At 64.4% G+C, this 228,785-nt stretch carries 207 protein-coding genes and 1 riboswitch (2 of these 208 running past the window's edge); of the genes, 98 read left to right on the top strand and 109 right to left on the bottom strand.

All coding sequences use genetic code 11. The features are described from left to right. The 14 genes from EN851_RS18595 to EN851_RS18530 form a co-directional block, all read left to right on the top strand. Positions 1-33 carry the 3' end of a hypothetical protein gene (locus EN851_RS18595; protein WP_127280937.1) on the top strand. It extends 129 nt beyond the left edge of the window, so 33 of the gene's 162 nt are visible here — the last part of the coding sequence; the start codon falls outside the window, past its left edge; the stop codon is at positions 31-33. Between the two features lie 14 nt (positions 34-47). Further along, positions 48-1,454, top strand: a complete 1,407-nt coding sequence (locus EN851_RS18590; RefSeq protein ID WP_127280936.1) for an APC family permease — start codon at positions 48-50, stop codon at positions 1,452-1,454. Positions 1,455-1,499: 45 nt separating this feature from the next. Beyond that, positions 1,500-2,189 carry a hypothetical protein gene (locus tag EN851_RS18585; protein ID WP_189521897.1) on the top strand — a complete coding sequence of 230 codons (690 nt, stop codon included), beginning with the start codon at positions 1,500-1,502 and terminating at the stop codon, positions 2,187-2,189. Then, positions 2,186-2,515, top strand: coding sequence for a hypothetical protein (locus tag EN851_RS18580; RefSeq protein WP_135929786.1), 330 nt, complete (start codon positions 2,186-2,188; stop codon positions 2,513-2,515). Before EN851_RS18585 ends, EN851_RS18580 begins: the two co-directional genes overlap by 4 nt. Before the next feature lie 84 nt (positions 2,516-2,599). Continuing rightward, positions 2,600-3,496, top strand: a complete 897-nt coding sequence (locus tag EN851_RS18575) for a glutamine amidotransferase family protein (protein WP_127280852.1) — start codon at positions 2,600-2,602, stop codon at positions 3,494-3,496. Positions 3,497-3,500: 4 nt separating this feature from the next. Further along, positions 3,501-4,223 carry a GXGXG domain-containing protein gene (locus tag EN851_RS18570; RefSeq protein ID WP_135881588.1) on the top strand — a complete coding sequence of 241 codons (723 nt, stop codon included), beginning with the start codon at positions 3,501-3,503 and terminating at the stop codon, positions 4,221-4,223. 6 nt (positions 4,224-4,229) lie between these two features. Continuing rightward, complete coding sequence (locus tag EN851_RS18565; RefSeq protein ID WP_135929785.1) at positions 4,230-5,558, top strand: FMN-binding glutamate synthase family protein; 1,329 nt, start codon at positions 4,230-4,232, stop codon at positions 5,556-5,558. 34 nt (positions 5,559-5,592) lie between these two features. Then, a complete protein-coding gene (gene glnT, locus EN851_RS18560) occupies positions 5,593-6,900 on the top strand; it encodes a type III glutamate--ammonia ligase (protein ID WP_127277902.1) in 1,308 nt (435 codons plus the stop codon). 36 nt (positions 6,901-6,936) lie between these two features. Then, positions 6,937-8,190 (top strand): sarcosine oxidase subunit beta family protein, encoded by a 1,254-nt coding sequence (locus EN851_RS18555; RefSeq protein ID WP_127277901.1) that lies wholly within the window; start codon positions 6,937-6,939, stop codon positions 8,188-8,190. Positions 8,191-8,204: 14 nt separating this feature from the next. Continuing rightward, positions 8,205-8,480, top strand: a complete 276-nt coding sequence (locus EN851_RS18550; protein WP_127277900.1) for a sarcosine oxidase subunit delta — start codon at positions 8,205-8,207, stop codon at positions 8,478-8,480. Positions 8,481-8,532: 52 nt separating this feature from the next. Next, entirely contained in the window at positions 8,533-11,505 is a 2,973-nt protein-coding gene (locus tag EN851_RS18545) for a sarcosine oxidase subunit alpha (protein ID WP_135929784.1), read from the top strand. After that, positions 11,498-12,121, top strand: coding sequence for a sarcosine oxidase subunit gamma family protein (locus EN851_RS18540; protein ID WP_135929783.1), 624 nt, complete (start codon positions 11,498-11,500; stop codon positions 12,119-12,121). The genes EN851_RS18545 and EN851_RS18540 overlap by 8 nt, the downstream gene beginning before the upstream one ends. Before the next feature lie 263 nt (positions 12,122-12,384). After that, the gene (locus EN851_RS18535; RefSeq protein ID WP_135929782.1) at positions 12,385-14,754 is read left to right on the top strand and encodes an aminomethyltransferase family protein; all 2,370 of its coding nucleotides are present in this window, start codon (positions 12,385-12,387) and stop codon (positions 14,752-14,754) included. A gap of 253 nt (positions 14,755-15,007) precedes the next feature. After that, positions 15,008-16,717, top strand: coding sequence for an APC family permease (locus tag EN851_RS18530; RefSeq protein WP_127277896.1), 1,710 nt, complete (start codon positions 15,008-15,010; stop codon positions 16,715-16,717). A 73-nt stretch (positions 16,718-16,790) separates the two neighbouring features. On the opposite strand, the gene EN851_RS18525 is transcribed toward EN851_RS18530, so the two are convergent. The 4 genes from EN851_RS18525 to EN851_RS18510 form a co-directional block, all read right to left on the bottom strand. Continuing rightward, complete coding sequence (locus EN851_RS18525; RefSeq protein WP_127870641.1) at positions 16,791-19,937, bottom strand: efflux RND transporter permease subunit; 3,147 nt, start codon at positions 19,935-19,937, stop codon at positions 16,791-16,793. A 257-nt stretch (positions 19,938-20,194) separates the two neighbouring features. After that, entirely contained in the window at positions 20,195-21,337 is a 1,143-nt protein-coding gene (locus tag EN851_RS18520; protein ID WP_127870640.1) for an efflux RND transporter periplasmic adaptor subunit, read from the bottom strand. Positions 21,338-21,391: 54 nt separating this feature from the next. Then, positions 21,392-21,997 (bottom strand): TetR family transcriptional regulator, encoded by a 606-nt coding sequence (locus EN851_RS18515; protein WP_127277604.1) that lies wholly within the window; start codon positions 21,995-21,997, stop codon positions 21,392-21,394. 191 nt (positions 21,998-22,188) lie between these two features. Further along, on the bottom strand, positions 22,189-23,829 hold the full coding sequence (locus EN851_RS18510) for an acyl-CoA synthetase (RefSeq protein WP_127870639.1): 1,641 nt from the start codon (positions 23,827-23,829) through the stop codon (positions 22,189-22,191). 202 nt (positions 23,830-24,031) lie between these two features. Between EN851_RS18510 and EN851_RS18505 the strand changes: the two genes are divergently transcribed. Then, complete coding sequence (locus tag EN851_RS18505; protein WP_127870638.1) at positions 24,032-24,997, top strand: sugar-binding transcriptional regulator; 966 nt, start codon at positions 24,032-24,034, stop codon at positions 24,995-24,997. 87 nt (positions 24,998-25,084) lie between these two features. Then, on the top strand, positions 25,085-27,139 hold the full coding sequence (locus EN851_RS18500) for a bifunctional aldolase/short-chain dehydrogenase (protein ID WP_127870637.1): 2,055 nt from the start codon (positions 25,085-25,087) through the stop codon (positions 27,137-27,139). A gap of 68 nt (positions 27,140-27,207) precedes the next feature. Here EN851_RS18500 and EN851_RS18495 read toward each other — a convergent pair whose 3' ends face one another. The 3 genes from EN851_RS18495 to EN851_RS18485 form a co-directional block, all read right to left on the bottom strand. Then, on the bottom strand, positions 27,208-28,257 hold the full coding sequence (locus tag EN851_RS18495; protein ID WP_135929781.1) for a substrate-binding domain-containing protein: 1,050 nt from the start codon (positions 28,255-28,257) through the stop codon (positions 27,208-27,210). A 49-nt stretch (positions 28,258-28,306) separates the two neighbouring features. Next, positions 28,307-29,302 (bottom strand): ABC transporter permease, encoded by a 996-nt coding sequence (locus EN851_RS18490; protein ID WP_127277593.1) that lies wholly within the window; start codon positions 29,300-29,302, stop codon positions 28,307-28,309. 81 nt (positions 29,303-29,383) lie between these two features. Continuing rightward, complete coding sequence (locus tag EN851_RS18485) at positions 29,384-30,895, bottom strand: sugar ABC transporter ATP-binding protein (RefSeq protein ID WP_135929780.1); 1,512 nt, start codon at positions 30,893-30,895, stop codon at positions 29,384-29,386. Positions 30,896-31,032: 137 nt separating this feature from the next. On the opposite strand from EN851_RS18485, the gene mtnK reads away from it, so the two are divergent. After that, a complete protein-coding gene (gene mtnK / locus EN851_RS18480; protein WP_135929779.1) occupies positions 31,033-32,304 on the top strand; it encodes an S-methyl-5-thioribose kinase in 1,272 nt (423 codons plus the stop codon). Continuing rightward, a complete protein-coding gene (gene mtnA, locus EN851_RS18475; RefSeq protein WP_127277213.1) occupies positions 32,301-33,395 on the top strand; it encodes an S-methyl-5-thioribose-1-phosphate isomerase in 1,095 nt (364 codons plus the stop codon). The genes mtnK and mtnA overlap by 4 nt, the downstream gene beginning before the upstream one ends. Positions 33,396-33,574: 179 nt before the next feature. Here mtnA and EN851_RS37705 read toward each other — a convergent pair whose 3' ends face one another. After that, positions 33,575-33,697 (bottom strand): hypothetical protein, encoded by a 123-nt coding sequence (locus EN851_RS37705; protein WP_281041091.1) that lies wholly within the window; start codon positions 33,695-33,697, stop codon positions 33,575-33,577. A 250-nt stretch (positions 33,698-33,947) separates the two neighbouring features. Here EN851_RS37705 and EN851_RS18470 point away from each other — a divergent pair, with 250 nt between their 5' ends. The 7 genes from EN851_RS18470 to EN851_RS18440 all read left to right on the top strand — a co-directional run bounded on the left by EN851_RS18470 (position 33,948) and on the right by EN851_RS18440 (position 42,179). Next, positions 33,948-34,775: a phosphogluconate dehydrogenase C-terminal domain-containing protein gene (locus EN851_RS18470; RefSeq protein WP_135929778.1), complete on the top strand. Its 828-nt coding sequence runs from the start codon at positions 33,948-33,950 to the stop codon at positions 34,773-34,775. Between the two features lie 264 nt (positions 34,776-35,039). Then, positions 35,040-35,981, top strand: coding sequence for a D-ribose ABC transporter substrate-binding protein (locus EN851_RS18465; RefSeq protein WP_127277218.1), 942 nt, complete (start codon positions 35,040-35,042; stop codon positions 35,979-35,981). A 79-nt stretch (positions 35,982-36,060) separates the two neighbouring features. Continuing rightward, complete coding sequence (locus tag EN851_RS18460; protein ID WP_135921221.1) at positions 36,061-36,705, top strand: DUF2291 family protein; 645 nt, start codon at positions 36,061-36,063, stop codon at positions 36,703-36,705. Then, positions 36,702-38,243 (top strand): sugar ABC transporter ATP-binding protein, encoded by a 1,542-nt coding sequence (locus tag EN851_RS18455; RefSeq protein ID WP_135929777.1) that lies wholly within the window; start codon positions 36,702-36,704, stop codon positions 38,241-38,243. The genes EN851_RS18460 and EN851_RS18455 overlap by 4 nt, the downstream gene beginning before the upstream one ends. Further along, the gene (locus tag EN851_RS18450; RefSeq protein WP_135929776.1) at positions 38,243-39,307 is read left to right on the top strand and encodes an ABC transporter permease; all 1,065 of its coding nucleotides are present in this window, start codon (positions 38,243-38,245) and stop codon (positions 39,305-39,307) included. Before EN851_RS18455 ends, EN851_RS18450 begins: the two co-directional genes overlap by 1 nt. A 2-nt stretch (positions 39,308-39,309) precedes the next feature. Continuing rightward, positions 39,310-40,344: a Gfo/Idh/MocA family oxidoreductase gene (locus EN851_RS18445; RefSeq protein ID WP_135929775.1), complete on the top strand. Its 1,035-nt coding sequence runs from the start codon at positions 39,310-39,312 to the stop codon at positions 40,342-40,344. After that, the gene (locus EN851_RS18440; protein ID WP_135929774.1) at positions 40,341-42,179 is read left to right on the top strand and encodes a hypothetical protein; all 1,839 of its coding nucleotides are present in this window, start codon (positions 40,341-40,343) and stop codon (positions 42,177-42,179) included. The genes EN851_RS18445 and EN851_RS18440 overlap by 4 nt, the downstream gene beginning before the upstream one ends. A gap of 4 nt (positions 42,180-42,183) precedes the next feature. On the opposite strand, the gene EN851_RS18435 is transcribed toward EN851_RS18440, so the two are convergent. Then, the gene (locus EN851_RS18435; protein WP_127277231.1) at positions 42,184-42,897 is read right to left on the bottom strand and encodes a transcriptional regulator NanR; all 714 of its coding nucleotides are present in this window, start codon (positions 42,895-42,897) and stop codon (positions 42,184-42,186) included. 257 nt (positions 42,898-43,154) lie between these two features. On the opposite strand from EN851_RS18435, the gene oiaX reads away from it, so the two are divergent. Both oiaX and EN851_RS18425 read left to right on the top strand, forming a co-directional pair. Next, positions 43,155-44,405 carry a 3-oxo-isoapionate-4-phosphate decarboxylase OiaX gene (gene oiaX, locus EN851_RS18430; RefSeq protein ID WP_135929773.1) on the top strand — a complete coding sequence of 417 codons (1,251 nt, stop codon included), beginning with the start codon at positions 43,155-43,157 and terminating at the stop codon, positions 44,403-44,405. 8 nt (positions 44,406-44,413) lie between these two features. Beyond that, positions 44,414-45,736 (top strand): four-carbon acid sugar kinase family protein, encoded by a 1,323-nt coding sequence (locus EN851_RS18425; RefSeq protein WP_135865413.1) that lies wholly within the window; start codon positions 44,414-44,416, stop codon positions 45,734-45,736. Here the strand turns inward: EN851_RS18425 and EN851_RS18420 are convergent. After that, the gene (locus EN851_RS18420; protein WP_127277235.1) at positions 45,733-46,272 is read right to left on the bottom strand and encodes an Lrp/AsnC family transcriptional regulator; all 540 of its coding nucleotides are present in this window, start codon (positions 46,270-46,272) and stop codon (positions 45,733-45,735) included. The genes EN851_RS18425 and EN851_RS18420 overlap by 4 nt on opposite strands. A 48-nt stretch (positions 46,273-46,320) precedes the next feature. On the opposite strand from EN851_RS18420, the gene EN851_RS18415 reads away from it, so the two are divergent. The 4 genes from EN851_RS18415 to dhaL all read left to right on the top strand — a co-directional run bounded on the left by EN851_RS18415 (position 46,321) and on the right by dhaL (position 50,080). Next, positions 46,321-47,538 (top strand): MFS transporter, encoded by a 1,218-nt coding sequence (locus tag EN851_RS18415; protein WP_135929772.1) that lies wholly within the window; start codon positions 46,321-46,323, stop codon positions 47,536-47,538. A 59-nt stretch (positions 47,539-47,597) separates the two neighbouring features. Then, positions 47,598-47,800: riboswitch (FMN riboswitch) on the top strand. Positions 47,801-47,877: 77 nt separating this feature from the next. Then, a complete protein-coding gene (locus tag EN851_RS18410) occupies positions 47,878-48,351 on the top strand; it encodes a 6,7-dimethyl-8-ribityllumazine synthase (RefSeq protein ID WP_135865208.1) in 474 nt (157 codons plus the stop codon). Positions 48,352-48,426: 75 nt separating this feature from the next. Continuing rightward, positions 48,427-49,434 carry a dihydroxyacetone kinase subunit DhaK gene (locus EN851_RS18405; protein WP_135929771.1) on the top strand — a complete coding sequence of 336 codons (1,008 nt, stop codon included), beginning with the start codon at positions 48,427-48,429 and terminating at the stop codon, positions 49,432-49,434. 10 nt (positions 49,435-49,444) lie between these two features. Then, entirely contained in the window at positions 49,445-50,080 is a 636-nt protein-coding gene (gene dhaL / locus EN851_RS18400; RefSeq protein ID WP_135929770.1) for a dihydroxyacetone kinase subunit DhaL, read from the top strand. Here dhaL and EN851_RS18395 read toward each other — a convergent pair. From EN851_RS18395 to EN851_RS18385, 3 genes are read right to left on the bottom strand one after another with little or no spacing between them, the layout of a single operon-like run. Next, complete coding sequence (locus tag EN851_RS18395) at positions 50,077-50,517, bottom strand: RpiB/LacA/LacB family sugar-phosphate isomerase (RefSeq protein WP_127276395.1); 441 nt, start codon at positions 50,515-50,517, stop codon at positions 50,077-50,079. The two genes, dhaL and EN851_RS18395, sit on opposite strands and share 4 nt — an antisense overlap. A 38-nt stretch (positions 50,518-50,555) precedes the next feature. Beyond that, positions 50,556-51,314, bottom strand: coding sequence for a triose-phosphate isomerase (locus tag EN851_RS18390; protein ID WP_135929769.1), 759 nt, complete (start codon positions 51,312-51,314; stop codon positions 50,556-50,558). Between the two features lie 18 nt (positions 51,315-51,332). Next, a complete protein-coding gene (locus EN851_RS18385) occupies positions 51,333-52,103 on the bottom strand; it encodes a DeoR/GlpR family DNA-binding transcription regulator (protein ID WP_127870625.1) in 771 nt (256 codons plus the stop codon). Positions 52,104-52,375: 272 nt separating this feature from the next. On the opposite strand from EN851_RS18385, the gene fba reads away from it, so the two are divergent. After that, on the top strand, positions 52,376-53,440 hold the full coding sequence (gene fba / locus EN851_RS18380) for a class II fructose-bisphosphate aldolase (protein ID WP_095771163.1): 1,065 nt from the start codon (positions 52,376-52,378) through the stop codon (positions 53,438-53,440). A 53-nt stretch (positions 53,441-53,493) separates the two neighbouring features. On the opposite strand, the gene EN851_RS18375 is transcribed toward fba, so the two are convergent. The 17 genes from EN851_RS18375 to EN851_RS18295 all read right to left on the bottom strand — a co-directional run bounded on the left by EN851_RS18375 (position 53,494) and on the right by EN851_RS18295 (position 74,594). Next, a complete protein-coding gene (locus tag EN851_RS18375) occupies positions 53,494-54,435 on the bottom strand; it encodes a TIM barrel protein (protein WP_135929768.1) in 942 nt (313 codons plus the stop codon). A 48-nt stretch (positions 54,436-54,483) separates the two neighbouring features. After that, on the bottom strand, positions 54,484-56,001 hold the full coding sequence (locus EN851_RS18370) for a glycerol-3-phosphate dehydrogenase (RefSeq protein WP_135929767.1): 1,518 nt from the start codon (positions 55,999-56,001) through the stop codon (positions 54,484-54,486). A gap of 40 nt (positions 56,002-56,041) precedes the next feature. Next, a complete protein-coding gene (locus EN851_RS18365) occupies positions 56,042-57,082 on the bottom strand; it encodes a 2-hydroxyacid dehydrogenase (protein WP_135929766.1) in 1,041 nt (346 codons plus the stop codon). A gap of 10 nt (positions 57,083-57,092) precedes the next feature. Continuing rightward, positions 57,093-58,646, bottom strand: a complete 1,554-nt coding sequence (locus tag EN851_RS18360; RefSeq protein ID WP_135881612.1) for an FGGY-family carbohydrate kinase — start codon at positions 58,644-58,646, stop codon at positions 57,093-57,095. After that, entirely contained in the window at positions 58,646-59,770 is a 1,125-nt protein-coding gene (locus EN851_RS18355; RefSeq protein ID WP_135881613.1) for an ABC transporter ATP-binding protein, read from the bottom strand. Before EN851_RS18355 ends, EN851_RS18360 begins: the two co-directional genes overlap by 1 nt. Continuing rightward, the gene (locus EN851_RS18350) at positions 59,767-60,885 is read right to left on the bottom strand and encodes an ABC transporter ATP-binding protein (RefSeq protein WP_135929765.1); all 1,119 of its coding nucleotides are present in this window, start codon (positions 60,883-60,885) and stop codon (positions 59,767-59,769) included. Before EN851_RS18350 ends, EN851_RS18355 begins: the two co-directional genes overlap by 4 nt. Positions 60,886-60,887: 2 nt before the next feature. Beyond that, positions 60,888-61,745, bottom strand: coding sequence for a carbohydrate ABC transporter permease (locus EN851_RS18345; RefSeq protein WP_127276378.1), 858 nt, complete (start codon positions 61,743-61,745; stop codon positions 60,888-60,890). Positions 61,746-61,754: 9 nt separating this feature from the next. After that, the gene (locus EN851_RS18340; RefSeq protein ID WP_015318968.1) at positions 61,755-62,678 is read right to left on the bottom strand and encodes a sugar ABC transporter permease; all 924 of its coding nucleotides are present in this window, start codon (positions 62,676-62,678) and stop codon (positions 61,755-61,757) included. A 165-nt stretch (positions 62,679-62,843) separates the two neighbouring features. After that, positions 62,844-64,289 (bottom strand): extracellular solute-binding protein, encoded by a 1,446-nt coding sequence (locus EN851_RS18335; protein ID WP_127276374.1) that lies wholly within the window; start codon positions 64,287-64,289, stop codon positions 62,844-62,846. A 45-nt stretch (positions 64,290-64,334) separates the two neighbouring features. Next, positions 64,335-65,309 carry a sugar-binding transcriptional regulator gene (locus EN851_RS18330; RefSeq protein ID WP_189521880.1) on the bottom strand — a complete coding sequence of 325 codons (975 nt, stop codon included), beginning with the start codon at positions 65,307-65,309 and terminating at the stop codon, positions 64,335-64,337. 257 nt (positions 65,310-65,566) lie between these two features. Continuing rightward, the gene (locus EN851_RS18325) at positions 65,567-66,802 is read right to left on the bottom strand and encodes a VWA domain-containing protein (RefSeq protein ID WP_135929764.1); all 1,236 of its coding nucleotides are present in this window, start codon (positions 66,800-66,802) and stop codon (positions 65,567-65,569) included. After that, the gene (locus EN851_RS18320) at positions 66,795-69,044 is read right to left on the bottom strand and encodes a DUF5682 family protein (protein ID WP_135929763.1); all 2,250 of its coding nucleotides are present in this window, start codon (positions 69,042-69,044) and stop codon (positions 66,795-66,797) included. The genes EN851_RS18325 and EN851_RS18320 overlap by 8 nt, the downstream gene beginning before the upstream one ends. 4 nt (positions 69,045-69,048) lie before the next feature. Beyond that, entirely contained in the window at positions 69,049-70,128 is a 1,080-nt protein-coding gene (locus EN851_RS18315) for an AAA family ATPase (RefSeq protein ID WP_135865188.1), read from the bottom strand. 20 nt (positions 70,129-70,148) lie between these two features. Next, entirely contained in the window at positions 70,149-71,588 is a 1,440-nt protein-coding gene (locus EN851_RS18310; protein WP_135929762.1) for a DUF5691 domain-containing protein, read from the bottom strand. Then, positions 71,585-72,970: an SWIM zinc finger family protein gene (locus EN851_RS18305; RefSeq protein ID WP_245520769.1), complete on the bottom strand. Its 1,386-nt coding sequence runs from the start codon at positions 72,968-72,970 to the stop codon at positions 71,585-71,587. The genes EN851_RS18310 and EN851_RS18305 overlap by 4 nt, the downstream gene beginning before the upstream one ends. Positions 72,971-73,153: 183 nt before the next feature. After that, the gene (gene ftsZ / locus EN851_RS18300) at positions 73,154-74,191 is read right to left on the bottom strand and encodes a cell division protein FtsZ (protein WP_135921256.1); all 1,038 of its coding nucleotides are present in this window, start codon (positions 74,189-74,191) and stop codon (positions 73,154-73,156) included. A gap of 88 nt (positions 74,192-74,279) precedes the next feature. Then, complete coding sequence (locus tag EN851_RS18295; RefSeq protein WP_135929760.1) at positions 74,280-74,594, bottom strand: hypothetical protein; 315 nt, start codon at positions 74,592-74,594, stop codon at positions 74,280-74,282. Positions 74,595-74,636: 42 nt separating this feature from the next. Between EN851_RS18295 and EN851_RS18290 the strand changes: the two genes are divergently transcribed. The 3 genes from EN851_RS18290 (at position 74,637) to EN851_RS18280 (ending at position 79,187) form a co-directional block, all read left to right on the top strand. Beyond that, a complete protein-coding gene (locus EN851_RS18290) occupies positions 74,637-76,697 on the top strand; it encodes a N,N-dimethylformamidase beta subunit family domain-containing protein (protein ID WP_135929759.1) in 2,061 nt (686 codons plus the stop codon). Positions 76,698-76,884: 187 nt separating this feature from the next. Then, positions 76,885-77,583: a GntR family transcriptional regulator gene (locus tag EN851_RS18285; protein WP_127870614.1), complete on the top strand. Its 699-nt coding sequence runs from the start codon at positions 76,885-76,887 to the stop codon at positions 77,581-77,583. Between the two features lie 248 nt (positions 77,584-77,831). Further along, positions 77,832-79,187, top strand: a complete 1,356-nt coding sequence (locus EN851_RS18280; RefSeq protein ID WP_127870613.1) for a glutamine synthetase family protein — start codon at positions 77,832-77,834, stop codon at positions 79,185-79,187. Positions 79,188-79,200: 13 nt separating this feature from the next. On the opposite strand, the gene EN851_RS18275 is transcribed toward EN851_RS18280, so the two are convergent. Next, positions 79,201-80,052: a MurR/RpiR family transcriptional regulator gene (locus EN851_RS18275; RefSeq protein ID WP_135929758.1), complete on the bottom strand. Its 852-nt coding sequence runs from the start codon at positions 80,050-80,052 to the stop codon at positions 79,201-79,203. A gap of 169 nt (positions 80,053-80,221) precedes the next feature. On the opposite strand from EN851_RS18275, the gene murA reads away from it, so the two are divergent. The 9 genes from murA (at position 80,222) to EN851_RS18230 (ending at position 91,045) form a co-directional block, all read left to right on the top strand. Next, entirely contained in the window at positions 80,222-81,478 is a 1,257-nt protein-coding gene (murA, locus tag EN851_RS18270) for a UDP-N-acetylglucosamine 1-carboxyvinyltransferase (protein ID WP_135929757.1), read from the top strand. Next, complete coding sequence (locus EN851_RS18265; RefSeq protein ID WP_135929756.1) at positions 81,475-82,356, top strand: N-acetylglucosamine kinase; 882 nt, start codon at positions 81,475-81,477, stop codon at positions 82,354-82,356. Before murA ends, EN851_RS18265 begins: the two co-directional genes overlap by 4 nt. A gap of 164 nt (positions 82,357-82,520) precedes the next feature. Next, entirely contained in the window at positions 82,521-83,444 is a 924-nt protein-coding gene (murQ, locus tag EN851_RS18260) for an N-acetylmuramic acid 6-phosphate etherase (RefSeq protein ID WP_135929755.1), read from the top strand. A gap of 170 nt (positions 83,445-83,614) precedes the next feature. Beyond that, a complete protein-coding gene (locus EN851_RS18255) occupies positions 83,615-85,129 on the top strand; it encodes an ABC transporter substrate-binding protein (RefSeq protein WP_135929754.1) in 1,515 nt (504 codons plus the stop codon). 34 nt (positions 85,130-85,163) lie between these two features. Beyond that, positions 85,164-86,123 (top strand): ABC transporter permease, encoded by a 960-nt coding sequence (locus EN851_RS18250; RefSeq protein WP_127870609.1) that lies wholly within the window; start codon positions 85,164-85,166, stop codon positions 86,121-86,123. Then, positions 86,123-86,962 carry an ABC transporter permease gene (locus tag EN851_RS18245; protein ID WP_135929753.1) on the top strand — a complete coding sequence of 280 codons (840 nt, stop codon included), beginning with the start codon at positions 86,123-86,125 and terminating at the stop codon, positions 86,960-86,962. Before EN851_RS18250 ends, EN851_RS18245 begins: the two co-directional genes overlap by 1 nt. Continuing rightward, a complete protein-coding gene (locus EN851_RS18240) occupies positions 86,959-88,707 on the top strand; it encodes an ABC transporter ATP-binding protein (protein WP_135929752.1) in 1,749 nt (582 codons plus the stop codon). Before EN851_RS18245 ends, EN851_RS18240 begins: the two co-directional genes overlap by 4 nt. Before the next feature lie 208 nt (positions 88,708-88,915). After that, a complete protein-coding gene (locus EN851_RS18235; protein ID WP_135929751.1) occupies positions 88,916-89,920 on the top strand; it encodes a serine hydrolase in 1,005 nt (334 codons plus the stop codon). Positions 89,921-89,929: 9 nt separating this feature from the next. Continuing rightward, complete coding sequence (locus tag EN851_RS18230) at positions 89,930-91,045, top strand: anhydro-N-acetylmuramic acid kinase (protein WP_135929750.1); 1,116 nt, start codon at positions 89,930-89,932, stop codon at positions 91,043-91,045. Here EN851_RS18230 and EN851_RS18225 read toward each other — a convergent pair. Genes EN851_RS18225 through EN851_RS18215 form a run of 3 tightly spaced genes read right to left on the bottom strand, consistent with a single transcriptional unit; the run spans position 91,042 to position 94,666 of the window. Further along, positions 91,042-91,470, bottom strand: coding sequence for a GNAT family N-acetyltransferase (locus EN851_RS18225; protein WP_135881630.1), 429 nt, complete (start codon positions 91,468-91,470; stop codon positions 91,042-91,044). The genes EN851_RS18230 and EN851_RS18225 overlap by 4 nt on opposite strands. 29 nt (positions 91,471-91,499) lie before the next feature. Further along, a complete protein-coding gene (locus tag EN851_RS18220; RefSeq protein WP_135929749.1) occupies positions 91,500-92,852 on the bottom strand; it encodes a sigma-54 dependent transcriptional regulator in 1,353 nt (450 codons plus the stop codon). Beyond that, positions 92,849-94,666 (bottom strand): sensor histidine kinase, encoded by a 1,818-nt coding sequence (locus tag EN851_RS18215; RefSeq protein ID WP_135929882.1) that lies wholly within the window; start codon positions 94,664-94,666, stop codon positions 92,849-92,851. Before EN851_RS18215 ends, EN851_RS18220 begins: the two co-directional genes overlap by 4 nt. A 312-nt stretch (positions 94,667-94,978) precedes the next feature. Between EN851_RS18215 and EN851_RS18210 the strand changes: the two genes are divergently transcribed. Continuing rightward, positions 94,979-96,307 carry a dicarboxylate/amino acid:cation symporter gene (locus EN851_RS18210; protein WP_127280707.1) on the top strand — a complete coding sequence of 443 codons (1,329 nt, stop codon included), beginning with the start codon at positions 94,979-94,981 and terminating at the stop codon, positions 96,305-96,307. Between the two features lie 173 nt (positions 96,308-96,480). Here EN851_RS18210 and EN851_RS18205 read toward each other — a convergent pair whose 3' ends face one another. From EN851_RS18205 to EN851_RS18150, 12 genes are all read right to left on the bottom strand, one after another. After that, entirely contained in the window at positions 96,481-97,503 is a 1,023-nt protein-coding gene (locus EN851_RS18205) for an ROK family protein (protein ID WP_135865173.1), read from the bottom strand. Beyond that, complete coding sequence (locus EN851_RS18200) at positions 97,500-98,222, bottom strand: ribulose-phosphate 3-epimerase (RefSeq protein ID WP_135929748.1); 723 nt, start codon at positions 98,220-98,222, stop codon at positions 97,500-97,502. Before EN851_RS18200 ends, EN851_RS18205 begins: the two co-directional genes overlap by 4 nt. Then, positions 98,219-99,049: an alpha/beta hydrolase gene (locus EN851_RS18195; RefSeq protein WP_135929747.1), complete on the bottom strand. Its 831-nt coding sequence runs from the start codon at positions 99,047-99,049 to the stop codon at positions 98,219-98,221. The genes EN851_RS18200 and EN851_RS18195 overlap by 4 nt, the downstream gene beginning before the upstream one ends. Further along, entirely contained in the window at positions 99,049-99,867 is an 819-nt protein-coding gene (locus EN851_RS18190) for a sugar phosphate isomerase/epimerase (protein ID WP_127870601.1), read from the bottom strand. Before EN851_RS18190 ends, EN851_RS18195 begins: the two co-directional genes overlap by 1 nt. Continuing rightward, positions 99,867-100,943, bottom strand: a complete 1,077-nt coding sequence (locus tag EN851_RS18185; protein ID WP_127870600.1) for a Gfo/Idh/MocA family oxidoreductase — start codon at positions 100,941-100,943, stop codon at positions 99,867-99,869. Before EN851_RS18185 ends, EN851_RS18190 begins: the two co-directional genes overlap by 1 nt. 3 nt (positions 100,944-100,946) lie before the next feature. After that, positions 100,947-101,768 carry a sugar phosphate isomerase/epimerase gene (locus EN851_RS18180; protein ID WP_135929746.1) on the bottom strand — a complete coding sequence of 274 codons (822 nt, stop codon included), beginning with the start codon at positions 101,766-101,768 and terminating at the stop codon, positions 100,947-100,949. A 179-nt stretch (positions 101,769-101,947) separates the two neighbouring features. Further along, positions 101,948-102,790 (bottom strand): carbohydrate ABC transporter permease, encoded by an 843-nt coding sequence (locus EN851_RS18175; protein WP_127870598.1) that lies wholly within the window; start codon positions 102,788-102,790, stop codon positions 101,948-101,950. Positions 102,791-102,795: 5 nt separating this feature from the next. Next, complete coding sequence (locus EN851_RS18170) at positions 102,796-103,692, bottom strand: sugar ABC transporter permease (protein ID WP_135929745.1); 897 nt, start codon at positions 103,690-103,692, stop codon at positions 102,796-102,798. 138 nt (positions 103,693-103,830) lie between these two features. Continuing rightward, a complete protein-coding gene (locus EN851_RS18165; RefSeq protein WP_135881639.1) occupies positions 103,831-105,078 on the bottom strand; it encodes a sugar ABC transporter substrate-binding protein in 1,248 nt (415 codons plus the stop codon). A gap of 109 nt (positions 105,079-105,187) precedes the next feature. Next, positions 105,188-106,333: an ABC transporter ATP-binding protein gene (locus EN851_RS18160; RefSeq protein WP_135881640.1), complete on the bottom strand. Its 1,146-nt coding sequence runs from the start codon at positions 106,331-106,333 to the stop codon at positions 105,188-105,190. A gap of 56 nt (positions 106,334-106,389) precedes the next feature. Beyond that, positions 106,390-107,373, bottom strand: a complete 984-nt coding sequence (locus EN851_RS18155) for a PfkB family carbohydrate kinase (protein WP_135929744.1) — start codon at positions 107,371-107,373, stop codon at positions 106,390-106,392. Positions 107,374-107,376: 3 nt separating this feature from the next. Continuing rightward, positions 107,377-108,177: a class I fructose-bisphosphate aldolase gene (locus tag EN851_RS18150; protein ID WP_127275942.1), complete on the bottom strand. Its 801-nt coding sequence runs from the start codon at positions 108,175-108,177 to the stop codon at positions 107,377-107,379. A 162-nt stretch (positions 108,178-108,339) separates the two neighbouring features. Here EN851_RS18150 and EN851_RS18145 point away from each other — a divergent pair, with 162 nt between their 5' ends. From EN851_RS18145 to EN851_RS18135, 3 genes are all read left to right on the top strand, one after another. After that, positions 108,340-109,101 carry a DeoR/GlpR family DNA-binding transcription regulator gene (locus EN851_RS18145; protein WP_135881642.1) on the top strand — a complete coding sequence of 254 codons (762 nt, stop codon included), beginning with the start codon at positions 108,340-108,342 and terminating at the stop codon, positions 109,099-109,101. 265 nt (positions 109,102-109,366) lie between these two features. After that, a complete protein-coding gene (locus EN851_RS18140) occupies positions 109,367-110,515 on the top strand; it encodes a Gfo/Idh/MocA family oxidoreductase (RefSeq protein ID WP_135881643.1) in 1,149 nt (382 codons plus the stop codon). A gap of 18 nt (positions 110,516-110,533) precedes the next feature. Continuing rightward, entirely contained in the window at positions 110,534-111,484 is a 951-nt protein-coding gene (locus tag EN851_RS18135) for an alpha/beta hydrolase (RefSeq protein ID WP_135929743.1), read from the top strand. On the opposite strand, the gene EN851_RS18130 is transcribed toward EN851_RS18135, so the two are convergent. Then, on the bottom strand, positions 111,472-112,506 hold the full coding sequence (locus EN851_RS18130; RefSeq protein ID WP_135929742.1) for a LacI family DNA-binding transcriptional regulator: 1,035 nt from the start codon (positions 112,504-112,506) through the stop codon (positions 111,472-111,474). The genes EN851_RS18135 and EN851_RS18130 overlap by 13 nt on opposite strands. Positions 112,507-112,752: 246 nt before the next feature. Here EN851_RS18130 and EN851_RS18125 point away from each other — a divergent pair, with 246 nt between their 5' ends. Further along, positions 112,753-113,706 carry a sugar kinase gene (locus EN851_RS18125; protein WP_135929741.1) on the top strand — a complete coding sequence of 318 codons (954 nt, stop codon included), beginning with the start codon at positions 112,753-112,755 and terminating at the stop codon, positions 113,704-113,706. Then, positions 113,703-114,986, top strand: a complete 1,284-nt coding sequence (locus EN851_RS18120; RefSeq protein WP_135929740.1) for a D-tagatose-bisphosphate aldolase, class II, non-catalytic subunit — start codon at positions 113,703-113,705, stop codon at positions 114,984-114,986. The genes EN851_RS18125 and EN851_RS18120 overlap by 4 nt, the downstream gene beginning before the upstream one ends. Before the next feature lie 9 nt (positions 114,987-114,995). On the opposite strand, the gene EN851_RS18115 is transcribed toward EN851_RS18120, so the two are convergent. From EN851_RS18115 to EN851_RS18060, 11 genes are all read right to left on the bottom strand, one after another. After that, on the bottom strand, positions 114,996-116,522 hold the full coding sequence (locus EN851_RS18115) for a zinc-binding dehydrogenase (RefSeq protein WP_135929739.1): 1,527 nt from the start codon (positions 116,520-116,522) through the stop codon (positions 114,996-114,998). A 9-nt stretch (positions 116,523-116,531) separates the two neighbouring features. Next, positions 116,532-116,969: an SRPBCC family protein gene (locus EN851_RS18110; RefSeq protein WP_135929738.1), complete on the bottom strand. Its 438-nt coding sequence runs from the start codon at positions 116,967-116,969 to the stop codon at positions 116,532-116,534. Between the two features lie 255 nt (positions 116,970-117,224). After that, on the bottom strand, positions 117,225-119,411 hold the full coding sequence (locus EN851_RS18100) for a flotillin family protein (RefSeq protein WP_135929737.1): 2,187 nt from the start codon (positions 119,409-119,411) through the stop codon (positions 117,225-117,227). Between the two features lie 89 nt (positions 119,412-119,500). Further along, a complete protein-coding gene (locus EN851_RS18095; RefSeq protein ID WP_135929736.1) occupies positions 119,501-121,717 on the bottom strand; it encodes an ABC transporter permease in 2,217 nt (738 codons plus the stop codon). Continuing rightward, positions 121,710-122,507, bottom strand: a complete 798-nt coding sequence (locus EN851_RS18090) for an ABC transporter ATP-binding protein (protein ID WP_127870585.1) — start codon at positions 122,505-122,507, stop codon at positions 121,710-121,712. The genes EN851_RS18095 and EN851_RS18090 overlap by 8 nt, the downstream gene beginning before the upstream one ends. 13 nt (positions 122,508-122,520) lie before the next feature. Continuing rightward, positions 122,521-123,762, bottom strand: coding sequence for an ABC transporter substrate-binding protein (locus EN851_RS18085; RefSeq protein ID WP_245511736.1), 1,242 nt, complete (start codon positions 123,760-123,762; stop codon positions 122,521-122,523). Between the two features lie 58 nt (positions 123,763-123,820). Further along, entirely contained in the window at positions 123,821-124,849 is a 1,029-nt protein-coding gene (locus EN851_RS18080) for a branched-chain amino acid ABC transporter permease (protein WP_127870583.1), read from the bottom strand. After that, complete coding sequence (locus EN851_RS18075) at positions 124,846-125,847, bottom strand: branched-chain amino acid ABC transporter permease (RefSeq protein WP_167531366.1); 1,002 nt, start codon at positions 125,845-125,847, stop codon at positions 124,846-124,848. Before EN851_RS18075 ends, EN851_RS18080 begins: the two co-directional genes overlap by 4 nt. 50 nt (positions 125,848-125,897) lie before the next feature. Further along, positions 125,898-127,238 carry an amidohydrolase family protein gene (locus EN851_RS18070; protein WP_135881653.1) on the bottom strand — a complete coding sequence of 447 codons (1,341 nt, stop codon included), beginning with the start codon at positions 127,236-127,238 and terminating at the stop codon, positions 125,898-125,900. A gap of 52 nt (positions 127,239-127,290) precedes the next feature. Then, a complete protein-coding gene (locus EN851_RS18065) occupies positions 127,291-128,070 on the bottom strand; it encodes an alpha/beta fold hydrolase (RefSeq protein WP_127870581.1) in 780 nt (259 codons plus the stop codon). Next, on the bottom strand, positions 128,067-128,945 hold the full coding sequence (locus EN851_RS18060; RefSeq protein WP_135921323.1) for a fumarylacetoacetate hydrolase family protein: 879 nt from the start codon (positions 128,943-128,945) through the stop codon (positions 128,067-128,069). Before EN851_RS18060 ends, EN851_RS18065 begins: the two co-directional genes overlap by 4 nt. Before the next feature lie 222 nt (positions 128,946-129,167). Between EN851_RS18060 and EN851_RS18055 the strand changes: the two genes are divergently transcribed. After that, on the top strand, positions 129,168-129,839 hold the full coding sequence (locus tag EN851_RS18055; protein ID WP_127277803.1) for an FCD domain-containing protein: 672 nt from the start codon (positions 129,168-129,170) through the stop codon (positions 129,837-129,839). Between the two features lie 42 nt (positions 129,840-129,881). Here EN851_RS18055 and EN851_RS18050 read toward each other — a convergent pair whose 3' ends face one another. The 7 genes from EN851_RS18050 to EN851_RS18020 are packed head-to-tail and all read right to left on the bottom strand — an operon-like array spanning position 129,882 to position 136,192. Beyond that, positions 129,882-130,673 (bottom strand): SIS domain-containing protein, encoded by a 792-nt coding sequence (locus EN851_RS18050; RefSeq protein WP_135929734.1) that lies wholly within the window; start codon positions 130,671-130,673, stop codon positions 129,882-129,884. Positions 130,674-130,712: 39 nt separating this feature from the next. Further along, positions 130,713-131,483 (bottom strand): GntR family transcriptional regulator, encoded by a 771-nt coding sequence (locus EN851_RS18045; RefSeq protein WP_135881657.1) that lies wholly within the window; start codon positions 131,481-131,483, stop codon positions 130,713-130,715. Then, positions 131,480-132,355 (bottom strand): ROK family protein, encoded by an 876-nt coding sequence (locus tag EN851_RS18040; protein WP_135916177.1) that lies wholly within the window; start codon positions 132,353-132,355, stop codon positions 131,480-131,482. The genes EN851_RS18045 and EN851_RS18040 overlap by 4 nt, the downstream gene beginning before the upstream one ends. Next, positions 132,352-133,092 (bottom strand): PIG-L family deacetylase, encoded by a 741-nt coding sequence (locus tag EN851_RS18035; protein WP_135929733.1) that lies wholly within the window; start codon positions 133,090-133,092, stop codon positions 132,352-132,354. The genes EN851_RS18040 and EN851_RS18035 overlap by 4 nt, the downstream gene beginning before the upstream one ends. Further along, positions 133,089-133,943 carry a carbohydrate ABC transporter permease gene (locus tag EN851_RS18030; RefSeq protein WP_135929732.1) on the bottom strand — a complete coding sequence of 285 codons (855 nt, stop codon included), beginning with the start codon at positions 133,941-133,943 and terminating at the stop codon, positions 133,089-133,091. The genes EN851_RS18035 and EN851_RS18030 overlap by 4 nt, the downstream gene beginning before the upstream one ends. Further along, positions 133,940-134,872 (bottom strand): sugar ABC transporter permease, encoded by a 933-nt coding sequence (locus tag EN851_RS18025; RefSeq protein WP_127870575.1) that lies wholly within the window; start codon positions 134,870-134,872, stop codon positions 133,940-133,942. Before EN851_RS18025 ends, EN851_RS18030 begins: the two co-directional genes overlap by 4 nt. 48 nt (positions 134,873-134,920) lie before the next feature. Further along, positions 134,921-136,192 (bottom strand): extracellular solute-binding protein, encoded by a 1,272-nt coding sequence (locus EN851_RS18020; RefSeq protein ID WP_127870574.1) that lies wholly within the window; start codon positions 136,190-136,192, stop codon positions 134,921-134,923. A 324-nt stretch (positions 136,193-136,516) separates the two neighbouring features. On the opposite strand from EN851_RS18020, the gene EN851_RS18015 reads away from it, so the two are divergent. Genes EN851_RS18015 through EN851_RS18005 form a run of 3 tightly spaced genes read left to right on the top strand, consistent with a single transcriptional unit; the run spans position 136,517 to position 139,573 of the window. Next, positions 136,517-137,809, top strand: a complete 1,293-nt coding sequence (locus tag EN851_RS18015) for an extracellular solute-binding protein (RefSeq protein WP_135929731.1) — start codon at positions 136,517-136,519, stop codon at positions 137,807-137,809. A gap of 13 nt (positions 137,810-137,822) precedes the next feature. After that, entirely contained in the window at positions 137,823-138,713 is an 891-nt protein-coding gene (locus tag EN851_RS18010; RefSeq protein WP_135929730.1) for a sugar ABC transporter permease, read from the top strand. Then, complete coding sequence (locus EN851_RS18005; RefSeq protein ID WP_135916165.1) at positions 138,710-139,573, top strand: carbohydrate ABC transporter permease; 864 nt, start codon at positions 138,710-138,712, stop codon at positions 139,571-139,573. The genes EN851_RS18010 and EN851_RS18005 overlap by 4 nt, the downstream gene beginning before the upstream one ends. Before the next feature lie 6 nt (positions 139,574-139,579). On the opposite strand, the gene pobA is transcribed toward EN851_RS18005, so the two are convergent. From pobA to pcaD, 6 genes are read right to left on the bottom strand one after another with little or no spacing between them, the layout of a single operon-like run. After that, positions 139,580-140,752, bottom strand: a complete 1,173-nt coding sequence (pobA, locus tag EN851_RS18000) for a 4-hydroxybenzoate 3-monooxygenase (RefSeq protein WP_135929729.1) — start codon at positions 140,750-140,752, stop codon at positions 139,580-139,582. Next, complete coding sequence (locus EN851_RS17995; protein WP_135929728.1) at positions 140,752-141,804, bottom strand: 3-carboxy-cis,cis-muconate cycloisomerase; 1,053 nt, start codon at positions 141,802-141,804, stop codon at positions 140,752-140,754. Before EN851_RS17995 ends, pobA begins: the two co-directional genes overlap by 1 nt. 15 nt (positions 141,805-141,819) lie before the next feature. Then, positions 141,820-142,434, bottom strand: a complete 615-nt coding sequence (gene pcaG / locus EN851_RS17990; RefSeq protein WP_135929727.1) for a protocatechuate 3,4-dioxygenase subunit alpha — start codon at positions 142,432-142,434, stop codon at positions 141,820-141,822. After that, positions 142,434-143,186 (bottom strand): protocatechuate 3,4-dioxygenase subunit beta, encoded by a 753-nt coding sequence (gene pcaH / locus EN851_RS17985; RefSeq protein ID WP_135929726.1) that lies wholly within the window; start codon positions 143,184-143,186, stop codon positions 142,434-142,436. The genes pcaG and pcaH overlap by 1 nt, the downstream gene beginning before the upstream one ends. Continuing rightward, entirely contained in the window at positions 143,179-143,589 is a 411-nt protein-coding gene (gene pcaC, locus EN851_RS17980) for a 4-carboxymuconolactone decarboxylase (RefSeq protein WP_127870566.1), read from the bottom strand. The genes pcaH and pcaC overlap by 8 nt, the downstream gene beginning before the upstream one ends. Further along, entirely contained in the window at positions 143,582-144,391 is an 810-nt protein-coding gene (gene pcaD, locus EN851_RS17975; RefSeq protein WP_135929725.1) for a 3-oxoadipate enol-lactonase, read from the bottom strand. Before pcaD ends, pcaC begins: the two co-directional genes overlap by 8 nt. 93 nt (positions 144,392-144,484) lie before the next feature. Between pcaD and pcaQ the strand changes: the two genes are divergently transcribed. From pcaQ to EN851_RS17935, 8 genes are all read left to right on the top strand, one after another. After that, positions 144,485-145,402: a pca operon transcription factor PcaQ gene (pcaQ, locus tag EN851_RS17970; RefSeq protein WP_135929724.1), complete on the top strand. Its 918-nt coding sequence runs from the start codon at positions 144,485-144,487 to the stop codon at positions 145,400-145,402. Positions 145,403-145,542: 140 nt separating this feature from the next. Further along, positions 145,543-146,859 carry an ABC transporter substrate-binding protein gene (locus tag EN851_RS17965; RefSeq protein WP_135929723.1) on the top strand — a complete coding sequence of 439 codons (1,317 nt, stop codon included), beginning with the start codon at positions 145,543-145,545 and terminating at the stop codon, positions 146,857-146,859. A gap of 21 nt (positions 146,860-146,880) precedes the next feature. Beyond that, positions 146,881-147,624 (top strand): ABC transporter ATP-binding protein, encoded by a 744-nt coding sequence (locus EN851_RS17960; protein ID WP_135929722.1) that lies wholly within the window; start codon positions 146,881-146,883, stop codon positions 147,622-147,624. Further along, positions 147,621-148,349, top strand: a complete 729-nt coding sequence (locus tag EN851_RS17955) for an ABC transporter ATP-binding protein (protein ID WP_135929721.1) — start codon at positions 147,621-147,623, stop codon at positions 148,347-148,349. The genes EN851_RS17960 and EN851_RS17955 overlap by 4 nt, the downstream gene beginning before the upstream one ends. Beyond that, positions 148,346-149,242 (top strand): branched-chain amino acid ABC transporter permease, encoded by an 897-nt coding sequence (locus tag EN851_RS17950; RefSeq protein WP_135929720.1) that lies wholly within the window; start codon positions 148,346-148,348, stop codon positions 149,240-149,242. The genes EN851_RS17955 and EN851_RS17950 overlap by 4 nt, the downstream gene beginning before the upstream one ends. Further along, positions 149,239-150,300, top strand: coding sequence for a branched-chain amino acid ABC transporter permease (locus tag EN851_RS17945; protein WP_127279933.1), 1,062 nt, complete (start codon positions 149,239-149,241; stop codon positions 150,298-150,300). Before EN851_RS17950 ends, EN851_RS17945 begins: the two co-directional genes overlap by 4 nt. Positions 150,301-150,302: 2 nt before the next feature. Then, positions 150,303-151,088, top strand: a complete 786-nt coding sequence (locus EN851_RS17940) for a coniferyl-alcohol dehydrogenase (protein ID WP_135929881.1) — start codon at positions 150,303-150,305, stop codon at positions 151,086-151,088. 35 nt (positions 151,089-151,123) lie between these two features. Next, the gene (locus EN851_RS17935; RefSeq protein ID WP_135929719.1) at positions 151,124-152,569 is read left to right on the top strand and encodes an aldehyde dehydrogenase; all 1,446 of its coding nucleotides are present in this window, start codon (positions 151,124-151,126) and stop codon (positions 152,567-152,569) included. Positions 152,570-152,594: 25 nt separating this feature from the next. Here the strand turns inward: EN851_RS17935 and EN851_RS17930 are convergent, their stop codons facing one another. After that, a complete protein-coding gene (locus tag EN851_RS17930) occupies positions 152,595-153,524 on the bottom strand; it encodes an aldose 1-epimerase (RefSeq protein ID WP_135929718.1) in 930 nt (309 codons plus the stop codon). 61 nt (positions 153,525-153,585) lie between these two features. On the opposite strand from EN851_RS17930, the gene EN851_RS17925 reads away from it, so the two are divergent. From EN851_RS17925 to EN851_RS17890, 8 genes are all read left to right on the top strand, one after another. After that, positions 153,586-154,377 (top strand): FadR/GntR family transcriptional regulator, encoded by a 792-nt coding sequence (locus tag EN851_RS17925; RefSeq protein WP_167531350.1) that lies wholly within the window; start codon positions 153,586-153,588, stop codon positions 154,375-154,377. Beyond that, positions 154,374-156,101 (top strand): IlvD/Edd family dehydratase, encoded by a 1,728-nt coding sequence (locus EN851_RS17920; RefSeq protein ID WP_135929717.1) that lies wholly within the window; start codon positions 154,374-154,376, stop codon positions 156,099-156,101. The genes EN851_RS17925 and EN851_RS17920 overlap by 4 nt, the downstream gene beginning before the upstream one ends. An 11-nt stretch (positions 156,102-156,112) precedes the next feature. Beyond that, a complete protein-coding gene (locus EN851_RS17915) occupies positions 156,113-156,892 on the top strand; it encodes an SDR family oxidoreductase (protein WP_135865110.1) in 780 nt (259 codons plus the stop codon). A gap of 32 nt (positions 156,893-156,924) precedes the next feature. Then, a complete protein-coding gene (gene araD1, locus EN851_RS17910; RefSeq protein WP_135929716.1) occupies positions 156,925-157,923 on the top strand; it encodes an AraD1 family protein in 999 nt (332 codons plus the stop codon). Between the two features lie 53 nt (positions 157,924-157,976). Continuing rightward, complete coding sequence (locus EN851_RS17905) at positions 157,977-159,002, top strand: ABC transporter substrate-binding protein (RefSeq protein ID WP_127279053.1); 1,026 nt, start codon at positions 157,977-157,979, stop codon at positions 159,000-159,002. A 76-nt stretch (positions 159,003-159,078) separates the two neighbouring features. Beyond that, a complete protein-coding gene (locus EN851_RS17900) occupies positions 159,079-160,182 on the top strand; it encodes an ABC transporter ATP-binding protein (protein ID WP_135929715.1) in 1,104 nt (367 codons plus the stop codon). Next, positions 160,179-161,051, top strand: coding sequence for an ABC transporter permease (locus EN851_RS17895; protein ID WP_135929714.1), 873 nt, complete (start codon positions 160,179-160,181; stop codon positions 161,049-161,051). The genes EN851_RS17900 and EN851_RS17895 overlap by 4 nt, the downstream gene beginning before the upstream one ends. Then, a complete protein-coding gene (locus tag EN851_RS17890) occupies positions 161,048-161,848 on the top strand; it encodes an ABC transporter permease (RefSeq protein WP_135916139.1) in 801 nt (266 codons plus the stop codon). Before EN851_RS17895 ends, EN851_RS17890 begins: the two co-directional genes overlap by 4 nt. A 3-nt stretch (positions 161,849-161,851) precedes the next feature. Here the strand turns inward: EN851_RS17890 and EN851_RS17885 are convergent, their stop codons facing one another. The 7 genes from EN851_RS17885 to EN851_RS17855 form a co-directional block, all read right to left on the bottom strand. Continuing rightward, complete coding sequence (locus EN851_RS17885; RefSeq protein ID WP_135929713.1) at positions 161,852-163,246, bottom strand: FAD-binding oxidoreductase; 1,395 nt, start codon at positions 163,244-163,246, stop codon at positions 161,852-161,854. Between the two features lie 191 nt (positions 163,247-163,437). Then, positions 163,438-164,697 (bottom strand): ABC transporter substrate-binding protein, encoded by a 1,260-nt coding sequence (locus tag EN851_RS17880; RefSeq protein WP_135929712.1) that lies wholly within the window; start codon positions 164,695-164,697, stop codon positions 163,438-163,440. Between the two features lie 47 nt (positions 164,698-164,744). Beyond that, complete coding sequence (locus EN851_RS17875) at positions 164,745-165,170, bottom strand: DUF4440 domain-containing protein (protein WP_135929711.1); 426 nt, start codon at positions 165,168-165,170, stop codon at positions 164,745-164,747. 4 nt (positions 165,171-165,174) lie between these two features. Further along, positions 165,175-166,230, bottom strand: a complete 1,056-nt coding sequence (locus EN851_RS17870; RefSeq protein WP_135929710.1) for an aldo/keto reductase — start codon at positions 166,228-166,230, stop codon at positions 165,175-165,177. Continuing rightward, positions 166,227-166,580: a TIGR04076 family protein gene (locus tag EN851_RS17865; RefSeq protein WP_135929709.1), complete on the bottom strand. Its 354-nt coding sequence runs from the start codon at positions 166,578-166,580 to the stop codon at positions 166,227-166,229. Before EN851_RS17865 ends, EN851_RS17870 begins: the two co-directional genes overlap by 4 nt. Further along, a complete protein-coding gene (locus EN851_RS17860) occupies positions 166,573-167,064 on the bottom strand; it encodes a DUF3830 family protein (protein WP_135929708.1) in 492 nt (163 codons plus the stop codon). Before EN851_RS17860 ends, EN851_RS17865 begins: the two co-directional genes overlap by 8 nt. Continuing rightward, on the bottom strand, positions 167,061-167,795 hold the full coding sequence (locus EN851_RS17855; protein WP_135929707.1) for a GntR family transcriptional regulator: 735 nt from the start codon (positions 167,793-167,795) through the stop codon (positions 167,061-167,063). The genes EN851_RS17860 and EN851_RS17855 overlap by 4 nt, the downstream gene beginning before the upstream one ends. Positions 167,796-167,921: 126 nt before the next feature. On the opposite strand from EN851_RS17855, the gene EN851_RS17850 reads away from it, so the two are divergent. Genes EN851_RS17850 through EN851_RS17830 form a run of 5 tightly spaced genes read left to right on the top strand, consistent with a single transcriptional unit; the run spans position 167,922 to position 172,651 of the window. Continuing rightward, complete coding sequence (locus tag EN851_RS17850) at positions 167,922-168,722, top strand: ABC transporter ATP-binding protein (RefSeq protein ID WP_135929706.1); 801 nt, start codon at positions 167,922-167,924, stop codon at positions 168,720-168,722. Continuing rightward, positions 168,719-169,465 (top strand): ABC transporter ATP-binding protein, encoded by a 747-nt coding sequence (locus EN851_RS17845; protein WP_135929705.1) that lies wholly within the window; start codon positions 168,719-168,721, stop codon positions 169,463-169,465. Before EN851_RS17850 ends, EN851_RS17845 begins: the two co-directional genes overlap by 4 nt. Continuing rightward, on the top strand, positions 169,462-170,370 hold the full coding sequence (locus EN851_RS17840; protein ID WP_135929704.1) for a branched-chain amino acid ABC transporter permease: 909 nt from the start codon (positions 169,462-169,464) through the stop codon (positions 170,368-170,370). Before EN851_RS17845 ends, EN851_RS17840 begins: the two co-directional genes overlap by 4 nt. After that, on the top strand, positions 170,367-171,350 hold the full coding sequence (locus EN851_RS17835; RefSeq protein WP_189521879.1) for a branched-chain amino acid ABC transporter permease: 984 nt from the start codon (positions 170,367-170,369) through the stop codon (positions 171,348-171,350). Before EN851_RS17840 ends, EN851_RS17835 begins: the two co-directional genes overlap by 4 nt. Further along, positions 171,347-172,651, top strand: a complete 1,305-nt coding sequence (locus EN851_RS17830; protein WP_135929703.1) for an FAD-dependent oxidoreductase — start codon at positions 171,347-171,349, stop codon at positions 172,649-172,651. The genes EN851_RS17835 and EN851_RS17830 overlap by 4 nt, the downstream gene beginning before the upstream one ends. Before the next feature lie 22 nt (positions 172,652-172,673). Here EN851_RS17830 and EN851_RS17825 read toward each other — a convergent pair whose 3' ends face one another. Genes EN851_RS17825 through EN851_RS17810 form a run of 4 tightly spaced genes read right to left on the bottom strand, consistent with a single transcriptional unit; the run spans position 172,674 to position 177,014 of the window. Further along, positions 172,674-173,330, bottom strand: a complete 657-nt coding sequence (locus EN851_RS17825; protein ID WP_135916119.1) for a GntR family transcriptional regulator — start codon at positions 173,328-173,330, stop codon at positions 172,674-172,676. Between the two features lie 16 nt (positions 173,331-173,346). After that, positions 173,347-174,657 (bottom strand): aspartate aminotransferase family protein, encoded by a 1,311-nt coding sequence (locus EN851_RS17820; protein ID WP_189521878.1) that lies wholly within the window; start codon positions 174,655-174,657, stop codon positions 173,347-173,349. Next, the gene (locus tag EN851_RS17815; RefSeq protein ID WP_135929701.1) at positions 174,658-175,716 is read right to left on the bottom strand and encodes a phosphotransferase; all 1,059 of its coding nucleotides are present in this window, start codon (positions 175,714-175,716) and stop codon (positions 174,658-174,660) included. Continuing rightward, the gene (locus tag EN851_RS17810) at positions 175,713-177,014 is read right to left on the bottom strand and encodes an ArgE/DapE family deacylase (RefSeq protein WP_189521877.1); all 1,302 of its coding nucleotides are present in this window, start codon (positions 177,012-177,014) and stop codon (positions 175,713-175,715) included. Before EN851_RS17810 ends, EN851_RS17815 begins: the two co-directional genes overlap by 4 nt. A 177-nt stretch (positions 177,015-177,191) precedes the next feature. Here EN851_RS17810 and EN851_RS17805 point away from each other — a divergent pair, with 177 nt between their 5' ends. From EN851_RS17805 to EN851_RS17770, 8 genes are all read left to right on the top strand, one after another. Further along, positions 177,192-177,839: a GNAT family N-acetyltransferase gene (locus tag EN851_RS17805; protein WP_135929700.1), complete on the top strand. Its 648-nt coding sequence runs from the start codon at positions 177,192-177,194 to the stop codon at positions 177,837-177,839. Positions 177,840-177,916: 77 nt separating this feature from the next. Beyond that, entirely contained in the window at positions 177,917-180,550 is a 2,634-nt protein-coding gene (locus EN851_RS17800; RefSeq protein WP_245520768.1) for a LuxR C-terminal-related transcriptional regulator, read from the top strand. 84 nt (positions 180,551-180,634) lie between these two features. Then, entirely contained in the window at positions 180,635-181,756 is a 1,122-nt protein-coding gene (locus EN851_RS17795) for a class II histone deacetylase (protein WP_135929698.1), read from the top strand. 4 nt (positions 181,757-181,760) lie between these two features. Continuing rightward, entirely contained in the window at positions 181,761-182,618 is an 858-nt protein-coding gene (gene urtB, locus EN851_RS17790; RefSeq protein ID WP_135921355.1) for an urea ABC transporter permease subunit UrtB, read from the top strand. Next, a complete protein-coding gene (locus tag EN851_RS17785; protein ID WP_135929697.1) occupies positions 182,615-183,601 on the top strand; it encodes a branched-chain amino acid ABC transporter permease in 987 nt (328 codons plus the stop codon). The genes urtB and EN851_RS17785 overlap by 4 nt, the downstream gene beginning before the upstream one ends. Next, complete coding sequence (locus EN851_RS17780) at positions 183,598-184,302, top strand: ATP-binding cassette domain-containing protein (protein WP_135921357.1); 705 nt, start codon at positions 183,598-183,600, stop codon at positions 184,300-184,302. Before EN851_RS17785 ends, EN851_RS17780 begins: the two co-directional genes overlap by 4 nt. 2 nt (positions 184,303-184,304) lie before the next feature. Beyond that, positions 184,305-185,006 carry an ABC transporter ATP-binding protein gene (locus EN851_RS17775; RefSeq protein WP_135921358.1) on the top strand — a complete coding sequence of 234 codons (702 nt, stop codon included), beginning with the start codon at positions 184,305-184,307 and terminating at the stop codon, positions 185,004-185,006. 42 nt (positions 185,007-185,048) lie between these two features. After that, positions 185,049-186,218: a substrate-binding protein gene (locus EN851_RS17770; RefSeq protein WP_135921359.1), complete on the top strand. Its 1,170-nt coding sequence runs from the start codon at positions 185,049-185,051 to the stop codon at positions 186,216-186,218. Between the two features lie 36 nt (positions 186,219-186,254). Here EN851_RS17770 and EN851_RS17765 read toward each other — a convergent pair whose 3' ends face one another. Together EN851_RS17765 and EN851_RS17760 are read right to left on the bottom strand one after the other, a co-directional pair. Then, the gene (locus EN851_RS17765) at positions 186,255-187,901 is read right to left on the bottom strand and encodes an acetolactate synthase large subunit (protein ID WP_135929696.1); all 1,647 of its coding nucleotides are present in this window, start codon (positions 187,899-187,901) and stop codon (positions 186,255-186,257) included. A gap of 94 nt (positions 187,902-187,995) precedes the next feature. Beyond that, the gene (locus EN851_RS17760) at positions 187,996-188,898 is read right to left on the bottom strand and encodes a LysR family transcriptional regulator (protein ID WP_135865055.1); all 903 of its coding nucleotides are present in this window, start codon (positions 188,896-188,898) and stop codon (positions 187,996-187,998) included. A 102-nt stretch (positions 188,899-189,000) separates the two neighbouring features. Here EN851_RS17760 and EN851_RS17755 point away from each other — a divergent pair, with 102 nt between their 5' ends. From EN851_RS17755 to EN851_RS17745, 3 genes are all read left to right on the top strand, one after another. Further along, on the top strand, positions 189,001-189,990 hold the full coding sequence (locus EN851_RS17755; protein ID WP_135916108.1) for a zinc-dependent alcohol dehydrogenase family protein: 990 nt from the start codon (positions 189,001-189,003) through the stop codon (positions 189,988-189,990). A gap of 187 nt (positions 189,991-190,177) precedes the next feature. Further along, a complete protein-coding gene (locus tag EN851_RS17750) occupies positions 190,178-190,477 on the top strand; it encodes a zf-TFIIB domain-containing protein (protein WP_167531354.1) in 300 nt (99 codons plus the stop codon). Between the two features lie 71 nt (positions 190,478-190,548). Continuing rightward, complete coding sequence (locus EN851_RS17745; RefSeq protein ID WP_135929695.1) at positions 190,549-191,541, top strand: Tim44 domain-containing protein; 993 nt, start codon at positions 190,549-190,551, stop codon at positions 191,539-191,541. Between the two features lie 21 nt (positions 191,542-191,562). Here the strand turns inward: EN851_RS17745 and EN851_RS17740 are convergent, their stop codons facing one another. Then, positions 191,563-192,669, bottom strand: coding sequence for a lactonase family protein (locus tag EN851_RS17740; protein WP_135929694.1), 1,107 nt, complete (start codon positions 192,667-192,669; stop codon positions 191,563-191,565). A gap of 198 nt (positions 192,670-192,867) precedes the next feature. On the opposite strand from EN851_RS17740, the gene EN851_RS17735 reads away from it, so the two are divergent. Genes EN851_RS17735 through EN851_RS17725 form a run of 3 tightly spaced genes read left to right on the top strand, consistent with a single transcriptional unit; the run spans position 192,868 to position 195,724 of the window. Continuing rightward, positions 192,868-193,419: a MaoC family dehydratase gene (locus EN851_RS17735; RefSeq protein WP_135929693.1), complete on the top strand. Its 552-nt coding sequence runs from the start codon at positions 192,868-192,870 to the stop codon at positions 193,417-193,419. Between the two features lie 2 nt (positions 193,420-193,421). Next, positions 193,422-194,582, top strand: coding sequence for a CaiB/BaiF CoA-transferase family protein (locus EN851_RS17730; protein ID WP_127278598.1), 1,161 nt, complete (start codon positions 193,422-193,424; stop codon positions 194,580-194,582). After that, complete coding sequence (locus EN851_RS17725) at positions 194,579-195,724, top strand: extracellular solute-binding protein (RefSeq protein WP_135929692.1); 1,146 nt, start codon at positions 194,579-194,581, stop codon at positions 195,722-195,724. Before EN851_RS17730 ends, EN851_RS17725 begins: the two co-directional genes overlap by 4 nt. Positions 195,725-195,742: 18 nt before the next feature. Here EN851_RS17725 and EN851_RS17720 read toward each other — a convergent pair whose 3' ends face one another. Together EN851_RS17720 and EN851_RS17715 are read right to left on the bottom strand one after the other, a co-directional pair. Beyond that, positions 195,743-196,582 (bottom strand): amidohydrolase, encoded by an 840-nt coding sequence (locus EN851_RS17720; protein ID WP_135929691.1) that lies wholly within the window; start codon positions 196,580-196,582, stop codon positions 195,743-195,745. Between the two features lie 66 nt (positions 196,583-196,648). Beyond that, positions 196,649-197,434, bottom strand: coding sequence for an IclR family transcriptional regulator (locus EN851_RS17715; RefSeq protein WP_127870527.1), 786 nt, complete (start codon positions 197,432-197,434; stop codon positions 196,649-196,651). 168 nt (positions 197,435-197,602) lie between these two features. Between EN851_RS17715 and EN851_RS17710 the strand changes: the two genes are divergently transcribed. The 8 genes from EN851_RS17710 (at position 197,603) to EN851_RS17675 (ending at position 204,912) form a co-directional block, all read left to right on the top strand. Beyond that, positions 197,603-198,922 (top strand): sugar ABC transporter substrate-binding protein, encoded by a 1,320-nt coding sequence (locus EN851_RS17710; protein WP_135929690.1) that lies wholly within the window; start codon positions 197,603-197,605, stop codon positions 198,920-198,922. A gap of 119 nt (positions 198,923-199,041) precedes the next feature. Beyond that, positions 199,042-199,938, top strand: coding sequence for a sugar ABC transporter permease (locus tag EN851_RS17705; protein ID WP_127870525.1), 897 nt, complete (start codon positions 199,042-199,044; stop codon positions 199,936-199,938). A gap of 17 nt (positions 199,939-199,955) precedes the next feature. Then, positions 199,956-200,822 carry a carbohydrate ABC transporter permease gene (locus EN851_RS17700; protein ID WP_127279176.1) on the top strand — a complete coding sequence of 289 codons (867 nt, stop codon included), beginning with the start codon at positions 199,956-199,958 and terminating at the stop codon, positions 200,820-200,822. A 4-nt stretch (positions 200,823-200,826) separates the two neighbouring features. Beyond that, positions 200,827-201,924, top strand: a complete 1,098-nt coding sequence (gene ugpC / locus EN851_RS17695) for a sn-glycerol-3-phosphate ABC transporter ATP-binding protein UgpC (RefSeq protein WP_135929689.1) — start codon at positions 200,827-200,829, stop codon at positions 201,922-201,924. Between the two features lie 5 nt (positions 201,925-201,929). Continuing rightward, the gene (locus tag EN851_RS17690) at positions 201,930-203,042 is read left to right on the top strand and encodes a mandelate racemase/muconate lactonizing enzyme family protein (RefSeq protein WP_135881711.1); all 1,113 of its coding nucleotides are present in this window, start codon (positions 201,930-201,932) and stop codon (positions 203,040-203,042) included. Positions 203,043-203,052: 10 nt separating this feature from the next. After that, a complete protein-coding gene (locus EN851_RS17685) occupies positions 203,053-203,382 on the top strand; it encodes an L-rhamnose mutarotase (RefSeq protein WP_027055947.1) in 330 nt (109 codons plus the stop codon). After that, positions 203,375-204,460 (top strand): Gfo/Idh/MocA family oxidoreductase, encoded by a 1,086-nt coding sequence (locus EN851_RS17680; RefSeq protein WP_135865039.1) that lies wholly within the window; start codon positions 203,375-203,377, stop codon positions 204,458-204,460. The genes EN851_RS17685 and EN851_RS17680 overlap by 8 nt, the downstream gene beginning before the upstream one ends. After that, positions 204,457-204,912: a MaoC/PaaZ C-terminal domain-containing protein gene (locus EN851_RS17675; protein ID WP_167531368.1), complete on the top strand. Its 456-nt coding sequence runs from the start codon at positions 204,457-204,459 to the stop codon at positions 204,910-204,912. Before EN851_RS17680 ends, EN851_RS17675 begins: the two co-directional genes overlap by 4 nt. 10 nt (positions 204,913-204,922) lie before the next feature. Here the strand turns inward: EN851_RS17675 and EN851_RS17670 are convergent, their stop codons facing one another. The 9 genes from EN851_RS17670 to EN851_RS17630 all read right to left on the bottom strand — a co-directional run bounded on the left by EN851_RS17670 (position 204,923) and on the right by EN851_RS17630 (position 215,649). Continuing rightward, on the bottom strand, positions 204,923-205,720 hold the full coding sequence (locus tag EN851_RS17670) for an ABC transporter permease subunit (RefSeq protein ID WP_135921371.1): 798 nt from the start codon (positions 205,718-205,720) through the stop codon (positions 204,923-204,925). Positions 205,721-205,722: 2 nt separating this feature from the next. Next, positions 205,723-206,583 (bottom strand): 2-aminoethylphosphonate ABC transporter permease subunit, encoded by an 861-nt coding sequence (locus EN851_RS17665; RefSeq protein ID WP_135881715.1) that lies wholly within the window; start codon positions 206,581-206,583, stop codon positions 205,723-205,725. Further along, positions 206,576-207,721 (bottom strand): ATP-binding cassette domain-containing protein, encoded by a 1,146-nt coding sequence (locus EN851_RS17660; protein ID WP_127870519.1) that lies wholly within the window; start codon positions 207,719-207,721, stop codon positions 206,576-206,578. Before EN851_RS17660 ends, EN851_RS17665 begins: the two co-directional genes overlap by 8 nt. 32 nt (positions 207,722-207,753) lie before the next feature. Continuing rightward, positions 207,754-208,782 carry a 2-aminoethylphosphonate ABC transporter substrate-binding protein gene (locus tag EN851_RS17655; RefSeq protein ID WP_135929688.1) on the bottom strand — a complete coding sequence of 343 codons (1,029 nt, stop codon included), beginning with the start codon at positions 208,780-208,782 and terminating at the stop codon, positions 207,754-207,756. Positions 208,783-209,036: 254 nt separating this feature from the next. Then, positions 209,037-210,047 (bottom strand): NAD(P)-dependent oxidoreductase, encoded by a 1,011-nt coding sequence (locus tag EN851_RS17650; RefSeq protein WP_135929687.1) that lies wholly within the window; start codon positions 210,045-210,047, stop codon positions 209,037-209,039. A 1-nt stretch (position 210,048) separates the two neighbouring features. Beyond that, positions 210,049-211,407 (bottom strand): aspartate aminotransferase family protein, encoded by a 1,359-nt coding sequence (locus tag EN851_RS17645; protein WP_135929686.1) that lies wholly within the window; start codon positions 211,405-211,407, stop codon positions 210,049-210,051. A 71-nt stretch (positions 211,408-211,478) separates the two neighbouring features. Further along, positions 211,479-212,936, bottom strand: coding sequence for a phosphonoacetaldehyde dehydrogenase (gene phnY, locus EN851_RS17640; protein ID WP_135929685.1), 1,458 nt, complete (start codon positions 212,934-212,936; stop codon positions 211,479-211,481). 229 nt (positions 212,937-213,165) lie between these two features. After that, positions 213,166-214,425 carry a phosphonoacetate hydrolase gene (phnA, locus tag EN851_RS17635; protein WP_135929684.1) on the bottom strand — a complete coding sequence of 420 codons (1,260 nt, stop codon included), beginning with the start codon at positions 214,423-214,425 and terminating at the stop codon, positions 213,166-213,168. A gap of 24 nt (positions 214,426-214,449) precedes the next feature. Then, entirely contained in the window at positions 214,450-215,649 is a 1,200-nt protein-coding gene (locus EN851_RS17630) for a 2-aminoethylphosphonate--pyruvate transaminase (protein WP_135929878.1), read from the bottom strand. A gap of 263 nt (positions 215,650-215,912) precedes the next feature. Here EN851_RS17630 and EN851_RS17625 point away from each other — a divergent pair, with 263 nt between their 5' ends. Next, the gene (locus EN851_RS17625; protein ID WP_135865027.1) at positions 215,913-216,782 is read left to right on the top strand and encodes a LysR substrate-binding domain-containing protein; all 870 of its coding nucleotides are present in this window, start codon (positions 215,913-215,915) and stop codon (positions 216,780-216,782) included. Between the two features lie 49 nt (positions 216,783-216,831). Here EN851_RS17625 and EN851_RS17620 read toward each other — a convergent pair whose 3' ends face one another. The 12 genes from EN851_RS17620 to ehuA all read right to left on the bottom strand — a co-directional run. Next, positions 216,832-219,309: an FAD-dependent oxidoreductase gene (locus EN851_RS17620; RefSeq protein WP_135929683.1), complete on the bottom strand. Its 2,478-nt coding sequence runs from the start codon at positions 219,307-219,309 to the stop codon at positions 216,832-216,834. An 82-nt stretch (positions 219,310-219,391) separates the two neighbouring features. After that, positions 219,392-220,180 (bottom strand): DeoR/GlpR family DNA-binding transcription regulator, encoded by a 789-nt coding sequence (locus tag EN851_RS17615; protein ID WP_135916087.1) that lies wholly within the window; start codon positions 220,178-220,180, stop codon positions 219,392-219,394. Positions 220,181-220,285: 105 nt separating this feature from the next. Further along, positions 220,286-220,966: a GntR family transcriptional regulator gene (locus EN851_RS17610; RefSeq protein ID WP_245520767.1), complete on the bottom strand. Its 681-nt coding sequence runs from the start codon at positions 220,964-220,966 to the stop codon at positions 220,286-220,288. 162 nt (positions 220,967-221,128) lie between these two features. Then, complete coding sequence (doeB, locus tag EN851_RS17605) at positions 221,129-222,130, bottom strand: N(2)-acetyl-L-2,4-diaminobutanoate deacetylase DoeB (protein WP_135929682.1); 1,002 nt, start codon at positions 222,128-222,130, stop codon at positions 221,129-221,131. A 5-nt stretch (positions 222,131-222,135) separates the two neighbouring features. Continuing rightward, on the bottom strand, positions 222,136-223,314 hold the full coding sequence (gene doeA, locus EN851_RS17600) for an ectoine hydrolase DoeA (protein WP_127275879.1): 1,179 nt from the start codon (positions 223,312-223,314) through the stop codon (positions 222,136-222,138). A gap of 138 nt (positions 223,315-223,452) precedes the next feature. Beyond that, positions 223,453-224,445: a cyclodeaminase gene (locus EN851_RS17595; RefSeq protein ID WP_135929681.1), complete on the bottom strand. Its 993-nt coding sequence runs from the start codon at positions 224,443-224,445 to the stop codon at positions 223,453-223,455. Next, positions 224,442-225,434 carry a hydroxyectoine utilization dehydratase EutB gene (eutB, locus tag EN851_RS17590; protein WP_135929680.1) on the bottom strand — a complete coding sequence of 331 codons (993 nt, stop codon included), beginning with the start codon at positions 225,432-225,434 and terminating at the stop codon, positions 224,442-224,444. Before eutB ends, EN851_RS17595 begins: the two co-directional genes overlap by 4 nt. Before the next feature lie 5 nt (positions 225,435-225,439). Next, entirely contained in the window at positions 225,440-226,219 is a 780-nt protein-coding gene (gene eutA / locus EN851_RS17585; protein WP_135929679.1) for an ectoine utilization protein EutA, read from the bottom strand. Between the two features lie 3 nt (positions 226,220-226,222). Then, positions 226,223-226,882 (bottom strand): ectoine/hydroxyectoine ABC transporter permease subunit EhuD, encoded by a 660-nt coding sequence (ehuD, locus tag EN851_RS17580; RefSeq protein ID WP_127870505.1) that lies wholly within the window; start codon positions 226,880-226,882, stop codon positions 226,223-226,225. 34 nt (positions 226,883-226,916) lie between these two features. Further along, positions 226,917-227,576, bottom strand: coding sequence for an ectoine/hydroxyectoine ABC transporter permease subunit EhuC (gene ehuC, locus EN851_RS17575; protein WP_127870504.1), 660 nt, complete (start codon positions 227,574-227,576; stop codon positions 226,917-226,919). A gap of 166 nt (positions 227,577-227,742) precedes the next feature. After that, on the bottom strand, positions 227,743-228,594 hold the full coding sequence (ehuB, locus tag EN851_RS17570; protein WP_127279511.1) for an ectoine/hydroxyectoine ABC transporter substrate-binding protein EhuB: 852 nt from the start codon (positions 228,592-228,594) through the stop codon (positions 227,743-227,745). 65 nt (positions 228,595-228,659) lie between these two features. Beyond that, positions 228,660-228,785: the 3' end of an ectoine/hydroxyectoine ABC transporter ATP-binding protein EhuA gene (gene ehuA, locus EN851_RS17565; protein ID WP_127279510.1), read on the bottom strand. Its footprint extends 666 nt past the window's final position; the window shows 126 of its 792 coding nt (coding positions 667-792); its start codon lies off the right edge, out of view — the gene reads right to left on this strand; its stop codon occupies positions 228,660-228,662.

Below are 228,785 nucleotides of genomic sequence, written 5' to 3'. Positions count from 1 at the left end.
CTTGAAGCCGCTTCCGAAAAACACCGGATCTGAGTGGGGATTGATCGATGACGGTCGCGCTTGAAAACAACATCACCACCACAATTCACGGCGACCGGGTATCGCTGCTTCGGGTGCTCGGCCCGGCCCATGTCTGGGCGCTCGGTGTCGGCATCGTTCTGGTCGGCGAGTTCACCGGTTGGAATTTCTCGGCCGACAAGGGCGGCGCGCTGGCGGCCCTGATCGTGTGCTGGGTCGTCGGGCTGCTCTACACCTCGGTGGCCATGATCGATTCCGAGGTGACGTCGACAGTCGCCGCCGCCGGCGGGCAGTATGCGCAGGCCAAGCACATCGTGGGCCCGCTGATGGCGTTCAACGTCGCGCTGTTCCTGGTCTTTGCCTACACGATGCTGGAAGTATCCGACGCCATCCTGCTCGGCGATACGATCGTCGCCAAGGCCGGAGTCGAAGGGCTAACCCACAATTCCTTCATCGCCGCCACCATCGTGGTGCTGGCCTGGCTCAACTATCGCGGCGTGTTGATGACGCTCAACGTCAATTTCGTCATCACGGCAATCGCCTATGTCTCGATCGTCGTCCTGTTCTTCTCGGTCAGCCCGTGGACGCAAGGCGCGGTGCTGAAGCTCAACGAACTGGTCACTCCAGGAAACGCGCTGCCCTATGGCTGGATCGGCGTCATTGCCGCCTTCCAGTTCGGCATCTGGTATTATCTCGGCATCGAAGGCACGACGCAGGCGGCCGAAGAAGTGCGCTCGCCCGCACGCTCGCTGCCCTACGGCACGATGGCCGGCATGATCACGCTACTGATCGCCGCCGCCATGACCTGGTATGTCTGCGCCTCGCTGATGCCCTGGGAATATCTCGGCATCACCTATTATCCGCTGTGGGATGCCGGCAAGCTGACCGGAAGCCCGCTGCTCGAGAACCTTCTGTTCATAGCGACGCTGCTCGCCGCGCTTGCCTCGGCAAACGGTTGCATCAACGACGCGGCGCGCGCCTGGTTCTCGCTCGGCCGCGACCGCTATCTGCCGAGCTGGTTCTCGGCGGTGCATCCGAAATACCGCACGCCCTACCGCTCGATCCTGTTCCTGCTGCCGATCGCGCTGGCCTTCGCCTTCATCGCCGATCTCAACCAGGCGATCACCTTCTCGATCCTGTCGGGCGTCCTGCAGTACACTTTCATGAGCATCAACATCATGATGTTCCGCAAGAAGTGGCCGCTGGGGTCGATCCGCCGCGGCTACACGCACCCCTTCCATCCGCTGCCGGCAATCGTGCTGTTCTGCCTGTGCGTGGTGACCTTCTTCGCCATCTTCCTCGGCTTCGGCTCGCAGTTGATCGCCATGGTCGCTTTCTATTTCCTGATTTCGCTGTGGTTCCACTTCTACCGCTACAAATTCGTGCGGCGTGGCGACCAGTTCACCATGCCGTGGCCGAAACCACAGGGCTATTGATGGGAGTAGGCCCGTCCAGGATCTGGATGGGCCTTGCACGATAAAATGTCCGAGGTGACATCAGCACTGCTTGCCGGGGCAATTGTCCTGGCTCTCGTCCTTCACTTTGCGTGGCTGGCACGCCGCAGCCGCGACAGGGCCTCGGCCGCGCTCGCCGCCGACGAGGCCAGCATTCGCACCATCGTCGCGGACGCGGCCAATGTCTCGGAGGGCACGGCCGGCGTCATCACCTGGGAAGGATCGTGGAACGGCCATCATGTCCAGTTGCGCACCATCGTCGACACGCTGGCGACACGAAAGCTGCCGGCGCGCTGGCTGTCGGTGTCCATTACCGAAAAGGTCGCGGTGCCGGCCGTTTTCGACATGATGATGCGGCCGGGCTCGCCGACGACATTCTCGAATTTCGACCATCTGGACCATACGCTGCCGAAAGCTCCGGGATTTCCAGCCGAAGCGGTGCTGCGGACGGACCGCAGAGGCACGCGTTTCCCGCAAGGCATCATCGCCAGTCATCTAGAACCCTTTGCGGATGGCCGCGCCAAGGAGCTGCTGATCACGCCAAACGGAGTGCGCATCGTGTGGCTGCTGGCCGAGGCCGAGCGGGCACGCTACGGGGTCTTCCGGCAGGCCGCGTTCGGTGACACGCGTATCGATGCGACGCTGATCGAACGGCTGCTCGTATCTCTCTCGAAGCTGCGCGACGCCATCAACCGAAGCGAACGGCAGGCCGCATGAGCACTTCAAACACTTCGCCGGCGCCAGTGAGCCCTTATCTCGTCCTGGGCGCCGCAATCGTGCTGCCGGCAAGCGGGCATGTCATTCTTGGCGTACCGGTGCGCGGACTGCAGTTCCTTTTCTTCATGGTCATCCTGGCCTGGGTGACCGCCAAGATTTCGCCGCCGGACGCCAGCTTCGTCGGCCGTCACGCCGGCGGCTTCCTGATCTATGCGTTGTCGATCCTCGACGCCTACAAGATTGCCCGTATCCGTGTCGCCAAATGGGCTCATAGTGCCCGGCGCGAGGGCGATGTTACGCAGAGTGGCATTGAGCCGCATACGTAACCAGAGGAAAATTTTTTTCATCCCATTGAATTCAAGGGTTTCATTCGGTACATCATCTCTAGTCACAAACGTCGGGAGGCTGACATGTGCGGAATCGTTGGACTTTTCCTGAAGGACAAGGCGCTGGAACCGAAGCTCGGCGCGATGCTGTCGGAGATGCTGGTATCGCTCAGCGATCGCGGCCCCGACAGCGCCGGCATCGCCATCTATGGCGCGACATCGGGCAACGAGGCCAAGATCACCATCCAATCGCCGAAGCCTGACCGCGATTTCCGCGGGCTGGACGCCGAACTCGCCAAGGCTCTCGGAGCGCCGGTGAGCATTGCGGTGAAATCGACACATGCGGTGGTCAGGACCACGCCCGACAAGGTCGACGCGGCGCGTGAAGCCCTCCAGTTGCTCAGGCCCGATGTCCGCATCATGGGCGCCGGCGAAGCGGTTGAAATCTACAAGGAAGTCGGCCTGCCGGAAGCCGTCGTCGATCGCTTCGATGTCCGCAAGATGACCGGCACGCATGGCATCGGCCACACCCGAATGGCGACGGAATCGGCGGTGACGACGATGGGCGCGCATCCCTTCTCGACCGGCGCCGACCAGTGCCTGGTGCACAATGGTTCGCTGTCCAACCACAACAATGTCCGCCGCGAACTGGTGCGCGAAGGCATGAAATTCGAGACCGAGAACGATACCGAGGTCGCCGCTGCCTACCTTTCCTCGCAGATGGCGCACGGCAAGAATCTCGGCGAGGCGCTGGAAGGCACGCTCTCCGACCTCGACGGCTTCTTCACCTTCGTCGTCGGCACCAAGAATGGTTTTGGCGTGGTGCGCGATCCAATCGCCTGCAAGCCCGCCGTGATGGCCGAGACCGACCAGTATGTCGCCTTCGGCTCGGAATATCGCGCGCTGACCAAACTGCCCGGCATCGACAATGCGAGGGTCTGGGAACCGGAGCCCGCAACCGTTTATTTCTGGGAGCATTGAGTTCATGCCGGCAACCTCCAAGGCAACGCGCGAAAGCCATGCGCGCGTCTTCGACCTCGACGTCCAGTCGTTGCGCGAACTCAACCAGGCGCTCCATAAGCTGACCGCCGGCTCGAATGAGACGGCATGGGAAGTGCTCAACCCGAAAGGCAACCACTCGGTCGCCGTCGGTGTCGACCAGCCCGTCAGCATCGATGTGCGCGGCAGCGTCGGCTATTATTGCGGCGGCATGAATTCGGGCAGCGCCATCACCGTGCACGGCTCTGCCGGCCCCGGCGTCGGCGAGAACATGATGGCGGGTTCGATAACCGTCAAAGGCGACGCCAGCCAGTATGCCGGCGCCACCGGCAAGGGCGGGCTGCTGGTCATCGAAGGCAATGCCTCCTCGCGCTGCGGCATCTCGATGAAGGGCATCGACATCGTCGTGCACGGCAATATCGGCCACATGTCGGCCTTCATGGCGCAGTCCGGCAATCTCGTGGTTTTGGGCGATGCCGGTGATGCGCTGGGCGATTCCATCTACGAGGCACGGCTTTTCGTGCGCGGCAAGGTCGATAGTCTGGGCGCCGACTGCATCGCCAAGGAGATGCGGCCCGAACATCTGGACCTGCTGCAGGGTCTGCTCGACCGCGCCGGCGTGACCGGCGTCAAACCGTCGGAGTTCAAGCGCTACGGTTCGGCGCGCACGCTCTACAATTTCAATATCGACAACGCCGACGCGTATTGAGGCAAGATGACGTACCGCAACCCGCCGACGACACCGCGCAAATCCGCGACCTTCGACGACTACACGCTTTCCGAAATCCGCCGCGCCGCGGCGACCGGCATCTACGATATCAGAGGCGCTGGCGCCAAGCGCAAGCTGCCGCATTTTGATGACCTCCTGTTCCTCGGCGCCTCGATCTCCCGCTATCCGCTGGAAGGCTACCGCGAGCGCTGCGACACCTCGGTGGTGCTGGGTTCGCGTCACGCCAAGAAGCCGATCGAGCTGAAGATCCCGATCACCATCGCCGGCATGAGCTTCGGCTCGCTGTCCGGCCCGGCCAAGGAAGCGCTCGGGCGCGGCGCGACGCTGTCCGGCACCTCGACCACGACCGGCGATGGCGGCATGACCGAGGAAGAGCGCGGCCATTCCAAACAGCTCGTCTATCAGTACCTGCCGTCGCGCTACGGCATGAACCTGCGCGACCTGCGCCGCGCCGACGCGATCGAGGTGGTCGTCGGCCAGGGCGCCAAACCAGGCGGCGGCGGCATGCTGCTTGGCCAGAAGATTTCCGACCGCGTCGCCGAGATGCGCACGCTGCCGAAAGGCATCGACCAGCGCTCAGCCTCGCGCCACCCCGACTGGACCGGCCCGGACGATCTCGAGATCAAGATCCTCGAGCTGCGCGAGATCACCGACTGGGAAAAGCCGATCTACGTCAAGGTCGGCGGCGCCCGCCCCTATTATGACACAGCACTCGCGGTGAAGGCCGGCGCCGATGTCGTCGTGGTCGACGGCATGCAGGGCGGCACGGCGGCGACGCAGGAAGTGTTCATCGAAAATGTCGGCCAGCCGACGCTCGCCTGTATCAGGCCGGCGGTGCAGGCGCTGCAGGATCTCGGCATGCACCGCAAGGTGCAGCTGATCGTCTCCGGCGGCATCCGCAACGGGGCCGATGTCGCCAAGGCGCTGGCGCTCGGCGTCGACGCGGTGTCGATCGGCACCGCAGCGCTCGTCGCGCTCGGCGACAATGATCCCCGCTGGGAGGCGGAGTATAACGAACTCGGCACCACGTCAGGCGCCTATGACGACTGGCATGAGGGCAAGGACCCTGCCGGCATCACCACGCAGGACCCGGAACTGATGAAGCGTGTCGACCCCGTGGCCGCCGGGCGCCGGCTGGCGAACTATTTGAAGGTGATGACGCTGGAGGCGCAGACCATCGCCCGCGCCTGCGGCAAGAACAGCCTGCACAATCTCGAACCCGAGGACCTCGTCGCATTGACGATCGAGGCGGCCGCCATGGCCAGTGTGCCGCTGGCCGGCACCAACTGGATACCGGGGAAGAACGGCTTCTAAAACACACCCGAAATACCATAAGCGAGGAACTATAATGGGGAACGATCTCGCCGCTTTCGCCAAAAAGAACGGCGTCAAATATTTCATGATTTCCTACACTGACCTGTTCAGTGGCCAGCGTGCCAAGCTGGTGCCGGCGCAGGCGATCGCCGATATGCAGAAGGATGGTGCGGGCTTTGCCGGTTTCGCCACCTGGCTCGATCTGACGCCGGCGCATCCCGACATGCTGGCGGTGCCGGATCCAGACTCGGTCATCCAATTGCCGTGGAAACCGGAAGTCGCCTGGGTCGCGGCCAACTGCATCATGGACGACAAGGAGGTCGACCAGGCGCCACGCAACACGCTGAAGCGGCTGATCGCCGAGGCTGCCGCCGACGGCATGCATGTCAAGACCGGCGTCGAAGCCGAGTTCTTCCTGATCTCGCCGGACGGCAAGGCGATCTCCGACGAATACGACACGGCATCGAAGCCTTGCTACGACCAGCAAGCCATCATGCGCCGTTACGATGTCATCGCCGAGATCTGCGACCACATGCTGGCGCTCGGCTGGGGCGCCTACCAGAACGACCACGAGGACGCCAACGGCCAGTTCGAGATGAACTGGGCTTTCGACGACGCGCTGCCGACCGCCGACAAGCATTCCTTCTTCAAGTTCATGGTCAAGTCGATCGCGGAAAAGCATGGCCTGCGCGCCACCTTCATGCCCAAGCCCTTCCAGGGTCTGACCGGCAATGGCTGCCATGCCCACATCTCGGTCTGGGACAAATCAGGCAAGACCAATGTCTTCGCCGACAATTCAATGGAGCTTGGCCTGTCGGCCAAGGGCAAGAACTTCCTCGGCGGCATCATGAAGCACGCCTCCGCACTCGCCGCGATCACCAACCCGACGGTCAATTCCTATAAGCGCATCAACGCGCCGCGCACCATTTCGGGTGCGACCTGGGCGCCGAACACGGTGACCTGGACCGGCAACAACCGCACCCACATGGTGCGCGTGCCCGGCCCTGGACGTTTCGAATTGCGCCTGCCGGATGGCGCGGCCAACCCCTATCTCCTGCAGGCGGTCATCATCGCCGCCGGTCTCGACGGCATCCGTTCGAAGGCCGATCCGGGCAAGCGCTACGACATCGACATGTACCAGCACGGCCACACGGTGAAGGGCGCGCCGAAACTGCCGCTCAACCTGCTCGACGCCTTGCGCGAGTTCGACAAGGACAAATCGCTCAAGGCGGCGCTGGGTGAGGAATTCTCGTCGGCATATCTAAAGCTGAAGCACCAGGAATGGAATTCCTATGCTTCGCACTTCACGCAATGGGAGCGCGACCACACGCTGGACATTTGATCGTCCTGGCGGTGCGAGCGACCTCGGAATGAACTGATGAAATACTCGATCTTCTCGCTCGCGCGCGCCGCTCTTTCCGGCCACAAAAACTGGCAACGCACCTGGCGCGACGCCGCGCCGAAGGACCGCTACGACGTGGTAATCATCGGCGGCGGCGGCCATGGGCTCGCCACCGCCTGGTTCCTGGCCAGCGAGTTCGGCATCAAGAATGTCGCGGTGCTGGAAAAGGGCTGGATCGGCTCCGGCAATGCCGGTCGCAACACGACCATCATCCGCTCCAATTACGGCCTGCCCGGCAACACCGGCTTCTACGAATTGTCGATGAAGCTGTGGGAGCGGATGGAGCAGGACCTCAACTACAACGCGATGGTCAGCCAGCGCGGCGTTCTCAATCTCTATCATTCCGACGCACAGCGCGATGCCTATGCGCGGCGCGGCAACACCATGCGCATCAACGGCATCGATGCCGAACTGCTCGACCAGCCGGCGCTGAAGAAGATGCTGCCGTTCCTGAACTTCGACCATGCGCGCTTCCCGGTGCAAGGCGGGCTGCTGCAACGGCGCGGCGGCACGGCGCGCCACGATGCGGTGGCCTGGGGCTACGCCCACGCTGCCAGTGAACTTGGCGTCGACATCATCCAGAATTGCGAAGTCACCGGCTTTGTCAGGGACGCGAACGGCAAGGTGACCGGCGTCGAGACCTCGCGCGGCAGGATCGGCGCCGGAAAGGTCGGCATGGCGGTTGCCGGCTCTTCCTCGCGCGTCGCTGATATGGTGGGCCTGCGCCTGCCTATCGAAAGCCATGTGCTGCAGGCCTTCGTCTCCGAGGCGATCAAGCCGCTCATCCCCGGCGTCATGACGTTTGGCGCCGGACATTTCTATGTCAGCCAGTCCGACAAGGGCGGCCTCGTCTTCGGCGGCGACATCGACGGCTACAATTCCTACGCCCAGCGCGGCAATCTGCCTGTGATGGAGGATGTCTGCGAGGGCGGCATGGCGATCATCCCGATGATCGGCCGCGTGCGGCTGTTGCGCCAGTGGGGCGGCATCATGGACATGTCGATGGACGGCTCGCCGATCATCGACAAGACACCGGTCGACGGGCTCTATCTCAATGCCGGCTGGTGCTATGGCGGCTTCAAGGCGACACCCGGCTCGGGCCTTGTCTTCGCCCATCTGATCGCGCGCGATGAATCGCACAAGGAGGCCGCGCGCTTCCGCCTCGACCGGTTCCGGACCGGTGCGGTGATCGACGAAAAGGGCCAGGGCGCCCAACCGAACCTGCACTGAAGGCGGCTGGAACCATGCGCATTACCTGTCCCTTCTGCGGCGAACGCGAACTCGGCGAATTCACCTATCTCGGCGACGCCAAGCCGGTGCGGCCGGCCGCCGACGCCGGCGAGGACGCCGTCTATGACTATGTCTATCTGCGCGACAATATCGCCGGCGTGATGGACGAGAACTGGTATCACGGCGGCGGCTGCCGGGCCTGGCTGAAGGTCACCCGCAACACGCTGACGCACGAGATTTCCGGGGTAGAGGCTGCTGCCGGCGCTGGCGCGAGGCAGGTGGCGAAATGAGCAATTTTGCTAACGTCGCCGCCCTTCGCCATGAAATGAGAGGCCGGACACCATGACCTCTCATCGCCTCTCTTCCGGCGGTCTCGTCGACCGTTCGGCGCCGCTGAATTTCAGTTTCGACGGCAAGAGCTACTCCGGCTTCAAAGGCGACACGCTTGCCTCGGCACTGGTTGCCAACGGCGTCAAGCTGGTCGGCCGCTCGTTCAAGTATCACCGGCCGCGCGGCATCCTGACGGCGGGGTCGGAAGAGCCCAACGCGTTGGTCGAACTGCGCAGCGGCGCGCGGCGCGAGCCGAACACCAAGGCGACGACGGCCGAACTCTATGAAGGTCTTGAGGCCGCCAGCCAGAACCGCTGGCCGTCGCTCAATTTCGACGTCATGTCGGTCAACCAGCTGTTCGCGCCGATCTTCGTCGCCGGCTTCTACTACAAGACCTTCATGTGGCCGGCGAAGTTCTGGGAAGCGATCTACGAGCCGGCAATCCGACGCGCCGCCGGCCTTGGCCGCGCGGCGGGCATCGCCGATCCCGACCATTACGACAAGGCGTGGGCGCATTGCGATGTGCTGATCGCCGGCTCGGGCCCGACCGGCCTCGCGGCCGCATTGGCCGCAGGCCGCACGGGTGCGCGCGTCATCCTGTGCGAGGAGGATTTTACCCCCGGCGGCCGCCTGCTTGCCGATGGCGGCACGATCGACGGCATGCCGGCGGCCGAATGGCTTTCACGGACGCTGGCTGAACTTGGATCCCTGCCCGACGTGCGCATAATGACGCGCACGACGCTGTTCGGCGTCTATGACGGCGGCACCTATGGCGCGATCGAGCGCGTCAACGACCACGTGCCCTCGCCGCCCGAGCATCAGGTGCGGCAGCGTCTGTGGCGGATCGTGGCCAAGCGCTGCGTCGTCGCCGCAGGCGCGCTCGAACGGCCGATCGTCTTTGCCGGCAACGACGCGCCAGGCGTGATGATGGCGTCCGCCATGCGCAGCTATATCACACGTTACGCGGCGGCCCCGGCCAAGCGCATGGCGCTGTTCACCAACAACGAGGATGGCTGGCGCACGGTCGAGGCAGCGCTCGGTGCCGGCTTGCAAGTGGCGGCCGTGATCGACGCGCGCGCGGAGATTTCGCCGGCGCATCGTTCGCTTGCCAGCAAGGGCGGATTTCCCGTTCTGCATGGCTCGGTTAGAGGCATCGATGGCGGCAAGAGTGGCGTGCGCAAGATTTCGGTCTCGCTCCCCGGCGGCGCGCGTGCCGAAGTGGAAGCCGACGGGCTTGCCGTTTCCGGCGGATGGAACCCGACCGTGGGGCTCACCTCCTACCATCGCGGCCGGCCGAAATGGCGCGACGACATCGCCGCCTTCGTGCCTGACGGCGCACCGCCCGGCATGGTCGCAGCGGGCGCCGCAAACGGTGCCTTCGGACTTGGCGCCTGCCTGCGCGAAGGTTTTGCGGCGGGCGTGACGGCGGCACGCGATGCCGGACATGGCAATGGTTCAGGCTCCACGCCGGTGGCCGATGACGAGGCCTTTTCGCTGACGCCGCTGTGGCATGTCGCAGGCAAAGGCAAAGCCTTCGTCGACCAGCAGCATGACGTCACCGCATCCGACATCGAGTTGGCGCAGCGTGAGGGTTTTGAATCGGTCGAGCACCTGAAGCGCTACACCACGCTTGGCATGGCGACCGACCAGGGCAAGACCTCGAATGTCGCCGGCCTCGCCATCATGGCGGCGGTCACGGGCAAATCCATTCCCGAGACGGGCACCACGATCTACCGGCCGCCTTACGTGCCGGTGGCCATCGGCGCCTTCGCCGGCCATCACCGCGACGAGACTTTTCACGCGACACGGCTGACGCCGTCGCATCACTGGGCCGCCGAGCAGGGTGCGATCTTCGTCGACACCGGTTTATGGAAACGGGCACAGTGGTATCCGCGCGCCGGCGAGAAGGACTGGCTGGAATCGGTGACGCGCGAGGTCAAGGCGGTGCGCGGCGGCGTCGGCTTCTGCGATGTCTCGACGCTGGGCAAGATCGACGTGCATGGCGCGGACGCCGGCGCCTTCCTCGACCGCGTCTACATCAACACCTTCTCCAATCTTGCCGTCGGCAAGGCGCGCTATGGGCTGATGCTGCGCGAGGACGGCATCGTCTATGATGACGGCACGACGTCGCGGCTGGCCGGGGACCACTATTTCCTGACCACCACGACGGCCAAGGCCGGGCTGGTGATGCAGCATCTCGAGTTCTGCCGGCAGGTGCTGTTTCCGGAACTCGATGTCCAGCTGACTTCGGTCTCCGACCAGTGGGCGCAGTTCTCCATTGCCGGACCCAAGACCCGCGATCTGTTGAAAGAGATCGTCGATCCTTCGGAAGATCTCTCCAACGAAGGTTTCCCCTTCATGGGCGCGCGCGAAGTCGCGTTGCGCGGTGGCGTCAAAGCGCGGCTGTTCCGCATCTCCTTCTCCGGTGAAATGGCGTTCGAGATTTCGGTGCCGGCGCGCTACGGCGAGGCGATGGCCCGCAATCTGATGATTGCGGGCAAGCCGTTCGGCGTGACGCCTTACGGCACCGAGGCGCTCGGCGTCATGCGCATCGAAAAGGGCCATGTCGCGGGCCCGGAACTCAGTGGCACGACAACCGCGGCCGATCTCGGCCTCGGCAAGATGATGTCGACCAAGAAGGATTTCATTGGCCGCGTCATGGCCGGACGCGAGGCGCTGATTGCAGCGGACCGGCAGGTGGTCGTTGGCATCAAGCCGACCGACAAGGCGCGACGGCTTCGCTCCGGCGCGCACATCATTCCGAAGGGGCAGACGCCCGGGCCTGATAACGACCAGGGCTATGTCACCTCGGTCTGCTTCTCGCCGATATCAGACCAATGGATCGGGCTTGCCCTTGTCGAGCGCGGCCGCGAGCGCATCGGCGAGATCGTGCACGCGCACGATCCGCTGCGCGGCGAAGACTATGACGTCGAGATTTGCAATCCCGTCTTCTACGATCCGGATGGAGGGCGCCAGCGTGGCTGAGTTTTCCTGGGAGACCCGCAGCCCGCTTGATCGCGCACTCGTTGCCGGGCCTCATGGTGCGAGCGGCGATGCCGGCGTGTCGCTGACCGAGATCCGCAATCTCGACCTCGTCCAGGTAATGGCGCGGCGTGGCAAGGCGGCTGAGATGGCCGAGGCGGCCAAGGCTCGCTTTGGCGTTGCTGCTCCGGAAACGCCGAACGCGGTCGGCGCGGCGGATGCCACGTTGATCTGGTCGGGGCCGGATCAGTTCCTTGCCCTGTCGACAGGCGGCAAGCATTCGATCGAGGCCCTTGCGCCCGGCTTTACCGGCTCGGCCTCGCTTTCCGACCAGTCGCATGCGCGGGTGTTGATCAGCATCTCCGGCGCCAAGGCGCGGATCATGCTGGCCAAGCTGTCGTCGATCGACCTGCACCCCGATGTTTTTGGCGTAGGCGCAGCGGCCGCAACGTCGATGGATCATACGAGCGTCACGCTGTGGCGCGGCGCGGATCGCGACGGACAGGCGGTGTTCAATCTGCTGGTGTTCGCGACCTTTGCCGAGAGCCTGTGGCACACCATTCTGGACTCGGCCGCGGAGTATGGCGTCGAGATCGGGCATTCCGTGGAATTGGCGTAGCGGCGACGCCCCCTTCCTTCCCCCCTTGTGGGGGAAGGGATCGGCGCGATAGCGCCGAGACGGATGAGGGGTGTTCCAGCGGAGTGAGACGTTTGCGTTCCCTGGAACACCCCTCATCCGACCTCGCTTCGCGAGGCCACCTTCTCCCACAAGGGGAGAAGGGAAGATCAGGCGGCGCCTTGCCAAAAGCGACCACCCTGCTATTCTCTCAGCGAAAATAATTTTACACACAGGCAAACTAGTTTCTCGAACCGCAAGCTGAGATGAGCCAGTCGCCCTACCCCGCTGTCACTGCCGGACCGCCCAGGCCCAGCCTCATCCTGAGGCCTGGACAGATCGCGCTGCCGCCGGGGATGGAACGCTACACGATCCAGGGCAATGGCGCGGTGCTGATCGAGGTCGAGGCCGGCGATACGGTCACGGTGCGCAACGTCGAGGGTGGTCAGGCCTGCGAGTTGCTGGCCTGGGATAAGTCGGGCGTCACCGACCCCGGCATTCTCGGCGAGAAATCCAACAGCAATGCCGCCGGCATCAAGGCGTTGCTCGCAGAGGGCGATGACAGCATCGCATCGCTGCGCCGCGGCCTTGAGCGCCGGCAGGTACAACTCGATCAGCCCAGGGCGGTGCGCGTGTTCGGCGCCGCCACGCCGGCTGGTACGGAACAGGCTTTCGCGATCGCGCGCGATGGCTCAATGGTCATTGCCGCGCCCGGCAGTCCGATGCTGGTCGACGGCCACGACACGGCGACGCCCCTCAGCGTCATCGTGCGGCGCAACACGATCCGCCTGAAAACAAAATCCCGGCTTGCCGATCCGCTCGCCGATCCGGTGCTCGACCTGCGTGTCCACTCGGCGACGGCGGAATCCTATTTCGTCAAGGCGGGCGATTATCTGCAGATCATCGATGTCGACGGGCGCCAGTGCACCGACTTCCAGTGCTTTTCGGCGCGCAAGCTGGACAAGGGTCTCGACCATCCGCTCGACGTCACGACGACGCGCACGCTGATGGGCGCGAGCTACCCGATGCCCGGCCTGCATTCGAAATATTACGACCAGGACATGGAGCCGCTGGTCGAGGTGGTGCAGGACACGTGCGGCCGGCACGACGCCTTCGCGCTCGCCTGTGCGGCGAAGTATTACGACGACATCGGCTATCCCGGCCACACCAACTGCTCGGAGAATTTCAACCGCGCGCTCACCGGCAAGGGCGTCAATCCCCGCGCCGGCTGGATGGCGATCAACTTCTTCTTCAACACGGCGATTGACGCCCATGGCGTCATGGTGTCGGACGAGCCATGGTCGCGCGCCGGCGACTATGTCCTTCTCAGGGCGCTGACCGACATCGTCTGCGTTTCCTCAGCCTGTCCCGACGACACGACACCGGCCAATGGCTGGGACCTGACCGACATCCACGTGCGGACCTATTCCGGCCAGCACAAATTCTCGCGAGCGATCGCCAGACGCATGACGCCCGATTCGGAACCGAAAATGACCCGCGAGACAGCCTTTCACCAGAGCTTTGCCAAGCACACGCGCGACTTCGTCGAGTACAGGGGCTATTGGCTGGCCAATTCCTTCGCCAAAGAAGGGGCCATCGCCGAATACTGGGCCTGCCGGCAGGACGCGGTAATCATGGACCTGTCGCCGCTGCGCAAATTCGAGGTCACGGGCCCGGATGCCGAAGCGCTGCTGCAATACACGCTGACGCGCGACGTCAAGAAACTCGGCGTCGGCCAGGTCGTCTACTCCGCCATGTGCTACGAGCATGGCGGCATGATCGACGACGGCACGCTGCTCAGGCTCGGCAAGGACAATTTCCGCTGGGTCGGCGGCGACGACCTGTCCGGCGAATGGCTGCGCGAGACGGCGACAAAGCTCGGCCTCAACGTGCTGGTGCGCTCGTCCACCGACCAGATGCACAACATCGCTGTGCAAGGGCCAAAGAGCCGCGACATCCTGAAACAGGTGATCTGGACCTCGCCGCTGCAGCCCTCGATCGAGGAACTCGAATGGTTCCGCTTCGCCGTCGCCAGGATCGGTGGCGGCAATGGCATTCCCATCGTCGTCTCGCGCACCGGCTATACCGGCGAACTCGGCTACGAGGTCTGGTGCCATCCGCGCGACGCCGAAAAGGTGTTCGACGCCATCTGGGAAGCCGGCCAGCCGCACGGTCTGAAGCCGATGGGCCTGCAGGCACTCGACATGGTGCGCATCGAGGCCGGGCTGATCTTCGCCGGTTACGAATTTTCCGACCAGACCGATCCGTTCGAGGCCGGTATCGGCTTTACCGTGCCGCTGAAGAGCAAGACCGACGATTTCATCGGCCGCGAGGCGCTGATCCGGCGCAAGGACCATGCGCAGACCAAGCTGGTCGGCCTCGAGATCGACGCCAATGTCGCCGTCGGCCATGGCGACTGCGTCCATGTCGGCCGCGCCCAGATCGGCGTCGTCACCTCGGGCATGCGCTCGCCGGTGCTGAACAAGAACCTCGCGCTGGCGCGTCTCGACGTCACTCATGCCGCCATCGGCACGGAGGTCGAGATCGGCAAACTCGACGGCCATGCCAAGCGGCTGCCGGCCCGGGTCGTCGCCTTTGCCCACTACGATCCGCAAAAGACCAAACCACGCTCCTGACCTGCCCTTTTTGGGTTCGCAAAGCGCCCGCCGGCCACCCCGCCGGACGCTTTGTCATCAGCGCGCGCAAGCGTGATGTGCACGGTTTCACAAATCGCTTGACGTGACGGCGCGCCGGATCAATCTTCACTCTTAAGAAAAAAATACGACTGAGTGGAAACACTGCGGCCGGAACGGTCATTAGCCGGGGAGCAAGCTTCGCGTAGCCGAGGCATCGCTGGCGGGGAACATCGAAAAAGGGGAACTCATCGACATGAGCACGATAAGTACGGTCCTGGACCAGCCTGCCGAAAGCAAGCTGCTCAGGCATATCGACTGGCGCGGCGCCTTCTGGGTGGCGAGCGGCGTTCCGGCGCTGGTCCTGTTCTCGATCGGCGGCATTGCCGGCACGACGGGAAAGCTGGCCTTCCTGATCTGGACGGTGTCCATGATCATGGGCTTCCTGCAGTCCTTCACCTATGCCGAGATCGCCGGCCTGTTTCCGAACAAGTCCGGCGGCGCCTCGATCTACGGCGCCACGGCGTGGCTGCGCTATTCCAAGTTCATCGCGCCGCTGTCGGTGTGGTGCAACTGGTTCGCCTGGTCGCCGGTGCTGTCGCTCGGCTGCTCGATCGCGGCTGCCTATATCCTCAACGCGCTGGCGCCGGTGCCGATCTTCACCGACACCTCGCCCGAGGTGGTGGCCTACATCGCCGCGCATGCCGGAACGGTTCCCGCAGACGCCATCACCGCGGTGACCGCCGCCGCGACGCCGGCCATCCGTAACTGGACGCTGTGGAGCCACACGCTGGGCCCGGTCTCGTTCACGCTCAACGCCACTTTTTTCATCGGCGCGGTGCTGATGCTGATCATTTTCTCGATCCAGCATCGCGGCATCCTGGGCACCGCCAGCGTGCAGAAATATATCGGCCTGCTGGTCATCATCCCGATGCTGATTGTCGGCGTTGTGCCGATCTTCACCGGTCAGATCGACTGGGCGAACTTCTCGCCGCTGGTGCCGCTGGCGGCTGCCTACGCACCCGAGCCCGGCTCCTGGAACATCGCCGGCTGGACATTGGCGCTCGGCGGCATGTTCATCGCCGCCTGGTCGACCTATGGGTTTGAGACGGCCGTCTGCTACACGTCGGAGTTCAAGAACCCCGGCACCGATACGTTCAAGGCCATCTTCTATTCCGGCCTGCTCTGCATGCTTTTGTTCATCCTGGTGCCCTTCACCTTCCAGGGCGTGCTGGGCCTGAACGGCATGCTGGCAACGCCGATCGTCGACGGCTCAGGCGTGGCCGACGCGCTGGCCGGCATGGTCGGCGGCGGCAAGATTATCCACAGCCTGCTTGTCATGCTGATGATCCTGGCGCTGGTGCTGTGCATCATGACGGCGATGGCCGGCTCCTCGCGCACGCTCTACCAGGGCTCGGTCGACGGCTGGCTGCCGCGCTATCTCAGCCACGTCAACGAACACGGCGCGCCGACGCGGGCCATGTGGACTGACCTCTGCTTCAACCTGGCGGTTCTGGCGATCGCCTCGGCCGACGCGACGAGCTTCTTCTTCATCCTCGCCGTGTCGAACTGCGGCTACATCATCTTCAACTTCCTCAACCTCAATGCCGGCTGGATCCACCGCATCGACAACGGCCATATCGTACGGCCGTGGAAGGCGCCTAGCTGGCTCTTGGGGATCGGGGCGATCTTCGCCTATGTCAACGCCATCTTCATGGGCGCAGGCGCCAAGGTGTGGAACCCGATGGCCCTGTGGGCCGGCCTGATCACCGCGGCGCTGATCATCCCGGTGTTCTGCTTCCGCCACTACATCCAGGACAAGGGCAAATTCCCGGACCACATGCTGGCCGACCTCGGCATGGCGGGAGCCGACCTCTCGGTCAAGAAGGCGGGCATGCTGCCCTATCTGACGCTGGTCGCCGGCGTGGCGGTCATGCTCATCGCCAATTGGGTATTCGTCATCTGATGATCTGACCGCGGCCCAAGCCACTGCATCAAGGAAAACCGGCCGGTCGCAAATCGACCGGCCGGTTTTTTTCTTATTCCGCCGCCAAAGCCAATTGCGGCCGTTCGATGCCTTCGATCTCTCCTGGCTCAGGGGCCTGCTCGTCGGTCTTCACCTTCTTCGGCTCGCGGCCGAAGAAGAGCGCATAGCCCGCCGGCAGCACCAGGATGGTGAGCACGGTCGCGACCAGAATGCCGCCCATCATGGCATAGGCGAGCGGCCCCCAGAACACGGCGCGCGAGATCGGGATCAGTGCCAGCACCGCGGTCATCGCCGTCAGTACGATCGGCCTGAAGCGGCGCACCGCCGAGCCGATGATCGCTTCGGAACGGTCCATGCCCCTGGCGATGTCCTGGTCGATCTGGTCGACCAGGATGATCGAGTTGCGCATGATGATGCCGAGCAGCGCGATAACGCCGAGGATGGCGACGAAGCCGAATGGCGCGCCGCTGATCAGCAGAGCGGCGGCAGCACCGATGATGCCGAGCGGGCCCGTCGCCAGCACCAGCATCGCCTTGCCGAAGTTCTGCAGCTGGATCATCAGCAGCACGACGATGACGGCCAGCATGATCGGCGCCTTGGCGGCAATCGAAGCCTGGCTTTCAGCCGAATCCTCGGCCCCGCCCTGAATCTCGATCTTGTAACCGGGCGCCAGGCCGTCGCGCAGACCCTGCATGTCCTTGTACATCTTGGTGACGACGTCGTTGGACTGCACGCCGTCGGGCAATGTGGCGCGCACCGAGATGGTCGGCAGGCGGTCGCGGCGCCACTCTATGCCTTGCTCCAGCACAGGCATGACCTTGGCGACCTGCGACAGCGGAACGAAGCCGCCGAAATCGGTCGGGATATAGACCGAGTCGACCGAGGACAGCAGGCTGCGGCTGGCATCCGGCTCGCGGGCGACGATGGACACCGTCTCCTCGCCGTCACGGAAATCGTCGAGCGGCGCGCCGGACATCGCGGCCTGCAGCATCTGGCGGATGCGCTGCGAGGTGACGCCGAGCGCACGGGCGCGATCCTGATCGATGACCAGCTTCATCGCCGGCACCGGCTCCAGCCAGTCGTCATGGACGGCGCCAAGCAGCGGATCCTCGCGGAACTTCGCCTTCACCTGGTCGGCGATGCGGCGCACCTCCTGACGATCCGGACCCATGACGCGCATCTGCACGGGCCAGCCGGTCGGCGGTCCGAGGAACAGGCGGTCGACCTTGGCACGGATCGACGGGAAATCCTGCGCCAGAACCGTGCGCAGCTTGACGATCAGCCGCTCGCGGGCCGGCTCGTCATTGGCCATGACAAGCATCTGGGCGAAATTCGGGTTGCGCAGTTGCTGGTCGAGCGGCAGGAAGAAGCGCGGGGCGCCCTCGCCGATATAGGTGGCGATGAAACGCTTGTCCTTGTCGTCCATCATCTTGGCTTCCAGGGCCTTGGCCTGCGTCTCGACTTCCTTGATCGAGGTGCCTTCCGGCAGCCAGAGGTCGACGAGGATTTCGGGCCGCGACGATTGCGGGAAGAAGTTCTGCGGAATGAACTGGAAGGCCCACAAGCTGGTGCCGAAAGTCACCAGCGTCATCACCAGCACGATGATGCGGTGACGCACCGCCCAGCCGACGGTCGAGCGAAGCCGGCGATAGAAACGCGTGTCGAAGGCGTCGTGGTGGGTGCCGGCATGCTTGCGCTGCTTGAGGATCATATGCCCCAGCCACGGCGTGAAATAGACCGCCACGAACCACGACACGATCAGCGCGATGCCGACGACATAGAACAGGGTGCGCACATATTCGCCAGCCGTCGAGGCGGCGAAGCCGACCGGGATGAAGCCGGCGGTGGTGATCAGCGTGCCGGTCAGCATCGGGAAGGCGGTCGAGGAATAGGCAAAGCTCGCCGCCTCGATCTTGACCAACCCCTCCTCGAGCTTCCGCTCCATCATCTCGACGACGATCATGGCGTCGTCGACGAGCAAGCCGAGCGCGATGATCAGCGCGCCCAGCGAAATGCGCTGCAGGTCGATGCCGATTTCATACATGATGGCGAATGTGGCGGCGAGCACCAGCGGTATGGCGATGGCGATCACCAGGCCCGAGCGCCAGCCGATCGACAGGAACGAGACGACGAGCACGATCAGCAGCGCCTCGCCGAGCGCATGCATGAATTCGGCGACCGCGTCCGTGACGACGCCCGGCTGGTCGGAAATCTGGTCGACCGAAACGCCATAGGGCAGCGCTTCCTCGAAGTGCTTGTAGGTCGCCTCGACATCCTTGCCGACATCGGTGACTTTAAAACCCTTGGCCATGACGACGCCAAGCTGCACGCTGTCGTGACCATTGAAGCGGTATTTGCGCTGGAAGGGATCTTCCAGCCCCGAAGTGACGGTGGCGATGTCGCCCAGTCGGGTCACCTGGCCGCCGGCGCGCAGGCGCAATTCCCTGATGTCGGCGGCCTTGGCGACGTCGCCTTCGACGGAGATGCGCACCGAATTGACGCCGGTATCGACGGAGCCGGCTGGATCGACGTTGTTCTGGCCCTTGATCGCGTTCTGCAGGTCGGTCAGCGTCAGGCCGCGTTCGGCCAGCGCCTTGGACGAGACGTCGATATAGAGTTTTTCCGGCTGGTCGCCGATGATGACGGCCTTTTCGACGCCTGATGTCGTCAACAGCATGTCGCGCGCCTGGATGGCGAACTTCTTCAGCTCCGGATAGGAGAAGCCGTCGCCGCTGATCGAATGCAGCGTGATGAAGGTGTCGCCGAACTCGTCGTTGAAATAGGGGCCGAGCAGGCCCTGCGGCAGGTCGCCCTGGATATCGCCGACCTTCTTGCGCACCTGATAGAAGGCATCCGTCACTTCAGCGGCGTTGGTGTCGCCCTTGATCTGGACGGTGATGATGGCGCTGCCGGCGCGGGTGAAGGAGCGCACGAAGTCGAGATGCGGCGTCTCCTGCAATTTGCGCTCGATCTTGTTGACGACCTGGTCTTCCATCTCCTGGATCGAGGAGCCCGGCCAGATCGCCTGCACGACCATGACGCGGAAGGTGAAATCGGGATCCTCCTTCTGGCCCATGCGCATCAGGCCGAGCGCGCCGGCGATGATGATCAGCCCGAACAGGAAGCGCGCAATGGAGGGATGGCCAATTGCCCAACGAGAGAGATTGAAGGGCCGCTTTTCTTCAGTGGAGGTCGTCATCGGTGCTGGTCCACTTTGCTTGGTTGCCGGCGCCCTTGTGCTTCGAGGAAGGTGCTTCGAAGAAGCGCGGCGCGCGAAACGAAATCATCTGCGTTCGATACTGGTTTCCGGGCGGCGTCGCTCTTCGAGCGGAGAGACACTCATCGCGGTGGGACGCGAGGATCGATGCGGGGGTACATCGGCCTTGACGTCTCGACCTTCGGGCACGCCGCCCGGAAACCTGCGGCCGCGGGAACGCGCGGCCGATCTGTCTGTCGTCAGCGCAGCTTGCTGGCGTCCTCGCCTTCGGCCGAGGCGGACTGCTGTGTGACGCCGCCGGCGAGTTTCACCTTCAGGTCCTCGGTCATGAACTGCGTACCGGCGGCGACCACGATATCGCCCGGTTTCAATCCCTCCGCCACGCGCACGCCGTCGGCGGCGAACTCGGCGACCTTGACTGGACGGGCATGAACCGTGTCGGCGCCGCGATCGACCGTCCAGACGATCGACTGGCTGTCTTTCTCGGCGAGCGCGCTCAGCGGGATAGAGACGAGCTGCTTTTCGTTGGCTGCCGACGCCTCGATATTGGCGGTCATGCCGAGCAGCACGCGCGGGTCGTTGGGCAGGCTGACGCGGACGGCAAAGGTGCGCGACTGCGGATCGGCGCTGCCGGCGACCTCGCGGACCTTGCCGTCGAGCGCCAGAGCGGCATCGGACCAGAAGCCCGCCTTGACGTCCTTGCCCGGCTTGAACTGCGCGATCTCCATTTCCGGAACCGCGATCAGCACTTCCTTTTCGCCATCGACCGCGACGGTGATCACCGGCGTGCCCGAGCCAACCACCTGGCCGACATCGGCGTTGACCGCCGTGACGATGCCGTCCCTGTCGGCCTTGAGGTCGGTATAGCCGACCTGGTTCCTGGCCTGGGCAAGCGTCGAGCGGGCGGAGTCGCGCGTGGCGACGGCCTGGTCAAAGGTCAGCGTCGCCTGTTCGAGCTGCGATTTCGGCGCGAAGTTCTTGGCGAAAAGCTGCTCGGCGCGCTTGCGGGCGAGTTCGACGGTCTCGACCTGACGTTCTGAGGCATCCAGCGCGGCCTGCGCGCTCTTGACCGACAGGTCATAGTCTGAGGGATCGATGCGGGCGAGCACATCGCCAGGCGCCACGTGCTGGCCGATGTCGACGAGACGCTCGGTGATCTTGCCGTTGACCCGGAACCCCAGTGTGCTCTCGGTGCGGGCGCGCACCGATCCGGAATAGGACAGCGTGCGGGTGTCATGCGCCTTCGCGATCTCGACGACCTTGACCGGGCGGATGATGTCCTTCACCTCCGCCTTTTCCTGCGAGCAGCCGGCAAGCCCAAGCGATGCGATGATCAGGCCGGCGGCTGGCAGCTTGCGAAGGATGGAACTGGGCAAAAACATCTTGATACTCCCGACTGGAGGCGGACTGTCGACACCGGCACCGGCTGGCGGCGGCTATTTCAAGGCTCTGATGGCGTAATCGATGAGCTCGTCGGGCATCGCCCGATTGGTCTTGGCGAGGCACTGCGCCACCATCTGCGGATGGCACAGGATGACGGTGGCGGCACCGAAACAGCGCGATGCGGTCACCGGGTCCTGTTTCCTGAACTCGCCGGCCTCGATGCCCTCGCGGATTACCTCGGCGAAGAGATCGTGGATGCTGTCGACATGCTTGTCGATGACGCCCCAGTCGCGCTCGAGGGCGACGATGACCATCTCGTGGACCTTCTGGTCGTCGAGCATGACCTCCATCGTCATCTTGTACTGCGCATGCACGTAACGCCGCAGCCGCTCCTCGGCGCTGATCGGCAGGTGCATGATCTCGTAGGCCATCTTGTAGCTGGCGCCGAGCATCCGGCCACAGACGGCCTGGTGGATTTCGACCTTGGAGGCAAAGAAACGATAGATGTTGGCCGGCGACATGCCGAGTTCGCGGGCAATGTCGGCGACATTGGTCTTGCCGTAGCCATAGTGCCGGAACAGGCGCTCGGCGCAATCGAGAATGCGCGTCACATTTTCCTGGCGGGCGACGTCGGCGACGATGTTGGCGGCTTCGGACATAGCTCTCTGTCAAATAACGAGTGACGAATTTCGATTTTCATCACTCGTAAATCGAAAGGGGCACTCTGTCAACACGGATTCGACGTACGCGTACGATAGGTGACAAATGGTGACATCCCATAGACGTCACAAGACGCCCCCAGGATGCGGGCCTCTGAAAATAATTCTCTCGAAAAGGCCCACGGAGGGCTTCAGGCGACCTTGGCCATTTCCCGCAGCCGGAATTTCTGGATCTTGCCGGTCGAGGTCTTCGGTATTTCGGCGAAGATCACCGCCTTTGGCACCTTGAAGCGGGCGAGCAACACCCGGCAGTGCTCTATCATCTCGGCCTCGCTCGCCTCCTTGCCCGGCTTCAGCTCGACATAGGCGACAGGCACCTCGCCCCACTTGTCGTCATGGCGTGCGACGACGCCGCAGGAGGCGACGGCGGGATGCTTGTAGAGCGCGTCCTCGACCTCGATCGAGGAAATGTTCTCGCCACCGGAGATGATGATGTCCTTGGAGCGGTCCTTGAGCTGGATGTAGCCGTCTGGGTGCATGACCCCGAGATCGCCCGAGTGGAACCAGCCGCCGGCGAAAGCCTCGTCCGTTGCCTTGCGGTTCTTCAGGTAACCCTTCATGACGATGTTGCCGCGGAACATGACCTCGCCGATGGTTTCGCCGTCGGCGGGCGTTTCGGCCATGGTTTCGGGATCCATCACCGTCAGGCCTTCGAGCGCGGCATAGCGCACGCCCTGCCGTGCCTTCTTGCCCGCCCTCGCCCCTTTGTCGAGTGCGTCCCAGCCATTATGCCATTCGTTGACGACAGCCGGACCGTAGGTCTCGGTCAACCCGTAGAGATGGGTGACGGCGAAGCCGGCATCGGCCATGCCCGACAGCACGGCTTCGGGCGGCGGCGCGGCAGCCGTGTTGAAGGTGACCGTCTGCGCAAACGCGCGCTTGTCCTCATCCCTGGCGTTGATCAGCACCGACATGACGACCGGCGCCCCGCACAGATGCGTGACGCCATGGTCGGCAATGGCGTCGTAGATCGGCTTCGGCCGCACCCAGCGCAGGCAGACATGCGTGCCGGCCTGGACGGCCAGCGTCCAGGGAAAACACCAGCCATTGCAGTGGAACATCGGCAAGGTCCAGAGATAGACGGCGTGCTTCGCCATGCCGGCATGGATGGTGTTGGTGTAGGCCATCAGGGCAGCACCACGGTGGTGATAGACGACGCCCTTGGGATTGCCTGTCGTGCCCGACGTGTAGTTGAGCGAGATGGCATCCCATTCGTCGTCGGGCATCGACCAGGCGAACTCCTCGTCGCCATTGGCGACAAAGGCCTCGTAGTCCACCGTGCCGACCCGCTCGCCTTTCGGGTGGGGCGCATCAGCGGCGTAATCGGGATCGTCGTAGTCGATGACCAGCGGCTTGACCTTGGCCAGACCGAGCGCTTCTCGCACGACCCCGGAAAACTCGCGGTCGACGATCAGCACCTTGGTCTCGGCGTGGTCGAGCTGGAAGGCGATGACCGCGGCATCGAGGCGCGTGTTGAGCGAATGCAGCACGGCCTTGGTCATTGGCACGCCGAAATGCGCCTCCAGCATCGGCGGCGTGTTCGACAGCATGACCGTCACCGTATCGCCCTTGCCGATGCCGTGCCTGTGCAGCGCCGAGGCGAGCTTCAGGGAGCGGCGCCAGAAGGCGCGGTAGCTGATGCGCTGCCTGCCGTGAATGATGGCAATATGGTCGGGATAGGTTTTAGCCGCGCGCTCCAGATAGGTGAGCGGCGTCAACGGCTGGTGGTTGGCGGCGTTCCTGTCGAGATCCTGTTCGTAGGGATTGGCCATCCCATCCTCCCCAAAGTCTTTTCGAGCTTTCTAACCCCAGGTTCGTCGTCACGCTATCCCCCTGGATGGCTGAAAATGCTATGCTGCGGCGACTTGCTGGAATGGTGATCTCCATCGAGCCGCGGCGGCAGAAGATCGCTTCCTGTCGATCCAAATTTGACTTTTGTCGAGAGCCGTGACTATTGTCAGCCAAGGAGGTGGCATGGCGATCCGACCGGCAGAACAGCTCATTCACAAGGCGGCCTGGCTTTACTATGCCCATGGGCTTCGGCAGGACGAAGTGGCCAATCAGCTCAACATTTCGCGCGCCTCCGTCGCCATGTATCTGCGCAAGGCGCGCGAGACTGGCATCGTCAACATCTCGACCTCGACGCAGCTCTTCACCGACGACGTCATGGCGCGCAGGCTGGAAGACGCCCTGAAGCTCGACGCCGTCTGGATCGCGCCTGAAAACGCCTATCTCGCCGACCCGTCGACCGATATCGCGGTGCTGGCGGCAAGCGTGTTCCTGGAACTCGTCAGGAAAGGCGACCGCATCGGCGTTGCCTGGGGCCGCACCGTCTACACCATCGCCGACATCATGTCCTATGCCGACCTGCAGGACGTCACCGTGGTGCAGCTCTGCGGCAATCTCGGCGCGCCCTACTCCTACCGGCCCGACCAGTGCACGATGGAAATCGCGCGCCGGCTCAACGCCAAGGGCCTCAACTTCTACGCACCCCTGGTGCTGTCGACCGAGGCACTGGCGCAAGGCCTGCGCGCCGAGCCGGTGATCCGCGACCAGCTTGCTGGGATCAGCGACTGCGATCTTGCGCTCTACTCCATCGGCGCGGTCGATGCCGACAGCCATCTGGTGAAGTGTGGCGCGCTGACGGCAGCCGAGATGGCGGCACTGCGCAAGGAAGGTGCGGCCGGTGTCATCGCCGGGCAGATCATCGATGCCGGTGGCGAGTTGCTCGACTGCAGCTACAACCGGCGGGTCATCTCGGCGGGGCTTGCTTCGCTGCGCGTCATCGGGAAACGGCTCATGGTCGTGCAGGAGGACAGCAAGTTCGAGCCGCTGCTCGCGGCCATCGCCGGCGGCCTCTGCACGCATCTGGTTGTCGGCGCGCATATGGCGCAGCGGCTGCTCGATCATGCCGGAACGTCAGCAGAAAAGGCATCCTGAAAATAAACCCTTTGCCGACGCATTGTCATCAAGGCGTCGCGGCATTCCTGTTTCACCACCTAAAGACAGCAACTGGACGAAGCGAACATGAAGAACCTGTGGAACGACGACGCGGCCGAAAAACTCGTTGCCGACTATGCGAAGAAGGGCGTCGGCCGCGATCTCGCCTTGCGTGTCTACACGACGCGGCTTCTAGGCGGCGTGCCACAGCTGGTCCTGCATGGCGGCGGCAACACCTCCTGCAAGATCAAGGCGACCGACCTCGTCGGCGACGAGTGGGACGTGCTGTGCGTCAAGGGCAGCGGCTGGGACATGGCCGTCATCGAGCCGCAGGGCCTGCCCGCCGTCAAGATGGGCGCGCTGCTCAAGGCGCGCAAGCTGGACAGGCTTTCCGACGAGGACATGGTCGCGCTGCAGCGGGCAAACCTGATCGACCCCGCCTCGCCCAACCCCTCGGTCGAGACGCTGCTGCATGCCTTCCTGCCGCACAAGTTCGTCGATCACACCCACTCGACCGCCATCCTGGCCATTGTCGACCAGGAAGACAGCAAGCCGCTGGTGGCAAAGGTGTTCGGAGCAAAAATGGGCTACGTGCCCTACATCATGCCGGGCTTCGATCTCGCCAAAGCGGCGGCCGATGTCTTCGACGCCGACCCAACGGTAGAAGGCCTGATCCTCGACAAGCACGGCATCTTCACCTTCGGCGACGATGCCAGGCAGGCCTACGACCGGATGATCCACTATGTGAACGTCGCCGAAGACTATGTGGCCAAGCATGCCAAGCCCAAGGTGGCAAAGGCAGCATTGCCGGCAAGGCTGGCGACGCCGGCTTCCATCGCGCCCATGCTGCGCGGCGCGGTCGCGGCGCCACGCGGCGAAGGCCGCTTCGACCGCATGATCAGCGACTTCCGCACCTCCGACGCGATCGTCGACTTCATCAATTCGGCTGACATTGCCGACTATGCCGGGCGTGGCGTGTCGACGCCGGATCTGTCGATCCGCATCAAGACCGGACCGATGGCCGTGCCGGCGCCCGATGCCGACAAGGCCGACGACTACAAGGCCGTCATCAAGAGCCATGTCGACGCCTTCGTCAGCGATTACCGCGCCTATTTCGAGACCAATGACGCGCTCGACGACGTCAAGCGCACCATGCTCGATCCCATGCCGCGACTGACGCTGGTGCCGGGGCTCGGCATGTTCGGTCATGGCCGCACGCTGAAGGATGCCAGGATCGCATCGGACGTCGGCGAGATGTGGATCGAGGCCGTGCGCGGCGCCGAGGCGGTCGGGCGTTTCCACCCGTTGTCCAAGGCGGACCTGTTCCCGCTCGAATACTGGTCGCTGGAACAGGCCAAGCTCGCCTCCAACAAGCCGAAGCCGTTGACCGGACAGGTGGTGCTGATCACCGGCGGCGCCGGCGCGATTGGTGCGGCGACCGCCAAGCTGTTCGCCGACAATGGCGCTCATGCCGTCGTCGTCGATCTCGACGCCGAAAAGGCCACCAATGCCGCCAAAAAAGCCGGCAACAATTCGATCGGTGTTGGCGCCGACATCACCGACCCGGCCCAGATGCGTGCCGCCTTCGACAAGGCGGTCGCCGTCTTCGGCGGCGTCGACATATTGGTGTCCAATGCGGGTGCCGCTTGGGAAGGCCGCATCGGCGAGCTTGACGATGCGCTGCTGCGCAAGAGCTTCGAGCTCAATTTCTTCGCCCACCAGTCGGCGGCGCAGAACGCCGTGCGCATCATGCTGGAACAGGGCACCGGCGGCGCGCTGTTGTTCAACACCTCCAAGCAGGCGGTCAATCCGGGCCCGAAATTCGGCGCTTATGGCGTGCCGAAAGCGGCGACGCTGTTCCTGTCCAGGCAATACGCGCTCGACTACGGCGCCCATGGCATCCGTTCTAATGCCGTCAATGCCGACCGCATCCGCTCCGGCCTTTTGACCGACGCCATGATCGCCAGCCGCTCGGGCGCGCGCGGCGTGTCCGAGAAGGAATACATGTCCGGCAATCTGCTCGGCCAGGAGGTGACGGCGCAGGACGTGGCCCAAGCCTTCCTGCACCACGCTCTGGCCGACCGCACGACCGCCGATGTGACGACGGTCGACGGCGGCAATATCGCCGCGGCGCTGCGCTAGGCATCTCCCGACAGGCAACAAAAAGGGCGGCTCACGGGCCGCCCTTTTCCGTCCTGTACTGGCGAGCCTTACTTCGCGTTCGGGTTCGGCATCCAGGCGGGCATGGCGACGTCGGCATGGGCGAACTGTGGCAGCTTGGCCGACAGGTCTTCCATGTTCTTGATGTCCTTGTCGATCAGCTCCTTCTGCGTGATCAGCGTCGGCGGCACGATGACGTTGTGGCCGGGATCTTCGCCGGCGAGCAGTTGCGCCAGCGCGCGCACCGAGACCTGGCCGACGACGGCCGGGTTGGTCGCCGCGGTCGCGGCCCAGGCACTGTCGGGCTCACGCATCGCAGCGATGTCGGACGTCGAAATGTCGGCCGAATAGATCTTGATCTTCTTGTTCAGGCCCGCTTCGTCGACGGCGATCTTCACGCCCTTGGCGAATTCGTCATAGGGGGCGAACATCACGTTGATGTCGGGGTGCGCCGACAGCACCGAGCGCGCCTGGTTGGCGACGGAGTTGGCGATCGGGTTGTCGAGCGTGCCGAACATGGCGGCCTCCTTGATGCCGGCATATTTCTTCTTCACGTCGACCCAGGTTTCGTTACGGCGGTCGAGCGGCGCAATGCCGGCGACATAGACATAGCCGGCATTCCAGCTTTCGCCATTGTCCTTGACCGCCTGCTCGAGCGCCAGCCGCGCCAGGTCCTTGTCCGACTGTTCGACTTGCGGGATCTTGGGGTTTTCGACATTGACGTCGAAAGCCACCACCTTGATGCCGGCGTCGACGGCACGCTGGGCGGCGTCCTTCATCGATTCCGTCAGGCCGTGCTGGATGATGATGCCCTGCACGCCGAGCGCGATGGCCTGATCAACCATGTCGGACTGAAGCGCGGCGTCCTGGCGGCTGTCGAGCACGCGAAGGTCGATGCCAAGCGCCTTCGACTGCGCCTCGACGCCCGAGAGATAGGCCTGGAAGAAGTCGCCGGTCGAGAGATAACGCACCAGCGCGATCTTGACGCCGGGCTTGCCGAACGGCGCCGGCTTGTCCGCGGCAAATGCCCCCTGCATCAGCATGGTTGCGCCGGCCAGCCCGAGCGCCACTTTCCCCAGAACTCTTCTTGTGATGTTCACCTTGTTTTCCTCCACTTTTGTTGAACCCAAAATCCTGTCCGGCCGAATGCTAGCCCCTGCCCCTGCCCGAAAGGGCAAAGGTGAAGACAAGGGCGACGACCAGAACCACGCCCTTGACGAAATCCTGCGTGTAGTAGGGCGCGTTCATCATCGTCAGGCCTTGCAGCAAGATGCCGACGAACAGCGCGCCGATGGCGGTGCCAAAGGCGTTCGGCTTGGCGGCGCCGAGCACCGCGTAGCCGATCAGCGCCGCGGCAACCGCATCGAGCAGCAGATTATTACCCGAGGCGATGTCGCCGCGTCCAAGCCGGGCGGCGAGCAAAATGCCCCCGATCGAGGCAAAAACTCCTGAAATAACGTAGGCCCAGATCTTGTATGCCTTGACAGGCGCGCCGGCGAGTTCGGCGGCGCGCTCATTGGAGCCGACCGCATACATCATACGACCGAAGCGGGTGTATTCGAGGAAGAACCAGATCAACACCGCCAGCACCAGAAGCACGACGACCGACACCGGAATGAGGTTCGGGATGAAGAAATCGAAGCGGTGGCGGCCGAGCGCCAGGAAGGCATCGGAGAATTTGCCGTTGGCGACCGAGCCGTCGGGCATGGTCATGCCCGTGGCGATCGAGCGGCCCTCGGTCGGGATGCGCTGCAGGCCGACCAGCAGGAACATCATGCCGAGCGTCGCCAAGAGGTCCGGCACGCGCATGTAGACGATCAGCCAGCCATTGATCAGGCCGACAAGAGCGCCGATCAACAGGCAGACGATGACCGCCACGACCGCGTTTTGCTCCAGCACCACCATGACATAGGCCGCCGCCATCATGGCTGAGGTCGCGACCGAGCCGATCGACAGGTCGAAGCCGCCGACAACCAGCGTGGCGGTAACGCCGAGCGCCAGCACGCCGGTGATGGCGACCGACTGGAAGATGAAGACGGCACTTTGCGGCGAGACGAACCCGTCGGCGGCGATCGCGAAATAGGCGACCAATCCGAACAGCAGCACGATGAACCCGTAGCGGATGGCATAGTCGCGCAGCGTCATTCGGCGCACCCCAGCGCCGCTGCCGTTTTTACCCAACTCCAACCCATGGTCTCTCCATTCCAATTCCATTCACCGCCACCCTCAGGCAGCGCTGTGCAGCGGTCCGCCGGCGACCTCGGCCAAAAGGCGGTCGAGGTCGACATCGGCATTGCGGTGTTCGCCGACGATCGTATGCTCCGACATCACCAGGATGCGATCGGCCGTCTCCAGCGCTTCGTCGAGTTCGGTGACGAACAAGAGCGTGGCGCGGCCATTGGCGCTTGCCCTCAGCTTGGCGGCGATGTCGCGCCTTGCCGAAATGTCGACGCCCTGGAACGGCTCGTCGAGGATGAACAGCGCGGCATTCTGCGCTATCCAGCGGGCGACCATTACCTTTTGCTGGTTGCCGCCGGACAGCGCCGACATCTCGTCCTTCTCCGAGCGGCAGACGATGCCGAGTTGCTCGATCTGCCGGCGTGCGGTGGCGCGTTCGAGGCGGCGTTTGAGCACGCTGAAATTCGACATACGCTTCAGGAAAGGCAGGCTGACATTGCGCTCGATGTTGAAGCCACCGATGATGCCGCTGCTGGCGCGATCCTTGGCGACGAGAAACACGCCGGCGGCGATCGCGTCGCCCGCCGAGCGCGGCGCGTAAGGCTTGCCGTTCATCGTCATGGTGCCGGCGAGCGGCCGGCGCACACCGAACAACGTTTCGGCAAGAGCGGTCTTGCCGACGCCAACGAGGCCGGTGATGGCGACGACCTCGCCATCGCCAAGCGTCAGCGAGATCGGCCGGGCACCCTGCGCGATGCGCAGCCCCTCGATGGCCAGGACCGCCCTGGCCGAACTCCTGGCGACGATCTGGTCGAGATGGATCTTGCGGCCGAGCATGGCGTTGACCGCGCCTTCATAGTCGAGCGGCTTGGTGTCGAAGGCGCCCGAGACGACACCATCGCGCATCGAGACGATGCGGTCGGCGAGCCGCCTGATATCCGACATGCGGTGCGAGATATAGAGGATCGCCACGCCTTGCTCGCGCAGCCGGTCGACTAGCGCGAACAGCCTGTCGGCTTCGGCACTGGAGAGCGATGAGGTCGGCTCATCGAGGATCAGCACTTTCGGCTGGTGCGCCAGCGCTCGGGCAATCGCCACCATCTGGCGGTCGGCCAGCGACAGATCGCTGACGCGTGCCTTGAGATCGATGGCCAACCCCATGCGATCGGCGACCGCCTTGGCTTCGCGACGCACGCGGGCGGGATTGAACAGGGTCGGCACGCCCCGGCCGCTCAGCCTGTCGAGCGTGAGATTGGTGGCGACATCGAGGTCGGCGACAACACCGTCATTGATGTTCTGGTGCACGGTGACGACGCCGGCGCGGATCGCTTCCGCCGGCGTGTTCGGTGCGAAGTCCTGGCCGGCGAGCGTCATGGTGCCGCCGCCACGCTCGTAGACGCCGCTGACGATCTTGACGAGGGTGGATTTGCCGGCGCCGTTGGCGCCCATCAGCACCGTCACTTCGCCGGCATGGAGGTCCAGCGCGATGCCGCCAAGCACCTCGTTGCGGCCAAAGGATTTCCTCAGTCCCTCTACGCGGAACACGGCATTGCCGATCATGCGTTCCTCCCTGACGACGACGCTATGGTCAATATCGGCAATTGTCAACACGATTGACAATTGCCAGACAGCTTCCTAGCTTGGCCCCGCCGCCAAGGCTCCCTTATGATCGGAGCACACAGGCGGGAGGGACGAGGATGACTGGGAAATTGCCATTCGAAGCATTGTCGGTGGAGACGCTCGCAACACGTCTCGGCACGAACGAAGCGCTGTGCGCGAAGATCGGCGGGGACGCGAGCGCCTGGAAAGTCCGCGAAGTCGGGGACGGCAATCTGAACCTGGTGTTCATCGTCGAAGGCGCCAGTGGCGGCGCCATCGTCAAGCAGGCCCTGCCCTATGTCCGCCTCGTCGGCGACAGCTGGCCGCTGCCCCTGAAGCGCTCCTTCTTCGAGTATCACGCGTTGACCCGGCAAGAGGCGCGTGCGCCGGGCTCGGTGCCGGCGATCTATTACTTCGACGAGACCCAGGCGCTGATCATCATGGAATATCTGTCGCCGCACATCATCCTGCGGCGGGCGCTGATCGAAGGCCGGCAGTTGCCGAACATTGCCCGGGATATCGGCCTGTTCATGGCCCGCACCCTGTTCCGGGGTTCCGACCTGTCGATGGCGACCAAAGAGCGCAAGGCGGACCTCGCGTTGTTCGCGGACAATGTCGAACTCTGCGACATCACCGAGAATCTCGTATTCTCAGACCCCTATTTCGACGCCAAGATGAACCGCCACACCAGCCCGCAGCTCGACGCGTTGGTTGCCGAGTTGCGGGCCGACCGCGACCTCAAGGTCGAGGCACAGCGGCTGAAGCATATCTTTGCCGCCAATGCCGAGACGCTTCTACATGGCGACCTGCATTCCGGCTCGATCATGGTCACCGACCAGGAAACGCGGATGATCGATCCGGAGTTCGCCTTCTACGGTCCGATGGCCTTCGATGTCGGCATGCTGCTCGCCAATTTCTGGATGTCCTTCTTCTCGCAACGCGGACATGAGCAGAAAGGCAAGCGCGATGCCATGCGCGCCTATCTGCTCGATGTCGTCGTCGAGACCTGGGCGGTGTTTCGCGCCGAGTTCTCGCATTTGTGGCGCAGCGAGCGCACCGGCATGCTCTACCAGAAGAGCCTGTTCGAGGATCAGGGCGACATACTCGCCGCCGAGCAGGCGCTCGACCATGTGCTGCACCAGATCTGGACCGATCTGCTCGGTTTTGCCGGCATCGAGGTGCACAGACGCATCCTTGGCCTCGCCCACAATGCCGACTTCGAGACCATTGCCGAGGAAGACCTACGCGCCAGTTGTGAGGCGAAGGCGCTGAAATTCGGCCGCCACATCGCCGTCAACCGGCACCAGATTCACAGCATCGACGAGGTCAACAACCTGGCCGCGCTGATCGAACAGGAGAACAGCATTTGAACGTCGGCGACCGCCACTATCGGACCATCTGGCTCAGCGGCGACGGCCGCTCGGTGGAGATCATCGACCAGCGCTGGCTGCCGCATGAATTCCGCATCGAGAAGCTCGGCACGGTCGCCGGCGTCGCCACCGCGATCCGGGACATGTGGGTGCGCGGCGCACCGCTGATCGGAGTCACCGCGGCCTATGGCGTCGCCATGCAGATGACGGATGACGCATCCGACGAAGCGCTCGATGCCGTCTGGGAAACACTGCACGAGACACGACCGACGGCGATCAACCTGCGCTGGGCGCTGGACGAGATGCGGCGTTTCCTGCGGCCGTTGCCGCCAGAAAAACGCGCCACGGCCGCCTACCGGCGCGCCAGTGAAATCGCCGACGAGGACGTTGGGCTGAACCGCGCCATTGGCAAGAACGGCCTTGAAATCATCAAGGCGATCGCGGCGCGCAAACAGCCGGGCGAGACGGTCAATATCCTCACCCACTGCAATGCCGGCTGGCTGGCGACCGTCGACTACGGCACAGCCACTTCACCCATCTATCTCGCCGTCGAGGCCGGCATTCCAGTCCATGTCTATGTCGATGAAACACGCCCACGCAACCAGGGTGCCCAACTGACCGCCTGGGAGATGGCCGGCCACGGCGTGCCGCACACGCTGATCGTCGACAATGCCGGCGGCCATCTGATGCAGCGCGGCGCGATCGACATGGTCATCGTCGGCACCGACCGCACGACTGCCGATGGCGATGTCTGCAACAAGATCGGCACCTATCTGAAGGCGCTCGCCGCCGCCGACAATGACGTGCCGTTCTACGTCGCGCTGCCCTCTCCCACCATCGACTGGACAGTGGGCGACGGCCTCGCTGAAATCCCGATCGAGGAGCGCTCGGGCGACGAGGTGTCGCTGGTCTGGGGCAAAACCGCCAAGGGCGAGATCGCCCAGGTGCGTGTGTCGCCCGAAGCGACGCCGGCAAGGAACCCCGCCTTCGACGTGACGCCGGCACGACTGGTGACCGGACTGATCACCGAGCGCGGCATCGCCAAGGCCTCGCGCGAAGGGCTGAGGGCGATGTTCCCCGAGCGGGGATAATCGGTTGCGCGAAGGCGCGCGTTCAGAACCAAACGTTCACGGTCCGGGCCGTGCCGCCTGGCGATCTCCAGCACGCTGACAAAGTGCGGTGAGCACCGCGGGCCGCCGCGAATAATGGCATCCATGGGCGTGTTTTGGCGGCCGGGGACCATGACGCAGGCACTCCAATCGCGGGCAGGCTAATAAGGCACGTTGATCTTCAGCGGATCGACAAGCGCCGTCGCCACCTGTTCGCCAGCCTGCACGTCCCCATCATCACCACACATACAGACCGGCGGTCTGCCGTCGGGCGCGCGGGACATCGTCCAGGATATCGTTGCTCTCCTCGATCTGGCGATGCCGGGCTGGAAAGTGCCGTCGCGACGGGCCGCCTTCTACAGCACGGGCGGCGACGGCGAGGCGGTGAAATCCGATCCGGACGCCCGAGGCGGTCCGCCCGGAATGACAGACGGATGATGATTTCCTCTTGCCAAAACATGGTAGAGTGATCATACCAGTATATAAGGCAACGATCGGCTAAGCCATCGTTCAAGACCAGGGAGCAAGGGCTAGATGACGACGATCGCGCTGTTCGGTGCCGGCGGCAAAATGGGATACCGCCTTTCGACCAATTTCCGCGGCTCGCCCTACACAATCCGCCATGTCGAGGTCAGCCAGGCTGGGCGTGAGCGGCTGAAGACCGGACTGGGCTTCGATACGGTCAGCGCCGACGAGGCGCTGAAAGGCGCCGACGTGGTGATCCTGGCCGTGCCGGACACTCATATCGGCAAGGTCGCGGCCGGCATCGAGAGCAAGCTTGCGCCGGGCACGATGGTGATCGTGCTCGATGCCGCAGCACCCTTCGCCGGCCATTTGCCCGATCGTCCCGACCTGACCTACTTCGTCACCCATCCCTGCCATCCGCCGATCTTCAACGACGAGACCGACATGGCGGCCAAGAAGGACTATTTCGGCGGCGTCAAGGCAAAGCAGCACATGGTCAGCGCGCTGATGCAGGGACCGGAAGCCGACTATGCCAAGGGCGAGGCCATCGCCAAGATCATCTGGGCGCCGGTGATGCGCTCGCACCGCGTTTCCGTCGAACAGATGGCGCTGCTCGAGCCAGGCCTTTCGGAAACCGTGTGCGCCTCGCTGCTGGTCGTCATGAAGGAAGCGGTCGACGAGGTCGTGGCGCGCGGCGTCGACCAGCAGGCGGCGCTCGATTTCCTGCTTGGCCACATGAACGTGCTCGGCGCCGTCATCTTCGGTGAGACCCAGGGCGTGTTCTCCGATGCATGCAACAAGGCGATCGAGTTCGGCAAGCCGGTGCTGATGCGCGACGACTGGAAGCGCGTCTTCGAGCCGGAAGAGATCGCGGCCAGCATCCAGCGGATTACCTGAACGAGTCATCAGGTACATATCACCTGAATTTGTGGTTGACTCATCATACCAGTTGGCTAAATTGTTGCTGGCTCGGATCGGGCACGCTTCGCTGGGAGTTCGAGCCGGGACGAGTGGAGGATGGCGGGGAACGGGAGCGCGGATCGGCTCTGAAGAAGCCGATCGACGGCTTGAGCCGAAGTGGTCCGCATTCTCCGCGGCCTGACGAATTCAGATGCAGTCGCCTCGACGACCGAGGCACAGATTTTTCAAAGGGAGGACTTCATGAAACTGACACGCAGAATGACGCTTGCCGCCTTCGCAGGTGTGCTGGCAATCGGCACGGCGATGCCCGCCTACGCGGCCGACCTCATCGCCATCATCACCCCATCGCACGACAATCCGTTCTTCAAGGCGGAAGCCGTCGGCGCCGAAGCCAAGGCCAAGGAACTCGGCTACGAGGCGCTGGTGCTGGTGCATGACGACGACGCCAACAAGCAGTCCCAACTGATCGACACCGCGATCGGCCGCGGCGCCAAGGCGATCATCCTCGACAATGCCGGTGCCGACGCGACCGTCGCCGCTGTGCAGAAGGCCAAGGACGCCGGCATTCCCTCCTTCCTGATCGACCGCGAGATCAACGCCACCGGCGTCGCCGTGGCGCAGATCGTCTCTAACAATTACCAGGGCGCGCAGCTCGGCGCGCAGGAGTTCGTCAAGCTAATGGGCGAGAAGGGCAATTTCGTCGAGCTGGTCGGCAAGGAATCCGACACCAATGCCGGCATCCGCTCCAAGGGCTATCATGATGTCATCGACGACTATCCGGACCTGAAGATGGTCGCGCAGCAGTCGGCCAACTGGAGCCAGACCGAGGCCTATTCCAAGATGGAATCGATCCTCCAGGCCAATCCCGACATCAAGGGCGTCATCTCCGGCAACGACACGATGGCGATGGGCGCCTATGCGGCGCTCGCGGCCGCGAACCGCAAGGATGTCATCGTCGTCGGCTTCGACGGTTCGAACGACGTGCGCGATTCCATCACCTCCGGCGGCATCAAGGCGACCGTGCTGCAGCCGGCCTACGCCCAGGCGCAGATGGCGGTCGAACAGGCCAGCGACTTCATCAAGAACAAGAAGTCGCCCGAGAAGGAAAAGCAGTTGATGGACTGCGTGCTCATCAACGGCGACAATGCCGCCAAGCTCGAAACCTTCGCGCTGAAGAACTGAGCCGGCGCGCTATAATTGCGAGGGGCGGACCCAGGTTCGCCCCTCGCCTCCATTCACGTTCCGGGTGCTTTTGATCGCCATGCCGAAGACATTGACCTGGCTAACTCTCGCCGCGCTCGCTGGCCTTGGCCTGAGCGGCTGCAAGATCCTGCCGACGCCAATGGCGCGGAGCGAAAATAGTGCGCCTGCCTTCAACCCAGACAAGATGGTCGAGGACATCTGGGCCTCGAAGGTCATTCCCTATCTCGTCCAGAAGGCCGGACCGTTGGCCGAAGTCCAGGCGCTGGCGAAAACCGATCCGGCGGCGGCCGGCGCCAAATACGGCAATCCCAGGAAGCAGACGAATTCGCCATGGACCTTCGCGGTCCGAGTCGAGGGCAAGATCATCGCTGCCAACACGCAGTCGCGGGCGGGCACGATGGATATCGACGTGGACGGCGACGGCAAGGCCGATGCGCGCGTCCAGATCGGGCCGGCCATGCGCGGCACGGCGTTGCGGGACAGCCTCGATTTCGTCCAGTTCAACGACTTCACCAACCAGATCGACTTCGCCCAGTTCGGGAAGGCCTTCAACGCCTATGCCGACAAGACCGTGCTGTCCAAACTGCCGCGCGAGGCACTTGAGGGCCGGACCGCCAAGGTGCTCGGCGCCTATACGATCGAAGGCGGCCAGGACCTGCCCCTTGTGACGCCGGCGGAGGCCGAGATCGGGCCGAGGCCATGAGCCCCGCTCACGACGTCATCCTGAAGCTGGAGGACGTCTCGAAGGTCTATGCCGGCACTGTCGCGGTCAAGCAGGCGAACTTCGAGGTGCGCAAGGGTGCCGTCAACGTGCTGGTCGGTGAAAACGGCGCCGGCAAGTCGACGCTGATGAAGATCATCGCCGGCGTCGAGCAGCCGACCGCCGGCCGCATCCTGCTCGAAGGCGAAGAGGTTTCCTTCTCCTCGTCGGGAGATGCGGTGGCGCGCGGCATCGGCATGGTGTTCCAGGAGCTGAACCTGTTCGGCAACATGACCGTCGCCGAGAATATCTTCGCCACCCGCGAGATCACCAACCGGCTGGGCAAGATCGACCGCAAGGCGCAGGAAAAGCGGGCGGGCGAATTCCTCGACCGGCTCGAGGCCGGCATCCGGCCCGACATGCTGGTCGAGGATTTGCGCATCGGCCAGCAGCAGCTGGTCGAGATCGCCAAGGCGGTTTCGCTCGACGCCAAGATCCTGATCATGGACGAGCCGACCTCGGCGCTGAGCGCGGCTGAAGTCGAAATCCTGTTCAAGGTGATCGCCGACCTCAAGGCGCGCGGCGTCGCCATCGTCTACATCTCGCACCGCCTGGAAGAACTGATCCGCATCGGCGACACCGTTACCGTGCTGCGCGACGGCCGTATCACCGGCCAAGAGGAGATGAGGAACGTCGATACGCAGTGGATCGTGCGGCAGATGATCGGCTCGGACGCCAAGGATTTCGCCAAAGCCGACGGCCATCAGCCCGGCGCGGAAATCTTCCGCGCCGAGGAGATCTGCCTGCCGCGCGTGACTGGCGGGCTGGCGGTCGACCATGTCTCGCTGGTGCTGCGCGCCGGCGAGATCCTTGGCATATATGGGTTGATGGGCGCCGGGCGCAGCGAGTTGTTCGACTGCATCATGGGCCGTCACGGCCATGCCAGCGGCAAGATCTTCATCGCCGGCAAGCAAGTGAAGGAGCGCGACACGACGCGCCGCATCCAGCGCGGGCTGGCATTGATACCGGAGGACCGTCAGCGCGAGGGGCTGGTGTCGATCCTCTCGGTCGCCAGCAATCTGACGCTGGCGAGCCTGTCGCGCTTCGTACGCCTGTTCCATATCCGGGGCGGCGCCGAGCGGCAGGCCGTTGTGCAGATGGTGCGGGAACTGGCGATCAAGGTCGCCGATCCGGCGCAGGAAGTCTCGTCGCTGTCGGGCGGCAACCAGCAGAAGGTGGTGATTGGCAAGGCGCTGCTCACCGGACCAAAAGTGCTGCTGATGGACGAACCCAGCCGCGGCATCGATGTCGGCGCCAAGGCCGACGTCTTCCGAACCATGCGCAAGCTTTCGCGCGACGGACTCGGCATCCTGTTCGCCACCTCCGATCTCGATGAGGTGATGGCCCTGTCCGACCGCATCGCGGTGATGAGCAATGGCAGGCTGACCGGCATGTTCGACCGCGCCGAAGCGACTGAAGCGGCGATCGTCGCGGCGTCGGCGCTGGGCCACGGACCCGCCGCACATGGAGAGCAACGCTGATGACTGACATTCCGGCCAAGGCGGCCGCTCCTTCCGCCTCCGGCGGCTCCGCGCTGCTGACGCTGATGAAGCTCAGGACCTTCATCGCGCTGATCGCGGTGCTGGTGTTCTTCTCGATCGCCGCGCCCAACTTCCTGTCGGCGGCGAACCTGATCCTGATGGCCAAGCACGTCGCGCTCAACGCCTTCCTCGCCATGGGCATGACCTTCGTCATCATCACCGGCGGCATCGACCTTTCGGTCGGCTCGATCGTCGGCCTGTGCGGCATGGTGGCCGGCTATCTCGTGCTGAACGGCATCGACCTGCAGATCGGCTACACCGTCTATTTCAACGTCTTCGAGATCATCCTGATCACGCTTCTGGTCGGCATAACGATCGGCGCCGTCAACGGCCTGCTGATCACCAGGCTCAACGTCGCGCCCTTCATCGCCACGCTGGGCGTGCTCTATGTGGCGCGCGGTTTCGCGCTGCTGTCCTCCGACGGCCGCACCTTTCCCAACCTGGTCGGCAAGCCGGAATTGGGCACCACCGGCTTCGGCTTCCTCGGCGCTGGCCGGCTCCTCGGCCTGCCGGTGTCGATCTGGATCCTGGTCGTGGCGGCGCTGGGGGCCGCCTACCTCGCCCGCTACACCCCGCTCGGTCGCCACATCTTCGCCGTCGGCGGCAATGAGCGCGCGGCGCGCATTTCGGGCGTGCGCGTCAACATGGTCAAGATGTTCGTCTACATGTTTTCCGGCTTCTGCGCCGCGATCGTCGGCCTGATCATCTCGTCGGAGCTGATGGCTTCGCACCCGGCGACGGGCGAGAGCTTCGAACTGAACGCGATCGCGGCGGCGGTGCTCGGAGGCACCTCCATGTCTGGCGGCCGCGGCACGATCGGCGGCACCATCGTCGGCGCCTTCGTCATCGGCATCCTGTCGGACGGGCTGGTGATGATGGGGGTGAGTTCCTTCTGGCAGATGGTGATCAAGGGCCTCGTCATCATCGTCGCCGTCGTCGTCGACCAGGCGCAGCGCCGGTTGCAGCAGCGCGTCACCCTGATGCAGATGGCGAAGGCGGGCTGAGCATGGCGGGTTTAAGGGGAGCGCTGATCGGCTGCGGCTTCTTCGCCGTCAACCAGATGCATGCCTGGCGCGACATCGAGGGCGCCTCGATCGTCGCCATCTGCGACCGCGATCCGGAACGGCTGCGCATCGTCGGCGATCAGTTCGGCGTAGCGCGGCGCTATGCGGACGCGGCGGCGATGTTCGCGGCCGAAAAGCTCGACTTCGTAGACATCGCCACCACCGTGGGCAGCCATCGGCCGCTGGTCGAGATGGCGGCCGAGAACCGCGTCCCTGTCATCTGCCAGAAACCCTTCGCGCCGACGCTCGCTGATGCCAAGGCGATGGTGAAGGCCTGCACGGACGCCGGCGTGCCGCTGATGGTGCATGAGAATTTTCGCTGGCAGTCGCCGATCCAGGCGGTGCGCGCCGTGCTCGACAGCGGCGAGATCGGCACGCCGTTCTTCGTGCGGATTTCCTTCCGCTCCGGCTATGACGTGTTTTCCGGCCAGCCTTATCTGGCGACGGGCAAACGCTTCATCATTGAGGATCTCGGCATCCACATCCTCGACATCGCCCGTTTCCTGCTCGGCGACGTGACGAGCCTGACCGCGCGGACCACACGCATCAATCCCAAGATCGCCGGCGAGGATGTCGCGACGATGCTCATGGACCACGCCGGCGGCGCGACGTCCGTGGTCGATTGCAGCTATGCCACCAGGCTTGCTACCGAGCCGTTCCCGGAAACACTGGTCGAACTCGACGGCAGCGACGGCACGATCCGGCTGGCGCAGGGCTACCAGCTTACCGTCACCGGCAAGAACGGCACCACGGTCAAGGACGTCTCGCCGCGGCTGCTGCCCTGGGCCTCGCGGCCATGGCACAACATCCAGGAAAGCGTGCTGGCGATCCAGAAGCACTGGGTCGACAGCCTCGTATCCGGCAAGGAGCCGGCAACCTCGGGAGCCGACAATCTGAGGACGTTCGCCCTCGTCGAAGCAGCCTATGCCGGCGCCGAAAGCCGCGCGCCGGTGCAGATCGACGACCTGCTGAAATGACGGCCGACGCTTTCCATCTCTACGGCACCGGGACGGCCGAAGCGGCGCCTATCCTGCTGCAGGCCGGCGCGCTCAGCGCGGAGCTGGTCAACGGCAACCTGCGCACCATCCGCCATGGCGGCACCGAAGTGCTGCGCGCCATCGCCTATGTGGTGCGCGACCGTGACTGGGGCACCTATGAGCCTGTCCTGACGGATCTCACAATCGACCAGCGCGATGGCGGCTTCCGCGTCAGCTATGCGGCAAGCTGTGCGGGTCCGGGCGGCAGCCGGCTCGGTTTCCGCACGACGATCGAGGGGTCCGCCGACGGCAATCTCAGCTTCGACGTGATCGCGTTGCCTCAGAGCGATTTCGAGACCAACCGATGCGGCTTCTGCATCCTGCATCCGATCGCCGGCCTCGCCGGCAGCGCGGTGACGGTGGAGCACACCGACGGCAGCGTGGAAGAGACGGAACTGCCCGATCTGATCGACCCGTGGCAGCCGTTCAAGGATTTGCGCGCCATCACGCATCAGGTGCGGCCCGGCGTCGTCGCGCAATGCCGGATGGAAGGCGACACATTCGAGATGGAAGACCAGCGCAACTGGTCTGATGCCTCCTACAAGACCTATGTGCGGCCGCTGGCGCTGCCATGGCCCTATGTGCTGCCGGCCAGGCAATCCCTTCGTCAGACCATCAGCCTGAGCATCGCAGGCGACGCCAATCTGCCCGCCTCGGCCGTGCCGGCCGAGCCGGTCCGCGTCGAGCTTGGGCAAGCCGGCGCGAAGCTGCCTGACATCGGCGTCGTCATCTATCCCGAGGATGTGGAGGCGGCACTTGCCGATTTACCGCTGCTGGGAAGGCTCGGTCCCCGGCAGCTGATTTTCCATTTCGATCCGACGCGCGGCCACGGTCTCGACGCGCTGCGCGCCCATGCCCGACTCGCCGCCGCCTATCCCGCTTCGACGACGCTGGAATGCGTGGCCGCCTGCACCGGCGACCTCGACGCCGAACTTTCCGACGTCGCCAATATGCTGCGCCAGGTAGGCCTGCGGGTGGACGCCATCGCGGTATCGCCCGCGGTCGACCGCCAGTCGACGCCGCCGGGCAGCCCCTGGCCGGCATGTCCGCAGCTCGAGGACGTCTACGCGGCCGCCCGCCGCGCCTTTCCCGGCCTCCGTCTCGGCGGCGGCATGTTCAGCTATTTCACCGAGCTCAACCGCAAGCGCGTTCCCGCCGACCAGCTCGATTTCATCACCCACTGCACCTGTCCGATCGTGCATGCCGCCGACGATCTCAGCGTCATGCAGTCGCTGGAGACGCTTCCCTTCATCACCCGGTCCACCCGGGCGATCTTCGGGACAAAGCCGTATCGCATCGGGCCATCGACGATTGCCATGCGCCAGAACCCCTATGGTGGGGCGACCAAGGACAATCCGCGGGGCCAGCGCGTCGCGATGGCCAACAGCGATCCGCGCCACAACGGCCAGTTCGCCGCCGCGTGGACGATCGGCTATGCCGCGCGCGTCGTGCCTGCGGGACTGGAGATGCTGACACTGTCCAGCTTCGCCGGACCGTTCGGCGTGGTTGCCGGATCAGGCGAACCCGTCGCGCAAGGAACACCGCGGCCGATCCTCCGGGCCATCGAAGGGCTTTGTGAGTTGGCTGGACTGACGCATGTTTCCGCCACGACCAGTGACGAGACGCGAGTTCTGGCGCTGGCCGGCCGCGCTGCCTCCAGGGAAACCATCGTCTGGCTGGCGAACCTGACGGCGAATAATGTCCCGATCGATGTTTCGACGCTTGGCCAGGACCATCTCGTGATGTCGCCCTACGCCATTATGCGTGTCGGCTAGAGCGTCACTTCTCGGAATTCATCACATAGAGAGCACGCGAGCGTTCGAGGTGTTTGATCATCGCCTTCTCGGCACCGTCGGCATCCCTGTGCTCTATGCGGTCGATGATCTCTTCATGCTCCGTCAGCGTGTATTTTTCCTTGCCGGTCCAGATCAGCATTTCGGTGTGGTATTCCTTCAGCCAGCCCAGCGTGGCTTCGCTGACGGCGACATAGATCGGATTGCCTGAAATGGACGCGATCTGGGTGTGGAACTTCATATCGGCGGAGATGAAAGCTTCGGAATCGCCGCGCGCGGCGCGCTGCTCGGCCACGGTTGCCTTCAGCAGTTGCACATCCTGCGATGTGGCTTTTTCCGCGGCTTCCCTGACCATGCCGCGCTCGAAGAAGATGCGCGCGGTCTTCAAGTGCTCCAGCGTGTCCCTGGACGAGGACAGGATGATCTTGGCCGCGCCGTCGACCTGCTTGATGATCGACTTGGCGGTCAGTTGCAGCACCTTGGCGCGCTCGCCATGCGAGATGGCGACCAGCCCCATATTGCTCAGCGCCTGCATGGCTTCACGGATCGCCGGCCGGCCGACCTCGAAGCGCTCCATCAACTCGCGCTCGGACGGCATGTCGTCGCCGGGCTGCAGTTCGCCGCTGGTGATCAGCCGCTTCAGCCTTGCAAAGACTTCGTCGGAAAGTTTGCGCCGGACGATCGGCTCCGAACGGTTCATCGTGACGAATCACTCCCTGGCTCGGTTCTTGTTTAGCATTCCCGGCAGGATTACCGGAATGCCCGCACCTGGAGCGGGGACGCTCCAGCTTTTACGCAATTCCGGACAGAAAACCGTTGCACGGTTTTCCTGGAATTGCCTAGCCCGCCCGCTCTTGCCGAGACTCGGATATTTCTTGCAATACTTATGTACTCATTATACCAGATTTCCTGCGCGACAAAACTTTTTTCGAACCCTTTTCGAGCGGCCGGTCGACCATGATCACACTTACCTATCGCATCGAAACCCCTGGCAGCATCGAGGCGCTGGCGGCCAAGATCGCCAGCGACCAGTCGACCGGCACCTTCGTCGCGCTGCCGGGCGAGACCGAGGAGTTGAAGGCGCGCGTGGCGGCGCGCGTGCTGGCGATCCGGCATCTGCCCGATGCTGAGCAACCATCGCTGCCCGGGTCCGGCAGCGGGCCATTCCGGCGCGCCGATGTTGACATCGGCTTCCCATTCGACGCGATCGGCACCGACCTGTCGGCGCTGATGACCATCGCCATCGGCGGCACCTATTCGATCAGGGGCCTGTCCGGCATCCGCGTCATCGACATGAAGCTGCCGGAACAATACCGGGGCGCCCATCCGGGCCCGCAGTTCGGCTTGACCGGCAGCCGCAGGCTGACCGGGGTCGAGGGCCGACCGATCATCGGCACCATCGTCAAGCCGGCGCTGGGGCTCAGGCCGCATGAGACGGCCGAAATGGTGGGCGAACTGATCGAGGCCGGCGTCGATTTCATCAAGGACGACGAGAAGTTGATGAGCCCGGCCTATTCGCCGCTGGGCGAGCGGGTGAAGGCGATTATGCCGCTGATCCTCGACCAAGAGCAGAAGACCGGCAAGAAGGTGATGTACGCCTTCGGCATCTCGCATGCCGATCCCGACGAGATGATGCGCAACCACGATCTCGTGCTCGAAGCCGGCGGCAATTGCGCCGTCGTCAACATCAATTCCATCGGCTTCGGCGGCATGGCATATCTGAGAAAGCGTTCCGGGCTGGTGCTGCATGCCCACCGCAATGGCTGGGATATCCTCACACGCCATCCCGGCCTCGGCATGGATTTCAGCGTCTGGCAGCAATTCTGGCGGCTGCTCGGCGTCGACCAGTTCCAGATCAACGGCATCGGCTCGAAATATTGGGAGCCGGACGATTCTTTCATCCGCTCCTTCAAGGCGGTGACGACGCCGCTGTTCTCATCAGACGATTGCGCGCTGCCCGTGGCCTGCTCCGGCCAGTGGGGCGGCCAGGCGCCCGAAACCTATCGGCGCACTGGCCGCACGCTCGATCTCCTCTACCTCTGCGGCGGCGGCATCGTCAGCCATCCGGACGGGCCCGGCGCCGGCGTACGGGCCGTGCTGCAGGCCTGGCGGGCGGCGGTCGAGGGCATCGCGCTGACGGACTATGCCCGCGATCACGTCGAACTGGCCCGATCGATCGAGAAATTCGGCGACGGCAGGGCGGCATGAGCATGGCCGTGCAAAATCTGCTCCTCAGTTATTACGGCGACGACCTCACCGGGTCGACCGACGTCATGGAGGCGCTCGAACTCGGCGGCGTGCCGACCGTGCTGTTCATGCGCCAGCCCGACCAGTCCCTGCTGGCGCGATTTTCGCATTGCCGCGCGGTTGGCCTGGCGGGCATCAGCCGAAGCGAAACGCCGCAATGGATGGAGGAAAACCTGACGCCGGCCTTCGAATGGCTGAAAGGCCTCGGGGCGGCGGTCTGCCATTACAAGATCTGTTCGACCTTCGATTCCAGCCCGGCGGTCGGCAGCATCGGCCGCGCCACCGAGATCGGCAGGCGCATTTTCGAGGCGGCAAGCGTGCCGATGGTGGTCGGCGCGCCACAGCTCAAGCGCTACACTGCCTTCGGCAACCTCTTCGCGGCGTTCCGCGGCGCATATTTCCGCATCGACCGGCATCCGGTGATGAGCAGGCATCCGGTGACGCCGATGGACGAGGCCGACTTGCTCGTCCACCTTTCGCGCCAGACCAGCCTTAGTTCCGGCCTAGTCGACCTGGCAACGTTGCAGGCGGACGATCTCGCGCAGACGGTCGACCAAGTCCTGCAAGACAAGGATATCGTCCTGTTCGACGTCGACAGCCACCAGACGCAGAAACGCGTCGGCGAACAACTCTGGCGTATCCACGGGAAGGGCCATGGTTTCGTCGTCGGATCCTCGGGCGCCGAATATGCCTTGCTGGCCGAATGGGCGGCCAAGGGCATCGTATCGGGGCATGCCGCATTCGCACCGCCCGGCCCCGTGGATCGGCTCGCCGTGGTGTCGGGTAGCGTCTCCCCTACCACGGAAAAACAGATCCGCCACGCGCTTGCTCACGGGTTCGACGGCGTCGAGATGGATGCGATGCGACTGGTCTGCGAAGGCGCCGGCGAAGCGACCGAGCAGGCGGTCGCGGCCGGGTTGGCGAGCCTGGCCAAGGGCCGCAGCGTCATCCTCTACTCCGCGCTTGGTCCACAGGCCGATCGCGGTGCTGAGATCGACCGGATCGAGGGCGCCCGGAACACACTCGGACGGGCGCTGGGAACCATCCTGCGCAGGCTGATCGCCGAGCAGAAACTCAAGCGCGCCGTGATTGCCGGCGGCGACACCTCCAGCCACGCGCTCGGACAATTGGCCATCGACGCGCTGACCGTGCGCATGCCGTTGCCGCAGTCACCGGGGTCGCCGCTCTGCGTCGCCCATGGCGGCGGCGCGATAGACGGCCTTGAGATCGCGCTGAAGGGCGGCCAGGTCGGCACCGACGCCTATTTCGAGACCATCCGGCTGGGGAGCTAATACAGCGGCTTGCCCAGGTGTTTCGGCGTCGGCCACTGCGCCGTGATGCCGGGCTGCACCGGCCGTTCGAGGTAAGTCGCCAGAACCACGTAGCTGCGCGTCGAAGTGACTCCGGGTGTCTCGTAGAGACGCAACAGCAGGCCTTCGAGTGCCTTGGTGTCCTCGGTACGCACCTTGAGCAATACGCAGGTATCGCCGGCGACGGTATGGATCTCCTCGACCTCGGGATATTCCGAGATCGCCATCAGTTCCGGGGTCTTGCCCCAGCCACTGGTGTCGATGTGGACGAAGGTGAGCAGCGGCTTCCGCACCGCGTTGGGATCGATGATGGCGGCCGTGTTGCGGATGGCGCCGCTGCGCCGGAGCCGCTTGACCCGCTCATGCGCTGCCGGCGGCGACAGGCCGACGCGATCGCCAAGCTCGGCATAGGTGACCGTCGCGTCGTCGACCAGAACGCCTAATATTTTTCGGTCGGTCGCGTCGACATCCCGGGCCGCCGGCCTGTTCCGCGGAATGCCATCTGTTTCTTCATCCATATCGATATTCCCGATTGTCACGGAATTTAATGCGGCCATTATGATGATATGTCGAACAACGATCAAGCCGCAGCATTGGGCGCGGACACCAGACCGCCCATCCCGGCCCTCGCCTATCTGCTGACCGGATGCATCGCCGTGATCGGCTCGAATTCGCTGGTGCTGGGCCCGATCGCTCCGGCGGTGTCCGTATCGTTCTCGACCAGCGTTCCCATGGTGATGATGGCAGCGGCTGCCTTCGGCCTCGGCACGTCGGCGAGCGCCCTGTTCCTGGCACGCCATATCGACCGGGTCGGCGCGCGCCGGATGCTGCAGGCGGCCCTGTTGCTGCTGGCATTGGCCTTGGTCGCCAGCGCCGCCGCGCCTACCGTGACAGCGCTGGTTGCGGCACAGCTTGTCGCCGGCATTGCGGCCGGCGTCGCCATGCCGGCAATCTACGCCAGTGCCGCGGCCATCGCTCCGCCCGGCCGCGAAAGCGGCACGATCGGCGTGGTGCTGACCGGATGGACGCTCAGCATGGTGGCCGGCGTTTCCCTGTCGGCGGTGCTTGCCGATCTCGTTCACTGGCGTGCCGTCTTCGCCGCTGTCGCCGTGCTGGCCGCGCTGGCGCTCGGCGGCCTCACCGCATCGTCGCTGCCGGATGTCAGGAAGGCCGGACCGGCGCCCGCCCCGCTGGCGGCGCTGAACATTCCCGGCATTGTGCCGCTTCTGATTGCCTGCGGCGCCTTCATGACCGCCTTCTACGGTGTCTATGGCTATCTTGGCGATCACCTTCACAGCGGACTTGGGCAGCCGGTCAGCGCCAACGGCCTGGCCGCCCTCGCATACGGGGCGGGCTTCGGCACGGCGGCGCTCTTCGACGGCATCATCGATCGCCTTGGCGCAAGGCGTGTCATGCCTTTCGCCTATCTGCTCGTCGCCATGGTCTACGTGGCGATCGCCGCAACCAGCGGCAGCTATGGCCTGACGCTCGCCATGGTCGCGGCCTGGGGGCTCGCCAATCATTTCGGGCTGAACGTGCTGGTGATGCGCCTGTCGGCGCTCGATCCGTCACGGCGGGGCACGATCATGGGCCTGAACAGCGCGGTGACCTACCTCGCGGTGTTTGTCGGCACCACCGGCTTCGGGCCGCTCTATTCCGACTTCGGCTTTGCCGCCTGCGCGATGGTCGCGGCGGTGCTCATGCTGATTGCCGCCTCGGCCGCAGCGTGGGCGCAGCCGGTAGAGCCAGCCTCTCATCGTATTGCTCCAGTCGACAGAACGTGATCGGCCACCAGCCCTTGGCGCGTTGACAGCGGCACCCCTGCCCTTCCATACAAAGCCGTTAATGTTCTCAGGGCGGGGTGAAAGTCCCCACCGGCGGTAAGGACTCTCAAATTGCGCATGAGGCCTTTCCGAAAACCGTTTCCGGTTTTCGGGGTCATGCGCGGGACCCAAGCCCGCGAGCGCCTTCCAGCAGTTGGAAGGGTCAGCAGATCCGGTGTGATTCCGGAGCCGACGGTTAAAGTCCGGATGGAAGAGAACGAAACGGAAAACGAACCGCCCCGGCGGGTCGGATTTCGTATCGTGCGTCCTGATTCTGGTTCGAAACGGAAGGATGGACCCATGAATCAGCATTCCCACAAAGACTATGAAACAATCCGCATCGCCGTCATCAGGGCGCGCTGGCACGCCGACATTGTCGACCAGTGCGTGAAGGCGTTCGAGGCCGAACTGGCCGAGATCGGCAGCGGGCGCTTTGCCGTCGACATCTTCGACGTGCCCGGCGCCTATGAAATCCCGCTGCATGCCAAGACGCTCGCCGGCACCGGCCGCTACGCCGCGATCCTCGGCACGGCGTTCGTCGTCAATGGCGGCATCTACCGGCACGACTTCGTCGCCAGCGCCGTCATAGACGGCATGATGAACGTGCAACTTTCGACCGGGGTGCCGGTGCTTTCGGCGGTGCTCACGCCGCACAATTTTCACGATAGCGCCGAGCATCACCGCTTCTTCTTCGAGCACTTCTCGGTCAAGGGCAAGGAAGCGGCCAACGCCTGCGTGCAGATTCTCGCGGCGCGGGAAAAGATCGCGGCATGAAATCTTCCCGGCCGGGTGGAAATCGCGATAACACCCGGTAGTATTTGCGAAAATACCGAGTTCGGGAGGATGCCGGTGCAGACCAAGAAGATCATCAATGACGGCAACCGCGCCGTCGACGAAATGCTCGAAGGGATCCTGGCCGCGCATCCTCGCCATCTCGCAAGCGTGGACGGCAGCCCGCGCTCGATCATCGCCCGCGACGGGCCACGGCCCGGCAAGGTCGGGCTGGTGATCGGCGGCGGTTCCGGCCACGAGCCGACCTTTCTCGGCTTTGTCGGCAAGGGGCTGGCGGACGCGGCGGCAATCGGCAACGTCTTTGCCTCGCCGCCACCGGATCCGATCCTGGAATGCGCCAAGGCGGTCAGCGGCGGCACTGGCGTCTTGTTCATGTACGGCAACTACGCCGGTGACGTGATGAATTTCGACATGGCGGCCGAGATGGCCGGCATGGACGACATCGATGTGCGCACGGTGCTCACCACCGACGACGTCGCCTCGGCGCCGCGCGACCAGCGGCACAAGCGCCGTGGTGTCGCCGGCAATTTCTTTATCTTCAAGGCTGCCGGAGCCGCCTGCGACCGGATGCTGTCCCTGGACGAGGTCGAGCGCATCGCGCGCAAGGCCAACGACCACACCTTCACCATGGGCGTGGCGCTGTCGCCCTGCTCGCTGCCGCAGACGCGGCGGCCGAATTTCGCGATCGGCGCGGACGAGATGGAGATCGGCATGGGCATCCATGGCGAACCCGGCATCGCGCGCGGCAAGCTCGGGACCGCCGACGAAATTACCGACGAGATGCTAGACAAGATTTTCGACGAGATGGCGCCGAAGCGCGGCGACAAGGTCGCGGTGCTGGTCAATTCACTGGGCTCGACGCCGCTGATGGAACTCTACATCATGAACCGACGGGTCAAGCAGAGATTGGACGCAATCGGGGTCTCCATCCATGCCACCTGGGTCGGCAATTACTGCACGTCGCTGGAAATGGCCGGTGCTTCGGTGACGCTTTTCCATCTCGACGAAGAATTGCAGGCGATGCTCGACCACCCCTGCGACTGCGCCATGTTCCGTGCCGGCTGAGGAGCGCCCCATGACCATCGGTGCCTCCGACCTGAAAAGAATGTTCGACGCGATCGCGGTGGCGATCGAGGCCGACAGGGACCGGCTTTGCCAGCTCGACGGCGTCATCGGCGACGCCGACCACGGTATTGCCATGGCGCTCGGGTTCAACGCCGTGCGCGATGCGCTGGCATCGCTCGACCTTGCGGCGACCGAGCCGACCGCGCTCCTCAACACGGCGGCGAAATCGTTCCTCAATGCCGTCGGCGCGTCCTGCGGCCCGCTCTATGCCACGGCCTTCATGCGTGCAGCCGTCGCAGTCAAGGGCAAGGCGACGCTGGCGGATGCCGAATTCATCGCCCTGCTGCAGGCCATGGCGCAAGGCATCAAGGATCGCGGCAAGGCCGAGATCGGCGAAAAGACCATGGTCGATGCCTGGCAACCGGCGGCGGAAGCGGCTGGCGCCAGCAATGCAGGGGGAAAGAGCCTTGCCGACGGTCTGCAGGCAGCCCTTGCCGCTGCCGAGCGCGGTGCTGAATCGACCAAGGACATGATCGCCGCCAAGGGCCGCTCGTCGCGGCTCGGCGAACGGTCGCTCGGGCACATGGACCCGGGCGCGGCCTCAGCCGTCACCGTCATCGGCGCGATGACGCGGAGCCTGGCTTAGGCCTTCGCCGCGTCGAGCTTGTTGATCGCCTGGACGTTGCCGGCCGACGGCCCCTTCTCGTCGAACTCCGAGGCCAGCCACGTATCGACAATGGCCTTGGCCAGTTCCGGCCCGATGACGCGCGCGCCCATGGTGATGATCTGAGCATTGTTGGATTTCGCCGCGCGCTCGGCCGAGTAGGTGTCGTGGGTAAGCGCGGCGCGGATGCCCGGCACCTTGTTGGCCGAGATCGAGACGCCGATGCCGGTGCCGCAGAACAGGATGCCACGGTCGTTCTCGCCTTCGACGATCGTCTGGGCGAGTTTCTGCGACAGGTCGGCATAGAAGCCGGCCTGGCTGAGGTCGCTGACGGTGAGGCCGGGCTTGGTCGCCAGATGCGCGGCGATGACGTCGAGCAGCGGCTTGCCGGCGCTGTCGGCTCCGATGGCTATTTTCATGGTGATGTCCTTTCTGACTGAATGCGTTTTCGATTGGTTCAGATCGCGGCCGAGGCGCTGCGCAGGATGTCGATATAGCCTTCCGCCTGCCAGGCGGAGCGGCCGATGAACAGGCCGTCAATGTTGGGCTGGCCGATCAGCTCGGCGGCATTGCCGGGATTGACGCTGCCGCCATAGAGCACCGGCGGCACGGACGGCAGCACGCCGGCGGCGACCTGCTTGATCAGCGCCTGCTGCTTGTCGGCATAGTCGGAACTGGCCGGGATGCCCTTGTCGCCGATCGCCCAGACCGGCTCGTAGGCGAACAGGATTTCTGCTCCCCTCGCCTCGTCGTCGAGGAATTGCAATGCACCCTCGACCTGAGCGGTCAGCACCGCATCGGCCTTGCCGCTTTCGCGCTCGGCCAGCGTTTCGCCGACACAGATCAGCGGTATCAGTCCATGCCTGACCGCCGCCGCCGTCTTCAGCCCGACCGTGCGGTCGGTCTCGCCGAAATGTTCGCGCCGCTCGCTGTGGCCGAGTTCGACCAGGTCGAGGCCGCAATCGTTCAGCATTACCGGCGAGATCTCGCCGGTCCAGGCGCCGGTATCGACCCAATGCATGTTCTGCGCGCCGACCTTGATGCGCGTTGCCGACAGCGCCCGCTTGACCTCGCGCACCGCCGTGAAGGGCGGGATGACGAAAGGCTGGATGCGATCGTCGAAACCCGGCACGAAGCCGGCCAGTGCCCCGGCAAAATCAAGCGCCTCGGCCAGCGTCTTGTTCATCTTCCAGCTTGTACCGACCCAGTAAACCACGCGTACTCTCCTTGACCCTCAATCCTTGTCGGCGACGACCGTCAGCGAAACCCCCGCCGCATCCAGCGTCGCGCGCATCCCGGGCTCTGGCTCGCGCCCGGTGAAGACGGCGTCGAATGCGCTGAGATCGGTCAGGAAATGCAGTGCGCTGCGGCCAAACTTGCCGTGATCGACCAGCAGGTATTTGCGGGTCGCCGCGGCCATCATCAGCCGCTTGGCCTGCACCACTTCCTGATCTTGATGGAAGGCGGAGGCGCCATGGATGGCGGATGAGGACAGGAAGGCGACGTCGGCGCGCAGCGACCGCAGCGACGCCTCTGCGAGCAGGCCGAAGAAGCCATGGAATTTCTTCGAGTACTGGCCGCCGAGCGCGATCAGGTTGATGCCTCCGGCACCGGCCAGATCCTGGATGACGGCGAAGTTGTTGGTGATCACCGTCAGCGGCCTGAGATCGGCGAGATGCCGCGCGATGCCGCCCGCCGTCGAGCCGTCGTCGATGATGACCGTCTGGCCGGGTTCGATCACGGCCACGGCGGCCGCCGCAAGGCGCTGCTTTTCCCCGATCGCCTGCTTCTGCCGGTAGCGAAAATCGCTTTCAAACAGGCTGCTCGGCTGGATCGAGGCGCCGCCGCGCACCTTGCGCAGGAAGCCGCTCTCCTCGAGCTCGTCCAGGTCGCGATGCACGGTCATCCTGGAGACGCCAAAACGCGAAGCGAGGTCGTCGACGCTCGCCGCGCCGGCATCCACCAGGAAATCCATGATGCCTTGCCGTCTGTTGTCGCTCTTCATTGTCGCCGACTCGCCAACGCAGAACTCCGGCTGCTTGATCGAGCCCAGATATAACAGACATCGTCGCGCATGTATCACAATTTTTGTTATAATGAGATATTTCCATGGGATATTTCGCCGGCTTTTATCGCGCCGCTGTAACAAGAATTGCGGCCGGGACGGTCTGTCACGGTTGCGGTTGCGCGGAATTCCGGCCAGAAGCATCGGTGGGCTGAACGATGCGCGGACAGCCCGCAACCACAGGTTTGAAACCAGATACGGGAGACTAATCGTTGGCTCGCATCACACTGAGACAATTGCTCGATCACGCCGCCGAATACGGCTATGGCGTGCCGGCCTTCAACATGAACAACATGGAACAAGGCCTCGCCATCATGGAGGCCGCGGAGGAGACCAAGTCGCCGGTCATCCTGCAGGCAAGCCGCGGCGCGCGCGCCTATGCCAATGACGTGGTGCTGGCCAAGCTGATCGACGCGCTGGTGGAAATCCACCCGGACATCCCGGTCTGCATGCATCTCGACCATGGCAACAACGAAGCCACCTGCGTCACAGCCATCCAATACGGCTTCACCTCGGTGATGATGGACGGTTCGCTCAAGGAAGACGGCAAGTCGCCGGCCGACTATGCCTATAATTCCGGCATCACCAAGCGCGTCGTCGACATGGCGCATTGGGGCGGCGTCTCCGTGGAAGGCGAGATCGGCGTTCTGGGTTCGCTGGAGAGCGGCGGCGGCGAGCAGGAAGACGGCCACGGCGTCGAAGGCGCGATCAGCCACGACCAGCTCTTGACCGATCCGGTGCAGGCCGAACAGTTCGTGCGCGACACCCATGTCGATGCGCTGGCGGTGGCCATGGGCACCAGCCACGGCGCCTATAAATTCTCGCGCAAGCCCGACGGCGCGGTGCTGGCGATGAACGTCATCGAGGAGATCCACCGCCGCCTGCCGAACATGCACCTGGTCATGCACGGATCGTCCTCCGTGCCGGAGGACCTGCAGGAGATCATCAACAAATATGGCGGCCAGATGAAGCCGACCTGGGGCGTGCCGGTGGAAGAGATCCAGCGCGGCATCAAGCATGGCGTGCGCAAGATCAACATCGACACCGATAACCGCATGGCGCTGACCGGCGCGATCCGCAAGGTGCTGACCGAGAACCCGAGCGAGTTCGACCCGCGCAAATACCTGACACCGGCGATGGCGGCGATGAGGAAGCTCTGCAAGGAGCGCTTCGAACAGTTCGGCACCGCCGGCAATGCGCCGAAGATCAAGCCGCTGCCGGTCTCGGAAATGGCCAAGCGCTACAAGTCGGGCAGCCTCGACCCGAAGTTCGGCTAAGTTCGATCCATCTGCATTTTACGGGCAGGAGCTCTACCGGCTCCTGTCCATTTCTATCCAGCGTCCGGCAGCAGGTCAGCCCTGCCGGTCTCGATGAAGGGCGCCCAATAGTCGACCGACTCGCGGATCATGGCGACCACCTGATGGTCGACCGGCTCGCGCTCGCGGAACGACAGTTCGAGGCAGATTTCGTTGTCGGTGCCGCCGCCGCGCCGCACCGTTTCCAGCAGCTTTTCAGGCGTGATGCGGCCGTCCTTGTTGTGGGCTGCGGTGAACGGCCAGTGGCCGCCCTTGTTCATCGAGGATTGCTTGATGTGGATGATCGGCGACTTCAGGGGGAAGGCTTCGGCCCAGGCATAGGGATCGATGTCGGCCGGGTTGGAGGAGGTCACGTCACCATGGTCGATGTCGACCATCATCTCAAGCGGAATGGCCATTCCGGCCGCATCGATGGCATCCTGCAGCATGCGGCAGTTTTCGATGGTGTGGCCGAACTCGCGGCCGACCGACATCGGCTCCCAGAACAGGTAGGTCAGGCCTGCCGCCCGGGCGTGGTCGGCGACCTCCCTCCAGCAGTCCAGCGCGATGTCGAACAGACGCGCGCGGCGGTCGGGGTCGTCGAAGTCGCGATGCGTGAAGATGGCGAACTGCGTGCCCATGCCGCCGGCGCCAAGCTCGGCCGAGATATCGGCGAAGGTCTTGAACCAGTCGACATAGTAGCGGCGCACGTCAGCATCGGGATGGCCGAAATGGTTGAGCCGGCCGTAGGGGCCGGTCATGCCTGAGGTGACGCGCACGCCGGTGCGGTTCAAGGCGTTGCGGAACAGGCGGACGAATTTGACGATCGTCGCCGCCGGCCAGCCTGGATTGACGAATTCATGCGTGAGCTGAATGTCCCTGATACCGATGCCGTAGGCAATGGTCTCGATCAGATCGTCCGGCTCCGCGAAGCGGTTGACCAGCGGATTGGTGTTGAGGGAGAGCGTGAAGGCCAAGGTCGCTATCCCTTCAACGCCGTCGCCGAACAGGGGCGATGAGCGCCATCAGCCTGCCCTCGCCTGCCGGCTCGCGCACCAATGCTCGAAGGCCGACTTCTCCTCGGCGGACAGATGCAGGCCGTGCTTGGTGCGCCGTTCGAGAATATCGGCCGCGTCTTGCGCCCATTCCTGTTCGAAGAGGTAGTTCGCCTCGCGCTCAAAGAAATCCTTGCCGAAGCACCGCCCCAGCGCGGCGAGCGAACGGGCGCCGCCAACTACGGACGGCGTTCTGGTGCCGTAGAGCCGGCCGTAATGCTTGAGCAGCGATGCCGGCATCCATGGATACTCATTTGCGAGGTCGCCGAGAAACTGTTCGAAGTCGGCATTGGCGATGTCGCCGCCGGGCAGATGCGCCTTCGCTGTCCAGGGCTTGCCCATCTTCGGAAAGAACGGTGCGATCCTGTCCAGCGCATGCTCGGCCAGTTTGCGGAAGGTGGTGATCTTGCCGCCGAAGACGGAGAGCAGCGGCGCCTGCGCCTCCGGCGCGTCGAGCTCGAAAATATAGTCGCGGGTCACCGCACTCGGATTGTCGGCGTTGTCGTCATAGAGCGGCCTGACGCCGGAGAAGGAATAGACCACGTCGTTGCGCGCAAGGCCGCGCTTGAAATAGCGGTTGACCACTCTGATGAGGTAATCGATCTCGCTCTCATCCGCGGTCACGTCCTCGGGCCGGCCTTCGTAGGGAATGTCGGTGGTTCCGATCAGCGCGAGATCGTTCTGGTAGGGATTGATGAAGATGACGCGCTTGTCGCTGTTCTGGACGAGATAGGCCTGCCGGCCCTCCCAGAACTTGGGCACGACGATATGGCTGCCCTTGACCAGGCGGACATTGCGCCTCGAGTTCTGGCCGGCAACGCGGTTGACGATGTCGTTGACCCAGGGACCGGCGGCATTGATCAGCGCGCGCGCCCGCACAGTGGTCTTGATACCGGTCCTGACGTCGCGCATTTCGATGACCCAGAGGCCGCCCTCGCGGCGGGCGGCGGTGCAGGCGGTGCGGGTGAAGACCTTCGCTCCCCGTTCGGCCGCGTCGAGCGCGTTTATGACGACGAGGCGTGCATCGTCGACCCAGCAGTCGGAATATTCGAAGCCGCGCTTGAAACTGTCCCTGATCGGCGCGCCCTCGGGCGCGGTGCGCAGGTCGAGCGTGCGGGTGGCGGGCAGCCGCTTGCGGCCGCCGAGATGGTCGTAGAGGAACAGGCCGAGCCGCACCAGCCATGCCGGCCGGTCGTCCGGGCTGTGCGGCAGCACGAAGCGCATCGGCCAGATGATGTGCGGCGCCGATTCCAGCAGCACCTCGCGCTCGATCAGCGCCTCGCGCACCAGGCGGAATTCGTAATATTCGAGGTAGCGCAGGCCGCCATGGACGAGCTTGCCCGATCTCGAACTGGTGCCTTGGGCGAGATCGTCCTTTTCGCACAGGATGACCGAAAGCCCGCGGCCGGCGGCATCGCGCGCGATGCCGCCGCCGTTGACGCCGCCGCCGATGACGAAAAGGTCGACGATGTCAGGGCCGCCGCTCATCTCGTGTCCATGCCGGGTTTGCGCTCCATGGCCGTCGCTCTCAGCACGGATTGACCGGAGGCAGGCCGGCCAGGTAGCGGCGCACCTCCTCGGCGGCCTGCTCGGCGGCATAGGTCACCGTGCGCACCGAAGCGCCGGCGATATGCGGCGTCAGCGTCACGTTGGGCAGCTGCAGCAAGGGCCATTCGACGGGCACAGGCTCGACCGCGAAGGTCTCCAGCATGGCGCTGGCGATCTGTCCCGAAACAAGTGCCTCGTAAAGCGCGTCATAGTCGACCAGCGGTCCCCGCGCGGTGTTGATGAGAATTACCCCCGGCTTCATCAGCGCGATGGTGTCCTTGCCGATCATGCCGCGTGTCTCCTCGGTCACCCGGGGATGCAGCGTGACCACATCGGAACGGGACAGGAGATCGTCCAGCGCGACGAGCTCGACGCCGGCATTGCGGTCGTCGGCGCTCAACTGCACATAAGGGTCGCAAACGAGGACGTGGCAGCCGAAGGCGCGCAGCAGACGGACCACTTTCGTGCCGATATTGCCATAGCCGATGACGCCGACGGTCATTTCGCTGAGTTCGCGGCCGGTGCGGTCGGCACGGTAGAGATCGCCGCGCCATTCGCCCTTGCGCAAGGCTTCGTGGCCGACCCGGATCAGCCGCGTCTCGGCAAGGATGGCGCCGATGGTGAACTCAGCCACGGCGGTGGCGTTGCGGCCGGGCACGTTGACCACGGTGATGCCGTGCGCTCCGGCCGCTTCCATGTCGATGTTGATCGGTCCGCCGCGCGACACCGCCACCAGCTTGAGATCAGGCAGGCGCCGCATCATGCTTTCCGACAAGGGCGCGAGCTGGGTCACGAGGATTTCGGCATCGCCGATGAAATCGACGACCTCGTCGGGATGGCCGAAGTACTCCTTGACCCTGTCGAGGCCGAGTGCCGGATTGCCGAACTCCATGGGCTCGTCGGGCCAAGCCGTCTGCAATGTCCTGATATCGAGGTCGCCGCTGGCGACCTTCTCGATTTTGGCGCGAAACACCTCCGGCAGCATGAAGTTGTCGCCAATGATCGCTATCTTTTTACGCATACTCGACTTCTCAATTTTCCTGCGATGTGGCCATGGCACGCCAGACCGGCCGCAGGGCCTGGTGCGCCAGCATGTAGGACGGGGTCATCCTGTCGTAGATCGCGGCAAGGTCCGGGTCGCTCGGCTCGGCCTCGCCGAGCAACGGCGTCACCCATTCGCCGACGCATTCGTCCATGGAGGCGTATTGGCCGACGCAGACCGCGGCGATCATCGCCGCACCGGCCGCACCGGCCTCCTCACGCGCGCTGGTGCGCGTGTCGGCGCCAATGGCCGCGCCCAGGATCTTGCGGAGCGCCGGACTTCTGGCGGCACCGCCGGTCAGGCGGATTTCGCGTGGCAGCGGTCCCATGGCGGCGTAGCAGTCGCGCGCCGCGAAAGCCAAGCCTTCGAAGACGGCGCGCACCAGATCAGCGTAGCCGTGCCGCGAGGAAATGCCGATGAAGCCGGCCCTGGCATTGGCATCGACGAACGGTCCCCGCTCGCCGGCTTCCGAGACGTAGGGCTGGTAGAGCAGCGAAGCCGGCCGCGAGGCCGCGATCCAGGCATCGACCAGCGCGATCATCTCGCCATTGCTGCGGGTTATGCCTTGCGAGGCGAGAATGCCCGAGGCAAGCCCGAGCACCCAGTCGATGTTAAGCGTCGCCGCCATGTTGGACTGCATCTGTGCGAACACGCCGGGCGCCGGCATCGCCATGGTGTAGCCGGTCGCCGCCTCGTTGAGCTGCACATCGTCGGGCGTCTCGGCCAGCCGCATATGCATGCCGGTGGAACCGATGATCGAGCAGCCAGGCTTGCGCTCGCGGTCGAGAAGGCCGGCGCCGAGCGCGGTGCAGACGACGTCGACATAACCGAGCACGACAGGTGTCCCGGCGAGCATGCCGGTGACGGCCGCGGCGGCCGGCGAAAGTCCGGTGCTGTGCCTGGTGCCGTCGACGATCGGCGGCAGCAGGTGCCTGAGATCGGCGACGCCGAGGACGTCGAGCACATCGTCGCTATAATCGCGGGTGCGGAAGTCGCCGAAGGTGAAAGTCCCTTCGGACGGATCGGTGGCGCGCTCGCCGGTCAGCTTGAAATAGAGCCAGTCCTTGCAGTGAAAGGCGGTGGCCGCCTTGCCGAGCATTTCAGGCATGGTGCGCTTCATGAAGACGAACTGCGAGCCCTGCTGGCAGGCGGCGAGCCCGCTGCCGGTCTTTTCGAAACGGAGCCGGTCATCGGGCCGCGCGCGGATTTCCTCGACGACGCCGGCGGCGCGCGCGTCAAGCCAGAGCCAGCCCTTGGCCACCGGCTCACCCTTGCCGTCGATCAGCCAGGTGCCGTCGCCCTGCCCGGTGACCGCAATGGCGACGGTCCGGCTGGCGAGATCGGGCACCTTGTCGGCGAGCTGGCGCAGGGTCGTGGCGGCATCGGCCCAGGTACGCGCCAGATCCTGTTCGGCGCCGCCGCCCGGCAGCGTCTCATAATGGTTCGGCGTCGCCGCCGCCGCGATCTGGCGGCCCTTGGTGTCGAAGGCGATGGACTTGATGACGGAGGTGCCGGCGTCGATGCCGATGAATATGTCGCGCATCACGCGAGCTCCATGCCGTGCGAGATGGCCTGGCCGCTCGCCTGGTCGAAGACGTGCAGGTTTTTCGGATCGATGCTGACATTGATGGGCGCGCCGAGGTCGAGCCGGGTGCGGTCATGCTCGACCAGAACCAGCGAGCCGCCGGCGAAGTCGGCTGCGATGTGGGTCTGGTCGCCGAGCCACTGGTTGGCCGAGACCGTGGCCGGAACACCCTCCTTCGAGCGCCGGACCGCGTAGGGCCTGATGCCGATGACGACCCGTTCGCGGCTGAGCAACTGGTCGCGCACCGGAGCGCTGAAGGCGTCCTTGTCATAGTCGAGCGACAGCCCGTCGGGCAGCCGCAGATTGATGCGGCCGGCGGCGGTCCCGACAAAGGCCTCGAAGACGTTCATCGGCGGCTCGCCGACGAAGGTTCCGGTGAACAGGTTCGCCGGGCGCTCCTTGATCCGGTCCGGCGTGTCGAACTGCTGCAGCACGCCGCCTTCCATCACCGCGATGCGGTCGGCAAGCGCATTGGCCTCGGTCTGGTCGTGGGTGACCAGGATCGCGGTCAGGCCGCGCTCCTTGATGAAGTGCTTGATACGGCCGCGCAGCACGGCGCGAAGCTGCGGCTCAAGCTGCCCCATCGGCTCGTCGAGCAGATGCAGGTCGGCTTCTCGGATCAACGCCCGCCCAAGACTGGCACGCTGCTGCTGGCCGCCGGAAATAGAGCTGGGATAGCGCTCCAATATGTCCTCGATCTCCAGCAGCTTGGCGATGCTGGCGACCTTGGCGTCGACCTCGCTCCTGGGCAACCTTGCGGCCTTGAGGGCAAAGGCCATGTTCTCGCGCACCGTCAGCGGCGGATAGAGAGAGTAGCCCTCGAAGGCCATCGCCACATTGCGTTTGACCGGCGGCAAGGTGTGGACCTGGCGACCGGCGACCGCGATCGCGCCGCGCGAGACCTCCTCGAAGCCGGCGATCATGCGCAAGGTCGAGGTCTTGCCGCAGCCGGACGAGCCGAGCAGTGCCACGATCTCGCCCTTGCCGATCTCCATGGTCAGGCTCTTGACGGCGTGAACGCCCCTGTCGATCGGACCATAGAATTTGTCGACGCCTGAAATGGTGAGTGCGCTGGCGCTCATGCCGCTTCTCCGCTGCGCAGATTGACGATGTTCTTGGCGCCGATGCGCTCGCCACTGGCGTGATCGAACAGCAAGGCGCTCTTGCCGTCGACGGCGATATGGGCCTTGCCCTCGCTGCGGCCCGGCGTTCCGGCCGGACGCGAGACCAGGATTTCACGGCCGCGCACGGTGCGCACCAAGGTGACGATCTTCTCGTTGAGCGGCGTCTCGGCCTCGACTGTCACCGGAATGGCGCCGGGCTCGTTGTCGCCAACGAAATGCAGTGCCTCGGGCCGCAGCCCGATGATGCAGTCGCGGCCGATGGCGGTCTCGGGAGCATCGGTGAGATGGACCTGGACATTGGACAGGCCGACATAGACCCCCCTGGCATCCCGCGCGGGCTTGACGTCGAGCAGGTTGATGGTCGGGTCGCCGAACAGCCGCGCGATCTCGATGTTGGCCGGCTCGCGATAGATCTGCTCGGGCGTGCCGAGCTGCCGGATGACGCCTTGCGACATGACCGCGATGCGGTCGCCGAGCGCCATGGCTTCCTTGTAGTCCTGAGTGACGTAGACGACCGTGGCGCCGCGATCGGCGAGCAGCCGCGGCAGCTCGAGCCGCATCTCGAAACGTAGCTTAGCATCGACATTGCGCAAGGGATCGTCGAGCAGCAGAAGCGGCGGCGAACCGACAAGGGCACGGGCAAGGGCCGTGCGTTGCTTCTGGCCGTTGGAGAGCGCGCGCGGCTTGTGGGAGAGCACATGGCCGATCTTCAACAGCTTGGCGACGCTCTCGACGCCGGCCTTGATCGCGCCTTGCGAGGAACGCTTGGCCTCCAGCGGCGTGGCGATGTTGTCGAACGCGCTCATATGCGGAAACAGCGCGAAGTTCTGGAACGCCATGCCGACGCCACGGAATTCCGCGTCGACATCGGTCATGTCCTCGCCGCCGATGAATATTTTGCCTTCATCGGGGTCGATGACGCCGGCGACGAGGCGCAGCAGCACAGTCTTGCCGGCGCCGGAAGGCCCGAACAGCACCAGCGTCTCGCCGTCGGCGACGGTCAGCGACAGATTGTCGAGGACGGTCTGGCTCTTGTAGCGCTTGACGATATTTCTGAGTTCGAGGCTGGCCATGTCTATCCTTTCACCGCGCCGAGCGACAGGCCTTCGACCAGATAGCGCTGTGCGTAGAGGGCGAGCGCCAGCGTCGGCGTGATCGAGAGCACGATGGCCGCCGAGATCTGGCCGTACTGGATGCCTGACGAGGTGATGAAGGCGAGCGCACCGACAGTCACCGGCTGCTTGTCGGCCGAAGCCAGCACCAGCGCGAAGACGAAATTGTTCCAGGCGAAAATGAAGGCGAGCAGGCCGGCCGCCGCGATGCCCGGACCGGCGAGCGGCAGCGCGATCTTGCGGAAGGTGGCGAACCAGGAATGGCCGCCGATGCGATAGGCGTATTCGATGTCGGCCGGAATATCCTCGAAATAGCCGCGCACGATCCACAGGATCAGCGGCAGGCAGATCAGCTGGTAGACCCAGATCAGCCCGATATAGGTGTTGGCGAGGCCGAGTTTCTGGAAATAGAGCGTCAGCGGCAACAGCACCAGCAGCGCCGGCGCGAACTTGAACGACAGCAACGTGAAGGCGATGTCCTCCGAGCCACGGAACTTGTGGCGCGCGAAGGCGTAGGCGGCCGGCACGCCGAGCAGCAGCGACACCGCAACCGAGGTCACCGACAGGAACACCGAATTCCAGAGGTTGCGCATGAAGGCGATGTCGAGCGTGCCCGCTGCGGTCATCAGCTTGCCGGTGATCAGCGCCGTGTAATTGGCGAGCGTCGGTTCGAAGATGAGCTGCGGCGGGATGCGCAGGATGGTCTCGTTGGTCTGGAACGACATCATGAAGATCCAGACGATCGGAAACATGAAGAAAATCACGACCAGCGTCAGCGCCGCGCCGCGCAGGATGCGTTCGAGCAAGGAGGTGTGTTCCATGGCCGCCTCCTATGCCTGGCCACGGGCGCGTTCGCGCAGCCGGAGCCAGTTCTTGATGAAGATGTTGGACAGGAAATACGTGATCGCCCACAGGATGATCATCAGCGCCGCCGAGCGGCCGACATTGGTCGACTGGAAGAAGTTGAGATAGGCCTCGACCTGGAAGACCGTCAGCGTGTCGCCCGGCCCGCCCTGGGTCATCGCGTAGATGATGTCAAACTGCTGGATGGAATCGAGCAGGCGAAACAAGGTCGCCGTCAGGATGTAGGGCGTCAGCATCGGCAGCGTGATGCGGAAGAAGACGAAGCTCCTCGGCACGCCATCGAGAGCCGCCGCCTCGAAGGGCTGCGTCGGCAGGCTGCGCAGGCCGGCAAGCAGCAGGATCATGATGAAGGGCGTGTAGACCCAGATGTCGACCAGCACCACGGTGAACAGCGCCGTCGACGGCGACGAGGCCCAGCGGAAATCCTGCAGCCCGATGAGGCTGGCGAGATAGCTCAGCACGCCGAAGCCGGGATTGGTCATCAGCTTCCACATCAGCGCCGCCAGTGCGGGCGCCGTCATCAGCGGCATCAGGAGCATGATCGAGATGAAGTTGTTGAGCGTCGAGCGCTTCTGCAGCAGCAGCGCGATAGCAAGACCCAAAAGCAGTTCCAGCACGACCGTGGTGCCGGCATAGAGCAGCGAGACCTTCAACGTGTTCCAGAACTTCGGATCGGTGAAGAAGGAGATGTAGTTGTCGCCCCAGTTGAACTGCCGCGCCCAAGGCTGGCTCAGCCGGTAGCGCTGGAAGGAATAGACCACCGATGTCAGGAAGGGGATGAGGATGCCGATGCAGACCAGCAGAGCCGGCAGGCTGAGCACATAGGGCAGCACCCGCTTGCTGATCCTGAAGCCGGATGGCTTGAGCCTTTGCGATACCACCGCGGTCATCGAGCTGCTCCGTTGTTGTTGTTGCTGTCGCCTCGCCCTGCCGGCCGCCCAAGGGAGCAAGGCGGCCGGTCGGGCGAAATGGCGGTCACCTTTCGGCACCGCATCGCAAACATGAAAAGGTTTGACGAGGGCCGACCCGCCAAGCAGGCCGGCCCTCATTGCGACTTAACCGAGACCGGCTTCCTTGAGCTGGCCGTTGATGCTTTCGGCGAGCTTGTCGAGGCCCTCGTCGACCGGCACTTCCTTGGCCACCATCTTCTGCAGCGTCGCCGCCCATTCGGTGGTGAGGTCGAAGAACAGCGGCTGCGCGGTGAACTTGATCGAGGCGCCCGGCGCCGAGGCGTCGAACATCTCGACATAGCCGGGATAGCTCTTGTTCAGCTTCTCACGGAACATCTCGTCCTTCCACACCGATTGGCGGACCGGATTGACGAAGTCCATCTTGGTAGCGCCGAACAGCCCATGCTCCGGCCCGGAGGCCCATTGCATGAAGTACCAGGTGGCGTCCTTGTCTTTCGAGAAGTTGGACATCGCCAGCGACCAGATCCAGATGTTCGGTGTCGCCGCCTTGGCTGCCGGGTTGGCCTTGAAGCTAGCAAAAGCGAGCTTGCCGGCCATCTTGTTGTCGCCGCCATTCATGAAGTAACCAAGGATGTCGGCGTCGAAGATCATGGCCGAGGCGCCGGCGCCGAGATCGGTGCCGACCTGATACCAGGTATAGGTCGACCAGTCCTTGGGGCCGCTCTCCTGGATCATCTGAACCCATTGCTTGTGGAAAGCCTTGGACTGGGCGGTGTTCATCGCGGCCGACAATTTGCCATCGGCCGAGACATTCAGGTCCTTCTGATCGAAATTGGCGTAGGCCGACAGGAAGCCGGGATGGATGGTCGCCCAGGAGCGCGAACCGCGCACGCCGATACCATAGACGCCACCACCGACATCCTTGGTGAGCTTGGCGGCCGCGGCCACCATCTCGTCCATGTTGCCGGGGATCTTGACGCCCGCCTTGTCGAACATGGCCTTGTTGTAGGTGATGTTGTTCTGCTCGAACCCCCACGGAATGCACCACTGCTTGGCATCATCCGAACCCAACGCGCCGCCCGGCTTGCCATTCCAGGCGCAGGAATTCTTGACGCCGGGCAGGAAGTCGTCCCAGGCATAGTTCGGGTTGGTCTTGGCCGGATCCTTGATCCATTCGTTGAGGTCGGTGATCCAGCCGGCTGGGCCGTAGGTCCAGGTCATGTAGGCGCCGGTCATGAAGGCGTCGTATTCGGGCGAGCTCGCCGACAGTGCCGCCGTCACCTTGTCGAAATAGACGTCTTCGGGGAAGACGTCATAGACGACGTTCATGCCGGTCAGCTTCTTGAAGTTCTCGAGGTCTGCGATCATGGCGTCGGCATAGGGATGCTTGTTGAGCAGGAGCTTGATGGTCTTGCCCTTGTGCGCCTGCCAGTCAAAGTCCGCGGCAAGCGCGCGGGTCTGGCCCAGGTTGAGCAGCGTGCCGGCGGTGCCGGCTGCAAGGCCCATCGCACCCAGGCCCTTGATCAATCCGCGACGGTCGACTTGTCCGCGCAGGAAGGCGTCTATGAGGTCTTTCTCTTTCTCATGCATTTCGTCTTCTCCTCCACAGGGTAGTTTCAACTGAACTGTTGCCGGCTACCCGACCGGCGTCTCTTCCACGAGCGATCGCGCCGTCCGCTCGTCCGTTATCAGGCCCTTGAGATAGCGCCCCTCCAGCACCGACTTGATGGCACGAACCTTGATCCTGCCGCCGGCGACGGCGACGATCCGGCGGCTGGCGATATCCTCGCGCGCCAGCGCCAGCGCCCGGTTGGAGACGGTCGCCGCCACCGCCTTGCCGGCCTCGTCGAAGAAATGGCCAAGCAATTCGCCGACGCCGCCATTGCGGCGGATCTCTTCCATCTCGCCCTTCTCGATCATTCCGGTGGCGACCAGCGACGCCTCGCGTTCGGCGGTACCGATGCCGGCGAACAACAGATCGGCGGACCGCGCGAGATCGAAGACCTCGTTGATGCCCTTCTGGCCCAGCAGCACGATGCGGTCCTCCGCCGTGTTGGCGAACATCGGAACCGGCATCACATAGGCTTCGGCGCCGGTGCGTTCGGCGAGACGATGGATGACGTCATGCGGATTGGCCGAGAATTTCCGCGTCAGGCCGCCGAGCAGCGAAACGAAGCGGATCCGGTCGGTGGTGGTGCGCGGCAGATATTCGACGCAGGCGGCGAGCGTGCGGCCGTGGCCGACGCCGATCAGCGCCTGCTCGCCGCGCTCGATCTCGCGCTTGAGGAACTGCGCGCCGGCAATGCCGAGCGCCTTGAGCGGCAGGTCCTCGGAATCGAAATCCGGAACCACCTCGCAATAGTCGAGGCCGTAGCGGCGGGACAATTCGTCCTCGAGCTCGACGCATTCCGACACTTCACCGTCGATATAGACCTTCACCAGCCCTTCCTGGTTGGCCTTGGTGATGAGGCGGTGGGCCTTGAGGCTGGTCAGCCCCAGCCGCCTGGCAACCTCTGACTGGGTCAGGCCGCCGGCGTAGTGAAGCCATGCGGCGCGCGCCGCCATGCTGGCGTCATCGTCGCGCAAGAGGCCGTTTCCAAAACCAACCACGTTTCCGTCCCAGTGATATTTTTATCAGTTGCTGCAAAATTTTTCACATGGCTCGATCAGAGTCAAGCGACCGCTGCGCGCAATTCACGACATGACGGCCAGGGCGGGCGTCGGCCGGCCCTTTGGCGATGTCAGCGCGTGGTGATGCGAAGCGGCCCTTGCGCCGTGCCTGTCAGCACTGCGGGCGTTTCAACGTTGCTTTTGGTTGCCGCTCTGGCGATGCCAAGCGGGCTTCCGGCGGGGAAGATAGTCGCGCCTCAGGCGTCAGCCATGGTATCATCGGCCTCGGCGCGGACCAGCTTGATATCGGCCCCGGCAGCCCAGGCGCCGATATCCTCGCGACGCAGTGCCGCGGCCATCATGTCGGGAAACAGATCCGGCGTGCAGGCAAAGACAGGAATGCCGAGTGCCGCAACCGACCCGGCCATTTTGGGGTCATAACCCGGCCTGCCCTGATCGGTCAGCGCCAGGAGCACGACCACATTGACGCCCGAGCGAACGAGTGCCGCCAGCCGCTGCAGCAATTCCTGGCCATTGCCGCCTTCATAGAGGTCGGTGATCAGCACCATATGCGACTTGGTCGGCCGTTCGATGCGGTCGGCGCAATAGGCGACCGCCTGGTTGATGTCGGTGCCGCCACCAAGCTGCACGCCGAACAGCACCTCGACAGGGTCGCTGAGTTCCTCGGTCAGGTCGACGATCGCCGTGTCGAAGCAGACCAGCTTGGTCCGCACCACCGGCAAGGAGGCCATCACGGCGGCGAATATCGAGGCATAGATCACCGAACTGGCCATCGACCCGGACTGGTCGACGCACAGCACAACCTCGTCCAGGTCGACCATCCGACGTTGCTGGCGCATGAAGCCGATCAATCTTTCCGGCACGATGGTCTTGTGCTCGGGCTGATAGTGGCGAAGGTTGGCCGAAATGGTGCGCGGCCAATCTATGTCGCGCTGGCGCGGGCGGTTGGTGCGGCGCGAGCGGTCGAGCGCACCGCGTATCGCCTCGGCGGTCTTCTGCTCCAGCCGTTGCATCAGCTTGGCGACGATGTCGGCGATGATCGTGCGGGCGACGTCCTTGGTCTTGGCCGGCATGACCGAACGCAGCGAGATCAGATCGGCGACCAGATTGACATCCGCCTCGATCGCCTTGAGGAATTCCGGCTCCATCAGCATCTGCTTCAAATTGAGCCGTTCGAAGGCATCCTTCTGGACGATCTGCACCACCTGCGCCGGAAAGAACGACCTGATATCGCCCATCCATTGCGCGACTTTCGGCGCCGATCGCCCCAGCCCGCCGCGCCGCTTGCGCGGATCGGCACCAGCATCGCCGGCGCCGTCGCCATAGAGCGCATCGAGCGCCGCCGAAAGCCGCTTGTCGGTCTCGGAAAGCGCTGCCGATGACGGATCATCGGCGCCGATCGCCAGGCGCCAGCGGCGCTCGCGCTCGTCGCCCGCCTGGCCGGATTCGCTCATTTCGATCCCGTCATCCATGGTCATTCTCGCCCCTGAGCAACGGCGCGAGCCGATCGAGATGCCGGCGCCACGCCTCGCCGCCGTCAGGCGTTGGTGTCAGCCCGGCCGGCAGGCGTCTGGCGCGGCCGAGCACCGCTTCGATCAGCCGCCGCCGCTCCATCGAGTCGAGATGCGAAAAGACCCGGCGCAACAGCGGCAAATGCGCAACGAATGCCTCCTCGTCGAGCGATTTGAGCCAGGCGTCCACCGCTCCGCGCAAACCTTCATCGTAAATGAGCCGCTGGCCGGCGGTGCTGAAGAAGCCCTCGAAGAACCCCGCGGCCTCGGTGACCGCCGTGCCCGGCGACAGGCGCCGCGCGATCAGGCCCGCCGCTGCTTCAGCCGATAGATGGCCGGCCTCGTAGAGCAGATGCGCGGCACATCCCGCCACCAGCGCCGTCGAGCGCGATCCATCGAGCACGGCCGCCAGTCCGTTGCGCCAGGCATCCAGGACGTCCTGTTCCGGTTCGACCAGCTTGATCGCCTCGTCGGCCTTGCGCATGGCGCCGACCAGGGCGGAGGAAGCCTGCGCATCGAGATCACGGGCGGCATAAGGGAGTGCGATCCCGCCTTCGACAATCAGTCGCGCCAGAAGGCCGGACAGGCGGGCGGTTTCAGTCTTGCGGGCTTCGCCGTAGCGGATGATGTCGGCGAGCGGCGGAACCGATGCCAGGATTTCCAGGCATTCGCTGCTGTGCGCCGCGCGTTCCTCCAGCGTCGCGAGACCGACGGTCGAGGCTTCCGACAGGTTTGCCGTGATGGCGCCTTGTACGAGTGCCGCCAAGGCATCGAGGGATGCTGCCGCGGAAATCATCTGGATCAGCCGGCCGTTGGCGGCCTTTTCGATGGTTGGGCCATGGACCAGGTTCTCGACCAGGCGAACGGCATATTCCGGCTCCCATGACAGGGTCCAGCGCTCGCGGAAGGTGCCGCGGCTGCGGCCTGCGTCGGTCAGCTTGCCCCAATGCACGCCAAGCACGTTCAGCCGGTGCAGCAAGGTCGACCGAAACAGCCCGCTTTCGCTGCGCAGGTCGACCGACAATTCGCGCTCCAGCGCCTCGGGCTTCAGCCGCGCCGCCTTCTGGTTGCGCTGCAGATCCTCGATCAGCGGCGCCAACGGGGTATCGGGCGGTATTTCGCCGACATCCGCACCCAACAGCAGTTCGGCCTCGACCAGCGCCCACAGGATGGCTTCGCCGTTGAACAAGGCGGCGATCGCGGCGTCGCGCAATTCCTCGAAGCCGGGCTTTGGCCGTTCGCGGATCACAGCCAGCGCGCGGGCCAGCCTTTCGGCTTCGATCAGCGAGGCGGTCGAGACCATATGCCCCTTCGCCCTCAGCACGGCGGCGATCATGGCGAGCCACAAGGTCGCCGCGTCATGCCGGCCGCGGGTGCGCCACAGATGCTTGCACCAGCCCGGTGCGACAACGCCGGCGCCATAGCCGAAGCCAAGTGCCAGGCGCGGTCCGGTCCATGGCGCCCAGGTCATCGTGCTCTTGCGCCGGGCTGGCCCTTTCAGGAGAGCCTGATCCTCTTTTTGCGGACGTGTCGCCTGCAGTGCCGGCACATGGAAGGCGCCGCAGACGACAGCGATCGGCCCGTCGAATTCCTTGCGCGCGGCGGCGATCTCAAGCCGCATATGCGCTTCGCGTTTGGCCTCGAATTCGGCAAGCGGACCTTCGCCTTCGCGCAGTGTCGTCATCGCATCGGCTATGGCCGCGAAGATCGGCCCCGGCTCCGGGTTCTGCTCGATGATGTCTGCCCACCAGCTTTCGCCATCCTCGTAGCCGGCGGCTTGTGCCAGCGCGCCGATCGGGTCACGCAGATGCGGCGCCGTTTCGCTGTCGACCTTGGCTTCCGTTTCGTCGGCGGCAGCTTCCTGCGCATCGTCAGCTGGTGCTACCCGGGCTGATGACGGCAGGTCGATGAAGCGCAATGCAGCGCTGTTGCCAACGGCCCACAGGGCCGCCTGGTATTCCGGCGAGAACTCGGCGAACGGCCAGAAGCTTGTCGAAGCCGGATCGTCTTCGGGATAGCACAGCAGCGCCACCGGCGGCCGCATTTCGGGGCGGGCGAGCAATGGCAGCAGCGCGGAAGCATCCGCGGGACCCTCGATCAGCACGGCGACCGGTTTCAAATCATGCAACGCCTGCACCAGGCTGTCGGCGGAGCCGGGCCCGTGATGGCGTATGCCGAAATAGGAAACCTCGCCCTGCGCCATGGCGTCAGATCGCTGCGTTCAAGGCCGCGTAATAACCGGCATAGTCGGGCCGCTTCTTCAGCACCGTCTCCAGATATTCCTCCAGCACGAGCTTGTCCTGCACCGGATCTTTCACGATCGCGCCGACGAGGCTGGCGGCCAGGCCTTCGGCGCCGAGCTTGCCGCCATCGAACCATGCCGCCTGGCTGAGCCCGCCGACCATGGTCGCGATCGCCTCGGCCGTGGACAGCGACCCGGATGGCGTCTTCAACGTCACCTTGCCGTCCGATGTCGCGCCCGAGCGAAGCTCGCGGAAAATGGTCAGCACGCGAGCGATCTCGTCGCCGACATTCTTCGGCACCGGCAGGTCGAGACCACCGGCCATCTCGCCGACGCGCTTGGAGACGATCGCCACCTCCTCCGCCATGTCTTCGGGCAAGGGCAGCACGACGACGTTGAAGCGGCGCTTCAGCGCCGAGGACAATTCGTTGACGCCCTTGTCGCGATTGTTGGCGGTGGCGATGATGTTGAAGCCGCGTTGCGCGTAGATCGAGGTGTTGAGCTCGGGGATCGGCATCATCTTTTCGGACAGCACGGTGATCAGCGTATCCTGCACGTCCGAACCCATGCGCGTCAGTTCCTCGAGGCGGCAGAGCTTGCCGCCTTGCATGGCGCGATAAAGCGGTGTCGGCACCAGCGCCTCCTCGCTCGGGCCCTTGGCGAGAAGCTGTGCGTAGTTCCAGCCATAGCGGATCTGGTTTTCGTCGGTGCCGGCGGTGCACTGCACGATCAGCGTCGAGTCGCCCATGATGGCGGCGGCGAGATGCTCCGACACCCAGGATTTGGCTGTCCCGGGAACACCAAGCAGCAGCAGGGCGCGGTCGGTTGCGAGCGTCGCCACCGCGGTTTCCATCAATCGGCGACGGCCGACATATTTCGGCGTAATCGGCGTGCCGTCGTCGGCTTTCCCGCCGAGGAGATAGGTCAGCACCGCCTTTGGCGACAGGCTCCAGCCGGCGGGCTTTTGCCGATCGTCGTTACGCGCCAGCGCCTGCAACTCGCCGGCATAGGCCTGCTCGACCGGAAGACGGATGACTGCGTTCATTTGCTGTTCTCCGGATTTGATCATTTTCGAGATTCGGACTGATATTCGGCCAGCGCCGCGTTGAGGCGCAGCAAGCCGAGCGAAGGGGCTGCCGGCGGCATGCCGGCTGTTACCATCTCGTCGATCAGCCGCTTTGCCGTGGCTGACGTGGCAAGAAAGCCAAGCATTTCGAGGACGTTGTCGGCGGTCCGCCTGGCGGCGTCATCGCTTCCGCCAACGGCCGGACGCAGCGCCTGCAGGACCTGACCGAGGTCGCCCCATTCCACCCAGCCCGCCTCGGCGGCTTCAAGCAGGCTGAGCGAGGCGAGATATGCCGCGTCTTTCAAGATCAGCCGGACGAGGACCTGTTTTCTTCCGGTATCCAGGCGCGGCATCAACTGGAGCACGAAAAGCGCCGGCTTGCCGCCTTCCGCGACAAGCGTGTCGGCCATGTGCGCCACCGCGCCATCGCTGCCCGAGGCGGCCACCATTCGCGCGAAAAAGATATCGGCATTGTTGTCGGCGCCGAACTGCCAACCGGCGATGAATTCGGTTTCGCCAACGCCAAAGCGTGCGGCGAGATCGACGAGATTGCAGGTGCCGAACAATTCGGCGCGGCGCTGGTCCTGCGCCGGGGATTTTGGTTTCACCGGCGTGTAGGTCGCGCGACGGCGGATGAACCCGGATTTGCCCGCGCTGACGAAGGCAGCAAGTTCGGTGACCGGATCTTCGCCTCCGCCCTCACCTGGAAGGCCGTGCTGACCCAACCTTGCCAACAGCCGGCCGGCGAGTTCGCGCACCTTGCCTGAGCGATCGGCGGAGAGGCCCTTCAGAAACGGCACGTCATCCGGCCCCAGCCCGAAATGCATGAGTTGGATAAGGGCAAGCCTGATCTCCGCAGGCTCGCCTGATCCCTTGGCCTCGATCAGCAGTCGAGCCAAAGCCGGTTCGCGGCGGCGCATCTCGGCCAGTGCCGTACGCCGCGCCGCGGGGTAGAAATCATCCCAGTTTTGCGCCGTCAGCCTGTCTTGGCTGATATGGCTCTGCCCTTCGACGCCCGCCTGCCAGTCGACCCAGGGAGCATAGACATCAGGACTGTCCTGATCCGACGCGCCCGGCATCCAGTCCATCGGATGCAGCACGAGTCCATGGCTGGCGACAAGCGCCACCACCCGTACCTTGCCCCTTGTGTCGGCCGCCTGTTTGAGTGCGGCTCTGACAAGCGGCCGCAGCCGGTCGGGCAACATCGGCAAAGCGAGTGCTGGTAACGGGGGGCGGCGTTTCAGCGTCGATGGCGCGGCGGGCCGCAAAGCGATTTCAAGCGCTTGCGCGGCGATCGCCAGCAGCCGGCGCTCCTTCTCGTCGGGGTCCGAACCGCCGGCGATTTGCTGCCACGCCACCGGGGCCAGGTCGAAGCTCGCTCCGCCGGTGATCCAGCAGTCACGCATCGTCGCCAAGCCGATCTGCTCAAGCTCGTTCACGACAGGTCAAGCCTCCCGAAACTGCTCCGCGCCGCCAGGAGGTCGAGCCGGCTGCTATTCCAAAGCGCGACCGTGGCCGCGAGATCGATGCCGAGCAGGGTTGGACTGACAGCCTCGTTGATCGGCAAGGCGATGCCGTTCGGGTCGCCAGCCGCCTGCCACCAGGGCGCGCCCCGGTCGTCGAGCAGGATCGCACCTGGCGGCAGCATGACAGGACAATCGGTGAGCCACGGCGCGGCGTCCTGACAGGCAAGATGCGTAGCGAGCGGATCCGGTTCGCTCGATGCGACAGCAGGCCATTCGCCCGACGAAACCTCACCCCTGCGGTCCATCACCAGGGCACGCAGCGGCTGGCGTGACGGATAGAAGATCAGCCGCGCGTCGAAGCGGTCGCCTGGCGTGAAGGCGTTGGACCGGCGGCCGGCCGAAGCAGGGAAATAATCGAGCAGAAGCGCGAATTGCGGAGCGGCACTCCTGATATCGAGCAGCCAGGTCGAATGGCTGACGAGGCCATCGCGGCGGGTTTCGATCTTCTCGCCGAGAACCTCCCATGCACTTTCGACCTGGACCGCGTGGGGGCTGGCCAGAACCTGCTCGCGCGTTTCGGAAGTCGACACCAACCGCTTCAGTTCGGGATCGTCGGGCGCGGCACGCCAGGCCTTGGCCAGCAGCACCAGCTTGCCAAGTTCGCGGATCGCCGCATCGGGCCGTTCTTCGCTGCGCAGCGACATCAGCCGCGACGGAATCTCATCGAGACGGCCGGCAAGGGCCGTCGCCTTCATGTCGACCAGCCGCGCGGCAATCCGGCGGCAACGGTCGCTGCTGTTGTCGACAAATCCGGCAAGACCGAGCCGCAACTGATCCGATATCCACTGGTCCATCTCGTCCAGCGCCGCCGACACCGAAGATCGTGTCTCCTCGGCCCGCTTGCGCTGTGCCGCTTCGCGGCGTTCCACGGCCGCCGCGTCTTCCACCTCGGTGTTCTCGTCGTTCCGCGCGGCTTCACCGATGCTCTTGCCGCTGGCACCCGAGGCCTGTTGAGTGGGCGGCGGCGTGGTCTTCCTGCGGCGGCCAAGCCAATCATTCACCCACTCCGGCGTCGAATCGGCCGGGGTAAAACTGGTCGGCACCGTGGCGGCGATCCACATCAAGGCCAGGCTGTGCTTGCAGGGGAATTTCCGAGACGGGCACGTGCATTTATAGCCATGATCGCCGGTGTCGACGACCACACGATAGGGATTGGAGCCGGATCCCTGACACTCGCCCCACATAAGGGCCAGCGCTTCGTTCTTTTCGAGGCGTGGCCAGTTCGATCGTTTGGTCAGCTTGGAAGCGGCGCTCAGCGATGCCTGGTCAGGGGCAAGCGCCTCGATCGTTTTCAAGTCAAATTCCAAGCCGCGCCTCTGGTCGCCAGAACGAATGCCAGTTGCCAGTATAGATGGCCGTCTGTGACGGATTCTTGTAGCAGCGGCGGACTGGAGATCAATACAGGCGCTGCGTGCCGATTGTCTCTACCAGCCCGCTGCGCACGCAAAAAGGCGATATTGGCGAGGCCGCCAATAATCCTATTGGAGGATTCGTGTGGGCGCGTGGCCTGGATGGTCCCGCGCCATATCGGCATGGACCTCCCCCTCGGCCAGCGAACGATCGAGCCCCGTCGCCACCACTGAGACCCTGAACCGGCCTTCCATGCTCTTGTCGAAGATGGCACCGACGATGATGTCGGCGTCCTCGTAGACTTCCTCGCGGATGCGCGTGGCCGCCTCGTCGACCTCGAACAGGGTCATGTCCCTGCCGCCCGATATCGACACCAGGACGCCCTTGGCGCCCTTCATGGACATTTCGTCGAGCAGCGGGTTGGCGATCGCGGCTTCCGCCGCCTTCATCGCCCGTCCGTCGCCGGACGCCTCGCCGGTTCCCATCATGGCGCGGCCCATGCCGCGCATCACCGATTTGACGTCGGCGAAGTCGAGGTTGATCAGGCCTTCCTTGACGATGAGGTCGGTGATGCAGCTGACGCCGGAATAAAGCACCCGGTCGGCGATCACGAAAGCGTCGGCGAAGGTGGTCTTGGCATCGGCGATGCGGAACAGGTTCTGGTTGGGGATCACGATCACCGTGTCGGCGGCCTCGCGCAGCCGCTCGATGCCCTCTTCGGCCATCTGCATGCGGCGCCTGCCCTCGAAGGTAAAGGGCTTGGTGACGACGCCGACCGTCAGGATGCCGGCCTTGCGCGCCGCCTGGGCGATGATCGGAGCCGCACCCGTTCCGGTGCCGCCGCCCATGCCGGCGGTGACGAAACACATATGGGTGCCGGCCAGATGATCCATGATCTCGTCGAGCGATTCCTCGGCCGCGGCACGCCCAATCTCGGGCAACGAGCCGGCGCCAAGGCCTTCCGTGACGTGCGCGCCAAGCTGGATCAGCCGCGTCGCCTTCGACATGGTCAGCGCCTGCGCATCGGTGTTGGCGGCAATGAACTCGGTTCCCTGAAGCTGTTCCACGATCATGTTGTTGATCGCGTTGCCGCCACCGCCGCCGACGCCGACAACGGTGATCTTGGGTCTCATCTCGGAGATTTCCGGCTTCTTGAACTCGGCCATGCCTGCTTCTCCTTCGCCAATTGCGTGCGCTTCACGACCCACAAGCAGACTGCCCGTAGGACATTGCAATCGAGCGGCATGACGCGAATCAGTCCGTTCGGATGGGTACCCCAAAAAGCCAGAGAGCGGCCGCACGTGCAAGTGTGTGAAGGTCAAGTTTTGTGATGAAGAGGCCGACCTGCGAGAACGCGATTGTCCGGTCCCGGGTGATCGCGATACTGTCGTCGCGGATCAGGCGCCACGACGGATGCCTGGCGATGGCCGGGCGGAACCCGCCTTTGCCGATCGTCTCAATGGCCAGGACGGGATCTCTGCGGAGTTCGACATCAATCAAAGCTGGAGGGGTATATCTCCCTTCCAGAACCCAAAAAGGCATGAAAGAGTTGTCCAGTTTGCCACCCATGAGATTGCGTCAGCCGGGATTGCGGCGCGGACTTTCGCGGCGATGAAACGCCTCGTCGATCACGGCGCCATGGCCGTCTCAGGCTACACCGTTCCCTGGCATACAGCGGCCGGAACACCGGTCGCCCTTCATGTCTCGTCGTCGCGGCAGCTACGCGACGTGCAGGTCGTGCGGCTCGACACGCCCGCGGCCGAGCCGATGGACTGGCGCGTCGAGCCGACGGGAAATGGGGTGTCCCACCGCGATTTCGATCATGGATCCTTCCTGAAGATCGCGGCGGCGGAACTGGCCAAGGCCACCGAGATCGAAGGCGTCGCCTTCGAAGTGTATTTGACGCGCAACGATGGCGCCCGCGTGCTGTTCGAGAGCGGAAACCTGCGCCTCGGCTTGCAGGACGGGCGGCTGACGTCAGGCCACGACGGCAAGCCGCTCGAAACCGACTTGGCCTTGCCGGCAAAGACCTGGCTCAAGGTCGAGATTTCGGCAAACGACGGCGTGACCGTGCTGCGCATCGAATCGGACGATCTCCTGTCGCCGTTTCGCCTGCATCGTCAATTCGACCTCCCTTGGCGGCCCCTGTCCGGAGACATGGTCTTCGGGACCAGCGCGGCAAACGACCTCAGGTCGCTCAACGCCAAGTTCTCGGCAATCGCCCTGCAAACCGCGGCCGGTCGCATCGCCTGGGCGTTTCCTACTCTGCTGCCGAGCGGCCCGCTCGCTTCGACAGGCGCTGATCGCGGCCTCTTGCTGGAAACGGTCAACCAGCCCGCTTTCTGCATGACCTCGCGCCGCTGGGACGGGTCGAGTTTCGACCCCCGCCTGGTGCCGGCGCATTACGACGCCGTGCATTGCCACGACGACGACATGGGCGCGTTGCAGTGGCCCGCCTCCTACCAGTTACAGGTTCCCGCCGAGACGCCGTCCGGGGTCTATGCCTTCGAGGTCGGTCACGATGCCGGATCGGAGCGCGTCGTCTTCTTCATCACTTCGTCGGTGCGCCGGGCGCCACTGTTGTTCCTGGTGCCGACGGCCACCTATCTCGCCTATGCGGATGAATTCCTGCCGGCGCATCTCTACGAATGGATGTGCGAGGATCGCGGCCATCGCTTCGCGATCGACAACAATCTGAAGTCGCTCTACGACTACCACAGCGATCTCAGCGGCGTGTCTATCTGTTCCATCAGGAAGCCGAAGGCGACGCTGCGCGACGACTACAATTATCCGCTGTGCGGCTGCCCGCACAATCTGCCGGTCGACCTGCACTTTCTGCGCTTCTGCCACAGCAACGGCATTGCCTTCGATCTCATCACCGACCGCGATCTGCATGAGCGGGGCCTTGCCGGCCTGCAGGATTATCAGGCTGTCATCACCGGCAGCCATCCCGAATATATGTCGGTCGAGATGGAGCATGCGCTGCGCCAGTTCGCGGCGGCGGGCGGCAGCATCGCCTATCTCGGCGGCAATGGCTTTGCCGGCAAGGTCGCATTCAAGGACGATCTGATGGAACTGCGCCGCTCGCCGCTCGAGGCGGGCCGGACCTGGGACGGCCCCATCGCCGAACAGTCACTGTCGATCACCAACCAGCCGGGCGGCTATCTGCGCGCCAGTGGGCGCGGTGAATTCTCGCTGACCGGCGTCGCCATCTCGCTGATGGGTTTTGACGGCGCGCGACCCTTCACACGCACGCCGGAAAGCCATCAACCCTCGGCCGCGTGGTTGTTCGACGGCGTCACCAGCGAGACCTTCGGCGACGAGGGCATCGTGCTTGGCGGCGCCGCCGGCTACGAAGTCGATGCCACCGATCCGCATCTGGGCACGTCCCCCGACACCATGGTCATTGCCCGCGCGACCGGCTTCCCGGACAGCTTCGTCCATGATGCCACCCGTTGGTACGAGGGAGGTGACAGCGAGCGCGACGGCCGCCGCTGCGCGGAGATGACGCTGCGCCATCTGTCTTCGGGCGGCCTGATCTTCTGCGCGAGTTCGGTCGCCTGGTGCGGCGCCTTGCCGGCGGGCGATGCCATGAACGACGTCGGCCGGATCACCAAGAATTTGCTGACGCATCTGGCGGCGGAAAAGAGCCGGCAGGCCGGGGATCGATAGCCCGGAAAGGAAGGCAACCCACCGCACCGCGCCGGTTGGGGCAGTTGGCTTGCCGCGCAACGACCGAAGCGTCTATCATGCATGATCAATCGGCGGCTTGGGTGTTCCCGCCGTGCCCGGCTCAAGGTTTGTCCGCGGCGCGTGTCGTCAGGTCAATTTCAGAACGCATGAAGCAACGCCCCCGCCAATGGCCGACAGAACACATTTCGGTTTGACCGCCGTCGACACCGTGCCCTTGCACGAGAAGGTCTATCTGGAGCTCGTGCGGGCTTTGATGTCAGGGCAATTCCTGCCCGGCCAGAAGCTGACCTCGCGCAAGCTTGCCAGGGAACTGGGCACCAGCGACATGCCGGTGCGCAGTGCCTTCATGCGGTTGCAGGCCTTGCGGGCGCTGAGCCCGATGCCGAACGGCAGCGTCGAGGTGCCGGTGATCTCGGCCGAAAGGTTCTCGCAGTTGACCGCCGTGCGCACGATCCTCGAAGGCCCGGCGACCGAGCTTGCGACAAAACTGATCAACGGCAACAATCTGCGGGCGATCCGACGCCATTGCGCGGAATTGACCCTGGCCGCCCGCAAGGGCGACATCGGCGACTATCTCAGGAAGAACCACGATTTCAAATTCTCGATCTACCGTCATTGCGGCAACGAGCAGATGGTCTTCCTGATCGAGACGGTGTGGATGCAGGTCGGCCCGTTTCTCAGAAACCTCGCCATGGGGTTCGAGGACGACCTCTCCTCCATTCTGGACATCGACTATCACGAGGAAGTCGTCGCGGCGATCGAGGCACAGGACGGCGCGCGGGCGCGCGCGGCCATCGTTCGCGACATCGACGAGGGCGCCGCGCATATCCTGCGGCAGGCCAGGTTTCCGGAAGCGAGGAGCTAGACCAGGGTCTCCTGGACCCGTCACCAGATGCCACTTGGCTTTCCCTTGCCTTGCCGCTATGTTGCGATCGCAAATCGCGCAATTGGTTCCTGAAATGCCTCCTGACATCCCGGCTAATGATCTGAAAAAATGAAGGAAATTCTTCCGACTGATGTCGGAGATGCCTTCATGAACTCATCAGCTGTCTTGTCGTTAAATAGGGTGGCCGCCTCAGGCGCGGCACCGCAGGGAACCAGAGGTAACGGAAATTGAGCGATGCAATTGCGGACGTTCTGAGCTGGCTTGAAAGCAGAAACGACATCCAGAGCCTGAGGGCGGCGGTGTGCGACCTCAACGGCGTCATGCGGGGAAAACGCATCCCGGTAGAGCAGGCCCGCAAGGCGCTCGAAGGCAAGCTGCGCATGCCCTACTCGCTGATCGGGCTCGACATCTGGGGCGAGGATATCGAAGGCAACACGCTGGTTTTCTCGACCGGCGATGCCGACGGCCTTTGCCAATGGACGGGACGCGGCATCCTGCCGGTGGACTGGACCGCGCATCCGACCGCGCTTGTCCCGCTCTGGCTGGCCGACGAGAGCGGAGCGCCCTATCTCGGCGATCCCCGGCGCGCGCTTGCCCGTATCCTCGACCGTTACAAGGCGCTCGGCCTGACCCCGGTCGCGGCGACAGAACTTGAATTCTATCTGGTTGATCCGCAGTCGCAGCGGCCGGTCGGACCTGTCTCGCCGGTCACCGGGCGGCGTCTCGATTCCGACGCGGCATTGTCGATCGACGAGATCGACGATTTCGAGGCCTTCATCCACGACGTCTACGAGGCCTGCCGGGCGCAAGGCATTCCCGTCGACACGGCGATTGCCGAAAACGGCGTCGGCCAGTTCGAGATCAACCTCAACCATGTCGCGGACGCCCTGCGGGCCGCCGACGATGCGGTGTTGTTCAAACGCACGGTGAAGGGCATTGCCCGCAAGCATGGCTTTGCCGCCTGCTTCATGGCCAAGCCCTATGGCGACCGGGCCGGCAACGGCTTTCACGTCCATTTCAGCCTGGTCGACGCCGACGGTCGCAACGTGTTCGACGACGGCACCGATCAGGGCTCCGAAACCATGCGCAACGCGGTCGGCGGGCTGCTGGCGGCGATGGCCGAGAGCACGCTGGTCTTCGCACCGCACTTCAATTCGTATCGCCGCCTTCGCCCGCGCTCCTATGCACCGACCGCGGTCGCCTGGGGTTACGAGAACCGCATGGTCGCGATCCGCATTCCCGGCGGCCCGACCGGGGCGCGCCGCATCGAGCATCGCGTGTCGGGGGCGGATGCCAATCCCTATCTGGTGCTTGCCGCCATATTGGGAGCAGCCCTGATCGGCATTGAAAGACAGATGTCGCCGGGCGAGCCTACCGGGAGCGATGGCCAAGGCGCGGCGCCAGCCAAGCTACCGCCGGACTGGGCCTCCGCGATCGCCACTTTCGAAGGTGGAACGCATGTGGCGGAGATCTTCCCGGCGATCCTGCGCGACTCTTTTGTCGCCTGCAAACGCCAGGAGTTGAACACCTTTGCCCTCAATGTCAGCGACTTCGAGATCGAGACCTATCTCGAAAGCGTCTGAGTGTTTACGGCGATCATCCGGCCTTCAGCACCGAGACCGCCGCCTCGCTGTTGTGGACATAGTCGTTGGCGTCCGGCTGCCTTTGTACCAGCAGGATGAACAGAAGGTCGGTCAGCGTCAGCTGCGCGTCGCGCGCGGTGATGGAGGAGGAGCGCGCACGTTCCTCATCGGCGATGGTGTAGAGGCGGATGTCGGCGACGCGGCTCAGCGGATTGTCGTGCAGGCCGGTGACGGCGATCACCGTCGTGCCGCGCTTGGCTGCAAGCTCGGCGATGCGCAGGGTTTCGATGCTGGCGCCGGAATAGGAGAGCGCGAACAGCACATCGTCAGGCCCCAACGTCGAGGCGTTGGCCATCTGGATGTGACTGTCGCTGTCATGCAGCACATTGCGGCCGAGCTTCATCAGTTTGTAGGAGAAATCGCGCGCCACCAGAGAGGAGGCGCCGACGCCGACCAGATGGATGCGTCGCGCACCATCCAGCAGATCGAGCGTCCTGGAGATGACGCGCTCGCTGTTGGCGGCGACGGTCTGCTGCATCGACAACAGCTTGCTGCCGATCAGCTTCTTCAGGATGACCGCAAAGCCATCGCCGACCTCGATCGACCCGTGGATGACGCCGGCCGGCACCTGCCAATCCTGCGCCTTGGCCTCGCTGACGGCGAGCTTGAGTTCCTGATAGCTGGCATAGCCGAGCTTCTGGCTGAACTTGACGACGCTCGACTGGCTGCGGCCGATCTCGGCCGCGAGCGCCGCCGTCGACAGCCGCAGCATCTGGTCGGGATTGTCGACGATGTACCGGCCGATCTCGCGATCGCCGGGTGCCATGCCGTCGAGCTTCGCATTGATCCTGCTTAGGACGGACACCGGAATTCCTCGCTCTTCAGACTTGCAAGACGAGGAATAAATTATTCCAATTTCGATTGACAGCCAAGAACGCAGAATTAATTCTCAACTCGAACGGATCAATAGCCGGGATTCGGAGAAGGCTCCCAGGCAGATCCGGGGCGTGGCCCTCATCGTCAAGGTTTCAGTCATGGACAGATTGCGGATCGTCGGCGGACAGAGACTGCAAGGCGCGGTCACCATATCGGGCGCCAAGAATGCTGCCTTGCCGCAGATCGCGGCTTCGCTGCTCAGCCCCTATCCGCTCGAATTGACCAACCTGCCCGATGTAACCGATGTCGAAAACATGCTCGGCGTGGTGCGGCTTCACGGCGCCGACGTGGCGCGGTCCGCCCATGCCGCGACGATCGACACGAGTGACGCCGTTTCGAAGGAAACGTCTTATGACACAGTGCGGAAAATGCGCGCGACGGTGCTCGTCCTGGCACCGTTGCTGGCGCGCTTCGGCCATGCCCGAGTTTCGCTGCCGGGCGGCTGCGCGATCGGTGCGCGGCCGGTCGACATGCATGTCGCCGCACTCGCCGCACTCGGCGCCAGGATCGCCATCGAGAACGGCCTGATCGTCGCCTCGGCGCCGAACGGATTGACCGGCACCCGCATCGTGCTCCCCTCGCCATCGGTCGGAGCGACGGAAACCGCCATGATGGCGGCGACCACAGCCAAGGGCGAAACCGAAATCCTCAACGCCGCGCGCGAACCCGAAGTGGCCGATCTCGCGGCTTGCCTCAACGCCATGGGGGCGCGCATCGAGGGCGCCGGCACGCACCGCATCCTGATTGCGGGCGACACCAGCTGGCACGCCGCCAGGCACGACATCATCCCCGACCGCATCGAGGCCGGCACCTATGCGATCGCCGCGGCGATCACCGGCGGCCAGCTCGAACTCACCCATGCCCGGCTCGAACACATGGCCTCGGTGGTGCAATTGCTGGAGGCGACGGGGGTGAGTGTCTGGCCGGGCGATCGCGGCCTGATCGTGTCGCGCGACCGGCCGCTCAAGGCCGCCGACCTGACGACCGAACCCTATCCCGGTTTTCCGACCGACCTGCAGGCGCAGTTCATGGCGCTGATGTGCTGTGCGGAGGGTGCGTCGCTGCTGCGCGAGACCATCTTCGAGAACCGCTTCATGCATGTGCCCGAACTGATGCGGCTCGGCGCCAACATCAAGCTGCAAGGCACCATGGCGCTGGTGCGCGGCGGCGCGAAGCTCCATGGCGCGCAGGTGATGGCCACCGACCTGCGCGCTTCGGTGTCGCTGGTGCTGGCGGCGCTGGTCAGTGAAGGCGAGACAACAATCAACCGCGTCTATCACCTCGACCGCGGCTATGAGCAACTGGACCGCAAGCTGCATCTTTGCGGCGCCGACATCGAGCGGCTGGGCGCATGAATACCGAGGCGCATTATTTCCTCGGCGTCGATGGTGGCGGCACTGGTTGCCGCGCCCGCCTCGAGGACGCGCAAGGCATGGTGCTGGGACAAGGCCTGTCCGGCCCGGCGACGACGCGGCTCGGCATCGAGGCAGCCTGGGCCTCGATCGCGAAAGCTTTCGGCGCGGCGATCGATGAAGCAGGTTTCGCGCCAGCCGAGACCGCCCGCATCCATGCCGGCATCGGCCTTGCCGGTATCGGCCGCAAGGGCGCGCTGGAGGCGCTGCGGGCAATCGCGCATCCCTTTGCCAGCACCGATTTCGTCAGCGACGGCGTCGGCGCCTGCCTTGGCGCGCACTCCGGCAAGGACGGCGCCATCGTCATTGCCGGGACAGGCTCGATCGGCCTTGGCTTTGTCGAGGGCCGCGACCTGCGCGCCGGCGGCTATGGATTTCCGATCTCCGACGAGGGCAGCGGCGCCGACCTCGGACTGAAAGCCGTGCAATTGGCATTGCGCGCCCATGACGGCCGGCACGAACGGACCGCGTTGCTGGCGGAGGTCATGCAGCGCTTCGCCGGCGACCCGATGGAGGCCGTCGCCTGGATGGACCGCGCCAGCGCGACGGACTATGCCGCGCTTGCACCCATGGTGATGCGCCATGCCGACCAGGGCGACCCTGTCGGACGCCGCATCGTGCAAAGCGCCGCGGAACAGATCGACACACTGGTGCGGGTGCTGTTCGAAAAAGGCGCGCCGCGCGTGACCTTGCTCGGTGGCCTCGCCAGCCCACTCGAACCCTGGCTTTCCCCTGACGTGCGCCGACGCCTGAAGCCCGCCGACGGCGACGCCGTGTCCGGCGCGATCATTCTTGCCAAGAGGTCGGTTGGCGGAGCATAGGTCGACAAGATAGGAATAAAATATTCCAAACTTCGATTGACGATGTGAATATTGAATTCTAAAAAGTTAACAAAGAAAACTGCGATGGCGGACCCAGGATCCGGACGCGCTCCGCCCGTCGAGCGATGCCCGGCGCCGTGCAGCATGATTTTGAAAGCGCTGGAATGACCGAGCAAGGGTTGATGTCTGAGCTGGACCGGCTGGTTTCCGAAGGCCGGAACCCAAGGACCGTCGACATCGACCTGTTGCCGACCATCGACGTCCTGCGCAGGATCAATGACGAGGACAGGCTTGTCCCGGCGGCCGTCGAAAAGGTCATGCCGGAGATCGCCGCCGCGGTGGATCGCATCGTGCTCGCCTTCCAGAAAGGCGCGCGGCTTGTCTACATCGGCGCCGGCACCAGCGGCCGGCTTGGCGTCCTCGACGCTTCCGAATGCCCGCCGACCTTCGGCGTGCCCGAAGGCATGGTGGTCGGCTTGATCGCCGGTGGGTCCGACGCGCTGGTGCGCTCGCTGGAAGGCGCCGAAGATGACCCGAAGATGGGCGCCAAGGCCTTGCAGGACATCGGGCTCACACCCGATGACATGGTGGTCGGCATCGCGGTCAGCGGGCGCACGCCCTACGTGATCGGCGGCCTGACCTATGCCAAGCAGTTGGGCGCGGCGACGGTCGCGCTGTCCTGCAATCCGGCATCGACCATTGCCGGCATCGCCGACATCGCCATCTCGCCTGTCGTCGGCCCGGAGGTTCTCACCGGCTCGACGCGTCTGAAATCGGGCACCGCGCAGAAGCTGGTGCTCAACATGCTGACCACGGCCTCGATGATCCGCATCGGCAAGAGCTACCAGAATCTGATGGTCGACCTGAACCCGTCGAACCGGAAACTGGTCGCCCGGGCGATCAGGATCGTCATGCAGACGACCGGCTGCGCCGCGCCGCAGGCGCGACAGGCGCTCGACCGGACCGGCAATGACGTCAAGCTGGCGATCCTGGTGACCATTACCGGCCTCGACGTCGAAGCGGCGCGGGCCGCGCTGCTCAAGGCCGGAGGGTTCCTGCGAAAGGCGATCAGCGACGAAGCGGCCTGAGGCCGCCCGGGACATGACGGCTGAAAGCCGCTTTAGACATGACGGCAAGAAGCCGCATGGGACAAGACGGCGTCAAGCCGCATAGACTGGGCCGATACTCCAAAGCATGTGTGCCTTGGAAGCGGCCGACGGAAACTGCAAGGCATCGAGTTCAATAATGGGAGACGAGAATGGTTCATCTTACAAGAAGGCTGCTTTCGGGCATTACCCTTGCCGCGATGCTGGGCATCGCGACGGTTTCGACGCAGGCGGCGACGCTGCACATGGCCTGGTCGCAGGACGCCACCGGGCTTGATCCGCACAAGCAGACCGCGTTCTCGTCGCTGCGGCTTTTGGAGCTGATCTATGAACCGCTGGTGCGGGTCGATGCCAGCCTGCAGATCATCCCCGCCATCGCCACCTCCTGGGCGTTCTCCAAGGACGGCAAGGAGCTGACCTTCAAGCTCGATCCGAAGGCGAAGTTCCAGGACGGAACGGCCGTGACCCCCGCCGACGTCAAGGCCTCGTTCGAGCGCATCCTCGACGAGAAGACGGGTGCCGCCGCCCGCGCCAACTTCCTGTCTATCGCGAGCATCGACACGCCGGATGCGGCGACCGTAGTGTTCCATCTCTCGCAGCCCGACGTGCCGATCCTGACGGCGATGAGCGACGTCAACGCGGCCATCGTTCCGGCGACCGAGATCAAGGCCGGTTCGATCGGCACCAAGGCGGTCGGTTCCGGCCCGTTCAAGCTCGACAAATGGGACCCCAACGCCAAGGAAGTTCTGAGCGCCAACAAGGACTGGGCCGGGGGTGCTACCGGCGTCGACGGCATCGAGATCAGCGTACTGCCGGACGAAGCGGCGATCCTCGCCGCCATGCGTACCAAGCAAATCGATTTTGCCCTGCTCAATGATCCGCTCGTCGCCACGCTGGTGCCGAAAGAACCCACCCTGCAGCTCAACCGCGTGCCGGTGCTGGCCTATCACGTTCTGCAGCTCAATCCGTCGCGCAAGCCGATGACGGAGCTCAAGGTGCGCCAGGCGATCTCATGCGCCATCGACCGGCAGGAGGTGCTGGACACCGCTTCGCTCGGCGAAGGCAAAGTCACCGGGCCGCTGACCATCCCGGCGCTCGCCACCGATCCGACCCAGTTGTTCTGCTACAAGCGCGATGTCGAGAAGGCCAAGAAGCTGATGGCCGAGGCCGGCTTTGCCGACGGCTTTTCGGCGACCGTGATCGGCGCCACCGGCGAGCCGCCGACGGCGGCGGCGGAAGCCCAGGTCATCCAGTCGCAGCTCGCTGAAATCGGCGTCAAGCTCGACATCAAGATGATGGAGCTCAACGTCTATGTCGACGCCTGGCTGAAGGGCGATTTCGACATGGCGATCGCGCTCAATGGCGGCCGTGCCGACCCCTACACCATGTACAACCGCTACTGGACCAAGGCAGGCAACCTTCAGAAAGTAGCGAACTACATCGACGACACGCTCGACAGCCAGATGCAGCAGGGCCGCGCCGAGACCGACCCGGCCAAACGCAAGGCGATCTTCGCCGCGTTCGAGAAGCATCTCGCCGAGATGTCGCCCTGGATCTGGCTCTACACATCCTACAGCTATACGGCCCAGCAGAAGAACATCGCCGGGTTCGTGCCGACGCCGACCGGCACGCTGTTCAGCCTGAGCAAGGTTGCCATCCAGCAGTAGCCACCTCAGGCATTGGACGAGAGGACTTCTTCGCGTGGACTATCTCTTGCGACGGCTGGCGACGTTTCCTCTCGTCCTGCTTGGCGTGTCCATCCTGGTCTTCGTCGCGATCAGGATGGTGCCCGGCGATTCGATCACGGCGATGCTGGGCACCGAAGCCGGCCTGCTGACGCCGGCACAGCGGGATTCGCTCGCCGCCTATTTCGGCATCGACCAGCCCTGGTTCATCCAGTACTGGCGCTGGATCGGCGGCATCCTGCACGGTAATTTCGGCATCTCCGTCACCTATGGCAGGCCCGTTCTCGACGTTATCCTCGAGCGCTTTCCGCTGACGCTGGAGCTAGCTGTGCTCTCCATGATCATCGCGCTCCTGGTCGGCATGCCGGCAGGCATCTACGCCGCCACGCACAATGAAAAACCGTCCGATCTCGGGGTGCGCATCGTCGCCATGATCGGCCAGTCGACGCCGAGCTTCGTGCTTGGACTGCTGATCATCTACACGCTTTCGGCAGGCTTCGGCGTACTGCCGGCGATGGGCGAATTCGCGCCGCTCTGGCAGGATCCCTTGCGCAATCTCAGCCAGTTGATCCTGCCCGCCATCACGCTCGGCTTCGCCTTCGCGGCGTCCGTCACCCGCATAGCCCGTTCCGCCATGCTCGACGTGCTGAGCGACGATTATGTGCGAACCGCGCGCAGCAAGGGCGCCTCGGCGCGCAGCGTCATCTGGCGGCATGCCTTGCCCAACGCGCTGATCCCGGTGGTGACGCTGAGCGGCATCGAGTTCGGCTATCTGCTGGGAGGCGCGGTCATCGTCGAGCAGATCTATGCCCTGCCCGGCCTCGGACGCATGGTGCTCGACGCCATCCTGCAGCGCGACTACGCGCTGGTGCAGGGCAGCGTGCTGTTCATCGCCTTCAACTTCATGATCGTCAATCTCCTGGTCGACCTCGCCTATGTCGCGCTCGATCCACGCATCCGGCTTGGGGAACAGTGATGCGCATCCTGCGCGCCGTCTTCCGGCATGGCAGCGGCCGCATCGGCGGCGTCATCGTATGCGTCTATCTGCTGCTCGCCATCCTTGGCCTGTTCGGCCTGACGCCGCACAATCCGATCACGCAATACCGCATCGACCGGCTGCATGGGCCGAGCGCCGCCTACTGGATGGGCACCGACCTGTTCGGCCGCGACGTGGCCAGCCGCCTCATGGCGGGCATTGGCCAGTCCTTCACGGTCGCCTTCTTCTCGGTGGCCTTCGCCACCCTTGCCGGAACGGTTCTGGGGCTTGCCGCCGCCTGGCTCGGCCGCCGCTGGGACGGCGTGGTGATGCGGGTCATGGATGTGCTGCTGGCCTTCCCGGCGATCCTGCTGGCGCTGCTCATCGTTACCGTTGCCGGGCCGGGCACCTGGACCAGCGTGGTGGCCATCGGCATCGTCTACACGCCGATCTTCACGCGGGTGGTTCGCGGCCCCGCGCTGTCGCTCAAGACACGCGAGTTCGTCGATGCGGCGCGTACCTTCGGCAGCAGCTCGTCCTACATCGTGACGCGGCATCTGCTGCTCAACCTTGTGGCGCCCTTGACCGTGCAGGTGACGCTGGCGCTCGCCTGGGCGTTGCTGACGGAAGCCGGCTTGAGTTTCCTTGGCCTCGGCACGCAGCCGCCCGCCGCCTCGCTCGGCCTGATGCTGAGCGACAGTCGCAATTTGATGGAGACAGCGCCCTGGCTGATGATCTTCCCGGGCCTGGCGATCATGATCAGCATTCTGGGCTTCAACCTGCTGGGCGACGCCTTGCGCGACATTCTCGACCCGAAGATGCGAAGGGCGTTGGCATGACCCCGCTCCTCTCGGTTTTAGACCTGCGCGTCGGCTTCGGCCGCAATCCCCAGGCCAACGAAGTGGTGCGCGGCGTCAGTTTCGATGTCGCCGACGGCGAGACGCTGGCCATTGTCGGCGAGAGCGGCTCGGGCAAATCCGTCACCGCGCTGTCGATCAACCGGCTCGTCGACTTCGGCGGCGGCCGCATCACCGGCGGCTCGATGAAGCTGAAGCGGGCCGATGGGACCATCTTCGAGTTGGCGACCGCAACCGAGCCACAACTGACCGGCATTCGCGGCGCCGAAATCGGCATGATCTTCCAGGAACCGATGACGTCGCTCAACCCGGTGCTGACCATCGGCACGCAGATCGAGGAATCGTTCCGGCTGCATCGCGGGCTGACGGGCCGGCAAGCCACGGCGGCAGCCAGGGACGCGCTCGACCGCGTGCGCATTCCCGATGCCGCGCGACGGCTGAAATACACGCCCAACCAGCTGTCCGGCGGCATGCTGCAAAGGGTGATGATTGCCATTGCGCTCGCCTGCAATCCGCGCCTGCTGATCGCCGACGAGCCGACGACGGCGCTCGACGTGACGGTGCAGGCACAGATCATGGCGCTGCTGGCCGAGCTGAAGCGCGAAAGCGGCATGTCAATGATCTTCATCACCCACGATATCGGCCTGGTCGCCGGCATCGCCGACAAGGTGATGGTGATGCAGAACGGCCAGGCTGTCGAACACGGCGAACTGAACCAGATCCTCGACAGCCCCCAGCATCCCTACACGCAGCATCTGCTGCAGGACGTGCCGCATTTCGCCAGCGGTCGGTCCACGCGCGCGGACGGGCTGCGCGACAAGGGCGCGAACACGCAACCGGCCTTGAAGGTCGATGGGCTCGTGGTGCGGTTTCCGCTCAAGAGCAGTTTCTTCAGTCGCGCGACCGGCGCGGTGCATGCCGTCGACGGCGTCGACTTCGACCTCATGCAAGGCGAGACGCTGGCCATCGTCGGCGAGAGCGGCTCCGGCAAATCCACCACCGCCAAGGCGGTGCTGGGGTTGGTGCGATCGACGCGTGGCAGTTTCTCCGTCGCCAGCCGACTGGCGTCGGCGGAGCGCAGCGCCAAGCCCGTGCAGATGGTGTTCCAGAACCCGTATGCTTCGCTCAACCCGAGGCTCACCGTCGAGAGCATCCTGGCCGAACCGGTGATCGCCACCGGTGGGCGGGTGGATGCCCAAACACGGGCCAGGATGGCGAGCCTGCTCGAACGCGTCGGCCTGCCCAAGAACAGCCTCGAGCGCTATCCGCATGAATTCTCCGGCGGCCAGCGGCAAAGGCTGTGCATCGCCCGCGCGCTGATGCTCAACCCGTCCGTCGTCGTTCTCGATGAAGCGGTTTCGGCGCTCGATGTCTCGGTGCAGGCGAAGGTGCTGGAGCTGCTGGTCGACCTGCAGCGCGAGTTTGGGCTGGCTTATCTGTTCATCTCGCACGACATGGCCGTCGTCGAACGGATCGCGCACCGCATCGCCGTCATCTATGCCGGCCAGATCGTCGAGATCGGCGACGCGCAGTCCGTGCTGTCGCAGCCGCGGCATTCCTATACGAAGAAGCTGATATCAGCCGTTCCTGCGATCGATCGGCGGCACGAGCATTTCGAGATCGACACGCGTCAGGTGCCTTCGCTGGTCAGGCCGCAGGGATTTGAGCCGGCGCCGGCCAGATGGGAGCAGTTTGGGGCGGATCACAAAGTGAGGATGGAAACCTAGACATGTCAGCGGGACAGCGCCCCCCTCTGCCCTGCCGGGCATCTCCCCCTCTAGGGGGGAGATCGGATGACACATTGGCCTTCGCCAATCTTCAACGTCTGAGGGCTGGCGCCGCGCACGAACTGCCAATCTCCCCCCTAGAGGGGGAGATGTCCGGCAGGACAGAGGGGGGCGCCGTAGAGCGCTACTTCTCCGAAGGAGGCCGGCATTGAGCGACCTCGCCCAACTCTTCGATCGCGCATTCGCGCCGCTGGAAGCCGCGGTGGCCTCCAAGCGTATCCCTGGCGGTGTGCTCGGCATTGTCGACAGAGACGGCCACCGCATCGTCCGCGCAATCGGCTCGGCACAGCTCGTGCCCAAGGTCAGGCTGATGCGGGAAAACACCTGCTTCGACCTGGCGTCCCTGACCAAGGTGATCTTCACTACGCCACGCATCCTGGCGCTGGCGCAGGACGGCACCATCGATCTCGACGCGCCGCTGATCACCGTGCTTCCCGACCTTCGCCAGTATGACGCGAACGCCTGGGAGCGGAAGGTGACCTTCCGCCAGTGTCTCGGTCACCAGACGCCCTTCCCGGCGGTCGAGCCGATCTACACCTATGGACGCGACCCCGAACTGCTGCGCGCCTTCATCCTGCAGCGCGAATGGCGAGCCCGTGACCCCGTCTATTCAGACATCAACTTCATCCTGCTCGGCTTCGCGTTGGAGCGGCTGTCGGGCAAGAGCATCCGCGACCTGGAGGCCGGGCCGGGTTTTGCCTGGTTCGCGGAACCCGATGCCGCCGCCGCGACCGAGGACTGCACCTGGCGCCATCGCGTGCTCTGCGGCGAAGTGCATGACGACAATTGCTCGGCCCTGCAGGGCGCCGGTCATGCCGGCCTGTTCGGCACGGCCGCTTCGGTGCTCGATTTCGCGCAAGGGCTGGTGGACGGCACCGGCGCATCTGAGCGCTCGATCTCGCTGATGCGCACGCCCTTGTCGGCCACCCGCACCCATGGCTGGGAACGCCCTTATGAAGGGTGGTCCGGCGGTGCGCTGTGCAGCCCGGGGACGATCGGCCATACCGGCTTTACCGGCACCGGGCTGTGGATCGACTTCGACAGGGGCAAGGCCTGGACCTTGCTCACCAACCGCATTCATCCGACACGTCATTTCGACAGCGGCATCGTTTCGCTGCGGCAGACGGTCGGCGATCTCATCAACAGGGACTAGGAAGCGACCATGGAACCAATCTGGGCCGTCGGCCTGATGACCGGCACCGTACTTGACGGCAACATCGACGTGGCGCTGATCAAGACCGACGGCGAGCGGATCGACGATTTCGGCACCTACCGGCTGATGCCTTATCCCGCGTCCATCCGCTCCTTGCTGGAAGAGACGCTGACGGCGGCCAGGGCCTGGAATTTTGTCGGACCTGAACCGGCGATCTTCCGCAAGGCCGAAGAGGCGTTGACGCGCGCGCAGTCGGCAGCGGTCAAGGAATTGGTCGAGGGCCACGGCATGACGATGGCCGAGATCGGCGTCGTCGGCTTCCACGGCCAGACCGTGCTGCATCGGGCGCCGCAGGTCGGACGGCTCGGCCAGACCCGGCAGCTCGGCGATGGTGAGCTGATGCATGAGATATTGGGCACCAAGGTTGCCTATGATTTCCGCTCGGCCGACATGCGCGCCGGCGGGCAAGGCGCGCCACTGGCCGCGGCCTATCACACCGCGCTGATGCGCAGCGCCGGCGCCAGTGGCGAGGTGGCCGTGCTCAATCTCGGCGGCGTCGCCAACATCACCTGGTGGGACGGCGCCGACAATGTCATCGCCTTCGACACCGGCCCCGCCAACGCGCCGCTCAACGATTTCATCAAGTCGAAAGGGCTCGGCGAAATGGACCGCGACGGCGCGCTGGGCAGCGCGGGCAAGGTGGACGAAGCCCGGCTCGCCAGGCTGTTGCTTCATCCCTATCTGAGCAAGCCCTATCCGAAATCGCTGGATCGTTTCGACTTCGGCGCCGCCATGGCCGATGGCCTCGATGCCGAGGATGGTGCCGCCCTGCTCACCGCCTTCACGGCCGGCGCCGTAGGCAAGGCGCTCGACCTCCTGCCCAGCCGGCCGAGGAAGCTGGTGGTCAGTGGCGGCGGCCGCCACAACCCGACGATGATGGCGATGCTGGCCAGCCGCGCCGGCGTCGAGGTGGTGCTGGCCGAAAGCCTCGGCTGGAGTGGCGACGCAGTGGAGGCGGAGTGTTTTGCTTTTCTCGCGGTCCGCGTCCTGCGCGGTCTGCCGATCAGTTTCCCAAGCACCACCGGGGCGCCGCAGCCCATGCGCGGCGGTAAGCTCGCCGGCTAGGCGGGCGACAGCTTCTTCTGCAGGAAGATGCGGCTGCGGCCGACGGGGAAATCGGCAAGCGTGCCGAAAGGCTGGTAGCCTTGCCGTTGGTAGACCTTGTCGGCGTTCGGGTTGAAGGTGTCGATCAACGCGCCGTGGCAGCCGCGCGCCACGGCTTCCTGTTCGGCCGCCTCGAGCATCTGGCCAGCCATGTGCCGGCCGCGCAGCCTTTCATCGACCCACAGCCATTGCACATAGAGCCAGCCCCAGGCGGTATAGCCGGAGATCCCGGCGACGATCGCGCCATCCTCGTCGCGGACGAACACCGCCAGCGCCTTCCTCTGGGAAGCCCCGACATCGCTGTCGTTGAACGCCGTCAGGCGCTCGCCGAGAAAGGCGAGGTCTTCCGGTATGGGATTGGCGGTCGTCTCGAGCGTGGTGTTCATGGTTTTTCCGGTTTGCACGGTTGGAAGCATCAAGAGGGGCGGAAGTGGGATGCGGCGATGCCATAGCGCTTGAGCTTGTCGTAGAACGTCTTGCGCGGCACGCCGAGCGCGTCGATGGCGCCGCGCACGTCGCCGCCATGGTCGCGTAGCGCGTCGCGGATGAGCTGCGCCTCGTACTGCCCAACCCTTTCGGGCAGCGCGGCGGCAGGCCCCGGCCGCGCGGGGCTCGCGCCGGCCTCGTCATCGGGCCCAAGGCCGAGCGCGACACGATCGGCGAAATGCGCGAGTTCACGCACATTGCCCGGCCAGTCGTGCGACTGGAGATAATCGCTCACGGCGGCATTCACCTTGCCGACAGGCCGGCCGAAGCGTTCCGCGGCCTTGCCGAGGAAATGGCCGAACAGCATCGGGATATCGCCGCGCCGCTCGCGCAGGGGCGGGATGCGCAGCGTCACCACGTTGAGGCGGAAATAGAGGTCCTCGCGGAAATCGCCGCGTTGATCCGGCCGGCCGAGATCGACCTTGGTCGCCGCGACGACCCTGAGATCGAGGCGCCGTGTCTCGTTCGAGCCGAGCGGGGTGAGGCTGCGCGTTTCCAGCACCCGCAAGAGCTTGACCTGCAGGGCCGGCGGCATGGATTCGATCTCGTCGAGAAACAGCGTGCCGCCGCTGGAGTGCTCGACGCGGCCGATGCGTCGCCGCTGCGCGCCGGTGAACGCGCCGGCCTCGTGACCGAACAGTTCGCTCTCGATGACGGTCTCCGGCAGGGCGCCGCAGTTCAGCGCCACGAACGGCTTTGCACGGCGCCTGCCCCATCTGTGCAGGAGGTCGGCCACCACTTCCTTGCCGGTTCCCGTCTCGCCTTCCACCAGCACGTCGACATCCATGTCGGCGATCTGGCGCAAGGTCTCGCGCAATCGGCGGATGGCGGGCGCCTCGCCGATCAACGGCATACCGTCGGCGGCAAGTGCCGCGGCTTCGCGCAGCCGCCGGTTTTCCATCACCAGCCGCCGCTTCTCCGATGCCCGTTTCAGCGCCTCGACCAAGCGCTCCGCCGCATAGGGTTTCGGGATGAAATCGTAGACGCCATCCTTGAGCGCGGCGACCGCAAGATCGACATCGCCATGCCCGGTAACCAGGATCACCGGCAAGTCGGCGTCAACTGCCTTGACGCGGTCGAAGAGCTGCAGACCGTTCATGCCGGGCATGCGGATATCGCTGACCACCACGCCTTCGAAACTCTGGTCGACAACGCCGAGCGCCGCTTCGGCGGCCTTCAGTGCAATGACCGTGAAACCGGCAAGTTCGAGCAGTTGCGTGGTGGCATGCAGCAGGTCGGCATCGTCGTCGACGAGCGCCACCAGCCCTGATCCCTCGGTCATTCGATCCGCCTCAAGTCGATGGTGAAGGATGCGCCGCCGGCGGTGTCGGGGTCGAGCCGCAGCGTGCCGCCCAATTCCTGGGCGATCTCTTGCGAGATCACCAGGCCGAGCCCAAGCCCCTTCTCCTTGGTGGTCTGGAACGGCATGAACAGATTTCCGGCGGCTTCCGGCCCGAGGCCGGGACCATTGTCGCGCACCGAAATCAGCACCCGGTCGTCACGTTCGGCGAGGTCGATCTCGATGCGGGGATCGGGCCGGTCCTTCATGGCGTCCAGCGCGTTCTGCAACAGGTTGACGAGGATCTGCTCCAGCCGGATGCGGCTCGCCATCACCAATGGCGAGGCGGTGCCGCGCGGCTTGACGATGGTGACGCCGGAATCGCGGATGCGGCCGGACAGGAGCGACAGCGCACCTTCGATCGCCTCACGCACCGGCAGTGGCGATGCCGCGACGCCGGGCCGGCGGGCGAAACTGCGCAAGGTGCTGGTGATGGCGCCGATGCGTTCGGTCATCGAGACGATCGACGTCAGATTGCCGCTCGCCGGTTCGGTCTTGCCGGCGTCGAGAAAGCGGCCGGCATTCTCGGCATAGGTACGGATGGCGGCGACCGGCTGGTTGATTTCATGCGCGACGCCGGCGGCGATCTGGCCGAGGATGGAGAGCCTGTTGGCCTGGGCGAGATCGTCGCGGAGCCGGCGGACCTTGGCCTCGGCGTTTTCGCGCTCGGCGATTTCGCCGGCAAGCGCCGTATTCGATCGCGTCAATTCGGCCGTCCTTGTGCTGACCCGGCTCTCCAGCTCGATGTTCATGCGGGCCAGCGCCTCCTGCCGCAGCCGGCTTGTGCGGCGGCGCCGGGTGAGCACATAGGCAAGCAAGCCCGTCAACAACAGCCCGAGCAGCGTCGTCAGGCGCGCCGTGTTGGCGGCGGCGGTCAGGGCGGCATCGGCGGGCGTCAGCAACCATAGGCGCCAACCGGGGACGGCACCAGGCAAGTCCTGCACCACCTCGACGAACCGGCGCGATTTTCCAGCCTCCTCGATTGTCGCCAGGCCATCACCGGCGCCACGCCGTATCGGCAGCGGTTCGAAGGCTGCGTCCAACTGAAGCTGGGCATGCGCGGCGGCTGCATCCGCGGCGGAGAGCGGCGCCAGCGCATGGAACCGCCAGTCGGGCTGGCTGGTGGCCAGAACGATGCCGCGCTCGTCGGTGACGAAAACGCGAAAGCCGCTTGCGCGCCAATTGGCTTCGACACCGCCGAGTTCGACCTTCAGGACCGCGACGCCAAGCGGTTTGCCGGCATCGTCGACACGGCCGGCGAGGTAGAGTCCCGGCTTGCCGCTGATCGTGCCGAGGCCGTACTGACTGGCAGCGCCCTTGGCCATTGCATCGGTGAAATAGTGGCGAAAATTATAGTCGATGCCGACAAAGCTGTCCGGCTGGCCGGCATTGCTGGCCGATATCGCGATGCCCGCAGTGTCGATGACATAGATGGCCGAGGCCAATGCATCGCCGGCTATCGCCTTCAGCTTGGCGTCGAGAGCCGTTTCCTCGACCTTCCCGGCGCGGCGCAGCGCATCGCGCACCGCATCGTCGCGCGCCAGCACCAGCGGCACGAGACGCTGCTTTTCGATTTCGCCGGTCAAGGTTCCCGCCGCCAGGGGCAAGGCGGCCAGTGCCCCATCGCGCAGCTCGCCGGCCGCCTGGCCCGCGGCGATGCGGCCGGCAATGGCAACCGCGCCGGCCAGCACCGCGAGCGCGATTGCCGCAAGCAGCCAACGGCCATCACGCAGGCGCGCTACCGCTTCGCGCAACAGGTCGCGGCCGGCAAACCCAGGGGTTTCGCTATCGATGCGCTGTCGCGGCGTCGGCCCTCTCCCTTCCCTGCACGGCTTTGGCCCCCAGTCTAATGCGAAATTCCGCCAGGGCAAACAAGACGTGTGCGGAAATCCGCACACGTCTCCGTCGAAAGCGGGGGCAGGAACGGCCGAAACCCGGGGATTCCGGCCTTCCTCCGATTTGGCACGGCGCTTGCAAAAGTTCTTCCAGCGGCGGGCAACCGGAGCGCCGCGATGGGAGAAGTCACGCAGGACGGCGCATGTTCGTCCCTTCCGGCCAGGGAGAGTTCGATGCATATCGCAGACCAATCCGCCGCGCCCGCCGCGCAGCGCAAGCCCCTCTATGCCCAGCTTTACGTCCAGGTGCTGGTGGCGATCACCGTCGGCATCCTGCTTGGCCACTACTATCCGTCGATCGGGGAGAGCATGAAGCCACTCGGCGACGCCTTCATCAAGCTGGTCAAGATGATCATCGCGCCGGTCATCTTCCTGACGGTCGCAACCGGCATCGCCGGCATGAGCGACCTGCAGAAGGTCGGCCGCGTCGCCGGCAAGGCGATGCTTTACTTCCTCACCTTCTCGACGCTGGCGCTGATCATCGGCCTTGTCGTGGCCAATGTCGTGCAGCCGGGCGCCGGCTTCAACATCGACCCGGCGACGCTCGACGCGTCGACCGTCAACACCTACGCCGCCAAGGCACATGACCAGTCTGTCACCGGCTTCCTGATGAACATCATCCCCGGCACGATCGTCGGCGCCTTCGCCGATGGCGACATCCTGCAGGTGCTGTTCTTCTCGGTGCTGTTCGGCATCGCGCTGGCGCTGGTCGGCGACCGGGGTGCGCCGGTGCTCAACTTCCTGCAGGCACTGATGGCGCCGATGTTCAAGCTGGTCAGCGTGCTGATGAAGGCAGCCCCGATCGGCGCGTTCGGCGCCATGGCCTTCACCATCGGCAAATACGGCATCGGCTCGGTCATCAACCTCGCCATGCTGGTCGGCACTTTCTACGCGACCTCGTTCCTGTTCGTCTTCGTCGTGCTGGGTGCGGTCTGCCGCTACAACGGCTTCTCGATCCTGTCGCTCATCCGCTACATCAAGGAAGAGCTGCTGCTGGTGCTCGGAACATCGTCCTCGGAAGCCGCCCTGCCCTCGCTGATGGAGAAGATGGAAAAGGCCGGCGCCAAGCGCTCGGTGGTCGGGCTGGTCATCCCGACCGGCTATTCCTTCAATCTCGACGGCACCAACATCTACATGACGCTGGCGGCGCTGTTCATCGCCCAGGCGACGAACATCCATCTGTCGATATCGGACCAGATCCTGCTGCTGCTGGTGGCGATGCTGTCCTCGAAGGGTGCCGCCGGCATCACCGGGGCCGGCTTCATTACCCTTGCCGCAACGCTTTCGGTGGTTCCCTCCGTGCCGGTCGCCGGCATGGCGCTGATCCTCGGCGTCGACCGCTTCATGTCGGAATGCCGGGCGCTGACCAACTTCGTCGGCAATGCGGTGGCGACGCTGGTCGTGGCGCGCTGGGAAGGCGAGCTCGACGAAGCCAAGCTGGCCCGGGCACTGGCTGGCACGGCCGACGACAGCCTGCCGGCGGACATCGTTCCCGCCGAGTGATCCACGGCTTCATGCCAAGGACCATGGCCGCAAGCACGCCGCTTGCGGCCATTTTCATGTGTCATCGCTGTCAGACGGCTTTGCGCGGGAGTGGCAGGGCCTTGCCATCGGCAGCGAAAAGATCGCAGCGCGACGGATCGGCTTGCCGCGAGACAGGGCCGCGCAGCTTGAGCTCAGCCATTGAAGTCCCTCCTCCTCTCCGGATATGTGCTTGGGCCGGCAGGCATGGGAGCCGCCAATGTGCCGCCATCGTCGAACAGGACGAGGCTGGCCGCGCCGACCAGTCCGGCGTGGCGGCCGAGCTGGGCCTGGACCACCGGCACGTCGCGATAGGCGCGCATGGCGCGCTGGCGGATGGTCGCCCCGATGACGGGTGCCATCAGGTCGAGGCCATTGGCGATGCCACCGCCGACGACCAGCACATCGGGCGAATAGAGATGCAACAGGTTGGTGAAGCCGACGCCCAGCCAGCGAGCTTCCTCCTCGAGCAGCGCCACAGCGAGGTCGTCCTGCAGCCGTGCCGCCTCGACCACGTGGCGGCCGGTCACCTCGGCGTTTGCCGAGAGGCGGCGCAGCGTCGAGCCGTCCAGGGGCGACGTCGCCGCGTTGGCGCGGCGGCCGAGCGCTGTACCCGAGGCGATGGCCTCGAAGCAGCCGACGACGCCGCACACGCAGCGTTCGCCTTCGTTGGTAATGGTCATGTGGCCGATCTCGGCGGCAAGGCCGCGGCGGCCGTGCAGGATGCGGCCGTCGGCAACGACACCGCCGCCGATCCCGGTCGAGACGGTGACGAAGACCAGCGAGCGAGCGCCGTGGCCGGCGCCGAAACGCCATTCGCCGAGCGCTGCCGCATTGGCGTCGTTCTCCAGCCGTACCGGCAGGCCGAGCCGGCGCTCGAGTATGTCGGCCAGCGGCACGTCCTGCCAGCCGGCCAGCGTCGGCGGTCCGACGGCGATGCCGGCGAGCGGATCGAGCGGACCCGGCGCGCCGACGCCGACGCCTAGGATCGACAGTGCCGGCGCCTCGGCATGGATGGTCGCGGCCAGCGCCTCGATCTGGCCGATCACCACGTCGGGGCCGGCCTGCGCCTGCGTCGGCACCGCCGCGAAGGCCAGGATCTTGCCGTCACGGTCGACCAAAGCGGCACGAAGCTCCGTGCCGCCAAGATCGATCGCGAGGGCGGCTTCGATGTTCATGCCGCGACCTTCAAACCATGCAGCCAGCCGATGCGGCCGGCGAGATCCTTGTCGCCGAAAGCGAGCGAACCCAGAACCACCGTCTCGGCGCCGGCGGCGCGCAGCAACGGCACGGTTTCGTGGCGGATGCCGCCGTCGGCGGCGAGCACCACCGCCGCCTCGCGGCCGGCCTTTCGCAGGATGGCGCGTGCCTCACCCAGCCTGTCACAGGCTTTCTCCGACAGGCCCTGGCCCTTGACGCCGATCGCGGTGCCGAGAAGCGTTACGAAAGCGACCTCGGATACGAAAGGCGTCACCGCCTCGACCGGGGTCTCCAGCCTCAGCACGACGCCGGCCTCGGCGCCGAGTTCGCGCGCCAGCCGCACCGCGCGCAGGCCCGCCTCGCCGTTCTCGGCATGGACGCTGATCATGTCGGCGCCGGCCTCGATGAACTGACGCGTCTGTTCTTCGACGATTGCCCCATCGACCATCAGATGGACATGGATGGGCTTGGCCGTCAGCTTGGCAATGCGGGCGACGAGATCGGGGAAAAACAGGAAGGACGGCGCGAAATGGCCGTCCGCGACGTCGATGTGGTGCAGATCGACATAGGGTTCGATGCGTTTGAGGTCGCTCTCGAAATTGGCGAGATTGGCCGACCACGAGGAGAATTCGGCGATCAGACGGTCGCGCGGCAATGCGGCGATGGCGGCCGGGCCTGACAAAGGTTTCGAGATCATGACTGGTCCTGGTTGTTGAAATTTCTGTCGAAAAAACCGCCGATGGCGGCACGGATTTCGGCGAAGTGGCGATCCTTGTCAGTGGCCTTCGGTGTCACCTCGGTGAAGATCGCCTTGGGGATGGTCTCAGCGAGTTCGCGGGCGGTCGCCAGGGGATGGACGAGATCGATGCCGCTGCCGATGACGAGCGTGGGCATCGCAAGGCCGGCAGCTTCGGCTCGCGTCACGCCGGGTCCATCATTGGCGATCGCCTGCATCACCTCGGCAAAAACGGTCGCGTTTTCGCGCGCGAAGAAGCCGAGCAGCGAGGCGAGATTGTCCGGCGCCTCGTCTCGAAAGCGGGCAGCAGTCGCGGAGGAAGTGAAGGCCGCGCGTGCCTCGTCCACCGGAAGCCGGTTGATGAGTTGCGCCACTTCGACGTAAGGGCGCATGTTTTGCGGGGCCGCGTCGAAGGCCCAGGCGGGGCGCACCAGTACGAGGCCAGAGACGCGATCGGGATGCCGGGCCGCCAGGTGCAACGCAATCGCCGCTCCCATCGAGATGCCGCCGGCGACGAAACGCTCCATTCCGGCTGCGTCGGCCGCGTTCATTACATCATCGGCGAACATCGCGATCGAGAACGGACGCTTGCTGCCGGCACTGGCGCCGCCTTGCGCGCGGCATTCGACGGTCAGCCGCCGGCGCGAAGGGCTGTCGGGAAAGTTCAAAGCCACCTGGGCGGCATCGCCGCCGAGACCATGCTGGAAGACGATGGGAAGGCCCTGCCCCGTATCGAAGACAAGGAGCGCTGCATCGTCGCGCAGCATGATCGTCGGCGCCGCGCCCATCAGAGCAACCCTCGCAGGAAGGCGGCGACGCCGGCAGCCTCGTCGGCGGACAAGCCGTGCGTGACGAGCGCGCCATCGAAACCCACGCCCTTCAGCCGCGCGACGAAATCCGGGAAGTCGACAACGCCTTGCCCTGCGGTGGCAAAGCGTCCGTCACCGTGCCGGTCCTTGGCATGCGCCATGGCGATGTGGCCGGCGGCTTCATCGATCGCGGCGGCGACGATGGTGCGCGCCTCGTCCGGCGTCGCGTGCTCGAACAGGTTTGCCGGGTCGAGCACGATCTTCAGGTGCTTCGAGCCCATCTCGGCGATCAGGCGCATCGCATCACTCGCCGAAGTGACTATGTTGGCCTGCTCAGGCTCGATGCCGAGATCCACGCCTGCGGTCTCGGCCAGCGCCAGCGCCTTTTCCATCTCGGCGGCCATGTCGGACCAGGCGGCCGGTGTGGCGTTGTCGGGATGATATGCCCACTGGTCGGCTGCATTGCGCGAGCCGGTGCAGAGCGTGACCAACGGGATGGCAAGGGCGGCGGCAGTGTCGATGACCACCCCCAAGCGCCTCAAGCCCTCGTCGCGGACCGTCCTGTCGGGATGCGCCATGTTGTAGGTGCCCGACAGCGCGGCGAGCGAAACGCCTGACGACCGCACGGCGGCGCGGATGGCAGCGACGGCATCCGCCGGCACCGCATCCGGCATCGACGGCAGGCCGGCGCAGGCGAGATTGAACTGCGTCGTCTCATATCCGGCCTGCTTGACCGCGGCCAGCACGACGGCCGGGTCGGTGCCGGGAAAAGTCTTGGCGAAGATGCCGAGGCGCATCAGACGGCACCCGAAACCGAGGCGAGCTCAACCCGTTCGCCTGATACAACAGAGCGGGCAATGGCCACCATGGTGCGGATCGAGGCGATGCCGTCCTCGACATTGGCGCCGCGCATCGGCGCGCCAGTGAGCACGGTGTCGGCAAGGCCTTCGAGCTGGCGGCGGAAGAAATGGCCGTCGGCGCCGAGCGGTTTGCGCGAGGTCGCGTCCTTCTCATGGAAGATGTCCACCTCGCTGGCGCGGAAGTACCAGGGGTTGAAGGTCTTGGCGATGACCGAGCCATTCTCGCCATAGAGCTGGAAGCCCTCGTGCCAATCCATGCGCACGGCGACGGTCAGATCGAGATGGCCGAGCGCGCCGCTGGCGAATTCAGTCTCGACAAACCAGCAATAGGCGCCGAAGCGCTCGTTGAGGCGGGCGCGCACGGCGACGATGTCGCCACAGAGGAAGCGGGCCGTGTCGACCAGATGCGATCCGTGCGCCAGCATAAAATATTGCCTGAGATCGGCCTTGGGATTTCCCGCCGGCTTTTTCGCCAGCTTGCTGGTGACGGGCAGCGGCTGCACGGCATCGGTGTTGGTGTAGCGGTGGGTGGAATCGCAATACCAGGCCTTCAGCGCCAGCACCTCGCCCATCTCGTCGCGGACGAAGTCGCGCGCGGCCTCCAGCGCCGGGTCGAAGCGCTTCATGTGGCCGACCTGCAGCACCTTGCCGGAGCGCCTGACCGCCGCCGCCAGCGCCTCGCCTTCCTCCACCGAGGTGCCGATCGGCTTTTCGCAGAGAACATGCTTGCCGGCATCGAGCGCCTTGATCGACATCGGCACGTGATAGGCATCCGACGTAGCGACGATCACCGCTTCCAGCTCCGGATCGGCGAGCATGGCGTCATAGTCGGCATACATCTTCTGCGGTTCGTAGGTGGCGCCCATGCGGGCGAGCAGATCGGGGGCCGCGTCGCAGATGGCGTAGAGGTCGGCATTGCCGGCCTTGACGCAGGATTCCAGATGCGCGAACTGCGCGATCGGTCCGCAGCCGAGCACGCCGACCCTGAGGCGTCTGTCCTGTTTCTTGATCATCGCTCAGGCCCCGTAGCCGCGCATGGTCTGGCGGTTGGTCTTGACCGCCGCGGCCGGATCGGCGGCGGCCGTGTCGGATTCTTCTTCCAGCACCAGCCAGCCGTTGAAATGCGGCGCGGTACCGGCGATTTCGATGACTTGAGGTGTGTCGCAGACGCCTTCGCCCAGCATCGCCCAGGTGCCGCTGGCGTCGACGTCCTTGAGGTGGATGTAGCGGATGCGGTCACGGTAGGTGGTGAGCGTGTCGGCCATGTCCTTGTGGCCGCGCAGGATGTGACCGGTGTCCGGCACCCAGCCGACCAGGTCGGGATCGAGCAAGGCAAAAATCGCGTCGTAGTCGGCGCGGTCGAACAGCAGCGTGTTGTGGTGCGAACTGGGATGCACCGCCACCTGGACGCCAGCCTTGCGGCCGAGCTCGCCGGCCTTGTTGTATACCTCGGCGGCAATAGCGAATTTGTCGGCGCGCGGTCCGTCGGACACCACGGTCGCCGAGCCCATCGACACCAGCGCGCCGGGAAAGGCGGCGGCGAAATCGATCCAGCGCCTGGCGGTGTCGAGGTCGGCGCTGATCTGATCCTTGAGCGTAAAGCCGCTGCGTGAGCCGAAGGCGAAGGAGACGAGCGTCAGCCCGGACGACTTTAGGGCAGCGGCGAACTCGGCCGGCTTGCCGGCATAGCGGCCGATCATGGTGTCGGTGATCTCGATGCCTGCATAGCCGCCATCGGCGATCGCCTTCAACAGATCGTCGGGACCGCCGGTAAACCGGTCTCCCAGCATTTCCCAGGTGAAGGTCTGGCAGCCGACTTTGAGGTCTTTCACGTTCATCCTTTCATTCCTTGATACCGCTTACTCTCGATGCCGCCCCGCGATGATGTGGCGCTAGAAGAACAACACGAGTAGCGGAACGGTGATGACGGACGAGGCCGCGGCGATATCGCCTGCCAGCAGACAGGGTCCAATCATCGATTGCAATACGCGGGTCAGTTCTCCTGGGGATCGACATCTTATTTGACCGAGCCCGCGGTCATGCCGGCGAGGAAATACCTCTGGGCAACGAGGTAGATGAGCAAGAGCGGTAGCGAGCCGAGCACGCTCATCGCCATCATCTGGTTCCATTCGAAGGCGTGCTGCCCCATCAACAGCTGGATGCCGATCGGGACGGTGCGCATCGAGGTCGACTTGGTCAGCGTGAGCGCAAAGAGAAATTCGTTCCAGCACAGCAGGAAAGTGTAGACCGAGGTCGCCACGATACCGGGCAGCGAGATCGGGACGATCACCCGCCAGAGTGCGGTCCAACTGCTACCGCCGTCGACAGCCACCGCTTCATCGAGATCGCGGGGCAAGGTGTTCAGATATCCTGTCATCAAAAGGATCGCGTAGGGCAGCGTAAACACCAGGTAAGTCAGGATCAGCGCGACATAGGTGTCGAAGATGCCGTACGAGACGACAAGCCCGAAGAAAGGGATCAAAAGTGTGATCGGCGGGATCGTCTGCGTGCTGATGATGATTGTATTCAGGCTGCCCTTGCCGCGGAAGTTGAAGCGGCTGAACCCATAGGCCGCCAGCAAGGCGATCAGCACCGTCAGCACGGTCACCGCTCCCGCCACGAAGTAGCTGTTGAAGAAGAAGCGCAGCTTTACCGGGTCGCCAAGGATGGCGGCATACGCTTCCAGCGTGAAAGCCTTCGGCAGGATGGTTGGCGGCAGGGCAAAGATTTCGGTGTTCGACTTGAACGAGCTGCTCAGCATCCAGTAGATCGGGAAGGCCGCGAAGAACAGCCCTGCCGCAAGAGCGACATGCAGCGCGACGGTGATCAGCTTGTCTTTGCCAGAGTTTCGTTTCCTCATGGTGACTACCGAGCCTTCTGATAACGGATATAGAACAGCGTCAGGCCAAGCGAGATCAGCAGGATGACCACGGCGCTCGCCGACGCCTGTGACAGGTTGTAGCTCGAGAACGCCAGCTTGTAGGTGTAGGTGCTGAGGACCTCGGTCGCGTAGATCGGACCGCCGCCCGTGGTTATCCAGATCAACGGGAAGACCTGCATGGTCCAGATGAAATCGAGCAGCGAGATGCTGATGATGATCGGCATCAGCTGCGGGATGGTGATGAAGATCAGCTTCTGGTAGGCCTTCGCCCCATCGATATCGGCGGCCTCGTAGAAATCCTTGGGAATGCCTTGCAGGCCCGCGAGCAGGCTGACCATGAACAGCGGATAGCCCGCCCAGATGTTGGCGAAGGTGACGGCGTGCAGCGCGGTCTGCGGCGAGGAAAACCACTCGACCTTGGAACCGATGATGCCGATTTCCATCAGAATGCTATTCACGACGCCATTCGGCTCGAGCAGCAGGCGCCAGATCACGGCGATGATCACCGCGGTAAACAGCCAGGGCAAGATATAGAGCACGCGCAGAATGTTGCGCAGCGTCGGATTGATGCGGTCGCTGTTCAGCATGAGCGCGAAGACCATGCCGATGGTCATGTGGAAAATGACGCTCATGCAAGTGAAGTAGAGCGTATGCCATAGCGACGACCAGAACACCGGATCGTCGTAGATCGCCTGGTAGTGCTTCAGTCCGGCAAAGGATGGGTCACGGCGCAGCACGGCGCTGTTCTGGAACGAGTAGGCAATCACCGTCACCATCGGCAACAGCATCAGAAGGCCGATGATGATGAGCGAGGGCGACAGATAGAGGTAGGGTGCGACCGCTCGTTTCAGCTTGTGGTGGGAGCGCTTTTGCCGGGTCATGTGCCAACCTTGGGATACGCCTTCAAGAGAAGGTAAGCTTCAAAAACAGGTCCATCTCAAATTGCCGATCCGTTGTTGCCGGGTGGCCTGCCCGAAGTCAGGCCACCCGGTCGAAGATAGCAAACGGGAACAGGCCGATCAGAATTTCGCCATCCAGCCCTTCTGAGCGGCGGCTGCGGCTTGTTCCGGAGACTGTTCGCCGACGAGCATCTTCTGGGCTTGAACGTCGAACTGGGTCATCAGGTCTTCAGCCACCGGCAAGCCCGTGAACTCGTTGGCGAGATAACCGGTCTTGAAGATTTCGAAAGCCTTGCCGAAAGCCTTGTCCGAGGTCACGAAATCGGGCTTGGCTTTGACGTTGCCGGGGAAGGCGTTGGCAAGCGACACGAGCTTGGCGTTGACCTTTTCACTCATCAGATACTGGACGAGTTTCCAGGCCTCTTCCTGATGTTTCGAGGAAGCGGAGATGCCGATGCCCCAGGAGGCATAGGGAAGACCGCGCTTGCCGGTATAGTTTTCCACGACCGGGACCGGGATCAGGTCGAAGTTCAGCTTCGGATTGCGCTTGCGGATGAGGTTCACATGCGCGAGCGAGTCGATCATCATCCCGACGCGGTCGTTGACGAATTCCTCGACCTTTTCCTGCTCGGTCTTGGTGGCGATGCCGGGCGAGATGGTGCCGGCGTCATTGAGCGATTTGACGAAGGAGAGCATATCGACCACCGGCTTGCCCTCGAGGGCGGGCTTGCCGTCCGCCATCATCGATTGGCCCGAAGCCCAGACCCACGACATCAGATCGTTCTGGACCCCGCCGGGAGACTGCAGCGACAGCGGCAGCACCCAGCCATACTGGTTCTTGTCGGCATGGGTCATCTTCTTGGCGGCGTCGAGAAACTCCGCGCGGGTCGAGGGCAGCTTGGTCACGCCGGCCTGGGCGGCGAGATCCAGATTGACGAAGACCGGATAGACGAAGGAGGCGACCGGAAACATCACCGCCTTGCCGTCCACCTTGATGATATCGGCGACCTGGCCTTTGTCGAACTTGCTCGCATCCATCATCGGGTTCATGTCGGCGAGTGCGTTCTGGGCATTCAGATTGTTCACCCAGGCGCCATCGAGACCGACGACGTCGCTGAGCGTTCCGGTAGCGGCACCAACCGAGATCTGGTCTCGCGTGGTCGCGTACGGGCCGCTGACCAGCGTCACCTTTATGCCGGGGTTCGCGGCCTCGAAGTCATCCATGATTGACCTGAGCGAACCGGCCGGCAATTCGGGCTCCCACCATTGGGTGAATTCCAGCGTCGTGTCCGCCATGGCTCCGGTTGCGCCAAGCAACCATGCGGCCGCGGCTATTTTCAGCATCGCGGGTTTAATACGAAACGTCATTTTCTCCTCCTTCTTTGGGGATCGACCGCACAATGCGGACGATCGTCTGGTTACTCAGAAGCCTTCTTACGCAGGCGCCTCACCCTCGCCTGCGGGCCTTGCCGCGCTCTCAGATCGCCAAGTGCGTCTCGGGATCGAAGAAATGAAGCTTGGTATCATCCAGGGCCAAGCGGATTTCCGAGCCGGAGCGGACCGTGCTGGCCGGTTCGAATCTCGCCACCGCGTTCGACGCCAGGCCGAAATCCTGCACCGCGTCCGGGTCGCCGGAGTCCACCCGGACCGCATCGATGTTGAGATGGACGATGTGTTCGGATCCGAGTTCTTCGATCGAGGTCACCTTTGCCGGTATCGTCTGATATTTGCGGCCCGATTCGAGGTTGCTGTCATAGAGATCCTCGGGTCGGATCCCGAACACGACCTTGCGTCCCGCATAGGACCTCAAGCCCGGCCTGCGGACGAAGGCCTCATCCTGCAAAGGGATGGCCAAGGCGCCGGACGTCAGTTCGTCGCCCGTCAGGGTCGCCTCGAAAAGGTTCATCGAAGGAGACCCGATGAAGCCGGCAACGAAAGCGTTCACCGGCGATTCATAGAGCCTCTTGGGTGTGTCTACCTGCTGCAGCACGCCGCCTTTCAACACCGCGACCCTATCCCCCATCGTCATCGCTTCGGTCTGGTCGTGGGTCACGTATATGGTCGTGACGCCGAGCTGCTTTTGCAGGCTGGTGATTTCGGCGCGCATTTGCACGCGCAGTTTCGCGTCCAGATTGGAAAGGGGTTCGTCCATGAGAAAGGCGGCCGGCTCGCGCACCATGGCGCGGCCCATGGCAACCCGTTGACGCTGTCCGCCCGAAAGGTTCGCGGGTTTGCTTTCCAGCAGAGACGTCAGCTGAAGGGTTTTGGCGATCTCGTCGACGCGCTTCTTGCGCTCGGCCTTCGGCTTGCCGGCCAGCCGCATCGAAAAGGCGATGTTTTCGAACACCGTCATATGCGGGTAGAGCGCGTAGCTCTGGAAGACCATCGCGATGTCGCGGTCCTTAGGCGGCATGTCGACGACGTCGATACCGCCGATCCGAAGGCTGCCGCTGGTGACGTCCTCCAATCCCGCGATCATCCGCAACGCGGTGGATTTGCCGCAGCCGGATGGCCCGACGAGAATCAAGAACTCGCCGTCCTCGACCGACAGATTCAACTGGTCGATTGCGTGAAAATTGTTCCCGTACGTCTTGCAGATATTCTCAAGAACGACTTCTGCCATCTTCCTCCCTCCACAAGTCTAAGCCACTGATTTTTATAATTATCCTCGGCTTGAGTTCACCTGCGAGATATTTCCTCGGATCGTTCGGGCTCTGTTGCGGTATCGAGCCGCGCATGCTTCAGTTCGACTGCCGACGGCGCGTTCGTCGATGCCAGGAGTTCCGTAACCTGATCGTCGGTCGGAAGCGCCTCACGCCCGCCCCGCCCCGTTATCGAAAGAGCCGCAGCAGCGGCCGCGAATGCGACCCGGCCCGCGGTGTCGGCGCCGCGCGTCAATGCAAGGGCGTAGGCGCCATGAAAGCAGTCGCCGGCGCCGGTCGAGTCGACGACTTCAACCCGGTGCGGAGGCAGGTGCCACAGCCCGGCTTCGTCGCGTCCGCGATAGTAGACGCCCCTGCCGCCATCCGTCAGAACCACGGCGGACCGCGACGGCAACCACAATGCATCGAGTATCTCGGCCGGCGATCGGCGGCCCGTGGCGGTCCGCGCAAAGCCGAGGGGAAGAATGAGATGGTCGCAGAGCGCGATCAGCCTCTCGGTGGCTGGACCGCCGTTCCATTCGACGTCGCCGAGGATCGCAAGGCCGAGGTCGCGAGCCCGAGCCACGACATCCAGCGCCCCGATCGCATAACTATCGACGATCAGGACGGTCGCGCGGCTGAGGACCTCGTCCGGAAAGTTCGGTGCGGTGCCCAGCATCGCTTCGTCGTCATAGGCGATGAACCGGTCCCCATCCGAACCGACCGTGATCCGTGAGCGCACCGGGCGCGCATCGGCGTGGCGCGGCGCGAACGCGGTTTCAACGCCGCTCGCAACGAGATCGCACAGCACGGCGTCGTCCACGGCACTGCCAAGCCATCCGATGAACCCGGCGCTTCCGCCGAGCCGCGCGACGGCGGCAAGGGCCGTCGCGACATTTCCTCCGAAAGCCCGGGCACTTTGCAGAACCTTCCCCTTGCCCGCCGACAACGGCTGATCGACATAGACGATGTCGTCGATCGAGATCGCTCCGAAGCCGAGGATTGCAGGGACGGTGGGCATGGTTCAGGCACCCGCCTTCGCCAGGGCGTCCTGCGCCGAAAGGCCGTCATGGATGACGCCCCGGAAGGCAATGGCCGCCTTCTGCGGATCGCCATGCCCCCAGAGATTGCGGCCCACCACGGCACCGCGCGCGCCGGCACGGATGGCGTCCGCCGTCTGCTGAAGGGCGCCGAGCAGCGTATCGGTCTTCGGGCCGCCGGCGATGACAACCGGCACCGGGCAGGTCCGAACGGTCTCTCGAAACGACTCGAAATCGCCCGTGTAACCGATCTTGATCACGTCGACGCCGGACTCGTAGCCGATGCGCGCCGCATAGGCGATCTCGTCGGGGGTGAAGACGATCTTTGCCCCGTCGGTGAAATCGCGAGGGTAGATATGCGCCACCACCGGCATGCCGTAACGGGCCGCCGCGTTCACCGAGTCGGTCAGCCAGCGTATGTATTTGCCCTCGGTCGCGCCGCGCACCGGAATGGCCACGGCCAGCGCGTCGGCGCCAGCCCGCACCGCGTCCTCGGGCGTCGCAATCAGTTCGCTGATGCGATCGTCCGGGGTGAAGCAGCCGGCTTGGATCACCAGGGAAGCCTTGCCTGCGTATTGCGGCCACAGATGGCGCGCGGTGCCGGGCTGGATGCTGACGTAGTCGGGCTTACCTTCCATGACGCGAGCGAGCGCGCCCGGCAGGTCGGCAAGGCCGCCTTTGCGCACGTCGCCATAGCCGACGAAGTGGTCGACCGCGCCGCCAAAAAGGTTCCCCGATGGATGTGAGAAGAGGCGCGCAAGGCGCACCTTGGTTCCGAGACTCATGACTGCAAAATTCTCCAATCGGTTGATTTCAAAATCCCAAACGCAGTGTTTGCGAAAGAAATCACAAAATCAATCTTTCGAAAGCTTTCGAATTTGCGTATTTTGAGTGTGACGAACCGCGGCCATGGCGATCGCCTGGCGCGTGGAGGCAAGGACGGGGCAATGTTGTCAGAGCAGAGACGCCAAGCGATCCTGGGCGAGGTGCAACGCAGCGGACAGGTTCGCATCAAGGACCTGTCCGACGATTTCGGCGTGTCGGAAGTCACGGTGCGATCCGACCTCGAAATACTGGACCGCAAGGGACTGCTGACCAAGACCCGTGGCGGTGCGGTGACCCGGACCACCGATTCGACCTCGGCGGCGTTCGCGCGGCGCATGCAAACCAACATCGAGGCAAAGAAACGCATCGCCCGGGCGGCTGTGGAACTGTTCGAGGACAGCCAGTCGGTCATCTTCGACGGCGGCTCGACGTTGATGCAGGTTGCCATGCAGTTACCGCCGCTCAGCAATGTCGTGGTCGCGGCCACGGCGATGAATATCGTGCAGCATCTGATGCATCGGCCCGGGCTCGACGTTCACATGATCGGCGGCCGGGTCTATCCGGACACGGTGAGCACGCTGATCACCGATGCCGACACGGCTCTCGGCGGCTTGGTGGCGCATCAGGTCTTTGTCGGAGCGCATGCGATCGACTCCTCACTGGATGTGGTTGACGTGAATGAAGACATGGCGCGAACGAAGCGAAACCTCGTGCGCATGGGCCGGCGCGTGGTTCTGCTTGCGGATTCGAGCAAATGGGGCGTCAGCGGAACCTCCAAGGCTTTTTCGCTGTCGGGCGTCGATGTGGTGATCACCGACGATGGCCTGTCCGGCCCGATACGCAGCCAGCTCGATAGGACCGTGGCCAAGGTGATCTATGCCTGAAGCCGTTGCGATCCACGGCCGCGTGGCCGGGATTCAATGCGCGTCTGACGCACGAGATTCGGGTCGGCGCCCGGCCGATTTTTGCCTGTCATCTTCTCCTCCCAAGCGCCGGCAGCCTCCCGATATCGCGCCAGCATTTCCGCATGTTCTATAAAAATTTTACGCGCGTCAATATTTAAAATGCTGTATAGCGATTTCGAAAACGGTCCGGCAGCGTCGCGACGGATCGGGCAGACCGTGACCGCATTGGGAGGTACAACAGGAAATGCAGGCAAGCTCACCGGCCAAACTCGGCATCGGCGTCATCGGATGCGGCAACATATCGATGACCTATCTGCGCAACTCCGCGCTGTTTGGCGGGGTCGAGCTTCGTGCCTGCGCCGACATCTCGGCCGAAATGGCGGCGCTGCGAGCCAAGGAATATGGCATCCGTGCCCTTGGCGTCGATGCGCTGCTGGCCGATCCCGAGATCGACCTCGTCCTCAACCTGACCATTCCGGCGGCGCATTTCGACATTTCGATTTCAGCCCTGTCGGCGGGAAAGCATGTCTTCACCGAAAAGCCGCTGGCGACGTCGGCCAATGACGGGCGCCGCCTGGTGGCGGAGGCGGCGAAGCGCGGCGTGCTGCTCGGCTCGGCTCCCGACACCTTCCTTGGTGCGGCCGGCCGCCGGGCGCGCCGTCTGATGGATGAGGGCGCGATCGGCCGCCCGGTCTGCGGCACCGCCTTCATGATGGGACGCGGCATGGAACACTGGCATCCCAACCCGCAATTCTACTACCAGCCTGGCGGCGGCCCGGTGTTCGACATGGGGCCCTACTACCTGACCATGCTGGTCAACCTGCTCGGTCCGGTAGCGCGCGTTATGGCGATGGCGACGAAGGGCCAGGAGGAACGTTTGATGTCGGCCGAAGGGCCGTTCAAGAACACGACGTTCAAGGTCGGCACCCCGACCAATGTGCTGTCGCTGCTCGAATTCCGCTCCGGCGCCACCGTCACCTTCGGCGCATCGTGGGACGTCTTCAGGCATTCCAACCATCCGATCGAACTGCACGGCACGGAAGGCTCGCTGCGCCTGCCCGACCCGGACACGTTCGGCGGCACCGTCTCGCTGTCCGAACGCGGCGCGGAGTGGAAGGATTTCGCCAGCGAAGGCGAACTCTACGGCGCCCGCAACTGGCCTTACGCAGCGCCCGACCGCGGCAATTACCGCATGCTCGGCGTCGCCGATCTCGCACGTTCGCTGCAGACGGGAGCAGCGCCGCGCGCGTCCGGCAATCTGGCGCTGCATGTGCTGGAGATCATGGAAGCGATCCTGCGGTCGGGCGAGACGAAAAGCTCGGTCGCCATTGCCGGTGACGTCGTCCAGCCGGCCCTGCTCGGCGAAGACGAGGCGCGCGACCTGCTCGCCTGACCTCCAATGGAGATCACGATGACACTTGATCCGGATGCACAGCGTGCCCTCGAAATCGGCCGGGCCGCCGGCGGCGAGCCGTTCGAGAATGGCAGCGTGGCGGCGGCGCGGGCAGCTTATATCGCTTCGTTCCCAACCCAGCAGGGCGACCGCGAGCCGGTCGCGGCAACCGAGCAACGGCAGATCGACGGGCCGAACGGCCCGGTGACGATCCGCATCCATCGCGGTATCGGCGCGGCGCGGATGGGGGCGCGCGCCGTGCTCTATCTGCATGGCGGCGGCTGGGTCATCGGCAATCTCGATTCACATGACGAGATCTGCCGCTGGTTGGCCAATCTCGGCAACGCGGTCGTCATCTGTCCCGACTACCGGCTGGCGCCGGAGCACAAGTTTCCCGCCGGGCTCGAGGACTGCGCGGCAGCGCTGCGCTTCATGGCTGGGAATGCCGGAGACCTCGGCATCGATCCAATCCGCATTGCCGTCGCCGGCGACAGTGCCGGCGGCAACCTTGCCGCCGTTCTGGCGCTGCTTGCCCGCGACGGACTGGCGCCGCCGCTTGCCGCCCAGATTCTGATCTATCCCAACACCGATGCCCGCCAGATCGCGGACAGCTACCGGCGTTTCGGTGACGGCTTCGGGCTCACCGCCGCCACCATGGCCTGGTTCCGCGACCGCTATGTGCGAACGCCGGACGATATCGCGGACTGGCGCGTTTCGCCGCTGCTGGTCTCCAGCCTTGCCGGCGCGGCGCCGGCCTTCGTCGCGGTCGCCGGCCACGACATCCTTGCCGACGAAGGCACGGCCTATGCCGAGCGCCTGCGCGCCGACGGAGTGCCGCTGGTGTTGCGGCACTGGCCGGGTCAGATCCATGGCTTCGTCTCCATGGGCCGCCACATCCTGGCCGCGCGGCAAGCGGTGAGCGAGGCGGCGGCCTGGCTTCAGCTGCAGACGCGTGCTCAGGCCGACTGACGCATCACCAGGGTCGCGCCAAGCTTGACATTGCGCGCCAGATCATGGCCGGGCGGATCGGCCTCGTCCAGCAACGCCAGCAGGATCTCGACGCTGCGGCCGGCCATGGCGGCAAAGTCCTGCGCCATGGTGGTCAGCGCGGGACAGGTGTAGCGGCTCAGCGGATGATCATCGTGGGCGGCGACGCGAAAATCGCAATCGGCGCGGCGGCCGATCTTCAGCCCGCGCGAAAAGGCGGCCGACATCACGCCGAAGGCGAGACGGTCATTGGCGCAGAGCAGCGTGCGGGCCGGCAGGCCGCCTTTCTCGAGCGTCCTGTCCATCCATTCGTGGCCGATGCGCTCGAAGTCCCAGCTGTAGTCGCCCGCCGCCTTGAGAACGGTGGGCTCCAGACCCGCGGCCTGCATCGTGTCGACATAGCTCTGCAGACGTTCGCCCGAATTGTGGTTGACATGCGGAATGTCGACATAGACCGGCGGTTCGCCGGACCGGCAGAGATAATCGACGATCGTCGAGGTGCTCTGGTGATTGTCATTGCCGACGAACGGCGTGTCGCCTTCGATGTAAGTGTCGAAATAGACGATCGGGATGTCCTCGCTCATCCGCTCGAAGACGCCGGGTTCGGAGACCCGTCCCAAAGGAGCGACGATGGCGCCGGCAACCTTCAGCGACATCAGCGTCCTGACCGATTCCGCCTCCAGCTTCGGCGAACCGTGCGAGGAAATGACGATCGGCCAAAACCCTTCGTCGCGGCAGCGCAGTTCGATGCGGCTGACCATCTCGGCGTAGAACGGATCGGTGATCGTCGGCACGACGATGCCGACATTGCGGGTGCGCTTGCGGTTGAGATTGCGGGCGAAAACATTCGGCTGATAGTCCGAGGAACGAAGTGCGGCCTCGATGCGCGCCCGTGTCGCCGGCTTCACGCTGGCCGGATCGTCGAAATACTTCGACAGGGTCGGCCGCGACACGCCGGACGCCCTGGCGAAATCATCCATCGTCCGGTGGGTCTTCTCCGCCATCTATATTTAGCCCTTTACCTCAAAGCCGCCCTTCGCGCTCTGGCCAGAATCAGCCTTGCGACCGTCGCGATGAGGCAGCATTGCTTGACCGAACTTATTCAGTCAAATTTCCACGTTTCCAGTACAACGCAAAAGTATTGCGCACGTCAAATTATTTATTGACGCTCTGAAAACAACAACTTAGGTTTTGAACTCGCACGGACATGGGGAGCGTACGGCAACCAGAGTCCGGCAGATGGTGAGGACATGAAGAAACTGGTTTGCGCCGGCGAGATCCTGGTCGAGATCATGGCCGAGCGGCTCGGCCAGAGTTTTCGCGCCGCCGGCCCGCTGGTCGGCCCGTTTCCGTCAGGCGCTCCCGCCATCTTCATCGACCAGGCGGCGCGGCTCGGTCAGCCGGCGGGGCTGATCGCGGCAGTGGGCGACGACGATTTCGGCCATTTGAACATAGAGCGCCTGCGCGCCGACGGCGCCGACATCTCGGCCATCACCGTCCATCGAGGTGCCGCGACCGGAACCGCCTTCGTCACCTATGAGACCGATGGCAGCCGGCACTTCGTCTACAACATCAAACAGAGTGCCGCCGGACTGATCGAGATCGGTGCGGAAGCGCGCGCGCTGCTCTCTGGCGCCGACCATTTTCACGTCATGGGAACATCGCTGTTCTCGCCCGAGGTGATCGAGGTTGTCCGCGACGGGATCGAAGCCGTCAAGACGCGCGCCGGAACGGTTTCCTTCGACCCCAACATCCGCAAGGAGATGCTCGATCTGCCGGGCATGCGCGACGCCTTGCATTTCGTGCTCTCCAAGACCGATGTTTTTCTGCCGAGCGGGCCGGAACTCTTCACCTTCGCCGAGGCAACCGACGAGGAGAGCGCGGCGCGCGAAATGCTGGACCGCGGCATCTCCGCCGTGGTCGTCAAGAAGGGCGCGCAGGGCGCCGTTCACTACGACCGGTCGGGGCGCATCGCTTCCCCCGGCTTCGTCGTCGAGGAAATCGACCCGACCGGCGCCGGAGACTGTTTCGCGGCGGCCTTCGTCTCCTTCTGGCTGCGTGGAGAAGCACCTGGGCGGGCGCTCGAGATCGCCAATGGCTGCGGCGCGCTGGCGGTGACGAAGAAGGGTCCGATGGAAGGCATCGCCTCGCTGGCCGCGGTCGAGGCGTTCGTCGCGACCGCCAGGACCGGAGCACCGGGATGAGCCAGGCGACCGACAGGCTGGCCGCCATAGCAAAGCGTCGTGCGGCCGGCGAACGCGCCGGCATCGCCTCGATCTGCTCGGCCCATCCGCTGGTCATCGAAGCGGCGTTGCGCCACGGCAGGGCACGCGGCGCCGACGTGCTGATCGAGGCGACCTGCAACCAGGTCAACCACGAAGGCGGCTATACCGGCATGACGCCGGGCGATTTCCGCCGCTTCGTCGAGGCCATCGCCGGCAAGGCCGGATTTCCCCTGGACAGGCTAGTGCTCGGTGGCGACCATCTCGGCCCCAATCCCTGGAAGCACCTGCCGGCGCCCGAGGCCATGGAAAAGGCATCGCGCATGGTGGACGCCTATGCCGAGGCCGGCTTCACCAAGATCCATCTGGATGCCAGCATGGGCTGTGCCGGCGAAGGCGCCGCACCACCCGACGCGACGATCGCCGCGCGCGCCGCCGAGTTGGCCGAGGTGGCGGAAGCCGCGGTTGAACGAACGGGCGGCGCCAAGCCTGTCTATGTCATCGGCACGGAAGTGCCGGTGCCGGGCGGTGCCCTGGAAGCGATGGACCATCTGGCGGTGACGACGCCGGAGGCGACACGCGAGACGGTACGCATCCACCAGCAGGCCTTCCACCAGCGTGGCCTCGACGCAGCCTTCTCGCGGGCGATCGGTGTCGTCGTCCAGCCCGGCGTCGAATTCGGCAACGCCGAGGTCATCGCCTACCAGCCCGAACGCGCCCGGGCGCTGGCCGTCACGCTGCGGGACCTGCCGCCATTCGTCTTCGAGGCGCATTCGACCGACTACCAGGCCACCGCGGCGCTGACGGCACTTGTCGACGATGGCTTCGCCATCCTGAAAGTCGGACCTTGGCTAACCTTCGCACTGCGCGAAGCGCTCTACGGTTTGAGCCACATCGCCGACATTCTTGCTCCCGACCCGGCTCGGGAAAGCCTGCCGGCGGCCATGGAACGCGTCATGCTGGCGGCGCCCAGCAACTGGAAGAATTACTATCACGGCAGCGAGGCCGAGCGGCGGATCGAGCGGCATTTCTCCTACAGCGACCGTATCCGCTACTACTGGCCGGCGCAGACGGCGCAGCAGGCAGTGGACGCGCTGATGCAGGCGCTGGGCGAGCGCGACATCCCCTCGCCGCTGATCAGCCAGTATCTCGGCCGCCTCGACGGCGCGGTGGCGAGCGGATCCGTCGCCCCAAAAGCCAGGGAACTCCTGATCGCAGCCGTGACGGATGTTCTCGACATCTACGCCAGCGCAGCCGGCTGATCCCGACAGTCATGCCCGTGGCACCAGAACCAGGGCACCCGTCGTGCGACGATCCTCCAGATCGCGATGCGCGCGAGCGGCATCGGCAAGATCGTAGTGCGTCGGCGCCTCGACCCTGATCACACCCTGGCGCAGCGCCTGAAAAAACCTGGTGACGTGCGGCGCGAGCTTTTCCGGCGTGTCGGTGTAGTGGGCATAGTTGGGGCGTGAAACGGTGATCGATTTCGAGGCGAAGCGGCCGATGTCCCAATTGCCGACCGGCCCCGAAGCCTGACCGAAACTGACGAGATGGCCGCGCACGGCAAGGGCCGCCAGCGAACCGGCGAACGTGTCGTTGCCGACCGCGTCATAGGCGACATCCGCGCCCCTGCCACCAGTCAGCCGCATGACCGCCTCGGCGAAATTATCGCGGGAATAGACGACTACGTGGTGGGCGCCGAGCCGCTCGACGATCCGCGCCTTGTCGTCGCTCGAGACGGTGGCGATGACGGTCGCGCCGAGATGGCGCGCCCACTGCACCAGCAACTGGCCGATGCCGCCTGCCGCCGCATGGATGAGCACAATGTCCCCCGTCTTCACGGCATGAACATCGTGCAACAGGAAACTCGCGGCGACGCCCTTGAGCAGGCCGGCAGCCGCGGTCTCATCCGAAATATCGTCGGAAAGACGAACCAGCAGTTCGGGCGCCATGTTGCGCCGCTCGCTGTAGGCGCCGACCGGCGGACAGGCATAGGCGACCCGGTCGCCGATTGAGAAACCCGATACCGCCGGACCAACCGCCTCGATGATGCCGGCGGCTTCCATGCCCGGGACGCCGGGTGGTTGCAGCAGGTCGAAGAATCCCGTGCGGCAGTAGACGTCGATGAAATTGACACCAATCACCGTGTGACGGATCCGCACCTCGTCCGGCGCGGGCGGAGGCAAGGCGATGTCCCTGAGCTGCAACTCCTCCGGTCCGCCATAGCGCTCGACGACGATCGCGCGGGTCGTTTCGGCCTGGCTCGCGGCAGCCCTTGAAGCAACGAGCGGCGCGCTTGCGGATGAGGTCGGCGCGACGATCGCTGGCGATGATCGCGCCTCCGCCGGCGCGCCGGGGTTTCGCCGCCGCAGAAGGGCGCGCACGGCGGCGAAGCCGGCCTGATAAATGCCTTCGGTGACCAGCTTGACCAGTTCTTCGCGGCGATGCGCCGGCGGGTTGAACTCGGAGCGCCATTCCCAGAAGGTGGCGTCGGTGTCGGTCACCGGCTTCAGCCGCAGCGAGGCGACATAGCCCATCAGCGGCAGCGGCGCTTCGAGCAGGCAGTAACTCAGCCGCCGGTCCTTGTCGGACAGCGCCAGCAATTGCTCGCGCAATTCGCCGCCGTCGTTCAGCCTGAAATGGCGCACCGAGCCGACGGCGTCGATCGGCTCGCCGCCTTCGATCTCGCTGAAGGCGATCGCCGGGTGCCAGCGATCATGGCCATTGAAATCGCGCAGGATCGCCCAGACCTCGTCGATCGGTGCATCGATGATCGTGCTCTGGCAAACCCTGACCATCGGCCGGCGTCAGCGCCCGAACCGGTGCTTTAACGCGGTCAACGCGATCTGGAACACGCCATTGCCGATCTGTTGCATGAGTGCCGCCTCGCGATCGGCGGCGCAGTCGAACTCCGCCTGCCATTCGGCGAGCGTCAGATTGCCGTCGGTGATCGGCGTCAGCGATAGCGTGGCGACATAGTTCTCCACCGCCATCGGGCTTTCCAGAATCGCATAGCTGCAGGACAGGTCGTAATCCGACAGCGCCAGCAGCCTTTCACGGATGCGACCGCCGTCCTTGAGCGTGAAATTCCTGATGCAGCCAATCTGGTCGGCCTGCGCATTCTGTTCGATGCGGCTTTCGGCGACGAACGGCGCCCAGTTTGGCAATGCGTTGAAGTTGCGAACGAGCTTCCACACCTCCGCCGCCGGTGCGGGAATGACCGAGGAGACATAGACTTTGGTCATGCTTGCGAGCCGAGGATGGGATGACGGAGGCCGCGCTTGAGTGTACCTCCCCAGTTGACGTCAGCGCCGCCCCTCATTGTCCTGCCGGACATTTCTCTCAGTATAGTGACGGGGAGAAAGGGGCTGGCCGCAACCTCGGCGCCCACCTTGCAACGCTGGCTGCTGGCGCAACCGTCGATGACGGCGCCCCTCTCCCCGTCACTATACGGGGAGAGGATGCCGGCAGGCAGGTGAGGGGCAGCGCAGACGTTCCCGTCAATGATCGCGGTCGTCATCGTCGTCCTTGGCGGCCTTGCCCTTGCCCTTCTTGTCGCGGGTCAGGCTGGAAATGTCCTTGGCGTCGCGCAGCACGTCGGTCATGCGGCCGAGCGAGCCGCCCTCGATGCCGATTTCCTTCATCAGATTGTCGATCATCGGCGCCTGCACCCGATAACGCAGCGCGGAGTCGATGACCTCGTCGGTGACGTTGCGGTTACCGCCCTGCCCGCCATTGATGCCATCGACATGCAGGATCTTGATGCCCTCGATCTTCTCCATCGGCTTGACGCTTTCGCGGATGATGCCTTCCATGTGGTCGAGCAGCTTGCCGCGCAGGCGGCCGGCGCGTGCCTCGCTGGACAACAGGTTCTCGGCCTCATTGAGCTGGCGGTTGCCGGCGGCGTCGACTTCGTAACGCTGTGCCGCGGCAAGGGCATGGATCTTCTCCGCTTCGGCCGATGCCAGCGCCGCGATCTTCTGCGCTTCCGCCAGACTCTTGGCCGCCTTCATCTCGGCGTCGGCAGCGGATGTGACGCGCAGCGCCTCGCGCTCGGCCTCGCGCTGCGCGCCGATCAGGTCGGTCAGCTTGCGGCGCTCGGCGATTTCGCGTTCGCGGGCAGTGAAGGCCTGTTCCTCGGCCTGGATGGCCTTGGCGCGCACGGCTTCGGACGCCGCGATTGCGGAAGAACGCTCCTGCGTCTTCTTGGCGATGTCGATCGCCTTCTGGATTTCGGCGATTTCGATCTTCTGGTCGCGGTCGACGCCAAGCTGGCGGATGTCGCGTTCCTTGATCAGCCGCGCTTCCTCGATGCCGCGCTCGGTGGTGATGCGGGCCCGTTCGACCTCCTCGCCGGCCGAAATCTCGGCCTCCTCGAAGGCCTGCCGCTTGGCGATCTGAAGCGCTTCGAGATGCCGCTCCCTGGCGATCCGCACCTCATCGACCGCACGCTCTTGCGCGATGCGCGCGGTCTCGGTCGCCTGGTTCTCGGAAATTTCGGCGCGGCGCTTCTCAGCTTCCGCCTTCGTCACCTCGAGCGCCTTTTCGGCGAGTGCGATCTGCCGCTCCAGTTCGGCCACTTCGAGCAATTTCTTGCGCTGGATTTCGAGTTCACGCTGCGCGCCTTCGCGTTCGATGCGGGCTTTCTCCAGCGACAGTTCGAGTGCGATCTGCTCGCGCTCGGTCAGTTCGCGCATCTTCATCTCGGTCTCGTCGAGCGAGCGGCGGCGGGCGATCTCACGGCGCTGCGTCTCTTCCTCGCTGTTGATGCGCTCCTGCGTGATGTTGCGCTCCTGGTTGAGGCGCGATTTCTCGACCGCCTCGCGCGAGGAAAGCTGCGCCTGTTCGGACTCCTGGTCGCGCAATGCGCGCTCTATGGCGAGTTCGGAACGCTGCGCGGCGCGGCGGATCTCGACCTCGCGCTCCTGTTCGAGGCGCGCATATTCGGTGTCGCGGTCGATCTCCAGCACCTTGCGCTGGGTGTCGAGGTTCTGGTTGCGGATATCGACCAGCGTGCGTTGCTCGATCTCGTTGCGCATGCGGCGCCGGGTCTCGATCGATTCGGTCAGTTGCGTCAGGCCCTCGGCGTCGAAGGCGTTGGACGGGTCGAAATATTCAAGACTGGTCTGGTCGAGATCGACGATGGCGACGCTTTCGAGCTCGAGCCCGTTGGCGGCGAGCGACTCCTCCGCCAACCGGCGCACCTTGGCGGCGTAGTCGCCGCGCAGTTCATGCATTTCTTCCAGCGTCATCTGGGCGGCGACGGTGCGCAGCGCGCCGGCGAATTTGCCTTCCAGCAATTCGCGCAGGCTGTCGGGCTGCAGCGTGCGGCGGCCGAGCGTCTGCGCGGCGGCGGCCACCAGTTCGCGGTGCGCGCCGACGCGGACGAAGAACTCAGCGATCAGGTCGACGCGCATGCGGTTGCGGGTGATCAGCGCCAGCGCGTCCTCGCGGCGCACCTCGATGCGCAGCACGTTCATGTTGACCGGGGTGATCTCATGCAGCACCGGAATGACGAAAGCGCCGCCATTCACGACCACCTTCTCGCCCATGAAGCCGGTGCGCACGAACGCCGTCTCCTTCGTCGAGCGGCGATAGAGCCAGCGCAAGATGTAGACGGCGATCACGACGACGATCGCCGCAATGATCAGCAACAACAGGAAAGCGCCAAAGGCCTGCGCGTCCATGATCTATCCTCCCCAAGACAATGCGGTCGGCGCGAGGCGACCGGCGGTATTTTCAAACATCCACCCGTATGGTGGCGAAGTCCAATTCTTCATGCCCGCCTCTGCAGCTTCGGCGTGATGGCGTGGAACGCGGAAATCACCGCGTCGACAAAGGCAGGGTCATTGATGTTGGCCCGCACCCGCTCGACGTTACGCTGCGGTGTCTTGCGAACGGTCCTCTCGATCGCTTCGAACAAAGCGTTGTCAGCCTCGGGATCATGAAAGGGCTGGCCGGGCGCATCGAGCATGGAAACGCCGCCCTCGGGCAGCAAGAACCGCACCGGGCCGTTCATGGCGTTGAGCCGCGCGCCGATCCATTCGCCGAAGGCGCGGTTCTCGTCGCGCGTCGTGCGCATCAGTGTGACGTTAGGATTGTGGATGACGAATTTGCGGCTGCGGAATTTCTCCGGCACGCTGTCGCGCGGGCCGAAATTGACCATGTCGAGCGCGCCGGTCGAGCCGACATAGGGCAGTCCGGTGCGGATCGCCGCGCCAAAACGATCCTGCGTCGCCGGAAAGACGCCGCCGACAATCATGTCGGCCACTTCCGTCGTGGTGAGATCCAAGAATGCCGACAGCAGCCGGGAATCGCCGAGGTTTTCCATCGCCCGCCCGCCAATGCCGGTGGCGTGGAAGACGAGGCAGTCATAGTCGGCTTCGATACGTCTGGTCACCGCCTGCACGGCAGGCGTGGTGACGCCGAACATGGTGATGCCGACGGCCGGCCGCGCCAGCTTGCGCTTGGCTTCCCAGGCCTCGGCATTGGGCAATTGCGCGACCATGCCGGCCATGGCGTGCGCGGCATTGGAGAGCACCTGTTCGGTAATCGAGTTCAGCCCTTGCACATCGGCCACGGAATGGAACATCATGATGTCGGCGCCGCCGACATATTGGGCGACATCGCCGGCCGCCACCGTCGACACCATCAGCTTGGGAATGCCGACAGGCAGCACGCGCATGCCTGCGGTGGCCAGCGTGGTGCCGCCGGAGCCGCCGGCGGAAATCACGCCGCCGATGCGCGGCTCGCGCTCGATCCAGCGCGCGAAGGCTTCAGCCATGGCGCTTACCGAACCGCCGCGGTCATTGGTGAAGACGGCCGAGGATCCGCGCGCATGCATGCCGGCGACCTGCATGGCCGGAACGTCGGCGCTGGTCGGCTTTCCCGATGTCGACAAGTCGACGGTGCGGACTGGCAGGCCCAGCGCCTTCAGCCGGTCGGCCATGAAGCGCAATTCCTTGCCCTTGGTATCGAAGGTGCCGACAACCAGCACGGTCCTGCCGATGCGCTCGGCAAAGGGGATGGCGAAGATTTTTTTCGGATCGTCCTGCGGGGCGGTTTTGTCGACCGCCGCCTGGCGCAATTCGGTGACCGGGACGTTCCAGCGGTTGGGCAGTTCGACGACCGGTCGGTAGACGCCGTCTTGAGGCATCGGCTCGCCCGATGCGGTGCCGGTACGGTCGACGCGATAGACTTCCGCCAGTTGCTCCCTGGCCTGCGCGGCTTCGGCCAGCGTGACGGGCGCTTCCTCGGCGTGGCGGCCGACGCCAAGCAGCCGCTGCTGCAGTTCGCGGTCGGCGGCCAGCGCCTTGGCGTCCATCAGCCGGTTGATGCGGCCGTTGACCATGATGGCGACCTGGTTCGACACCGAGGTCGCCACGCCGATGTTCTGCTCGATGACCAGCACCGCCATCTCGCCCTCGGCGGCGAGATCGACCAGCATTTTTTCGACCTGGTCAACGATGACCGGCGCCAGCCCTTCGGTCGGCTCGTCCATCACCAACAGCTTGGGATCGCTGAGCAGCGCACGCGAAATCGCCAGCATCTGCTGCTCGCCGCCCGAAAGCTGCGAGCCGCCATTTGTCCGGCGTTCGGCCAGACGCGGAAAGGTCTGGTAGACCCGTTCGACCGTCCAGGAGGCGTCGCGCCTGTTGCCGGCCGCGAGGCGCAGATGCTCGTCGACCGTCAGGCTCGGCCAGACGCGGCGGCCTTGCGGCACATAGCCGACGCCGAGACGGTGAATCTCGTGCGGCTCAAGCGAGGTGATTTCGCGGCCGTCGAGGCGGATCGAGCCGGACTTCGCGCGCTTCAGGCCGACAATGGTGTTGCAGAGCGTCGACTTGCCCATGCCGTTGCGGCCGACCACCGACAGCACGCCGCTTTCCAGCGTCAGCGAAACGCCCTGCAAGGCATGGCTTTCGCCATAAAAGACCTGGAGGTCTTCTATGCGCAGCATTGCCTTGGCGGTCTTCCCGGCACGCTCAGCCATGCTTGCCCCCGAGATAGATCTCCTGGACTTCCGGGTCGGCTTCGATCTCCTGCGGCGTGCCTTCCTTGAACAGGCGGCCATTGTGCATCATCGAGACATATTCCGAGACGCGCAGCGCGACGTCGAGATCGTGCTCGATGATGATGTAGCCGATATGCCTGGGCAGTGCGTTGAGGATGGCGACGAGGTCGCGGCGCTCGGTAGGCGACAGGCCAGCCGCCGGCTCGTCGAAGAGGATGAAGCGCGGCGCACCAGCCAGCGCCAGGGCGATCTCCAGCTGGCGCTGCTGGCCATGGCTCAGCGTCGCCACCAGCGTGTCGCGATAGGTTTCCAGATGCACGGCGTTGAGGATCGATTCCGCCTGCACCATGTTGACGTCCGACGCGGCCGGCCGCAGCAGCGAGAAGCGCCGCCTCGAGACGCCGCGACAGGCAAGGAAGATGGAATCGAGAACCGACAGGCCCTTGAACAATTGCGATATCTGATAGGTGCGCCGCAGGCCGCGCCGGATGCGCTCATGCGGCGGCAGGTCGGTGATGTCCTCGCCGAAGAAGCGTATGCGCCCTGACGTCGGCATGAAGTCGCCGGTCACGGCGTTGAACAGCGTGGTCTTGCCGGCGCCGTTGGAGCCGAGGACCGCGCGCCGTTCTCCGGCCGCGATCCTCATGGTGATGCCCGAGAGCGCCACCAGCGCCCCGAAATGCCGCGCCACGCCATCGAGCTCCAGCGCATAGGCACCGGTGCTCTGGAGGCGGTTTGCTGCGAGGCTTTCGGTCACTGGCGGCTGCATTCGATATTGGCTGTTACGGGCAGCTCGGATTGTCGCGGTTGACCGCGCCGAGCTTCATGAACTCGTCTTCGGGAATGCCGAGCGTCTGGTTGACCTGCGGCACGACCTTGACCAGCTTGTTGAGGAGATTGCCGTCGGCACCTTCGGTGACCTCGGTCAGGAAGATGTCGGCGATGGCGTTGCGGTTCTTGTCGAGCGACACCTTGCCGGTCGGCGTGTCGAAGGAGAGCTTCGACAGCGCGTCGCGCAGCTTCTTGCCGCCGTCGGAGACATCGCCGCCGACCTGGTCGAGGCCGAGCAATGTCGCCTTCATGTCGACATAGTAGCCATGGGCGAAGAGCGAGGGCGACGGAAAGGCGCCAGGCTGCTTCTTGTAGGCCTCGACGAACGCCTTCCACGCCGGCGCGTCATTGGTGTCGGCGGTCGGTCCGGCCGATGGCGTGCCCTTGAGCACGTCCTTCAGCTTGCCCTTCGAAGTCAGCACCGTCTGGTCGACGGTGATCGAACCGCCGATCAGCGGCGCGGTGCCGCCGCCCTGCTGGTACTGGGTCAGGAAGTTGACGGCGTCGGCGCCGCCGAGCGCGACATAGATCGCATCGACGTCCTCGGGAATGGCTGCGATGACCGACGAAAAATCCTTGTTGCCGATCGGCACCCACGACTTCGACGGCACATGGCCGCCGGCCTTGCAGAACTCGGCCATGAAGCCGAACACCTGCGTGTAGGGGAAGGAATAGTCCTCGGCGACGGTGGCGACCTTCTTGTAGCCCTTGTCCTTGAAGGCATAGGTGCCAAGGCCGGCCATCCACTGCGCGCCGTCGGTGGAGAAACGGAAGAAGTTTTCCGCCGGATTGCGCAAAGTGGTGTCCTGCGCGGCCGACGTACCGTTTATGAAGGTCACGTTCGGCTGCGTCTTGGCGTAGTCCTTGACGGCGATGCCTTCGTCGCCCGAAAGCGGGCCGACCAGCACCTTGACGCCGTCCTGCTCAACCAGCTTGCGCGCCGCGCGCACCGCGCTGTCGGGCGAGGCGTCGGACGAGCCCTTGACGATCTCGATCTTCTTGCCGGCGACCATGCCCTTCATCTCTTCGACCGCGGTCATGGCGCCGCGTTCGCCGTCCTCGCCAAGCACCGTGAACGGTCCCTCGAAGGTGGCGAGCAGGCCGATCTTGACGGTGTCGTCGGCGGCCAGCGCCATCGACGGCGCGGTCAGCCCGGTGAACACCGCGAGCGCCAGTAAGGTACGTCTATGCATCCTCATGTTTTTTCCTCCCGTTGATTTCGTTTTGCAGTGGTTCATTCCATCCCGGTCGCTAGGCGCCGGAACGCAAGGACTCCTGGGCAAGATGTGGCTTGATCCTCCCCCACAACCCAAGAATTCCGTCCGGTGAGACGAAGACGATCACCAGGAACACAAGGCCGATCAGCGTGTTGAACCGCTCAGCGCCGACGATGTCGATGGCGAAGGTCTGCATCAGGACGACGACGAGCGCGCCGAGGAACGGCCCGATCGGATGGCGCAGGCCGCCGATGACGGCGATGATCAGCACATCGATCGCGGCATCAACGCCGATAGTGCCGGGCGAGACGCGGCCGTTGAACCAGACCAGCAGCACGCCCGCCAGACCGGCAATGACGCCGGAAAGCAGCCAGGCGAAGACCTTGTGCGCGGTGACATGGTAGCCAAGCGCGCGCATGCGGCGCGGATTGTCGCGGATCGCCTGCAAGGTCATGCCGAAGGTCGAGCGTGATCCGTAGAGCACCGCCGCGTAGCACAGCGCCGCCAGGCCGAGGCAAAGGTAATAGAAGGGCCTGGCGTCGCGCCAGCCGATGCCCCAGAAGGCCGGCGCGCGGATGCCGGCATAGCCGGAATGGCCGTTGAAGATGGCGTAGTTCTGCTGGGCGAAATAGTAGGTCGCGGTGGCGATCGCCAGCGTGATCATGATCGTGTAGATGCCCTCGGTGCGCACCGAGATCCAGCCGATCAGCGCCGATGCCAGCGCCGCCGCGAGCACGGCGAATGGCACCGCCAACCACCACGGCCAGCCGAAACCGAGGATATTGGAATTGTTGTTGCCGAGGATGGCGATGGCATAGGCCGATATGCCGGCAACGGTGATCTGCGCCAGGCTGACCATGCCGCCATAGCCGGCGAGCAGCATCAGCGACAGGCCGAGCATGCCGAAGATCAGCGAATAGCCGCCGATCTGCGTCAGAAAGAAATCGGACGCGACCAATGGATAAAGTACCAGTGCGACGGCAAGGATGATGTTGCCGGCGCCAAGCTTCTCCAGCCAGTCCCGCTGTGTGGTGGTGCTGTCGGTGGCGATGGCGAGGCTCATCTTGCCTTCCCCATGATGCCTTGCGGCCTGACCGCCAGCGTCACCACCATGATGACGAAGGTGAGCACGATGCCATAGGTCGGGAAATAAACGAGGCCGATCTGTTCGGCCAGCCCGATCAGCAGCGCGCCGATGGCCGCGCCAGTGATCGAGCCCATGCCGCCCACGATGACCACGACCAGCGATGCCAGGAGGTAGCGAACGTCCTCGCCGGGCGCGACCGACAGTGCCGACCCTCCGACGACGCCGGCAAAACCGGCAAGACCTGCGCCAACCGCGAAGACGATGGCGAACACCGCGTGCACGTTGACGCCGGAGGCCTGCAGCATGGCGCGGTCGTCGACGCCGGCGCGGATCATCATGCCGACGCGGGTCTTGTGCAGCATCAGCCAGAGGCCGACGCCGATGACGATCGCCGCCGCCAGCACGACGACGCGGTAGAGCGGATAGGTGAGGAAGACCGAGGCGCCGTTGGAACGCACCGCCGTGATGACAGGCAAGGTCAAGGCGCCGTCGAGCCATTCCGGCGTCGTGATCTGGTAAGTGCCGCCGGCCCACACCGCCAGCATCAGGTCGGCGGCGACGATCGAAATGCCGATCGACACCAGGGTCTGCCGCAGGTCGTCGCCTTCGAGGCGACGGAAGACGAAGACCTGCATGACGACGCCGACGATGGCCAGCACCGCGAAGCCGGCGGCGACGCCGAGCAGCCAGTAGCCGGTGCGGTTGGTGACCTCGTAGCCGATATAGGCGCCGAGCAGATAGAGCGAGCCATGTGCGAGATTGACGTTGCGCATCAGGCCGAAGATCAGAGTGAAGCCCGAGGCGACGAGGAAATAGAGGCCGGCCAGCGTAATGCCGTTGAGGATGGCGCTGACGAAAGCCTTCTTCGAGATCAGGATGGCGTTCAGCCAATCGGGCCAGACGGCAAAGACCAGCCATGCGATGACAGCGGCGGCGAGCAGGCCAACAAGGCCCCACGCTTGCCCGCGCGTCATGCCATCGCGCGAGGACAGCCCGGACGACGAGGATGGCTGGTCGAGCAGGCTCATGCCGTCAGCCGCCGGCGCTGCTCGTTCATGCGCGGCGCCTTGTGGAACTTGCCGTCCTTCATGATGGCGAGGATGCGGTTCTTGTCCTGCAGGATGCGCACATCCGAGATCGGATCGCCGTCGATGAGCAGGATATCGGCGAGGTAGCCTTCCTTGATCAGACCGAGCTCGTCGCCCATGTTCATGATCTGGCCGCCATATTTGGTGCCGGCCTGGATCGCTTCCATCGGCGAGAAGCCGAGCATCTCGACGAAGGTCTGAATGTCCTTGGCGTTGGTGCCTTGCGGCGTCCAGGCAAAGCCGTAGTCGCCGCCGATGCACACACGAATGCCGCGCCGATGCATCTTCTTCATCGTGTCGATGCACATTTCGAGTTCGCGCTCATATTCGAGCGAGAGCGGCGAGCCGGGCTTGATGCCCCATTGCTCGGCATGGCGAGCGGTGTTGATCAGCCAGGCAATGCCGGGCGCGACGAAGTGCTTGTCCTTGACCGCCTCGAGCATGTCGAGCGCCTCCTCGTCGGCGAAGGAGGCGTGATAGATGTTCTGGATGCCGTGGCGCACGCATTGCTTGACCGAGCCGGACGAGCGCGCATGTGCCGACAGGACCTTGTTGCGGCAGCGCGCCTCGGAGGCGGCCATAGCAACCTCCTCCTCCGACATCGGCGTTTCCTCGGCGCCCATGCCGGTGATGCTCTCGCCGGACAAATTGAGCTTGATGGAATCGACGCCGTATTTGATCAGCTGGCGGACGGTGCGGCGGATTTCCTCGGGGCCGGAGACGACCAGGCCGAGGTTCAGCCCCTCATGCGGAATGTGCGAGGGCGCTGAATCGCCGAGACCGCCGACCGTGGTGATCTCGGGACCCGCCGCGAGATAGCGTGGTCCGGGGAAACGGCCCTGGTTGATGAATTTCTTGGCCACGACATCGAGGCGCGGCTTGGCAGCGGCAGCGCCCCGGCCGGCGGTGAAGCCGGCGTCGAGCACCAGCTTGGCCATCTCCATGGTGACCAGCATGTGTTCCTCGACCTCCATCATCTGGATGGGATCGATGCCGGGCGCGTTGTTCCAGGACAGGTGCAGATGCGCGTCGATCATGCCGGGCATAAGCGTCGCGCCCATGCCGTCGATGATAGTTGCTCCCCCCGCTGCACCACCGCTGTAGGAGGACGACGAGGACGAGCCGAAGCGCGACGAACCCTTGGTGATCTGCTTGATGCGGTTGCCCTGCACCAGCACCTCGCCGGTGTAGGGATATTCACCAGTTGCGTCGAGCACGCGCACATTGGTGAACAGCGTGCTGCCCGAGCCGTTGCCGTTCCAGCTGTCGTCTGCCATCACAAGCCTCCCAACTTGCCGAGCGCATAAGTTTACGCCCGATCAGAATTCCTCACCTATCAACCCGTCTCAAAAAATCAGCGAGCTTTTGGGTGCTTTCGCGCGGGCTCTCGACCGTTGCCCAATGTCCGCACCGATCCAGCGATGAGAATACGGCGCCCTTGATTCTATCGGCAAGCGCCTGGGCGACGCCGGGCGGATTGACCGTGTCGGCATCGCCGGTGACCAGCAGTGTCGGCGCCGAGATCCGGCGCACATCGACGGCGGTCGCCTTGGCCAGCACCTCGCAGGTGCGGGCATAGGATTCGGGATCCTGCCTCGTGATCGATTCCCGCACGAAGGCGACTGCCGCCGGCGAGGTTTCCCTGCTGTGTGCCGAGATCGCGTTGGCGACGATCTGGTCGGCTATGTCGGCCATGCCGCCCGAGCGCGCCAGTTGCGCCCGCTTGCCGAGCCCTTGCCGTGTCGCTTCGGTCGGCTCGGCCAAGGCCCCAAACAGGGCGAGCGACCTAACCAGCGAAGGCTGCGCCGCCGCGATCTGCTGACAGACGATGGTGCCCATCGAATGGCCGACGAAATGGGCTGACGTGACCCCCATGCCGGCCAAGGCGCGGATCACCGCCTCGCTCATGCCTTCGATGGTCAGCGGCTCGATCGGACGCGGCGAACGGCCGGAGCCCGGCAAATCGAGCCGGATGACGCGATAGGCGGACAATGCCGCCATCTGCGGCTGGAACATGTTCGAGGTGCCGCCAAGGCCGTGGATCATCGCCACGGCAGCCCCCTCGCCGACAGTTTCGGCAACGACCTGGCCAACCGTCACCGTCGTCATTGAGCATGCTCCGCGAAGCGGTTTTCCAGCGTGCCGATGCCGTCGATTTCGATGCGCACAACGTCGCCAGCCTTCAGGTATTTCGGTGGATCGAAGCCGATGCCGACGCCGACCGGCGTGCCGGTGGCGATGATGTCGCCGGACTTCAGCGTGATGCCCTGCGACAGGGTGGCGATGATGGTGGGAATATCGAAGATCAGCAGCGATATCCTGGAATCCTGGCGCAGATCCTCGTTGACGAAACACCTTATTCCGGCGGTCGCCAGGTCGAGTTCGTCCCTGGTCACCGCCCAGGGGCCCATCGGGCAGAACGTGTCCTGCGACTTGCCGATCAGCCACTGGCTGTACTTGCCCTGCAGGTCGCGCGCGGTGACGTCATTGACGATGGTGTAGCCCCAGACGTGATCGAGCGCGTTCTCCCTGGAAATGCCGCGTCCACCTTTGCCGATGATGACGGCGAGTTCCGCCTCGTAGTCGATAGCCGTCGAGACGGAGGGATCGATCAGCACGCTGGCATGGTTGGCGACCACCGATTCCGGCACTTTGGAAAAGATGATCGGGTGCTTCGGGATCGCGCCGGCGCCGGCACTGGAATCAAAGCCCGAGCGGGCGAACTCATGCGCGTGCTCGTGATAGTTCTTGCCGACACAGAAAATGTTGCGGCGCGGCTGGGGGATCGGCGCCTCGATCTCGACCTGCGCAAGCGGGATCGGCGACAAGGTACGCGGGATGCCGGCGCCGTTGCGCTCGACCAGCGCCAAGATGCCGGACCTGGCCTGGTCGACCGAAAAAGCGAAAGGCGCGATAGTCTGGGCATCGAGGTCGACAAGACCGACGCGACGTTCGCCGGATATCGAAAAAGTCGCGACCCGCATCCAGTTCCTCCCTGAACCAATATTGAGCCAATTTTTTGCTCTTTCGCTACACGCTATCGCCGATTGGTTTAGGCCGCAAGCGGAATCTCGGCTGATCGCACCAAAAGTATCCGGCCGCGATATGCCAGTTTCAGCGGACTCGCTCCGGTGCTGCGTAATGGACGGCGGCGCAAGAAGCTGATATGCGTGGTTCAGTATCGGATCAGATAAAAGTTGCCAGACATGCCAAAGCTCGTCGCCAACGATATCGCCACCGTCCTGAAAAAACGCATCTCCTCGGGCGAGTGGATCGAGAATGGCCGCATGCCGCCGGAGCGCGATCTGGCGAGTGAGTTCGGCGTCGCGCGCAACACGGTGCGGCGCGCCGTTTCCTTCCTCGAGGAGGACGGCACGGTGGTGCGCCATGTCGGGCGCGGAACTTTCCTGACCGCCACCAATCCGGCCTCGATGGCGGCGGTTGTCGGCCGGATGGAAGGCACCAGCCCTGCCGATATGATGGAGATCCGGCAGTTGCTGGAACCGGCGGCGGCATCGTTCGCCGCGACCAATGCCAGCGCCATGGAACTCAACGCGGTGCGCGAGGCGCACAAGATCGCCTGCGAAGCGCAGGACATGCCGACCTTCGAACACTGGGACGCGGAGTTCCACCACCGCATCTTCGCCTGCTCGCGCAACGAATTCCTCAAGGAGATCCACAATCTGATGCGCATCCTGCGCAATCAGGCACCGTGGTTCGAAATGAAGAAGCGCTCCTTTTCCGAGGAGCGCCGCGGCATCTATTGCAGCGAACACCAGACGGTTCTCGACGCGCTGCTGCGCCGCGATCCGGAGAGCGCCAGCCAGGCCATGCTAGCGCATCTGAAAACCGTCGAGCGCAATCTTTTGGGGCGGTGATCGCGCCGGGAAGGCGCGGCAGCGCCTCCCCCGCCCCTAGTATCACTCGCCGCGCATCGTTGCCTGGAAAGTCGGCAGGTGCTTCTTCTGCGCTTCCAGCATGCGTTCGCGGTAGACACCGTAGATGACGTCGGTGTCGTGCAGCGTGACGCCCGCGATCGTCGGCGAGGCAAAGACCGGCAGTTCGATGCCGCGCTTGGCGAGCTGCTCGGCGGTGCGGGCAATCAGCTCATGCGCCAGGATCATGGCGAGCACCGTCGACGAACCGGACACCGGACGACTCCAGCCCTCGACCGGCACGATGGCGTCCTCGATCGGCGAGCAGGTGTCGATGACGAGATCGGCCGCATCCGCCAGCCGCTTGCCGGAGGAATGCGTGGCAGGCTTGTCGAGATTGTTCTTGCTGGTCACCGCGACGACGAAGATGCCGCGTTTTTTCGCGTAGAGCGCGGTGTCGATGCCCGACGAATTGCGGCCGCTATGGCCGAAGATGATGATGGAATCGCCCTTGTTGAGCGGCTGGTGATCGAGGAACTTCTCGGCGTATTTCTCGGTCCGCTCCAGCCACAGAAGCTCGCGCACGCCGCCGGCGCCGAGCACGTTGTGCCACATCACGCGCGGGTCGGTCAGCGGATTGAAGCCGACATAGCTGCCGTAGCGCGGGAACACTTCCTGCACCGGCAGCACCGAATGGCCCGAACCGTAGAGATGGACCAGACCGCCGCCTTCAAGCGAATCGGCGAAGCGGGTGGCGGCCTCGCCGAAGGCCTCTTCGTTGGTTTTCGCTGCCTTGTCGATGAGAGCGGCGAGACGGTGGATGTAGAGATCGGACACGTGGGTACTCCTGTTTAAGTGTCTGCTTGGGAGGGTGGATCAGCTTCGCGGGTTCGACGGGACGCGCCCGGCGCGCAGCGTCGAGCGGATTTCGTAGCGGTCGCCGCGCATGATGGAGACGGTGAATTCGAACGGGCCGCGCTCGTCGGTGGTGATGCGTTCGACGATGAAGGCGGGGCTGCCGGCGGGCAGATCGAGCAGGTCGGCGTCCGCCGCGCCAACGGCACCGACGCGGTAGTTTTCCCGCGCGGCCACCGGCACGATGCCGTAGTGACGCTCGAGCGCTTCGTAGAGCGAGCCTTGCAGCAGGCCGGCGTCGAGGAACCCCGGCACGCGCGCCGCCGAAAGCTGCGCGGTCTGGATGCCGATCGGCTCGTTGTTGCCCAACCTGAGACGCCGGATGCGCACCACCGGATCGCCTTCCTCGATCTCCAGCGCGCCGGCCGCCGCAGCATTGGCCGTCGTCAGGCTGCAATCGAGCAGGCGCGAGCCGGCGACCACGCCCATATTGCCCATTTCCTGGGTGAAGCTGGTCAGCTCGCGCGTGCCGGCCACCAGCGTGGTCGAGCGCACGAAGGTGCCGCGGCCATGCTCGCGCCGCAGCAGCCCGCCTTCCTCCAGATTGCGCAGAGCATGGCGCAAGGTGATGCGGCTGACGCCAAACAGAGCGCACAGCCGGTCTTCCGCCGGGATCTGGTCGCCGGTCGCCCATTCGCCGCTCTTGACGATGGCGCGGATAGCCTCCTCGACCTGATACCAGAGCGGCTCCGGGCGTCTGCGGTCCGGCTGCTGAAAGCTCGCTTCGCTCATCGCACCTGTCTCCACTCTTTCCCGGCGCGACCAGCCAGCGCCGCGCCGACAAGACCGGCACCCGGACCGAACCGGCCGGGCCGGACATCGATGCCACGCAGATGCGCCGGCAACTGACGCCGCAGCGCGGCAAGCAGCGGCGGCCGCATCACCTCCAGCGCCTCGGCCAGTCCCCCCGAAATCAAAACCGCCTGCGGATCGAGAAGCGCCACGGCCCCGGCCAGCGCCGTGCCGAGCCGCCGCGCCGGCACTTCCAGCAAGGTCTGCGCTGCGAGTTCGCCTGCCTGAGCGGCGGCGATCAGTTGGCGGCCATCGGTGAGGCCGATCTGGCCGGCAAGCGCATCGAGCGCCCGGCCCGAGGCGACGCGCTCCAGCCAGCCGCTGCGCTCCTCGCCATGATCCTTGATGTCGGCGCAAGCCCAGCCGAACGAGCAGGCGCCGCCATGCGCGCCGGCAACGATGCGGCCGTTGGCCAGCACCGCCGAGCCGATGCCGGTGCCAATGGCGAGCAGGATCGCATCCGACATGCCTTTTGCCGCACCCTCGACGGCTTCCGCCAGCAGCGCGATCTGCGCGTCGTTGCCGAGCGCCACGGGCAGGCCTGGAAACAGGGCCTGGACGTCGACGCCGTCGAGAAACGGCAGGTTCGGGATCCAGCGGCAGACGACACCTTCGACGAGCCCGGGCACCGCGATGCCGAGCGCCTCGACCGCCCCGGCTCCAGCGCGCAGCGCCTGGATGCGGGCGACGAACGCATCAAGGCTTGCCGGCGCCGGCTCGCGGCTCGGCATGTCCAGCGCGCCGACATCGCCGGTGAAGACGGCGGCGCGCAGATTGGTGCCGCCGAGATCGATGGCCAGAACCCGCGTCATCGGCCGGGCCCCTTGCCGAACGGCGGCGCGAACAGGCCGCTGCCGGCATTCCACGAATGCGACGCCGCCGCGAAGGCTTGTGCGTAACGCGTACCGCGCAGGCAGCCGCGCAACCGGTAGAGCGCGCTGTAGTAATCGACATAGGGAAAGCTGCTCAGGCCCCGCGCCAACTCGTACTCCTGGACCGCCTCGCTCCAGTCCTCGAAGCCGTCGCTGACATCGACGAGATGTTCGGGCCGAAAACCGTCATCATCCTCCCAGTTCTCGCCGAACAGGAGCAGTTGCGGCGTGTGCGCCGGGTTGTCGCTGGCTACCGTCGGCAGGGCGGCGTAGAAGATGCCGGTTTGCGTCAGATGCGCGGCGGCGCGATGGTCCTTGTGCCAGCTGCCGTGCCAATGAGTGATGACGATCTCGGGTTTGAGTTCGCGAATGATGTCGCATACCTCGAGCGCCGTCTCGTCGTCCGACGGCAGGAAGGCGTCGCGCAGGCCGAGGCTGCGCACCTTGACACCAAGCCGCTCGGCGGCCCTGCCCGCTTCCTCTTCCTTCTGCACGCAATAATGCGCGGGGATGAGGCAGGGATGCCCCTGCTCGCCCATGGTCAGGTGCAGGAAGGTCACCGAAGCGCCGCGTTTAACGGCGGCGGCGGCCAGCGGCCCAGCGATCACCTCGGCATCGAAGGCGTGCGCGCCGACGACCAGGATGGAGCTTGCGGCGTAGATCCTGTCTTCGATCATTTCATGCCTCCCCCGGCGCCGACGCCTTCGCGAATCTGGCGGGCGAGCAGACAATACATGATCAGGATGGGCGCCATGGAGATCGCCAGCGAGGCGAAGACCCGGCCCCAGTCGGTGCGGAACTGGCCGACGAAGACGCTGATCGCCAGCGGCACGGTCTTGTAGCGGTCGTCGAAGATGAAGATCAGCGGGAAGAAGAAGTCGTTCCACACGGCGATCGCCGTGAAGATGGCGACGATCGACACCGCCGGCTTCACCATCGGCAGGATAATCTGGAACAGGATGCGGACCTCGCCGGCGCCATCCATGCGCGCCGCCTCGTCGAGTTCGGAGGGCAACACGCGCATGAAGTTGGCGAAGATGAAGACGGCGAAGGGGATGCGGATCGCCGAATAGACGAGGATCAGCCCGGTCAGCGAATCGAGCAGGCCGAGATTGCGCATCAAGGTGAACAGTTCGACCGAGGCCAGCCTGATCGGCAGCATGATGCCCGACAGGAACAGGCCGAGCATGATGGCGTTCCAGCCGAGCCGGTAGCGGCTGAGCGGATAGGCGGCCATCGCCGAGACGACGATGGTGAGAATGACCGCGCCGCCGGTGACGATCAGGCTGTTGATGAAATTGTGGCCGAGATCGGCGCGCGTCCACGCCCGGACGAAATTGTCGAAGGCCCAGCTTTGCGGCAGGCCGAGCCGATTGTCATAGATCTCGGCGGTCGTCTTGAAGCAGGAGACGACGAGGATGTAGAGCGGCAGCAGAACCGCGGCCGTCCAGAAGACCAGCACCGTCCAGCCGGGCAGCCGCGCCAGTCTCGGCGAGAAGGTCCTGTGCGGGATCGCCAGCGCGCTCATAGCTGCACCGTGCGGCGATCGAAGAAGCGCAGCATCAGAAGCGTGCCGATGCTGAGGATCAGGAACAGTACGGTGCCCAAGGCCAGCGCCAGCCCGATATCCGTGATGCCGACAGCGCCCTCGGCGCCAAAGGCCAGCCGGTAGAAATAGGTCACCAGCGTGTCGGTCGCGTAGCTCGGATTGCCCTGCACGCCCTGCATGACATAGACGATGTCGAACTGGTTGAAGGTGTTGATAAACGACAGCGTCGTCAGCGTGCCGAGCGCCGGCATCAAAAGCGGCAGCGCGATCGAAAACAGCATGCGTGCATTGCCGGCGCCGTCGAGCTTGGCCGCCTCGAAGATCTGGCCGGAAATCTGCCGCAGGCCGGCCGTGTAGATCAGCACCGGCAAGCCCATCCAGTTCCAGGCGTCGACGACGATCAGCATTCCGAGCGCCGTGTGGCTGTTGCCGAGCACGGTGAGGCTGCCCTCATGCAGGCCAAGCCCGTTCAGCGCCCATTCGACGACGCCGCCGGGCGCCAGGAGCAGCCGCCACAGCGCACCGACGATGACCGGGCTCAGCACCGCCGGAAAGAAAAACACCGACTGGAAGAAGGCCGCGCCCCTGTCGCGCAGGAACAGCAGCCAGGCGAACAAAAGACCGATGCCGTTCTGGAAGACCATGATGCCGAAGAACCAGGCGGTGTTGTGCCAGAGCGCGCCGTAGAGCCGCTCGCCGCTCGGGAAGACGAACAGCCGCGAGAAATTCGACAAACCGGCAAACTCGACCATGCGCAGCCCCTTCCAGATGAAGAAGCTGCCCCACAGCGACATCGCCAGGGGATAGAGGACGAAGAGCGCATAGACGGCCAGCGCCGGCAGGATGAAAAGCACGGCCATGCGCTGCTGCGTGCGTTTCAGGCTGCTTGTGCGGTGAAGGTTGGCCATGCGTTCTGTCCGGCGAGAGGCCGGCCGCGATGCGACCGGCCCGGCTCCTCACTGCTTCGGCTTGAACCAGGTGGCGACGGCGGCCTGAATATCGGCGGCCAGCTTCTCGGGTGCGATGTTGCCTTCGACCATGTCGATGATCTCCGACTGCAAGACCGAGGAGGCCGTCGGCGACTGCCAGCGAAAGCCGACCAGCGTCAGATAGGGTGTCGAGTTCTTCGACATTTCCATCATCTGCGCCAGTACAGGGTCCTTCACCGTCACATCAGCGCGGGCCGGCGGCCAGCCGAGCTCGTCGGCGAACAGCTGGGCGAATTCGGCCGAGGCCATGAAGCCCAGCACCTTGGTGGCGTCCTCCTTGTTCTGACTCTCGGAGACAAGACCATAGGAGCCGTCCGAGAAGGCCGAGGTATAGAGCTTTGCCCCGGCTTCGTCGGCTGGGAATGGGAAGATGGAGAACTTCAGCTTCGGGTTCTGCGCCTTGAAACTGCCGTTCTCAAAGGACCCGCCGAGGAACATCGCCGCCTTGCCGCCGATGAACTGCTGCGTGGCCGTGGTGTAGTCGATGCCGGCGAAGCCGTCGGGGAAATAGGGCTTCAGCTCGGCGAAGCGCTTCAGTGCCGCGACATAGCGGGGGTCCTCGAAGGTCGCCTTGCCGGTCATCATCTCGTCGTAGAAATCAGGACCGTAGACGGTCGGGCCGATGACGCCGACGCCGATCTCCAGTTCCCAGGCGGAGCCATTGGCGCCGCCGGTGGCGATCGGGGTGATGCCGGCCGCCTTCAGCTTCTCGCAGGCGGCGACGAAATCCTTGTAGGTCTTGGGGATCTCGATGCCTTGCGCGGCAAAGATATCCTGGTTGTAGAACACCCCCATCATCGGCACCGAATAAGGCACGCCGTAGACCTTGCCGTCGGTGCGGCCGCGCGCGCCGCCAAGGGCTGCGTCCGGCATGTTCTTCAATTCCGGCACGCTGTCGTCGAGCACGTCGAGATAGCCGGCATCGACGAAGGGCTGCAACTCGCCATAGGCCTTAAGCTGGGCGATATCAGGCCCGCGGCCGCCGCGCAGCGCCGTGCTCAGCCGGTTCTGGTAGTCGGCATCCGGGGTGAACTGGATGTTGACCTTGATGCCGGGGTTCTTGGCCTCGAAGGCGTCGAAGATGCGGCGCATCGCCGCCTCGTCCTCGGTGCGCCAGCTCCACAATGTCACCGTGCTGTCGGCCCTGGCCGGCAGAGTCGTGAAGATGCCCGCGCAGGCGGCGGCAAGGCCGCCGATCAGCCCTAGCGCGGCGCGCCGGTGAATTGAAAGCATGCTCATTGCCAGTTCTCCCGTTTTCTCTGTCCTTGGCGTCCCGCGACACTTCGATGCCGCGCGAGAGTCATTCGCTCGGCCTAAGTCATTATAACGACATAGCGTTGTTCGCAAGAGGTGTCATTTTCCCTCAGAACGGCATCGTCGAATGATCTGATTCAATAAATTATATTAACTTATTGTTTTTCAACAGCTAAATATCTCACTGTGGTGGCCATGGAAAGATGGCGCCAGTTTCTGCATGCAGCTTTTTCGCAAACGGGCCTTGCGCGATCGCTTCATGTTGTCATAACGTCATCGTGATCGCTATGCTCAAGTGGAGGATGAGGGATGTCGTTTGCCTGGACGTCGAAACTGGCACTGGCCGCGGGTCTTGCCATCCTGCCCGCCAACGGCTGGGCGCAATCGGTCAACATCTCCTACCTGACGCACTGGTCGCCCGAGACGGTGGCGCTGCTGGAAGCGGCGGCCAAGGATTACGCCAAGACCAATCCCGACATCAGCGTCACCGTGCGCGCCGTTCCTTTCGGCGATCTCCTGACCACGCTTCGCTCCCAAGGCGGCGGTGCGGACGGTCCGACAATCGGTGGCATCTACGATCTCTGGCTGCCGGAACTCGCCCGCGACAAGCTCGTCGCTCCTGCCCCCGATGCGGTGGCGAGCGAGGTCAAGGTCGCCTGGCCGGCGGGCGTCGTCAGCGCCGCTTCGGTCGGCGACAAGCTCTACGGCATACCTAACGAGATCGACGTCTACGCGCTCAACTACAACAAGGCGCTGTTCAAGCAGGCCGGCATCGCCGCTCCGCCAAAGACGTGGGACGAGTTCAAGGACGCGGCGCGGAAACTGACCAACAAGGACGCCGGCCAACAGGGTTTTGGCATGATCAATTCATGGGCCGCGGGCGTCGTCCATCCCTTCGCGTCACTGCTGGTTTCCAATGGCGGCGAGTTGGTTAGGGAGGGCAAGCCGGTGCTGGACAGCAAGCAGGCCGGCGAGACGTTCCAGCTTTATGAAGACCTCATCAAGTCCGGCGCCAGCGTGCCGGCCATGGCGACCGCCGACGCCAACACGACCGGCCCGTTCCTCGACAATTTCGTCTCCGGCAAGACCGGCATGATCATCATGGCCAACTGGTGGGAGAGTGCGCTGAAGACCGGCATGGGCGACAAGTTCACCGACATCGCCACGGCCCCCATCCCCGTCGGCCCGAGCGGCGACAAGCCGCATGCGATCTCCTATTCCTGGATGACCGTGGTCAACGCCAATGCGGGCCAGGCCGAGCAGAAGGCGGCATGGGATTTCCTGGCCTGGCTCAACAATCCGAAGTCCGGCAAGAACGGCGCGTCGGCCATGTCCGACATCCTGATGTCGATGGGCATCCTGCCGTCGCGCACCTCCGACATCGAGGCGCACAAGGACAAGCTCGGCTCGGAATTCCTGTCCGGCTATGTCAGCGTGCTCGCCGACGCAAAGCCCTTCCCGGTGGTGCCCGGCGGACAGGAATTCTCGGAATCCCTGCAGCAGACGATCGAGGCGTTGCAGTATGGCCAGGTCTCGGCCAAGGATGCGCAGGCGACGGCGCAGGCCGACGCCACCTCGATCCTGGAGCGCGCCGCCAAATAATGATCAGACCGTAATGATCCAGAGGTACTGTGCCTCGGCGGGCATCATGCTTATGCCCGCCGTGACGCTGATCGGCATCTTCATCCTGCTGCCGATGCTGCTCACCGTCTGGCTGTCCTTCCAGGACTGGTCGACGCAGACACCGTTTTCCAGCGCCAGCTTCATCGGCCTTGACAATTTCCGCGAGATCTTCGGGCCGACCTCGGTCGGGCGCGACTTCACGGGCGCGCTGACCAACACCGCCATTTATACCGCACTGTCCGTCGTCCTGATCCTGCCGCTGTCGGTGGCTTTCGGCCTGATGGTTTACCAGCACGATGTCGCCGGCGGCACGGCGCTGAGGACGGTGCTGTTCTCCACCTATATGGTGCCGATAATCGCGGTGGCGCTGGTCTGGTCGAAACTCTATTCGCCGAGCGAGGGGCCGCTCAACCAGATGCTCGGCCTGATCGGCGTCGGACCGCAGCCCTTCTTGTCGTCGCCGCGCTCGGCGCTGATCTCGATCGTCTTCCTCAACGTCTGGCAGCAGGTCGGCTATTTCACCGTGCTGGCAATCGCAGGGCTAACGCAGATTCCGGGCAGCCTCTACGAGGCGGCGAAGCTCGACGGCGCCAACCGATTCGAGCAGTTCCGCTTCATCACCTTGCCGCTGATGCGGCGCACGCTTTTGTTCAGCGCCGTCATCGCCATCATCAACGCGGTGCAAGTGTTCGAGCCGGTGGCGCTGATCACACAGGGCGGGCCGGTCGGCTCGACCAATGTCTTGACCTATCACATCCGCCGTGTCGGCATCGAACGCGCGCAGGGCGGACTGGGCTCGGCCATGGCTGTCATGCTGATGCTGTCGCTGATCGTCGTTGTCTGTGCGCTCTTCGCACTCGCCAACCGGAAGAACCAGGAATGAGCGCGGGATCGTCGAGCTGGCTTCCGCGCGGACGCCCCTCCGGCCGCAAGGCGCTGCTGGCGACGCTGATGCTGCTGGCCGCCGTCGCATCCGCCTTCCCGCTGGTGTGGATGGTGCTGTCGAGCCTGAAAACGCCGGCCGAGAGCATGCAGGTGCCACCGGTCTGGATACCGCATGCGCCGAGCCTCGAGGCCTATGAAAAGGTTTCGGGTGTGGTCAATGTCGGCCGGTCGATGTGGAACTCGCTGGTGATCGCCTCGATCACCACGGGCGGCGTGCTGGTCACCAGCATGATGGCCGGCTACGCCTTCGCCAAATACCACTTCCCCGGCCGCTCGCTTTTGTTTTCGGTGCTGATCGCCACCATGTTCCTGCCGCCGATCGTGACGCTGATCCCGCTCTATCGTCTTGTCGGCTCGATCGGCCTCAATGCCAGCCTTGCCGGCATCATCGTGCCCAACCTCGCCAATGCCTTCGGCATTTTCCTGATGCGCCAGTTCATCGCCGGGGTGCCCGACGACCTCATCGACGCCGCGCGCATGGACGGTGCCTCGGAACTTTTGATCCTGTTCAAGATCGTGGCGCCGAGCGTGGCGCCCGCGATCGCAGCACTTGCGCTGTTCGCCTTCGTCTATCACTGGAACAGCTATCTGTGGCCGCTGACGGTGCTGCAGGGCAACGCCGACGCCTATCCGATCGTCATCAGCCTCAGCCGGCTGTTGAGCTACAACAGGGGCGCGGTCAACACCGGACTGGTGATGGCCGGCGCGACGCTGGCCGTGCTGCCGCCTCTCATCCTGTTCGTCTTCCTGCAGCGCTTCTTCGTCGATTCCATCGTCGGCTCGGCGATCAAGGGGTAGCCGTCCTCAGTAAGGAAGGCCGACGTAGTTCTCGGCAAGCGCGGTCGACGCTGCGCGCGAGTGCACGAGATAGTCGAGTTCGGCCTCCTGGATGCGCTGGCCGAAGTCGCCGGTATCGGGAAAGCGATGCAGCATCGTCGTCATCCACCAGGAAAAGCGCACCGCCTTCCACACCCGCGCCAATGCCTTTTGCGAATAGGCGTCGATGCCGGCCATGGATTTCTCGCGGTAGAAGTCGCGCAAGCCGGCAAAGAGATAGCGCACGTCGCTGGCGGCGAGGTTGAGACCCTTGGCGCCGGTCGGCGGCACGATATGGGCTGCATCGCCGACCAGGAACAGCCGGCCGAAGCGCATGGGTTCGGCGACGAAGGAGCGCAGCGGCGCGATCGACTTTTCGAAGGACGGTCCGGTGGTGACGCCTGCTGCCGTCCGCTCCGGCAAGCGGCGGCGCAGCTCGTCCCAGAAGCGGTCGTCGGACCATGCCTCGACCCTGTCGTCCTGAGGGCACTGCACATAGTAGCGGCTGCGGTGCGTCGACCGCATCGAGCACAGCGCGAAGCCTCGCTCATGATTGGCATAGACCAGTTCATGATCGGCCGGCGGCACTTCCGCCAGCACGCCCAGCCAGCCGAACGGATATTGCCGCTCGAAGGTTTTCAGCGCCCGCGCTGGTGCCGATTTGCGGGAGACACCGTGATAGCCGTCACAGCCGGCGATAAAGTCGCAGTCGATGCGATGGCCGACGCCATCCCTCTCATAGGTGACGAAAGGCGCGGCACCGTCGAAATCGTGCAGCGCGACATCGGCTGCTTCATAGACGGTGACCAGTCCCGCCGCTTCGCGCTTGTCCATCAAATTATGTGTCACCTCGGTCTGGCCATAGACGGTGACATGCTTGCCACCGGTGAGTGCAGTGAGATCGATGCGGTGCAGCCGTCCGTCGAAAGCAAGCGAGATGCCGGAGTGCGGAAGGCCTTCGGCATGCAGGCGGTCCGCGGCGCCCGCCTCCCCAAGCAGGTCGACCGTGCCCTGTTCGAGCACGCCCGCCCGCACGCGGCCAAGCACGTGCTCGCGGCTCGACCGCTCGAGGATGACGGTCTCGACGCCGATGGTGGCGAGCAACTGGCCGAGCAGCAGGCCGGACGGTCCCGAACCAACGATCAGAACCTGGGTGCGCATCAGCGGCCGAGGCTTTCGATCTGCGCCGCCAGTTCGGCGGCAAGGCGCAGGGATGCGGCCGTCGCGACGACCATCTGCGGCAGCAGCAACCATTCCAGAGTCCAGGCGGAACCCGAACGCTCCTGCTCATGCACCAGCGCCTGATGCATGCCGGAAAGCTGCGTGGCGTTGAAACGGGCAAGCGTCACCAGCGCTTCGGCCTTCACCGGGTTCTGCTTGTGCGGCATCGCCGACGAGCCGCCACCGCCCGATAGCTCGATGTCGGTGCCGCCTTGCGCCAGCAGCGCGATGTCCTGGCCGAACTTGCCGAAACTTCCCGTTATCAGCGACATCAGGCCGGCCAAGTCAGCGAGCGCGTCACGCTGGCTCTGCCATTGCGAGGCATCGCCGAGGCCGAGCCTGGCGGCAAGCGCGGCGCGCACCGCCGGCCCCTTGTCGCCAAGCTTTTCCAGCGTGCCGGCGGCGCCACCGAACTGCAGGACGAGCAGGCGCCCCGACTGTTGCGACAGCCTCTCCTGGTGCCGCTGCAGCGGCGCCCGCCACGCCGTCACGCGATCCGCCACGGTGATCGGGATCGCCGGCTGCATGCGGGTCACCCCGGTCAGCGCCCTTTCCCCGAAGCGCTCCTCCAGGGAGGCGAGCCGTATGATTGTCTCGGTCAGCAGCAGGCCGAGATGCTCGACGACGGATTTCAGCCGGAGCACAAGGCTGGTGTCGACGACGTCCTGGCTGGTCGCGCCGAAATGGACCGAACCGCCATGCGGTTCGCCGACGGCCAGTTTGATCTGGCGCACCAGCTCCGGGACCACGACGCCATCCTTGATGACCCCAGCGCGCAGCTTGCCGGTATCCGGCCGGAACGAGGCAATCGCCTTGACGATCGCCGCCGCGGCCTCCCTGGGGATGATGCCGCGGTCGGCCTCGGCCTCGGCCAAGGCACGTTCGAAATCCAGCATCGCGGCAATGTCGGCTTCCACCGAAAAATGCCGCGCCGCCTCCTCGTCGCCGAGCAGGCCCGAAAGCAGCGGATGGTCGAAGGGCGATACGGTCATGTCCTGCTCCGTCCATCAACTGTCGAAGAAGACGGTTTCCTTCTCCCCCTGGAGATGGATATCGAAGATATAGGCGTCGCCCTGGCGCTCGGCGATCAGCGTCGACACGCGAACGCGGTGCTCGATACGCGCCAGGATCGGATCCCCGCCATTGGCTTCTTCCTCGTCGGAAAAATAGAGCCGTGTATGCAGACCGAGGTTGATGCCGCGCGCGACGATCCAGAGCGTGATGTGCGGCGCCATCAGGCGACCGTCGCGGAACGGCACGCGGCCGGGCTTGACGGTCTCGAACGCGCAGAGCCCGGTTTCCATGTCGGTCGGGCAGCGGCCCCAGCCGTGGAAATTCGGATCGGCGGCACCGCGCATCTCGGCCGGCGAATTGTAGAGCCCGTCGGCATCCGCCTGCCAGATCTCGATCAGCGCGTCCTTCAACGGCGTGCCGGTGCCGTCGAGCACGCGAATGCGCAGCTCGATGCGCTCGCCCTTGGTCCGCTCATTGACCATGGCCGAGCCAAGATCGTCCTCATAGACGCCGCCGATGCCGCAGAAATTCGGCGTCAGCCCGATATGGACATAGGGTCCCGCGGTCTGCGAAGGGCTCTCTTTCGGCCGGTCGAGCGACTGCGCCATCAATTGCCCTCCGGTCTGTTTTCGAACAGCGTCGATCGCCGCCCGCGCAGCACAATGTCGAATTTGTAGGCAAGCGCGTCCATCGGGATTGTCGATTGCATGTCGAGCGCGGCAATCAGCGCTTCGACGGCCGCCTTGTCGCGAATGCCGCCGACGATCGGACAGCGCCAGATCAGCGGATCGCCCTCGAAATACATCTGCGTGATCAGCCGCTGCGCGAAGCCGTGGCCGAAAACCGAGAAATGGATGTGCGCCGGCCGCCAATCGTTCGGGCCGTTCGGCCAGGGATAAGGACCGGGCCTGACAGTGCGAAAGGCATAGGCGCCGTCCTCGCCGGTGAGGGTGCGGCCGCATCCGCCGAAATTCGGATCGAGCGGCGCCAGATAGCCGTCCTTCTTGTGGCGATAGCGGCCGCCGGCATTGGCCTGCCAGAATTCGAGCAGCGCACCAGGAACGCCAACGCCGCGCTCGTCGAGCACCCGCCCATGGACGATGATGCGCTCGCCGATGGCGCTCTCGCCCGGCCTGGCGAAATTGTGGATCAGGTCGTTGTCGCGTTCACGGATCATGGCATGGCCAAACACCGGGCCGGTCAGTTCCGACAGCGTGTTGTCGAATGACAGCAATGCCTTCTGTGGAGAACGCAGCACAGAACTCTTGTAACTCGGCGTGAACGCCGGCGGGTGCCATTGGCGGTCGCGCTGGAAGAAGGCGCCGGTTTCCGGCGTCCGGTTGGAGCCGGGCTCAGCCATGGGCAGCCTTGTCTGCGTCCATTTCCGCAAACACCTCCTTGGCAATCCTGAAGGCGCGGTTGGCCGCCGGCACGCCGGCATAGATCGCGACATGCAGGAAGGCCTCGCAAATATCCTCGCGCGTCGCACCTGTGTTTGCGGTGGCACGCACATGCAAGGCGACCTCTTCATCATGGCCGAGTGCCGCCAGCAGCGCCAGCGTGACGATCGAGCGTTCGCGCTTGCTGAAGCCTGGTCTGGCCCACACCGTTCCCCAGGCAGCCTCGGTGATCAGTTCCTGGAAAGGCTGGTCGAAATCGGTGGCAGCGACCTCGGCCCGATCGACATGCGGATCGCCGAGCACGGCGCGCCGCACCGCAAGGCCGGTACGATACCTGGCTGCGTTGCCGGGGACTTCATCCATGGGTTTGTGCTCCAGGGGCAAGCGATGCGATGAAATCGCGGATCAGGGCGGTGAGCGCCTTGGGTTGTTCGACGCAGGGAATGTGCCCGGCGTCGCGGATGATCTCGAAACGCGAACCGGGGATCAGGGCGGCCAGCGAGCGGACAAGATCGGGTGGTGTCGAGCCATCCTGGTCGCCGGCGATACAGAGCGTCGGCACGGCGATGCGGCGTGCGGCATCGGTGAAATCCGCGTCGCGAACCGCCGCGCAGGTCCCGATATAGCCGGCGGGCGATTGCCGGGTCATCATGTTCCAGTAGCCGTCAAGCTCGGCCATCCGCGCGGTATGGAAGGTCGGAGTGAACCACACTTTGAGCACGCCATCCGCAACGGCCTGGATGCCCTTGCTTTCGACCGTCGCAATGCGTGTGTTCCAGCTGTCCGTCGTACCGATCTTGTGGGCCGTGTCACACAGGATCATGGCCTCGACGATTTCGGGCCGCCTGGCATATAGCCCTTGCGCGATCATGCCACCGACCGACAGGCCGCACAGCACGACCTTCTCCAACCCGAAATGATCGATGAGCGCCGAGAGATCGTCGACATGATCGTCGATCGACCTGATGTCACCGATGTCGGACAGTCCGTGGCCGCGCTTGTCGTAGACCAGCAAGGGCATTTCCCCCTCAAGCGCCGAGACAGTTTCGTCCCAGATGCGAAAGTCGGTGCCCAGCGAATTGATGAACACCACCGGTGGCGTCCTGCCGTTCGCCTCGACATATCGGTGATGCAGTGTGATGCCGCCAAGGGTGACGAATGGCACGATTTCAATCCTCCATCTCCACATTGCACAAGGCGTTTGGTTCGGTAAAATGATATTTTGCGCCGTTTCATTAACTCAGGGGTTATCAAATTCATGTCCGAGAGCCGCATCCGGTTCCGTCACCTGCAGGCATTCCTGGAAGTCGCGCGACAAGGCAGCGTGGCCCGCGCCGCCGATTTTCTGCATGTCAGCGCGCCGGCGGTGACCAAGACGCTGCGTGAACTGGAAGAAGCGCTGGGTGTCGCCGTCGTCGAGCGTGACGGGCGCGGCATCCGCGTCACGCGGCTTGGCGAGATTTTCCTCGGCCACGCCGGTTCGGCGATTACGGCGCTCAAGCGCGGTGTCGATTCCGTCCGCCAGGACGGCGCCGTCAATCGCCATCCGATCCGCATCGGCGCGCTGCCGACTGTGTCGGCGAAGGTCATGCCGCGAGCCATGAGCCTGTTCCTGCGGGAAAATACCGGCGCCGCACTCAAGATCGTCACCGGCGAAAACGCTGTTCTGCTTGAACAGTTGCGCATCGGCGCGCTCGACCTCGTCGTCGGACGGCTGGCGGCGCCCGAGAACATGACCGGCTTCTTCTTCGAACATCTCTACTCGGAACAGGTGCTGTTCGTAGTGCGGGCCGGACATCCGCTGCTGGAGCCGGGGGCCGACATCTTCGCCAGCCTCGACGAATTTCCAGTGCTGATGCCGACCCGGGAATCCGTCATCCGGCCCTTTGTCGATCGCCTGTTCATAACCAACGGCATGACCGCGCCGGCCACCGAGATCGAGACGGTCTCGGATTCGTTCGGCCGCGCCTTCATGCGGCAGAGCAATGCGGTGTGGATCATTTCGGCCGGCGTGGTCGCCAACGAGATCGCCAACGGCGCCTTCGTCTCCCTGCCGGTCGACACCGACGAGACCAAGGGGCCGGTCGGCCTGACGATGCGCACCGACACCGCCCCCTCGCCGGCCTTCACCATTCTGCTGCAAACCATTCGCGAGGCGGCCAGATCGGGCAGCTAAGGCATCGACTGGTCAGACGGGCTCCATCTTCCCTCAGGAATCCGCTAACCCCAGGGTTAATGAAACACCGCAAAATATCATTTTACCGAACCAAATCACTGGTGCACTGTACCGATGGAGGACCACAGAGGGAGGAATGCATGACCTACGCTAGCAGTAGCAGATCCAGTATTCGTGGCGTGTCGCGGCGCCAGTTTCTCGTCACCTCGATGGCTGGCGGCGCGGCACTCGCGCTCGGCGGCGGCAAGGCCTTCGCCCAGACTGCCGACACGCTCAAGGTCGGCTTCGTCAGCCCGCGCACCGGACCGCTCGGCGGCTTCGGCGAGACCGACGGCTATGTGCTCGATCTCGCCCGCAAGGCGCTGGCCGGCGGCATCGAGCTCGGCGGAAAGAAATACAGTGTGGAAATCCTCGACCAGGACACGCAATCGGACCCCTCCCGCGCGGGCCAGCTCGCCAAGGACCTGATCAACAACCAGGCCATCGACCTCATGCTCGCGGTATCGACGCCCGAAGTGATCAACCCAGTGGCCGATGCCTGCGAAGCCGCCGGCGTGCCATGCCTATCGACGGTCATGCCGTGGGAAGCCTGGTATTTCGGCCGCGGCGCCAAGCCCGGCGAGCCCTCGCCGTTCAAATGGACCTATCATTTCGGCTTCGGGGTCGACGAATTCTTCAGGGCCTACGTCTCGCAGTGGAACCTGATCGAGACCAACAAGAAGGTCGGCGTCATGTATCCGAACGACGCCGACGGCAACGCTATCCGCGCCCATCTCGCGCCGTTGCTGGCCAAGCAGGGTTTCACCATCGTCGACCCGGGCGCCTATGAGACCGGCACCACCGATTATTCCTCGCAGATCGCCCTGTTCAAGCAGGAAGGCGTCGAGATCTTCAACTCGTTCCCGATCCCGCCTGACTTCGCCGCCTTCTGGCGTCAGGCGGCCCAGCAAGGCCTGATCAAGCAGATCAAGATCTGCCAGGTCGCCAAGACCGGCCTGTTCCCATCCGACATCGAGGCACTTGGCGACCTCGGCATGAAGATTTCGAGCGCCGCCTACTGGCACAAGGCCTTTCCATACAAGTCGCCGCTGACCGGCGTCTCGGGGACCGAGCTTGCCGACGGCTACGAGGCGGCGAGCGGCAAGCAATGGACGCAGCAGCTCGGCGCCTCGATGTCGCTGCTCGACGCCGGCTTCGAGGCGCTGAAAGCGAGCTCCAATGCCAAGGACAAGGCGGCGGTCGCCAAGGCGCTGAGCACGCTCAAGACCGAAACCATGATCGGCAAGGTCGACTTCACCGGCGGCCCGGTGGCCAACGTGTCGCCCGGCCCGATCATCGGCACGCAATGGATTGCCGCCAAGGAAGGCAGCAAGTTCCCGCTCGACTACGTCGTGACCGAGAACGCCACCGATCCGAACGTTCCGGTCGAAGCCAAGCTTCTGCCTTACAACCGCTGATGGACCGCTGACGAGGACCGCCTGGTGACCCATCCGCAACAACAGGCTGTTCTCGCCGCCGCCGGCATCCACAAGCGCTTCGGCGCGCTCGTGGTGCTGGAGGCCGTCGACTTCGCTATGGCCGCCGACGAGGCGGTCGGCATTGTCGGCCCGAACGGTGCCGGCAAGACCACGCTGCTCAGCGTGCTGTCAGGCGCCTTTCCTCCGAGCGCCGGCTCGGTCTCCTTCAAGGGCGGCGATGTAACGGCGCTGCCGGCGACGGCGCGTTGCCGCCTGGGCCTGGTGCGCACGCATCAGGTGCCGAAACCATTCGGCGGCATGACCACCTTCGAGAATGTTTTTGTTGCCGCGTCGCATGGCGCGGGGCTCGGCCGCGACGAGGCCTATGAGGAGGCGCTCGGCTCGCTGAAGCTGTGCGGCATGCTTGGGGTCGCCAACCGGCGCGCCGAGACGCTCGGCCTGCTCGACCGGAAACGTCTGGAATTGGCACGCGCATTGGCGGCCCGGCCAACGCTGCTGCTGCTGGACGAGATCGGCGGCGGCCTGACCGATGGCGAAGCCGGCGAGCTTGTCGACACGATCAAGGAGCTACGCCGGCGCAAGATCGGCATCGTCTGGATCGAGCACATCGTGCACATCCTGCTGCAGGTGGCCGAGCGGCTGATCTGCATGGATGCGGGCAAGATCATCGCCGATGGCGACCCGCAAACGGTGATGGCCGACCCGGAGGTCGTGCGCGCCTATCTCGGCGGAGGCCCGAAATGAGCCTGCTGTCGGTCGAGAACCTGGTTGTCCGGCACGGCCTGCTGCAGGCGGTGCGCGGCGTCAGCTTCGGCGTCGAGCGCGGCGAGACGCTGGCGCTGGTCGGCGCCAACGGCGCCGGCAAGACGACGCTGCTCAGGGCCATCGCCGGCGCGCATGAGCCGGCGGCCGGCCGTGTGCTTCTGGACGGCGCGGATCTCACCAGCGTGCCGTCGCACAGGCGCGTCGGCATGGGCATAGCGCTGGTGCCGGAAGGGCGAAAGCTGTTCGTGCGGATGACGGTCGAGGAGAACCTGCTGCTCGGCAAGACCACCGGGCGGCCAGGCGACTGGAGCGTCGACAAGGTGCTCGAAATGTTTCCCAATCTGAAACTGCGCCGCCACGCCAAGACGGGGCATCTGTCGGGCGGCGAACAGCAGGCGACGGCGATCGGCCGGGCGCTGATGAGCAATCCGGATGTGCTGCTGCTGGACGAGGTCTCGCTTGGTCTTTCGCCGCTGATCGTCGACCGTGTCTATGCGGCACTTCAGGGGCTGATCGCTTCGGGCACGACAATCATCCTCGTCGAACAGGACCTCAACCGGGCGCTGTCGGTTTCGGACAAGGTCATCTGCATGCTGGAGGGACGCATCGCGCTCGAAGGCGAGAGCAAGAGCGTGTCGCGTGAGAATGTGACGAAAGCCTATTTCGGCCTGCACCGGAAGGGCACCGGGAGCGTTCCCGCATGAGCAACCAGATCATCCAGGGCATCCTGCTCGGCGGCTATTACGCGCTGATCGCCTGCGGCCTGTCCTTCATGTTTTCGGTGATGCGCATCATCAACCTCGCCCATGGCAGCCTTGCCGTGTTCGCCGCCTATGCGCTGTGGTTTTTGGCCTCGCGGTTCCACATCCCGCCGTTTCTCGGCCTGCTCATCGTCTTGCCAGTGATGGCCGCGATCGGCTGGGCGCTGCAGCGCTTCCTGCTCGAGCGCAGCGCGCGCGGCGGCGCCCTGCTGCCGATCCTGACCACGTTCGGCCTCGCCATCGTCATCGACAACATGCTGTTCCAACAGTTCGGCGCCGACACCCGTTCGCTGGCGCCCTTCATCGGCAGCCTGTCCTATGATTCCTGGGAATGGCCGGGCAGCATCTATGTCGGCAAGCTCGCGGTGATCATGTTCACCACCGCCGTGGTCCTGCTTGGCGGGCTGCAGCTATTCCTGACCCGCACCCGGCTTGGCCGCTCGATCCGCGCCACCTCGGAAGACCCCGACACCGCCGGCCTGGTCGGCGTCGATGCACGGCGTGCCAACGCCGTTGCTGCCGCCATCGCCATGGTCACCGTCGGCCTTGCCGGCGCGTTCCTCGGCATGCGCGCGACCTTCGATCCCTATGCCGGCGCGCCGCAATTGCTGTTCGCCTTCGAGGCGGCGGTGATCGGCGGCGCCGGGTCGCTGTGGGGAACGCTGATCGGCGGCATCGTGCTGGCGCTGGCCCAGACGCTCGGCGCGCAAGTGCATCCGCAGGGATTTCTGATCGGCGGTCATGCCGTGTTCCTTGTCGTGCTGTTCGTGCGGCTTTCGGCATCCGGCTTTGGCCTGCGCTGGCTGTTGCACCTGCCTTCCCGGAGCGCACCATGAGCGTCGTTCCGACTTCGCCCATGATCGAGCGTGGTACCGCGACCTCGCGCATCGCGGCTATCGCCGTGGCCATCGTCATCGCGCTGCTCGCCATCGCGCCGCAATTCCTCTCGGCCGGCGCGGTCGACCGCATGACGGCGCTGTTCATCTATGTGATCCTGGCGGCGATGTGGAACGCGCTGGCCGGTTTCGGCGGCCTGGTCTCGGTCGGCCAGCAGGTGTTCTTCGGGCTTGGCGCATATTTCGCCATCCGTCTTGCCGATGCCGGTCTCAATCCTTTCCTGGCGCTCTTTGCATCGGGAATTATCGTCGGCGCGGTTTCCTGGCCGCTGTCGCTCTTCATGCTGCGGCTCAAGAACGGTGAGTTCGCCATCGGCATGTGGGTGATCGCGGCGCTCACCCATCTGCTGGTCAATCTCGACCGGCTGGTGCAGGGCGAAACCGGCACCTCGCTGATCTCGCTCAACGTCTACGATGCCTCGATAAGGCGGGTGACCATCTACTGGCTTGCGCTGGCCTCGATGACGGCCCTGCTCGCTGCCCTCTTCGGCCTGCTGCGCGGCAGCACGGGCGCCGCCATCCGCGCCATTCGCGACAATGAGGATGCGGCCGCTTCGGTCGGCGTGCGCGTCACCGGCACCAAGCGGCTGCTGTTCGTGCTTGCCGCCTTCGGCATCGGCATTGCCGGCGCATTGTGGCTGGCGACCTCCATCACCTTCCAGCCGAAAACCTACTTCAACGTGCAGTGGACAGCCTACATGATCTTCATGGTTCTGGTCGGTGGCATCGGCACGTTCGAGGGCGCCATTCTCGGCGCGCTGGTCTTCTTCCTCATCGAGACCTGGTTCGGCGGCGCCGGCGTCTGGTACCTGATCGGCCTCGGCGCCACCGCCGTGCTGTTTTCGCTTTTCCTGCCGCGCGGCCTGTGGGGAACGATCGAGGAGCGCTTTGGGCTGCGCCTGCTGCCGGTCGGCTACCGCGTCAAGCTGCCGGCGAACGTCGCCGATGGCGGCATGATCCCGTCGCAGCAAGCCACAACATATCAGGAGAAGGCATGAGCATGCTTTTCGGCAAGACCATCCTCATCACCGGGGCTGCCTCCGGCATCGGCGCACGCACGGCGGAGCTTGCCGGCCAGCTCGGCGCCGACGTGATCGGCGCCGATGTGCGCGAGCCGGCCGCAGCGGTTGGCAGTTTCGTCAAGGCCGACATCTCGTCGAAGGCGGGCGTCGATGAGCTCATCGCGCGCCTGCCGCAGCGCATCGATGCACTCTGCAACGTCGCCGGCCTCTCCGGCAACACCGGTGCGGCCTCGACGCTGGCCGTCAACTTCTTCGGTCTGCGTGCGCTCTCGGAAGGGCTTGCGCCCAGCCTTCGCGAAGGCGGCGCCATCGTCAACGTCGCCTCGATCGCCGGTTATGGCTGGCGCGCCAATCTCAACCGCGCCGCCTCGATGGTCGGCATCGAAGGTTTCCCCGATGTCGCCAAAGTGGTCGCCGACCACGCGATGAAGAACGAGGAAGGCTACCCCGTGTCCAAGGAACTGCTGCTCCTGTGGACGATGCGCGCGGCACATCAGGAGCTGTTCAGGAAGCGTGGCATCCGCGTCAATGCGGTGAGCCCCGGTCCGGTCGAGACGCCAATCCTGAAACAGTTTCGCTCCGTGCTTGGCGATGCCCGCGTCGACAGCGATATCGCACGGGTCGGACGTGCCGGCACATCGGGTGACATCGCGCCTGTCGTGCTGTTCCTGTGCTCGGATGGCGCGCGCTGGGTCAACGGCGCCAATGTGCCGGTTGACGGTGGCCTCGAAGCATCGATCAATGCCGAAGTGCTCGGCTTCTAATCTGTGAAGCTCCATCGAGAGCGAGGGAAAGAACAATGGATATCGGACTTCTGATCGACGGCGACGAAAAGGCGGCAACAGGCAAGGCTTCCTACGAGCGCATGGACCCGTTCACCGGCAAATTGGCGACGCGCGCGGCAGCGGCAAGCGTGGCCGACGCCAACGCCGCCGTCGACGCAGCCGCCGCTGCCTTTCCCGCCTGGTCGAAGACCGGGCCCGGCGAGCGCCGCGCGCTGCTCTCCAAGGCCGCCGATGTGATGGGCTCGAAGGTCGCTGAATTCACCAGGCTGATGATGGAAGAGACCGGCGCCACCGGCCCCTGGGCCGGCTTCAACGTCATGCTGGCAGCCAACATGCTGCGCGAGGCAGCGGCGATGACGACGCAGATTTCGGGCGAGATCATTCCGTCCGACAAGCCGGGCACGCTGGCCATGGCGATCCGCCAGCCGGCGGGGGTGTGCCTTGGCATCGCGCCCTGGAACGCGCCGGTCATTCTCGGCACGCGTGCCGTGGCGATGCCGATCGCCTGCGGCAACACGGTGGTGCTGAAGGCCTCCGAAATGTGCCCCGGCACACACCGGCTGATCGGCCAGGTGCTGGTCGAGGCCGGCCTGCCCAAGGGCGTCATCAACGTCGTCACCAACGATCCTAAAGACGCTGCCGGTATCGTTGAAGCGCTAGTCGCGCATCCCGCGGTGAAACGCGTCAACTTTACCGGCTCGACCAAGGTCGGCCGGATCATCGCCGAGCTCGCCGGCCGGCACCTCAAGCCGGCGCTGCTCGAACTCGGCGGCAAGGCGCCGCTTTTGGTGCTGGACGATGCCGACATCGACGCGGCGGTCAATGCGGCCGCTTTCGGCGCCTTCATGCATCAGGGCCAGATCTGCACGTCGACAGAGCGGCTGATCGTCGATGAAAAGATCGCCGATGAATTCGTGGCAAAACTCGCGGTCCGCGCCTCGCAACTGCCGGCGGGAGACCCGCGCGGCCATGTCGTGCTGGGCTCGCTGATCAGCAGCCAGGCGGCCGACAAGATGGAGGAACTTGTCGCCGATGCCGTGGCCAAGGGCGCCAAGCTTGTCGCCGGTGGCAAGCGCAGCGGTACCGTGGTCGAGGCAACGCTGCTCGATCACGTGACGCCGACGATGCGCGTCTATTCGGAAGAATCCTTCGGACCGGTCAAGCCGGTGATCCGCGTCAAGGGCGAGGACGAGGCCGTGCGGGTCGCCAACGACACCGAATATGGCCTGTCGTCAGCCGTCTTCAGCCGCGACATCAAACGTGCGTTTGCCGTCGCCGCCCGCATCGAAGCTGGCATCTGCCATATCAACGGACCGACGGTCGGCGATGAGGCGCAGATGCCGTTCGGCGGCGTCAAGGGCTCCGGCTATGGCCGTTTCGGCGGCAAGGCCTCGATCGCCGAATTCACCGATTTGCGCTGGGTGACGATCGAGGACCCTGGCCAGCATTATCCGTTCTGACCGGACTGCTTTGGACGGCTGACCGTCAAACAGCCAGCGACGGTGTGAAGCGAATACTGGCGGATTGCTTCTGGCCAGGCGCCAGTACGATGCAGCCGGTATGGATCTTCTCGTCATCCATCCGGTTGAAAGCGTCGGTGATGTTGCTGACCGGCTCGGCGCAAAAGAACGGCTCGCCCGGCGGCGTGTAGAGAACGAGGAAATCGAGCGGCGCCTCCGCCTCGATGTCCAGCTGCCGTTGGTGTTCGGGCCAGGAGATTCGGGCGCGGCGCGTCCATTCCGTGAAGACCGTGTCGAAGTCGACCTCCGATACGTCAAAGCCGATGGATGGATCGGCCCCAGCAGGCGGCGGGACATGCCGGATGGGCAGGACCTCCGCATCGGTTTCCCACATGCCTGATACCCGGGCCTGGACATGCGTCCACGGTGTCGACGGGAAATACGGATGGAGGCCGAAGCCAACCGGCATCGGCGCGTCCGACAGGTTGTGCACCGCAATGGTCATGCAAAGCCTGCCGTCAGCCAGAAAGATCTTCTGCTCGGCTTCATAGCTCCATGGCCAGGTATCGGCGGTGTGCCGGTAGCGCAGGACGATCATGCTGGCTTGGTGACTGACGACCGTCCATGGGCGACGCCAGCCATGGCCATGCTCGTGGTGCGGATCGTCAGGCTGGCTGGGCAATTGGATCGAACGCCCCGCGAATTCGAAGCGGCCACCCCTGATACGGTTGGAGTAGGGAACGAGCGGAAAGCAAGCCATGGCGCCAGCATCGCGGCGGCTGATCGCCGCTGGATCGGCCGGGCGCAGCCAATCCACGGCAGCGCCATCCGGCCACCACCGATACGACGCCAGCGCTCCGCCGGCTGCCGGAGCAATCTCGACCGTCGCGATGCCGTCACTGATCGAGACCAGCTCCGTGCGCTGCGCGACGGCCACAGCGGAATTCTTTGTCATTGGCACTCCCCAATCCCTTGACTCCAATCGCCATGGCGATAAGACATATCATATGAATAGTATGAAGAATAGAAAATCGTTCAGCACGGCACGCACGTCACGGGTTGCCGTGGCGGTTTCCAGCGGCTCCACCGCGCTGCACGCCACCGTTGTCGAGCAGATCGGCTTGCGGATCGTGCAAGGCGACTTCCTCCCCGGCGAGGCCCTGCCCAATGCCGACGATTCCAGCGAGATGCTGGGGGTCAGCCGCACGGTGCTGCGCGAGGCGATCAAGGTGCTGGCCGGCAAGGGGCTGGTCGAATCACGGCCAAAGACCGGCACGCGGGTGCGGCCTCGCGCCGACTGGAATTTCCTCGACCCCGACGTCCTGTCCTGGCGCTATGCCGGCGGTGTCAGCGCCGAGGATGTGCGGGCGTTGTTCGAATTGCGCCGCGCCATCGAGCCGATGTCGGCAGCCCTCGCCGCGCAGCGTGCAACGGAGGCGCAGATCGCCGAGATCCATGCGGCACTGGCCGAAATGGAAGCAGTCAGCGACGATGGCGACCGCTTCGCCAAGCCCGATTTGGTGTTCCACCAGACCATCCTGCGCATGACCGGCAACGAGCTGATCGGCTCGCTGGCGGCGCTGGTCGAGACCGCATTGGTAATGAGCTTTCGCCTTTCCAACGACAATCCGGAAGGCCAGCGCCATTCCTTGCCGCTGCACCGGGAAGTGGCCGAGAAGATTGCCGCCGGCGACGCCGCCGGGGCGCAAAAGGCGCTGCTGGTGCTCATCGACAATGCGGAGGACGACGTGCGCCGCAGCGTCGAGAACCGCAACAAACGCCGCAACGACCGAGGCCAGCAATCGTGAGCGAAACCAAACGCAAACTGCGGTCCGAAGCCTGGTTCGGCGGCGAGGGCAAGAATGCCTTCATGCACCGCAGCTGGATGAAGAATCAGGGCATTCCCGCAGACGCTTTCGACGGCCGCCCGGTGATCGGCATCTGCAACACCTGGTCGGAACTGACCCCGTGCAATGCGCATTTGCGGGCGCTGGCAGACCACGTCAAACGTGGCGTCTACGAGGCCGGCGGCCTGCCGCTGGAATTCCCGGTCATGTCGCTGGGCGAAAGCAACATGCGCCCGACCGCCATGCTGTTTCGCAACCTCGCCAGCATGGATGTCGAGGAATCCATCCGTGGCAATCCGATCGATGGCGTCATCCTGCTGGTCGGCTGCGACAAGACCACGCCGGCGCTCTTGATGGGGGCTGCCTCGTGCAACCTGCCGACCATCGCCGTGTCAGGCGGACCCATGCTCAACGGCAAGTTCCGTGGACAGGATATCGGCTCCGGCACGCATGTCTGGAAATTCGCCGAGGAGGTCAAGGCCGGCCGCATGCCGGTCGCCGACTTCCTCGCCGCCGAGCAGGGCCAGAGCCGGTCGGCGGGCAGCTGCATGACGATGGGCACCGCTTCGACGATGGCAAGCATGGTGGAAGCGCTCGGCATCGGCATGCCGGACAACGCCGCGATCCCCGCGGTGGATTCGCGCCGTGGCGTGCTCGCCCAGCTGGCCGGACGCCAGATCGTCGATCTCGTCCGCCGCGACGTGACGATTTCGCAGATCCTCACCAGGCAGGCCTTCGAGAACGCCATTCGCGTCAACGGCGCGATCGGCGGTTCGACCAATGCGGTGCTGCATCTGATCGCCATCGCCAACCGGGTTGGTGTCGATCTCAGCCTCGATGACTGGGACCGCCTTGGCCGCGACGTTCCGACCATTGTCGACCTGATGCCGTCGGGCCGGTTCCTGATGGAAGATTTCTACTATGCCGGGGGGCTAGCTGCGGTCATGGCGTCGCTTGATGAAGTGGGGCTTCTTCATCGCGACGCCATGACCGTCAGCGCCAAGACCATCGGTGAACTGATCGACGGTGCGCCCAACTACAACCGTGAGGTCATCCGCCCGCTGAGCGAGCCGCTGACCAAGGAGGGCGGCATTTCGATCCTGCGCGGCAATCTGGCGCCCAACGGAGCGGTCATCAAGCCGTCGGCGGCAACGCCCGAGCTGATGCAGCATCGTGGCAAGGCCGTCGTCTTCGAGAATATCGAGCACTACTACGCCCGCATCGACGATCCGGAACTGGATATCGATGCCTCCTCGGTGATGGTGCTGAAGAACTGCGGGCCGCGCGGCTATCCCGGAATGGCAGAAGTCGGCAACATGCCGCTGCCGGCCAAGCTGCTTAGAGAAGGCGTCTCCGACATGGTGCGCATTTCGGACGCGCGCATGAGTGGCACGGCCTACGGTACGGTGGTGCTGCATGTGGCGCCCGAAGCCGCGGCAGGTGGCACGCTTGCCCTGGTGCGTGACGGTGATCTCATCGAGCTCGACGTTGCCGGCCGTCGTCTCGAGCTTTTGGTGTCGGATGAAGAGTTGGCCATCCGCCGCCGTGACTGGAAGCCCCCGACGCCACCGCTGGGCGGCTACCAGAGCCTCTATGTCGAGCGCGTGCTGCAGGCCGACAAGGGCTGCGACTTCGACTTTCTCGTCGGCCGGCGCGATGCCGGCGTCCCCCGGCATTCCCACTAGAGAGGCGCGCGATGACGGATCAGATCGGCAGCTACGCGACCTACCCCAGCCTCAAGGGCCGCAGCGTGTTCATTACCGGTGGCGGAAGCGGCATCGGCGAAAGCCTGGTGCGCCATTTCTGTGCGCAAGGCAGCCGCGTCGCCTTCGCCGATCTGGCCGAGGAGCCTTCGCGGCGCCTGGTCGATGCGATCGTGACCGAGGGGCATGCCGCGCCGCTGTTCATTCCCTGCGACCTGCGCAATGTCGAGCAGTTGCAGGCGGCGACCGCGGAGGCGATGCAGCACAACGGCCCGATCCAGGTGCTTTGCAACAATGCCGGCAATGACGACCGCCACCAGACCAAGGACGTGACGGTGGCGTATTGGGACGACCGCATGGCGGTCAATCTGCGCCACCAGTTCTTCGCGGCCCAGGCAGTGCGCCCGCAGATGAGCGCGCAGGGCGGCGGCTCGATCATCAATTTCGGCTCCATCACCTGGATGGTCGGCGATCCCGATTGCCCCGCCTATGTGACCGCCAAGGCGGCGGTGTACGGCATGACGCGGGCGCTGGCCCGCGAACTCGGCCCCGAGCGCATCCGCGTCAACTGCATGGTGCCGGGCTGGGTGATGACCGAGCGCCAGATGAGCCTGTGGCTGAACCCGGCCGGCGAACGCCAGATCGACGAGAGGCAGTGCCTGCCCGATCGGCTGCAGCCCTCCGACATCGCGCGCATGGCGCTGTTCCTCGCCGCCGACGACAGCCGCATGTGCACGAGCCAGCAGTTCATCGTCGATGCTGGCTGGGTGTGACCGGTACAGCCTCAAAGGAAGAAGGGTATTTCATGCGTCTGGTACAGTACACAACGCCCGATGGCGGCAGGCGGGTCGGCCGGGTTTCCGATGACGGCAACCGCCTGCATCCGCTCGACAAGACCAGCACCGTGCTGGAACTAGCCGAAGCGGCGATTGCCCAGTGTGCATCGATCACGGCGCTGGTCGAGAAGCGGACGGGTGCGGCCACGGTCGACTATGACGAACTGCTGCGCGATGGCCGCGTGCTCGCTCCCGTCGACCACCCGGAGCCGGCACGCTGCCTGGTCACCGGCACCGGCCTGACCCACACCGGAAGTGCCGCCGCGCGCGACAAGATGCATGTGCTGACCCATGGCGAGGACGCCGAGGAATCGGATTCGCTGAAGATCTTCCGCATGGGCCTGGAAGGCGGCAAGCCCGACGCCGGCAAGATCGGAATCCAGCCCGAATGGTTCTTCAAGGGTGTCGGCACCTGTGTCGTGCCGCCCGGCGCCGATCTGCCCATGCCGGCTTTCGCACGCGCCGGTGCCGAGGAGGCCGAGATCGTCGGGCTCTACCTCAATGGGCCTGATGGCCGCCCCTATCGCATCGGCTATGCGCTCGGCAATGAATATTCCGACCATGTGACGGAGGCCGAGAACTACCTCTATCTCGCCCACTCCAAACTCCGCTCCTGCTCGATCGGCCCGGAGCTTTTGATCGGCGACCTGCCCGAAGAAGTGCGCGGCCATTCCCGCATCCTGCGCGACGGCGCGGTCATCTGGGAACAGGAATTCCTGTCGGGCGAAGCGCACATGTCGCACTCGATCGCCAATCTCGAACATTTCCATTTCCGCTACCCCATGCACCGCAGGGCGGGCGACCTGCACGCCTATTTCTTCGGGGCGGCGGTGATGAGCTACGCCTCCGGTATCAAGACGGCTTCCGGCGACGAGTATGAAATCCAGGCACAGGCATTCGGCAAGCCGCTGCGCAACCGGATGGTGTCGGTGCCGGACGAGGGACTGGTCGCCGTCACCCAGCTGTGACGGCAAAAGCCCCGGAAATTACGGTCCACCAGAACGACAATGGGAGATTAAAAATGGGACTGAAGAAAGCATTTCTGAGATTAGCGACGATCGGGCTCGGCATCGGCCTGATGACATCGGCGGCGCTGGCCGCGAACCTTCGCGTGCTGGCCTGGGACGGCTATGCCGACCCGGACTGGGTGAAGGACTTCACCGCCGCCACCGGCATCGGCGTCGACGTCGTCTTCATCGGCAGCGATGACGAGATCTGGGCCAAGATCAAAGGCAGCGAAGGGCAGGACTTCGATGTCTTCGCCGTCAACACCGCCCAGTTGCAGCGCTACATCAAGGCTGATCTGGTATCGCCGATCGACATCACGAAACTGCCGAACCAGAAGGACGTGCTGCCGCGCTTCCGCGATCTGTCGCAGGTCAGCGGCGACACCAAGGACGGCAAGGTCTACGGCATTCCGTTCTGCTTCGATTCCATCGGGCTGATCTACGACACCGACAAGGTCAAGCCGGCGCCGACCTCGATGTCGGTGCTGTGGGATCCGGCCTACAAGGGCAAGATCCTCGCCTATGACAATGGCGAGCACAATTTCTCGTTCACCGCGCTGACGCTCGGCTACAAGGATCCGTTCAACCTCAATGCGGAGCAGATGGCGGCGGTCAAGGCCAAGCTGGTCGAACTCAAGCGCAATGTGCTGAGCTTCTACACCACCGCCGACGAGGCGCAGCAGATATACCAGAACAATGACGTCGCCCTGATCTGGGCCAATTACGGCCAGCAGCAGGTCAAGGCGTTGCAGAAGATCGGCGCCCATGTCGCCTACGTCAACCCGAGCGAAGGCGCGCTTGCCTGGCTCGACAACTGGGTGATCTCCAAGGGTGTCCGCGACAATGCGGCGGCCGAGAAGTGGATCGACTTCATGCTGAGCAAGAAGATCGGCGGCGAGCTTTCCGAGCGTACCGGCTTCGGCAACACCGTGGTCGAGTCGAGCAGCGCCGGCGGCAACGACAAGCTGGTCTGGCTCAACAATGTCGAGGATCCGCTCAAGCGTTCGGACATGTGGAATGAGGTCAAGGCGACGCCCTGATCTTTTCCGCGCCTGACCTCGAAGGACCCGGCGGTCCGGACGTTCCGGACCGCCGAAGCGTATGCGAGAATATTCCATGAACCAGAACACCGACCTCTTGACGCTGCGGTCCGTCTCGAAATCCTACGGCACGGTTCCCGTGCTGCACGACATCGACCTGTCGATCCGGGACGGTGAGTTCCTCACCGTTCTTGGACCGTCGGGTTCGGGCAAGACCACGGTCCTGCGGCTGATCGGCGGGCTGGAGCCGCTGACCGCCGGCGAAATCCGGCTGGACGGCCAGGAGATCAGCCGCATGCCGATCAACAAGCGGCCGTTCAACACCGTGTTCCAGGACTATGCGCTGTTCCCGCACATGACCGTTTCCGGCAATGTCGGCTACGGGCTTTCGGTGCGCCATATCAAGCGCAAGGAGATCGCAAGCCGTGTGTCGCAAGCCCTCGAACTGGTGCAGCTCGGACGTTTCGCCGACCGCTTTCCGGCGCAGCTTTCCGGCGGCCAGCGCCAGCGTGTCGCACTCGCTAGGGCGCTGATCTGCCAGCCGCGCCTGATCCTGCTCGACGAGCCGTTGGCGGCACTCGATCTCGAACTGCGCCGGCAGATGCAGGAATTCCTGAAATCCATCCAGCGCGAGATCAAAACCACCTTCCTGTTCGTCACCCATGACCAGGAAGAAGCGATCGGCATGGCCGATCGGATCTGCGTCATGCAGGCCGGCCATATCCGCCAGCTCGGCACGCCGCACGAGCTCTACTACAAGCCGAACTGCGAGTTCGTGGCGCGCTTCTTCGGCGAGAACAATCTGGTGGCCGGAAAGCTCGGTCCCGTGCAGGGCGAGCAGCGGCCGATCGAGACCGCGCTTGGCCGCCTGGTCTGCTCGATCAGCGGCCAGCCGCATCTCAAGGCCGCCGCCGACGGCGCCAGCGCCTTCGCGGCGTTCCGTCCCGAAGCCTTGCGTCTTGCTGATGCCAATGATGGCGACAACCGCTTTTCCGGTATCATCGCCGATCTGGCCTTTGCCGGCTCGTCGACGGTCGCCACGATCGTGGCGGGGGCGGACAACGACGCGCAGCGCCTGCGGTTGCGCATGCCGAGTCGGATCGACGGCAGTATTTTGAAATCAGGCGAGACGGTCTCGCTTTGCTTTGCGCCGCATGAAGGCCATCTGGTGCTGGCATGAGCGGAGCCGGGTCGACACACGCGGCGGAACGGCGATTGTCGCGGCTGGTGACGGTGCTGGCCTTCGCCTTGCCGGTGATCTTCGTCCTCGTGCCGCTGGCGATCTTCCTCGTCTACAGCTTCTTCAGCGTCGACCAGGGCACGATCGTCCATTCGCCGACGCTCGGCAACTATGTCAGGTTCTTCACCGACCCGATCTTTCTGCCGGTGTTCTGGAACACCATCGTGCTGTGCGTGTCGGTAGCCGTCATCTGCATCCTTCTCGCCTATCCCGCCGCCTATTTCCTGACGACGCTGAAAGGGAGGTGGCGTTACGCCTTGCTGATGCTGCTCCTGGTGCCGCTGCTGATGAGCTACGTCATCAAGATCTATGCGATCCGCAGCATCCTCGGCCTCAACGGCTTCCTCAACAAGGCGCTCGTGGCGCTCGGCATCCTGGATCAGCCGTCGACGCTTTTTGTCTTCAACATGAACGCCATCCTTTTGACGCTGAGCCTGCTTTTGATCCCCTTCGCCATCCTGCCGATCTTCCTGTCGCTGGAGCGCATCCCCCAGACCTTGCTGCGTGCCTCGGATGATCTGGGCGCCAGCAGCCTGCAGACGTTCCTGCGCATCAGCTTGCCGCTCAGCCTGCCCGGCGTCGCCTCGGCGGCGAGTTTCGTCTTCGTGCTGGCGATCGGCGATTTCCTGACGCCGCAGATGGTCGGCGGGATCAGCGGCTTCACCTTCGGCCGCATCCTCTACAGCCAGTTCGGCACCGCCTATAACTGGCCGTTCGGCGCCGCACTCTCGGTGGCGCTTGCGATCGTGGTGATCGCCGCCATCCTCATCGGCGAACGGTTCGGACGCAGCCGGGGGACGTCGGTATGAGTGCGCTGCCCCGGCCGTCCACCATCTTCCTTGCCGCGATCACGTCACTGGTCGCGGTGCTGCTCTACAGCCCGCTGTTCGTGCCGATCGTGTCGTCGTTCTTCATCATTTCACATGGCAATGTCGACTGGTCGTCGCCGACCCTTTCGACCTATGTGGCGCTGGCGGGGAACCACGACATCCTGGCCGCCCTGCGCACCACGCTGATCGTCGGCGTCTGCACCGTAATCCTGTCGGTGGTCAGCGGGACGCTGCTGGCGCTCTACTACCACGGCCGCCGCTCAGGCCGTTCGGTTCTGCAGTTCATCATCTTCCTGCCGTTCCTGATGCCGCCGATCATCAGCGGCCTGGCGTTGCTGATCTTCTTCCGCGAGATCGGCCTCGAACGCTCGCTGCTGACCGTCGTCATCGGCCACACGGTCTTCGTGCTGGCGATCGTCTATCGCACCGTGCTGATGCGGCTGCAGTCGATGAGCCGCACGCTGGTCGAGGCCTCCTACGATCTCGGCGCCAGCGGCTGGCAGACCTTCTGGCGCGTCATCCTGCCGAACCTGTCGAGCGCCATGGTCGGCGGCGCCATCCTGGCCTTCGCTCTGTCGTTCGACGAGACGATGATCACCATCCTGGTCACCGGCACGCAAAGCACGCTGCCGGTCAGGCTGTGGGCGATGATGCGGCTTGGCTTCTCGCCCGACATCAACGCGCTGGTGGCGCTGATCCTGATGTTCACTGTCCTGCTCTGCGTCCTCGCCGCCCGTTTTCTGATCCCCAGGCAGATGGCGACGGAACGGAATTGAGGTTCAAGCCAATGGGCCGAGGTCGAAGACTCGTCCTGGATTGAGGATGTTCTTCGGATCGAACGCCGACTTCAGCCGCCGCATCGCAGTGATTTCGGCGTCGCTGCGCACCAGATGCAGCCACTGCTTCTTGTCGAGGCCGATGCCGTGCTCGGCCGACACGCCGCCTCCGGCCGCCGCCACGCCGCGATAGATGATGCCATAGGCCGCCGCCGGATCCTTGGTCAGGACCTGATAGTGCAGGTTGCCGTCGCCGAGATGGCCGAAGACATAGATGTCGGCGCCGGGATCGACGGCATGGATGGCGGCATCCGCTTCCTGCAGGAACGCTCCCATGCGCGCCAGCGGGATGCTGATGTCGACGCCGATCAGGCCCTTGATCGAAAACAGGACGCGGTTGGCGTCTTCGCGCACATCCCACAGCGTGCGGAATTCGCGCGGCGATTGCGAGACGACCACATCGTCAACGACGCCGTCCTCGACCGCCTGCATCAAGACTTCGGCGAAGCGCTCACTGTCGCGATCCGGCTCGCTGCCCTGGATTTCGGCCAGCACATAGACGGGTAAGCCAGCCGGCAGCGGCGCCGGCATGGCCATGCTGGCAACCATGACGTCGTAGAGCGGCGCGAAGTTGACCTCATAGGCGGACAAAAGCGGGCCGAGCTTTTGCCGCAGCAACGCAAGCAAGGCGATCGCTGCATCGAGCGAAGGCAGCGCGCAGAAGGCGTTCACCTCGGAGGCAGGCTTCGGATGCAACCTGAGCGCGGCGCGGGTGACGACGCCAAGCGTCCCTTCCGCGCCGATGAAGAGCTGGCTTAGATCATAGCCGGAATTGTCCTTGGACAGGCCCTTCAGCGAGGACAGCACACTGCCATCGGCCAGCACAGCTTCCAGCCCCAGCACCTGCGCCCGGTACATGCCATAACGTAGCACGCGGATGCCGCCGGCATTGGTGGCGATGTTGCCGCCGACCGTGGCCGAACCGCGCGCGCCGATATCGACGCCGAACATCAGCCCGGCGTTGTCGGCCGCCTCCTGCACCGCCTGCAGCGTGGCGCCGGCTTCGGCGATAATGCTGGCGGCTTGGATGTCCGGGGCGGCAAGCCCGGTCATCCGCTCCAGCGACAGCACGATCTCGCCCGGCTGCACACGTGTGCCACCGGCCAGTCCGGTGCGCCCGCCCTGGATGACGACCGACTGACCGAGAGCGTTGCAGCCAGCGAGTGCTGCCGCCACACCAACGGTATCGCGCGGACGCAGCACCACCTCGGGCAGCGAGCCAAGCTTGCCGTCGGGATCGTCACGGTAACGCTGGTCGACATCGGAGCCGGCGAGCACGCCGCCCGCGCCCAGCCGATCGCCAAGCGCGGACAGAAGTCGTTGTGTTTCAGGCGACATCGGGCTCAGGCGCCCGTGTGGCAAAACGCGTCATCCGCATACACCGACCGGACGGCCCGATGGGTACCCTTGTCCAACACGCTCGCATCCTTCAATTGCAGCCGGCCGATCCTATTCGTGATGGCGCGCCGTGCAAGCGATATCGGCATCAATCGCGAGAGCCGAGATTGATGCCGGAAGGACCGCGCAGCTCACTGAAGCTTGGCCTGCAGGGCGTTGACGTCGTCGGTGGTCATTTCACCGTCGGTGGTCACCTTGCCGTCGACGATCTTCCACAGCCGGAACGGGCCGGTGATGTCGCCGAACTTGTCGAAGGCGACGGGGCCGATGACGCCTTCGTAACGGATCGGCTTGCCATCCTTGATCAGGCCGAGCGCCTTGGCGAACTCCTCCTTGCCGGCATAGATCGGCGTGCCGGCAGGGTCGACCGCCTTGTACATGGCATCCTTGATCTTGGCCGGATCCTCGGAGCCGGCAATGGCGATGGCCAGGCCGACGATGGCGCCGGCATCATAGGAACGGTCGGCCGCCGGGTTCGACGGTTCGATGCCGGAGAATGCCTTGTAGTTCTTTGTGAAATACTCGGTCGAGGCGGTCGGGCTGGTGCCGGAGGACGTGCCATAGGCATCCTTCAGATAATCAGCGCCGACGGAGTCGATGAAGTCAGGGCTGTTCATGCCGTCATTGAGCAGGAACTTCTGCACGCCGCCCTGGGAAATCCAGGTGCGGGCAACGGTGGCGCCATCGACCGGCGTGCTGACGAGATAGAGACCGTCCGGCTCGCCTCCCATCGCCGCGGTGACCTCGGAGGCATAGCTCGATTGCTTCTCATTGTAGGGCGTGTCGGAGACGATGGTGCCGCCTAGCGCTTTGTAGGCACGCGAGAATTCTGCCACCATGTTGACGCCGAAGTCGTTGTTGACGTGGATGACCGCCAGCTTCTTGAAGCCCTTGTCGATGGCGTATTTGGCGGCGGCCACGCCCTGAAGCGCATCCGAGGTGATGGTGCGGAAGAAGATGCCGTTGGTCTTGCCGTCGCGACCGAGTGTCGTCAGCGTCGGCGAGGATGACGCGGGCGAGACCTGGACGATCTTGGCCGGAGCGGTGACCGAGGTCAGGATCGGAATCGACACCGAGGAGATGATGCCGCCGATGATGACCGGCACCTTCTTGACCTGAACCAGCTGGGTCGCGGCGTCGACCGCGATGTTGCCCTGGCTCTGGCTGTCACGGGTATCGGTGACGAGATCGCAGCCGCGCACCCCGCCGGCGTCGTTGATGTCGCGGAAGGCCATTTCGACCGACTTGGCGCCGGCCTGGCCATATTCGCCGGCCGGACCGGTCAGTTCCATGACGAGGCCGACGGTGATCTTGCAGTCGGCGGCCTGCGCAGCACCGGCAATCGTGACAAGAGCAAGCGCGGTGGTGAGTTGGAGTATCGTCTTTCTCATTGTTGTTCCCCTTGAGTTACACGAACTGATTTGACGTCTGGAAAGTCTCAGTGTTCCGGCACCTGCAGCCAGGTTTCATGCAGATGCCGCCATTGAACGCCATTGGGCGCCGATGAACTGGTGGTGAAAACGGCACTAGACTGGCGGCGGCTATGCCTGCCGCCACGCGACTGCGCCTCGACGTAGAGGACGACGATCGTATCGCCATCCTGCCATCCGGGCTTGATGTCTTCGATCGAAATGGCGAAGCCGTCGTCGCAAGTGGCGCGGCTGGAGCGCACATGGTTGATCACGGCATCGCGGTCGAGGATCTGGCCGCCTGGTGCGATCATGGTCAAGCCTTCGCCCATGACTGCTTCGAAGCGGCCGAAATCCACTTTGTCGGCCCGCGCGGCGACGAACCAGTCGACGAAAAAGCGGTGCAGGTCGATGATCTCGGCGCTGGCCTGCGAAAACAGCCTGTCGTCGTCCATGGTTTCACACCCGGCCCGCGTTCAGATTGTAATGCATGATCGAGCCGTGGCGGCCGTGGCGGTCACGCTCCAGCGTGTAGACGTCCCCCTCAAGGCCGGTGCCCCGCGCGATGGCGGCGGCAATCCGTGCCCGGTCATCGGCGTCGAGTGCGACATCCATGATCTCCGCATTGGCCAGCGCGTGCGCCTGGTTGCGGGCGCCGACGATGACGGCGGCCACTTGCGGCCGCTCCAGCACCCAGGCGCTGGCTATCGTGGCGATGTCGACGCCGTGGCGGTCGCCGACGGTCTTAAGCACCTGGAGCAGTTGCTGGAACAGGTCCCAGCCGCCGAAATCATCGATGATCAGCTTGTACTTGACCAGCGAGCGGTTTTCGAGCGGCGAGACAGGTTCGGCCACGCCAAGCCATCTGTCGCTAAGGAAGCCGCCGGCTACAGATCCGTAGCAAAGGAAACTGACACCGTTTTTCTCGGCAAGTGCCGCGAGGCTGTTCGCCGGACGCTGGTCAAGCACCGAATATTGCAGCTGCTGGCTGACCAGCGGGATACCGGCCGCCAGGATTTCGGCGAGCCGCCGCGTGTCGAAATTGGTGGTGCCGAGATTGCGCACCTTGCCCTCGCGCCGAAGCTCCTCGAGCCAGCCCATCGCCTCGACGTAGCCGGCCATCGCATAATCCCACCAGTGGAACTGGACGAGATCGAGCCGCTCGGTCTTCAGCCGCCGCAGCGACTGGTCGACGATACCCCTGATATAATCGCGGCTGATGTTGGCCAGCCGTTCCAGGTCGGGCACCAGCTTGGTGTGCACCTTCATTTTGGCCGCCGCATCGAGGCCGCGTTCATTGGCCAGCCGCAACCGCGCGGCGCCGATCAGTTCCTCGACGCCGGTGTAAATATCGGCGCAGTCATAGGTCCAGATCCCGGCATCGAAGGTGGCGATCAGGTCGGTCACCGCTTGGCTCCGATCAATGGCGCCATGGCCGCCGGCCAGTTGCCAGCCGCCTCGTATGACACGTGAGACGGTATAGCCGGGGCTGAGCTCGAAGGCCTTGGCGGTCATGTCCGGTCATTCTCCTTCGGCAGCGGTACGGCCGTGGTTTCGGCATGGCTGAACCGCCGCTTGGCCAGCCTGACGATCCGCAACCGGCTGGCGCAGTTGGGATCGGGGCAGGCGATCTCGGCATCCGAGGTCATCCAGTCGTTCGGGTGGGTCGGGCGCTGTTTCGCCGCCAGCAGCGGCAGCACCGCGGCAAGCGAATAGATCGAAAAACCCTGCCCCGCCGGCATCGACAGCATCTCGCCCTTGAGCTCGAAATAATCGCCGGCCTTGGCGCCGCAGTAGATCGGTTTGCCCTCGGGGATGACCGCCTCGACGCGAAGATCGAAGAGCTCGAAACTGTCGTCAGCCATTTGGGGCCTCCACCAGGCTAAAGGTGATGTCGCAGGCGCCGTTGCGCCGGATCACCCCACACGCGGCGGCGAATTGATCGCGGTCTTCGGCAAGCACCTGTGCCACCACGCTGCCGGCCAGCCAACCAATGGGGAACAGCAGGCGCGCGCCCTGCCCGTAGAACAGGCCGATGTCGAAGATGGCATTGGGATTGCCGCCCCACATGCGTGGCGGCACGTAGGACAGCACGATGTCGCCCGGCTGCGGCGTCAGCGTCGCGTTCTCCGCCGGCAAGGGCTTGGCATAGGTTTGGCCTTCAAGATCGGCGGCGGGAACCGGACAGGAAATCTCCGGTCCCGTCCACATCGCGTGAATGCCGGGGACGACGCGTGGCGTGGCCAGATACGCCGTGAGAAAGGCGGCGTTTTCCGGCGCTTTCCCGGGCAACAGGAGCGCGGTGACGGAAAGCTTCGAACGAGGCTGGCTGATCCTGATGGAGGTCATGTCTGGGCTTTCGCGGCTGCGGATTGCAGCTTGCTGCGCAGGAAAGTAAAGGGCCGGCTGATGTCGGCGGCCAGCGCCTCGCGTGCCGCATGCGCGTCCTGCGTGGTCAGCGCCTCGACGATACGGCGGTGATACTGGGCGGTGTCGACCTCGCCGGCTTCCGAGAAGGCGTAGATGGCGACGCGGATGCATGGCCCCGATTGCAGCCACAAGCTCTCGATCATCGGAATCAGAACGGCCGAGCCGCAGGATCGGTAGATCTCGAAGTGAAAGCTCTGGTTCAGCGTCACTTCGCGGTCGACATCCTTCTTGTGTTTCAGCGCCCGCATCTCGTCCCATTCGCCGAGAATGGTTTCGATGGCGGCGATCTGGCGCGGCCCCATGCGCGCGGCGGCCAGCGCGATTGCCTCGCCTTCGATCAGGACGCGGGCACGCAAGAGATCGTCGAGACGTTCCAGCGTGATCGGCGGCACGCGCACCGAGCGGTTGGGCAGCGCCTCCAGCGCCTTTTCCGTGATCAGTCGGCCGAGCGCCTCGCGCACCGGCATGGTCGAGGTGACCAGCGCATCGGCCAGACCGCGGATGGTCAGCACCTGGCTTGGCTCGAACAGGCCGCCGATCAGCGCGCGCCGGAGCTCGGAATAGACGCGATCCTGCACAGTCTCACGGCCGACCGGCGCAAGCTGGGCCGCGATCGCCTCGTTGTTCTTTCCGACAGCAGCCTTTTGCATGGAATTCCGTTCTCGGCGGGTTTTCGGCTTGCGGATGAAATTAAAGCCGAATAGCGTGATCAAAGCAAGTGTGATCACAAATCATAATCAGGAGGCGGCAACGATCGTCTTCGGCCAGAGGGTTCGATGAGTGAGGTAGCGGAACGCCAAGGGCGGGAGACCCGTGTGCCGGTTCTGACGGCAAGCCAGGTCGTCAGGCGGTTCGGCGGCCTTGTCGCCGTCAACGATGTCTCGTTCGATGTTAGGGCGGGAGAGATTCTCGGCCTGATCGGCCCGAACGGTGCCGGCAAGACGACCATGTTCGACTTGCTGGCCGGCAGTATCCTGCCCACCAGTGGCAACATCTTGCTCAATGGCGTGCGCGTCTCCGGCGAAGCCGCTCACCTGCGCATCGGCCGAGGTCTCGGCCGCACCTTCCAGATCCCGCGCCCGCTCCCCAATCTGACGCTGATCGAGAACATCATGCTGGCGGCACAGGGCCAGGCGGGCGAAAGGCTGCTCGCCAACTTCGTCACGCCGTGGCGGGTGGCGGCGCAGGAAAGAGCCGCCCGGGCAAAGGCGCTCGAACTGCTGGAACTGGTCACCCTCACCCACCTCGCGCATGAGCCGGCGCGCGTGCTTTCCGGCGGCCAGCGCAAGCTGCTCGAACTTGCCCGGGTGATGATGGCCGATCCGGCCATCATCCTGCTCGATGAACCAGCGGCCGGCGTCAACGCGACGCTGCTCGAAGTCATCATCGACCGCATCCGCGACATCAATGCGCGCGGCATCACCTTCCTGCTCATCGAGCACAACATCGACATGGTGACACGGCTCTGCCACCGCGTCCTCGTGATGGCGAGCGGCCAGTTGCTCAGCGAAGGCACGGCGGAAGAAGTCGCTCGCGACCCGCGCGTCATCGAGGCCTATCTCGGGGGCGCCGCATGAGCGAGACCGTCCTCGATGTCCACAATCTCGAAGCCGGTTACGAACCCGGCGTGCCGATCGTGCGCGGCGCCTCGATCACGGTCAGAAAAGGTGAAATCGTCGTCGTCCTCGGTCCCAACGGCGCCGGCAAGTCGAGCTTCATCAAGGCGATCGCAGGCCTCGTGCCGATCACCGGCGGTTCAGTGTTCCTGGACGGCCAGGATATCACCGCGGCACCGGCCCACACCATGGTGCGGCTTGGCCTCGCCTTCGTGCCGCAGACCGAGAATATCTTTCCGCTGATGTCGGTCGAGGACAATCTCAGGGTTGCCTGCGGCATCCTCGAGCGGCGCGACATCCCGGCCCGCCTCGAGGAGATGTATGCCGCCTTCCCCGACCTTGTCCGCCAGCGCCGCACGGCCGCCGGCAATCTGTCGGGCGGGCAAAGGCAGATGCTCGCCGTCGCGCGTGCGCTGATCGTCCACCCCAAGGTGCTGGTGCTGGACGAACCGTCGGCTGGTCTGTCGCCAAAGTTCGTCTCGACGGTGTTCGAGATGCTGGCCGGCATCCGCAAGTCCGGAGTCACCATCCTTTTGGTCGAGCAGAACGCCAAGGCAGCGCTTGCAATCGGCGACCGCGCCTATGTTCTGGTCGAAGGCAAGGACCGGCATGAGGGCGTCGCCTCCGAATTGTGGAACGACCCGGTCGTCGCCGAACTCTATCTCGGACAGCGTCCCCAGCATCGGCAGGGAGGCGCTGCATGAGCCTGCAATTCATCATCGACGGATTGCTGACCGGCTCGATGATCGGCCTCGGCGCCATCGGCGTGACGCTCACCTATTCGATCCTTCGTTTCTCCAACTTCGCCCATGGCGACTTCATGGCCTGGGGCACCTATGCGACACTGGCCGTGGTCAGCGCCATCGGTGCGACATTCGGCAAGGTGGCGCCGATCGGGCCGCTGTCCTTCGGATGGCCGCTCCTTGTTGCCCTGGTCGTCGGCATGGCGTTCACCGCACTGCTGGCGCTGCTGCTCGACAAGGTGTTGTTCTCGCGGCTGCGCTCGCAAGGCCAGGCGATCATCGTCGTGATGGCGAGCTTCGGCGCCTCGATGGCGCTGCGGAGCCTGTTGGAGTTCACCTTCACCTCACGGCCAACCTATTTCAGCCGAGCCATCCAGATCGCCATGCCGGTCGGGTTCGGCATCCGCATCACGCCCGACCAGATCGCCTTGCTGGCGCTGACCGCCGTGCTCGTGCTCAGCGTGCATCTGTTGATGACGCGAACACAGACCGGGCGTTCCATGCAGGCGCTGAGCCAAAACGCGGCGTTGGCCCGCATCGTCGGCATCGACGTCGCCAAGGTGGTGCGCGTCACCTGGATCGTCGGCGGCGCGCTTGCCTGCGTTGCCGGCGTGATGATCGGCATCCTGGTGCAGATCCGCCCCTTCATGGGCTTCGACATGCTGCTGCCGATGTTCGCCGCCGCCATCCTCGGCGGCATCGGCAGCATCCCGGGCGCGGTGCTCGGCGGCCTGATCATCGGGCTCGCCGAAGCTGGTGCGGTGCAATTGATCGGCGCCGAATGGCGCGCCGCCGTCTCCTTCATCATCCTGATGGCGGTGCTGTTCGTGCGGCCGATCGGCCTTTTCGGAGTTCGGGAAAGATGATCGATCTCGTCGGCTACGGCGCCTTCTTCCTGACCACGGCGCTGATCTTCTCGCTGGTCACGCTGGGGCTCAATCTGCAGTGGGGGCTGACTGGCCTGTTCAATGTCGGGCTCGCCGGCTTCGTTGCCATCGGCGCCTACACATCGGCGCTGCTGACGACACCGGACGACGCCGCGAGGCTGGGCGGTTTCGGCCTGCCGATCCTTGTCGGCTGGGCAGGCGCCATGGTGGTTGGCGGTATTGCTGCGGCACTTACCGGCATGGCCACGTTGCGTCTGCGGTCCGACTATCTGGCGATCACCACATTCGGGGTCGCCGTGGTCGTGCAACTGGTCGCGCTCAACGCGCAGAAGCTGACGGGTGGCCCATTCGGCATCGGTTTCATCCCGCGCCCCTTCGGCGGCCTGGCGGAGACGCCGCTGCTGTTCAACCTGTCCAACCTCGCCGTCGTCTCGGTGGTGACGCTGATCGCCTATCTCGCCTTGGAGCATCTGTCGCGCAGTCCCTGGGGCCGCGTGCTGAAGGCGCTGCGGGAGGACGAGCGTGCGGCGATCTCGCTCGGCAAGAGCGCGCGTTTCTACCGCGTCCAGGCCTTTGCCGTCGGCGGCGCCATCATGGCGCTGGCCGGGGCATTGCAGGCGCATTTCACCGGCTTCATCGCACCCGACAATTACCTGCCGATCCTGACCTTCCAGGTCTGGGTCATGCTGATCGTCGGCGGGTCCGGCAGCAATCTCGGCGCCGTCGTCGGCAGTGTGCTGGTCTGGGGAATATGGGCCGGATCGGGCACGGCGACCAGCGTGTTCTTCCCGCCCGAGCAGCAGGCGCGCGCCGCCTCGCTGCAAATCGTTGCCATCGGCGTCATGCTCTGCGTCATCCTTCTGATCAGGCCAAACGGCCTGTTCGGCGACAGGCCGCGGCGGGCACGCTTCGGCAAGCGGGCGAAACTGGCCACGGCCAAAGGCAGTTCCAACTCATGAATGCCATGGTCAGGCAGGAGGCGCATGGCGCTTCGCTCTGGCACGCCGTCAGCCATGATCGTCGCCAGCGGCCTGCGCTGAATGGCGACCTCGATGTCGACCTCGCCATTGTCGGCGGCGGTTTTTCCGGGCTTTCAACCGCACTGCACGCCGCCGGAAAAGGACTTTCCGTCGCCGTTCTCGAAGCCGAAATCATCGCCTGGGGCGCGACCGGCCGGAATGCCGGTTTCGTCGTGCCGAACTTCGCCAAGATGGACCCTGACGGCATCCTTGCCCATCTCGGCCCGGAACGCGGCGAGCGCCTCATCGATTTTGCCGCCGGCAGCGCCGACCTCGTCTTCGGCCTGATCCGGCAGCACGGCATCGATTGCGACGCGGCGCAGAACGGATGGATTCAGCCGGCGCACTCGCCGGCGGCCCTGGAGAAGGTCAAATCACGCGCGGGACAATGGGCGCGGCGTGGACGGCCTGTCGTCACCCTGGATCGGCAGGATGTCGCAACGCTGACCGGCGCGCGCGGCTATCTCGGCGGCTGGATGGACCGTTCCGGCGGCGTACTCAATCCGGTCGCCTATGCACGCGGATTGGCCGATGCGGCGGAAAAGGCCGGCGCGCGGATTTTCGAACAGGCACGTGTCACGTCGATTGATCGCGTGGCCGACGGCTGGGCGCTGAAAACGCCATCGGGTTCGGTGCGCGCCGCCAGGGTGCTGATCGCCACCAACGCCTATGGCGGGTCGCTCAATCCGTTGCTTCAGCGGACTTATTTTCCGCTGAAGGTTTTCCAGATCGCCACGGCGCCGCTACCGCTCGAAATCCGCAAGCGTCTGCTTCCCGGGGGGCAAGGCGTCGGTGACACCAGGCGCAATCTCTTCACCTTCCGCTTCGATGCCGATAACCGGCTGATCAGCGGCGGCATGCATGCCCTGAGCGCCGGTGCCGACAGACGCGTACCGCAAACAATCTGGCGCCGGCTCGCCGCCCGTCTCGATCTGCCCGACCTGCCCCCGCTTGCCTATAGCTGGTCGGGAATGGCCGCCGTCGAGCCGGATTTCCTGCCGCACCTCCTGGACCTCGGCCCGGGGCTGATCGCCGGCCGCGCCTGCAATGGACGCGGCATCGCCATGACGACGGCGATGGGCAAGGTACTGGCCGACTGGGCCGCTGGAACCGACGCCCGCGAGTTGCCACTGCCTTTCGCGCCACCGGCGCCGATCCCGTTCCACGCCCTGCTGCGGCACGCACCCAACATGCTGCTAGGCTGGAGCATGCTGCGCGACCGGATGGACGAAACAGCATAGGCCGACCGGGCCTGCCGTCCGATCAGTTTGTCGTGCGAAGATTTTCGGAGAGAACCGCGGCCGCCACGGCGATGTCCTGTTCAAGGGATACACGAACGGCCGGACCGTTGCGCTGTTCGAGCGCGGCGACAATCCTGTGATGTGCGTCATTGGACTGCGGAATGTAGCGATCGGCCCGCATCAGGAGCTTCAGATAAGGTCCGACGCGCCCCCAGAGATCGCGGATCATGTTCAGGAGGATCGGCGCGCCGGCGTGCTCATAAATAGCAAAATGGAAGGCCTCGTTCAGGGAAAGATAGGTCCTGGCGTCCTGCGCCTCGATGGCGCGTTGCATGCCGGCGAGCGCGACCTGTATGTCGGCCAGCGCGCTCTCACTCATGCGCGTGGCGGCCATCTCGCCCGCCAATCCCTCGACGGCGATGCGGATGCGCGTCAGTTCCGCGAAGGCGGGCTCCGACAGCAAGGGCACGATGATCGAGCGGTTGTTCTGCAGTTCCAGAAGCCGCTCGGCGACGAGCCTTTGCAGCGCCTCGCGGATCGGGGTGGTCGAAATGCCAAAGGTTTCGGCGAGCTTGCGGATGACCAGTGTCTGGCCCGGGCTGAAACCGCCTGAAATCAATTCCTGCTTCAGCGCGCCATAGGCGCGGTCGTTGAGGGTTTGATGCTCGAGCTTCAGCATGCGCGGACCGCTCAGCTCACCATTTCGACAGCGCGCGATCGAGCGTCTCGGCCAGCTGCTCGGCATTGTCCCTGGCAAAGGGCAGCGGCGGCCTGATCTTCAGTACATTGCCGCGCGGACCGCAGGACGAGATCAGCACGCCATCCTCGCGCATGGCTTCAACGACGGATGCGGTCTTGGCAGCGGTGGCCTCATCCTCCGCCGTCAACTCGACGCCGAAATAGAGGCCGTTGTGCCTGACATCGGCCACCATGCCGTGGCGACTTTTCAAGGCGTCCAGCAGTTCTCCGGTATAGGCGCCGACCGTGCGCGCGTTCTCGATCAGCCCCTCGCCCTCGATCACGTCGAGCACCGCGATGCCGACGGCGGCCGCGACCGGATTGCCGCCGAAAGTGTTGAAGTAGCCGGTGTTCGAACCGAACGAGCTCACCAGCTTCGGCCGCACGATCACCGCGCCCATTGGGTGCCCGTCGCCGATCGGCTTGCCCATGGTGACGATGTCAGGTTCGAGGCCATAATTGGCGAAGCCCCACATGCCCTGGCCGAGCCGGCCGAAACCGGACTGGACCTCATCGGCAATGACGATGCCGCCCGCTTTCCTGACATGATCGGCCGCCTCGCGCATGACAGAAGCAGCGGGGAAGAAGATGCCGTCGCTGGAAAAGGCGGAATCGAGAAGCAGCGCCGCCGGACGGATGTTTCGAGCGCGCATATCCTCGATGGCGGCGGCGACATTTCTGGCGAAATCATGCGCGGCGCGGCCGCCGTCGCGGAACGTATCCGGCGCCGCCACGGTCCGGTGTTGCGCGGGCACGCCCTTGGCCCCGACCGCAGCCGGCGACAGTTGCGCGGTGGCGATGGTGGCGCCGTGATAGGCGAATTCGGTGATGATCACACCGGTGTTGCCGCTGGAGTGCTGGGCGATGCGGATGGCGAGATCGTTGGCCTCGCTGCCGGTGCAGGTAAACATGGCATGGCCGAGATGGGGCGGCAGCGTGCCAAGCAGCTTTTCGGCGTAATCGAGGATGATCTCGCTGAGGTAGCGCGTGTGCGTGTTGAGCGTGGCGGCCTGTCCCGACAATGCCTCGACGACGCGCGGATGGCAGTGTCCGACCGAGGCGACGTTGTTATAGGCGTCGAGGTATTTTCGGCCCTGGGCATCGTAGAGCCAGACACCGCTGCCACGCACCAGATGGATTGGGTTGCGGTAGAAGGCGCGATAGGTTGGCCCGAGCAATCTGGCGCGGCGTTCGAGCAGCGCGTGCTCTTGTGCGGAAACTCCGGTGTCGGCGGAGGCACTTGCGGGCGGGGACTGGGACACGGGCATCTACTCCGGCTTGGAATGGTCGAGAAAATAGCGGCGGGCGTCAGCGGACGATAGACCGTCCAGCCGTTCAAGCGAGGTCCAGACCTCGGTGATGAGGCGAAGCACATAGTCGCGCTTGGCCGGAAACCGTTCGGCCTGCCAGCTGGCAATGTTGGCGATGAGCGCAAGCCGCGCACGGATGAGGTGGAAGAGGATGCCAAGCTCTTCGATTTCGAGCGGCTGCACCGACTGATAGCCGGCGACGAAGCGGGCCGCGGGCGCCAGAGGGTGACCTTCAGCCGGCCAGCGGTAGACGGCACCGATGGCGAGGTCGCAGATCAGCGGCGAATGGATCATGTCGCCGAAATCGAGGATGCCGTTGACCACCTCCGGCCGCGCGGCATCCATCACCACATTGTAGGAGTTCATGTCGTTGTGGACGATCTGGGCGCGCAGGCCGGGGATCACCGGCGCCGCATGTTCCTCGAAGGCGTCGATGACGCGCTCGACCATGGCGCGATGGCCGGCATCGGCGATGTGCGCCAGCATGGGCCGCGTCTTGGCGACCTTGCGAATGTCCCACAAAAGGTCGCTGCCGGCGGCCGGATGGAAGAAGCCGCGCAGTGCCCGGCCAAGCCGGGCGAGGAAGATGCCAAGATTGCGGTCCTGCGCCGCTGACGTGGGCGAGCGCGAAAGCAGCTGGCCGGGCAGATAGCTGACCAGCCGGACGATGCGCGGCGGCGATCCGCCGACGCCTACCATGAACTGTGCTTCGCCTTCGACGCTCTTGCGCACGGAAGGAACTGGCAAGGAAGGGTCGACCGTCAGAATGTGGTCGAGCGCCTTGTTCTGGAAATCGGTGAAGCCGGCCTCTTCAGCCGGATGCGAGACCTTCAGGACGAACTCGCCCTCGCCTTCGGTCTGGATATGGAAATTATGGTCGCGTTCGCCCGGCAGCGGGCGCGCGCTGCCGGTGAGCCCATAGTGCCGGCGCAACAGGGCAAGCGCCTCGGCGATCGAGACATCAGGCGCATCCTCCGCAAGCGTCTCGCCGAAGGCATCCGATACGGCCGCGTTCATGTCCCGACCTCGGCATTTATGGGCTCGAGACCGCACCAGTCGGCGATGAAGAGCGCAATGGTCTGCGTGACCTTGCGCACGGAGTCGAGATCGACGGCCTCGTCATAGCCATGCGGCATGCGGCAGATCGGGCCGTAGACGATTGCGGGCGTGTCGGCATAAAGGCCGAAGAAGCGCGCATCGGTGGTGGCCGAGGTGACGTGTTCCGTCAGCGGCTCACCCCACACGGCGGTGTGGCTGCGCCGCAGCACGGCTTCCATCTCGTCGGCGCCCTCCAGCACATAGCCCTCGGCCATGAAGCCGTTATAGGTCATCCTCGGCGGACGATTGGCGAGGAACGGATCGGCGCGAGCCGCATCCGCGATACAAGCTTCCAACTCGGCCCTGGCGTCCTCGAGCTTCTGGCCGGGATAGGTCGCGACACGCATCTCGAAGACGCAACGCGCCGGAACGCTGGACGTCCACTCGCCGCCTTCGATCTTGCCGAGATTGAAGCGGATCGGGTGCGGGTGATCGCAGAAATGCCTGTCGTCGACCTTTCTCGCATTCCAGACGATTTCGAGTTGCTTCAGCGCCTGGATGATGAGGAAGGCCTTTTCGATGGCATTGGCGCCGGCCGAGAAGGCGCCAGACGCGTGCTGCGGATCGCCATTGACCTCGACCCTGAACCAGATCGGGCCGACCTGCGCCCGCATCAGCCTTGGCTCCAGCGGTTCGGGAATGAAGGCGGCGTCGGCGCGGTAGCCGCGCTGCAGGCAAGCGAGCGCGCCATTGCCGGTGCACTCCTCCTCGACCACCGACTGCAGAAACACTTTCGCGGCCGGCTGGTAGCCGAGGCCACGCAAGGCGGCCAGCGCATAGAGGCAGGCCGACAGGCCGGCCTTCATGTCGCCGGCGCCACGGCCATGCATCCAGCCATCCTCGATCACCGGATCGTAGGGGTCGCGGACCCAGCGATCGAGCGGTCCCGTCGGCACGACATCGATATGCCCGTTGAGGATCAGCGAGCGGCCGGTGGCGTTTTTCGGAGTGTGAGTGGCGACGACGTTGAATGCGTCGTCATAGGAAACCGCAACGGGAGAAAATCCGGGCAGGTCGCGGATCGCGTCGACATCGACACGCCACATATCGACCGCATAGCCATCGGCTTCATAAGCCGCCGCCATGAAGGATTGCGCGGCATGCTCCTCGCCGCGTTGGGAGGGAAAGCGCACGAGATCGGCCATAAAGGCGAGCTGACGGTCGAAACCATCGTCGACCGCCCGCAAAATGGCCTCATCCGCTATTCGCTCAGGCATGATATTCCGCTTTGCTGTGAATGGTGTATCATATCTCATATGCCATCTCTGGAAAAGGCAAGAAGACAGGCCGGCCAAAATTATGGCCCACCCCTGCAGCCTCTTGGCAGGCGGCCGCAGAATTGGCATCAGCTTCCTGACATGCCGGTAGGCTGCGCGACGGAAGATCGAGGACAGATGCAAGTCACCGAAGGCACATTGCCGGATGAAATCACCGATCTCGCGTCCGGCTACCGGCGTATCCCGGCCGGCAAGATCGTCAATGCCGTGACATGGATGGAAGCGCGCGCGCCGGTGCAGGGTCTCGCGCATCCGCTGGCGATGACCCGCGTCACCAACCTCGAGCCCGCCTTCTACCGTTCGGTCTTTCTCGAGATCGGCGCTCCCTGGCTGTGGGATCGCGCCGCCGAAATGTCGGACGCCGACATCGCGGAGCATTTCGCCGACCCGCGCCAGCATCTCTATTACGGTCACGATGAACGCGGCAGCCATGTCGGCATGGCCGAATTCACTGTCGCCGACGGCAACGAGATCGAAATCACCTATTTCGGTCTCTTCCCTTCCTTGACCGGCCGAGGCCTTGGCAAGCGGCTGATGGCGGGTGCGCTCGATCAGGCATGGCGCCTAAAGCCGGGGCGTATCTGGCTGCACACCAGCAGCATCGATCATCAAAGCGTCATCGGCTTCTACCGGGCTTGCGGGTTTGAACCCTTCGCGGCCGGCTTCGAGATCACCGACGATCCGCGGATCAAGGGAACCTTGCCGCGCGATTGCGCGCCGCAAATTCCGCTGATCGAAACGGAATGGGTGCCCCGCGCCAGATGAGACCGTCTTCTCAACCCGCGGGCCAGGCATCGCCCCACCACCGCCGTTGGGTACGGCGTGAGAGCATCCTGTCGAGGTTGGAGCGGCATGTCGACACGCGCATCGTGCTGTTCGCCGCACCCGCCGGCTTCGGCAAATCGACGACGATGGCGCAATGGGCAGCCGAGGTCGCGCGCCACGGCCGGCTGACGGCATGGCTGTCCTGCGAAGCGACGGACAATGACGAAGGCGCCTTCCTGTCGCATCTGGTTGGGGCGCTGCGCCATCTCGTGCAGAACCCAGCCGAGCTCGATCTCGCCTTCCAGTCGAGCCCGATCCCGCAGCTTGACGTGGTGTTGGCGGCCCTTGTGGCGGGTCTTGCGGCACGCCATGCCGACATCACTCTGTTCTTCGACGACTATCACGCTATCGAAGCACCGGCGGTGAAGCGGTTCATGGAGCGCCTGACGCGGCAGGCCCCCGCCAACGTTGCCTTCGTCATCGGTTCGCGCAACCTGCCCGACCTGCAGCTCGGCAAGCTCAGGGTGCTCGGCGATGTCTTTGAAATCGGCCCGGACGATCTGCGTTTCGCCTCGTCCGAAGCCGAAGCCTTCTTCAACGACAAGCTTGGCCTCTCCATCGGCAGTGGCACGGTGGAGACCTTGTGCTCGCGCACCGAAGGCTGGGCCGCAGGCCTGCAGCTCGCCTCGCTGTCGCTCAGCGCTGCCCATGCGCCCGAAACCGTCATCGGCAATTTCACCGGAGCCAACCGCAACGTCGCCGACTTCCTGATGGGGGAAGTGTTCCTGGAACTGCCGCCGGCGCTGGCGAAGTTCCTGCTCTACTCCTCGATCTTCGAGCGTTTCAGCGCCGAGGCCTGCCGGGCGGTGATACGCGCGGCGGACGCCGAGGCTGCTATCACCGAGATCGAGACCCGTAACCTGTTCCTCGTGCCGCTCGACGAGGAGCGCCGCTGGTTCCGCTATCATCATCTGTTCCACGACTTCCTCACCCGCGAGATGGAACGGCGCGAACCGGAGATGATCGCCCCGCTGCATCTGGCGGCTTCGGAATGGTTCGGCGAACGCAAGATGCTGACCGAGGCCATCGGTCATGCGCTCGCCGCCGGCGACCAGGCCCGCGCGGCGGTGTTCGTCGAGAACAACGCGCTCGAACTCATCGCCCAGTGCCAGCTTCTCTACGTGCGCCAGTTGCTGGCGCTGCTGCCGAGGAAACTGATCGACCAGCGCATCCGGCTGCAGCTTGTCGTGCTGTGGTTGGCGGTGCACTCGAGCCAGCCCGAGATTGCCCAGCAGACGCTCGCCAACGCGCGCAAGCTGGTCGAGACCGGGCCGACTGACAGCAATGACCCGGGCACGCTGACCGGCACCACGATCGAGGCCGAACTCGAGGTCCTTGCCGCTGCGGTCCACAGCACGCTGGAACAGTTCGAGGACGCACGCGACACCGCGCTGGCCGCGCTGCGCATCATCGCGCCCGATGCCTGGTTCATGGAAGGCGCGACCGCGAACGTCATCGGCTATAATCTCTATGCGCTGGGCGACCTCGAAGGGGCACGCGCGGCGGTGGACGCTGCACGCAAGGCGCATGAGCGAAGCGGCAGCCTGCTCGGCGTCACCATCGCCAATTGCTACATGGCCGTCATCGAGCGCTCGGCCGGCCGCCTGCCGGCCGCCGAACGGCTGCTGCGCAACGCGATCATCGAGGCGCGGACGCGGATCGGCGCGAACTCCTATGCCGAGGCGCTCGCCGGTACGCTGCTTGCCGAACTCGCCTACGAGACCAACGCGTCCGGCGAAGCACTGGCGCTGGTCGAGAATCTCGGCCCGCTAATCGAGGGTGCCGCGGTCATTGTCTATCCCCTGGCCAGCGTGCCGACCTATGCCCGCGTGCTGCAGCTGACCGGCCGGGGCGACGCGGCCCTGGACATGCTGGAGCGCGTCTATCAGCGCGTGCGCGGCTCCGTCTACCGCCGCCTCGCTTCGGTGCTGGTGCATGATCGCATCCGGCTGCTGATCGATCAGAACCGCGTCGCCGAGGCACGCGCATTGCTGAGCCAGCATCGCGGCGAAAGCGCCGAGACCGTCCCAACTGTCGCCAACGAATTCGAGTTCTTCGCCGAAGGCCGGCTGCTGACGGCGGAGAAATCCTACGCGGGGGCGGCCGCGATTTTCGACACGCTGCTGGAGCGAACGAAAGGCAGCGGGCGCATGCGCCGTCACATACTGGCGCAGATCCTGCGCGCCAAGAGCGCCGGCCATGACCAGCGCGAGGCCGACCGGCATCTGCTCGAAGCACTGCGCCTTGCCCAGCCCTCCGGCTTCATCCGCTCCTTCGTCGACGAGGGCAGGCCCGTCGTCGATGGATTGATGCGGCTGCGCGCGGCACAGGCAAAGACCGACCCGGCATTGTCGGCCTATGCAACGCGCATCATCGATGCCGCGCAGACACTGCCCGTCGCGGCGCGTAAGCCAGCCATGCCGGTTGCCGAGAAGGAACAGCTCACCCAGCGCGAGTCCGAGCTGCTGCACTGCTTGTCGGAAGGCATGTCCAACCGCGATATCGCCGTTGCGCTGTCGGTGAGCGAAACGACGGTGAAGTGGCATTTGAAGAACATTTTCGGCAAGCTCTCGGTATCCAACCGCGTCCAGGCCGTGCGTGCCGCGCAGGCCGCCACAAACCTCCGCACCCCTCCGAAAGGAGGGGCATAGATTGCAGACATGGCCCCCTCTTTAGGGTCGGGCCAGGCGATTGTTAGCCTGCTAGCGTCATCTGGTTTTCGGAGGATGCCGCGGATGGCGACAGGCTACGTCTTTCACGAACAGCTGATGTGGCATGATACCGGCTCCAGCGCCGACATGATGCCGCCCGGCCGTTTCGTGGAGCCTGGCCGGCATCTGGAATCGCCTGGCTCGAAGCGCCGGCTGAACAACCTTATCCAGGTGAGTGGCCTGTCGCGCCATCTGGTGCCGATCATCGCCGAGCCAGTGACGGTCGACGACCTGCTGCGCGTGCACACGCAGCGCCATATCGACGATATCCGCATGCTCAGCGAGCGCGGTTCCGGTTTCGCCGGGCCGCAAGCGCCGATCGGCCTCAACAGCTTCGATATTGCCCTGCTGTCCGCCGGTACCACCTATGCGGCGATGCGCGCGGTGCTGACCGGCCGCGTCGACAATTCCTATGCGCTGGCGCGTCCCCCAGGGCACCATGCCGAACCCGATCAGGCCATGGGCAACTGCCTGTTCTCCAACATCGGCGTGTCGGTGCGCCGGCTGCAGCATGAAGGCCTGCTCGGCCGCGCCGCGGTGGTCGACTGGGACGTGCATCATGGTAACGGCACCGAGACAGTGTTTTATTCCGACCCGTCTGTGCTGACGATTTCTCTGCACCAGGACAATCTCTATCCGACCGGGCGCGGCGCGCTGGCCGACAACGGCAAGGGCGAAGGCGAAGGTTACAATATCAACATCCCGCTGCCGGCCGGCAGCGGCACCGGCGCCTATGAAGCGAGCTTCGACCGCGTCGTCGCCCCTGCGCTGCGCGCCTATAAACCGGACCTTGTCATCGTCGCCTCCGGCTTCGATGCGTCGGGCTTCGACCCGCTCGGCCGCATGATGCTCAACAGCGAATGTTTCCGGCGCCTTGCCGCGCGCATGGTGGCCCTGGCGGCCGAGGTCTCGAACGGGCGCCTGATGATGACGCATGAAGGCGGCTACTCCGAAGGCTACGTGCCGTTCTGCGGCCATGCCGTCATCGAAACCTTGGCCAACCATCGCACCGAAGTGGTCGATCCCCTGTCGGACCATATCGACGAATGGGCCGGCCAGGAGTTGCAACCACACCAGGCTCAGGTGATCGACGCCGCCGAGGGCCTGCTCGCGGGCCTGCGCCAACGCCTCGCCAGCGCAGCCTGACGCGATGGACTTTGTCGTCACCACGCTGCTCAACGCGCTGACGCTGATCAGCATCCTGATGCTGGTCGGGCTCGGGCTAGCGATTAGCTTCGGCCTGATGAACGTGACCAATCTGGCGCATGGCGAGTTCGTCACTGTCGGTGCCTTCGCGGTCTATTTCGTCCAGAGCATCGGCGGCTCCTTCTGGCTGGGGCTGCTTGCTGCCCCGATAGCCGGCGCGGTGGTCGGCTGCATCCTGGAGTTCGCCATCATCCGCCATCTCTATTCGCGGCCGGTCTCGACCGTGCTTGCCACCTGGGGTGTCAGCCTGATCCTGCAGCAAGGGCTGGAGCTGACATTCGGGCTTGGCGCCAAGCCGGTGACGCCGCCGATCGAGGGTACGTTGGACCTGTTCTTCACTGTCTATCCGGCCTACCGGCTGATCCTGATCGGCATCGCCATGCTGACTTTGCTCGGCGTGGTCCTGCTGATCAGCCGCACATCCTTCGGGCTCGACATCCGCACCGTCATCCAGAACCGGGAAATGGCCGAGGGCGTTGGCATCAACACGCGCCGCACCTACGCCATCGCCTTCACCTTCGGCGCGGCAATCGCGGGCCTGGCCGGCGGGTTGGTCGCGCCGCTGGCGATCGTGCTGCCGCAGATGGGGGTGAACTATCTCGCCAACGCCTTCTTCGTCGTCATCGTCGGCGGTGTCGGCTCGATCGGCGGCCTCGTCGCCGGCAGCGTCTTCGTCGGCGGGCTGACCAGCATCCTCAACTACCAGATCTCGCCATCGCTGGCGCAGGCGATCGTGCTGCTCGCGGCCATCGTTGCCGTGCGGCTGCGGCCAAACGGCCTGTTCAACGGAGCGTCGCGATGATCGCCCGCGACCGCAACTGGCTGCTGGTCTTCGCCGTCTGCGTGGCGCTCGCGGTTCTCTATCCCTTCATCGCCGACGGCTATCAGTTGACGGTGATCCGCGATGCGCTGATCTTCGGGCTGTTCGCGGCGAGCCTCGACTTCTTCTGGGGCCGTACCGGCATATTGTGCTTCGGCCACGCCGCCTTCTTCGGCATTGGCGGCTACATCATGGCGCTGGTCACGCTCAACGACGCCATTCCTTTCGGCAGCGTGCTCGGCATCATAGGCGCGGTCACGGGTGCGGCCTTCGTCGCGGCCATCATCGGCTACTTCCTGTTCTTCGGCGGCATACGCGGCAGCTACTTCACCATCGTCACCCTCGCCATGGGCGTCATCTGCCAGCAGGCCGCGGTCTCCTGGAGTTCGGTCACCGGCGGCGACAGCGGCCTGATCGGCATCCCGCCGATCGCGTTCGATATCGGCGGCCTGCATGTCGACCTCAGCCAGGACCTGCCGAGCTATATCTTCGTCGCGGCCATCGTCGCTGTGGCCGTGCTGGCGCTCTGGTCGATCAGCCGAGGCCGCTGGGGCACGGTGCTGACCGCAATCCAGGACAATGAAGTCCGGGCGGCAGCACTTGGTCACAATGCGCCCTTGCGGCTGCTTGTCACTTTCGTCCTGTCCGCGGCGATCGCCGGCCTTGCCGGCGCGCTCTATGTCTGCATGGCGGGGCTTGTGGCGCCAGATCTCTCCGGGCTGCTGCTGTCGACGGAAGTCATCGTCTGGGTGGCGGTCGGCGGGCGCGGCACGCTGCTTGGCCCGGTCCTGGGCGCCATCGCCATCCAGCGCGCGCAGCAGACCATCAGCAGCCTCAATCCGAGCCTGTGGCCGCTGCTGCTCGGCTGCGTCTTCGTCATCATCGTCTTTGTGCTGCCGGACGGCATCCTGTCGATCTACGCGCGGCTGAAGAGCCTGTTCAAAGGCCGGAGGCACGCGCGATGAGCGACGTCCTGCTCCAGGCCGAAAATGTCGGCATCCGCTTTGGCGGGTTGCAAGCGCTGGAAGGGTTGAACCTGACGGTGCGCGACAAGGAACTCTGTTGCATCATCGGGCCGAACGGCGCCGGCAAGAGCACCTTCCTCAACGTTTTGACCGGCACGCTTCGCCCGACCAGCGGCAACGTCCGTTTCCTCGGCCACGACATTGGCGGCCTGCCGCTGCACCGCATCGCCCGGCTCGGCATCGCCCGAAAATTCCAGATCCCGTCGGTCTTCCCCAGCCTCTCGGTTGAGGACAATCTCAAGGTCGCACGGTGGGGCGCCCCATCGCCGGCCCGGCCAATCGGTGAATTGATGGAGCTGGTCGCGCTGACCAATCGGGCGGCTACATTGGCCGGCGAACTGGCGCATGGCCAGAAACAATGGCTGGAAATCGGCATGGCGCTGGCGATCGAGCCACGGCTGCTGCTGCTCGACGAGCCGACCGCCGGCATGACGCCGCTGGAGACGCTTGCCACAGCCGAAATGCTGCTGCGCCTGAAGGGTGAGTTTTCTATCGTCGCCGTCGAGCACGACATCCGCTTCGTGCGGGCGCTGAACTGCGAGACGCTGGTGCTGCATCAGGGCCGCCGGCTGCGCAGCGGTCCTTTCCACGACATCGAGGCCGACGAGATGGTCCGCGACGTCTATCTGGGGAGGCGCTGACGATGCTGCGGACACTTGCCGTCTCCGCCGGCTACGGCCTGCTTCCGGTGCTGAACGGCATCGATATGAGCGTGGCACCGGGCGAAGTCGTCGGCCTGCTTGGCCGCAACGGCGCCGGCAAGACGACGCTGCTGCGCGTCATCGCCGGCGCCTTGAAGGCGAGCGGCGGCGCGGTGGTTCTCGGCGACCAGGATCTGACCAACGCGCCGGCCTTCCGCCGGGCGCGGGCGGGCATCGCGCATGTGCCGCAGGGGCGTGGCATCTTCAACCAGCTCACCGTGCGGCAGAACCTGGAGGTCGGCACCCGCGCCGCCAGGGACCGCGGCGACGGCGGCATTCCGGCCGACATTTTCGGCTACTTTCCGATCCTGCGCGAACGCGAGGCGCAAATCGCCGGCACGCTCTCGGGCGGTCAGCAGCAGATGCTGGCGATCGGGCGGGCGCTGTGCGGCCTGCCGTCGGTGCTGCTGCTCGACGAGCCCTCGGAAGGCATTCAGCCCAACATCGTGCAGTCGATCGCCGAGCTTGTGCCGCGCATCGCGCGCGAGCGCGGCATCGCGATCGTTCTGGTCGAGCAGAATCTCGATCTCGTTCTCAAGGCGGCGGACCGCTGCCTGGTGATGGAGAAGGGCAGGATCGTGCACGAGGGCACGCCGGAAGCATTCGCCGACGAGACCCTGCTGAAGGATCTCCTGGCTTTGTAAGGCGTGCATGGGGCGCGCCTGGGATTGGAAGGGAACACAACAATGATAAGCAGAAGAACTATCCTGAAATCCGGCGGCGCCGCGGCCGCCTTCGCCATCGTCGGCGCGCCGTCGATCCTGCGTGCCGCCGATACGGTCAAGGTCGGACTGTCGATCCCGATCACCGGGCTGCAGGCGATCCTCGGCGAGACGCTGCTCAATTGCTACAAGCTCGCCGCCGCAGAGCTCAACGCCGCCAACGGCATCGGCGGCCGCCAGGTCGAGCTCTTCATCGAAGACAACCAGACCACGACGAAGGGGTCGATCGACAAGGCGCGCAAGCTTCTCAACGAAGACAAGGTCGACGTGATCATGGGCACGATCATCTCGCCCGAGCGCAGCGCCACGCTGTCGGTGACCGCGAAAGCCAAGAAGCTGTTCTTCTACCCGACCAATTTCGAAGGTGGCGAATGCAACCGCTACTTCGTCGCCACCGGCCCGATCCCGATGCAGCAGGTCGACCCGATGATGCCATGGGTGGCCGACAACCTCGGCAAGACGATCTACATCATGGCCTCCGACTATGCCTGGCCGCAGAAGATGACCGAGGCGATCACCTTGGCTTACGAAAAGGCCGGCGGCAAGATCATCGGCGCCGACTACTATCCGTTCGGTACCACCGATTTCGGCCCGGCGTTCCAGAAGATCAAGTCTCTGAAGCCCGATGTCGTCTGGTCGATGGTGGTCGGCAACGACGCCGTCACCCAGCTCAAGCAGTACCGCAGCTTCGACATCAAGCAGCCGCTGATCGCGCCGCTCGACGAGGTCTTCAACAAGGACGCGCTGCCGCCCGGTGTCGCCGCCGGCACCTACGCGCCGCAGCCCTACTGGATGGCGCTCGACAATCCGGTCAACAAGAAGTTCATCGCGAGCTTCCGCGAAAAGTTCGGCCAGGAGAAGATGGTCAACGGCATCGGCGAAGCCGGCTACAACGGCCTGCATCTCTATGCTCTGGCCGCCGAGAAAGCGAGCTCGCTGAAGGACGACGATGTGCTGAAGGCGCTGCCGACGATCGAGTTCGACGCACCGCAAGGCAAGATCCGCGTCGATGCCTCGAACAACCACACGCTTTGCCATTCCTATGTCGGCAAGGCGGCGGCGGACGGCATCGGCTACGAGATCGCCAAGGATTTCGGCACCATCGCCCCGGTAACGCCTTACTGCAAGGTGTAGGCCACAACCGGTCTGACGGCGGTGGTGCCGCTGCCGTCAGCTCGCCTTTGGCGCCGGCAGGCGCTCGCGCAATTCGTCGACAAGCACCCTGGTGTTTTCGGAATAGTCGATCGGCACGACGACGAGGTGGACCCCACCACCGGTGAAGGCCTGTTCCAGCGTCGGTTGCAGGTCGGCTATCGCGCCAACCCTGGTCCCCTTGGCGCCATAGGCCTCGGCGTATTTGACGAAGTCGGGATTGCCGAAGGTCATGCCGAAATCCGGGAACTCGTCGACCGCCTGCTTCCAGCGGATCATGCCATAAGCATGGTCTTCGAGCAGCAGGACGACGAGGTTGAGCTTGAGCCTGACGGCGGTCTCCAATTCCTGGCTGTTCATCATGAAGCCGCCGTCGCCGCAAATGGCCATGACACGGCGCTGGGGATAGAGCAAAGCCGCCATCAGCGCCGACGGCAGGCCAGCACCCATGGTGGCGAGCGCATTGTCGAGCAGCAGCGTGTTTGCCATGCGCGTGCGGTAGTTGCGCGCGAACCAGATCTTGTACATGCCGTTGTCGAGCGCGAGGATCCCCTCGGCCGGCATCACGGCGCGCACGTCGTGCACGATGCGCTGTGGCGTGAAGCGGTCTTCGGTGGCGCGCGCGGCGATGCGGCTCAGAATGCCTTCGCGCAGCGGCAGCAGAGCTTGCGCGTTGTGGATCTTGCCTTCGACGCGGTCCGCCAGCAGCGCCAGCGACGGACCGAGGTCGCCGACGATCTCGGCCTGCGGAAAATAGACCTGCTCGACGTCGGCTGAGTGGTAGCCGACATGGATGACCTTCGGTCCGTTGGCGCCCATGATGAAGGGCGGTTTCTCGACCGTGTCGTGGCCGATGGTGATGATCAGATCGGCCTGCTCGATGGCTTCGTGCACATAGTCGCGTTCCGAGAGTGCCGCCGTTCCCATGTAGAGTTCGGTGCCGCCGGGCACGGTGCCCTTGCCCATCTGCGTGGTGAAGTAGGGAATCTGCGTGCGCAGCACGAATTGGGCGATGTCAGGGGTGACGCGCGGGCGCGACGCCGCCGCGCCGAACATCAGCAGCGGACGCTTGGCCTCGATGATCATGCGGGCGGCGCGATCGAGCGCGTCCGCGCTGGCTATGGGGAGGTCGACCGGGTGTGTCGGCACCAGCGCGACCGGCTCGCACTGCGCCGCCGCGATGTCTTCCGGCAGCTCCAGATGCACGGGGCCGGGGCGCTCCTCCTGCGCGACGCGGAAAGCTTCGCGCACCAGCGAAGGGATCATCCTGGGCGAGACGATCTGGCGCGACAGCTTGGTCAGCGGCTTCATCGCCGCGACGATGTCGACGATCTGGAAGCGCGCCTGCCGCGACGACAGGATGCCCTTCTGGCCGGTGAGCATGATCATCGGCATGGCGCCGAGCAGCGCATAGGCCGCACCGGTCGTCAGGTTGAGCGCGCCGGGGCCAAGCGTGGTGATGCACACACCCGGCTTGCCGGTGAGCCTGCCATAGGTGGCGGCCATGAAAGCGGCCGCCTGCTCGTGGCGGGTCAGGATGAGCTGGATCGACGAGCCGCGGATGGACTCGACGATGTCGAGATTCTCTTCGCCCGGAATGCCGAAAATCCGATCGACCCCTTCATTCTCGAGGGCAGCCACGAACAGATCCGAACCCTTGGTCATCAACCGTCTCTCCTGCGATGCGCGCATTCCGCCAGCCATCTTCATATGGCACCGGAACGCGACGCCTCAAAGAGGGCTAGTCGTCTGCTGGCGATCACGCCATCATTTTCGGCAAGCCGGCCGCCAATGCGTCGACGGCCAGCCGGACCTTGAGCGGCAGATGCGGCGTCTGCAGCCAGAGCGCATGACAGTCGTAGGGATAGCGCGGCTGGTCCGGCAATAGTGCCACCAGCGCGCCGGCCTGGATTCGTTCGCGAACCAGCCAATGAGGCAGCCACGCGAGGCCCATGCCGCCGACGGCGGCATCGGCGATGGCATCGAGATCGTCGAGCCGCAGCCGGCCGTTTGGCATGAGTTCGAGCGCGGCTTGTCCCTCGCGCGGAAACAGCCAGGGCTGAGCGATCATACCGAGCCGGCGGTAGACAATCGCCTGATGACCGGCGAGGTCCTCGATCCGCCGTGGTTCGCCATGAATTTCCAGATAGGAAGGCGCGGCACAGACGACCATGTCCTGGCGTGCAACGCGGCGCGCAATCACGCCGGCCGTGTCGTCCAGTTCACCGGTCCGAATGGCGAGGTCGTAGCCATCCTCGGCGAGATCGGCGAAGCGGTCGCTCAGCGACAGGTCGAGCTCCAGCATCGGATACCGCCGCGCCAATTGCAGCAATAGAGGGGTCACGCAGTGGCGGCCGAAATGCGCCGGCATGGTGACGCGCAATTTTCCCCGCGGTTCCGAGAGCTGATCAGCAGCAAGCGCGTCGGCGGCTTCGGCCTCGGCCAGCACCAGCCGGCACCGCTCATAATAGGCGCGGCCGAAATCGGTCAGGCTCTGGCGGCGCGTGGTCCGGTTGATGAGACGCACGCCAAGCCTGTCCTCAAGAAACCGGACATGCTTGCCGACCATCGGTCCGGATAGATCGAGCACGGTGGCCGCCGCCGCGAACGAGCCGAGATCAACGGCCCTGACGAACACGGCCATGCTTTCAAGCCTATCCATTTTCGAAACTCCTGGTTTCTACTGCACAATCCAAACAGCCATTTATCGCCAACGGGCTTCGCCTCATAGCTCATTCGGTTCAGATAATTTGGAGTGAGCAAAATGACCCGTATCGTCCGCTTCCACCAGCATGGTGGTCCCGAGGTCCTGCGCATCGAGGAGGTCGATCTTCCCCGGCCGGGCCAGGATGAGGTTCAAATCCGCGTCAAGGCACTCGGCCTCAACCGCGCCGAGGCGCTGCTGCGCGCGGGCAGCTATATCGAGACACCCGTGCTGCCCTCCGGGCTTGGGCTGGAAGCGGCAGGCGTCATCGAGACAATTGGCGAAGGCGTGACCGGGCTGAGCCCCGGCGATGCCGTCAGTGTCATCCCGCCGCAATCGATGGTTCGCTGGCCGGCTTATGGCGAGCTTGTCACCTTTCCCGCCGGGCTTATCGTCAAACACCCGCCGTCCCTCGACTGGGGGACGGCGGCGGCGATCTGGATGCCGTACCTCACCGCCTATGGTGCGTTGATCGATATCGCTGGGCTGTGTCGACAAGACTTCGTCGTCATCACCGCCGCCTCCAGCAGCGTCGGGCTCGCCGCGATCCAGATTGCCAACAGGGTTGGTGCGACAGCGATCGCGGTGACGCGGACGTCAGCGAAGAGGCAAGCACTTCTCGACGCCGGCGCAGCGTATGTGGTGGTGCTCGAGGAAGAGGAACTGGCGGAAAGACTGGGCCAGATCGCCGGGCCGCAAGGCGTACGCGTCGTGTTCGATCCGATCGCCGGGCCGATCTTCGAGCCGTTGACCGCGTCCATGTCGTCGGGCGGCATTTTGATCGAATACGGTGGCCTCAGCCGCGAGCCGACGCCGTTCCCGTTGCCTGCGGTGCTAGGCAAGACACTGACGTTGCACGGTTATCTCGTCCACGAGATCACCGGAAATCCGGAGAAGTTGGAGGGTGCCAAGGCGTTCATCCTCCAGGGGCTTGAGGACGGCACGCTGAGGCCGATCATCGACAGAACGTTTCCCTTCGACCAGATCGTCGAGGCGCATTGCTATCTCGAATCGAACGAGCAGTTCGGCAAGATCGTCATGACGGTTTGAGCAGCAATCATTCTCACCGGCAATATTACCCCTTGAAGGCGCCGCCCCGCATTCCTAAATCCCGAATGCGGGCCGGGCCCCTCTGACTGTCGCTTTTCGGCGACCGTGATGTCGGACCGCTATAACGGGCCCCTTTCCATTCTTTTCGGTCGAGCGGGCTCATTCCTTCATTGGTTCGGAGCCCCTGATGACATCATCTCTGCTTGGTATGGTTTGCCCCTCCTGCCGCGTCGCGCTCGTAATGAGCGAACGCCAGGGGATCGAGATCGACTATTGTCCGCAGTGCCGCGGCGTCTGGCTCGATCGTGGCGAACTCGACAAGATCATCGAGCGCTCCGGGAGGGATGCGCCGCCCGCGCCGCAACCACAGCCGGCAGCATTCTCCCAGCCGCACCATGGCCGGGACCGCGATGACGACTATTCCCGCTCGCATGGCCAACGCTATCCGAAGCGGAAGAAGTCGTTCTTCGAAGAGTTGTTCGACTGATCGCATGACGCCCGCCACCCGGCCGACGTTTTGCCGAAATTTCTGAAACCACATCGATAAAGGTCACCCCGATGACTTCCCGCACAAGCCGATTTGCCGCCCTCTTCGCTGGACTGTTCCTCGCCTTCTCCATGGTCGCGATCGATCATGCCGAGGCGCGGCGCGGCGGCAGCTTCGGCAGTCGCGGCACGCGCACCTTCCAGTCGGCACCGCCGACCAGGACCGCGCCGGCGCCGACCGCGCCGGTCGAGCGTTCGATGACACCCAACACCGGGTTCAACAATGCTGCCCGGCAGCCGCAGGCCGGCCCGCAGAGGCCTGGCTTCATGAGCGGCTTCGGCGGAACGATGATGCGCGGCCTGCTGCTCGGCGGCCTGATCGGACTGCTCGTGGGCCAGGGCTTCGGCGGCCTCGCCGGCATGTTCGGATTCCTGCTCCAGGCCCTGCTCATCGGCGGCGCCATCATGCTGGCCATCCGGTTCTTCCGGTCGCAATCTGCGCGTGGTCCCGCGCCCGCGCTCGCCGGCATGGGCAATGCCCAGGCTTCGCGGTTCGAGAACCGCGCAACGGCACAGAAGGAGACCGGAACCGGGGGTTCCTTCACGATTCCCGGCTTTGGCGGCGGTTCGGGCGGAGGCCATGAGGCCACCGGATCCGAGGAGATCACGCTGGCCCAGACGGACCTCGACGCCTTCCAGCAGTTGTTGACCGAGGTCCAGGAAGCATTCGGCCGCGAAGACCATGCCGCATTGCGCCGGTCGGTGACGCCCGAGATGGTGTCCTATCTGTCGGAAGAACTGGCCGACAATGCCCAGAAAGGTCTTAGAAACGAAGTGTCCGATGTCACCCTGCTGCAGGCCGACATCGCGGAAAGCTGGCGCGAGGATGACCGCGACTACGCCACGGCCGCATTGCGCTACGAGTCTCGCGACGTGACGCGCGAACGGGCGAGCGGCAAGGTCGTCGACGGTGACGAGGATCATCCGACAGAGGCGACAGAGTTGTGGACGTTCACGCGCCAGAATGGCTCGACCTGGAAGCTCTCGGCAATACAAGAGGCTTGAGTCCGGCGAGCCTGCTGGCGATCAAGCCACGATCTTGACGCACATCGGCGTGCCGATCTCGATGGCGCGTCCGGTGTCGGTCAGCATGCCGGTGCTGGCATCGCGGGCAAAGATCGAGATGCGGTCGGCGTTCTGGTTGGCCGAGAACAGATGACCGCCCGACGGTGTCAGCGCAAGGTTGCGCGGCGTGGCACCCCCGCAAGGAACATAGCCGACAAGGCGCAAGCCGCCGGTCTCCTGATCGACCGCCAAGATGACGATGCTGTCGTGGCCGCGGTTGCCGCCATAGACAAAACGGCCATCCGGCGAGATCTGGATATCGGCGCAGTGGTTGGTCTCACGCGCCTCGTCCGGCACCGCCGGCTTGATGTCGATGATCGACAACCTGCCGGTCGCATTGTCGAGTGCCATCGAGACAATCGTCGAATCCAACTCGTTCATGACAAAGACGAAGCGGCCGTTCGGGTGCAGGGCGATGTGACGCGGACCGGCACCCGCTGGCAGTGCGGATTCGGCGAGCTTCACCAGACTCCCGTCCTGACCGATCCGGTAGGAGACCAGCCGGTCGATGCCGAGGTCGGCGACGATTGCCGTTCCACCGGCAATGGTTTCGTTGACGCTGTGAGCATGCGACCGCTCCTGCCGCGCCGCATTCGTTCCGGTGCCCTTGTGCGACACGCTGGCCAGCGGCGCGGACAGTGCACCGTCCTTGTCAAAAGCATAGATCGCCACCGCCCGATCCGGGCCACCCTGCCCGGCGCCATAGTTGGCAACCAGGAGTTTCGTCCCGTCACGGGTAATGCTGTTGTGGGCGGTGATGCTGCCAAGGGCGGGCTGCTTGTTCAGATAGCTCAGCCTGTTCGAGGCCCGATCGAAGCTGTAGGCGGAGACAGTTCCCTCCCGCCAGGTAGACACTTCCGAGTTGGCATAGAGGCGCGAACCATCGGGGGTGACGGACAGGAATGTCGGGTTGTCGATGTCGTTGGTCTCAGCCAGCTTTTGAACAGCCAGCGTCCTTTCATCAAAACTGTAAACACCAAGACCAACACCGCGGGCGCCCTGAAAATACGGCGCCTCGCGGTTCAGACTGCCGACAAACACCAGACAGGCATTCCAGACACCGCGCATGATTTCCTCCTGCCTGCCCGCGCTGCCGCGCGCCAAACCCGTTCAAAATTTCGCCTGTCCTCGCTTGCAACGCAACCCCATATGTGAAAATAGTATTTACAAAAGAAGATTGATGGGAGGAGACGTCGTGCAGTCAGGCGCCTTGATGCGTGCTCGAATGATAGACCGGGCGTTCTCGCGAGATCGGTGGATTGCGCCATGAACGATTTCGCGCCAACCGTCGGCGTTGCCTCGACGCACCCTGCGAACATGCCTGCCGATCATGCCGCCCTGCCGGTGTGGAACGCCGAGAACTGGTTCTACGAGGACTGGCCGGTCGGCCAGAAAATCCGCTCGTTGCGCCGCACCATGGCCGAGGGCGACAGCCACCTCTTCAACACACTGGTCCTCGACATCCACCCCTATGTGCAGGACCAGATGTTTGCCGAGAGCGAGGGCATTTTCGGCAGACGGCTGATTGCCGGCGCGTTCGTCTTCTCGGCGGGCCTCGGGCTGGTCGCCACCAACTGTGTCAACGCCTTCTCCTATGGCTACGACAAGCTGCGCTTCATAAAGCCCGTCTTCATTGGTGACACGATTTATTCGATCCGCTCCAACCTCGACAAAAAGCCCCGCTACAAGGAGATGGGGCTGATCCGCGCCAGCTACGAGGTCTTCAAGGGTGAAGGCGAACTCGTTTTGTATTGCGAGCATTTGCAGACGGTGAAATACCGCAACCCTGCTGATTTCGTCGGCAAGACGGAGAAATGAAGATGCCGGCAGCAGCCGAATTGCCGCTTGCCGGCCTCGTCGTCGTCGACATGAGCCAGTTCCTGTCCGGGCCGTACTGCTCGCTCAGGCTGCTCGATCTCGGCGCCCGCGTCATCAAAATCGAACGTCCTGACGGGGGCGACCTGTCGCGCCGGCTCTATCTCAGCGACACCGAGATCGGCGGCGATTCCACCATCTTCCATGCCATCAACCGGGCCAAGGAAAGCCTGGCCATCGATTTGAAGAACGAGGCGGACCTCAAGGCATTGCGCGGGCTGCTGGCCAAGGCCGATGTGCTGATTCAGAATTTCCGGCCGGGTGTCATCGAACGGCTCGGCCTCGACTACGAGGCCGTCCGCCAGATCAATCCGCGCCTGGTCTATGCCTCGATCAGCGGCTATGGCGAGGAAGGTCCCTGGGTCAAGCGGCCCGGCCAGGACCTGCTGGCGCAGTCGCGCTCCGGCGTGATGTGGCTGAACGGCGACGAGGACCAGGGGCCGGTGCCGTTCGGCCTCGCCATCGGCGACATGCTGGCGGGCGCGGCCTGCGCGCAAGGCATATTGGCCGCGTTGGTTCGGCGCGGCATCACCGGCCAGGGAAGCCATATCGAAACCAGCTTGTTGGAAGCGCTGGTCGACTTCCAGTTCGAGGTGCTGACCACGCATCTCAATGACGGCCGCCGCCTGCCCAGACGCTCAAGTTTCCGCAGCGCGCATGCCTATCTGTCGGCGCCTTACGGCGTCTATCCGGCCAAGGATGGCTACCTCGCCATCGCCATGACGCCGATCCCCAAGCTGGCCGACCTTTTGTCGCTCGGAGAACTGGCCCCCTATCGCGACAGACCAGCATCGTGGTTCACCGCGCGCGACGACATCAAGGCAATCATCGCGCGGAGAATTGCCACCAAGACCATCGACGAATGGCTTGATATCCTCGAACCAGCCGACATCTGGTGCGCCAAGGTGCTGACCTGGCCCGAGATGCTGGCAAGCGAAGGCTTCCAGTCGCTCGACATGCTGCAGACGGTGACGCGCGAGGATGATGTTTCCATCCTCACCACCAGTTCGCCGCTCAGGGTCGATGGGATCAGAGCCAAGGTCGACCGCGCGGCGCCGCGCATCGGCGAACACAGTGCGAAAATCCGCGCGGAGTTCGATCTGTGAGCGTGCATAAACTCAAGGGCATGACCTGGAGCCACCCGCGCGGCTACGATCCGATGGTCGCGTGTTCATCTCGGTGGGAGCAGAAAACCGGCGTTGCCGTCGAATGGGACAAGCGCTCGCTGCAGGATTTCGAATCTTTCCCGGTCGAGGAATTGGCGCGGGCCTATGATTTGATCGTCATCGACCATCCGCATGTCGGCCAGATCACGGCGGAGCGCTGCCTTGAACCGCTCGATGTCGCCGGCCGCGAGGCCGAGCGCGCGGCGCTCGCCTCCGGCAGCGTCGGCCAGTCCTATCCGAGCTACAGCTGGCAAGGCCGGCAATGGGCGTTTCCGATCGACGCGGCGGCGCAGGTGCAGGCCTGGCGGCCGGATGCGCTCGATGCGCCGGCAGCGACGTGGGGCGAGGTGCTCGATCTCGCCCGCCAGGGCCGTGTGCTGCTGCCGCTGCGGCCACCGCATTGCCTGATGACCTTCTACACGCTGGCCGGCAACCTCGGACGTCCTTGCGGGACCGACCCGTCCCACGATCTCATCGCTATCGAGACAGGCAGCGAAGTCTTCGAGAGGATGCGCGAGATCGCGGCGCTGCTCGACCCGTCCTGTTTCGACATGGACCCGATCGCCGTTTCGGAGCGCATGGCGGAGGCCGGCTCCCGCATTGTCTGCGCACCGCTGATCTACGGCTATGTCTCTTATGCGGCGTCGGGTTTTCGCGCGAACAGGCTGGCCTTTGCCGACATCCCGGTCATTGGTTCCGATGGTCCGATCGGCTCGGCACTCGGCGGCACGGGCATAGCCGTTTCAGCTTTCTCTGAGGCTAAAGAGGCGGCGATCGATTTCGCCTATTGGGTCGCCAGCTGCGATGTCCAGCGCGGCATCTATGCCGCCGCCGGCGGCCAGCCGGGCCACGCGGCTGCCTGGGAGGACCAGGCTGTCAATGAAGCGACCGGCAGCTTCTATCGGGACACGCGCGCAACGCTGGAGGGCGCCTGGGTGCGGCCGCGCCATGACGGCTACATGGCGTTCCAGCAAGCGGCGTCCGACCGCATCAATTCCGGGCTGACCTCCGGCCATCCGGCCGGCCAGGTCGTCGCCGATCTCATCAGCCTGTTCCGGGCCAGTACCCAGGCGCCCACCTGAGGGACCTGAACTGCATCGTTACTTCAACCGCCATAGCCTGCGGGCATTGCCCGACAGCAGCCCGTCGCGCTCCGCGATACTGCAGCCCGAAAGCAGCGCATGGGTCGCCGCCACCCAGGTCGACAGACCGCCGCCAAGCGTGCAAACCGGCCAGTCGCTGCCCCAGACGACACGGTCCCAGCCAAACGCACCGATCGTGTGTTCGACATAAGGCCGCAGCGTCTCAACGGTCCAACTGCCGGGATCGGCATAGGCGACCACGCCTGAAACCTTGGCCATGACGTTCGGACGCCGCGCGATCTCGCTCATATGTTCGCGCCAGGGATGCTCGGCGTTGCCCTTGATGTCGGGGACGCCGCAATGATCGAGCACGAACTGGACATCGGGAGCCAGATCGGCGAGCGCGATCGCCCTGGGGATCTGGTGCGGCAGCACGACGAGGTCGAAGGTCAGGCCGGTGCCGCCAAGCCGCTTGATGTTGTCGCGGAACAATGCCCCTTCCGAAAGCTCATCCGGCACGACGTGAAGGACGCGGCGGAAACCCTTGACGAAGGGGTTCGCACGCTGGCGTTCGAGATAGGCAGGAAAGTCACCCTCTTCCGGTCGGCAGGATGCGATCACCCCGGCCAACATGCTGCCGGACTGCCGCGACAGGCCTTCGACACGGGCGGTTTCCGCCTCTATGTCGGCCGGATCGACATCGACCTCCATATGCAGCACGCGCCCGACACCGACACGCTGGGCCTCCACCGCATATTCCTCATAGGAGAAATCGCGGTTCAGCGCCGGCACGCCGGCAAGCCAGGGATAGCGCAGGGCCGAGCGATCGATGAGATGCAGATGGGTGTCGATGATCATGGCGAGGCTCCTCCGATAGCTTTTTTCAGATCATCTCACGGAGGAATTCTTCATTCAAATAAGAATTCACGCCGCTGAGCCGACAGCCGACCCGGCCAGATGCGACAGCTTTTCGCAGGTTGCCAGCAACAGCTCGATGGTCCGTGTGATATCGGGCGCGGACGGCGCATTGACCACCGTGATGTAGGGGATGGATAGCGCCGCGATGGCCTTGCCGTCGGAACCGCGCACCGGGGCCGAGAGGTTGAAGACGCCTGCCGTCTGCATGGAAGCCATCATCTCGTAGCCGCGGTCGCGGATCTGGTCGAGACGGGCGAAGAACTCGGCCGGCTGCGCCGTCTTGTCAGTGCTGCGGACGTGCTCGGAAATCATCATCTGGCGCTCTTCCGGCGAACGGAAGGCGAGCAGGACGTGGCCCGAACCGGTGTCGAACAGGCTGATGTGGGAACCGACGCGGATCGAGATGCCCCAGTAATTCGGCGCTTCCTGCTGGCCGATCACCACGGCGGAACCGCGATCAAAAACAACGAGTTGGTTGGCCTGCTGCGAGGTCTCGGCAAGCTCGCGCATCAGCGGCGTCGCATAGGAAACCAACCGCCTCACCGGCGCGTGCAACTGGGCCAGGCCAAACAGCTTCAGTGTCAGCGAATAGCGGTCGCCATCGAGCCGCGTGACGTAGCCGCGCCGCACCAGCCGGTCCAGCATGCGGTAGAATTCATTGGGGCTGCGGTCGAGCTTCTTGGCGATTTCGGCCTGGGTCAGGCCGCCGTCGACGCCCGCCAGCAGTTCAAGAATGTCGAGCCCCTTGTCGAGCGCCGGCGCGCGGTAGCGCTCGTCTTCGCTGTCGTCCATGGCCCATCCCTCCAGTGAATTCAGCTCTTCATATACGCAGGAACGCCGCCGGCGGAAACAAATTTCGCCTTGACGTACGTATGAATGTTTTGTTTGTATATGAATGTAGCATCTTTTGTCACGTGACGAGTTGCGGGCGCCATCGAGGCGCACCCAGGGAGGATATCGATGAACAGACTGCTTTCCGGCGTGTGCGCCGGCGCATTGGTGCTTGCGTCAGGCGCAGGCGCAGCCCTTGCCGGCGACCTGCCCGGCAAGTTCGAGGGCGTGACCGTCGACGTGAAGCTGATCGGCGGCCAGCAATATGAAAAGCTCTACGAGCGCATACCCGAATGGGAGAAGGCGACGGGCGCCAAGGTCAACATCCTGACCAAGAAGAACGGCTTCGACATCGACAAGGAATTGAAGTCCGACATCGCCTCGGGCAGCACCAATTGGTGCGTCGGCTGGAACCATTCCTCGTTCGCGCCGCAATATACAGGCCTCTACACCGACCTCAGCAAACTGCTGCCGAAGTCGGAGATCGACGCCTTCGTACCCTCGACCATCAAGGCGGCAACCATCGACGGCAAGCTGGAGATGCTGCCGCGCGCGCAGTTCGACGTTTCGGCCCTCTACTACCAGAAGAGCCTGTACGAGAACGCCGACAACAAGACCAAGTTCAAGGCGAAATACGGCTATGACCTGGTGCCGCCGGACACCTGGAAGGAAGTCACCGACCAGGCCGACTTCTTCGCCAATCCGCCCAATTTCTACGGCACGCAATTCGCCGGCAAGGAAGAGGCGATCAACGGCCGCTTCTACGAGATGGTTGTCGCCGAGGGCGGCGAATATCTCGACAAGGACGGCAAGCCCGTCTTCAATTCCGAGGCTGGCATCCGGGCACTCGACTGGTTCGTCAACCTCTACAAGGCCAAGGCCGTTCCGGCCGGCACCACCAACTATCTCTGGGACGATCTCGGCCAGGGCTTTGCCTCCGGCACCGTCGCCATCAATTTGGACTGGCCGGGCTGGGCAGGCTTCTTCAACGATCCGAAGTCGTCGAAGGTCGCCGGCAATGTCGGCGTCAAGGTCGCGCCGAAAGGCTCCGCCGGAGTACGCACCGGCTGGTCGGGCTTCCATGGATTCTCGGTGACCGAGAACTGCCCGAACAAGGAGGCCGCGGCATCGCTGGTCTGGTGGCTGACCAACGAGGACAGCCAGAAGCTGGAGGCAGCCGCCGGCCCGCTGCCGACCCGCAGCGCGGTCTGGGACTGGGACCTGCAGCAGGCGGCCAACGATCCTTACAAGAAGGAGGTTCTGTCGGCTTTCCAGGAAGAAGCCAAGCACGCCTTTGCCGTGCCGCAGACGCCCGAGTGGATCGAGATTTCGAACGCCGTCTATCCCGAGCTGCAGGCCGCGATCCTCGGCGACAAGACCTCCAAGCAGGCACTGGATGAAGCCGCCGCCAAGGCGACGCAGATCCTGCAGGACGCCGGCAAACTCTAACCAATGCTCCAAAGGCCGCCTCTCCCATCGTGAATGGGGGAGGCGATCGCGTCTTGCCGGTACTGTTCACCGGGTCGGGCCTCGGCCCAACATTGCATGCCAGACACCAAAGGACCCCGATGAAGGGCTTCAAGCCATCCGCGCCATTCCTGCTGCTGCTTCCGGCTATCATCGTGCTGGCGGCGGTCGTCGTGGTGCCGTTGCTGCTCTCGCTCTATTCCAGCTTCACGCCGTTCCGGCTGACCAAGCCCGAGACGTTTTTCGTCTTCGTCGGTTTCCGCAACTATCTTTCGATCCTAGGCAACACCGATTTCTGGTGGGCGTTCGGGCGCACGGTTCTGCTGCTGACGATCGCGCTCAATCTCGAAATGCTGCTTGGCCTCGGCCTGGCGATGCTGGTCGAGAAGGCGACGCGTGGGCAGCGCATCCTGCGCACTCTGATGATGTTTCCGATGATGTTTTCGCCGATCCTCGTCGGCTTCCAGTTCAAGTTCATGTTCAACGACAATATCGGCCTGGTGAACAACGCCCTGCAGTCGCTTGGCATCACCAGGGATGCCATCCCCTGGCTGATCGAAGGCCATCTCGCCTTCATCGCCATCTCGATTGCCGAGATCTGGTCCTCGACGGCGATCTTCGCCATCCTGATCCTCGCCGGGCTGCTCGCCATGCCCAAGGAGCCGATCGAGGCGGCGCGCGTCGATGGCTGCACCCCGTGGCAGACATTCCGCTATGTGACGTGGCCTTTCGTCATGCCATTCGCCTACATCGCCATGACCATCCGCTCGCTCGACGTCGCGCGCGCCTATGACATCGTCAAGATCATGACCGACGGCGGGCCAGCGGGCCGCACTGAACTGCTCTGGACGCTGGTGGCCCGCACCGCCTACAGCGATGGACGCATGGGCATGGCCAACGCCATGGCCTATTTCTCGATCCTGCTGTCGATCGCCTTCACCGTCTATTTCTTCAACAAGCTCGCCGCGGCGCGCACGCAGATCGGCGCTGAGTGGTGAAGGGCGGAGTGGTGAAAATGGACGAGAATTCTTCCGCCCGCCTGAAGCGCCGGCTCTTTGGTATCGTCTATCGCGTCGGCCTGTTCCTGGCGATGCTGACCATCTGCCTGCCCGGCCTCTGGATCGTGCTGTCGTCGCTGCGGCCGACGGTCGAGATCATGGCCAAGCCGCCGGTGTGGATCCCCCAGGATATCTCGTTCGACGCCTATGTCGCGATGTTCTCAGGCATCGGCAAGGGCGGCATCCCGGTCATCGAATATTTCCGCAACTCGCTGATCATCTCCGTGACCTCGACGGTGATCGCGGTCGCCATCGGCATGGCCGGCGGCTATGCCTTCGCGCGTTACCGCTTCCGCGGCAAATCCGGCGTTTTCCTCGGACTGATGCTGACGCGCACGGTGCCGGGCATCGCGCTGTCGCTGCCGCTGTTCTTCCTCTATGTGCGGCTCGGCATCATCGACACGCATTTCGGCCTGATCCTCGCCTATGTCGCGCTCAACGTGCCTTTCACCATCTGGCTGATCGACGGCTTCTTCCGCCAGGTGCCGAAGGACCTTGCGGAAGCGGCGCAAATCGACGGCTGCACGCGCTGGCAGGCCTTCTGGCAAGTCGAGTTTCCGCTTGCCGGCCCGGGCATTGCGTCGGCGGCAATCTTTGCCTTCCTGACCTGCTGGAACGAGTTCGCATTGGCCTCGCAACTGACCCGCTCGGTCAGCGCCAAGACGCTGCCGGTCGGCCTGCTCGACTACACGGCCGAGTTCACCATCGACTGGCGTGGCATGTGCGCGCTCGCCGTGGTGATGATCATTCCGGCGCTCACCCTCACTTACATTGTCCAGAAACACCTTGTCGGCGGCCTGACCTCCGGCGCGGTGAAAGGCTGACCCCATGGCAACGGTTTCCCTCAAAAAACTGACCAAGCGCTACGGCAATATCGGGATCGTGCATGGCATCGATCTCGATATTGCCGACCGCGAATTCATCGCGCTGGTCGGCCCGTCCGGCTGCGGCAAGTCGACGACGCTGCGCATGATCGCCGGGCTGGAGGAGATCAGCGCCGGCTCGATCGAGATCGGCGGGCGCGTCGTCAACGATTTGCCGCCGCGCTCGCGCAACATCTCCATGGTGTTCCAGTCCTACGCGCTCTACCCGCATATGACGGTGCGCGAGAATCTAGGCTTTTCGCTCAAGATCGCCGGGGCAGCCAAGGAAGACATGGACCGCCGCGTTGCCGAGGCTTCGGCCATCCTCGGCCTCGACACACTGCTAGACCGCCGCCCGTCGCAACTCTCCGGCGGGCAACGGCAGCGCGTCGCGATGGGCCGCGCCATCGTGCGCGATCCCGATGTCTTCCTGTTCGACGAGCCGCTCTCCAACCTCGACGCCAAACTGCGCACGCAGATGCGCACCGAGATCAAGAAGCTGCACGCCAAGGTGCAATCGACGGTGATCTACGTCACCCACGACCAGGTCGAGGCGATGACGCTTGCCGACCGCATCGTCATCATGCGCGACGGCCACATCGAACAGGTCGGCACGCCCGACGAAGTGTTCCGGCGGCCGGCGACACGCTTCGTCGCCGGCTTCATCGGCTCGCCGCCTATGAACCTGCATGAGGCCACGGTCAGTGACGGCCATCTGGTTTTCGCCAGCGGCGAGAAGCTGCCTTTGCCCGGCCAGTTCAAAGCCAATGTCGCCACCGGCGACAAGGTCGTGTTCGGGCTGCGGCCCGACGACATCTATCCGACCGGCCATGGCATCAGCTCCGGTGGTGCCGCCGACGTGCATCAGATCGAACTGCCGATCACCGTCACCGAACCGCTCGGCAACGAGACGCTGGTGTTCGTCGAGTTCAACGGCAGCGACTGGGTCTCGCGCATGCTGAACCCGCGACCGCTGAAGCCGGGCGAACAAGTGGCGATGAGCCTCGACCTGTCACAGGCGCATCTGTTTGCCGCCGACACCGGCAAGACATTGCGGAGCTGACCGACATGGCCAAGATCGAAAAGATAGAGTTGCGGATGGTGGACCTTGTGCCCAAGGTCAAGCGCACCGACGCTATCCAAAGTTTCGTCAGCCAGGAAACGCCAATCGTGACGATCACCGATTCCGACGGCGCGGTCGGCACCGGCTACAGCTACACGATCGGCACTGGCGGTTCCTCGGTGATGCGGCTCTTGTGCGACCATCTGGCGCCGCGCCTGATCGGGCGCGACCCCGACATGATCGAGGCGATCTGGCACGATCTCGAATTCGCCACGCATGCGACCACGATCGGCGCCATCACCGCCATCGCCATCGCGGCGATCGACACGGCGCTCTGGGATCTCAGGGCGAAGAAGCAGAACCTGCCGCTGTGGAAACTGGCCGGTGGCGCCAAGGACCGCTGCCCGCTCTACACGACCGAGGGCGGCTGGCTGCACATCGAAACGCAGGCGCTGGTCGATGATGCGCTCGCTGCCAAGGCCAAGGGATTTCGCGGCTCGAAGGTAAAGATCGGCAGGCCGCATGGGTCCGAGGATCTTGCGCGCCTGTCGGCGGTGCGCAAGGCGGTGGGCGACGGCTATGAGATCATGACCGACGCCAATCAGGGATTTTCGGTCGACGAGGCGATCCGGCGTGCGGCAAGGTTGCGCGAACTCGACCTCGCCTGGATCGAGGAGCCGCTGCCGGCCGACGACATAGACGGGCATATCAGGCTGTCGAACTCGACGCCGACGCCGATCGCGATCGGCGAGTCGCTCTATTCCGTCCGCCATTTCCGGGAATACATGCAGAAGGGCGCCTGCTCGATCGTGCAGGTTGATGTCGGCCGCATCGGCGGCATCACGCCCTGGCTCAAGATCGCCCATGCGGCGGAGGCCTTCGACATTCCGGTCTGCCCGCATTTTCTTATGGAATTGCATGTCAGCCTGACCTGCGCTGTTCAGAACGGCAGGTATGTCGAGTACATTCCGCAACTCGACCAGTTGACCGGCAAGCACATGCGCATCGAGGATGGGCACGCCCTGGCGCCCGACGAACCGGGTATCGGCATCGACTGGGACTGGGACGCGGTGAAGAGCATGAGCATCGCCGAATTCACCACGGCGATCACGGCATAAGGGAGCTGATATGCGGCGGATGGGATTTGTACTGGGGCTAAAACCGGAAAAGGTCGAGGAATATGTCCGCCTGCACGCCGCCGTCTGGCCTGACGTGCTGACAATGATTTCGGCCTGCAACATCAAGAACTACTCGATCTACCTGAAAAGGCCGGAGAACCTGCTGTTTTCCAATTTCGAATACCATGGCACCGATTATGCCGCCGACATGGCCAAGATGGCCGCTGATCCCAGGACGCAGGAGTGGTGGGCGGTCTGCATACCTTGCCAGGAGCCGCTGGCGACACGCAAGGAGGGCGAGTGGTGGGCCGAGATGGACGAGGTTTTTCACCATGACTGAAGGGACTGAGGGCGGTTTCGACCCTGCCTCGCTCGTCCAGTCCTGGCCCAAACCCTCAAAGTCCCGGCCGATCGTCACCTTCGGCGCCGGCTCCATCGTCGGCGATGCGCATTTTCCCGCCTACCGGAAGGCGGGATTTCAGATCGCCGGCCTCTATGATCCGGACCAGGCCAAGGCGCGGGTCCTGGCCGACACATGCGGTGTGACGGCGTTCCGTTCGGCGGAAGAAGCCGCTGCAGTGAAGGACGCGATCTTCGATCTGGCAACGCCACCGGGGCGGCATGCCGAGATCCTGAAGGCTCTGCCCGACGGTGCGTTCGCACTGATCCAGAAGCCGATGGGCAACTATCTCGGCGAAGCAACCGAAATCCTCGAAATCTGCCGCGCCAAGAAGCTCAAGGCGGCGGTGAATTTCCAGCTGCGCTTCGCGCCGATGATGCTGGCGCTGAAGGACGCAATCGCCAAGGGTTGGCTCGGCGAGGTCGTCGACTTCGACGCCTGGCTGGCGCTGGCGACGCCGTGGCAGTTGTGGGAATTCCTGCTCAAGGCGCCGCGCGTCGAGATCGCCATGCACTCGATCCACTATCTCGACCTGATCCGGCAATTGCTCGGCGATCCCAAGGGCGTGCATGCCAAGACGCTTGGCCACCCCAACCATAAGGTGGCGCAGACGCGCACCAGTGCCATTCTCGACTATGGCGACACGGTGCGCTGCGCGCTGTCGATTAACCACGACCACAAGTTCGGGCGCCGGCACCAGGCCTGCGAGTTCCGCATCAGCGGCACCGAGGGTGCGGCCTATCTGAAGCTCGGCCTCAACCTCGACTATCCCAAGGGCGAGCCGGATATTCTGGAGATCTATCCGAAAGGCGGGAGCGATTGGATATCAGTGCCTTTGGCCGGCGAATGGTTTCCCGACGCCTTCGTCGGCCGCATGGCCAATGTCCAGCGCTTTGCATCAGGCGAAGACGATGAGTTGATCAGCTCGGTCGACGACGCCTGGAACACAATGGCGCTGGTGGAAGCGGCCTATCGTTCGAGCGCGGCGCCTGCGACGCCGATCGCGGAAAGGCCCTGATGGAACAGATCACCTATTTCGAGGACTACGAGATCGGCTCGTCACGCCTCACCAGCGGCCGCACCATCACCGAGACCGACTTCATCGTCCATGCCGGCCACACCGGCGATTTCTTCCCGCACCACATGGACGCCGAATTCATGAAGACGACGCCGTTCGGCCAGCGCATCGCGCATGGCACGCTGGTGTTCTCGGTCGGCATCGGGCTGACGGCGAACGTGATCAACCCTGTCGCCTTTTCCTATGGCTATGACCGGCTGCGCTTCATCAAGCCGGTGTTCATCGGCGACACGATCCGTACGCGCACCACCATCGCGGCCAAGGAAGACGATCCGAAGCGGCCTGGGTCGGGACGCGTGATCGAGCGATGCGAGGTCATCAACCAGCGCGGCGAGGTGGTGCTGGCGGCCGACCATATCTACATCGTCGAACGGCAGCCGGCGCAGAGCTGAGCTTCAGCGCCTACGAACCGGTGGCACGCTTGGTGATGCGCTCCAGCCCAAGCAGCAGGATCAGCGTCGCCGCCACCAGGATCATGGTCAGTGCAGCACCGGCAAAGATGTCGCCGCGATCGGTGAGGCTGAAGATCGACACCGGCAGCGTCACCCAGCCCGGCGGATAGACCATCACGGTGGCGCCAAGCTCGCCCATGGAGAGCGCGAAGCTCAGCCCGAAGGCCGCAACCAGGTAAGGCGCGAGTAAGGGCAGCGTGACATGCCATAGCCGGTAGGCTGGCCTCGCGCCAAGGCTTGACGCGACTTGCTCGAAGTCGGGCGACAGCCGCGCAAGTCCGGCCGAGACGTTGCCGAAGGTGAAAGCCGAGATCAGCACGAAATGCGCGATCATGACGATGGCGATCGTGCCGTTGAGCAACAGCGGCGGATGGCTGAACGCAACCAGCAGGCCGAGGCCGACGGACACCGAAGGCACGGCGCTCGGGATGAAGAACAAGAGGCCGAGCAGCCGCTTCATGGCCGGCCCTTGCAGGCGAAGCGACAACGCCGCCCAGGTACCGCTGACCAGCGCCAATGCGCTTGCCGCGAAGCCGGTGACGAGGCTCGCCTTGACCGCGTTCCAGGCCGCGCCCTTGGCGACATCGGCATAGTGCTCCGTGGTCAAGCCATTGGGAAGCACGCCGTTCCATTGGTCGGCGAGGCTGGACAAGAGGATGACCGCCAGCGGCGCCAGGAACAGCACGCCGAAGATCAGCGCGAAGATCACCCAGATGATCAAGCGGCCGGAGCGCGACCAGACCAGCATGGCTAGACTCCCAACCGGCCGGCGGCAAACCGGTAGAGACCGAACAAGCCGAGCGACAGCGCGATGTTGACCACGGCGATGATGCAGGCGACCTGGTAGGCCGATTCCTGGATCGCCTTGCCGTAGATCAGCAGCGGCAGGGTGATGACGCCCTTGGCGCCGATGAACAGCACGATGCCAAATTCGTTGACGGTGAGCAGCAGGCAGAGACTGCCGCCAGCGACGAGCGCGGGCACCGCCGCCGGCAGGATGACTTGGCGGACAATGCGGAACGGCCTGGCGCCAAGCACGCTTGCCGCTTCGATCTGGCCGCGATCGACCAGCGAAAAGGCGGCGAGCAGCGGCCGCAGGATGAAGGGTGTATACACCGTGACTTCCGCCAGCACGACGCCCCAGGTCGAATAGAGGAAATCGACAGGCGGCAGCGGCAGCGAGAAGGCCTCCATCAGCCCCGAGTTGAGCATGCCGGCGGAGCCGTAAAGGAAGGTGAAGGCAAGCGTCACCAGGAAGGTCGGCAGGGCGATGAAGGTGTCGATCAGCCGGGCTATGAAGCCGCTGCCGGGAAACGGCACGAAGGCGAGGATCAGCGCCAGCAGCAGGCCGACGATCAGGCATCCGGCCGTCGCCGCGACCGAGATCGTCACCGTGTTGACCAGCGCGTTGAGGAAGAAGCGCGAATGCAGGACGCGGATGATCTCCGCGACATTGGCGACACCGCTGTCGTCGAGGAACGCCTGGCGTACAATCAGCGCCAGCGGGTAGAAGAACAGCAGCGCCAGCAGGGCCGCCGGCGGCACGATCCACAGCCGGCCCGGCTCTCGCTTCCTGGCCGTCGGCGCACCAATGGCGAGCGCTTCAGACACCGGCGTCTTCCGGAAGAAGCGACGTATCGGCTGGCGCAAAGAACAGCGGTACCTTTGTGCCGGGTTCCGGCAGGGCCATAGGCAGCTTTGTTGCCGAGACGCGCACCGGCGTGCCATCGACATCGAGAACCAGATGGGTGAGTTCGCCCTGCCAGTGCACTTCCCTGAGCGTGCCGACAATGCGGTTGGTGTGCTCGCTGTCTGCCGTGAGGCTGAGATGCTGCGGCCTGATGCAAAGCAGGCTCTTGTCGCCGGCCTTCTCGTCGCGACCGGCACTGGTGAGCACGGCATCACCATGCCTTGCCGTGGCAAAGCCTTTCGGGCCGGCAGCTTCGGCAACCGTCACCGGCAGAAGGTTGGCGCGGCCGAGGAACTCGGCGGTAAAACGGTTTGGCGGGCGGCGATAGAGTTCGGTCGTCGGCCCATGCGAACAGACCCTGCCGTCGCGCATGATGGCGATCTTGTCGGCAAGCGTCAGTGCCTCGGTCTGGTCATGCGTGACGTAGAGGATGGTGAGGCCGGGCAGGCTGCGGTGCAGCCGGGCGATTTCCTCAACCATGTTGCGGCGGATCTGCGCGTCGAGCGCCGAGAGCGGCTCGTCGAGCAGGAGCACGCGTGGCCGCACCGCAAGCGCGCGGGCAATCGCGACGCGCTGCTGCTGGCCGCCCGAAAGTTCGCGTGGATAACGCCGGGCAAACGTCGCCATGCCGACGGTGGCGAGCGCATCCTTCACCCGTTCGCCGATAAGCGCCTTGTCGGCGCCTTGTGCCCGCAGGCCAAAGGCGACGTTGTCCTCGACCCGCATATGCGGAAACAGCGCGTAGTTCTGCACCACCATGCCGAGCCCGCGTTCGTAGGGCGGCAGATCGGTCACGTCGGTGGCGCCGATACGGATGCGTCCGCTTCTCGGCCGCACGAAGCCGGCCACGGCCCGCAAGGCGGTCGTCTTGCCGGACCCGGACGGGCCGATCATCGCCAGGATTTCGCCCGGCGCGATGTCGAGGGTCAGCGGATGCAGGACGACATGCGCGCCATAGGCGACAACGACCTTGTCGAAGTGGACATTGGAGCCGGCGCCGCGAACTTTCGCGGCGTCGATATCCGTGACTTCGGAACCCGTGAAGGCGGCTGCCGACATGGCGTTGTTCTCCGGACTGTTTCCTTGGCGGATCAACTTCCGGTCGCTTCGTTCCATTTCTTGACGTAGTCGGGCAGCTTGCTCAGCGCCTCGTCCCAGTTCGGCGACCAGATGGTCAGGCCCTTCATGGCCTCCTGCAGCTTGGCGAAGTTGGCGTCGGAGGGCGTCACGTCCTTGCGGGCGGGCACGCCGATGGCAATCGAGCTTACAGTCGACTGGGCTTCCTTGGACAGCAGGAAATCGATCAGCTTCTTGCCGTTGTCGGCATTGGGCGCACCGGTGACCAGCCCGATTTCGTAGGGCAGCGCGAAGGTGGAGCGCACGCCGTCAGGCCCCGCCGGCCAGAACACCTTGATGTTGGGATTGTCGGCCATCTGCGACATGTTCATCTGAAGGTCGCCATTGGCGACGTGCAGCTCGCCCTTGTTGACCAGTGCGGTCAGCTTGCCAGTCGAGGCGGATGGGCCGACATTGTTGTCCTGCAGCCTCTTCATGAACTCGAAGCCGGCGTCCTCGCCGCCGAAGGCATGAATGATCTGCAGCATGACGGCGGTGCCGTCACCGGCCTGGCCGGGGGTCGAATACTGGATCTTGCCCTTGAACTTCGGATCGAGCAGATCGTTGTAGCTCTTCGGCGCTTCCGACAGCACGGCGTTGTTGTAGATGAAGTTCATGTAATTGTTGACCAGCGGCCGATACTTGTCGGTGCCACCGTCGATCTGGGATGCGGCCTCCGGCTTGTAGTCCTGCAACAGGCCGTCGGCGGCGGCGCGCTGGATGAAGGGCGGCAAGGTCACAAGCACGTCGGCCTGCGGGTTAGATTTTTCCTTAGCGACGCGCTCGACAACGCCGCCCGAACCTGCCTCGATATACTGAACGGTAACGCCGGTGGCCTTGGTGAAGGCGGCGAATTCGGTCTCGTACCAGCTGCCATTGCCGTCATGCAGGCCATCGGCGGAGTAGACGGTGACGACGCCGTCGGCGAGCGCCGGCCCGACGAGGGCCGCCGATGCAAGCAATGCGGCGAAGGCCGCGACCATGGTTGCGTTTCTTGATTTCATGACGAGTTCCCCTTTGATTGAAGGCACATTCTGCGATGCACTAGGATCACCCGGCCTTGGGTCTCTGACGGACGTTGAGCCGGTTGGATGTCTTCGTTGTGACAACTCTGGGGATCGGCGATCGATAAGTAAAATCTATTTATTTTATGAGAGCCAAAATTCCTCTGATATTTGTCATGGAACTGTCGCATCCACGTCTTGGCCATGAATGTGGCTGCGCCGAAGGCAGCTATCAGCTTGAAAACTCTCGCTTATCAGCCGAACACAATACCTGCCGTCTGCGCCCGCAATCGCGGATCATGCGAACGGACGGTCACCGGCCTGCCTTCGAGGATCTCGAAACACCGCGCGAGCGTGTCGTCCTCGAGCCGGCGCATCGCCTCATGCGTGAAGAAGGTGAGATGCGGAAAAAGGATCACATTGTCGCGACCGAACAGCACACTCATCGGATGGCCTGACTTCGACAGCGGCTCCGCCGAATAGACGTCGAGCCCGGCACCACCGATGCGACCGGCGACGATCGCCTCGACGAGGGCCGCCTCATCGATCAACGCACCGCGCGAGACATTGACGATGATGGCCGAGGGTTTGAGGCAGGCGAGCTCATGCTTGCCGATCAGGCCGCGTGTCTGGTCGTTCAGAACGCAATGGATGGAAATGAAATCGCAGGCGCCCAGCATGGCATGGAGGTCGTCGGCCTTCTCGATACCGGCGGCGCGCATTGTCGCTGCATCGACAGCGGGATCAAAGCCAAGGACGCGTGCGCGGAATCCCTGGCCTGCCATGCGCGCCATGCTGCGGCCGATCTTGCCGCAGCCGACGAGCCCAAGCGTGGCGCCGGAAATATCACGCCCCAGCCAGCGTTGCTCGGGCCAGATCCAGCCATCGCGCGACATTGCCTGCGTGATCGCAGGCAGCCGCTTGGCGAGCGCGATCATCAGCGCGAAGGCGCCTTCGGCAACGGTTTCCTCGGCATATTCGGGCACGTTGACCACGGGAATACCACGTCGCATCGCGGCGGCGATGTCGATTGCATCGATACCGACGCCATATTTCACGACGCCCTTCAGCCTTGGCGCCGCGTCTATCACCCGCGCGGTGATCGGCGTGTAGCACATGAGCAGAAGATCGGCGTCGGCCACTGCTTTTATGAGATCGGCTTCGGGAATGCCGTCCGGCAACGTCACCAGGTCGACGCCCCTCGCCCGCAAGCCGGCATCGATTTCAGGACATTCGAGTTCGCGATCTGTGCGGACGGCCTTCATGTCAGGCCGCCAGCACCGCGGCCTCGACGATGTCGAGCGCCCGGTCGAGATCGGTCTTTGAAATGACCAATGGCGGCGAGAGTGTCAGCACGTTGCCTTGGCTGACCTTGAAGCTCAGTCCCTGTTCCAGGCAGGCGTAGAAGACGCGTTCGGCGAGGTCGCGTGCCGGCTGGCGCGAGGCGCGATCCTCGACGAGTTCGACCCCGACCATCAGTCCCCTGCCCCTGACATCGCCGACATGGGGCGAACGCGCCATCAGGTCCTGCATCCGTCCAAGCATATGCCGGCCAAGTTCGGCCGAACGCTCGACCAGCCCGTCCTCCAGGATGATGTCGATGGTCGCCAGCGCGGCGCGCGTCGTCACCGGGTTCTTCTCATGGGTGTAGTGACCAATGGCAAAGCCGCCGGTGACGTCGAGGTCGCGGCGCGCGATGACGGCGGCGATCGGCAGGATGCCGCCGCCCAGCGACTTGCCGAGGACGACGATGTCGGGCGTAACGCCGTCATGTTCGTGGGCGAAGAATTTTCCGGTCTTGCCGAGGCCGGTCGGAATCTCGTCGAAGATCAGCAGCGTGCCATGCCTGTCGCAGGCCTCGCGCACCCGCTTCCAGAAACCGGGCGGCGGCGGATTGGGCGTCGCGCGCATCGGCTCGGCAACGACCGCCGCCACATCCTGCTCGCGGCCAAGCACATAGGCGATCATGTTGGCGCATGCCAGCCCCGAGGCTTCCAGGGTGTCGTGGCCGTAAGGGCAGCGGTAGCCGTCCCAGGGCGCGACATGCTCGGTGCCGGTCATCATCGGGCCTGATATGTGCGAGCGAAAGGTCGCCTCGCCGCCGACGCTTGCCGCGCCAAAGCCGGCGCCGTGGAAGGCGTCCCAGAACGACACCGTCTTGAAACGGCCGGTCGCGGCGCGCGCGATCTTCAGCGCGACCTCGATGGCATCCGAGCCGCCGGTGGTGAACAGCACCTTGCCGAGGTCGCCAGGCGCGAGGGCCGCCAGTCTCTCCGCCAGTTCGACGGCGGGCTCGCAGGTAAAGCGGCGCGGCGCGAAGCAGAGTTCGTCGAGCTGTCTCTTGATCGCCGCCACCAATCTCGGGTGGCCGTAGCCGAGATGGTGGACGCTGTTGCCGTGGAAATCCATGAAACGGCGGCCGGCGGTATCCTCGATCCAGATGCCTTCAGCCTTGGCGATCGTCGAAAGGCAGGGGCTGGACAGGCTCTGGTGCATGAAGGCTGCGGCATCGCGATCAAGCAGGCCGCGAATGCGGGGATCGTCCTGGCCGGCATCCCAGCGGCCGCGCGCCGCCGTGGTGTTGGAATCGCCCTCTGTATGCACAAGCTCGGATATCGCGGCCATCATCATCTCCGAAACGCGAATGAGGGAGCGTTGGCCGCTCCCTCTGTTTTCTGTCCGTCGGTCGCGCCTGGTCAGGACCAGGGCAGCGAAAATGTCTTCACATTGGTGTAGCTCTTCATCGCTTCGATGACGCCTTCCTTGTAGCCATTGCCCGAATCCTTGATGCCGCCGAAGGGCGACATCTCGATGCGGTAGCCCGGCACCTCCCAGATGTTGACGGTGCCGACCTGCAGGCCGGCGATGTATTTCTGCATGCGGGGAAACGAGTTGGTGCAGACGCCCGACGACAGGCCGAAGGCGGTCGAGTTGGAGAGTGCGATCAGCGCCTCGTCGTCATCGGGCGCGCGCACGATCGGGATGATCGGCCCGAAGGTTTCTTCCATCACCAGTTCGGATTTATGCGGCACGCGATCGACGACGATCGGCGGCAGCAGCGCGCCCTGGCGGCCCGGATTGTAAAGAATGTCGGCGCCTTGCTCGGCTGCCATGTGGACTCGGGCCTCGAACAGGCTTGCTGCCTTCTCATGCACGACGGTGCCGAGATCGGTAGAGCGGTCCATCGGGTCGCCGAAGCGAATCTTTTTCGCGCGCTCCAGCACCAGCGGCACGAAACGGTCGGCGATGCTTTCCTGAACGAGGATGCGCTTGACGGCCGTGCAGCGCTGACCGGAATTCTTCGTCGCACCCGCCACCGCGAGATCGGCGGCCTTGGCCAGATCGTCGTCCGAGAGATCGTTGAGGATGATCAGCGGATCGTTGCCGCCGAGTTCGAGCACCTGGCGCTTGTAGCCGGCGGTGCGGGCGATCATCTTGCCGACCGGCACGCCGCCGGTGAAGGTGATCAGCTCGATGTTTTCGTTGGTGATCATTTCGTCGCCGATGTCGGCCGGCCATCCCGTCACCACCGACAGCATTTCCGGCGGCAAGCCGGCTTCGTAGAGAATGTCGGCCAAAAGCAGCGCCGTCATCGGCGTCAGCTCGGTCGGCTTGACGACCACGCAATTGTTGGTGGCGATAGCCGGCGCCACCTTGTGCGAGACCATGTTGAGCGGGTGGTTGAATGGCGTGATCGCCGAGATCGCCTTCAGCGGCTCACGCGTGGTGAAGATCTTGCGCGCCTTGCCGTGCGGGGTGAGATCGCAGGAAAAGATCTGGCCGTCATCCTGGATGCACATCTGCGCCGACAGCGTGAACACGTCATAGGCGCGGCCGACTTCGTAGAGCGAATCCGTCTTGGAGATGCCGAGCTCGAGCGTGATGAGATCGGAAATTTCTTCCCGGCGCGACGCCAGAGCTTCCGCCGTGCGAAACAGGATCTGCTGGCGCTCGTAGCGCGTCAGTTTCGACCGGTAGCCGGCGGCGATCTCGAAAGCCTGTCGCGCATGCTCGGCACGGCCGGCCGGCACGGTGCCGATAACAGTGTCGTTCCAGGGGTAGCGCACCTCGACAATGCCGTCGGCATCGACCTTCCTGCCGGCGATACGCATCGGCTCGTGGCGAACTTTGATGGCAGGGTCAAGTTGGGTCATGGTTTCTGCTCCAGCAGATTCTTAGGCATGTCACGGCAGAGGGTCGACCCCCACTCCGGCCCTTCGGGCCACCTCTCCCCCGATCGACGGGGGAGAGGAAACCAGGCGAAGTCGACGCCCCCACGTTTCCAGGCTAAGCTGCGGCTAGCCCTGGCGCTTTTCTTCTCCCCCGTCGATCGGGGGAGAGGTGCCGAGCGAAGCTCGACGGAGTGGGGGTCGACATCAGCGCTCAGCCTGCCAGCGCCGCCGCCATCGTCGCGTAGTAGAAGGCGTCGAAATTGCGCAGTGTCGGCTCGTTCGGCAGGTCCGGCAGCACGCGATTGACGATGAACGGCACCTCCTGCTCGGTCAGGCCACCATGCGAGCGCAGCGGTTCGTTGAGGGCCGCCAGATCGTGGCGATGTTCTGATGTGCCGATCGTCTTGTTCTCCGTCGAGATCAGCACGATGTCGCCGATGCGGTCGGCCGGCAGTTCGAAACGCTCGCAGGCATCAGGGCTGTCGACGACCAGCATGATGCCGTCGATCTTGGCCAGCCGCGCCATGATGCCGGCCTGATCAGCGCCATCAGGCAAATAGGCGGTGGCGAAAGAGCCGAGAGCGCCGTGATGCACCACATAGGGGTCGGTGATCGGCAGGATGACGCGGGCGGCGTCCTTGCCCAGCCATTCGTCGAGCAGGTCCTGGACGTAGACGACGTCGGGCGAACCGTCCGCCTTGTGCTTGGGCTTCATGCCATGGTCGGCGGTGACGACGATCGCCGCGCCCAGCGCATCGAGCTCGGTCAGGTACTTGTCGAACATTTCGTAGAAGGCATTGGCCTGCGGCACGCCGGGCGCATATTTGTGCTGCACATAATCGGTCGTCGTCAGGTACATGATGTCGGGGCGGAATTCCCTGAGCAGCTGAACGCCGGCGGCGAAGACGAATTCCGACAGTTCGGCCGAATAGACTTCCGGCACAGGCAGGCCGAAATGCTTCGAGGCATTGTCGATGCCGTGCTCGGCCACTGTCGTGGTGTCCGACTTTTCAGCCGAGAAGCACAGCGCGCGGCCTTCGTCGAAGGCGAGGCCCTTGCCGAGCAGCGCACGCAGCTTGTCCTTGGCGGTCACCACCGCGACCTTGGCGCCGGCGTCGTAGAAGGCCTGGAAAATGGTCGGCGCGCGCAGGAAACGCGGGTCGTTCATCATCACTTCCTTGCCGGTCTCGCGCTCGTAGAGATAGTTGCCGCAAATGCCGTGCACCGAGGGCGGGCGACCAGTGGCGATCGACAAATTGTTGGGGTTGGTGAAGCTCGGAATGACCGAGTGCGCAAAGCGCACCGTGCCCTTCTGCTTGATCCTGACCAGGGCCGGCATCAGCCCGGCCCTGATCGCCTCGTCAAGATAGGCCGGCTCGCAGCCGTCAAGGCAGATGGCGATGGCCGGCACGCGCGGCCAGGCGTAGGTGCGGCCATTGACCGCGACGTTGATGGGAGACATCTGGTTCATCAAAAATCCTCGAAAACGGTCGCTTCAGGCGGCGAGTTTGGCGCGCTCGGCGATTGCCGCCGCGGGTGGAGCGGCGGTGTCGACGCCCATTTCATCAAGCGATTGCGCCGCCGCCTCGACGACGCGGCGCATGACATGTTCGTCCATCTGGCCGATGCAGCCGACGCGGAAGGAATCCACGGCCGTCAGTTTGCCGGGATAGATGATGAAGCCCTTGTCCTTCATCAGTTCGTAGAAACGATCGAAGGCGAAGTTGGCGTGGGCCGGGTTGAAGAAGGTGACGATGATCGGCGACAGCCAGCGGTCCCTAAGCAGCGTCTCGAAGCCTAGTTCGCGCATGCCCGCCACCATGACGTCGCGGTTCTTGACATAGCGGGCGCCACGGCCGGCGACGCCACCTTCGGCCTCGTGCTGGCGCAGCGCCTCCAGGAAGGCGGCGACGACATGCGTCGGCGGCGTGTAGCGCCACTGGCCGGTCTTGTTCATGTGCGCCCATTGCGCGTGAACGTCGAGCGACAGGGAATGGCTGCGCCCCTTGGCTGCTTCGAGTTCGCTCTTGCGGGCGATGATGAAGCCGAAGCCGGGCACGCCCTCGATGCATTTGTTGGCCGACGACACCATCGCCTCGTAGCGGATTTCGTTGACGTCGAGCGCGACGGCGCCGAAGGCACTCATGGAATCGACCAGCAGTTTGCGACCCTTGGCATGGACTGCTTCGGCGATCTCGGCGACAGGGTTCAAAATGCCGGAGCTGGTCTCGCAATGAATGGCGATGACATGCGTGATCGCAGGATCAGCCTCGAGCGCGGCCGCCACCTCGTCGCCGCGCGGCGGCAGGTAGTCGCCCTTGTCGATCAGCGTATAGGCGCGGCCGAGATACTGCATGGTCTGCGCGGCGCGCAGGCCATAGGCGCCGTTGGCCAGCACCAGAACCTTGCCATCACTGGGCACGAACGAGCCCAGCATCGCCTCGACGCAGAAGGAGCCGCTGCCTTGCATCGGCACACAGTCGAACTCGCCTTTCGTGTCGCCGGTCAGCGCCAGCAGGCGGCGGCGCATGTCTGATGTCATGGCGCGGAAGTCGCCGTCCCAGGATCCCCAGTCGCGCAACATCGCCTGCTTGACCGAATAGGCCGTGGTGAGCGGCCCGGGGGTCAAAAGATAGGGCTCGCCCAGGGCCGGCCTGGCCAGCGGCTCCGCGGCAAATTTCGTCTCGGCGAGCATGATGTCCTCCGACAGGTCGCTGCTTTTTTGATGTGGCGCCATTGTTGGTCCGGACGACGTATTTGTAAAATCGTTATTTTGTATCGACGTATCGATTAGAACGATGATGAACTACATTGGACAGGCTGCATGCCGCTCATGACACGGCTGTGAACGCGGTAGGGTTCATCCCCAGACATCAGCGGAATCGTTTATTCCGTCCTTTTGGCTAGCCAAGCTTATGATAAGGTGCAGGCGGCTTCGAGACCCGAAAGGCACACAGGATGCGCTATGTTCAGCTGCGAGCCTTTCATCAGGTGGCAATCTCCGGCGGCTTTTCGCGGGCGGCCGAAGCGCTTTTCCTGACCCAGCCGGCGATATCGGACCAGGTGCGCAAGCTCGAGGAAGAGTATGACGTGCTGCTGTTCAATCGGAACAAGAAACAGGTCACGCTGACCCATTCCGGCCAGAAGCTGCTCGAAATAACCCACCGCATGTTCGATACCGAGCAACAGGCGCTCGAGCTCCTGACCGAGTCGCGCGCTTTGCGTTCCGGCACGCTGCGCATCGTCGCCGATGCAGCGCACCATCTGCTTCACATCCTCGGCAGCTTCCGGGCCCGCTATCCTGGCGTGCAGGTCTCGGTGCGCGCCGGAAACACCGAGACGGTGATCAGCAGCCTCTACAGCTACGATGCCGATATCGGCGTGCTGGGCGAGGTGCCCGCCGGGCGCGACTTCGAGGTGCTGAAACTAAATTCGACGCCGATCATCGCCTTCACCTCGATCGACCATCCATTGGCAGGGAAAAAATCGCTGACGCTCAAGCAGCTCGCGCAGGAATCGCTGGTCATGCGCGAGCGCGGTTCCAAGACGCGCCAGAAGCTCGAAGACCTGGCCGCGACGTCGAAGGTCGAGCTCAGGCCGGTGATCGAGGCCGAGGGCCGCGAAGCCGTACGCGAGATCGTCGCCTCGGGCGCCGGCATCGGCTTTGTCTCGGCGGCCGAATTCGGCCAGGATTCGCGGCTCGTCCCGATCACCATCGATGCGCCCGAGACCTTGATGGACGAGGCGCTGATCTGCCTGCGCGAGCGCAGCGGCGGCAAGCTGGTGCGCGCCTTTCTCGACATGGCGCGCTCGATGTCGGCGGACTAGTTGAGCATGATCTTTTCCGAAACCGGTTCCAACTTTTCGGGATCATGCTTTAAGCCGCGACCTTGATCTCCACTGCATCGGCTTTCACCCGCTCCGACTTCGGATCATAGGGGCTGCGCAAATGCGCGGTAACCGCATGGCGCACGCCGGCAAGATCGATCTCGAAACGGCCGTTGGCCAGGAATGAAGCATCGACGCCCGCTTCGTGCTCGATCAGCCCGAGCGCCACCGAACGGCCGAGTGTGTGGCCGTAGGCAGCCGAGCGCACCTCGCCGACCGGCTTGCCGTCGCGCAGGATCAGCTCGCCGCCCCACAGCATCGGCTGGGCATCATTAAGGGTGAACAACACGATGCGCCTGGTCGGCGCCGCCGAGGATTTCGCGGCGGCAAGCGCATCACGGCCGATGAAGCCGCCCGGCTTGTCCATCGCGACGGCAAAGCCAAGGCCGGCCTGCCACGGGTTGATATCAGGCGTCAACTCGCGACCCCAGGCGCGAAAACCCTTTTCGATGCGCAAGGCATCGAGCGCGTAGTAGCCGGCGTCGGCAAGGCCGAATTCACGACCGGCTTGATGCAGCGCCTCGTAGACGCCGACCGCGAATTCGGTCGGCACGATCAGTTCCCAGCCGAGCTCACCGACATAGGTCATGCGGTTGGCGTAGGCTGTGGCATAGCCGATATCGATTTCTCGGATAGTGGCGAAGGGGAAGCCGGAATTGGAAAGATCCGCCGATGACAGTTTGCCCAGGAGGTCGCGCGAACGCGGTCCCATCAACGCCAGCACCGCATAGGATGAGGTGACGTCGGTCAGTATCGCATGCGCGTCCGCCGGGATATTCTTGACGATCCAGTCTGCATCGTGGACGGCCTGGGCGGAGCCGGTGACGATGAGGAATTTTTCCGCGCCAAGCCGCATCACGGTGAGATCGCTTTCGTAGCCGCCACGCGCATTGAGCACGCCGGTGTAGACCGAAGTGCCGACCGGCACATCGATGTCGCCGGCGCAGATCCGGTTCAGCACGGCACGGGCGTCGCGCCCCTGGACAAGGAGCTTGGCGAAGGAGGTCTGGTCGAAGATGGCGACGGCTTCGCGCGTCGCCTTTATCTCGCGTTGCACCGCCGCGTGCCAGTTCTGGCGGTCGAAGGCATAGTCGTTCCCGGCTGTCTCTCCTGGACCCGCAAACCAGTTGGCGCGCTCCCAACCCATCTTGGAGCCGAAGCACGCGCCCTTGGCGGCGAGCCGGTCGTAAAGCGGCGAACGGCGGAATGGCCGCGCGGTGTCCAGTTCGCGGTTCGGCCATGGCATGGCGTAATGCAGGCCGAGCGTCTCCTTGACCCGGTCATGCAGCCAGCGCGGATTGTTGTTGAACGAGGCGAAGCGCCTGATGTCGACCGGCCACAGATCCATGGTCGGCGCGCCGTTGACGATCCATTCGGCCAGTGCCCTGCCGGCGCCACCGGCACTGGCAATGCCCATCGAATTGAAGCCGGCGCCGACATAGAAATTCTTCAGCTCGGGCGCCTCGCCGAGGAGGAAATTATTGTCTGGCGTGAAGCTCTCGGGACCATTGTAGAATTTCTTGACCTCGGCCTGCGCCAGCTGCGGCACGCGCACCAACGCGTTTTCCATCAGGATTTCGAACTGGTCCCAATCATCCGGCAGCAGCGCGAACTCGAAATTTTCGGGAATGCCGTTCATGCCCCACGGCTTGGCATGCGGCTCGAAGCCGCCCATGACCAGGCCGCCGACCTCTTCCTTGAAGTAGATGAAGCCATCGGGATCGCGCATGACGGGCAGATCCGGATGCACGCCTTCTATCCGGCCAGTGACGATGTACATGTGCTCGGCCGAATGCAGCGGCACCGACACGCCGCACATCAGCCCGACCTTGCGCGCCCATTGGCCGGCGCAGTTGACGACGATCTCGGCAGCGATGTCGCCATGGTCGGTCTCGACACCGCAAGCGACGCCGTTGCTGACGCTGATACCAGTGACCTTGACCCGCTCGAAGATTTTGGCGCCGCCATTGCGCGCGCCCTTGGCAAGCGATTGCGTGAGATCGGTGGGATTGGCCTTACCGTCTCCGGGCAGCCAGACAGCGCCGACGAGATCGTTTGTCGCCATGACAGGCCACAGATCGCCAGCCTCCCTGGGCGAGATGACGTCGATCTCCACCCCTTGGGCGCGCGCCGACGCAGCCGTGCGCTTCAGCACCGTCATGCGGTCGGCCGTGCGCGCAACTGACAGCGAGCCGCAATTCTTCCAGCCGGTGGCAAGACCGGTCTCGGCCTCCAGTTCGCTGTAGAGCTGCGTGGAATAGCGGATCAGGCTGGTCATGTTGGAATGGCTGCGCAACTGGCCGACAAGACCAGCCGCGTGCCAAGTGGTGCCGCCGCTAAGTTGCCCCTGTTCGAGCACGACAACATCGGTCCAGCCGAGTTTTGTCAGATGGTAGGCGACCGAGCACCCAATGATGCCGCCGCCGACAATGACGATTCGAGCCTGGGTGGGAAATTCATGGGCCATGAGCGTTCCGCCATTTGAAGGATGGCCGGGACATTAGCACGAGAAAACCAAATATCAACCCATAAAGTCACAAAATATCACATCAAGCTGCGACGATGAGTTCTGGACCCTTTTGCGAAAGCGCTTCGGCAAGCGCCGGTTCGGGATTGGCGTCGACGATCACCCCGGCGGCACGTTCGAAGTTGGGAATCCTGAGCGGCGTCAGCTTGCCGAACTTGCTGGCGTCGAGCACGAAATAGGCCTTCCCGGCAAGGGCGATCATGCGGCCGCGCTGTTCGGCGCCTGCGCGGGTGAAGTCGGTCACCTCCCCGTCCGGCGACAGCGCGCCGCCACCAAGAAAGGCGATGTCGACACGAAAGCGGGCCATCGCATCGAGCGTGTCGATGCCGACAGCCGCCTCCTCGCCGGGGTCGACTTCGCCGCCCAGCATATGCACGCGCATGCCGGGGACATGGCATAGATGCAGCGCTATCTTCAGGCTGGCCGTGCAGATGGTGAGGTCGCGCAGTTCCGATATGGCATGCGCGACGGCCAAAGTGGTGGTGCCGGAATCGAGAAAGACCACCATGCCATCCCTGACCAGCCTGGCGGCCGCCCTGCCGATCGCCGCTTTGCCGGCCGCATTTTCCTGGCTGCGCAAGCTCATCGACGGCTCGCTCGGCTCGAAGCGGGCGGCCCCGCCATGCACGATGCCGAGCCTGCCCTGGTCCGAAAGCAGCTTCAAATCGCGGCGGATGGTTTCGCGCGAGACATCGAAGAACCCGGCCAGTTCGGCGACGCTGACGGAGCCCTGGGCACCCAGCCGCCGCAGGATCTCATCATGGCGGCGCGGGGCAAGGGCACGTGCCGGCAGGTGGCTGACGGGAGACATGGCGATCCTTATGTCGAGCGTTGATGTTGCAATATGTGGCAGCGAACCGCCCCGCTGGCAACCGCGCGCCATGGCATCGATCGCGGACGGCCCTGCCCCTCGGGCTTAGGATTTTCGCGACAGTCCGCCGCCGTCTATCGCATTGACGAGTGTGTCGCTGCCTTCGCGAAGATGCTGCCTCAGAACGCTCACGGCCTTCTTCTCGTCACGCCGCCGGCAAGCGGCCAGCAGGTCGCGATGCTCGCTCTGAGAGCGGGTGCGGTAGTCGAGGTTCGACAGCAGGATGCGGACATAGCGGTCGGCCGCGTTGTGATGCGCCTCGATCAGGTCAAGCAAACGGCGGTTGCCGCAGGCATCGTAGAGCGACAGGTGAAAGGCCCTGTTCAGGGCGCCCCAGCGGCCCGCATTGCGCTCCGCCTCGATCTGGTCGAGCACCTGCTCGGCTTCTTCAAGCTTGGCGCCGGGCAGGGCCGGAACGGACAGCCGGAGCGCCTCGCATTCGAGCAATTCGCGCACCGCGTAGATTTCGGCGATCTCGGCACCGTCCATCCCGGCGACATGCGCGCCCTTCGTGGGATGAATGGAAACAATGCCTTCCGCCTCCAATTGGCGAAGCGCGTCCCGGATAGGCATGCGGCTGAAGCCGAACTGCTCGGCCAGTTCATCCTGACGCAGCGTGGTGCCGGCCTTCAGCGATCCACTGGCGATAGCCTCGCGCAGGACATTTGCGACCTGTTCAGCCACCGTCTGCGGCCTCTCGATCAGGCCTTCCATAAATCCACGCAATCGATGCTCCCATGCAACGCGATCGCCAGCCTAGTGGAAAACATCCGGCGATATAAGTATCCCCGTGTACGAGAGCGGTTTGGTTTCTGGCCGAAGAGCGACACGAGAAACCGTCGATGGCTGGGTCCGCCCGGTTTGGTCCGGGCGGAGAAATCACGTCAGTCAATCGACCTTCACGGCGACCACCGCGGCGCAGTCGCCGGCCTTGACCAGGCCAGGGAAATGCCGTGCCGCCAGCATGCCCGACATTTTCGCCCGGATATCCCGCGGAGCAACGCCGGTGCGGCCGGTGGAATGGATGCGGGCCAGTACCGCGCCTTCTTCGACAGGCTCACCAAGATCGACCATGGTTTCGATCATGCCGTCGTCCTCGGCAAAGCAGAAGCAATCTCCCGAGGGCATGTCCAGCCACTGGGTTTTGCCCGTCTCGACCGCCCCGGCGACGACACCGGCGTGACGCAACACGTTGAGGATGCCGCGCCGGGCGATCCGCACCGTTTCGGCTCGCGATGTGCCGCCGCCGCCGAGCTCGGTGGTGACGAAGACCTTGCCCATCTCTTCGGCCGCCGTGTCGTACATGCCGATCGCATCGATCTCGGTCATGCGCATCGAGAACGGCGCTGAGAATGCCGCCACCGCCGCAAAGGCTTTCTGCTCCTGTGCCTTGTCGGGCAAGGTGTGAGCAGCGCAAAACGGCACGAAATCCAGCGTCCTGCCACCGGAATGGAAGTCGAAGACGATGTCGGCGCGGGGAAGCAACTCGCGTTGGAAATAATCGGCGATCTTCTGCGTCACCGTACCGTCCGGCCGGCCGGGAAAGCTGCGGTTCATGTTGCCCTTGTCGATCGGCGAGGTGCGCGTGCCGGCCCGAAAAGCCGGATAGTTCATCGCCGGCACGATGATCACCGTGCCGCTGACCTGGCTGGGATCGAGCGTTCGGGCGAGTTCGTAGAGCGCCAGCGGCCCCTCATACTCGTCACCATGGTTGCCGCCGGTCAGCAGTGCCGCCGGCCCCTTGCCGTTGCGGATAACGCAGATCGGGATCATCACCGAGCCCCAGGCCGAGTCGTCGCGGCTATAGGGCAAGCGCAGGAAACCATGCTGGACGCCGTCGCGATCGAAATCGACGGTCGGCGCGATCGGCGACGGGCGATGACTGGACATCGGGCTCAATCCTTCACCACCAGCTTGCGCGGCACATTGGCCAGGCACTCCACACCGGTTTCGGTGATCAGGATGGACTCGGTGATCTCCAGCCCCATTGTCTCCAGCCAAAGGCCGGTCATGAAATGGAAGGTCATGCCGGGCTTGAGCTCGGTGCGGTCGCCGGGACGCAGGCTCATGGTGCGTTCGCCCCAGTCCGGCGGATAGGAAATACCGATCGGATAGCCGGTGCGGTTGTCCTTGACGATGCCGTATTTCTTCAGGACGGCAAAGAAGGCGTTGGCGATGTCCTCGCATGTGTTGCCCGGCCTGGCGGCGGCAAGACCTGCTTCCATGCCTTCCAGCGTCGCCTTCTCGGCATCGAGGAATTCCTGCGTCGGTTTGCCGAGGAAGACGGTGCGCGACAGCGGGCAGTGGTACCTGTTGTAGCAGCCGGCGATCTCGAAGAAGGTGCCCTCGCCCCGCTTCATCGGCTTGTCGTCCCAGGTCAGGTGCGGCGCCGAGGCGTCCGCGCCTGACGGCAGCAGTGGCACGATCGCGGGGTAGTCGCCGCCGATGCCGTCGACGCCGCGGGTGCCGGCATCGTAGATCTCGGCGACCAGATCGCATTTGCGCATGCCGACCTCGATCTTGTCGAAGATGCGCTGGTGCATCGCCTCGACGATGCGGGCGGCCTTGCGCATATAGTCGATCTCGGTCGGGCTCTTCACCGCGCGCTGCCAGTTGACCAGCGCGGTGGCGTCGACGAAGCGGGCGTTGGGCAGATGCTTCTGCAAAGAGGCGAAGGCGGCGGCGGAGAACCAGTAATTGTCCATCTCGACACCGACGACAAGCTTGCCCCAGCCGCGATCGCTCAGCACGCTGGACAGGAAGTCCATCGGGTGGCGTTCTGTCGACTGCACATAGTGGTCGGCATAGCCGACGATGTTGTCATGCGCGAGATAAGCAGTGCGCTTGGCGCCGTTGGCGTCCTGGCCACGGCCATACCAGACCGGCTCGCCCGACGGCGGCACGATGACCGCCTGATGCACATAGAAGGACCAGCCGTCATATCCAGTCAGCCAGGCCATGTTGGATGGATCGCTGATAACAAGGAGATCGACGCCTTTGGCTTCCATCGCCTTGCGCGTCTTGGCGAGGCGATCCGCGTATTCGCTTCGCGAGAATTTCAGGTTCGGCTGCATTTTTTGTTGGTCCTCGTTTGTTGGGCCTGGAGCCCGCTTCAACTTCGTTGAATCTGTCTCCAGGTATTGTTTTGTCGGAGCACGATCTGGTCGGAAAACCGGTTGCCACTTTTCCAGATCATGCTCCCGCGGCCAGGATCAGCTTTCGAAAATGGTTCCGGCATTGGCCGCTAGCGCGCGGTCGCGGGCGAGCGTGGCGATCGCAGTGTCCTGCACGCCGGTGCCGGTCAGGTCAGCGATGGTGATGTCGCTGGCCGAGCGCCTACCGTGTTTTTCGCCGGCGATGATCCGGCCAAGTTCGGTGACCTCGGCACCGGCTGCCATCACGCCGGCGGCGATGGCATGGTGCAGTTCGCCCAGCCGCTGCGTCTGCTTCGCGCTGTCGGCGACGTACAGATCGGCCATGCGCAGGATCGCCGGCGCAATCTCGTTCTTGTGCTCGGCGTCGGACCCCATGGCGGTGATGTGCTGGCCGGCCGAGACAAACCCGGCCTTGATCAGCGGCTCGGTCGACGGCGTGGTGGTGACGATGATGTCGGCGCCGGCGACAGCGTTGGCTGCGTCTGATACAGCGCCCACGTCGATGCTGAGCCTTTCGCGCAAGGCGGCCGCGGCCGTCTCCGCCTTGGCGGCATCGCGCGCCCAGATGCGGGCCCGCGTGATCGGCCGCACCAGCATCAGGGCTTGGAGCTGTAGCCCGGCCTGGACGCCGGCGCCGAAGATCGCGGCGACGGACGAGTCCTCTCGCGACAGGTGTTTGGCCGCGACGGCGCCGGCGGCGGCGGTGCGGACGTCGGTGAGATAGCCATTGTCGAGCAGCAAGGCGTCGACCACACCGGTCTTTGCCGAAAGCAGCACCATCATGCCGCCACCGCTTGGCAGACCGAGCTTTGGATTGTCGAAGAAGCCGGAACTGATCTTGACGGCGAAGCCGTCGATACCGGGTACATAGGCGGACTTCACGTCGACCTCGCCGCGATGCTCGGCGATGTCGAGGCGCAGGATCGGCGGCATGGCCACCGGCAATGTTGCCAGCGCGCGGAAAGCATTCTCGACGCAAGCGACGGCGTCGAGATCGAGCGTCACGATCGTGCGCAGTTCAGCTTCGGTGAGGATGGTCATCCTGCTCATGCGGCGCGCTCCGAAATCGATGGCATTTCCCCGCAGACGATCTTCCTGTGCAGTTCCATGTCGATGTTGCGGCCGGAAAGCAGAACCACCACCGGCCCCTCCGCCCTGACCTTGCCGGCGAGCAGTGCTGCGATGCCTACCGCACCTGCTCCTTCGACGATCTCGCGTTCCAGTTCATAGGCATGGCGAATGCCGGCGGCGATTTCGTCCTCACTGAGCAGGACGACATCGTCGAGCAGGTCTCGGCTCATGGCGAAGGTCAGCCGGTTGTCGAGGCCGATGCCCCCGCCGAGCGAATCCGCCAGCGTCGGCAGTTCCTCCACCAAGACGGGACGGCCCGCATCGAGGCTGGCCTTCATCGCGGCGCCGCGCGCCATCGACACGCCGATTATCTTTGTGCCGGGGCTAACGCCTTTGATTGCGGCCGCTACACCCGAGGCCAGCCCACCTCCGGAGAGTTGCACCAGCACCAGAGCGGCATCCGGGACCTGCTCGATCATCTCCAACCCGAGCGTGCCTTGCCCGGCGATGATCGCGGGATGGTCGAAGGGCGGCAGCATGACAAGCCCCTCCTCCGTCACCAGCCGCTCGACCTCCTGCTGGGCATCGTCCTGGCTGTTGCCGACAATACGGACTTCCGCGCCGAGGCGGCGGATTTCGTCCAGCTTGTTCTTGGGTACCAGTCGAGACATGCAGATCACCGCACGCATGCCCTCGAGCTTCGCCGCGTGGGCCAGCGCACGGCCATGATTGCCGGTCGATGCCGCGACGACGCCGCGCGCCCTCTCCTCGGCATCAAGCGATGCAACGGCGTTGGATGCACCGCGCAATTTGAAACTGCCGGTGGTCTGGCGATGCTCGAGCTTGAGATGAACCGGCACGCCCAGTCGTTCGGAAAGACTCCCCGAAAGCACGATCGATGTGCGCTCGACCTTGCCGGCAATTCGCTCGCGCGCGTCACGGATATCGCCAAGGGTCACTGTCGCCATGGTCGTCAGCCGCGCGGCAAGGGCAGCGTCATCAGACTGCCAAATTCAGGATGGGCCGTCTCATCGCCGCAAAGGCGCAGACAATTCCAGGCGGTCGCCTGGTTGCTGGTCACCACCGGGCGGCCGATCGCCTGTTCCATGCCGGTGACCGCGAGCGCACCGCGCAGCGCCGTGCAGGACACGAACAGCGCATCGGCCTGCGGATGCATTGCCTGGCGCGCCAGATCGACAAGGGCCGCTGGGGCAATGCGCGCCATCTCGCGGTCGTCCTCGAAGCCGAGACAGGTAAAGCCTAGGATTTCGAAGCCGCGTTCGGCGAAATAGGTCGCCATCGGCCTGGCGGTTTCCATGGTGTAGGGCGTGAGGATGCTGATCCGGCGCACGCCGAACGCGTTCAGCCCGCGCACGCCGGCCATTGTTGGCGTGACGACGGGCACGCCTGGCTTGGCGGCCTGGATCGCCGTCTCGATCTCGGCATCGCCAATCACCACCGAGGCCGACGTGCAGGAATAGCAGACGGCGTCGAGCGGCTCGTCAGGCAGGATCAAGGCCGCGCCCGCCGTCAGCGCCGGCTGCATCTTGCGCAAGTTCTCAGGCGTCGTCGGATTGGCATAGGGGATGCGCGCGACATAGACGCCGATCCGTTCGCTCGCCACCATGCGGCGAAAATCCGGCTCGGTCGTATGGTCGGTGGCCAGGATGATGAGGCCAACGCGCCGCTCCAGCGGACGCTCATCGAGCGCTGGCCGGTTGGGCACAAGCTTGATCTGGGGCAAAGGCTTCATCCGTTATCTTTCGATCTTGCCGTAGCGGCGTTCCAGCCAGCGCAGCAGCACGACCGAAATCAGGCTGATGGCAAGGAAGAAGGCGCCGACCAGCGTGATCGGCTCGAGGTAGCGATAATAGGTGTTGGCGACGCTTTTTGCCTGGTTCATCAGTTCCAGCACGGTGATCGCCGAGAGCAGCGGCGTCTCCTTGAACATGGCGATGAAGTAGTTGGCCAATGCCGGGATCATCGGCGGAATGGCCTGTGGGATGATGATGTGGGACCAGGTCTGCCGGGCGCTGAGATTGCACGCCTTGGCGGCCTCCCACTGGCCACGCGGCACATTGTCGATGCCGGCGCGGTAGACCTCCGCCGTGTAGGTGCCGTAGTGCAGCCCGAGCCCGATGACGCCGGCGACCAGCGGCGGCAGCAGAATACCGATGTCGGGCAGCACATAGAAGATGAAATAGAGCTGCACCAGGAGCGGTGTGCCGCGGATGAATTCGGCCACCCAACCGACAGTGCGCGACACCGCCTTGTTGGGCGAGCGGCGCGCCAGCGCGATGCCCAACCCGACGATCGCCGCCAGCACCGAACCGAGCAACGTCGCCAGGATGGTGATCTTCACCCCCTGGATCAACGTCGGCAGGATCTGCCGGACAAAATCCCAATCCCAATCCATCAGCGGACCCAATTCATCAGGAATGCGCTGGTCATCAGACGCGCACTCCGTCGAGGCCGCGCGCCATGCGGCGTTCCAGCGAGCGCACACCCCACGAGATGAGCAACGCCAGGATGAAATAGATGACGAGAATGGTGGTGAATGGCACCATAGTGTTGCCGGTCTGGGCGCGCACCACCTGCGCCTGGAAGGTCAGGTCGGCGAGCGAGATCAGCGAGACGACCGATGTCGCCTTGAGCAGCTCGATCGCATTGTTGCCGAAGGTCGGCAGCATCACCAGAAACGCTTGCGGCAGGATGACATGGCGCATGCCTTGCCAGCGGCCCAGATTGAGCGCGATGCAGGCCTCATGCTGTTCGCCGCCGATCGATTGCACGGCGCCGCGCACCACCTCCGCGGCATAGGCGCCGACATTCAAGCCCAGCGCCAAGACGCCGGCCTGCAGCGGGGTCAGCTCGAAACCCACCAGCGGCAACACGAAATAGGCGAAAAACAGCTGCACGAAGATCGAGGTGCCACGGAAGAATTCGATATAGGCCGTTGCCAGGGCCCGCAGCACGAAGAAGCGCGACAGGCGCCCCATGCCAGCGAGAAAGGCCATGATCAGGGCAAGCACCGACCCCATCAGCGTCAGCTCGATGGTGACAAGCGCTCCCTGCAATATCAGGCCGAAATAGCCGGACCACTGGGTCATCTGGGTTCCAACGTTGGCGGTTAGCTTCCTTCTCCCCGTTCAACGGGGAGAAGATGCCGGCAGGCAGATGAGGGGCAGTGCCAGCGTAAGCAAAGCTTGTGCTGCCCCTCATCCGGCCCTTCGGGCCACCTTCTCCCCGTTCACGGGGAGAAGGAAAAAGGAAGCGCTACTTCGCGGCGCAGAGCTTGTCGCGTGTGGTCGACATCGCCGCCGCCGCGGAGAAACCGTAGGGCTCGATGATCTTGGCGAACTCGCCCGACTTCTTCATCTTGGCGAGTTCGACGTCGAAGGCGTCGCGCATCGCCTCGTCGCCCTTCTTGAAGGCGGCGCCGTCGCAATAGACCGGCGCACCCTGCACCGGAGCGATGACTTCGAGGTTCGGATCGGCGGCCTTCTTCATCAGATCATTGATCGAGAGCACGGGCAGCGAATAGGCGTCGATACGGCCGTCCTGCACCATCTTCAGGCCGCTCTGGCCGTCCGGCACGACGATGACACGTTCACGCGGCACGCCGGCGTTGAGCGCCAGCTTCTCCTCGGTGCCGCCGCCCGGCGCGCCTATGGTGGCGGACGTGTCCTTGGCGACATCCTCGTAGCTCTTGAAGCCTTTCGGATTGCCTTTCTTCACCAGCATCGCCTCGGCGTCGCACAGAACCGGCTCCGAATAGGCAACCGCCGCGCAGCGCTCCGGCTTCATGAACAGGCCGGCGGTGACGACGTCGAAGCGGCCGGCCTGCAAGCCGGGGATCATGGCGCCGTATTCCGAGATCGAGGCGACGACGTCGGCGACGCCGAGCCGCTTGAAGATTTCGCGCGCCACATCGGGCGCGGCACCCGAAACCTTGCCGTCGGCGGCGACCGCCGTATAGGGCGGCTCATTGGCGATGGCCAGGCGGGCGAAGCCCTGCGACTTTAGCTGCTCGAGCTTGCTGTCGTCGGCCGACCCCGGGATCGAGGCGGCCAGCACGGCCGAAAGTGCGAGACCGGCGACGCCGGCCAAAATGCCAAGTTTCTTCATTGTTCCCAACTCCTTGTTTCTCTTCTTGGTTTGCCTGTGGGCGGTTCGCACGCCCCGCATGGCGGTCAGACACGGTGTCCGGCCGCGATGATCTTCTTCAGGAACCCTTGCGTGCGTTCCTGCTTGGGATTGCGGAAAATCTCGTCGGGCTTGCCTTCCTCGACTATTCGGCCACGATCGAAGAACAGCAC

Origin of the sequence: Mesorhizobium sp. M8A.F.Ca.ET.208.01.1.1 (assembly GCF_004791315.1) — a bacterium.
Classification (GTDB): domain Bacteria; phylum Pseudomonadota; class Alphaproteobacteria; order Rhizobiales; family Rhizobiaceae; genus Mesorhizobium.
The sequence above is the reverse complement of the archived record's forward strand: the minus strand, read 5'-3'. Positions and strand labels throughout refer to the sequence as shown.

What these genes read in the sequence shown, in the direction of transcription:
- EN851_RS18020 (WP_127870574.1), bottom strand. Translation starts at nt 136,192, where the DNA reads ATGAGCATGCTTTCAATTCACCGGCGCGCCGCGCTAGGGCTGATCGGC.
- EN851_RS17950 (WP_135929720.1), top strand. Translation starts at nt 148,346, where the DNA reads ATGAGCAACCAGATCATCCAGGGCATCCTGCTCGGCGGCTATTACGCG.
- murA (WP_135929757.1), top strand. Translation starts at nt 80,222, where the DNA reads ATGGACAGATTGCGGATCGTCGGCGGACAGAGACTGCAAGGCGCGGTC.
- EN851_RS18140 (WP_135881643.1), top strand. Translation starts at nt 109,367, where the DNA reads ATGCAGGCAAGCTCACCGGCCAAACTCGGCATCGGCGTCATCGGATGC.
- EN851_RS18170 (WP_135929745.1), bottom strand. Translation starts at nt 103,692, where the DNA reads ATGACCCGGCAAAAGCGCTCCCACCACAAGCTGAAACGAGCGGTCGCA.
- EN851_RS18435 (WP_127277231.1), bottom strand. Translation starts at nt 42,897, where the DNA reads ATGAACCGTTCGGAGCCGATCGTCCGGCGCAAACTTTCCGACGAAGTC.
- EN851_RS18525 (WP_127870641.1), bottom strand. Translation starts at nt 19,937, where the DNA reads ATGACGACCTCCACTGAAGAAAAGCGGCCCTTCAATCTCTCTCGTTGG.
- EN851_RS18440 (WP_135929774.1), top strand. Translation starts at nt 40,341, where the DNA reads ATGACGGCCGACGCTTTCCATCTCTACGGCACCGGGACGGCCGAAGCG.
- EN851_RS17700 (WP_127279176.1), top strand. Translation starts at nt 199,956, where the DNA reads ATGGACGAGAATTCTTCCGCCCGCCTGAAGCGCCGGCTCTTTGGTATC.
- EN851_RS18465 (WP_127277218.1), top strand. Translation starts at nt 35,040, where the DNA reads ATGAAACTGACACGCAGAATGACGCTTGCCGCCTTCGCAGGTGTGCTG.
- EN851_RS17995 (WP_135929728.1), bottom strand. Translation starts at nt 141,804, where the DNA reads ATGACCGTATCGCCCTTCGACCATCCGCTGCTTTCGGGCCTGCTCGGC.
- EN851_RS18110 (WP_135929738.1), bottom strand. Translation starts at nt 116,969, where the DNA reads ATGACCAAAGTCTATGTCTCCTCGGTCATTCCCGCACCGGCGGCGGAG.
- EN851_RS18125 (WP_135929741.1), top strand. Translation starts at nt 112,753, where the DNA reads ATGAAGAAACTGGTTTGCGCCGGCGAGATCCTGGTCGAGATCATGGCC.
- EN851_RS17625 (WP_135865027.1), top strand. Translation starts at nt 215,913, where the DNA reads ATGCGCTATGTTCAGCTGCGAGCCTTTCATCAGGTGGCAATCTCCGGC.
- EN851_RS17900 (WP_135929715.1), top strand. Translation starts at nt 159,079, where the DNA reads ATGAACCAGAACACCGACCTCTTGACGCTGCGGTCCGTCTCGAAATCC.
- pcaG (WP_135929727.1), bottom strand. Translation starts at nt 142,434, where the DNA reads ATGGCGCAGTCGCTCGACCGGCCGAAAGAGAGCCCTTCGCAGACCGCG.
- EN851_RS18160 (WP_135881640.1), bottom strand. Translation starts at nt 106,333, where the DNA reads ATGGCAGAAGTCGTTCTTGAGAATATCTGCAAGACGTACGGGAACAAT.
- EN851_RS17805 (WP_135929700.1), top strand. Translation starts at nt 177,192, where the DNA reads ATGCAAGTCACCGAAGGCACATTGCCGGATGAAATCACCGATCTCGCG.
- EN851_RS18100 (WP_135929737.1), bottom strand. Translation starts at nt 119,411, where the DNA reads ATGGACGCGCAGGCCTTTGGCGCTTTCCTGTTGTTGCTGATCATTGCG.
- EN851_RS18095 (WP_135929736.1), bottom strand. Translation starts at nt 121,717, where the DNA reads ATGGCTGAGCGTGCCGGGAAGACCGCCAAGGCAATGCTGCGCATAGAA.
- EN851_RS17915 (WP_135865110.1), top strand. Translation starts at nt 156,113, where the DNA reads ATGACGGATCAGATCGGCAGCTACGCGACCTACCCCAGCCTCAAGGGC.
- EN851_RS17845 (WP_135929705.1), top strand. Translation starts at nt 168,719, where the DNA reads ATGAGCGAGACCGTCCTCGATGTCCACAATCTCGAAGCCGGTTACGAA.
- EN851_RS18040 (WP_135916177.1), bottom strand. Translation starts at nt 132,355, where the DNA reads ATGACGCGGGTTCTGGCCATCGATCTCGGCGGCACCAATCTGCGCGCC.
- EN851_RS18365 (WP_135929766.1), bottom strand. Translation starts at nt 57,082, where the DNA reads ATGCGTAAAAAGATAGCGATCATTGGCGACAACTTCATGCTGCCGGAG.
- EN851_RS17820 (WP_189521878.1), bottom strand. Translation starts at nt 174,657, where the DNA reads ATGCCCGTGTCCCAGTCCCCGCCCGCAAGTGCCTCCGCCGACACCGGA.
- EN851_RS18460 (WP_135921221.1), top strand. Translation starts at nt 36,061, where the DNA reads ATGCCGAAGACATTGACCTGGCTAACTCTCGCCGCGCTCGCTGGCCTT.
- EN851_RS18155 (WP_135929744.1), bottom strand. Translation starts at nt 107,373, where the DNA reads ATGCCCACCGTCCCTGCAATCCTCGGCTTCGGAGCGATCTCGATCGAC.
- EN851_RS17840 (WP_135929704.1), top strand. Translation starts at nt 169,462, where the DNA reads ATGAGCCTGCAATTCATCATCGACGGATTGCTGACCGGCTCGATGATC.
- ftsZ (WP_135921256.1), bottom strand. Translation starts at nt 74,191, where the DNA reads ATGGCCGAGTTCAAGAAGCCGGAAATCTCCGAGATGAGACCCAAGATC.
- EN851_RS18385 (WP_127870625.1), bottom strand. Translation starts at nt 52,103, where the DNA reads ATGAAGAGCGACAACAGACGGCAAGGCATCATGGATTTCCTGGTGGAT.
- ehuD (WP_127870505.1), bottom strand. Translation starts at nt 226,882, where the DNA reads ATGGATTGGGATTGGGATTTTGTCCGGCAGATCCTGCCGACGTTGATC.
- EN851_RS17865 (WP_135929709.1), bottom strand. Translation starts at nt 166,580, where the DNA reads ATGGCTGACGACAGTTTCGAGCTCTTCGATCTTCGCGTCGAGGCGGTC.
- EN851_RS18175 (WP_127870598.1), bottom strand. Translation starts at nt 102,790, where the DNA reads ATGAGGAAACGAAACTCTGGCAAAGACAAGCTGATCACCGTCGCGCTG.
- pobA (WP_135929729.1), bottom strand. Translation starts at nt 140,752, where the DNA reads ATGCGCACCCAGGTTCTGATCGTTGGTTCGGGACCGTCCGGCCTGCTG.
- EN851_RS17890 (WP_135916139.1), top strand. Translation starts at nt 161,048, where the DNA reads ATGAGTGCGCTGCCCCGGCCGTCCACCATCTTCCTTGCCGCGATCACG.
- EN851_RS17880 (WP_135929712.1), bottom strand. Translation starts at nt 164,697, where the DNA reads ATGAGAAAGACGATACTCCAACTCACCACCGCGCTTGCTCTTGTCACG.
- pcaH (WP_135929726.1), bottom strand. Translation starts at nt 143,186, where the DNA reads ATGGCTGAGCCCGGCTCCAACCGGACGCCGGAAACCGGCGCCTTCTTC.
- EN851_RS17620 (WP_135929683.1), bottom strand. Translation starts at nt 219,309, where the DNA reads ATGGCCCATGAATTTCCCACCCAGGCTCGAATCGTCATTGTCGGCGGC.
- EN851_RS17770 (WP_135921359.1), top strand. Translation starts at nt 185,049, where the DNA reads ATGATAAGCAGAAGAACTATCCTGAAATCCGGCGGCGCCGCGGCCGCC.
- EN851_RS18335 (WP_127276374.1), bottom strand. Translation starts at nt 64,289, where the DNA reads ATGCATGAGAAAGAGAAAGACCTCATAGACGCCTTCCTGCGCGGACAA.
- EN851_RS18190 (WP_127870601.1), bottom strand. Translation starts at nt 99,867, where the DNA reads ATGCGCCTCGGCATCTTCGCCAAGACTTTTCCCGGCACCGACCCGGCC.
- EN851_RS18360 (WP_135881612.1), bottom strand. Translation starts at nt 58,646, where the DNA reads ATGCGCGACATATTCATCGGCATCGACGCCGGCACCTCCGTCATCAAG.
- EN851_RS18485 (WP_135929780.1), bottom strand. Translation starts at nt 30,895, where the DNA reads ATGATCGGCAATGCCGTGTTCCGCGTAGAGGGACTGAGGAAATCCTTT.
- EN851_RS17795 (WP_135929698.1), top strand. Translation starts at nt 180,635, where the DNA reads ATGGCGACAGGCTACGTCTTTCACGAACAGCTGATGTGGCATGATACC.
- EN851_RS18505 (WP_127870638.1), top strand. Translation starts at nt 24,032, where the DNA reads ATGGCGATCCGACCGGCAGAACAGCTCATTCACAAGGCGGCCTGGCTT.
- EN851_RS18185 (WP_127870600.1), bottom strand. Translation starts at nt 100,943, where the DNA reads ATGATCAAGAAACAGGACAGACGCCTCAGGGTCGGCGTGCTCGGCTGC.
- EN851_RS17645 (WP_135929686.1), bottom strand. Translation starts at nt 211,407, where the DNA reads ATGGCCGCGATATCCGAGCTTGTGCATACAGAGGGCGATTCCAACACC.
- EN851_RS17595 (WP_135929681.1), bottom strand. Translation starts at nt 224,445, where the DNA reads ATGAGCAGGATGACCATCCTCACCGAAGCTGAACTGCGCACGATCGTG.
- EN851_RS18565 (WP_135929785.1), top strand. Translation starts at nt 4,230, where the DNA reads ATGACGTACCGCAACCCGCCGACGACACCGCGCAAATCCGCGACCTTC.
- EN851_RS18370 (WP_135929767.1), bottom strand. Translation starts at nt 56,001, where the DNA reads ATGAGCGGCGGCCCTGACATCGTCGACCTTTTCGTCATCGGCGGCGGC.
- EN851_RS18555 (WP_127277901.1), top strand. Translation starts at nt 6,937, where the DNA reads ATGAAATACTCGATCTTCTCGCTCGCGCGCGCCGCTCTTTCCGGCCAC.
- EN851_RS18455 (WP_135929777.1), top strand. Translation starts at nt 36,702, where the DNA reads ATGAGCCCCGCTCACGACGTCATCCTGAAGCTGGAGGACGTCTCGAAG.
- EN851_RS17750 (WP_167531354.1), top strand. Translation starts at nt 190,178, where the DNA reads ATGACATCATCTCTGCTTGGTATGGTTTGCCCCTCCTGCCGCGTCGCG.
- EN851_RS18575 (WP_127280852.1), top strand. Translation starts at nt 2,600, where the DNA reads ATGTGCGGAATCGTTGGACTTTTCCTGAAGGACAAGGCGCTGGAACCG.
- EN851_RS18490 (WP_127277593.1), bottom strand. Translation starts at nt 29,302, where the DNA reads ATGACGCTGCGCGACTATGCCATCCGCTACGGGTTCATCGTGCTGCTG.
- EN851_RS18130 (WP_135929742.1), bottom strand. Translation starts at nt 112,506, where the DNA reads ATGGCGGAGAAGACCCACCGGACGATGGATGATTTCGCCAGGGCGTCC.
- EN851_RS18030 (WP_135929732.1), bottom strand. Translation starts at nt 133,943, where the DNA reads ATGAGCGCGCTGGCGATCCCGCACAGGACCTTCTCGCCGAGACTGGCG.
- mtnK (WP_135929779.1), top strand. Translation starts at nt 31,033, where the DNA reads ATGACTGGGAAATTGCCATTCGAAGCATTGTCGGTGGAGACGCTCGCA.
- EN851_RS18515 (WP_127277604.1), bottom strand. Translation starts at nt 21,997, where the DNA reads ATGTCCGAAGCCGCCAACATCGTCGCCGACGTCGCCCGCCAGGAAAAT.
- dhaL (WP_135929770.1), top strand. Translation starts at nt 49,445, where the DNA reads ATGACCATCGGTGCCTCCGACCTGAAAAGAATGTTCGACGCGATCGCG.
- EN851_RS17715 (WP_127870527.1), bottom strand. Translation starts at nt 197,434, where the DNA reads ATGGACGACAGCGAAGACGAGCGCTACCGCGCGCCGGCGCTCGACAAG.
- pcaQ (WP_135929724.1), top strand. Translation starts at nt 144,485, where the DNA reads ATGTCCGAGAGCCGCATCCGGTTCCGTCACCTGCAGGCATTCCTGGAA.
- EN851_RS18340 (WP_015318968.1), bottom strand. Translation starts at nt 62,678, where the DNA reads ATGACCGCGGTGGTATCGCAAAGGCTCAAGCCATCCGGCTTCAGGATC.
- EN851_RS17905 (WP_127279053.1), top strand. Translation starts at nt 157,977, where the DNA reads ATGGGACTGAAGAAAGCATTTCTGAGATTAGCGACGATCGGGCTCGGC.
- EN851_RS17730 (WP_127278598.1), top strand. Translation starts at nt 193,422, where the DNA reads ATGCCGGCAGCAGCCGAATTGCCGCTTGCCGGCCTCGTCGTCGTCGAC.
- EN851_RS18180 (WP_135929746.1), bottom strand. Translation starts at nt 101,768, where the DNA reads ATGAACGTGAAAGACCTCAAAGTCGGCTGCCAGACCTTCACCTGGGAA.
- EN851_RS18145 (WP_135881642.1), top strand. Translation starts at nt 108,340, where the DNA reads ATGTTGTCAGAGCAGAGACGCCAAGCGATCCTGGGCGAGGTGCAACGC.
- EN851_RS17685 (WP_027055947.1), top strand. Translation starts at nt 203,053, where the DNA reads ATGCGGCGGATGGGATTTGTACTGGGGCTAAAACCGGAAAAGGTCGAG.
- EN851_RS17670 (WP_135921371.1), bottom strand. Translation starts at nt 205,720, where the DNA reads ATGCTGGTCTGGTCGCGCTCCGGCCGCTTGATCATCTGGGTGATCTTC.
- EN851_RS18055 (WP_127277803.1), top strand. Translation starts at nt 129,168, where the DNA reads ATGCCAAAGCTCGTCGCCAACGATATCGCCACCGTCCTGAAAAAACGC.
- EN851_RS17780 (WP_135921357.1), top strand. Translation starts at nt 183,598, where the DNA reads ATGAGCGACGTCCTGCTCCAGGCCGAAAATGTCGGCATCCGCTTTGGC.
- EN851_RS18230 (WP_135929750.1), top strand. Translation starts at nt 89,930, where the DNA reads ATGGAACCAATCTGGGCCGTCGGCCTGATGACCGGCACCGTACTTGAC.
- EN851_RS17630 (WP_135929878.1), bottom strand. Translation starts at nt 215,649, where the DNA reads ATGCTCGCCGAGACGAAATTTGCCGCGGAGCCGCTGGCCAGGCCGGCC.
- eutA (WP_135929679.1), bottom strand. Translation starts at nt 226,219, where the DNA reads ATGAAGCCTTTGCCCCAGATCAAGCTTGTGCCCAACCGGCCAGCGCTC.
- EN851_RS18115 (WP_135929739.1), bottom strand. Translation starts at nt 116,522, where the DNA reads ATGGTCAGGGTTTGCCAGAGCACGATCATCGATGCACCGATCGACGAG.
- EN851_RS17655 (WP_135929688.1), bottom strand. Translation starts at nt 208,782, where the DNA reads ATGAAATCAAGAAACGCAACCATGGTCGCGGCCTTCGCCGCATTGCTT.
- doeA (WP_127275879.1), bottom strand. Translation starts at nt 223,314, where the DNA reads ATGCAGCCGAACCTGAAATTCTCGCGAAGCGAATACGCGGATCGCCTC.
- EN851_RS18345 (WP_127276378.1), bottom strand. Translation starts at nt 61,745, where the DNA reads ATGGAACACACCTCCTTGCTCGAACGCATCCTGCGCGGCGCGGCGCTG.
- EN851_RS17615 (WP_135916087.1), bottom strand. Translation starts at nt 220,180, where the DNA reads ATGTCTCCCGTCAGCCACCTGCCGGCACGTGCCCTTGCCCCGCGCCGC.
- EN851_RS18410 (WP_135865208.1), top strand. Translation starts at nt 47,878, where the DNA reads ATGAATCAGCATTCCCACAAAGACTATGAAACAATCCGCATCGCCGTC.
- ehuB (WP_127279511.1), bottom strand. Translation starts at nt 228,594, where the DNA reads ATGAAGAAACTTGGCATTTTGGCCGGCGTCGCCGGTCTCGCACTTTCG.
- EN851_RS18570 (WP_135881588.1), top strand. Translation starts at nt 3,501, where the DNA reads ATGCCGGCAACCTCCAAGGCAACGCGCGAAAGCCATGCGCGCGTCTTC.
- EN851_RS18590 (WP_127280936.1), top strand. Translation starts at nt 48, where the DNA reads ATGACGGTCGCGCTTGAAAACAACATCACCACCACAATTCACGGCGAC.
- EN851_RS17850 (WP_135929706.1), top strand. Translation starts at nt 167,922, where the DNA reads ATGAGTGAGGTAGCGGAACGCCAAGGGCGGGAGACCCGTGTGCCGGTT.
- EN851_RS18035 (WP_135929733.1), bottom strand. Translation starts at nt 133,092, where the DNA reads ATGATCGAAGACAGGATCTACGCCGCAAGCTCCATCCTGGTCGTCGGC.
- ehuC (WP_127870504.1), bottom strand. Translation starts at nt 227,576, where the DNA reads ATGACCCAGTGGTCCGGCTATTTCGGCCTGATATTGCAGGGAGCGCTT.
- EN851_RS18225 (WP_135881630.1), bottom strand. Translation starts at nt 91,470, where the DNA reads ATGAACACCACGCTCGAGACGACCGCCAATCCCATACCGGAAGACCTC.
- EN851_RS18450 (WP_135929776.1), top strand. Translation starts at nt 38,243, where the DNA reads ATGACTGACATTCCGGCCAAGGCGGCCGCTCCTTCCGCCTCCGGCGGC.
- EN851_RS18415 (WP_135929772.1), top strand. Translation starts at nt 46,321, where the DNA reads ATGTCGAACAACGATCAAGCCGCAGCATTGGGCGCGGACACCAGACCG.
- EN851_RS17690 (WP_135881711.1), top strand. Translation starts at nt 201,930, where the DNA reads ATGGCCAAGATCGAAAAGATAGAGTTGCGGATGGTGGACCTTGTGCCC.
- EN851_RS17760 (WP_135865055.1), bottom strand. Translation starts at nt 188,898, where the DNA reads ATGGATAGGCTTGAAAGCATGGCCGTGTTCGTCAGGGCCGTTGATCTC.
- EN851_RS17825 (WP_135916119.1), bottom strand. Translation starts at nt 173,330, where the DNA reads ATGCTGAAGCTCGAGCATCAAACCCTCAACGACCGCGCCTATGGCGCG.
- EN851_RS18120 (WP_135929740.1), top strand. Translation starts at nt 113,703, where the DNA reads ATGAGCCAGGCGACCGACAGGCTGGCCGCCATAGCAAAGCGTCGTGCG.
- EN851_RS18240 (WP_135929752.1), top strand. Translation starts at nt 86,959, where the DNA reads ATGACCCCGCTCCTCTCGGTTTTAGACCTGCGCGTCGGCTTCGGCCGC.
- EN851_RS18580 (WP_135929786.1), top strand. Translation starts at nt 2,186, where the DNA reads ATGAGCACTTCAAACACTTCGCCGGCGCCAGTGAGCCCTTATCTCGTC.
- EN851_RS17745 (WP_135929695.1), top strand. Translation starts at nt 190,549, where the DNA reads ATGACTTCCCGCACAAGCCGATTTGCCGCCCTCTTCGCTGGACTGTTC.
- EN851_RS17775 (WP_135921358.1), top strand. Translation starts at nt 184,305, where the DNA reads ATGCTGCGGACACTTGCCGTCTCCGCCGGCTACGGCCTGCTTCCGGTG.
- EN851_RS17740 (WP_135929694.1), bottom strand. Translation starts at nt 192,669, where the DNA reads ATGCGCGGTGTCTGGAATGCCTGTCTGGTGTTTGTCGGCAGTCTGAAC.
- EN851_RS17965 (WP_135929723.1), top strand. Translation starts at nt 145,543, where the DNA reads ATGACCTACGCTAGCAGTAGCAGATCCAGTATTCGTGGCGTGTCGCGG.
- EN851_RS17940 (WP_135929881.1), top strand. Translation starts at nt 150,303, where the DNA reads ATGCTTTTCGGCAAGACCATCCTCATCACCGGGGCTGCCTCCGGCATC.
- EN851_RS18500 (WP_127870637.1), top strand. Translation starts at nt 25,085, where the DNA reads ATGAAGAACCTGTGGAACGACGACGCGGCCGAAAAACTCGTTGCCGAC.
- EN851_RS17835 (WP_189521879.1), top strand. Translation starts at nt 170,367, where the DNA reads ATGATCGATCTCGTCGGCTACGGCGCCTTCTTCCTGACCACGGCGCTG.
- EN851_RS17660 (WP_127870519.1), bottom strand. Translation starts at nt 207,721, where the DNA reads ATGTCGGCAGCCGCCTTCACGGGTTCCGAAGTCACGGATATCGACGCC.
- EN851_RS18395 (WP_127276395.1), bottom strand. Translation starts at nt 50,517, where the DNA reads ATGAAAATAGCCATCGGAGCCGACAGCGCCGGCAAGCCGCTGCTCGAC.
- EN851_RS18080 (WP_127870583.1), bottom strand. Translation starts at nt 124,849, where the DNA reads ATGAGCCTCGCCATCGCCACCGACAGCACCACCACACAGCGGGACTGG.
- EN851_RS18150 (WP_127275942.1), bottom strand. Translation starts at nt 108,177, where the DNA reads ATGAGTCTCGGAACCAAGGTGCGCCTTGCGCGCCTCTTCTCACATCCA.
- EN851_RS17755 (WP_135916108.1), top strand. Translation starts at nt 189,001, where the DNA reads ATGACCCGTATCGTCCGCTTCCACCAGCATGGTGGTCCCGAGGTCCTG.
- EN851_RS18195 (WP_135929747.1), bottom strand. Translation starts at nt 99,049, where the DNA reads ATGGGCGCGGCGCCGACGATCATGCTGCGCGACGATGCAGCGCTCCTT.
- EN851_RS18210 (WP_127280707.1), top strand. Translation starts at nt 94,979, where the DNA reads ATGCATATCGCAGACCAATCCGCCGCGCCCGCCGCGCAGCGCAAGCCC.
- EN851_RS17785 (WP_135929697.1), top strand. Translation starts at nt 182,615, where the DNA reads ATGATCGCCCGCGACCGCAACTGGCTGCTGGTCTTCGCCGTCTGCGTG.
- EN851_RS18010 (WP_135929730.1), top strand. Translation starts at nt 137,823, where the DNA reads ATGATCCAGAGGTACTGTGCCTCGGCGGGCATCATGCTTATGCCCGCC.
- EN851_RS17830 (WP_135929703.1), top strand. Translation starts at nt 171,347, where the DNA reads ATGAATGCCATGGTCAGGCAGGAGGCGCATGGCGCTTCGCTCTGGCAC.
- EN851_RS18075 (WP_167531366.1), bottom strand. Translation starts at nt 125,847, where the DNA reads ATGACGCGCGGGCAAGCGTGGGGCCTTGTTGGCCTGCTCGCCGCCGCT.
- EN851_RS18135 (WP_135929743.1), top strand. Translation starts at nt 110,534, where the DNA reads ATGACACTTGATCCGGATGCACAGCGTGCCCTCGAAATCGGCCGGGCC.
- EN851_RS37705 (WP_281041091.1), bottom strand. Translation starts at nt 33,697, where the DNA reads ATGTCCCGCGCGCCCGACGGCAGACCGCCGGTCTGTATGTGTGGTGAT.
- EN851_RS17870 (WP_135929710.1), bottom strand. Translation starts at nt 166,230, where the DNA reads ATGACCGCCAAGGCCTTCGAGCTCAGCCCCGGCTATACCGTCTCACGT.
- EN851_RS18325 (WP_135929764.1), bottom strand. Translation starts at nt 66,802, where the DNA reads ATGGATGACGGGATCGAAATGAGCGAATCCGGCCAGGCGGGCGACGAG.
- EN851_RS18070 (WP_135881653.1), bottom strand. Translation starts at nt 127,238, where the DNA reads ATGGCAGACGACAGCTGGAACGGCAACGGCTCGGGCAGCACGCTGTTC.
- EN851_RS18085 (WP_245511736.1), bottom strand. Translation starts at nt 123,762, where the DNA reads ATGCATAGACGTACCTTACTGGCGCTCGCGGTGTTCACCGGGCTGACC.
- EN851_RS18255 (WP_135929754.1), top strand. Translation starts at nt 83,615, where the DNA reads ATGGTTCATCTTACAAGAAGGCTGCTTTCGGGCATTACCCTTGCCGCG.
- glnT (WP_127277902.1), top strand. Translation starts at nt 5,593, where the DNA reads ATGGGGAACGATCTCGCCGCTTTCGCCAAAAAGAACGGCGTCAAATAT.
- pcaC (WP_127870566.1), bottom strand. Translation starts at nt 143,589, where the DNA reads ATGGATGAAGTCCCCGGCAACGCAGCCAGGTATCGTACCGGCCTTGCG.
- eutB (WP_135929680.1), bottom strand. Translation starts at nt 225,434, where the DNA reads ATGGCGACAGTGACCCTTGGCGATATCCGTGACGCGCGCGAGCGAATT.
- EN851_RS17895 (WP_135929714.1), top strand. Translation starts at nt 160,179, where the DNA reads ATGAGCGGAGCCGGGTCGACACACGCGGCGGAACGGCGATTGTCGCGG.
- EN851_RS18025 (WP_127870575.1), bottom strand. Translation starts at nt 134,872, where the DNA reads ATGGCCAACCTTCACCGCACAAGCAGCCTGAAACGCACGCAGCAGCGC.
- EN851_RS18530 (WP_127277896.1), top strand. Translation starts at nt 15,008, where the DNA reads ATGAGCACGATAAGTACGGTCCTGGACCAGCCTGCCGAAAGCAAGCTG.
- EN851_RS17935 (WP_135929719.1), top strand. Translation starts at nt 151,124, where the DNA reads ATGGATATCGGACTTCTGATCGACGGCGACGAAAAGGCGGCAACAGGC.
- EN851_RS18585 (WP_189521897.1), top strand. Translation starts at nt 1,500, where the DNA reads ATGTCCGAGGTGACATCAGCACTGCTTGCCGGGGCAATTGTCCTGGCT.
- murQ (WP_135929755.1), top strand. Translation starts at nt 82,521, where the DNA reads ATGACCGAGCAAGGGTTGATGTCTGAGCTGGACCGGCTGGTTTCCGAA.
- EN851_RS18065 (WP_127870581.1), bottom strand. Translation starts at nt 128,070, where the DNA reads ATGACGACGGTGACGGTTGGCCAGGTCGTTGCCGAAACTGTCGGCGAG.
- EN851_RS17955 (WP_135929721.1), top strand. Translation starts at nt 147,621, where the DNA reads ATGAGCCTGCTGTCGGTCGAGAACCTGGTTGTCCGGCACGGCCTGCTG.
- EN851_RS18005 (WP_135916165.1), top strand. Translation starts at nt 138,710, where the DNA reads ATGAGCGCGGGATCGTCGAGCTGGCTTCCGCGCGGACGCCCCTCCGGC.
- EN851_RS18550 (WP_127277900.1), top strand. Translation starts at nt 8,205, where the DNA reads ATGCGCATTACCTGTCCCTTCTGCGGCGAACGCGAACTCGGCGAATTC.
- EN851_RS18290 (WP_135929759.1), top strand. Translation starts at nt 74,637, where the DNA reads ATGAAACGCCTCGTCGATCACGGCGCCATGGCCGTCTCAGGCTACACC.
- EN851_RS18520 (WP_127870640.1), bottom strand. Translation starts at nt 21,337, where the DNA reads ATGTTTTTGCCCAGTTCCATCCTTCGCAAGCTGCCAGCCGCCGGCCTG.
- doeB (WP_135929682.1), bottom strand. Translation starts at nt 222,130, where the DNA reads ATGTCCAGTCATCGCCCGTCGCCGATCGCGCCGACCGTCGATTTCGAT.
- EN851_RS18350 (WP_135929765.1), bottom strand. Translation starts at nt 60,885, where the DNA reads ATGGCCAGCCTCGAACTCAGAAATATCGTCAAGCGCTACAAGAGCCAG.
- EN851_RS18265 (WP_135929756.1), top strand. Translation starts at nt 81,475, where the DNA reads ATGAATACCGAGGCGCATTATTTCCTCGGCGTCGATGGTGGCGGCACT.
- EN851_RS17765 (WP_135929696.1), bottom strand. Translation starts at nt 187,901, where the DNA reads ATGACCAAGGGTTCGGATCTGTTCGTGGCTGCCCTCGAGAATGAAGGG.
- EN851_RS17815 (WP_135929701.1), bottom strand. Translation starts at nt 175,716, where the DNA reads ATGAACGCGGCCGTATCGGATGCCTTCGGCGAGACGCTTGCGGAGGAT.
- EN851_RS17705 (WP_127870525.1), top strand. Translation starts at nt 199,042, where the DNA reads ATGAAGGGCTTCAAGCCATCCGCGCCATTCCTGCTGCTGCTTCCGGCT.
- oiaX (WP_135929773.1), top strand. Translation starts at nt 43,155, where the DNA reads ATGATCACACTTACCTATCGCATCGAAACCCCTGGCAGCATCGAGGCG.
- EN851_RS18220 (WP_135929749.1), bottom strand. Translation starts at nt 92,852, where the DNA reads ATGACCGAGGGATCAGGGCTGGTGGCGCTCGTCGACGACGATGCCGAC.
- ugpC (WP_135929689.1), top strand. Translation starts at nt 200,827, where the DNA reads ATGGCAACGGTTTCCCTCAAAAAACTGACCAAGCGCTACGGCAATATC.
- araD1 (WP_135929716.1), top strand. Translation starts at nt 156,925, where the DNA reads ATGCGTCTGGTACAGTACACAACGCCCGATGGCGGCAGGCGGGTCGGC.
- EN851_RS18060 (WP_135921323.1), bottom strand. Translation starts at nt 128,945, where the DNA reads ATGCGGGTCGCGACTTTTTCGATATCCGGCGAACGTCGCGTCGGTCTT.
- EN851_RS18320 (WP_135929763.1), bottom strand. Translation starts at nt 69,044, where the DNA reads ATGGCGCAGGGCGAGGTTTCCTATTTCGGCATACGCCATCACGGGCCC.
- EN851_RS17885 (WP_135929713.1), bottom strand. Translation starts at nt 163,246, where the DNA reads ATGTCGCCTGAAACACAACGACTTCTGTCCGCGCTTGGCGATCGGCTG.
- EN851_RS18355 (WP_135881613.1), bottom strand. Translation starts at nt 59,770, where the DNA reads ATGAGCGCCAGCGCACTCACCATTTCAGGCGTCGACAAATTCTATGGT.
- EN851_RS17855 (WP_135929707.1), bottom strand. Translation starts at nt 167,795, where the DNA reads ATGCAAAAGGCTGCTGTCGGAAAGAACAACGAGGCGATCGCGGCCCAG.
- EN851_RS17930 (WP_135929718.1), bottom strand. Translation starts at nt 153,524, where the DNA reads ATGACAAAGAATTCCGCTGTGGCCGTCGCGCAGCGCACGGAGCTGGTC.
- EN851_RS18045 (WP_135881657.1), bottom strand. Translation starts at nt 131,483, where the DNA reads ATGAGCGAAGCGAGCTTTCAGCAGCCGGACCGCAGACGCCCGGAGCCG.
- EN851_RS17680 (WP_135865039.1), top strand. Translation starts at nt 203,375, where the DNA reads ATGACTGAAGGGACTGAGGGCGGTTTCGACCCTGCCTCGCTCGTCCAG.
- EN851_RS17810 (WP_189521877.1), bottom strand. Translation starts at nt 177,014, where the DNA reads ATGCCTGAGCGAATAGCGGATGAGGCCATTTTGCGGGCGGTCGACGAT.
- EN851_RS17735 (WP_135929693.1), top strand. Translation starts at nt 192,868, where the DNA reads ATGAACGATTTCGCGCCAACCGTCGGCGTTGCCTCGACGCACCCTGCG.
- EN851_RS18510 (WP_127870639.1), bottom strand. Translation starts at nt 23,829, where the DNA reads ATGGCCAATCCCTACGAACAGGATCTCGACAGGAACGCCGCCAACCAC.
- EN851_RS18295 (WP_135929760.1), bottom strand. Translation starts at nt 74,594, where the DNA reads ATGGGTGGCAAACTGGACAACTCTTTCATGCCTTTTTGGGTTCTGGAA.
- EN851_RS18545 (WP_135929784.1), top strand. Translation starts at nt 8,533, where the DNA reads ATGACCTCTCATCGCCTCTCTTCCGGCGGTCTCGTCGACCGTTCGGCG.
- EN851_RS18445 (WP_135929775.1), top strand. Translation starts at nt 39,310, where the DNA reads ATGGCGGGTTTAAGGGGAGCGCTGATCGGCTGCGGCTTCTTCGCCGTC.
- EN851_RS18015 (WP_135929731.1), top strand. Translation starts at nt 136,517, where the DNA reads ATGTCGTTTGCCTGGACGTCGAAACTGGCACTGGCCGCGGGTCTTGCC.
- EN851_RS17720 (WP_135929691.1), bottom strand. Translation starts at nt 196,582, where the DNA reads ATGATCATCGACACCCATCTGCATCTCATCGATCGCTCGGCCCTGCGC.
- EN851_RS18245 (WP_135929753.1), top strand. Translation starts at nt 86,123, where the DNA reads ATGCGCATCCTGCGCGCCGTCTTCCGGCATGGCAGCGGCCGCATCGGC.
- EN851_RS18470 (WP_135929778.1), top strand. Translation starts at nt 33,948, where the DNA reads ATGACGACGATCGCGCTGTTCGGTGCCGGCGGCAAAATGGGATACCGC.
- EN851_RS17860 (WP_135929708.1), bottom strand. Translation starts at nt 167,064, where the DNA reads ATGACCTCCATCAGGATCAGCCAGCCTCGTTCGAAGCTTTCCGTCACC.
- EN851_RS18165 (WP_135881639.1), bottom strand. Translation starts at nt 105,078, where the DNA reads ATGACGTTTCGTATTAAACCCGCGATGCTGAAAATAGCCGCGGCCGCA.
- EN851_RS18420 (WP_127277235.1), bottom strand. Translation starts at nt 46,272, where the DNA reads ATGGATGAAGAAACAGATGGCATTCCGCGGAACAGGCCGGCGGCCCGG.
- EN851_RS17945 (WP_127279933.1), top strand. Translation starts at nt 149,239, where the DNA reads ATGAGCGTCGTTCCGACTTCGCCCATGATCGAGCGTGGTACCGCGACC.
- EN851_RS18205 (WP_135865173.1), bottom strand. Translation starts at nt 97,503, where the DNA reads ATGAACATCGAAGCCGCCCTCGCGATCGATCTTGGCGGCACGGAGCTT.
- urtB (WP_135921355.1), top strand. Translation starts at nt 181,761, where the DNA reads ATGGACTTTGTCGTCACCACGCTGCTCAACGCGCTGACGCTGATCAGC.
- EN851_RS18285 (WP_127870614.1), top strand. Translation starts at nt 76,885, where the DNA reads ATGGCCGACAGAACACATTTCGGTTTGACCGCCGTCGACACCGTGCCC.
- EN851_RS18090 (WP_127870585.1), bottom strand. Translation starts at nt 122,507, where the DNA reads ATGCAGCCGCCAGTGACCGAAAGCCTCGCAGCAAACCGCCTCCAGAGC.
- EN851_RS17925 (WP_167531350.1), top strand. Translation starts at nt 153,586, where the DNA reads ATGAAGAATAGAAAATCGTTCAGCACGGCACGCACGTCACGGGTTGCC.
- EN851_RS18315 (WP_135865188.1), bottom strand. Translation starts at nt 70,128, where the DNA reads ATGAACGCAGTCATCCGTCTTCCGGTCGAGCAGGCCTATGCCGGCGAG.
- EN851_RS18535 (WP_135929782.1), top strand. Translation starts at nt 12,385, where the DNA reads ATGAGCCAGTCGCCCTACCCCGCTGTCACTGCCGGACCGCCCAGGCCC.
- EN851_RS17710 (WP_135929690.1), top strand. Translation starts at nt 197,603, where the DNA reads ATGAACAGACTGCTTTCCGGCGTGTGCGCCGGCGCATTGGTGCTTGCG.
- phnY (WP_135929685.1), bottom strand. Translation starts at nt 212,936, where the DNA reads ATGACCCAACTTGACCCTGCCATCAAAGTTCGCCACGAGCCGATGCGT.
- EN851_RS17650 (WP_135929687.1), bottom strand. Translation starts at nt 210,047, where the DNA reads ATGAAGGCCGTCCGCACAGATCGCGAACTCGAATGTCCTGAAATCGAT.
- phnA (WP_135929684.1), bottom strand. Translation starts at nt 214,425, where the DNA reads ATGAACCAGATGTCTCCCATCAACGTCGCGGTCAATGGCCGCACCTAC.
- EN851_RS18200 (WP_135929748.1), bottom strand. Translation starts at nt 98,222, where the DNA reads ATGATCTCGAAACCTTTGTCAGGCCCGGCCGCCATCGCCGCATTGCCG.
- EN851_RS17875 (WP_135929711.1), bottom strand. Translation starts at nt 165,170, where the DNA reads ATGGACGACGACAGGCTGTTTTCGCAGGCCAGCGCCGAGATCATCGAC.